The organism is Microbacterium nymphoidis, from assembly GCF_021044885.1.
GTDB classification, from domain to species: Bacteria; Actinomycetota; Actinomycetes; order Actinomycetales; family Microbacteriaceae; genus Microbacterium; species Microbacterium nymphoidis.
In genome coordinates this window covers 57,537-282,132 of record NZ_JAJNOD010000001.1, presented here as the reverse complement: position 1 = coordinate 282,132, position 224,596 = coordinate 57,537, and the positions used below count along the sequence as shown (strand labels likewise).

General features: G+C 68.3%; 218 protein-coding genes, 5 tRNA genes, 1 other RNA gene and 2 riboswitches (1 of these 226 running past the window's edge). Of the genes, 98 read left to right on the top strand and 126 right to left on the bottom strand.

The genetic code is table 11. The features are described from left to right. Positions 1–417: 417 nt before the first annotated feature. The 3 genes from LQ566_RS01365 to LQ566_RS01355 form a co-directional block, all read right to left on the bottom strand. Positions 418–493, bottom strand: a tRNA-Lys gene (locus LQ566_RS01365). Between the two features lie 95 nt (positions 494–588). After that, positions 589–903, bottom strand: coding sequence for a DUF7882 family protein (locus LQ566_RS01360; RefSeq protein ID WP_231089766.1), 315 nt, complete (start codon positions 901–903; stop codon positions 589–591). A gap of 124 nt (positions 904–1,027) precedes the next feature. Beyond that, positions 1,028–1,705, bottom strand: a complete 678-nt coding sequence (locus LQ566_RS01355) for a DUF6766 family protein (RefSeq protein WP_231089765.1) — start codon at positions 1,703–1,705, stop codon at positions 1,028–1,030. Between the two features lie 283 nt (positions 1,706–1,988). Between LQ566_RS01355 and LQ566_RS01350 the strand changes: the two genes are divergently transcribed. The 3 genes from LQ566_RS01350 to LQ566_RS01340 are packed head-to-tail and all read left to right on the top strand — an operon-like array spanning position 1,989 to position 4,221. Next, positions 1,989–3,032, top strand: coding sequence for an iron-containing redox enzyme family protein (locus LQ566_RS01350; RefSeq protein ID WP_231089764.1), 1,044 nt, complete (start codon positions 1,989–1,991; stop codon positions 3,030–3,032). Next, positions 3,029–3,232, top strand: coding sequence for a CDGSH iron-sulfur domain-containing protein (locus LQ566_RS01345; protein WP_231089763.1), 204 nt, complete (start codon positions 3,029–3,031; stop codon positions 3,230–3,232). Before LQ566_RS01350 ends, LQ566_RS01345 begins: the two co-directional genes overlap by 4 nt. Further along, positions 3,229–4,221, top strand: a complete 993-nt coding sequence (locus LQ566_RS01340; protein ID WP_231089762.1) for a glycosyltransferase family 2 protein — start codon at positions 3,229–3,231, stop codon at positions 4,219–4,221. Before LQ566_RS01345 ends, LQ566_RS01340 begins: the two co-directional genes overlap by 4 nt. Here LQ566_RS01340 and LQ566_RS01335 read toward each other — a convergent pair whose 3' ends face one another. Continuing rightward, positions 4,222–5,163: an alpha/beta fold hydrolase gene (locus LQ566_RS01335; protein ID WP_231089760.1), complete on the bottom strand. Its 942-nt coding sequence runs from the start codon at positions 5,161–5,163 to the stop codon at positions 4,222–4,224. Between the two features lie 153 nt (positions 5,164–5,316). On the opposite strand from LQ566_RS01335, the gene LQ566_RS17595 reads away from it, so the two are divergent. Together LQ566_RS17595 and LQ566_RS01325 are read left to right on the top strand one after the other, a co-directional pair. Continuing rightward, the gene (locus tag LQ566_RS17595) at positions 5,317–6,471 is read left to right on the top strand and encodes a sensor histidine kinase (protein WP_231089759.1); all 1,155 of its coding nucleotides are present in this window, start codon (positions 5,317–5,319) and stop codon (positions 6,469–6,471) included. After that, positions 6,468–7,133: a response regulator gene (locus LQ566_RS01325; RefSeq protein WP_231089758.1), complete on the top strand. Its 666-nt coding sequence runs from the start codon at positions 6,468–6,470 to the stop codon at positions 7,131–7,133. Before LQ566_RS17595 ends, LQ566_RS01325 begins: the two co-directional genes overlap by 4 nt. A gap of 3 nt (positions 7,134–7,136) precedes the next feature. Here the strand turns inward: LQ566_RS01325 and LQ566_RS01320 are convergent, their stop codons facing one another. Together LQ566_RS01320 and rimK are read right to left on the bottom strand one after the other, a co-directional pair. Continuing rightward, positions 7,137–8,303, bottom strand: coding sequence for a hypothetical protein (locus tag LQ566_RS01320; protein ID WP_231089756.1), 1,167 nt, complete (start codon positions 8,301–8,303; stop codon positions 7,137–7,139). Between the two features lie 32 nt (positions 8,304–8,335). Then, positions 8,336–9,538 carry a 30S ribosomal protein S6--L-glutamate ligase gene (gene rimK / locus LQ566_RS01315; RefSeq protein WP_231089755.1) on the bottom strand — a complete coding sequence of 401 codons (1,203 nt, stop codon included), beginning with the start codon at positions 9,536–9,538 and terminating at the stop codon, positions 8,336–8,338. Between the two features lie 26 nt (positions 9,539–9,564). Here rimK and LQ566_RS01310 point away from each other — a divergent pair, with 26 nt between their 5' ends. Next, positions 9,565–10,044, top strand: coding sequence for an ATP-dependent zinc protease family protein (locus tag LQ566_RS01310; protein WP_231089753.1), 480 nt, complete (start codon positions 9,565–9,567; stop codon positions 10,042–10,044). Between the two features lie 72 nt (positions 10,045–10,116). Continuing rightward, positions 10,117–10,653, top strand: coding sequence for a GNAT family N-acetyltransferase (locus LQ566_RS01305; protein WP_231089752.1), 537 nt, complete (start codon positions 10,117–10,119; stop codon positions 10,651–10,653). 77 nt (positions 10,654–10,730) lie between these two features. Here LQ566_RS01305 and ssrA read toward each other — a convergent pair. Beyond that, positions 10,731–11,100: a transfer-messenger RNA gene (ssrA, locus tag LQ566_RS01300) on the bottom strand. Between the two features lie 154 nt (positions 11,101–11,254). Between ssrA and LQ566_RS01295 the strand changes: the two genes are divergently transcribed. The 3 genes from LQ566_RS01295 (at position 11,255) to LQ566_RS01285 (ending at position 14,773) form a co-directional block, all read left to right on the top strand. Further along, positions 11,255–11,917 (top strand): SIMPL domain-containing protein, encoded by a 663-nt coding sequence (locus LQ566_RS01295; protein WP_231089751.1) that lies wholly within the window; start codon positions 11,255–11,257, stop codon positions 11,915–11,917. Then, complete coding sequence (locus LQ566_RS01290; RefSeq protein ID WP_231089748.1) at positions 11,914–13,257, top strand: M20/M25/M40 family metallo-hydrolase; 1,344 nt, start codon at positions 11,914–11,916, stop codon at positions 13,255–13,257. Before LQ566_RS01295 ends, LQ566_RS01290 begins: the two co-directional genes overlap by 4 nt. A gap of 70 nt (positions 13,258–13,327) precedes the next feature. Beyond that, positions 13,328–14,773, top strand: a complete 1,446-nt coding sequence (locus LQ566_RS01285) for an MFS transporter (RefSeq protein ID WP_231089747.1) — start codon at positions 13,328–13,330, stop codon at positions 14,771–14,773. Between the two features lie 57 nt (positions 14,774–14,830). Here the strand turns inward: LQ566_RS01285 and smpB are convergent, their stop codons facing one another. From smpB to prfB, 4 genes are all read right to left on the bottom strand, one after another. Next, positions 14,831–15,307, bottom strand: a complete 477-nt coding sequence (smpB, locus tag LQ566_RS01280) for an SsrA-binding protein SmpB (RefSeq protein WP_231089743.1) — start codon at positions 15,305–15,307, stop codon at positions 14,831–14,833. A gap of 78 nt (positions 15,308–15,385) precedes the next feature. Beyond that, positions 15,386–16,300, bottom strand: coding sequence for a permease-like cell division protein FtsX (gene ftsX / locus LQ566_RS01275; RefSeq protein WP_231089741.1), 915 nt, complete (start codon positions 16,298–16,300; stop codon positions 15,386–15,388). Continuing rightward, the gene (gene ftsE, locus LQ566_RS01270) at positions 16,297–17,403 is read right to left on the bottom strand and encodes a cell division ATP-binding protein FtsE (RefSeq protein ID WP_231089733.1); all 1,107 of its coding nucleotides are present in this window, start codon (positions 17,401–17,403) and stop codon (positions 16,297–16,299) included. The genes ftsX and ftsE overlap by 4 nt, the downstream gene beginning before the upstream one ends. A 124-nt stretch (positions 17,404–17,527) precedes the next feature. Then, a complete protein-coding gene (gene prfB, locus LQ566_RS01265) occupies positions 17,528–18,637 on the bottom strand; it encodes a peptide chain release factor 2 (RefSeq protein ID WP_231089731.1) in 1,110 nt (369 codons plus the stop codon). Between the two features lie 146 nt (positions 18,638–18,783). Between prfB and LQ566_RS01260 the strand changes: the two genes are divergently transcribed. Beyond that, entirely contained in the window at positions 18,784–20,043 is a 1,260-nt protein-coding gene (locus LQ566_RS01260; RefSeq protein ID WP_231091350.1) for an MFS transporter, read from the top strand. Between the two features lie 73 nt (positions 20,044–20,116). On the opposite strand, the gene LQ566_RS01255 is transcribed toward LQ566_RS01260, so the two are convergent. From LQ566_RS01255 to LQ566_RS01230, 6 genes are all read right to left on the bottom strand, one after another. Then, complete coding sequence (locus tag LQ566_RS01255) at positions 20,117–20,527, bottom strand: hypothetical protein (protein ID WP_231089730.1); 411 nt, start codon at positions 20,525–20,527, stop codon at positions 20,117–20,119. Further along, on the bottom strand, positions 20,527–20,955 hold the full coding sequence (locus LQ566_RS01250; protein ID WP_231089729.1) for a TadE family protein: 429 nt from the start codon (positions 20,953–20,955) through the stop codon (positions 20,527–20,529). The genes LQ566_RS01255 and LQ566_RS01250 overlap by 1 nt, the downstream gene beginning before the upstream one ends. Next, entirely contained in the window at positions 20,924–21,328 is a 405-nt protein-coding gene (locus tag LQ566_RS01245; RefSeq protein WP_231089727.1) for a TadE/TadG family type IV pilus assembly protein, read from the bottom strand. Before LQ566_RS01245 ends, LQ566_RS01250 begins: the two co-directional genes overlap by 32 nt. Beyond that, positions 21,328–21,507: a hypothetical protein gene (locus LQ566_RS01240; protein ID WP_231089725.1), complete on the bottom strand. Its 180-nt coding sequence runs from the start codon at positions 21,505–21,507 to the stop codon at positions 21,328–21,330. Before LQ566_RS01240 ends, LQ566_RS01245 begins: the two co-directional genes overlap by 1 nt. Before the next feature lie 37 nt (positions 21,508–21,544). After that, on the bottom strand, positions 21,545–21,772 hold the full coding sequence (locus LQ566_RS01235) for a helix-turn-helix domain-containing protein (protein WP_231089724.1): 228 nt from the start codon (positions 21,770–21,772) through the stop codon (positions 21,545–21,547). Positions 21,773–21,864: 92 nt separating this feature from the next. Beyond that, a complete protein-coding gene (locus tag LQ566_RS01230) occupies positions 21,865–22,107 on the bottom strand; it encodes a hypothetical protein (protein WP_231089722.1) in 243 nt (80 codons plus the stop codon). A 793-nt stretch (positions 22,108–22,900) separates the two neighbouring features. Between LQ566_RS01230 and LQ566_RS01225 the strand changes: the two genes are divergently transcribed. After that, on the top strand, positions 22,901–23,131 hold the full coding sequence (locus tag LQ566_RS01225; RefSeq protein ID WP_231089721.1) for a hypothetical protein: 231 nt from the start codon (positions 22,901–22,903) through the stop codon (positions 23,129–23,131). Positions 23,132–23,395: 264 nt separating this feature from the next. Here the strand turns inward: LQ566_RS01225 and LQ566_RS01220 are convergent, their stop codons facing one another. The 3 genes from LQ566_RS01220 to LQ566_RS01210 form a co-directional block, all read right to left on the bottom strand. Next, positions 23,396–23,572: a hypothetical protein gene (locus LQ566_RS01220; protein ID WP_231089720.1), complete on the bottom strand. Its 177-nt coding sequence runs from the start codon at positions 23,570–23,572 to the stop codon at positions 23,396–23,398. Between the two features lie 582 nt (positions 23,573–24,154). Next, a complete protein-coding gene (locus tag LQ566_RS01215; protein ID WP_231089719.1) occupies positions 24,155–24,829 on the bottom strand; it encodes a response regulator in 675 nt (224 codons plus the stop codon). Then, positions 24,826–26,409 (bottom strand): ATP-binding protein, encoded by a 1,584-nt coding sequence (locus LQ566_RS01210; RefSeq protein ID WP_231089718.1) that lies wholly within the window; start codon positions 26,407–26,409, stop codon positions 24,826–24,828. The genes LQ566_RS01215 and LQ566_RS01210 overlap by 4 nt, the downstream gene beginning before the upstream one ends. A gap of 162 nt (positions 26,410–26,571) precedes the next feature. Here LQ566_RS01210 and LQ566_RS01205 point away from each other — a divergent pair, with 162 nt between their 5' ends. Genes LQ566_RS01205 through LQ566_RS01195 form a run of 3 tightly spaced genes read left to right on the top strand, consistent with a single transcriptional unit; the run spans position 26,572 to position 29,866 of the window. Continuing rightward, on the top strand, positions 26,572–27,618 hold the full coding sequence (locus tag LQ566_RS01205) for a Bug family tripartite tricarboxylate transporter substrate binding protein (protein WP_231089717.1): 1,047 nt from the start codon (positions 26,572–26,574) through the stop codon (positions 27,616–27,618). After that, positions 27,615–28,160, top strand: a complete 546-nt coding sequence (locus LQ566_RS01200) for a tripartite tricarboxylate transporter TctB family protein (protein WP_231089716.1) — start codon at positions 27,615–27,617, stop codon at positions 28,158–28,160. Before LQ566_RS01205 ends, LQ566_RS01200 begins: the two co-directional genes overlap by 4 nt. Before the next feature lie 56 nt (positions 28,161–28,216). Then, a complete protein-coding gene (locus tag LQ566_RS01195) occupies positions 28,217–29,866 on the top strand; it encodes a tripartite tricarboxylate transporter permease (protein WP_231089715.1) in 1,650 nt (549 codons plus the stop codon). Positions 29,867–29,916: 50 nt separating this feature from the next. Here LQ566_RS01195 and LQ566_RS01190 read toward each other — a convergent pair whose 3' ends face one another. Further along, on the bottom strand, positions 29,917–30,279 hold the full coding sequence (locus LQ566_RS01190; RefSeq protein WP_231089714.1) for a hypothetical protein: 363 nt from the start codon (positions 30,277–30,279) through the stop codon (positions 29,917–29,919). Positions 30,280–30,293: 14 nt separating this feature from the next. Further along, on the bottom strand, positions 30,294–30,557 hold the full coding sequence (locus tag LQ566_RS01185; protein WP_231089713.1) for a hypothetical protein: 264 nt from the start codon (positions 30,555–30,557) through the stop codon (positions 30,294–30,296). 236 nt (positions 30,558–30,793) lie between these two features. On the opposite strand from LQ566_RS01185, the gene LQ566_RS01180 reads away from it, so the two are divergent. Continuing rightward, complete coding sequence (locus tag LQ566_RS01180; protein ID WP_231089712.1) at positions 30,794–31,237, top strand: hypothetical protein; 444 nt, start codon at positions 30,794–30,796, stop codon at positions 31,235–31,237. Positions 31,238–31,541: 304 nt separating this feature from the next. Here LQ566_RS01180 and LQ566_RS01175 read toward each other — a convergent pair whose 3' ends face one another. The 3 genes from LQ566_RS01175 to LQ566_RS01165 all read right to left on the bottom strand — a co-directional run bounded on the left by LQ566_RS01175 (position 31,542) and on the right by LQ566_RS01165 (position 34,646). After that, positions 31,542–32,486, bottom strand: a complete 945-nt coding sequence (locus tag LQ566_RS01175) for a type II secretion system F family protein (RefSeq protein WP_231089711.1) — start codon at positions 32,484–32,486, stop codon at positions 31,542–31,544. Next, the gene (locus tag LQ566_RS01170) at positions 32,483–33,346 is read right to left on the bottom strand and encodes a type II secretion system F family protein (RefSeq protein WP_231089710.1); all 864 of its coding nucleotides are present in this window, start codon (positions 33,344–33,346) and stop codon (positions 32,483–32,485) included. The genes LQ566_RS01175 and LQ566_RS01170 overlap by 4 nt, the downstream gene beginning before the upstream one ends. 151 nt (positions 33,347–33,497) lie before the next feature. Further along, entirely contained in the window at positions 33,498–34,646 is a 1,149-nt protein-coding gene (locus LQ566_RS01165; protein ID WP_231089709.1) for a TadA family conjugal transfer-associated ATPase, read from the bottom strand. A gap of 151 nt (positions 34,647–34,797) precedes the next feature. Between LQ566_RS01165 and LQ566_RS01160 the strand changes: the two genes are divergently transcribed. Both LQ566_RS01160 and LQ566_RS01155 read left to right on the top strand, forming a co-directional pair. Beyond that, a tRNA-Leu gene (locus LQ566_RS01160) sits at positions 34,798–34,879 on the top strand. 47 nt (positions 34,880–34,926) lie between these two features. Next, on the top strand, positions 34,927–35,607 hold the full coding sequence (locus LQ566_RS01155; RefSeq protein ID WP_231089708.1) for a DedA family protein: 681 nt from the start codon (positions 34,927–34,929) through the stop codon (positions 35,605–35,607). A 48-nt stretch (positions 35,608–35,655) separates the two neighbouring features. On the opposite strand, the gene ku is transcribed toward LQ566_RS01155, so the two are convergent. Beyond that, on the bottom strand, positions 35,656–36,480 hold the full coding sequence (gene ku, locus LQ566_RS01150; RefSeq protein WP_231089707.1) for a non-homologous end joining protein Ku: 825 nt from the start codon (positions 36,478–36,480) through the stop codon (positions 35,656–35,658). Between the two features lie 97 nt (positions 36,481–36,577). On the opposite strand from ku, the gene ligD reads away from it, so the two are divergent. Continuing rightward, on the top strand, positions 36,578–38,941 hold the full coding sequence (gene ligD / locus LQ566_RS01145; RefSeq protein ID WP_231089706.1) for a non-homologous end-joining DNA ligase: 2,364 nt from the start codon (positions 36,578–36,580) through the stop codon (positions 38,939–38,941). A 16-nt stretch (positions 38,942–38,957) separates the two neighbouring features. Here ligD and LQ566_RS01140 read toward each other — a convergent pair whose 3' ends face one another. The 4 genes from LQ566_RS01140 to murI all read right to left on the bottom strand — a co-directional run bounded on the left by LQ566_RS01140 (position 38,958) and on the right by murI (position 42,165). Next, the gene (locus LQ566_RS01140) at positions 38,958–39,878 is read right to left on the bottom strand and encodes a cation diffusion facilitator family transporter (protein ID WP_231089705.1); all 921 of its coding nucleotides are present in this window, start codon (positions 39,876–39,878) and stop codon (positions 38,958–38,960) included. Positions 39,879–39,952: 74 nt separating this feature from the next. Further along, on the bottom strand, positions 39,953–40,558 hold the full coding sequence (gene rdgB / locus LQ566_RS01135; protein ID WP_231089704.1) for an RdgB/HAM1 family non-canonical purine NTP pyrophosphatase: 606 nt from the start codon (positions 40,556–40,558) through the stop codon (positions 39,953–39,955). Beyond that, entirely contained in the window at positions 40,555–41,286 is a 732-nt protein-coding gene (rph, locus tag LQ566_RS01130; protein ID WP_231089703.1) for a ribonuclease PH, read from the bottom strand. The genes rdgB and rph overlap by 4 nt, the downstream gene beginning before the upstream one ends. A gap of 54 nt (positions 41,287–41,340) precedes the next feature. Then, positions 41,341–42,165 (bottom strand): glutamate racemase, encoded by an 825-nt coding sequence (gene murI, locus LQ566_RS01125; RefSeq protein WP_231089702.1) that lies wholly within the window; start codon positions 42,163–42,165, stop codon positions 41,341–41,343. Between the two features lie 116 nt (positions 42,166–42,281). Between murI and LQ566_RS01120 the strand changes: the two genes are divergently transcribed. Next, the gene (locus LQ566_RS01120) at positions 42,282–43,607 is read left to right on the top strand and encodes a nicotinate phosphoribosyltransferase (protein WP_231089701.1); all 1,326 of its coding nucleotides are present in this window, start codon (positions 42,282–42,284) and stop codon (positions 43,605–43,607) included. Between the two features lie 52 nt (positions 43,608–43,659). On the opposite strand, the gene LQ566_RS01115 is transcribed toward LQ566_RS01120, so the two are convergent. Genes LQ566_RS01115 through LQ566_RS17590 form a run of 3 tightly spaced genes read right to left on the bottom strand, consistent with a single transcriptional unit; the run spans position 43,660 to position 47,709 of the window. Continuing rightward, entirely contained in the window at positions 43,660–43,926 is a 267-nt protein-coding gene (locus tag LQ566_RS01115; protein WP_231089700.1) for a DUF3039 domain-containing protein, read from the bottom strand. A 58-nt stretch (positions 43,927–43,984) separates the two neighbouring features. Beyond that, positions 43,985–45,547 carry a hypothetical protein gene (locus LQ566_RS01110; protein ID WP_231089699.1) on the bottom strand — a complete coding sequence of 521 codons (1,563 nt, stop codon included), beginning with the start codon at positions 45,545–45,547 and terminating at the stop codon, positions 43,985–43,987. Next, on the bottom strand, positions 45,523–47,709 hold the full coding sequence (locus tag LQ566_RS17590) for an ATP-binding cassette domain-containing protein (protein ID WP_308070477.1): 2,187 nt from the start codon (positions 47,707–47,709) through the stop codon (positions 45,523–45,525). The genes LQ566_RS01110 and LQ566_RS17590 overlap by 25 nt, the downstream gene beginning before the upstream one ends. Before the next feature lie 244 nt (positions 47,710–47,953). Between LQ566_RS17590 and LQ566_RS01100 the strand changes: the two genes are divergently transcribed. Both LQ566_RS01100 and LQ566_RS01095 read left to right on the top strand, forming a co-directional pair. Continuing rightward, entirely contained in the window at positions 47,954–48,646 is a 693-nt protein-coding gene (locus LQ566_RS01100; protein WP_231089698.1) for a phosphocholine cytidylyltransferase family protein, read from the top strand. A 2-nt stretch (positions 48,647–48,648) separates the two neighbouring features. Continuing rightward, positions 48,649–49,623 (top strand): hypothetical protein, encoded by a 975-nt coding sequence (locus LQ566_RS01095; protein WP_231089697.1) that lies wholly within the window; start codon positions 48,649–48,651, stop codon positions 49,621–49,623. 69 nt (positions 49,624–49,692) lie between these two features. On the opposite strand, the gene LQ566_RS01090 is transcribed toward LQ566_RS01095, so the two are convergent. Next, on the bottom strand, positions 49,693–50,976 hold the full coding sequence (locus tag LQ566_RS01090; protein WP_231089696.1) for a CDP-glycerol glycerophosphotransferase family protein: 1,284 nt from the start codon (positions 50,974–50,976) through the stop codon (positions 49,693–49,695). 62 nt (positions 50,977–51,038) lie between these two features. Here LQ566_RS01090 and LQ566_RS01085 point away from each other — a divergent pair, with 62 nt between their 5' ends. Continuing rightward, complete coding sequence (locus tag LQ566_RS01085; protein WP_231089695.1) at positions 51,039–52,115, top strand: glycosyltransferase family 2 protein; 1,077 nt, start codon at positions 51,039–51,041, stop codon at positions 52,113–52,115. A 5-nt stretch (positions 52,116–52,120) separates the two neighbouring features. On the opposite strand, the gene LQ566_RS01080 is transcribed toward LQ566_RS01085, so the two are convergent. Genes LQ566_RS01080 through LQ566_RS01070 form a run of 3 tightly spaced genes read right to left on the bottom strand, consistent with a single transcriptional unit; the run spans position 52,121 to position 56,515 of the window. Next, the gene (locus tag LQ566_RS01080; RefSeq protein ID WP_231089694.1) at positions 52,121–53,551 is read right to left on the bottom strand and encodes a CDP-glycerol glycerophosphotransferase family protein; all 1,431 of its coding nucleotides are present in this window, start codon (positions 53,549–53,551) and stop codon (positions 52,121–52,123) included. Further along, positions 53,548–54,798, bottom strand: coding sequence for a CDP-glycerol glycerophosphotransferase family protein (locus LQ566_RS01075; protein WP_231089693.1), 1,251 nt, complete (start codon positions 54,796–54,798; stop codon positions 53,548–53,550). The genes LQ566_RS01080 and LQ566_RS01075 overlap by 4 nt, the downstream gene beginning before the upstream one ends. A 58-nt stretch (positions 54,799–54,856) precedes the next feature. Continuing rightward, positions 54,857–56,515: a S1C family serine protease gene (locus tag LQ566_RS01070; protein ID WP_231089692.1), complete on the bottom strand. Its 1,659-nt coding sequence runs from the start codon at positions 56,513–56,515 to the stop codon at positions 54,857–54,859. Positions 56,516–56,613: 98 nt separating this feature from the next. On the opposite strand from LQ566_RS01070, the gene LQ566_RS01065 reads away from it, so the two are divergent. Then, positions 56,614–57,822 carry an aminotransferase class I/II-fold pyridoxal phosphate-dependent enzyme gene (locus tag LQ566_RS01065; RefSeq protein WP_231089691.1) on the top strand — a complete coding sequence of 403 codons (1,209 nt, stop codon included), beginning with the start codon at positions 56,614–56,616 and terminating at the stop codon, positions 57,820–57,822. Here LQ566_RS01065 and LQ566_RS01060 read toward each other — a convergent pair. After that, complete coding sequence (locus LQ566_RS01060; RefSeq protein ID WP_231089690.1) at positions 57,819–58,625, bottom strand: carbon-nitrogen hydrolase family protein; 807 nt, start codon at positions 58,623–58,625, stop codon at positions 57,819–57,821. The genes LQ566_RS01065 and LQ566_RS01060 overlap by 4 nt on opposite strands. Before the next feature lie 135 nt (positions 58,626–58,760). Here LQ566_RS01060 and LQ566_RS01055 point away from each other — a divergent pair. After that, a tRNA-Met gene (locus tag LQ566_RS01055) sits at positions 58,761–58,834 on the top strand. A 121-nt stretch (positions 58,835–58,955) separates the two neighbouring features. Then, positions 58,956–59,029, top strand: a tRNA-Met gene (locus LQ566_RS01050). 42 nt (positions 59,030–59,071) lie between these two features. Here LQ566_RS01050 and LQ566_RS01045 read toward each other — a convergent pair. Further along, a complete protein-coding gene (locus LQ566_RS01045) occupies positions 59,072–59,635 on the bottom strand; it encodes an OsmC family protein (protein WP_231089689.1) in 564 nt (187 codons plus the stop codon). 114 nt (positions 59,636–59,749) lie between these two features. Between LQ566_RS01045 and LQ566_RS01040 the strand changes: the two genes are divergently transcribed. Then, positions 59,750–60,265 (top strand): GNAT family N-acetyltransferase, encoded by a 516-nt coding sequence (locus LQ566_RS01040; protein WP_231089688.1) that lies wholly within the window; start codon positions 59,750–59,752, stop codon positions 60,263–60,265. A gap of 49 nt (positions 60,266–60,314) precedes the next feature. Here LQ566_RS01040 and LQ566_RS01035 read toward each other — a convergent pair whose 3' ends face one another. After that, positions 60,315–63,302, bottom strand: coding sequence for a UPF0182 family membrane protein (locus tag LQ566_RS01035; RefSeq protein WP_231089687.1), 2,988 nt, complete (start codon positions 63,300–63,302; stop codon positions 60,315–60,317). 62 nt (positions 63,303–63,364) lie between these two features. Next, the gene (locus LQ566_RS01030) at positions 63,365–64,468 is read right to left on the bottom strand and encodes a YlbL family protein (protein WP_231089686.1); all 1,104 of its coding nucleotides are present in this window, start codon (positions 64,466–64,468) and stop codon (positions 63,365–63,367) included. Between the two features lie 160 nt (positions 64,469–64,628). Between LQ566_RS01030 and LQ566_RS01025 the strand changes: the two genes are divergently transcribed. Both LQ566_RS01025 and LQ566_RS01020 read left to right on the top strand, forming a co-directional pair. Then, complete coding sequence (locus LQ566_RS01025; protein WP_231089685.1) at positions 64,629–66,020, top strand: zinc-dependent metalloprotease; 1,392 nt, start codon at positions 64,629–64,631, stop codon at positions 66,018–66,020. Between the two features lie 164 nt (positions 66,021–66,184). Next, positions 66,185–67,018 (top strand): hypothetical protein, encoded by an 834-nt coding sequence (locus tag LQ566_RS01020; protein WP_231089684.1) that lies wholly within the window; start codon positions 66,185–66,187, stop codon positions 67,016–67,018. Here the strand turns inward: LQ566_RS01020 and LQ566_RS01015 are convergent. Together LQ566_RS01015 and nudC are read right to left on the bottom strand one after the other, a co-directional pair. Further along, positions 66,918–68,627 (bottom strand): ATP-dependent helicase, encoded by a 1,710-nt coding sequence (locus LQ566_RS01015; RefSeq protein ID WP_231089683.1) that lies wholly within the window; start codon positions 68,625–68,627, stop codon positions 66,918–66,920. The genes LQ566_RS01020 and LQ566_RS01015 overlap by 101 nt on opposite strands. After that, positions 68,624–69,688: an NAD(+) diphosphatase gene (gene nudC / locus LQ566_RS01010; RefSeq protein ID WP_231089682.1), complete on the bottom strand. Its 1,065-nt coding sequence runs from the start codon at positions 69,686–69,688 to the stop codon at positions 68,624–68,626. Before nudC ends, LQ566_RS01015 begins: the two co-directional genes overlap by 4 nt. Before the next feature lie 63 nt (positions 69,689–69,751). Between nudC and LQ566_RS01005 the strand changes: the two genes are divergently transcribed. Then, positions 69,752–71,437 (top strand): phosphotransferase, encoded by a 1,686-nt coding sequence (locus LQ566_RS01005; RefSeq protein ID WP_231089681.1) that lies wholly within the window; start codon positions 69,752–69,754, stop codon positions 71,435–71,437. A 75-nt stretch (positions 71,438–71,512) separates the two neighbouring features. After that, positions 71,513–71,656, top strand: a complete 144-nt coding sequence (locus LQ566_RS01000; protein ID WP_231089680.1) for a hypothetical protein — start codon at positions 71,513–71,515, stop codon at positions 71,654–71,656. 844 nt (positions 71,657–72,500) lie between these two features. Here the strand turns inward: LQ566_RS01000 and LQ566_RS00995 are convergent. Together LQ566_RS00995 and LQ566_RS00990 are read right to left on the bottom strand one after the other, a co-directional pair. Continuing rightward, entirely contained in the window at positions 72,501–76,016 is a 3,516-nt protein-coding gene (locus tag LQ566_RS00995) for an ATP-dependent DNA helicase (protein WP_231089679.1), read from the bottom strand. Continuing rightward, positions 76,013–79,315, bottom strand: a complete 3,303-nt coding sequence (locus tag LQ566_RS00990) for a UrvD/REP family ATP-dependent DNA helicase (RefSeq protein ID WP_231089678.1) — start codon at positions 79,313–79,315, stop codon at positions 76,013–76,015. The genes LQ566_RS00995 and LQ566_RS00990 overlap by 4 nt, the downstream gene beginning before the upstream one ends. Before the next feature lie 146 nt (positions 79,316–79,461). On the opposite strand from LQ566_RS00990, the gene LQ566_RS00985 reads away from it, so the two are divergent. Both LQ566_RS00985 and LQ566_RS00980 read left to right on the top strand, forming a co-directional pair. Beyond that, complete coding sequence (locus tag LQ566_RS00985; RefSeq protein ID WP_231091348.1) at positions 79,462–79,686, top strand: DUF3107 domain-containing protein; 225 nt, start codon at positions 79,462–79,464, stop codon at positions 79,684–79,686. Position 79,687: 1 nt separating this feature from the next. Beyond that, a complete protein-coding gene (locus tag LQ566_RS00980; RefSeq protein ID WP_231089677.1) occupies positions 79,688–79,978 on the top strand; it encodes a hypothetical protein in 291 nt (96 codons plus the stop codon). 60 nt (positions 79,979–80,038) lie between these two features. Here LQ566_RS00980 and LQ566_RS00975 read toward each other — a convergent pair whose 3' ends face one another. Continuing rightward, complete coding sequence (locus tag LQ566_RS00975; protein WP_231089676.1) at positions 80,039–80,752, bottom strand: ferritin-like fold-containing protein; 714 nt, start codon at positions 80,750–80,752, stop codon at positions 80,039–80,041. Between the two features lie 201 nt (positions 80,753–80,953). Between LQ566_RS00975 and LQ566_RS00970 the strand changes: the two genes are divergently transcribed. Beyond that, the gene (locus tag LQ566_RS00970; protein ID WP_231089675.1) at positions 80,954–82,420 is read left to right on the top strand and encodes a DEAD/DEAH box helicase; all 1,467 of its coding nucleotides are present in this window, start codon (positions 80,954–80,956) and stop codon (positions 82,418–82,420) included. Between the two features lie 59 nt (positions 82,421–82,479). Here LQ566_RS00970 and LQ566_RS00965 read toward each other — a convergent pair whose 3' ends face one another. Both LQ566_RS00965 and LQ566_RS00960 read right to left on the bottom strand, forming a co-directional pair. After that, the gene (locus tag LQ566_RS00965; protein ID WP_231089674.1) at positions 82,480–83,343 is read right to left on the bottom strand and encodes a DUF817 domain-containing protein; all 864 of its coding nucleotides are present in this window, start codon (positions 83,341–83,343) and stop codon (positions 82,480–82,482) included. 119 nt (positions 83,344–83,462) lie between these two features. After that, positions 83,463–84,341 carry a PHP domain-containing protein gene (locus LQ566_RS00960; protein WP_231089673.1) on the bottom strand — a complete coding sequence of 293 codons (879 nt, stop codon included), beginning with the start codon at positions 84,339–84,341 and terminating at the stop codon, positions 83,463–83,465. A 73-nt stretch (positions 84,342–84,414) separates the two neighbouring features. Here LQ566_RS00960 and LQ566_RS00955 point away from each other — a divergent pair, with 73 nt between their 5' ends. Both LQ566_RS00955 and LQ566_RS00950 read left to right on the top strand, forming a co-directional pair. Next, entirely contained in the window at positions 84,415–85,434 is a 1,020-nt protein-coding gene (locus LQ566_RS00955; RefSeq protein ID WP_269142842.1) for an endonuclease/exonuclease/phosphatase family protein, read from the top strand. A gap of 39 nt (positions 85,435–85,473) precedes the next feature. Then, positions 85,474–86,880, top strand: a complete 1,407-nt coding sequence (locus LQ566_RS00950; RefSeq protein ID WP_231091347.1) for an aminopeptidase P family protein — start codon at positions 85,474–85,476, stop codon at positions 86,878–86,880. Between the two features lie 63 nt (positions 86,881–86,943). Here LQ566_RS00950 and LQ566_RS00945 read toward each other — a convergent pair whose 3' ends face one another. Continuing rightward, positions 86,944–87,618, bottom strand: coding sequence for an alpha/beta hydrolase family protein (locus tag LQ566_RS00945; protein ID WP_231089671.1), 675 nt, complete (start codon positions 87,616–87,618; stop codon positions 86,944–86,946). Next, positions 87,615–88,610 carry a YflT domain-containing protein gene (locus LQ566_RS00940; protein ID WP_308070742.1) on the bottom strand — a complete coding sequence of 332 codons (996 nt, stop codon included), beginning with the start codon at positions 88,608–88,610 and terminating at the stop codon, positions 87,615–87,617. The genes LQ566_RS00945 and LQ566_RS00940 overlap by 4 nt, the downstream gene beginning before the upstream one ends. Before the next feature lie 150 nt (positions 88,611–88,760). On the opposite strand from LQ566_RS00940, the gene LQ566_RS00935 reads away from it, so the two are divergent. The 3 genes from LQ566_RS00935 to LQ566_RS00925 are packed head-to-tail and all read left to right on the top strand — an operon-like array spanning position 88,761 to position 91,710. Then, entirely contained in the window at positions 88,761–90,047 is a 1,287-nt protein-coding gene (locus LQ566_RS00935) for a magnesium transporter (protein WP_231089669.1), read from the top strand. After that, positions 90,047–90,592 (top strand): DUF1003 domain-containing protein, encoded by a 546-nt coding sequence (locus LQ566_RS00930; protein WP_231089668.1) that lies wholly within the window; start codon positions 90,047–90,049, stop codon positions 90,590–90,592. The genes LQ566_RS00935 and LQ566_RS00930 overlap by 1 nt, the downstream gene beginning before the upstream one ends. Then, entirely contained in the window at positions 90,589–91,710 is a 1,122-nt protein-coding gene (locus tag LQ566_RS00925; RefSeq protein WP_231089667.1) for an Mrp/NBP35 family ATP-binding protein, read from the top strand. Before LQ566_RS00930 ends, LQ566_RS00925 begins: the two co-directional genes overlap by 4 nt. Positions 91,711–91,722: 12 nt before the next feature. Here LQ566_RS00925 and LQ566_RS00920 read toward each other — a convergent pair whose 3' ends face one another. Beyond that, positions 91,723–92,166: a twin-arginine translocase TatA/TatE family subunit gene (locus tag LQ566_RS00920; RefSeq protein WP_231089666.1), complete on the bottom strand. Its 444-nt coding sequence runs from the start codon at positions 92,164–92,166 to the stop codon at positions 91,723–91,725. 70 nt (positions 92,167–92,236) lie between these two features. On the opposite strand from LQ566_RS00920, the gene LQ566_RS00915 reads away from it, so the two are divergent. Further along, entirely contained in the window at positions 92,237–92,872 is a 636-nt protein-coding gene (locus tag LQ566_RS00915) for an O-methyltransferase (RefSeq protein WP_231089665.1), read from the top strand. Between the two features lie 60 nt (positions 92,873–92,932). On the opposite strand, the gene LQ566_RS00910 is transcribed toward LQ566_RS00915, so the two are convergent. The 3 genes from LQ566_RS00910 to dapE form a co-directional block, all read right to left on the bottom strand. Then, positions 92,933–93,106: a DUF3117 domain-containing protein gene (locus LQ566_RS00910; RefSeq protein ID WP_231089664.1), complete on the bottom strand. Its 174-nt coding sequence runs from the start codon at positions 93,104–93,106 to the stop codon at positions 92,933–92,935. 93 nt (positions 93,107–93,199) lie between these two features. Next, positions 93,200–94,432 (bottom strand): glycosyltransferase family protein, encoded by a 1,233-nt coding sequence (locus LQ566_RS00905; RefSeq protein ID WP_308070466.1) that lies wholly within the window; start codon positions 94,430–94,432, stop codon positions 93,200–93,202. Further along, positions 94,420–95,490 (bottom strand): succinyl-diaminopimelate desuccinylase, encoded by a 1,071-nt coding sequence (gene dapE, locus LQ566_RS00900; protein ID WP_231089663.1) that lies wholly within the window; start codon positions 95,488–95,490, stop codon positions 94,420–94,422. Before dapE ends, LQ566_RS00905 begins: the two co-directional genes overlap by 13 nt. A 91-nt stretch (positions 95,491–95,581) precedes the next feature. Between dapE and dapD the strand changes: the two genes are divergently transcribed. Continuing rightward, the gene (dapD, locus tag LQ566_RS00895) at positions 95,582–96,511 is read left to right on the top strand and encodes a 2,3,4,5-tetrahydropyridine-2,6-dicarboxylate N-succinyltransferase (protein WP_231089662.1); all 930 of its coding nucleotides are present in this window, start codon (positions 95,582–95,584) and stop codon (positions 96,509–96,511) included. 63 nt (positions 96,512–96,574) lie between these two features. Here dapD and LQ566_RS00890 read toward each other — a convergent pair whose 3' ends face one another. The 6 genes from LQ566_RS00890 to LQ566_RS00865 form a co-directional block, all read right to left on the bottom strand. Next, positions 96,575–97,870, bottom strand: a complete 1,296-nt coding sequence (locus LQ566_RS00890) for a citrate synthase (RefSeq protein WP_231089661.1) — start codon at positions 97,868–97,870, stop codon at positions 96,575–96,577. 162 nt (positions 97,871–98,032) lie between these two features. After that, positions 98,033–99,142, bottom strand: a complete 1,110-nt coding sequence (gene dapC / locus LQ566_RS00885) for a succinyldiaminopimelate transaminase (RefSeq protein WP_231089660.1) — start codon at positions 99,140–99,142, stop codon at positions 98,033–98,035. Next, positions 99,139–99,462, bottom strand: coding sequence for a ferredoxin (fdxA, locus tag LQ566_RS00880; protein ID WP_231089659.1), 324 nt, complete (start codon positions 99,460–99,462; stop codon positions 99,139–99,141). The genes dapC and fdxA overlap by 4 nt, the downstream gene beginning before the upstream one ends. Positions 99,463–99,528: 66 nt before the next feature. Further along, entirely contained in the window at positions 99,529–99,921 is a 393-nt protein-coding gene (locus tag LQ566_RS00875) for a DUF6113 family protein (RefSeq protein WP_231089658.1), read from the bottom strand. A 38-nt stretch (positions 99,922–99,959) separates the two neighbouring features. Then, positions 99,960–100,277 (bottom strand): AzlD domain-containing protein, encoded by a 318-nt coding sequence (locus LQ566_RS00870; protein ID WP_231089657.1) that lies wholly within the window; start codon positions 100,275–100,277, stop codon positions 99,960–99,962. Continuing rightward, the gene (locus LQ566_RS00865) at positions 100,274–100,972 is read right to left on the bottom strand and encodes an AzlC family ABC transporter permease (RefSeq protein WP_231089656.1); all 699 of its coding nucleotides are present in this window, start codon (positions 100,970–100,972) and stop codon (positions 100,274–100,276) included. Before LQ566_RS00865 ends, LQ566_RS00870 begins: the two co-directional genes overlap by 4 nt. A 102-nt stretch (positions 100,973–101,074) precedes the next feature. Between LQ566_RS00865 and LQ566_RS00860 the strand changes: the two genes are divergently transcribed. After that, positions 101,075–101,623 (top strand): helix-turn-helix domain-containing protein, encoded by a 549-nt coding sequence (locus LQ566_RS00860; RefSeq protein ID WP_231089655.1) that lies wholly within the window; start codon positions 101,075–101,077, stop codon positions 101,621–101,623. A 65-nt stretch (positions 101,624–101,688) separates the two neighbouring features. Here the strand turns inward: LQ566_RS00860 and typA are convergent, their stop codons facing one another. Then, on the bottom strand, positions 101,689–103,599 hold the full coding sequence (gene typA / locus LQ566_RS00855) for a translational GTPase TypA (RefSeq protein WP_231089654.1): 1,911 nt from the start codon (positions 103,597–103,599) through the stop codon (positions 101,689–101,691). 339 nt (positions 103,600–103,938) lie between these two features. Here typA and LQ566_RS00850 point away from each other — a divergent pair, with 339 nt between their 5' ends. From LQ566_RS00850 to LQ566_RS00835, 4 genes are all read left to right on the top strand, one after another. Continuing rightward, positions 103,939–104,922 carry an ABC transporter permease gene (locus LQ566_RS00850; protein WP_231089653.1) on the top strand — a complete coding sequence of 328 codons (984 nt, stop codon included), beginning with the start codon at positions 103,939–103,941 and terminating at the stop codon, positions 104,920–104,922. Next, positions 104,922–105,905, top strand: a complete 984-nt coding sequence (locus tag LQ566_RS00845) for an ABC transporter permease (protein ID WP_231089652.1) — start codon at positions 104,922–104,924, stop codon at positions 105,903–105,905. Before LQ566_RS00850 ends, LQ566_RS00845 begins: the two co-directional genes overlap by 1 nt. After that, the gene (locus LQ566_RS00840; RefSeq protein ID WP_231089651.1) at positions 105,902–107,965 is read left to right on the top strand and encodes an ABC transporter ATP-binding protein; all 2,064 of its coding nucleotides are present in this window, start codon (positions 105,902–105,904) and stop codon (positions 107,963–107,965) included. Before LQ566_RS00845 ends, LQ566_RS00840 begins: the two co-directional genes overlap by 4 nt. 87 nt (positions 107,966–108,052) lie before the next feature. Then, the gene (locus tag LQ566_RS00835; RefSeq protein WP_231089650.1) at positions 108,053–109,759 is read left to right on the top strand and encodes an ABC transporter family substrate-binding protein; all 1,707 of its coding nucleotides are present in this window, start codon (positions 108,053–108,055) and stop codon (positions 109,757–109,759) included. An 86-nt stretch (positions 109,760–109,845) separates the two neighbouring features. Here LQ566_RS00835 and LQ566_RS00830 read toward each other — a convergent pair whose 3' ends face one another. The 5 genes from LQ566_RS00830 to LQ566_RS00810 form a co-directional block, all read right to left on the bottom strand. Next, on the bottom strand, positions 109,846–110,400 hold the full coding sequence (locus tag LQ566_RS00830) for a PH domain-containing protein (protein ID WP_231089649.1): 555 nt from the start codon (positions 110,398–110,400) through the stop codon (positions 109,846–109,848). An 87-nt stretch (positions 110,401–110,487) separates the two neighbouring features. Further along, positions 110,488–112,179, bottom strand: coding sequence for a dipeptide ABC transporter ATP-binding protein (locus LQ566_RS00825; RefSeq protein ID WP_231089648.1), 1,692 nt, complete (start codon positions 112,177–112,179; stop codon positions 110,488–110,490). Next, positions 112,176–113,150, bottom strand: a complete 975-nt coding sequence (locus LQ566_RS00820) for an ABC transporter permease (RefSeq protein WP_231091345.1) — start codon at positions 113,148–113,150, stop codon at positions 112,176–112,178. Before LQ566_RS00820 ends, LQ566_RS00825 begins: the two co-directional genes overlap by 4 nt. 49 nt (positions 113,151–113,199) lie before the next feature. Next, positions 113,200–114,129: an ABC transporter permease gene (locus LQ566_RS00815; RefSeq protein ID WP_231089647.1), complete on the bottom strand. Its 930-nt coding sequence runs from the start codon at positions 114,127–114,129 to the stop codon at positions 113,200–113,202. Between the two features lie 148 nt (positions 114,130–114,277). Beyond that, positions 114,278–115,930: a peptide ABC transporter substrate-binding protein gene (locus tag LQ566_RS00810; RefSeq protein ID WP_231089646.1), complete on the bottom strand. Its 1,653-nt coding sequence runs from the start codon at positions 115,928–115,930 to the stop codon at positions 114,278–114,280. A gap of 462 nt (positions 115,931–116,392) precedes the next feature. On the opposite strand from LQ566_RS00810, the gene LQ566_RS00805 reads away from it, so the two are divergent. Next, positions 116,393–117,184: a CPBP family intramembrane glutamic endopeptidase gene (locus tag LQ566_RS00805; RefSeq protein WP_231089645.1), complete on the top strand. Its 792-nt coding sequence runs from the start codon at positions 116,393–116,395 to the stop codon at positions 117,182–117,184. A 318-nt stretch (positions 117,185–117,502) separates the two neighbouring features. Here LQ566_RS00805 and gcvP read toward each other — a convergent pair whose 3' ends face one another. From gcvP to LQ566_RS00785, 4 genes are all read right to left on the bottom strand, one after another. Continuing rightward, complete coding sequence (gene gcvP, locus LQ566_RS00800) at positions 117,503–120,340, bottom strand: aminomethyl-transferring glycine dehydrogenase (protein ID WP_231091344.1); 2,838 nt, start codon at positions 120,338–120,340, stop codon at positions 117,503–117,505. Positions 120,341–120,390: 50 nt separating this feature from the next. Beyond that, positions 120,391–120,771: a glycine cleavage system protein GcvH gene (gene gcvH, locus LQ566_RS00795; RefSeq protein ID WP_231089644.1), complete on the bottom strand. Its 381-nt coding sequence runs from the start codon at positions 120,769–120,771 to the stop codon at positions 120,391–120,393. Next, positions 120,768–121,922 carry a glycine cleavage system aminomethyltransferase GcvT gene (gene gcvT, locus LQ566_RS00790; RefSeq protein ID WP_231089643.1) on the bottom strand — a complete coding sequence of 385 codons (1,155 nt, stop codon included), beginning with the start codon at positions 121,920–121,922 and terminating at the stop codon, positions 120,768–120,770. The genes gcvH and gcvT overlap by 4 nt, the downstream gene beginning before the upstream one ends. 48 nt (positions 121,923–121,970) lie before the next feature. Next, positions 121,971–122,054: riboswitch (glycine riboswitch) on the bottom strand. Between the two features lies 1 nt (position 122,055). Next, positions 122,056–122,141: riboswitch (glycine riboswitch) on the bottom strand. A 56-nt stretch (positions 122,142–122,197) separates the two neighbouring features. After that, positions 122,198–124,186 (bottom strand): ABC transporter ATP-binding protein, encoded by a 1,989-nt coding sequence (locus LQ566_RS00785; RefSeq protein WP_231089642.1) that lies wholly within the window; start codon positions 124,184–124,186, stop codon positions 122,198–122,200. Positions 124,187–124,220: 34 nt separating this feature from the next. Between LQ566_RS00785 and LQ566_RS00780 the strand changes: the two genes are divergently transcribed. Next, positions 124,221–124,367, top strand: a complete 147-nt coding sequence (locus LQ566_RS00780; protein ID WP_231089641.1) for a hypothetical protein — start codon at positions 124,221–124,223, stop codon at positions 124,365–124,367. Here the strand turns inward: LQ566_RS00780 and LQ566_RS00775 are convergent, their stop codons facing one another. After that, entirely contained in the window at positions 124,368–125,000 is a 633-nt protein-coding gene (locus LQ566_RS00775; RefSeq protein WP_231089640.1) for a DUF1345 domain-containing protein, read from the bottom strand. A 149-nt stretch (positions 125,001–125,149) separates the two neighbouring features. Between LQ566_RS00775 and LQ566_RS00770 the strand changes: the two genes are divergently transcribed. Then, entirely contained in the window at positions 125,150–126,634 is a 1,485-nt protein-coding gene (locus LQ566_RS00770) for a DHA2 family efflux MFS transporter permease subunit (RefSeq protein WP_231089639.1), read from the top strand. A gap of 89 nt (positions 126,635–126,723) precedes the next feature. On the opposite strand, the gene LQ566_RS17400 is transcribed toward LQ566_RS00770, so the two are convergent. Then, a complete protein-coding gene (locus LQ566_RS17400; protein ID WP_269142767.1) occupies positions 126,724–126,846 on the bottom strand; it encodes a hypothetical protein in 123 nt (40 codons plus the stop codon). 102 nt (positions 126,847–126,948) lie between these two features. Here LQ566_RS17400 and LQ566_RS00765 point away from each other — a divergent pair, with 102 nt between their 5' ends. The 4 genes from LQ566_RS00765 to LQ566_RS00750 are packed head-to-tail and all read left to right on the top strand — an operon-like array spanning position 126,949 to position 130,534. After that, complete coding sequence (locus tag LQ566_RS00765; protein ID WP_231089638.1) at positions 126,949–128,103, top strand: AI-2E family transporter; 1,155 nt, start codon at positions 126,949–126,951, stop codon at positions 128,101–128,103. Between the two features lie 10 nt (positions 128,104–128,113). Further along, a complete protein-coding gene (locus LQ566_RS00760; RefSeq protein ID WP_231089637.1) occupies positions 128,114–128,887 on the top strand; it encodes an ABC transporter permease in 774 nt (257 codons plus the stop codon). Between the two features lie 42 nt (positions 128,888–128,929). Next, the gene (locus tag LQ566_RS00755) at positions 128,930–130,123 is read left to right on the top strand and encodes a glycoside hydrolase family 3 N-terminal domain-containing protein (RefSeq protein ID WP_231089636.1); all 1,194 of its coding nucleotides are present in this window, start codon (positions 128,930–128,932) and stop codon (positions 130,121–130,123) included. Between the two features lie 48 nt (positions 130,124–130,171). Further along, on the top strand, positions 130,172–130,534 hold the full coding sequence (locus LQ566_RS00750; protein ID WP_231089635.1) for a nuclear transport factor 2 family protein: 363 nt from the start codon (positions 130,172–130,174) through the stop codon (positions 130,532–130,534). A gap of 21 nt (positions 130,535–130,555) precedes the next feature. On the opposite strand, the gene LQ566_RS00745 is transcribed toward LQ566_RS00750, so the two are convergent. Next, positions 130,556–130,960 carry an MmcQ/YjbR family DNA-binding protein gene (locus LQ566_RS00745; RefSeq protein ID WP_231089634.1) on the bottom strand — a complete coding sequence of 135 codons (405 nt, stop codon included), beginning with the start codon at positions 130,958–130,960 and terminating at the stop codon, positions 130,556–130,558. 78 nt (positions 130,961–131,038) lie between these two features. Between LQ566_RS00745 and LQ566_RS00740 the strand changes: the two genes are divergently transcribed. From LQ566_RS00740 to LQ566_RS00725, 4 genes are all read left to right on the top strand, one after another. Beyond that, positions 131,039–131,632: a 1-acyl-sn-glycerol-3-phosphate acyltransferase gene (locus tag LQ566_RS00740; protein WP_231089633.1), complete on the top strand. Its 594-nt coding sequence runs from the start codon at positions 131,039–131,041 to the stop codon at positions 131,630–131,632. Between the two features lie 14 nt (positions 131,633–131,646). After that, positions 131,647–132,084 carry an alternative ribosome rescue aminoacyl-tRNA hydrolase ArfB gene (gene arfB, locus LQ566_RS00735; RefSeq protein ID WP_231089632.1) on the top strand — a complete coding sequence of 146 codons (438 nt, stop codon included), beginning with the start codon at positions 131,647–131,649 and terminating at the stop codon, positions 132,082–132,084. Between the two features lie 22 nt (positions 132,085–132,106). Next, entirely contained in the window at positions 132,107–132,514 is a 408-nt protein-coding gene (gene arr, locus LQ566_RS00730; RefSeq protein ID WP_231089631.1) for an NAD(+)--rifampin ADP-ribosyltransferase, read from the top strand. A 116-nt stretch (positions 132,515–132,630) separates the two neighbouring features. After that, positions 132,631–133,065, top strand: a complete 435-nt coding sequence (locus tag LQ566_RS00725; protein WP_231089630.1) for a VOC family protein — start codon at positions 132,631–132,633, stop codon at positions 133,063–133,065. Positions 133,066–133,093: 28 nt separating this feature from the next. On the opposite strand, the gene LQ566_RS00720 is transcribed toward LQ566_RS00725, so the two are convergent. From LQ566_RS00720 to LQ566_RS00710, 3 genes are all read right to left on the bottom strand, one after another. After that, positions 133,094–133,597: a CGNR zinc finger domain-containing protein gene (locus LQ566_RS00720; protein ID WP_231089629.1), complete on the bottom strand. Its 504-nt coding sequence runs from the start codon at positions 133,595–133,597 to the stop codon at positions 133,094–133,096. A gap of 334 nt (positions 133,598–133,931) precedes the next feature. Further along, on the bottom strand, positions 133,932–134,798 hold the full coding sequence (locus LQ566_RS00715) for an AraC family transcriptional regulator (RefSeq protein WP_231089628.1): 867 nt from the start codon (positions 134,796–134,798) through the stop codon (positions 133,932–133,934). A 76-nt stretch (positions 134,799–134,874) separates the two neighbouring features. Then, positions 134,875–135,951, bottom strand: a complete 1,077-nt coding sequence (locus LQ566_RS00710; protein WP_231089627.1) for a DUF4241 domain-containing protein — start codon at positions 135,949–135,951, stop codon at positions 134,875–134,877. 40 nt (positions 135,952–135,991) lie between these two features. Between LQ566_RS00710 and LQ566_RS00705 the strand changes: the two genes are divergently transcribed. The 3 genes from LQ566_RS00705 to LQ566_RS00695 are packed head-to-tail and all read left to right on the top strand — an operon-like array spanning position 135,992 to position 137,774. Next, complete coding sequence (locus tag LQ566_RS00705; protein ID WP_231089626.1) at positions 135,992–136,363, top strand: VOC family protein; 372 nt, start codon at positions 135,992–135,994, stop codon at positions 136,361–136,363. A gap of 40 nt (positions 136,364–136,403) precedes the next feature. Further along, positions 136,404–136,745, top strand: coding sequence for a YciI family protein (locus LQ566_RS00700; protein WP_231089625.1), 342 nt, complete (start codon positions 136,404–136,406; stop codon positions 136,743–136,745). A gap of 27 nt (positions 136,746–136,772) precedes the next feature. After that, positions 136,773–137,774 carry a hypothetical protein gene (locus LQ566_RS00695; protein ID WP_231089624.1) on the top strand — a complete coding sequence of 334 codons (1,002 nt, stop codon included), beginning with the start codon at positions 136,773–136,775 and terminating at the stop codon, positions 137,772–137,774. A 12-nt stretch (positions 137,775–137,786) separates the two neighbouring features. On the opposite strand, the gene LQ566_RS00690 is transcribed toward LQ566_RS00695, so the two are convergent. The 4 genes from LQ566_RS00690 to LQ566_RS00675 form a co-directional block, all read right to left on the bottom strand. Then, positions 137,787–138,191 carry a pentapeptide repeat-containing protein gene (locus tag LQ566_RS00690; protein ID WP_231089623.1) on the bottom strand — a complete coding sequence of 135 codons (405 nt, stop codon included), beginning with the start codon at positions 138,189–138,191 and terminating at the stop codon, positions 137,787–137,789. Between the two features lie 255 nt (positions 138,192–138,446). Next, entirely contained in the window at positions 138,447–139,256 is an 810-nt protein-coding gene (locus tag LQ566_RS00685; protein ID WP_231089622.1) for an Fpg/Nei family DNA glycosylase, read from the bottom strand. A gap of 42 nt (positions 139,257–139,298) precedes the next feature. Continuing rightward, entirely contained in the window at positions 139,299–139,592 is a 294-nt protein-coding gene (locus LQ566_RS00680) for a hypothetical protein (protein ID WP_231089621.1), read from the bottom strand. Positions 139,593–139,645: 53 nt separating this feature from the next. Continuing rightward, positions 139,646–140,200, bottom strand: coding sequence for a GNAT family N-acetyltransferase (locus LQ566_RS00675; RefSeq protein WP_231089620.1), 555 nt, complete (start codon positions 140,198–140,200; stop codon positions 139,646–139,648). A gap of 170 nt (positions 140,201–140,370) precedes the next feature. Between LQ566_RS00675 and LQ566_RS00670 the strand changes: the two genes are divergently transcribed. After that, complete coding sequence (locus tag LQ566_RS00670; RefSeq protein ID WP_231089619.1) at positions 140,371–141,051, top strand: class I SAM-dependent methyltransferase; 681 nt, start codon at positions 140,371–140,373, stop codon at positions 141,049–141,051. 420 nt (positions 141,052–141,471) lie between these two features. On the opposite strand, the gene LQ566_RS00665 is transcribed toward LQ566_RS00670, so the two are convergent. Both LQ566_RS00665 and ychF read right to left on the bottom strand, forming a co-directional pair. Then, positions 141,472–142,569, bottom strand: coding sequence for a DUF5677 domain-containing protein (locus tag LQ566_RS00665; RefSeq protein WP_231089618.1), 1,098 nt, complete (start codon positions 142,567–142,569; stop codon positions 141,472–141,474). Between the two features lie 122 nt (positions 142,570–142,691). Further along, positions 142,692–143,765 (bottom strand): redox-regulated ATPase YchF, encoded by a 1,074-nt coding sequence (ychF, locus tag LQ566_RS00660; RefSeq protein WP_231089617.1) that lies wholly within the window; start codon positions 143,763–143,765, stop codon positions 142,692–142,694. A gap of 104 nt (positions 143,766–143,869) precedes the next feature. Between ychF and LQ566_RS00655 the strand changes: the two genes are divergently transcribed. Next, positions 143,870–144,862, top strand: a complete 993-nt coding sequence (locus LQ566_RS00655) for an ATP-binding cassette domain-containing protein (RefSeq protein WP_231089616.1) — start codon at positions 143,870–143,872, stop codon at positions 144,860–144,862. Then, the gene (locus LQ566_RS00650; protein ID WP_231089615.1) at positions 144,859–145,686 is read left to right on the top strand and encodes an ABC transporter permease; all 828 of its coding nucleotides are present in this window, start codon (positions 144,859–144,861) and stop codon (positions 145,684–145,686) included. Before LQ566_RS00655 ends, LQ566_RS00650 begins: the two co-directional genes overlap by 4 nt. 40 nt (positions 145,687–145,726) lie before the next feature. Here LQ566_RS00650 and LQ566_RS00645 read toward each other — a convergent pair whose 3' ends face one another. Continuing rightward, entirely contained in the window at positions 145,727–148,873 is a 3,147-nt protein-coding gene (locus LQ566_RS00645; RefSeq protein WP_231089614.1) for an ATP-binding protein, read from the bottom strand. Positions 148,874–149,232: 359 nt separating this feature from the next. Further along, on the bottom strand, positions 149,233–149,970 hold the full coding sequence (locus tag LQ566_RS00640; protein WP_231089613.1) for a class I SAM-dependent methyltransferase: 738 nt from the start codon (positions 149,968–149,970) through the stop codon (positions 149,233–149,235). Between the two features lie 85 nt (positions 149,971–150,055). Between LQ566_RS00640 and LQ566_RS00635 the strand changes: the two genes are divergently transcribed. Further along, on the top strand, positions 150,056–150,649 hold the full coding sequence (locus tag LQ566_RS00635; protein ID WP_231089612.1) for a 3'-5' exonuclease: 594 nt from the start codon (positions 150,056–150,058) through the stop codon (positions 150,647–150,649). Between the two features lie 42 nt (positions 150,650–150,691). Beyond that, on the top strand, positions 150,692–152,050 hold the full coding sequence (locus LQ566_RS00630; protein WP_231089611.1) for a DNA recombination protein RmuC: 1,359 nt from the start codon (positions 150,692–150,694) through the stop codon (positions 152,048–152,050). Here the strand turns inward: LQ566_RS00630 and LQ566_RS00625 are convergent. Further along, positions 152,031–152,234, bottom strand: coding sequence for a UDP-N-acetylmuramyl pentapeptide phosphotransferase (locus LQ566_RS00625; RefSeq protein ID WP_231089610.1), 204 nt, complete (start codon positions 152,232–152,234; stop codon positions 152,031–152,033). The two genes, LQ566_RS00630 and LQ566_RS00625, sit on opposite strands and share 20 nt — an antisense overlap. A 116-nt stretch (positions 152,235–152,350) precedes the next feature. Continuing rightward, complete coding sequence (gene glpX, locus LQ566_RS00620; RefSeq protein WP_231089609.1) at positions 152,351–153,337, bottom strand: class II fructose-bisphosphatase; 987 nt, start codon at positions 153,335–153,337, stop codon at positions 152,351–152,353. A 187-nt stretch (positions 153,338–153,524) separates the two neighbouring features. Here glpX and fbaA point away from each other — a divergent pair, with 187 nt between their 5' ends. Further along, the gene (gene fbaA / locus LQ566_RS00615) at positions 153,525–154,553 is read left to right on the top strand and encodes a class II fructose-bisphosphate aldolase (protein WP_231089608.1); all 1,029 of its coding nucleotides are present in this window, start codon (positions 153,525–153,527) and stop codon (positions 154,551–154,553) included. Between the two features lie 64 nt (positions 154,554–154,617). Here the strand turns inward: fbaA and LQ566_RS00610 are convergent, their stop codons facing one another. Continuing rightward, entirely contained in the window at positions 154,618–155,187 is a 570-nt protein-coding gene (locus LQ566_RS00610; RefSeq protein ID WP_231089607.1) for a DUF6264 family protein, read from the bottom strand. Then, positions 155,184–156,245: a 4-hydroxy-3-methylbut-2-enyl diphosphate reductase gene (locus tag LQ566_RS00605; RefSeq protein ID WP_231089606.1), complete on the bottom strand. Its 1,062-nt coding sequence runs from the start codon at positions 156,243–156,245 to the stop codon at positions 155,184–155,186. Before LQ566_RS00605 ends, LQ566_RS00610 begins: the two co-directional genes overlap by 4 nt. Before the next feature lie 210 nt (positions 156,246–156,455). On the opposite strand from LQ566_RS00605, the gene xseA reads away from it, so the two are divergent. The 7 genes from xseA (at position 156,456) to LQ566_RS00570 (ending at position 162,901) form a co-directional block, all read left to right on the top strand. Next, complete coding sequence (gene xseA / locus LQ566_RS00600) at positions 156,456–157,712, top strand: exodeoxyribonuclease VII large subunit (RefSeq protein WP_231089605.1); 1,257 nt, start codon at positions 156,456–156,458, stop codon at positions 157,710–157,712. Between the two features lie 29 nt (positions 157,713–157,741). Further along, positions 157,742–157,969 (top strand): exodeoxyribonuclease VII small subunit, encoded by a 228-nt coding sequence (locus tag LQ566_RS00595; protein WP_231089604.1) that lies wholly within the window; start codon positions 157,742–157,744, stop codon positions 157,967–157,969. After that, a complete protein-coding gene (locus tag LQ566_RS00590; RefSeq protein WP_231089603.1) occupies positions 157,969–158,607 on the top strand; it encodes a DUF4245 family protein in 639 nt (212 codons plus the stop codon). The genes LQ566_RS00595 and LQ566_RS00590 overlap by 1 nt, the downstream gene beginning before the upstream one ends. Continuing rightward, positions 158,604–159,251 (top strand): carbonic anhydrase, encoded by a 648-nt coding sequence (locus tag LQ566_RS00585; protein WP_308070447.1) that lies wholly within the window; start codon positions 158,604–158,606, stop codon positions 159,249–159,251. Before LQ566_RS00590 ends, LQ566_RS00585 begins: the two co-directional genes overlap by 4 nt. A gap of 26 nt (positions 159,252–159,277) precedes the next feature. Further along, positions 159,278–160,672 (top strand): class II fumarate hydratase, encoded by a 1,395-nt coding sequence (locus tag LQ566_RS00580; RefSeq protein WP_231089602.1) that lies wholly within the window; start codon positions 159,278–159,280, stop codon positions 160,670–160,672. Between the two features lie 91 nt (positions 160,673–160,763). After that, a complete protein-coding gene (locus LQ566_RS00575) occupies positions 160,764–162,245 on the top strand; it encodes a sensor histidine kinase (protein WP_231089601.1) in 1,482 nt (493 codons plus the stop codon). Beyond that, positions 162,242–162,901: a response regulator transcription factor gene (locus tag LQ566_RS00570; RefSeq protein WP_231089600.1), complete on the top strand. Its 660-nt coding sequence runs from the start codon at positions 162,242–162,244 to the stop codon at positions 162,899–162,901. Before LQ566_RS00575 ends, LQ566_RS00570 begins: the two co-directional genes overlap by 4 nt. A 776-nt stretch (positions 162,902–163,677) precedes the next feature. Here the strand turns inward: LQ566_RS00570 and phoH2 are convergent. Further along, positions 163,678–165,060, bottom strand: coding sequence for an RNA 5'-3' helicase PhoH2 (gene phoH2 / locus LQ566_RS00565; RefSeq protein ID WP_372459767.1), 1,383 nt, complete (start codon positions 165,058–165,060; stop codon positions 163,678–163,680). Between the two features lie 160 nt (positions 165,061–165,220). Further along, complete coding sequence (locus LQ566_RS00560) at positions 165,221–166,006, bottom strand: isoprenyl transferase (RefSeq protein WP_231089599.1); 786 nt, start codon at positions 166,004–166,006, stop codon at positions 165,221–165,223. Positions 166,007–166,147: 141 nt separating this feature from the next. Here LQ566_RS00560 and trhA point away from each other — a divergent pair, with 141 nt between their 5' ends. After that, positions 166,148–166,852 carry a PAQR family membrane homeostasis protein TrhA gene (gene trhA / locus LQ566_RS00555; RefSeq protein ID WP_231091341.1) on the top strand — a complete coding sequence of 235 codons (705 nt, stop codon included), beginning with the start codon at positions 166,148–166,150 and terminating at the stop codon, positions 166,850–166,852. Positions 166,853–166,856: 4 nt separating this feature from the next. Here trhA and LQ566_RS00550 read toward each other — a convergent pair whose 3' ends face one another. Next, positions 166,857–167,150 carry a hypothetical protein gene (locus tag LQ566_RS00550; protein WP_231089598.1) on the bottom strand — a complete coding sequence of 98 codons (294 nt, stop codon included), beginning with the start codon at positions 167,148–167,150 and terminating at the stop codon, positions 166,857–166,859. Between the two features lie 65 nt (positions 167,151–167,215). Between LQ566_RS00550 and LQ566_RS00545 the strand changes: the two genes are divergently transcribed. Next, complete coding sequence (locus tag LQ566_RS00545; RefSeq protein ID WP_231089597.1) at positions 167,216–167,611, top strand: DUF4307 domain-containing protein; 396 nt, start codon at positions 167,216–167,218, stop codon at positions 167,609–167,611. Positions 167,612–167,722: 111 nt separating this feature from the next. Next, positions 167,723–168,214: a transcription elongation factor GreA gene (gene greA / locus LQ566_RS00540; RefSeq protein ID WP_231089596.1), complete on the top strand. Its 492-nt coding sequence runs from the start codon at positions 167,723–167,725 to the stop codon at positions 168,212–168,214. Between the two features lie 60 nt (positions 168,215–168,274). Here the strand turns inward: greA and ilvA are convergent, their stop codons facing one another. Both ilvA and LQ566_RS00530 read right to left on the bottom strand, forming a co-directional pair. Then, positions 168,275–169,504, bottom strand: coding sequence for a threonine ammonia-lyase (gene ilvA, locus LQ566_RS00535; protein ID WP_231089595.1), 1,230 nt, complete (start codon positions 169,502–169,504; stop codon positions 168,275–168,277). Continuing rightward, positions 169,501–170,676 carry an AI-2E family transporter gene (locus tag LQ566_RS00530; RefSeq protein ID WP_231089594.1) on the bottom strand — a complete coding sequence of 392 codons (1,176 nt, stop codon included), beginning with the start codon at positions 170,674–170,676 and terminating at the stop codon, positions 169,501–169,503. Before LQ566_RS00530 ends, ilvA begins: the two co-directional genes overlap by 4 nt. A gap of 45 nt (positions 170,677–170,721) precedes the next feature. On the opposite strand from LQ566_RS00530, the gene LQ566_RS00525 reads away from it, so the two are divergent. Continuing rightward, positions 170,722–171,969: a winged helix-turn-helix domain-containing protein gene (locus tag LQ566_RS00525; RefSeq protein ID WP_231089593.1), complete on the top strand. Its 1,248-nt coding sequence runs from the start codon at positions 170,722–170,724 to the stop codon at positions 171,967–171,969. A gap of 155 nt (positions 171,970–172,124) precedes the next feature. Here LQ566_RS00525 and LQ566_RS00520 read toward each other — a convergent pair whose 3' ends face one another. The 13 genes from LQ566_RS00520 to LQ566_RS00460 all read right to left on the bottom strand — a co-directional run bounded on the left by LQ566_RS00520 (position 172,125) and on the right by LQ566_RS00460 (position 183,949). Further along, positions 172,125–172,691, bottom strand: coding sequence for a LemA family protein (locus LQ566_RS00520; RefSeq protein WP_231091340.1), 567 nt, complete (start codon positions 172,689–172,691; stop codon positions 172,125–172,127). 161 nt (positions 172,692–172,852) lie between these two features. Continuing rightward, the gene (locus tag LQ566_RS00515) at positions 172,853–174,166 is read right to left on the bottom strand and encodes a D-arabinono-1,4-lactone oxidase (RefSeq protein WP_231089592.1); all 1,314 of its coding nucleotides are present in this window, start codon (positions 174,164–174,166) and stop codon (positions 172,853–172,855) included. After that, positions 174,163–175,389, bottom strand: coding sequence for an alanine racemase (locus LQ566_RS00510; RefSeq protein WP_231089591.1), 1,227 nt, complete (start codon positions 175,387–175,389; stop codon positions 174,163–174,165). The genes LQ566_RS00515 and LQ566_RS00510 overlap by 4 nt, the downstream gene beginning before the upstream one ends. Before the next feature lie 125 nt (positions 175,390–175,514). Then, positions 175,515–175,928, bottom strand: a complete 414-nt coding sequence (locus LQ566_RS00505) for a hypothetical protein (protein WP_231089590.1) — start codon at positions 175,926–175,928, stop codon at positions 175,515–175,517. A gap of 86 nt (positions 175,929–176,014) precedes the next feature. Then, positions 176,015–176,087 (bottom strand) — tRNA-Leu (locus LQ566_RS00500). Between the two features lie 47 nt (positions 176,088–176,134). Next, positions 176,135–177,532: an NAD(P)/FAD-dependent oxidoreductase gene (locus LQ566_RS00495; protein ID WP_231089589.1), complete on the bottom strand. Its 1,398-nt coding sequence runs from the start codon at positions 177,530–177,532 to the stop codon at positions 176,135–176,137. A 22-nt stretch (positions 177,533–177,554) separates the two neighbouring features. After that, positions 177,555–178,895, bottom strand: coding sequence for a S8 family serine peptidase (locus LQ566_RS00490; RefSeq protein WP_231089588.1), 1,341 nt, complete (start codon positions 178,893–178,895; stop codon positions 177,555–177,557). Continuing rightward, positions 178,892–179,407, bottom strand: coding sequence for a DUF501 domain-containing protein (locus LQ566_RS00485; protein WP_231089587.1), 516 nt, complete (start codon positions 179,405–179,407; stop codon positions 178,892–178,894). The genes LQ566_RS00490 and LQ566_RS00485 overlap by 4 nt, the downstream gene beginning before the upstream one ends. Before the next feature lie 73 nt (positions 179,408–179,480). Next, positions 179,481–179,996 carry an FtsB family cell division protein gene (locus tag LQ566_RS00480; RefSeq protein WP_231089586.1) on the bottom strand — a complete coding sequence of 172 codons (516 nt, stop codon included), beginning with the start codon at positions 179,994–179,996 and terminating at the stop codon, positions 179,481–179,483. Between the two features lie 136 nt (positions 179,997–180,132). Then, positions 180,133–181,413 (bottom strand): phosphopyruvate hydratase, encoded by a 1,281-nt coding sequence (gene eno, locus LQ566_RS00475; protein ID WP_231089585.1) that lies wholly within the window; start codon positions 181,411–181,413, stop codon positions 180,133–180,135. 61 nt (positions 181,414–181,474) lie between these two features. Beyond that, on the bottom strand, positions 181,475–182,524 hold the full coding sequence (locus tag LQ566_RS00470; protein WP_231089584.1) for a CPBP family intramembrane glutamic endopeptidase: 1,050 nt from the start codon (positions 182,522–182,524) through the stop codon (positions 181,475–181,477). 4 nt (positions 182,525–182,528) lie between these two features. Beyond that, on the bottom strand, positions 182,529–183,602 hold the full coding sequence (locus LQ566_RS00465) for an SdpI family protein (protein ID WP_231089583.1): 1,074 nt from the start codon (positions 183,600–183,602) through the stop codon (positions 182,529–182,531). After that, positions 183,599–183,949 carry a GntR family transcriptional regulator gene (locus LQ566_RS00460; protein ID WP_231089582.1) on the bottom strand — a complete coding sequence of 117 codons (351 nt, stop codon included), beginning with the start codon at positions 183,947–183,949 and terminating at the stop codon, positions 183,599–183,601. Before LQ566_RS00460 ends, LQ566_RS00465 begins: the two co-directional genes overlap by 4 nt. Positions 183,950–184,089: 140 nt before the next feature. On the opposite strand from LQ566_RS00460, the gene LQ566_RS00455 reads away from it, so the two are divergent. Then, positions 184,090–184,527: a DUF4442 domain-containing protein gene (locus tag LQ566_RS00455; protein ID WP_231089581.1), complete on the top strand. Its 438-nt coding sequence runs from the start codon at positions 184,090–184,092 to the stop codon at positions 184,525–184,527. A gap of 12 nt (positions 184,528–184,539) precedes the next feature. On the opposite strand, the gene hisS is transcribed toward LQ566_RS00455, so the two are convergent. Both hisS and LQ566_RS00445 read right to left on the bottom strand, forming a co-directional pair. Then, on the bottom strand, positions 184,540–185,784 hold the full coding sequence (gene hisS / locus LQ566_RS00450) for a histidine--tRNA ligase (protein ID WP_231091339.1): 1,245 nt from the start codon (positions 185,782–185,784) through the stop codon (positions 184,540–184,542). 66 nt (positions 185,785–185,850) lie between these two features. Continuing rightward, positions 185,851–186,603: an SDR family NAD(P)-dependent oxidoreductase gene (locus LQ566_RS00445; protein ID WP_231089580.1), complete on the bottom strand. Its 753-nt coding sequence runs from the start codon at positions 186,601–186,603 to the stop codon at positions 185,851–185,853. A gap of 147 nt (positions 186,604–186,750) precedes the next feature. Between LQ566_RS00445 and LQ566_RS00440 the strand changes: the two genes are divergently transcribed. Then, the gene (locus LQ566_RS00440) at positions 186,751–187,254 is read left to right on the top strand and encodes a glycine cleavage system transcriptional repressor (protein WP_231089579.1); all 504 of its coding nucleotides are present in this window, start codon (positions 186,751–186,753) and stop codon (positions 187,252–187,254) included. Positions 187,255–187,257: 3 nt separating this feature from the next. Here LQ566_RS00440 and LQ566_RS00435 read toward each other — a convergent pair whose 3' ends face one another. Next, the gene (locus LQ566_RS00435; RefSeq protein WP_231089578.1) at positions 187,258–188,697 is read right to left on the bottom strand and encodes an outer membrane protein assembly factor BamB family protein; all 1,440 of its coding nucleotides are present in this window, start codon (positions 188,695–188,697) and stop codon (positions 187,258–187,260) included. Positions 188,698–188,863: 166 nt separating this feature from the next. Here LQ566_RS00435 and LQ566_RS00430 point away from each other — a divergent pair, with 166 nt between their 5' ends. The 4 genes from LQ566_RS00430 to LQ566_RS00415 all read left to right on the top strand — a co-directional run bounded on the left by LQ566_RS00430 (position 188,864) and on the right by LQ566_RS00415 (position 191,308). Further along, positions 188,864–189,313, top strand: coding sequence for a thioredoxin family protein (locus LQ566_RS00430; protein WP_231089577.1), 450 nt, complete (start codon positions 188,864–188,866; stop codon positions 189,311–189,313). Positions 189,314–189,340: 27 nt separating this feature from the next. Further along, positions 189,341–189,910 (top strand): DUF4395 domain-containing protein, encoded by a 570-nt coding sequence (locus tag LQ566_RS00425; protein ID WP_231089576.1) that lies wholly within the window; start codon positions 189,341–189,343, stop codon positions 189,908–189,910. Positions 189,911–189,975: 65 nt separating this feature from the next. Further along, a complete protein-coding gene (locus LQ566_RS00420) occupies positions 189,976–190,401 on the top strand; it encodes an OsmC family peroxiredoxin (RefSeq protein ID WP_231089575.1) in 426 nt (141 codons plus the stop codon). Beyond that, entirely contained in the window at positions 190,394–191,308 is a 915-nt protein-coding gene (locus LQ566_RS00415) for a TIGR01777 family oxidoreductase (RefSeq protein ID WP_231089574.1), read from the top strand. Before LQ566_RS00420 ends, LQ566_RS00415 begins: the two co-directional genes overlap by 8 nt. A 70-nt stretch (positions 191,309–191,378) precedes the next feature. Here the strand turns inward: LQ566_RS00415 and LQ566_RS00410 are convergent, their stop codons facing one another. Both LQ566_RS00410 and LQ566_RS00405 read right to left on the bottom strand, forming a co-directional pair. Continuing rightward, positions 191,379–191,777, bottom strand: a complete 399-nt coding sequence (locus LQ566_RS00410; protein WP_231089573.1) for a hypothetical protein — start codon at positions 191,775–191,777, stop codon at positions 191,379–191,381. A 62-nt stretch (positions 191,778–191,839) separates the two neighbouring features. After that, a complete protein-coding gene (locus tag LQ566_RS00405) occupies positions 191,840–192,568 on the bottom strand; it encodes an MBL fold metallo-hydrolase (RefSeq protein WP_231089572.1) in 729 nt (242 codons plus the stop codon). A gap of 62 nt (positions 192,569–192,630) precedes the next feature. Between LQ566_RS00405 and LQ566_RS00400 the strand changes: the two genes are divergently transcribed. Then, on the top strand, positions 192,631–193,206 hold the full coding sequence (locus LQ566_RS00400) for a TetR/AcrR family transcriptional regulator (RefSeq protein WP_231089571.1): 576 nt from the start codon (positions 192,631–192,633) through the stop codon (positions 193,204–193,206). A gap of 30 nt (positions 193,207–193,236) precedes the next feature. Here LQ566_RS00400 and LQ566_RS00395 read toward each other — a convergent pair whose 3' ends face one another. The 6 genes from LQ566_RS00395 to LQ566_RS00370 form a co-directional block, all read right to left on the bottom strand. Then, on the bottom strand, positions 193,237–193,689 hold the full coding sequence (locus tag LQ566_RS00395; protein WP_231089570.1) for a hypothetical protein: 453 nt from the start codon (positions 193,687–193,689) through the stop codon (positions 193,237–193,239). Next, a complete protein-coding gene (dapB, locus tag LQ566_RS00390; protein WP_231089569.1) occupies positions 193,686–194,444 on the bottom strand; it encodes a 4-hydroxy-tetrahydrodipicolinate reductase in 759 nt (252 codons plus the stop codon). Before dapB ends, LQ566_RS00395 begins: the two co-directional genes overlap by 4 nt. Positions 194,445–194,528: 84 nt before the next feature. Beyond that, the gene (locus LQ566_RS00385; protein ID WP_231089568.1) at positions 194,529–195,131 is read right to left on the bottom strand and encodes a histidine phosphatase family protein; all 603 of its coding nucleotides are present in this window, start codon (positions 195,129–195,131) and stop codon (positions 194,529–194,531) included. Between the two features lie 130 nt (positions 195,132–195,261). Further along, positions 195,262–196,302 carry an aldo/keto reductase gene (locus tag LQ566_RS00380; protein ID WP_231089567.1) on the bottom strand — a complete coding sequence of 347 codons (1,041 nt, stop codon included), beginning with the start codon at positions 196,300–196,302 and terminating at the stop codon, positions 195,262–195,264. 183 nt (positions 196,303–196,485) lie between these two features. Continuing rightward, positions 196,486–198,753: a polyribonucleotide nucleotidyltransferase gene (locus LQ566_RS00375; RefSeq protein ID WP_231089566.1), complete on the bottom strand. Its 2,268-nt coding sequence runs from the start codon at positions 198,751–198,753 to the stop codon at positions 196,486–196,488. 341 nt (positions 198,754–199,094) lie between these two features. After that, positions 199,095–199,469 (bottom strand): glyoxalase superfamily protein, encoded by a 375-nt coding sequence (locus tag LQ566_RS00370; protein WP_231089565.1) that lies wholly within the window; start codon positions 199,467–199,469, stop codon positions 199,095–199,097. Positions 199,470–199,601: 132 nt separating this feature from the next. Between LQ566_RS00370 and LQ566_RS00365 the strand changes: the two genes are divergently transcribed. After that, the gene (locus tag LQ566_RS00365; protein WP_231089564.1) at positions 199,602–199,775 is read left to right on the top strand and encodes a DUF5302 domain-containing protein; all 174 of its coding nucleotides are present in this window, start codon (positions 199,602–199,604) and stop codon (positions 199,773–199,775) included. Positions 199,776–199,860: 85 nt separating this feature from the next. On the opposite strand, the gene LQ566_RS00360 is transcribed toward LQ566_RS00365, so the two are convergent. Next, positions 199,861–201,810 (bottom strand): glycosyltransferase, encoded by a 1,950-nt coding sequence (locus tag LQ566_RS00360; RefSeq protein WP_231089563.1) that lies wholly within the window; start codon positions 201,808–201,810, stop codon positions 199,861–199,863. Positions 201,811–201,997: 187 nt separating this feature from the next. On the opposite strand from LQ566_RS00360, the gene LQ566_RS00355 reads away from it, so the two are divergent. After that, the gene (locus tag LQ566_RS00355) at positions 201,998–202,609 is read left to right on the top strand and encodes a DedA family protein (RefSeq protein WP_231089562.1); all 612 of its coding nucleotides are present in this window, start codon (positions 201,998–202,000) and stop codon (positions 202,607–202,609) included. Between the two features lie 68 nt (positions 202,610–202,677). Here the strand turns inward: LQ566_RS00355 and LQ566_RS00350 are convergent, their stop codons facing one another. From LQ566_RS00350 to efeU, 5 genes are all read right to left on the bottom strand, one after another. Next, complete coding sequence (locus LQ566_RS00350) at positions 202,678–203,322, bottom strand: CE1759 family FMN reductase (protein ID WP_231089561.1); 645 nt, start codon at positions 203,320–203,322, stop codon at positions 202,678–202,680. Between the two features lie 16 nt (positions 203,323–203,338). Beyond that, on the bottom strand, positions 203,339–204,547 hold the full coding sequence (locus tag LQ566_RS00345) for an LLM class flavin-dependent oxidoreductase (protein ID WP_231091338.1): 1,209 nt from the start codon (positions 204,545–204,547) through the stop codon (positions 203,339–203,341). Positions 204,548–204,680: 133 nt separating this feature from the next. Continuing rightward, positions 204,681–206,006, bottom strand: a complete 1,326-nt coding sequence (gene efeB, locus LQ566_RS00340; protein ID WP_231091337.1) for an iron uptake transporter deferrochelatase/peroxidase subunit — start codon at positions 206,004–206,006, stop codon at positions 204,681–204,683. 10 nt (positions 206,007–206,016) lie between these two features. Then, complete coding sequence (efeO, locus tag LQ566_RS00335) at positions 206,017–207,252, bottom strand: iron uptake system protein EfeO (RefSeq protein WP_231089560.1); 1,236 nt, start codon at positions 207,250–207,252, stop codon at positions 206,017–206,019. A gap of 145 nt (positions 207,253–207,397) precedes the next feature. Continuing rightward, positions 207,398–208,333, bottom strand: coding sequence for an iron uptake transporter permease EfeU (gene efeU, locus LQ566_RS00330; RefSeq protein ID WP_231089559.1), 936 nt, complete (start codon positions 208,331–208,333; stop codon positions 207,398–207,400). 241 nt (positions 208,334–208,574) lie between these two features. On the opposite strand from efeU, the gene LQ566_RS00325 reads away from it, so the two are divergent. Next, the gene (locus tag LQ566_RS00325; protein WP_231089558.1) at positions 208,575–209,585 is read left to right on the top strand and encodes an isopenicillin N synthase family dioxygenase; all 1,011 of its coding nucleotides are present in this window, start codon (positions 208,575–208,577) and stop codon (positions 209,583–209,585) included. Between the two features lie 118 nt (positions 209,586–209,703). Then, positions 209,704–210,186, top strand: coding sequence for a hypothetical protein (locus tag LQ566_RS00320; RefSeq protein ID WP_231089557.1), 483 nt, complete (start codon positions 209,704–209,706; stop codon positions 210,184–210,186). Positions 210,187–210,214: 28 nt separating this feature from the next. On the opposite strand, the gene LQ566_RS00315 is transcribed toward LQ566_RS00320, so the two are convergent. Both LQ566_RS00315 and LQ566_RS00310 read right to left on the bottom strand, forming a co-directional pair. Beyond that, positions 210,215–210,877, bottom strand: coding sequence for a GntR family transcriptional regulator (locus LQ566_RS00315; RefSeq protein ID WP_231089556.1), 663 nt, complete (start codon positions 210,875–210,877; stop codon positions 210,215–210,217). Further along, positions 210,864–212,354, bottom strand: a complete 1,491-nt coding sequence (locus tag LQ566_RS00310) for a chlorohydrolase family protein (RefSeq protein ID WP_231089555.1) — start codon at positions 212,352–212,354, stop codon at positions 210,864–210,866. The genes LQ566_RS00315 and LQ566_RS00310 overlap by 14 nt, the downstream gene beginning before the upstream one ends. A gap of 149 nt (positions 212,355–212,503) precedes the next feature. Here LQ566_RS00310 and LQ566_RS00305 point away from each other — a divergent pair, with 149 nt between their 5' ends. From LQ566_RS00305 to LQ566_RS00275, 7 genes are all read left to right on the top strand, one after another. Continuing rightward, the gene (locus LQ566_RS00305; RefSeq protein ID WP_231089554.1) at positions 212,504–213,511 is read left to right on the top strand and encodes an ABC transporter permease; all 1,008 of its coding nucleotides are present in this window, start codon (positions 212,504–212,506) and stop codon (positions 213,509–213,511) included. Positions 213,512–213,559: 48 nt separating this feature from the next. Beyond that, entirely contained in the window at positions 213,560–215,299 is a 1,740-nt protein-coding gene (locus tag LQ566_RS00300) for an ABC transporter substrate-binding protein (protein ID WP_231089553.1), read from the top strand. Positions 215,300–215,362: 63 nt separating this feature from the next. Then, on the top strand, positions 215,363–216,364 hold the full coding sequence (locus LQ566_RS00295; RefSeq protein WP_231089552.1) for an ABC transporter permease: 1,002 nt from the start codon (positions 215,363–215,365) through the stop codon (positions 216,362–216,364). Beyond that, positions 216,364–217,374, top strand: a complete 1,011-nt coding sequence (locus LQ566_RS00290) for an ABC transporter ATP-binding protein (protein ID WP_231089551.1) — start codon at positions 216,364–216,366, stop codon at positions 217,372–217,374. Before LQ566_RS00295 ends, LQ566_RS00290 begins: the two co-directional genes overlap by 1 nt. A gap of 94 nt (positions 217,375–217,468) precedes the next feature. Further along, complete coding sequence (locus tag LQ566_RS00285; protein WP_231089550.1) at positions 217,469–218,464, top strand: ABC transporter ATP-binding protein; 996 nt, start codon at positions 217,469–217,471, stop codon at positions 218,462–218,464. A gap of 99 nt (positions 218,465–218,563) precedes the next feature. After that, positions 218,564–219,775 carry an amidohydrolase family protein gene (locus LQ566_RS00280; RefSeq protein WP_231089549.1) on the top strand — a complete coding sequence of 404 codons (1,212 nt, stop codon included), beginning with the start codon at positions 218,564–218,566 and terminating at the stop codon, positions 219,773–219,775. Further along, entirely contained in the window at positions 219,759–220,985 is a 1,227-nt protein-coding gene (locus tag LQ566_RS00275) for an MFS transporter (protein ID WP_231089548.1), read from the top strand. The genes LQ566_RS00280 and LQ566_RS00275 overlap by 17 nt, the downstream gene beginning before the upstream one ends. Positions 220,986–221,133: 148 nt before the next feature. Here the strand turns inward: LQ566_RS00275 and rpsO are convergent, their stop codons facing one another. Then, a complete protein-coding gene (rpsO, locus tag LQ566_RS00270) occupies positions 221,134–221,403 on the bottom strand; it encodes a 30S ribosomal protein S15 (RefSeq protein ID WP_018187174.1) in 270 nt (89 codons plus the stop codon). Between the two features lie 180 nt (positions 221,404–221,583). On the opposite strand from rpsO, the gene LQ566_RS00265 reads away from it, so the two are divergent. From LQ566_RS00265 to LQ566_RS00255, 3 genes are all read left to right on the top strand, one after another. Beyond that, positions 221,584–222,687, top strand: coding sequence for an LOG family protein (locus LQ566_RS00265; protein ID WP_231089547.1), 1,104 nt, complete (start codon positions 221,584–221,586; stop codon positions 222,685–222,687). A 137-nt stretch (positions 222,688–222,824) separates the two neighbouring features. Beyond that, the gene (locus LQ566_RS00260) at positions 222,825–224,123 is read left to right on the top strand and encodes an MFS transporter (protein WP_231089546.1); all 1,299 of its coding nucleotides are present in this window, start codon (positions 222,825–222,827) and stop codon (positions 224,121–224,123) included. A 79-nt stretch (positions 224,124–224,202) separates the two neighbouring features. Further along, on the top strand, positions 224,203–224,596 hold the 5' portion of the coding sequence (locus LQ566_RS00255) for a serine hydrolase domain-containing protein (RefSeq protein ID WP_231089545.1). Its footprint extends 1,118 nt past the window's final position; 394 of the gene's 1,512 nt are visible here — the first part of the coding sequence; the start codon lies at positions 224,203–224,205; its stop codon lies beyond the right edge, outside the window.

The window sequence follows — 224,596 nt, the reverse complement described above, 5'->3', positions numbered from 1 at the left end:
GCGCCTCAAGCAGTCCGGTCTTCTGCCGGGGTGACGACAATCCCACAGGATCGAATTGCGGTCTTGACCGGAGAGCCAGATACTCCCCCACCGCGTCACCATAACCCACGCTCCCACCCCGACCCCCATCCGCATAACCCCATTGCCCCACCCCACCCCGAGGTCTACCCTTGTTCAGCAACCAGACCCCACTCCGGCGCCCCGAACGTGGACTCTCGATGCAGTCGGACGCCGCGTGCTCGGCCCTGTGAAGACAGGTGAGGCGCAGCGAGCAGAAGCGCTGGCGCCGACAGCCTGACGACGCGCGTTCGTCGCCATGTTGTCTAGGTGTTGCCTGGAGGCTCACCCGGCCACCCAGCGGAAACAAGAAAGGCCCCGGAAGTCACCTGGTTGAGAGGTAGTTTCCGGGGCCTGAGCTGGTGCACCCCCAGGGACTTGAACCCTGAACCCACTGATTAAGAGTCAGTTGCTCTGCCGATTGAGCTAGAGGTGCTTGGTGTTTCTGCGCCTTGCGGCAACAGAGAAAACATTACCAGGCGATGCCTCCAACGTGAAATCGGAGTCGGCTCGGGAGTGTCACGGGTACAGCTAGGGTGTCGGGGTCGATTCCACGGGCTCGGGCACCAGGTGCAGGCCGGACGGCGAGTTGGCGGTATACGCCAGAGCCTCGACCCACGCCGGGTTCAGCTGAGGGCGCCTGCTCCCGTAGAACCGGTACACGAGAGGCACCGCCGGATGCAGCCAGACGCTCGTGCGTCCATCTCCGACGCTGGCATCCTCCCGCCAGGTGAAGGTGAACGCTTCGCTGCGCCGCAGTTTGTTGCTGATGACCACCTGCAGATGGGCGAGAGCTCGGTCCTCGATATCCACCTTCACCGAGTCCGCATAGATGAATTTGCCCACGGCTACCTCCCACATCGTCATGAACGCTGAGGCGGTCAAGCTGAAGGCAGCGGACCGCCGACGACATAACTATGTATGGCACATATCGGCGATGCAAGTCGGTGATGCCGGCTGCGAGGGCGCGCTACTCGGCCTCGACGCTGCTGGTGTGGTGGGGCACCCCCACCGGCTTGGACTCGCTGGATCCGCGCTGGCGCAGGAAGATACTGAACGCCACCATCGCCCCCACCGCCAGGAATTCTGATTGCCAGTTCTGCAGGGTGCGGTTCCAGAACTCGGGAGAGGCCACGTATTCCAGCCAGCTCACCTCCCCGAGCCCATGTTGCGCGTTCTCCTCGCTCGCCACCACGCGTCCGGCCAGTGACTGCGCGAACCATGACAGCAGGAAGATCGAGCCCATGAGCAGCAGCAGCGAGTTCGAGTACAGCCACAGCCGGAATCCACGAACCCGCGCCCACCGCGGCGATGCCGGGCCGGCGTGCTCCCCGATCAGCTGGTCCTCGTCGGAGCCGATGCCCTCGTCCCCCGGCTTCTTCGACTCCGGCGATCCGCGCTGGATGAGCCAGACGGTCGCGAGGATGAAGAGGAAGAACTGCAGGAACTCGGACTGCCAGTTCTCGGCGACGTCCACGAGGAAGTCCGACGACGTCACGTAGTCGAGGTAGCCAATGGCCGGCTGGCGGTGCTGGGCGAGCTGCTCATTCGTGTAGCCCAGCCCCACGATCGACTCCGCCGCGAGGGTGACGAGGAAGATCGCCAGGAACGCGAGGCTCAGACCGTTGTCACGGATCCAGCGCCCCATGTCAGCGTCCCACCAACGGCAACGCGATCATCACGATCAGGCCGCCCACGATCAGAGCCAGCCACGCCCAGAACACGAATCGGGGCCCTCGTCGCTCGACATCCTGCATCGGTTCGCTCCCTCCGTCTGCGAAGCACCAGGCTCGGACGGGTGCGCTGCGCCGGAAAGCCCCTTGACAGCCGCCGGCCGCCGGAGCACCGATACCCGCTGGGCGGGCGGGCGTCAACCGGGTTCCGGCTGCTCCCACGCTCCCCGAGACTTCAGGGACCAGATCGGAGACCTCGTGACCATCACCGCAGACGCGCTCGACACCGCCCACCTCCCCTTCGCCGCTCGCGGCCCGCTGAGTGAGGCCGTGATCGGGCACCTGTCCGGGGCCGGGTCCGCGGACCTCACGGCCCTCGCCCGCGACGCGCTCGGTGCCAGCGCAGACGTCCTGCACGACGACGACATCCAGCTCGCACTCTTCTCGCTGTATGCGTCCGCCTATGGCTCGGTCGGAGCGTTCGATCCCCGTCTCGAATGGGACGTTCACGCCATCGCCGCCCGCTCCGCTATCGAGGAGGAGTTCGAACGTGCGATCCGCGGGGTCGTCGACGTGCCTCCCCTGCCCGAGCGGACACCGGACGCGATCGCCCGGGCTTTGTTCCACCTCACGAGCGCCGACGACGGCCCAAGCCTCTCCCGCTTCGTCGCGCGCAAAGCCACCACAGCGCAACTTCGGGAGTTCCTCATGCAGCGCTCGGTCTACACCCTGCGGGAAGCGGACCCGCACTCGTGGGCGATTCCGCGGCTGCATGGGCGGGCCAAGGCTGCGCTCGTCGAGATCCAGTCCGACGAGTACGGCGGAGGACGGCCCGACCGCGTTCATGCCGCGATCTTCGCGGCGTCGATGCGGGGCGCGGGATTGGACGACACATACGGGGCCTACGTGGACGATGTGCCGGCCATCATCCTCGCCTCGCACAACATGATGTCGATGTTCGGCCTCAATCGCCGGCTGATCGGCGCCATCGTCGGTCATCTCGCCGCATTCGAGATGACGTCGTCGATTCCGAACCGGCTCTACGGCGATGGATTCCGGCGCCTCGGGTACGGCCCCGATGTAACGGACTACTTCGATGAGCATGTGGAGGCCGACGCGGTCCACGAGCAGATCGCCGCGCGCGACCTCGCCGGCTCACTCGGGGAGGACCGGCCCGACCTGCTTCCCGACATCATGTTCGGGGCGGCCGCCTGCCTCGCCCTCGACGGCATGGTGGCGGCTCACATGCTGGAGCGCTGGTCGGCGGACGAGTCCTCGTTGCGACAGCAGGACGAAGCATGAGCGCCCGCCGGGCGACCATCACGCCGTATCCTGACGGCCCGCTCCTCGTGCGCGGTGACGTGGAACTGATGACCGCCGATGGTGAGCCGATCACCCTTCGCCGGCGAACGAGCGCACTGTGCCGATGCGGGCTCTCCGCCATCAAGCCGTTCTGCGACGGAACCCACAAGGCCGCGGGATTCCGGACGGAGGGGCGGTGACCTCCCGGCGAATCGCCGCAGAATACGTGCTCCCGCTGCGGTGGAGCACCGATGACGACCGCGACGACCTCACGGATTATCTCCGCAGCCTCTCGACCTGGATCGACATCACCATCGTCGACGGCTCCCCCGCTGAGCTCTTCGCCGCGCATGCGCGTTCGTGGGACGGCCTCGTGCGCCATCTCGCGGTGGCCTCCGGGCCCGCGGCCGCCGCGAACGGGAAGGTGGACGGGGTGCTGACCGGCATCGCTGCGGCACGTCACGACAGCATCGTGATCGCGGACGACGACGTGCGCTACACCGAGGGTGCGCTTCGCGCGCTCGTCGCAGAACTCGCCCGCGCGGAACTGGTCAAGCCCCAGAACTACTTCGATCCGCTGCCCTGGCATGCGCGCTGGGACACGGCGCGCACCCTGATGAACAGAGCCCTCTCCTCCGATTACCCGGGCACATACGCCGTCCGTCGCTCCCTCCTCGCGCGAAGCGGCGGGTATGACGGCGCATCGCTCTTCGAGAACCTGGAACTTGAGCGCACGGTGCGGGCCGCCGGCGGCCGCGTGTGCGATCTTCCGGGGCTGTTCGTGGCACGACGCCCTTCTTCGTTTCAGCACTTCCGCGCGCAGCGGGTGCGGCAGGCGTACGAGAGCTTCGCGCAGCCGATGCGGCTCGCCGCCGAGGCGGCCATCGTCCCGGCGGTACTCTGCGGACGACGCCGACCCGTCCTCCTGATCGCCGCGGCATCGGCGACGGCGTTGCTCGCGGAGATCGGCCGACGCCGGGCGGGTGGGCGGGCGGTGTTTCCGGCATCCTCTGCGTTCTGGGCTCCGTTCTGGGTCCTCGAACGCGGGCTCTGCTCCTGGATCGCGATCACGAGACGCCTGAGGGGTGGCATCGCCTACGGCGGACACCGTCTGTCACAGGCGGCCAACTCGGAGCGAGTCATTCGCGCCCGCCTGCGGCGCGCGAGCTCCGACGTCCTCCAGCCGTGATCAGCGGGACGAGTGCTGCGCCTCCCATGCCCGGAACTCCTGAGCGATCGCCGGGGACTGGGTGTGGTGCAGATAGTGATCGCCGTCGAGGGGGATGACGGTCCCATCCGTGACGGTGGCGGCCTGTCTTTCGTGCATCGGCAACCAGTCGTCGTTCGCCGGATTGACATGCTGCACGAACAGCAGCAGCGGAAGATCAGCCGGGAAGGTCCTTCCCTCGGCATCTGCGAAGTTGGTGCGGATACGTGCCATCTCGTCGAGGTAGGTCGGCTCCAGGCTGTTGCGCTGGGTCAGCAGACCGATCTGCTGACGCTCGTGGTCGTCGTAGTACGGCGAGGCGTAGCCACCGTCGCCGCCGACGCCGGACAACAGCCGCACCAGTCCGAGACCCTTCAGCGCGCCGAGAAGCCCGGTGGGAAAGGCGACGTCCATGTTCGGCTGACCGGGAACGCTGCTGTCTATGCCCACGAATCCGTGTACCTCGTCGGGATACCGCTCGGCGAACTCGATGCCGTAGAGCCCCGCGATGGAGTGCCCCATCAGTGTGTAGCTGGTCACACCGAGCGCCTGGAGAGCTTCGTGCACTTCGCTCACGATGTTGGCAGTGGTCCGCGCGTCCTCGGTGGCATCACTCAGGCCGTAACCGAACGGCTCCACCACGATGAGCCGGTGATCCGCGGCCAGATCCTCGATCAGGGGCGCGAAGTCAAGCACCGGCGACGAGGTTCCGAAACCCGGGAGCAGCACGAGGTCCTCCCCTTCGCCCGTCACCAGCACATTCATGCTCTTCCCCGCCACCTCGACGCTCTGACCATAAGGTTCGATGGCTTCGGCTTCGGCGGTGGTCGCCACCACGTTGACCACGGTCGTGGTGGCCAGGCCCACGGCGATGGCCGCGGCCACTGCCCCGATGGCGATCAGCGCTTTCCTCGACTTCTTCATGGGATCCTCTCGGTCGATTCGCCCTTCCAGGCTCCCGGCCCGTGCGCGCGGATGCATCGCCCGGACGCAGGCACTCGCGTACCGCGTTTGCGGTACGCGCCCATGGATCGCCGGATGGATCCGCCGAATGCCGTGCCGTGGAAGGCTGGGAGGGTGAGCACGAATCGCGCATCCCGCTCCCCTGCGGTGCTCGGCGACATCTCCGCCGTCGCCGTCATTGTGCTTCTGGGCGTGCTCCCCTTCCCGGACGAGACGTTTCGCGCTCACGGCTGGCAGCTCGTACCCGCCCTGCTGCCGGCGGCCGCGCTGCTGCTGCGCCGGCGAGCGTCGCTCGCTGTGCTCGGCCTCACGCTGATCTGCAACACGGTGCTCGCCGCGGCGGGCGTCCTCGGCGCCAGCACGCTGATGGCCCTCGCGATCGCCGCCTACGCCGTCACGGACCGCCTGTCTCGCACGACAGCGCTGGTCACGGTCGCGGCGACGGTCGTCATCGTCTTCACCACCAACATGCTCGTGCTCGGTGGGGAGCCGTTCGACTCGCGCGCCATGCAGTTCCTCGCGTTCATCGTGGTGGGCGCCGCTCTCGGCGCCGCCGCGCGATCGCGCCGCGAGTACACGACCATGATGTCCGAGCGCGTCGAACGCGCCGAGCGCTCACGGGAGGACGAGGCGCGTCGGCGTGTTGCCGAGGAACGGGTGAGCATCGCGCGAGACCTGCACGACCTCGTCGCCCACCAGATCTCGGTGATCAGCCTGAACGCGGGCGTCGCATCCGCCGCGGTCGAGACGTCACCGGAACGCGCCCGCGAGGCGCTTGCCACCATCCGATCCGCGTCGCGCACGGTGCTCTCGGATATCGGAGCGCTGCTGGCGCTTCTCCGATCCGATGACCCTGGTGAACTGCGAACGCTGCGCCCGCAATCGGGGCTCGCCGAACGGGGAACCCTGTTCGACCGCTTCCGGAACTCCGGCCTGAACCTTCACGTGACGGGTGACGGGAAGCTGCCCGTACTGACTCCGGCGGCCGACCACGCGGCTCACCTCGCGCTCCTGGAGGGGCTCACCAACGCGGTCAAGCACGGCGACGGCTCCCGCGCTACCGTGGAGTTCGTCCCCACGACGGGAAGCCTCACCATCACCATCACCAATCCCGCATCCGGCGAGACGGACGGGGCTCGGAGCGGTCATGGCCTGCGTGGGCTGGGAGAGCGTGTGGCGGCTGCGGGAGGGCACATCGAGAGCGCACACACCTCCGCAGCCTTCCGCCTTCGCGTGGAGTTGCCGACTGTTTCCCCGGATCAGCGATGACGCGCGTCCTCATCGTCGATGATCAGCCACTGATTCGGCGGGCCGTGCGCGAGATCCTCGTCGATGGCGGCCTCGATGTCATCGGCGAGGCCGCTGACGGCGATGAGGCGGTGACTCTTGCTCGACGACTGCGTCCCGATGTGGTGCTCATGGACATTCGGATGCCCGTCCTCGACGGCATCGCTGCGACCGCTCGGATCCGCACGGATGCAACCGGCACGACCGCCCGGATCCTGATCCTCACCACCTTCGAGGAGGACGACTACGTCCTCGCCGCCCTGCGGGCCGGAGCCAGCGGGTTCATCGGCAAGGGAGCGGAGCCGAGCGCGATCGTTCAGGCGGTTCGCACCGTCCACGACGGTGACGCGCTGCTGTCCCCCGCCGCCACCCGGACCCTCATCGAGCGGGTCACCGACCCCCGGCCCCGGGCGGCGGACCCGGCGGATCCGCGGCTGGCAAGCCTCACTCCCCGAGAACTCGAAGTCCTCGAGCTCGTCGGCAGAGGACTATCCAACGCCGAGATCGCGGACGCGCTCACCATCTCCCTGCACACGGCGAAGACGCATGTGAACCGGACGATGACGAAGGTCCACGCCGGCGACCGTGCTCAGCTCGTGATCCTCGCCTACGAGACGGCTCTCGTCCTGCCCGGTGCCCGGTGAGCCTCACTCATCCGCCGCGGTGACCTCGATCTCGACGAGTTCCGGCGCCCGCTCATCCTCGGTCGCCTCCGCCTCGAAGTCGGCGTGCGTGATGGTCACGATCCGATCGACGAACACGTCGACCTTCTTCCGGTACGCCGGTTGCGCGCTCTCGAACAGCGGGTGGATGTCGCTGGCGCCATCCTCGCCCGAGAGGGCGATCTGCTCCAGGTAGGGCGGCAGTTCGATCGATACGCCGTTGGTGAAGACAGCGGAGTCGTCGTCCACGGCGAGGTCGTAGCGCGTCAGCCGTGAGTTCTTCGTACCGAAGGACTGAGCCACGTACAGGTGCGTGTCATCGAACGCCAGACCCTGCACCTCTTTGGGGGCCGTGAACGCCAGATCCGCGAAGATGTGGTGATCGCCGTCGTCGTCGATGTAGGAGCGATCAGTGTCGCCCACGTCCGTGAGCTCCACGAACCCCTCGGCATCGGGCTCCGAGTAGTCGAGGCTGAACACCTGGATCTGGGAGTCGTCAGGATCATTGGTGAAGTAGCTCGCCCAGAGGAGATCACCATGGAAGTCCAAGGTGGAAACGCCTTCGAGGCTGTCGACGATGTACGAGACCGCGTACTCGATCGGCGCAGCGGCATGGATGTCGTAGTCGTCGATGCTGTCCTGGAGGATGCCGGAGATGGCTGCACGTCCGTCGCGGGTGTCCCCGATCCAGAGCACGCGAGCCTCCTGGTCGTACCCGATGCCGCCCACGTGCGCCTTGTTGCGCAGGGAGATGGTCTTCACGAACTCACCCGAGTAGTCGAAGACGAACACCACCGAGTTCATCTTGTGCTGATGGTCGTAGGCGGAGACGAACACCTGATCGTCACTGAGCGCGAGCCCCTGCGGGGTGAAGCCCTTCGACAGGATGAGCTTGTACGCCGTAGCGGTGTCGTTGCGCTTGAGCCCGTACGCGCCGTACAGCCCGGGGATGGGCACCGATGCGTCCATGGATCGCTGCATGATCGGGAAGTCGCTCATCATGTCGCGGAAGTCGTCATCGTGCAGCAGCGGATCGGTGGATGCAGCCCCCACGGGGATCTCCCGTGCCGCGAACTCCGGATCGAGCACGAACTGCGGCTTGCAGGCGGAGAGCGTCAGCAGGCCGGCCGCCAGCAGAGCACACGTAATCACGCGGCGCGCAGGGCGCCGCGTGCGCTGCCCGTTCAGTCCTCTACTCCGGTGTCCTTCGGGATGGGTTCCTTGGGGAGCTTGCGTACCCGTGCGCGACGGCGGCGCTCCGGGATCATCGAGCGCATCTCCTCCAGCTTGCCGAAGCATAGGAGGCGGTCTTCGCCTTCGAGGATCACATGCTTACGCGGGTTGGGGATCACGGTGGTGCCGCGGTGCAGGGTGAGCACGGTGATGTCGCGCTCCCACAGACCCGCCTCCCCCAGGGTCTGCCCGACGACGCCGGCGCCATTGTGCACGAGGAGTTCCGCAACGCCGTAGCCCGTGGACACAGCCAGGCGCTGACGCACATCGATCTCGGGGAACGCGACCTGGTTCGCGATGTGGTCGATGATCGCGCCGGCGACGTCCAGCTTGGTGGCTGCTTCGATGCCCTGAAGTCCGGGAGACGAGTTGACCTCCATCACGAGAGGACCGTCCACACCCTCCAGCATGTCGACGCCGGCGACGCGCAGACCCATGATCTGCGCCGCGCGCACGGCGGTGCGCTGGTACTCCTCATCCAGTTCCACGGCCTCCACGGATCCGCCGCGGTGCACGTTGGAGCGGAACTCGTCGCCCTGGGCGGTGCGCCGCATCGCCGCGACGACGCGGTCGCCCACCACGAGGGCGCGGATGTCGCGTCCTCGTGACTCGGAGATGAACTTCTGAATCAGCACGTTCTGCTTCGTGGAGTGCAGCGTCTCGATGATGGCCTCCGCCACCTTCACCTGCGGGGCGAGGATGACCCCGATGCCCTGAGTGCCCTCCAGCAGCTTGATGACGACCGGCGCACCACCCACGCTCTCGATCGCCGGTCGCACGTCCGCCCGGTTGCGCACGAAGGCGGTGGGCGGCAGGGCGATGCCGTGACGCGACAGGATCTGGGTGGCGCGCAGCTTGTCGCGCGCGTTGGCGATGCCGTTGGAGGTGTTGGGCGTGTAGACGTCCATCTGCTCGAACTGGCGCACGACAGCGGTCCCGAAGTAGGTGATGGAGGATCCGATGCGCGGCAGGATCGCGTCGTAATCGCTCAGCCGGCGGCCCCGATACGCCAGGTCGGGCGCATCTCCGGCGAGATCGATCGCGAAGCGCAGAGTATTGAGAACCTTGACCTCGTGACCCCGTTGAACGGCAGCGGCGCGCAGACGCTGCGTGGAGTACGCCTGCGGCGCACGAGAAAGGATGGCGATCTTCAACTGCGTTTTCCTGTCATGATGATCGGGTGGGCTCAGGTAATTCAATCACCGTCACGGGCTGGCGAGAATGGGTATCGCTGGCCGGCATCGAGCTGCCCTGGATCAAGGCGAAGATCGATACGGGGGCACGCACCTCATCGTTGCACGCCTTCGACATCGTCGAGTTCGATCACGAGGGTCGCGAGTGGGTGCGCTTCGCCGTGCACCCCTGGCAGTTCTCCGATGCCGATGCTCAGGTCGTCGAGCTGCCGATCCACGATCGGCGAGACGTCCGCAGTTCTTCGGGCCACGTGGAGCGGCGCATCGTCGTGATCGCCGATCTGCGTCTGGTGGGCGTCGAGATGCCGGTGGAGCTCACCCTCACCAACCGCGCACAGATGGGCTTTCGCATGCTGATCGGTCGCGAGGCACTGCGCAACGGCTTCCTCGTCGACTCCGCGCGGTCGTTCGTCGGCGGCAAGCCGTCCAAGCGGGTCCGTCTGGCGAACCGCGGCAAGACCTTCTGAGTCACGTCCGCCCACCGCTCAGCACCGGCACGTCAAGGCGGCAGTGTCCGTGCTGCCGGGTATCGTTCAAGCATGCCGACGAACTCAGGCGTGACCCTCCGTCCCCGCACCGACGCTGACCTGGACGCCCTCTACTCGATCGCCGCGGACCTCGACACCTGGGAGGAGCGCAACCCCGGCCGTCCCGCCATCCCCACGCGGGAGCGCTGGGAATCCCGCCTTCTCACACGGGAGGCGGAGCCCGACGGAAACGTGAGCTTCGTCATCGACGTGGAGGGTGAGGCCGTGGGCAACATCGGCGTGTTCGACATCGACGATCTCGCCCGCCATGGCGAGATCGGCATCGCGCTCACTCCCGCCGCGCGGGGCCGGGGCATCGGCACCGAGGCGATGGCGCAGATGCTGGAATTCGCCTTCATCCGCGCGAATCTGCGCCGTGTCCACCTGGAAGTGATCGCATCCAATGCCGGCGCGATCCGGGCGTATGAAAAGGCGGGTTTCGTCATCGAAGGACGCCAGCGCGAGCACGCCTGGGTGCGCGGGCACTACGAGGACATCGTGCGGATGGGCATCCTGCGCTCGGAATGGGAAGCCCGCCGTTCGCGCTAGACGCGTCATGAACCGAAGAAGCCCCTCGACCCCAGTGTTTAGTAGGGATCGAAGGGGCTTCTTCTCGCGACAGCGACTGGTGGAGCTGGGGGGAATCGAACCCCCGTCCAACGCTGAGTCTCCACGCCTTCTCCGGGCGCAGTCTGTGCAGACGTTCTGCTCGGCTCCGACCTTTGTCACAGACACCTAAGTCGACAAGCCCAGCCTGGGAAGAGTCCCACGCGGCGTCCAGACGCCACCGCGCAGCAAGATTCCTAAATGACGCCAGAACCCGTACCGGAATCACATACGGTCTGACGGACTATCGGGCTCGCTTAGGCAGCGAGGGCGAAGTCAGTGCGCTTAGCGTTGGCACTTATGTTTTTGCAGGGAGCGTTGACGAGATAACCCTGCATCCTCGGCCCGCTTCTCGTGGATTCACAGGCGCTGTCGAAACCGATCAGCCCCGTGTTCCTCCCTGGGGAGGGCCGCTGTCGCTCTGTGGAATTACCAGTTCCGGATCGCTCCGGAGCATCCCAGCCTACAGCATCCGCAGCGGCACGGGACGCGCTCGTCCCCACGTTCCGTGACCGATGTCGGTGCCCAGCACTAGAGTCAGAGCATGAGCGATGTCGTCATCTCCGTCCGCGGCGAGCACGAGACGCGGGTGCCCGCGGAACTCGGCGTCGCCACCGTCTCCGTGCGCCTCGATGGCCCCGACCGCGCAGCGGTGTTCGCCCAGGCGAGCACACTCGCCGAGCGTCTGGTCGCCGAGCTGGCCGACGCTCAGCAACGTGGGACCGTCGCCCAGTGGTCGAGTGAGCGCGTATCCGTGTGGTCTGATCGCCCGTGGAGCCAGGACGGCACCCAGCTCCCCCTCGTGCATCATGCCGCGATGAGCACGCGCAGCGAGTTCACCGACTTCGGGGCGCTGTCCGAGTGGATTACCGCGGTCTCCGAGCGGGAGGGCGTGGCCGTCGACGGCATCTCGTGGGAGCTCACGCCCGCCACGGCGCGAACCACGGAGTCGGAGGTGGCGCAGGCCGCCGTCGGCGTGGCCATGCAGCGGGCGACCGCCTACGCGGCGGCACTGGGATTCTCGTCCGTGCGGCCCAGCGAGATCGCCGACGCCGGTCTGCTGAACTCCGCGGAGGCCGCGATGGGCAAGCAGGCAGTGGCGATGCGAGCGTTCGCCGACAGCGCCGGAGGCGGTGGCGGCCTCCAGCTCGAACCCCGGCCGATCCGCGTAGCGGCCACCGTCGAGGCCCGGTTCCTGGCCTCATGAGCGGCGTCGACGTGAGCCCCCGCCCCGGGATCGCGGAGCGGCTCAGTCGGATGATCGCGCTGCCGACCGTATCCGCGGAGCGAGCCGAGCGTGGAGATGAGCCCTTCGAGGCCTTCGCCGATCTGATCGGCGAACTCTATCCCCGCGTGCACGCCGAACTCGATCGAGAGATCATCGGCGAGGGCGGACTGCTGTACCGCTGGCGAGGCGCGCGAGACGCCGATCCCGTCCTGTTGATGGCGCACTACGACGTGGTCCCGGTGGATCTCAGCGACGACTGGACACACGACCCGTTCTCCGGCGAGATCGCCGACGGCTTCGTGCACGGCCGGGGCGCGCTGGACGACAAAGGTCCGCTCGTGGTGATCCTCGACGCTGTGGAGAACCTCCTCGCGTCCGGCTTCACCCCCGCGCGCGACGTCTACGTGTGGCTCGGCCCGGACGAGGAATCCCACGGAGCGGCAGCGCGGGAGGGCGCACGTGTTCTCCACGAACGCGGCATCACCCCGTGGCTGGTGCTGGATGAGGGCGGTGCCGTCGTCGATGCGCCGCTGCCGTTCGTCGACGGTGCAGCCGCGATGGTGGGCGTCGGAGAGAAGGGAGTGCTCTCGGTCCGGCTCACGGCCCGCGGCGACGGCGGACACGCCTCCGCCCCGCCGAAGCTCACCGCGGTCGGCCGCATCGCACGCGCGATCGAGCGTCTCACTCCCGGCACCTTCCCTTCCCGCACGCCGCGGACCATCACGGCGATGCTCACCGCACTGGGCCAGCGCACCAGCGGCGCGCCGCGTCTGCTCCTGCGGCTGCTGGTCGCGGTCCCGCGTCTCAGCGCGTTCGTCTTCACGCGGCTGGGCGGCGAACCCGCCGCCATGGTGCGCACCACCATCGCCCCGACGATGCTCGCGGGAGGAACGGCGGACAACGTCCTGCCGTCCCAGGCGTCGGCGACCATCAATCTGCGCCTCGCGCTCGGTACGACCATCGCCCAGACCGTGCGTCGCCTCGAGAAGCGGATCAACGACCGCGACGTCACGGTCACGGTGATCGACGGCGACGAACCGTCTCCGGAGTCGGCCACCGACAACGAGCCCTTCGCGCTGATCACGCGGGCGGTGGCGACCTCGCACCCGGCCGCGCTCACGGTGCCGTACATCGTTTTCGCCGCGACCGACGCGCGTCATTTCCACCGATTCGCGCCGTCCGTCTACCGCTTTGCACCGCTGTCCATGTCTTCAGAGCTGCGCGCCACGCTCCACGGCGTGAACGAGCGCGTCGCCGTCTCCGAACTCGAGCGCGGCGAGCTCTTCCACCGCACGCTGATCACCCAACTGCCCGGGTAGGGTTGACGCACCCGACTCCCCCGCGCGTCCACCCGAGAAGGACGCGCGCAGCGATGCGAAGGAGCATCACGTGAAAGCACGAATCGCCTGGGCAGGGCTGGCCGGCGTCGTCGGCTACCTCGCCTTCGTCGAGTTCACCAGCGGCGTCCTGCAGGGCTACTACACCCCCATGCTCACCGACATCGCCCGCCACCTCGGCATCCCCGACGCCGACGTCAACTGGCTGGAAGGCGCTCAGCTCATGCTGTCGGCGCTCGTGGTTCCCGCGTTCGCGAAGCTCGGAGACATGTTCGGCCACAAGCGGATGCTGTTGATCTCCACCGCCCTGACCGCGATCGCGTCCTTCGCGCTGCCCTTCTCCGACTCGTTCGGCGTTTTCCTCGCGGCCTGGGCGCTGCAGGGCTTCTACGTCGTCTGGCTTCCCATGGAGATCGCCCTCATCTTCAGCCGCACCCGCGGCATCGAAGGACGCGCACAGATCACGGCCCGTGCCGCAGGCATCCTGGTCGCTTCCCTCGAGGGCGGCGCGATCCTCGGTGCGCTGCTGGGCGGGGCGCTCGTCGATGCCCTGCCGCTGACCGTGGTGCTCCTCGTCCCGGCGATCCTGGTGGCGCTGTGCTTCTTCGTGATCCTTTTCGGTGTCACCGAGTCACCCGAGCACACCGGCGGCCGCCTCGACACCGTCGGGCTCGTTCTCATCTCCGTCGCCCTCATCGCCTTCACCGGCGGGCTCAGCATGCTGCGCCTCAACGGGCCGGGCGACATCGTCTCGATCCTCGTGACGATCGTCGGCGTCGTGCTGGTGATCCCGTTCGTCCTCTGGGAACTGCGACAGGAGGACCCGCTCATCGACGTCCGCATGTTCCGCAACCCCGCGCTCGGCCCCGTCTTCGTCACCGCAGGACTCTTCGGCGTGAGCGTGCTGGGAGGGCAGGCACCTCTGTCCACCTTCGCGCGCACCGACCCGACCGTCACCGGCTACGGGCTGGGGACGCAGGGCTTCGCGACCTCGCTCATCATCGGCATCTATCTCATCGCGATGATCTCCGGCGCCCTGCTGTTCCCCGTGATCGGACGGGTCCTGACACCGCGGCTCGCCCTCATCGCCGCCACACTGCTGGTGTGCATCGGGTTCGCGCTCTTCCTCCCTCTGCACGGCACCTACGCACAGGTGGTCACGAACATGGTGGTGGTCGGCCTCGGCTCGGGAGCCCTGGTGGCGGCGTTGCCCTCCGCAGCGGCGGCCGCGGCGCCACCCGCCCAGACCGGCGTCGCAACGGGGCTCACCAACTCCGTGAAGACCGTGGGCGGTGCGATCGCCTCCTGCGTGTTCGGGATCGCGCTGCTGCACGGTGCGACGGGTGCGGCGGCGAACCCGGAGCAGACCGCCGGCTCGCTCAGCGGGTACATGACCGTGTGGGCGGTGTGCTCGGCGACGGCCCTCGTCGCCGCCATCTTCCTCTGCTTCGTACCCAAGCAGGCGTTCCGCGATCGGGAGCAGCCGGTCGCTGTCTGAACGGAAACCGATGAGGCCGGCCCGGGGACACCCCGGGCCGGCCTCATCGTGTGGGGATCACTCCCCCATGCGATTGCGCATGCGCATGGCGCGATCCGCCTCGCGCTTGTCCTGACGCTCGCGCAGAGTCTGCCGCTTGTCGAACTCGCGCTTTCCCTTCGCGACGCCGATCTCCAGCTTCGCGCGGCCGTCCTTGAAGTACAGCTTGAGCGGAACCAGCGTGTAGCCGCCCGCCGAGACCGCGTGGGAGATCTTGATGATCTCGTCGCGATTCAGCAGCAGCTTGCGCACCCGCTTGGCCGAGTGGTTCGTCCAGTGCCCCTGGGAATACTCGGGGATGTGGACATTGTCGATCCAGGCCTCGTTGCCCTTGATGTAGGCATAGCCGTCCGTCAGGTTGGCTCGTCCCTGCCGCAGCGACTTCACCTCGGTGCCGGTCAGCACCATACCCGCCTCGTACGTCTTCTCGACGTTGTAGTCGTGGCGTGCACGCCGGTTGGTCGCGACGACCTTCTCCCCGCGTTCACGGACCATGTCACACTCTCCTCAATCGCCGCGCGCACGCGCGGCAGCCGATCAGTCTATCAACCGCCGGCGCGTGGCAACGACGCGTCAAGTGCGCAGCCAGCGCCGGATCGCGAAGCCGGCCGACAGCGCAGCGAGCACTACGCCGAGCCCCACGACGATCGGGATCACGACCCACACGTCGTTGAGGCCGATCCAGCTCTGAATGAAGGTGACGCGACCGGTCAGGTAGCCGATGACACCGAACTGCACCGCAGCCCACAGCGCCGCCGAGGCGAGCACCGATCCGATGAAGGCCGCCAGCACGCCCTCCAGCACGAACGGGGTCTGGATGAAGCGGTTCGATGCACCCACCAGTCGCATGATGCCGATCTCCTTGCGACGCGCCACCGCGGAGAGGCGGATCGTGGTCGCGATCAGGAGGATGGCGGCGATCAGCATGAGCGCGGCGATTCCGACCGCGAGGTAGGTTGCCACCTGAAGCGCCTGGAACAACGGCTCCAGGTACTTCATCTGGTTCTTGACCTCCTGGACGCCCTTCGTCGAGTGGAACGCCTCCTCGATCACCGTGACCTGCGACTGATCCTTCAGGTTCACACGGAACGACGCGTTGATGCTGTCAGGCGCGAAGACGCTCGCGTACTCCTCACCACGCTGGTCGATGATGCTCTGGTAGGCGTCCGCCTGCGTGATCTCCTGCACGTTCGCGATGAGCGGGCCGAGAGTCCCGCCCGCGAGCTGAGCGCGGACGTCGTCGATCTGCTCCGGCGTCGCGTTGCCGTCGGTGCAGTTGTCACCGATCGCGGTCGAGGTGCACATGAAGATCTCGACCTGAGCACGGTCCTCCCAGTAGTCGTGGAGCTTGCCCACCTGGGACTGCGTGAGGATGGCGGCGCCCACGAAGGTGAGCGACACGAACGTCACGAGGATCACGGAGATCACCATCGAGACGTTGCGCCGGAAGCCCTGGAAGACCTCCGAGAAGATGAGTCCCAGCCTCATGATGTCGGACCCACCTCGTCATTGTCGTCGTATTCGCTGAGGCCCAGCCGGTCGGCGACCCCGAGTTCGGCGACCTGGACGTCCGGCAGCGCGATGGGGCGGGTCATCGGCCGCGCCTCCGCGTCCGCCGCTGGTTCAGCCACCGCGGGCCGCGTGATCGGCGGCGTCGGAGTCTCTGCTGCCTCCGTGCTCTCCGACTCGCGCTCCCCGGTTCCGAACGGGGCATCGGCCTCGGCGACGACCGCGACCACGTCTGCCGACTCCGCCACCGGGACGGAGACGGCGGCAGCCACGACGACAGCGGGATCTCCCGCGTCCACGGCGGCGGCCACCTCGCGCTGCACCTCCAGCACCGCGGTCAGCGCGGCGGCGGATGCCGCGCCGCGCTCGGTGAACGCCTCCAGGCGCGGAATCGCCGAGGTGTCACCGTAGCCACCGTGCCGGTCGTCGCGAATGATCACGCCGTCACGCAACTCGATCACGCGACGCTGCATCTGGTCGACGAAACCGGCCTCGTGCGTCGCCATCACCACGGTGGTGCCGTTCGCGTTGATGCGTGCGAGGAGCTGCATGATGTCGGTCGACGTCGCGGGGTCCAGGTTTCCGGTCGGCTCGTCCGCCAGAAGCACCTGCGGGCGGTTGACGATGGCACGCGCGATCGCGACGCGCTGCTGCTCACCACCGGAGAGCTCTGTGGGCATGCGCTTCGCCTTGTCCTGCAGGCCGACCAGCTCGAGGGCCTCTGGCACGGACTGCTGGATCAGGGCCCGGCTGGCACCGGTTACCTGAAGGGCGAAGGCGACGTTCTGGGCCACGGTCTTGGTGGACAGCAGGCGGAAGTCCTGGAATACGGAGCCGATATGGCGGCGGAAGTAGGGAACCCGCCGGTTGGACATCTTCCGCGTGTCACTGCCGAGCACGAGAACGCGACCGGCAGTGGGGATGTCCTCACGGAGGATGAGGCGAAGACACGACGACTTCCCGGATCCCGACGCGCCGACGAGGAACACGAACTCACCGCGTTGAATCTCGAAGTCGACGTCGGAGAGCGCGGGACGGGGTGTGCCGCGGTAGCGCTTGGTGACGTTCTCGAACCGAATCATGGCCGAATCAGCCTACGTCGGGCCCGCGGCCGCACAGCAGAGCGACACCCGCCGCCCGATATTCGGTCGGTGAATGCGAGAGCGCCGCGACCCGAAGGCCACGGCGCTCTGCTCCCACGAGGGCTCAGTCCTCAGTCTTGCGCTTGCGCCAGCGGATTCCGGCGGAGATCAGCCCGTCCAGGTCACCGTCGAAGACACTTGCGGGGTTTCCCACTTCGTAACCGGTGCGCAGGTCCTTCACCAGCTGCTGCCCGTAGAGGAAGTAGGAGCGCATCTGGTCGCCCCAGCTCGCGGTGATCACACCGGCGAGCTCCTTCTTCTTCGCGGCTTCCTCTTCCTTCTTCAGCAGCAGGAGTCGGGTCTGGAGCACGCGCATGGCCGCAGCGCGGTTCTGGATCTGCGACTTCTCGTTCTGCATCGACACCACGATGCCGGTGGGAATGTGAGTGAGGCGCACAGCGGAGTCGGTGGTGTTGACGGACTGACCACCGGGGCCGGACGAACGGAACACGTCCACACGCAGGTCACCCTCGGGGATGTCGACCTCGACGGCCTCCTCCATCACGGGGATGACCTCGACGGCGGCGAAGCTGGTCTGGCGCTTGTCGGCGGAGCCGAACGGGCTGATGCGCGCCAGGCGGTGGGTGCCGGCCTCGACCGACAGGGTGCCGTAGGCGTAGGGGGCGTCGACCTCGAAGGTCGCGGACTTGATCCCCGCGCCCTCGGCGTAGGAGATGTCCATGACCTTGACGGCGTACTTGTTCCGCTCGGCCCAGCGCAGGTACATGCGCATGAGCATCTCGGCGAAGTCGGTGGCGTCGTCGCCGCCGGCACCGGAGCGGATCGTCACGACCGCGGAGCGCTCGTCGTACTCGCCGTCCAGCAGGGTCTGCACCTCGAGCTGACTCACCACGCCTTCGAGGGCGGCCAGCTCGTCGCGGGCTTCCTGCTCCGCGTCGGCGTCCTCCATCTCGTTGGCGAGCTCGACGAGGACGTCCAGGTCGTTGAGGCGTCGCTCGACCGCTTCGACTCGGCCGAGGTCGGCCTGCTTGTGGCTGAGGGCGCTGGTGACCTTCTGCGCGGCCTCCGGGTCATCCCACAGATCGGGCGCACCGGCTTCCTCGCTGAGTCGGGCGATATCGGCGCGCAGCGCGTCGACGTCCACGACGGCACGGATGTCATCGAACGTGGATCGGACGGCGGCGATCTGGGAGGTGAATTCGTAATCGAGCATGGCCTTCCTAGCCTAGCGGTCGCAGACCCTCCTCCGCGGCGTGACCGCAGCGGCGTAGGGTGATGGAGTCCCCTGTGAGGGGACGGAGAGAGAGCACAGTGACAGACGCACCCTCCACCGGCGAGATCCTCAAGCGCCTCGCCCCGATGATCTACGGCCCCACGGTCCTGTTCAGCCTGGGCGAAGGCGCTGTCGTCCCGCTGCTGCCGGTACTGGCCACCAAGCTCGGCGCGGACATCGCCATGTCGTCGCTGATCGTCGCGGCGCTGGTGGTGGGTCAGCTGTGCGGCAACCTCCCCGCCGGGTGGGCCGTCGCACGCTTCGGTGAACGGCGCACGATGATCATCTCGGGACTCCTCGCCCTCGTCGGCGTGGGACTCCTCGCCTTCGCGACCGGGGTCGGGATGCTGATGGCCGCGGCCCTGGTCATCGGGTTCTGCGCAGCAGCGTTCGCGCTGGCGCGGCACTCGTTCATGACCACGCGCGTCCCGCTGTCCTTCCGCGCCCGCGCGCTGTCGCTGCTGGGCGGCTCGTTCCGCTTCGGGATGTTCATCGGGCCGTTCGTCGCGGCAGGTCTGCTCTGGGTGTTCGGCGACGAGCGTGCGAGCATCTGGTTCCTCGGACTGTGCCTGATCGCCGCGGTCGCGCTGGTGCTGTTCGGCCCGGACCCGGAGACGGTGGCACCGCTTCCCACTCGGCCCACGCCCCGCCAGGCATCTCCCGCCGACACCGGTGAGCCCATCACCGGCGGCATCGCGATCATCCCCTCTCACGAGGGCGTGTTCCGCACCATGTGGCGCTACCGCGGTGTGCTCGCACGGCTCGGTGTGGCCGCGGCATCGCTGTCGGCGGTGCGGTCCGCGCGTCAGGCGATCCTTCCGCTCTGGGGCGTTTCGATCGGGCTCGATGCGCAGACCATCGCCCTCGTGGTGGGGTTGTCCGGAGCGATCGACTTCGCGCTGTTCTACGCGAGCGGTCAGGTGATGGATCGCTTCGGCCGGCTCTGGGCGGCGCTGCCGGCCATGCTTCTCATGGGCCTCGGCTTCGGCGCGCTGGCACTGACGCACGATCTGCCGAGCTCGGCGATGTGGTTCGCCGCGTTCGCGATGGTGCTCGGTGTGGGAAACGGTCTGTCCAGCGGAATCCTCCTGACGCTCGGCGCCGATGTCGCCCCTCAGCACGACCCCGCGCCGTTCCTCGGATCCTGGCGAACTCTGACCGACGCCGGCGGCGCGCTCGCACCCGTTCTCATCTCCGCCATCACCGCCCTGCTGTCGCTGGCGTGGGCGACCGGCCTGATGAGCATCGTGGCCTTCGCCGGAGCCCTCGGCTTCATCCGCTGGGTGCCGAAGTTCATCCCGGGCGCACAGCGGCGGCCGACGGATCCGGACGCCGACGAGGGCTGATGCGGACTCGCCGACGGCCGGCCGTAGAACGCAGCGTTACGCCGTCCGGAACCGCTCCAGACCCTCACCCGGACTAGCCGACGGCCGTACGGGCGATGGCCGTGGATCGTAGTGTCACGCCGGCGGGAACCACGCTGCTGAACAGCGGTGGGTGCCACCTCGTCTCCACCGTGACGACCGCACTGGCACCATCCGGCGTACTCGACTCGACCAACGCCGCCTCCCCCGGCGTCGCTGCGATGAGCGCCGCGGCGCCACGGGAAACTCCCGACGGGCTCAGCACGGCGAGCGGCACACCATCGGTCACAGAGAGGGTGAAGGTGTCCGCGGCCGCGAGCGCGGCTGCCTCGGCGACGGCGTCGAGGCTGCGCTGCGCCAGGCTCAGACTGGCGAGATCGATGGTCGTGACCATCAGCACGGCGGTGAGCGCGCCGTAGCCGATCACGAGCGGCATCAGACTCCCGCTCTCATCCCGGAGCATCATCAGCGCCCGTCCGGGATACGGTGCACGACGATCGCCTCAACGGGGATCGCGGTCGACTGAGCGATGTCGAGCACGGCCGGCGCCAGCGGAAGCACGGCGGAGGTGCCGACCCGCACCGTGACGAACGTGCCGGGTGCCGGACAGGGATCCGACAGCGGCTGGCAGGAGATCTCGACCCGCATGGCGTCCGGTTCCATCCCGTACTCGGCGGCGACCGCCGCGAGGACGGCGTCGGCAGAGCCGGATCCGCCGCTCAGCACGCGGGCGATCTGCCGCGCGGCGGTCTGCACACCCATGGCCTGATTGTGCACGCCGTTCAGGGCGACGCCGAGATACATGATCGGCACGAGCAGAACCACGCCCGCGACGATGAACTCGAGCGACGCCGAGCCGGCGTCATCCGACCACCAGCGACTCCATCGGCGCACGGCCCACCACCTCCAGTCCATCCGGGACGCCGAGGAAGACGATGAGCGGCAGCACCGCCGTGACGCGCACCTCGATGGTCGGCACGCCCAGTGCATCGCTGCGGGAGGCATGGACCGCACCGACGAGATCGGAACCCGCAGACGAGCTCACCACTTCCCGCACGACGACCTCGATCTCATCCGGCGTCACGTCGGCGAGCGCCGCCTCATAGGCCGCCTGCACGGCCGCGTCGTGCACGATGTTTCGGATGTGGACCGCGATCCCGATCTGGATCACGGCCACCGTCAGCAGCGTGAGGAGCGTGCCGACCAGCGTGAACTCCACCACGGCGGAGCCTCGCTCGTCCCGCCAGAGCCCCGGTGTCCCGTGCATTACGAGAACTGCACACCCTTCAGCGCGTTGTCCACGAGGTCGACCAGCGCCGGGCCCGCGAAAGCCCAGATCACCATCACCAGCGCGGCGGTCATGATCGTGATGAGCACCCACCCGGGAACGTCGCCGGTCTCGTCGTGGATCAGTTCCTGGGCCCGCAGGCGCATCCTCTTCAGCATGCCCCTACGCTGTCAGCCGAGCCCGGATGAGACGGGATTAATCCACAGGCCGATAACGCAGCTCGGGCCGTCCCGCAGCACCGTACTGCGGCTCGACGAGTGCCTGCCCGGCATCCAGCAGTTGCTGCAGATAACGCCGCGCGCTCACCCGGCTGAGACCGGTCAGCGCCGCGATCTCAGCCGCGCTGGCGCCGTCGGGCATGCCGGCGAGAGCGAGTGCCACGCGCCGCTGCGTGACCGCGGAGCCCTCGCTGGCCGCACTCACCGGCCCCCGATCACGCAACAGGTCATCGATGGCCCGTTGATGCGAAACGGATCAGCGGACGCTTCGCCGCGATCCGCGCCGAGACGCTGGAGCTACGCGCCGAACAGGAGCCCACCGAAGGCGACCGCTCCGGAGCGCGCGTGTTCGCCGCCTTGCGCGCCGTCCGCGAGCAGATCCAGACCCATCACGCTCGGGTCTATCGAAACGCTGAACGCAGACGCGGCCGCGCTGGATCGGGTGTGGGAGGAAACGGACGTGGACGACCGCCAGGCGATCATCCGGGGTCGCTTCGCGGTGACGTGCCAGCTGGCCGGGCGCAGACCTTCGCGGGTCATCGTCCACAAACGTTGGGGGCCCGAAGCCTACTTCTTCCTGAAAGTTCACCGTGAAGCATGCCCAGAAAACCGCCCATTTAGTTTGCAAAATCGGACATATCGGACATATCCGCCAATATCGAGCAGAAGTACCAACGCTGGCGTTCTGCCTGTTCTCACCGATGTCGCTCCACCCAAGTAGACTTGGACACACGAGAAAAGGCCCGGAGCCTAACGAACTCAGAATCGGGCCTTTTCACGATATTGGCGAGCAATGGCGCTTGCCTGGCTCCCTCACGGGGGCCGTCCGGACTGGTACTCCGGGCGGCTCCCCAAGGGAACCTATATAGACATTCTAGTGTCAACTCGCGCTTGACGGTACCCACCCGCCATCCCCGCGATCACGCCGCGCTCCCGCGCCCACTCCGGAGCGCGCGCGAAGGCGTCTCCAAAGTCGCCGCCGCATGCGATCACATGATCGTCCCCGTCTCCGAAGAGGATGCGCCAGTCCCACCCCAACCGCACGAGGTGGTACTCGGCGTCCTCCGGGTAGTAAACATCTCCGGGGAACTCCTGCACGCGTCCGGACCCCGCTCCGCACGGAGTGATGCCAGCGCATGCGCAGCTGTCATCACGTCAGCACCGTAGTCGGACTCACTCAGGAAGCGCACCGATGCCGCTTAATACCGCGCATCGTTCGTGAACTCATCGCGTGTTGATAGCACACCCATGTTGGGCCTTTCGTTCATTCTGAGGCACCTTGCTTCGTGACGCCGCGCTAAACTGCTATCGGCGGGCGGGCGGTGAATTGCCGATGAACAAAGTCGCAACCTTCATCAGCTTTGCCACCCTCGCCGCACTCGCGGTTGTCGAGATCGTCGTGCTTCTGATCCTTGCGCCATCCGGAGCCGTGGCATTCGGCACGTTCGTCGTGCAGTTGCTCGGCATCATCGTGGTAGGTGCCAGCACGATCTATGCACTCGGACAGACCATCGCAAAGTTGGACAGAGTTGAGGCGCAAACGAACGGCAACCTCAGCCCGTGACGCCGAGATTGCCGTTCGGCTGACCGCGGAGAACATCGAGCTAGCTCGGCAGATACCGACTTAGACGGGTCCGGTTGACACATCGCACGGGCGCTGAAACAGCGAACACCCCAGGTCACCCCGGGGTGTTCGCTTCGTGTCACATGCGAACAGTACGCCCGCACTTACCGCAACGGACAAGGCCGTGACGGACGATGCGGAGCGGACCGAAGGTCGCACGGCAGTGGGGACAGGTGAGGAAAACTCCGCGAGACATCACGGACCTCACTTCGTCAGCCGCACGGGGCGATAGGTGGTCCCCGCCGCGCGCCCGGGAGGGAACGGCTCCCCCATGACGCTCGTGACCTCGTTGACCTTTCGACCGCCCTGGTACTGAGCGTAGATTCCGCTCGCCGGAACGGTGTTGCCGGGTCGCATGTTGGTGTTGCGTGAAGTAGCCATCAGGCCCTCACTTTCTGTGATTTGCGAATAATGGTGTCGCCTTGCACAGAGTGTTAGAGTGTGGGCACCACGCCCTAGGAAAGTATGGTGCTCACGGCCCTGTTGTTCATCGGTTCCCCGATGGATTCGGGGCCGTTGTGCTTTGGCGAGTCCAATACTACATATGGGCGTCGACATTGGAAGTGACCACAAGAGGTAGTAGTTACATCCGTGTAGTTATCCACCCTCATCCACAGGGTTCACCACATCTTGTCCACAATTTCATGCACATGGACATGCAAGAAATCGCGCGGATTTTCGCGAGTCGGGCGCACCCCTCCACACTTCTCCACAGGCAGTGGAGAAAATCAGCAATCTCCGCCTGTGGATGATAGATTCGGCGTGTCGCGGCGTGTCGTTTTGGGGCGCACCCTCGCGCGCGACTACATTTCCGCCCCCGCCACCACGCCGCGTCATGTAGGTAATTGCATTAGAACCCACCCGGGAACGTCGCCGGTCTCGTCGTGGATCAGTTCCTCGGCCCGCAGGCGCACCCTCTTCAGCATGCCCCTACGCTGTCAGCCGAGCCCAGATGAGACCGGATTAATCCACAGGGCGATAACGCAGCTCGGGCCGCCCTGCAGCACCGTACTGCGGCTCGACGAGTGCTTGTCCGGCATCCAGCAGCTGCTGCAGATAACGCCGCGCGCTCACCCGGCTGAGACCGGTCAGCGCCGCGATCTCAGCCGCGCTGGCGCCGTCGGGCATGCCGGCGAGAGCGAGTGCCACGCGCCGCTGCGTGACCGCAGAGCCTTCGCTGGCCGCACTCACCGTTCCCCGGTCGCGCAACAGCTCATCGATCGCCCGCTGATCGAGGGTGTCTGCCGCGGCGCGCCGCTCCTCCGTCAGCGCTACGTGGACGGCATCCAGCCGTTCGTGCATCGCGCGCATCGTGAACGGCTTCACCAGGTAGTGACGCACCCCCAGCTGGCGCGCCCGCCGGACGGTGTCGAGCTCGGACGCCGCGGTCACGGGCACCACCTCGCCGCCGAACCCGTGGGCGCGCGCGGTACGCAGCACGGCGATGCCGGTCATGTCCGGCAGATAGATGTCCAGCAGGACGAGATCCGGCTTCATCGAGACGATCGCCTCCAGCGCCGCCCGGCCGGTGGCGACCGTGCCGACGACGATGAAGGACGGATGCCGCTCCACGAACCCACGCGTCACGCGCGAGACCTGCGGATCGTCCTCCACGATCAGCGTGCGCAGCCCGCTCATGTGTTCGCCACCACCGCCGTACTGCGGGGCAGTCGCACCTCGAACCGGGCGCCGCCGAGCGATGAGTCAGAGACGACAACGCCGCCGCCCGCACGGCGGGTCACACGGGACACCAGGGTGAGGCCATAGCCGCGCGGCAGTCCTCCGTGCGAGCCCTTCGAGGTGTGCTCGAGGGAGAACACGTCATCGCGCCGATCCGGCGCGATACCCGGGCCGTCGTCGTCCACCGTGATGAGCAGCGCCCCCGAACTGTCCTCCTCCAGGGCGACCTCCACGGTCCCATCGCGCCCGGCCGCCTCGATCGCGTTGTCCACGAGGTTTCCGATCACCGTGATCCGGTCTCGCGAGTGCTCACCCGCTGCGGAGACCGTACCGCGGCAGCGCACCTCGAAACGGACTCCGGCCTCCCGGGCACGCGCGCGCTTCGCGATGAGCAGCGCCGCGACCTCGACATCGTGCAGGTCGGCGGGCAGACCTCCCGAATCCGCGTCGTCGCCGCTGGCCCGCTCGATGAAGCTGCTCGCCGCATCGTGCTCACCCAGCTCCAGCAGCCCTCCGATCGTGTGCAGCGTGTTCGCGAACTCGTGCTGCTGGGCACGCAGCGCCTCGGCGATGCTCTGGGCGCCGGCGAGCTCGCGCAGCGCCGTGTCCAGTTCGGTGCGATCCATCAGGATGATGACCGTGCCGACCCTTCTCCCGTCGACGATGACCGGATCCACGCGTGCCAGCAGGATGCGTTCCCCGGCCAGCGCCAGCTGCTGCGGACCGGAATCCGCGTCGGGCTGATCCAGGTCCACGTCCAGCAGCTCCCGAATCGGCAGCCCCACCAGCGACGACTCCTCGGACCGATTCAGCAGGCGGAGCGCGGCATCGTTGCAGAGAACAACCCGGCGGTGGGGATCCAGCACCACGATGCCGTCGCCGATTCCATGCAGCGTCGCGTCGCGCGTATCGAGCATCCGCTTGATCTCGTCGGGCTCCACCCCGTAGAGGCGGCGGTGGACGAACGACGCGGTGGCACTGGACAGCAGAGCGCCGATCACCGCCGCCACCGCGAGCGCGAGCGCGAGCCAGCCGATGTTCACCAGATACGCCGAGTGCAGATCGGTCTCGAGGATCCCCACGGAGACCTGGCCGATGATGGTGTCATCCGCCGCTCGCACCGGGATCTTCACACGCCAGGAGGTTCCGAGCGTCCCCGTCTGTGTGCCCACGTACATCGAGCCGTCCAGCGCATCCAGGGGTGTCGAAGCCACCTCACCGATGCGATCGGGGTCGGGGTGGGAGAAGCGGATGCCGTCGGCGTCGGTCACCACCACGTAGTCCACGTCACTGGCCGCCCGCACCAGCTCGGCGATCGGCTGGATGATCGCCGACGGATCGGGATCATCGAACGCGTCCAGCACCGCGGGCAGGCTGGCAACGGACTGGGCCACTGCGATCATGCGATCGCGGTACGAGTCGCGCACCTGCTGACCCTGCACCAGCGCGACCGTCACGCCCGTTCCCACGATGACGACGAGCATGATCGCAGACTGCACCGCCAGCAGTTGCGTCCGAAGCCCCGTCGCTCGTCTCACGCACCTGAGGCTAGCCGCTTCGCGGCAGCGGCGACGGATGGTCCGTGACCAAAACGACCACAACGATTCTTGCGACCAGAACCTCCGCACAGCCGGTCGCCTCCCTAATGTCGGTCTCCATCGCCCCGGCAGCGCACCGCGCCGGGAACTCAAGGAGGAGACATGCGATCTTTCACGCAGCACGCCCGGCTTCGCCGTCGCGGCGTTTTCGTGTCCGGCGTTCTCGTCACAGCGGCCCTGGCGCTGTCGGCGTGTTCGGGGACGGCCGGCGCACCCGCCGGCGGCAGCACCGCCGGCGGTGCTGAGACGGCGATCACTTCGCTGAAGGTCATCGCACCCGCCGACCCCGGCGGCGGCTGGGATCAGACCGCCCGCGCGCTCTCGCAGGTGCTCACGGAAGACAAGCTGGTTTCCTCCGCACCGGTGACGAACATCGGCGGCGCCGGTGGAACCGTGGGGCTGGCGAACCTCGCCACCGAGAAGGAGCCCGCCACGCTCATGATCACCGGATCGGTGATGGTGGGAGCGGTGGAGACCAACAAGAGCAAGGACCGCATCGAGGACATGACCCCGATCGCCAAGCTCACCGAGGAGCCCGCCGTGATCGTCGTTCCGGCGTCCAGCCCCTACCAGGATGTGAAGAGCCTCATCGCGGCGATCGTGAAGGACGGCCCGCAGGTCGCCATCACGGGCGGCTCCGCCGGCGGCACCGATCACATCCTCGCCGGCCTGCTGCTCACCGATGCGGGACTGGACGCCGCCACGATTCCGCAGAAGCTGAACTACGTCGCCAACTCCGGTGGTGGGGAGGCTGCGACCATGCTTCTCGGCAACAACGTCGCGGCCGGCATCTCGGGCGTCGGCGAGTTCGCCGAGCTGATCGCGTCCGGCGATCTTCGCGCGCTGGCCGTGTCGGGTGCCGAACGATCCGAGAAGCTCCCTGATGTCCCGACCCTCACCGAGGAGGGTATCGATGTGACCGCCACGAACTGGCGCGGTGTGATCGCCCCCGGCGGCATCAGCGACGGCGACCGTGCGGCCCTCACCGACCTGGTCACGCAGGTCCACGACTCCGACGCCTGGGCGTCGATCGTCGCGGAGAACGGCTGGACGGACGCGTTCCTCACCGGAGCGGACTTCGATTCGTTCCTCACGGGCGACATCGCGCAGACCAAGGACACCCTGTCGGTGATCGGACTGGTGGGATGAGCGAGGCGTCGGCTGCGGCCCCCGAAGCGGGGGTCGCAGCGGCGCCGGGTCGCCCCTACCGCGTGGAGTCGATGGTCTTCGTCGGGCTGCTGATCGCGCTCGCCGTGTCCGTGCTCCTCACCGCGGGTGCCATTCCCGAGCCCGCCTCTGCCGCGGGCCTCGGGCCACGCGTGATCCCCTACGCGGTCGGCGGGCTCATGCTGGCAGCGTCAGTCGCGGTGTTCGTCGGCCAGCTGCGCGGGAGATTCGGCGAGCCCGACGGCGGCGAGGACATCGATCTCGAGAGCTCGACGTCCTGGGTGACCACGGCGATCGTCGTGCTCGCTTTCGTGTCCCTGATCATCACGATCCCCGCCCTCGGGTGGCCCCTGGCGGTCACCATCCTGTTCGCGGGTGCTGCGATCCCCCTGGGCGCGAAGCGCTGGTGGGTGGCCGTTCTCGTCGGGTTCGGACTCGGTGTGGCGACCTGGTTCGCGTTCGGACAGCTCCTCGGCCTCTCCCTCCCCGCGACGGGATACCTCACGAGCTGGATCGGGATCTGACATGACCGCAGATCGCTCCCGCCACCCGCAGTACCGGTCCGATCGGAGAGACGACCATGGATAACCTCACCCTGCTGCTGGACGGCTTCGCGGCCGCCCTGCAGCCGATGTACCTGCTCTATGCCCTTCTGGGCGTGCTCGTCGGGACCGCCGTCGGTGTGCTTCCGGGCATCGGGCCCGCGATGACGGTGGCGCTGCTGCTGCCGCTCACCTACTCCCTCGAGCCCACGGCCGCCTTGATCGTGTTCGCCGGCATCTACTACGGCGGCATGTACGGCGGATCGACCACCTCGATCCTCCTCAACACACCGGGAGAATCGGCCTCAATCGTCACGGCGCTTGAGGGAAACAAGATGGCCCGCGCTGGACGGGCGGCAGCCGCGCTGGCGACCGCTGCGATCGGCTCCTTCGTGGCGGGGACCATCGCCACCGCGCTGCTCACCCTGCTCGCCCCGGTCCTGGCGCGTTTCGCGGTGTCGCTCGGGCCCGCCGACTACTTCGCCCTGATGGTCGTGGCCTTCCTCACGGTCGGCGCCCTCATGGGCACCTCCGTGCCGCGAGGACTCGTGTCCCTCTCCATCGGCCTGTTCATCGGGCTCGTCGGCACCGATGTGATCACCGGGCAGGCGCGCTTCACGCTCGGGGTTCCCGAACTCGGTGACGGCATCGATGTCGTGATCGTGGCGGTGGGACTGTTCGCGCTCGGCGAGGCGCTCTACGTGGCCTCGCGACTGCGCAACGGGGAGATTCCGATCATCCCGATCACCCGGGGCTGGCGCACGTGGCTGCGGCGATCGGACTGGAAGCGGTCGTGGAAGCCGTGGCTGCGCGGAACGGCGATCGGATTCCCGATCGGCACCATCCCCGCTGGTGGTGCCGACGTGGCGACCTTCCTCTCCTACGCTACGGAGCGCTCGCTGGCCAAAGAGCCCTACAAGAGCCAGTTCGGAAAGGGCGCGATCGAGGGCGTGGCCGGCCCGGAGGCCGCGAACAACGCGGCCGCCGCCGGTGTTCTCGTGCCGCTGCTCACGCTCGGCATCCCGACCACCGCGACCGCCGCGATCATCCTGACGGCGTTCAAGACCTACAACATCCAGCCGGGTCCGCAGTTGTTCAGCTCGAACCCCGGACTCGTGTGGGCGCTCATCGCCAGCCTGTACATCGGCAACGTGCTGCTGCTCGTGCTGAACCTCCCGCTGGTGGGCATGTGGGTGAAGCTCCTGCAGATCCCGCGTCCGTATCTGTACGCCGGAATCCTGGTGTTCGCGGGGCTCGGTGCCTACGCGGCGAACTTCACGGTGTTCGACATCGGCGTGATCGCCGTGTTCGGCGTGCTGGGCTTCTTCATGCGAAGGCTCGGCTTCCCCGTGTCTCCGATGGTGGTGGGGGCCATCCTCGGGCCGATGGCGGAAGACGAGCTGCGTACGTCGATGCAGATCGGGTTGGGGAACCCGGCCTACCTGGTGCACACGCCGTTCGCCGTCACCGTGTACGTCGTGATGATCGCGATCATCATGCTCGCGCTGTGGCTGCGGCGGCGCCGCGCCCGCTACGAGCGCACGGTGGAGGCCGGGGATGCCACCAGCACGACGGCCACGATCCGCACGGTGGACCTCGAGATCGAATCGCACGAGCCTCACCCGGAGCCGGATCGCGGTCGCCTGTCCACCTCGACGATCCGCACGCAGCGCAAGCGGCGCCGCTGAGTTCGACGTTGGACGCGTGTGGCCCGGAATCTACGAATCCGGGCCACACGTCATTCGTCGTCCGGGCGCTGTCGCGTTAGTCCGAGTCGTCGGTGCGCTCGCACCCGCAGCACCGCTGCCACACAGCATCCGGCACCGAGTGCCGTCATCAGGAGCGAGCTGAGGATGCCGTCCGGAGCGGCGAGCAGTCCCAGAATGCCGGCTGCGAGGAAGACGACGCCGATCAGGGCGGCCGCACACGCGTCGATCACGTGTGCCCATCGACTGCGCACGGACATCGCGAGCCCGCTCAGAATTCCGGCCGAGGCGAGGATCGGCACCGTGATCGGGAGGCCCGGCGAGACCAGAGCGAAGATCAGCAGAGCACCGAAGCCGACGACGAGCACGACGCCGAGCCCGCGACGGGACGTCACGCCTCCTGCGCCGTTCACGGTTCGGGGAAGATGCGCCGGTGCGGCTCGCACCAGCCGCTCACCCGGTCGATGACGAGTTCCAGCGCAACCCGGGTGGTGTCGTCCTCTTCGTCGCTGACCGCGAGTGCCCGGTTGAACAGGGTGAACATCGTGCGCTGATCCATGCCGGCGCCATCACGCAGGTCCACGGCAAGCGCGGCGAGACGATCACTCAGGTCCGTGTCGGCATGGTCGGCGAGCACGGCCTGCAGACGCGCGTTCGGGTCGTCCAGGGTCATCCGTCCATCGTCGCAGAATCTAGCCGCAGGCGGACTCCACCGACCGATGGGGGTCCATTGCGCGAGCGGGAGCGGACGCATTTGCTTCCCAGTGCCAGAGGGGGGCACGATGGCGTTCAGCAATCCTGAGGAGTCGTTGGCACGGATTCAGGAGGATGTCGCGCGGGCGGAGGCTCGGGCGAAGGCGCTGCCGTTAACGGCATCCCCAACCAGTACATATTGGAGCAATAGTTATCATGTCAGAACAGCTCATCTTAAATGACCTGGTCTCCAAATGGGTGTCGCTGGCGAGAGAGTACGTCGGAGCAGCTCCCGATGTGAGTGCGTACTACTTCTATGGTCTGCATGAGCGCATCGGCACGGGCGGCCGGCTGTTCAGCGTGCCGTTGTTCGAGCAAAAGGGTGCGATCGTCTGGGCCGGGCGCCTCGTAGGCGCAGAGAACAGCATCGAACGTCAGCAGAGCGTGCTGCGTCTCATGGATGAAGACTCTTCTGGGGCGACTGCGGCTTTTGACAGTGAAGGCATTCCGGCACCGACGGAGTATCGCATTTACTACGAGCCGGGTAGCGGAAAACTGGATGCCCAGCTCTCGCGCGAGGTGAGATACTACGGCACCACGGAAACAACTCCACTCGATGGCGTGAAGGCCTGGCTCGGTACCCGGATGCCCGAGCGATAGAACTCACCGATGCCTGGGCAGAGCGGCGGAAAGAGAGCGGCGAGAGGCGCGTTCGGCAGGCAATCCGCCGTCCTCACGGGAAATACACCTTCCTGACGGACGAATCTCATTCGACGTTTGCATCATTTCTAGACTGTGGCTGCACGACTCACTTCCCCCGAACCGCAGAACATAACCGCGGGCGAAGCTCTGCCGCAGCGGCCGGGTGTCAGTTTCACACTGGGCGATCACAGATCACAGAGCGGGCTGAGCGCGGCGTTGCGGACGGCGGGACGCGCGGGGCCGGGCACAGTCCCCGCGCGCATCACCCGAGGCGCAGGAGGTGGATTCCGGGGAACACGGCGAGCAGGACGGAGAGCGGCAGGATGAGGAACACCAGCGGGAACAGCATGGTGACCTCTTTGCGCCCGGCCTGATCGAGCATCCCCTGCTTCCGATCCTCCCGAGCATCGGTAGCCTGATCGCGAAGCACGGCGGCCAGGGGCGCACCCCGCTCCAGCGCGGACAGGAGATGATCGAAAGCCCGGCTCACACCGGGGACCCCGATCCGCTCCCCCGCCGCCGCGAGCGCTGTCGCCAGATTGGATCCGGTCCCGGTCTCCACGGTGACGGCCCGGAGTTCCCCGGCCAGCGCACCGACGCCGACCGAGGCGGTGCGCTTCACCGCGTCGTGCAGGCTCTCGCCCGCGGCCAAGCAGAGCGCGAGGAAGTCGAGGACGGTGGGCAGTTCGTCCTCGATGCGCTGACGGCGCCGGTTCACCGCCTGTGTCAGCCAGACGTCCGTGCCGAAGAAGCCGGCGACACCGAAGACGATCGGAAGCAGCAGCGATGGGATGGTGAAACGTCCGGTGAGCGCCAGCCCGATGGTCACGAGGGCTCCCAGCGCCGCGGCACCGACGGCGAGCGCCAGTTGCCGCTCGCGGAACCGCTCCGCATCCGCCTTCCATCCCGCGCGCCGCAGGCGTGTCGCCAGCACGGTCGTCCCTCCCAGCAGCGGCACCAGCCGACGGCGAAACACCCGCCAACCGACCCGCACCAGGGCCGTCAGTCCGGCGGCGGGGTCGATCAGAGCGGGTGCGGGCAGACTCGTCCCTGCCGGGTCCGTGATGTCGCGGACGTAGGGGGCGATGCGTCGGACCAACTGCGGAGCCGACCAGCGCGGCAGCGCGGCGAGGATCGACCAGAGCCCGCTTCCGAGAACGGTGCCGAGCAGCACGGCGATCGCGCCATCAGTCAGTGCAGCGGTCATCGAAACCACCGCCGCTGCTCCGGCAACCGGCCGATGCGCAGCATCAGCCGGTAGGCGACGAAGGACACGCCCGCTGCCACCGCGATCAGCACCACACCCATCGGGGTGGAGTAGGCCGCTGCTCCCTCGGGACGCGCGACCAGGAGTCCGAGGATGACCCAGGGTGCCACCACGCCGACGACCGCCGCGCCACGGATCCAGGACTGCCGCGCCGTCACCTCGCCGCGCACCGCCGCTTCGGCCCGCACCGCCGTCGAGAGGGAGCGCAGCACGTTGGCGAGCTCCGTACCGCCCACCTGACGCGCCATCCGCAGCGTCTCCACGATGCGATCGGCGGTGGGATCGGCCAGACGCTCCTTGAGAGCAAGGACCGCAGAGTCGAAGTGCCCCGAGGCTGCGAGATCTGAGCGGAACCGCGCGAACTCGGCTCGCACGGGCTGCGGTGCCAGGTCCGCGAGCGCGGCCACGCCGTCCGGCAGGCTCTGCCCGGCGCGCACCGAGGCGACCAGCAGATCGCAGACGTCGGGCCACACCGACCGCCGATCCTGATGCCGCCGCGCTCGCCGGGCGCGCAGCACGGAGAACGGGACGACCGCGCCGGCGAGGAGCGCGAGTGCCGCGAGCACGGGCAACCGTGTCAGGACCCATACCGCCGACGCGGCGACGAGCGCGCACATCGCGGCACCGATCAGAAGCGCGCCGGGCGAGAGCGACGATGCCCCGGCCTCTGCCAGCAGCGTGCGCATCGCTGAGGCCGGGCGGCTCTCGACGGCATCATGCGGGGCCCGGCGCGGCCAGAGCCACACAGAGGCGATGCAGAGGACTCCGGCGGCGAAGCAGATCGCCCACAGCGCAGTCATGCGGCGCGCTCCGCACGGTAGAGCACGCGGGCCCCGGGCTCCCCCGCGGCGAAGCAGATCACGCAGGGCACAGTCATGCGGCGCGCCCCGTTCCGATAGCGGACTCGTACCCCGCACGCACCCACGGCGAAGCACCTCTCCCGGAGCGCAGTCATGCAGCATGCTCCGCACGGTACAGGACCCGCACCCCGGGCTCACCCACGGCGTCTATCTCCGGGGCGAGCACCTCGGCGACGCGTCGGGATCCGTCCGCCCGACGCTCGCAGTGAACGACCAGATCGACGCTGCGCGAGATCGCCGGCGAGACGAATCCCCGATCCACGTTCCGCCCCGCCAGCAGGGTGAGCGACATCAGCTTGTCCAGTGCCTCGGCGGCGTTGTTGGCGTGAATGGTCGCGGCGCAGGGCACGCCTGTGTTCAGCGCGAGGACCAGGTCCAGCGCCTCGGCATCCCGCACCTCCCCCACGACAAGCCGATCCGGTCGCATGCGGAGAGCTTCCTTCACCAGGCGGCGGAGCGGGATCTCGCCGGTGCCCTCCAGCGAAGGCTGCCTGCCCTGCATCGCCACGACGTCCACGGCGTCGACCGCGAGTTCGAATGTCTCCTCCACGGTGATCACCCGGTGTGCGGGTGGTTCCGCGGCGATCAACGCACTCAGCATCGTGGTCTTGCCGGCGTGAGTGGCACCGGACACCAGGACGCTGGCCCCCTGCGTCATCGCTTGCGTCAGGTTGTAGGCGAGTGAGCGCGGCAGCGCTCCCGCCTCGACCAGCCCATCGAGATCACGGAATCGGGAGAGGAACTTCCTGATGTTCACGGTCCAGTGCGCGCGGACCACGTCGGGAATGACGACGTGAACCCGCGAGCCGTCCGGGAGCGAGGCATCGACGAACGGTTGACTCAGATCCACGCGACGGCCGGTGGCGTTCAGCATGCGCTCCACGATCGAGCGCACCTCGTCCTCGGTGAGCACCAGCGGCAGCCGGAGCGGAAGCCCGTCCCGAGCGGCGAAGATCCGATCCGGAGCGTTGATCCAGATCTCTTCTATCGAGTCATCGGCCAGATACGGCTCCAGCGCGCCGAACCCGGCGACGGATGCGAGCACCTGCGCGAGGCAGTGCGCCTCGTCGTCGATCACGCCGTCTCCTCGCGCGAGGGCGCGATCGTTGTGACGACGGATCTCCGTCCGCGCCACCTGCCGAGCCCGCTCGCGGTCTTGTGCGGGATCGATGCGCTCCTCCCGCAGGCGGTCGCGCACGCGTTCGGTGACCTCGGAGAAGACGAAGGGGGCGGACGGCATGCGGACATCCTGACCGCAGCCGCCCAGCGACCGCCGCGCTTGTCCACAGTCCCCCGGGCGGTGCAGTCACCCATTCATGGCAGGATCACAGCTTCTCCCCCGGCACTTCCCCAGAGTGAGAACGGGGCGGAAAGCATAGAATCGAATTCGCGCGGGTGTGGTGGAACTGGCAGACACGCAGGATTTAGGTTCCTGTGCCTCAGGGCGTGTGGGTTCAAGTCCCACCACCCGCACGGCCAGACGGCCTTTCTTGCCGCCAGACCAGAACAGGAATCCGCCAGTGCATCAGCTCGGACTCATCCCGTGGCTCGACCCACAGGTCATCATCGAGGCCGCCGGACCGTGGGCATTGCTCGTGGTGTGCGCGATCATCTTCGCGGAGACGGGTCTGCTCATCGGATTCCTCCTTCCCGGTGACACGCTCCTGATCATCTCCGGACTGCTCACCCACACCAACAACGTCTTCGGTCTGAACATCTGGTGGGTCAGCCTGCTGATCGGTGTCGCCGCGTTCATCGGTGGTGAGGTCGGGTACTACATCGGCCACAAGGGCGGCCCCGCAATCTTCGAGAAGAAGGACTCGGGCCTGTTCAGCACACAGAACGTCGCCCGCACCAATGCCTTCTTCGAGCGCTTCGGCCCGATCACGGTGATCCTGGCGCGCTTCGTGCCGATCGTCCGCACGTTCGCACCGGTGGCCGCCGGTGTCGGTCACATGCCGTGGAAGCGGTACAGCCTCTACAACCTGATCGGCGCCATCCTGTGGGGCTTCGGCCTCACCTTCGTCGGCTACCTCATCGCCTACATCCCGTGGGTCGCGGACTTCGTCACCCAGTACATCGACGTCATCTTGATCGCCGCGGTCGCGGGATCGGCCCTGGTGACCCTGGTGCACTACCTCAACGAGCGCCGGAAGGTCTCTCGCGAGAAGGCCGCTGCCTCCGAGGAGCCCACGCTCTGACGCGTGAAATGAATGATGCCCTGCCGGATCCGGCAGGGCATCATTCATTCACCCCGCGGCGGCCTCGTCACCCGCCTTGTCCGTGCGCGCGGCGCGGGAGCGCTCCACGCTGGCCCGCAGCGCGTCCATGAGATCGATGACCTCCGCTCCCCCGGTCTCGCCGCGCGGACCGAAGGTCTCCTCGGTGTCGACGGCGTCGCCGCGCTCGAGCTTCGCATCGATCAGCGTGCGCAGCTGCGTCTGGTACTCGTCGGTGAACGCCGCCGGATCGAAATCGGACGCGTACGTCTCCACCAGGGCCGCTGACAGCTCCAGCTCCTTCTCCGACACCGGCTCGGCGTCGGTGAGCGAGGCGAACGACGGCTCACGCACCTCGTCAGCCCACAGCAGCGTCTGGAGCACGAGCACATCGCCACGGACGCGCAGCGCGGCCAGGCGGGTCTTCTGCCGGAGGGTGAAGCGCACGATCGCGGTGCGATCACTGCGCTCCAGCGTCTCGCGCAACAGCAGATAGGCCTTCGGCGACTTGCTGTCCGGCTCCAGGTAGTACGGCTTGTCGAGCAGGATCGGATCGATCTGGGTGTTCGGGACGAACTCCACCACCTCGATCTCGCGGCTGCGCTCCGCCGGCAGCGCATCCAGGTCGCTCTTGGTCAGGATCACCGTCTGCTCACCGTTGTCGTAAGCACGATCGATGTCGGAGAAGGGCACGACCTCGCCATCCAGCTCGCAGATGCGCTGGTAGCGGATCCGCCCGCCGTCCGCGTTGTGCACCTGGTGCAGGGAGACATCGTGGTCCTCCGTGGCGGAGTAGACCTTGACCGGGACGTTGACGAGGCCGAAGGTGACGGCACCCTTCCAGATGGAGCGCATGGCCTCAGTACACACCACCGCGATGCCCCTCTGCCACCCCGGGGCCGAATGCGCGCCGGACCCGCGGACCGAACGATCGATGACCTAACCTGACCAGGTGGCAGAGGCATCGGTGAACGTACAGGTGGAGGGGCGCTCCCTGCGCCTCAGCCACCTCGACAAGGTGCTGTACCCGGAGACCGGAACCACCAAGGCCGAGCTGATCGACTACTACGCGCGCATCGCACCGGCGCTGCTCCCACACGTCCTCGGCCGCCCGGTGACGCGCAAGCGCTGGCCGGACGGTGTCGGCACCGCGGCATCGCCCGAGGAGCCGTTCTTCGCCAAGCAGCTGGAACCCGGCGCGCCGTCGTGGATCCCTCGCAGCGGCATCGACCACAGCACCGGGACCAAGGACTACCCGCTGGTCACCGATGCCGCGACGCTGGTGTACTTCGCCCAGTCCGCCAGCCTCGAGCTGCACGTACCGCAGTGGCGCTTCGGCCCCCAGGGCGAGCCGGCGTTCCCCGATCGTCTCGTGCTCGATCTCGACCCGGGCGACGGAGCCGGACTCGCCCAGTGCGCCGAAGTGGCCTTCCTCGCCCGCGACCTGCTGCGGGGCATGGGGCTAGAACCCTTCGCACTCACCAGCGGCGGCTCCGGCATCCACCTCTATGCGCACCTCGACGGCACAGCATCGTCCGAGCAGACCAGCGCCGTGGCGAAAGCCCTCGCGCGCGCTCTGGAGCAGGATAGGCCCGATCTGGTGGTGAGCGGCATGGCGAAAGCGGCGCGAGTGGGTCGCGTGCTGATCGACTGGAGCCAGAACAACGGCAAGAAGACCACGATCGCCCCGTACTCCCTCCGGGGTCGCCTGCGCCCCACGGTCGCGGCACCGCGCACCTGGGAGGAGCTCGGGGCGACGGGGCTGCGCCAGCTCGAGTTCACCGAGGTCCTGGATCGGGTGGCGGATCAGGGCGATCTACTGGCGGCGCTCGATCCGGCACCTGGCCTCCTCGCGTCCTACCTCGCCAAGCGCACCCGTCCGACGCCGGAGCCCCTGCCCACGTCGCCCGATGCCCTTCCCACGGCGAGCCGGCGCTTCGTCATCCAGGAGCACCACGCCTCACACCTGCATTACGATCTGCGCCTAGAACACGACGGGGTGCTGGTGAGCTGGGCCGTCCCGAAGGGGCTGCCCCAGACCAGCGAGCAGAACGTGCTGGCGGTGCAGACCGAGAACCACCCGATCGCGTACCTGGGCTTCGCCGGGACGATCCCCGCGGGCGCCTACGGCGCCGGAACGATGTCCATCTGGGACAGCGGGACGTACGATCTGGAGAAGTGGCGCGCCGACGAGATCATCGTGACCCTCCGCGGCAGTGGCCCGGCGAGCGATGTGCGCATCGCGCTGCTTCGCACCGACGGCAGCGGCGAGAAGTCGACGTGGCTGCTGCACCGCACTCGCTCCGCGGTACAGACCACGAGATACGCGCCGGCGCCTGCCCCCACGGGCTTCACGGCGCCGATGCTCGCGGTAGGCAGCACGTCTCCCCTTGCGACCGCCGCTGCACGCCGCTGGGGATCGTGGGTGGAGTTCAAATGGGACGGGGTGCGTGTCATCGGCGTGTGGTCTCAGTCGCGGTTGCGCCTGTTCTCGCGCACGGGAGCGGACATCACCGCCCGCTACCCCGAGGTCGCCGCCGAGGGATCCGCACGGTTCGGCGCTGCCAGCGCGATCGTCGACGGCGAGATCGTCGCCCTGGACGCGAGTGGACGACCGGATTTCCCGCGCCTGCAGAATCGGATGCACCTCAGCAAGGCGTTCGAGATCGAGCGCGAAGCCGCACGCACCCCGGTGTCGTACTTCCTCTTCGACGCGCTGCACGCCGACGAAGACCTCACCTCCCGTCCGCTTCGCGACCGCCGCAGGGCGCTGGAGCGCATCGCGGCGGATGCGGGGGCGGCCATCGTCGTCCCGCCCGTGTTCGACGATGTCGCGGCCACCCTCGAGGCCGCGTCCGAGCGCAGCCTGGAAGGCATCATGGTGAAGGATCCTGCCTCGCCCTATCGACCGGGCGTGCGTAGCGAGTCCTGGCTGAAGGTGAAGATCACCGCAACGCAGGACGTGGTCATCGGCGGAGTCCGCCCCGGCAAGGGCAACCGCACCGGCGCGATCGGCTCCCTGCTGATGGGCGTGTGGCAGAGCGACGGCACGCTGCACTACGCGGGGCGTGTCGGCACCGGATTCAGCGAGGAGGCTGCAGCCGCGCTCCTGCGCCGCCTCGTGCCTCTGGGAATCGCGGAGCCACCCTTCAGCGACGTCCCGGCTGCGGACGCGTCCGACGCCATCTGGGTCAGTCCCGAGCTGGTGGGCGAGGTCGAGTTCGCCGACTGGAGTCCGAACGGGCACCTCCGCCACGCGCGCTGGCGCGGCCTGCGCCCCGACGTCGACCCCGCCTCGGTGGTCCGGGAGACCTGAGGACTCCCGGACCGTCTCAGCGGTGGACGACGTCGTCGTGCTCGGCGTGACCGTCGGGTTCAAGCTGGAAGGTGGAGTGCTCCACATCGAAGTGCTGCGACAGACAGCCCTGCAGATCGGCGAGCATCCGTGCACTTCCCCCATCGCTCAGCACATCGGCGTCCACGACGACGTGTGCAGTGAACACCGGCGCACCCCGCGTCAGCTGCCACACGTGCACGTCGTGCACGGCGCGCACGCCCGGGTAGCCCAGGATGTGCGTGCGGATGTCGGGGATATCGGTGCCCTTCGGTGCTGATTCCGCCAGCACGGAGATCACTTCGCGCAGCAGCGTGAACACGCGCGGCAGGATCATCGCAGCGATGAACAGTGAGGCGATGGCATCGGCGCGCACCCAGCCGGTGGTGAGGATCACGATGGCGGCGATGATGACTCCGACCGACCCGATCAGATCACCCATCACCTCCAGGTATGCCCCGCGGACGTTGATCGACTTCTTCTGCGCCGCGGACAGCAGCCACATCGAGACGGCATTGGCCAGGGCACCGGCCACCGCGATCACGAGCATCAGCCCGCCCTGCACCTCCGCCTCGCCCGGGTTGATCAAGCGCTGGACGCCTTCGACGCCCACGGTGATGGCCAGCACTCCCAGGATGACGGCGTTGATCAGCGCACCCAGCACCTCGGCGCGCTGATAGCCGAACGTGCGTCGATCGTCCGCCGGACGGGCGGCGACCGCGCTGGCGATCAGCGCGATCACCAGTGCCGACGCGTCCGTGAACATGTGGGCGGCGTCCGCGAGCAGCGCCAGCGAGCCCGAGAGGATGGCTCCGATGACCTGTACGACCATGACGGTCGAGGTGATGGTCAGCGAGATCGCCAGCAGGCGGCGATTGGCCGCTCCCCGGATTCCGGTGGACGGTGCGTGATCGTGCATGCCTCCAGGCTAGGCGGGCCGCACGGGTGCGCGGGGCCGTTTCGCCTAGTCGGGAATGAGGACGATTATCAGCGTCAGAGCGCGGCGAGAAGCGGCTGCAGCGCCACGAAGGCTCGCGCCCGATGCGACTGCGCGTTCTTCTCCTCGGGGCTCAGCTCCGCCGCGGAACGGGTGCCCGGCGTGCCGTCCGCATTCTCGGGGAGGAACACCGGGTCATAACCGAAGCCGTTCTCACCGCTCTCCACCGTCGCCAGGCGCCCGGGCCAGATGCCCTCGACCGTGTGCTCGTCGCCGCCGGGCGTGACGAGGGCGATCACCGAGGTGAAGAACGCCGTGCGGTGCTCGGGGGCGAGATCGCTGAGCTGATCGAGCAGCAGGCGCCGGTTCGCGATGTCGTCCTTCTGGTGCCCGGCCCAGTACGCGGAAAAGACGCCGGGAGCGGCGCCCAGGACCGACACGGTCAGGCCGGAATCGTCGGCGAGGGCGGGCAGGCCCGTGTGCGCGGCGGCGGCCCGTGCCTTGATCAGTGCGTTCTGGGCGAAGGTCGTGCCGTCTTCCACGGGCTCGGGTCCGTCGTACGCCACGACGGTGAGGTCGGGGCGGACCGCCGCGACGATGGCCTGGAACTCAGCCACCTTGTGCGCGTTGTGGGTGGCGAGGACGACGCGATCGACGCTCACGCCAGGACCGCCGTCTGGATGTCGCGCAGGTTCGCGCAGCCCGCGACGCCCAAGTCGAGCAGCGCGTCGAGCTCCTGCTTGTCGAAGGGAGCACCCTCTGCGGTGCCCTGCACCTCGACGAACAGTCCGCGACCGGTCACCACGACGTTCATGTCCGTCTCCGCGCGGACGTCCTCGACATAGGCCAGGTCGAGCATCGGCGTGCCATCGATGATGCCGACAGACACCGCGGAGACCGAGTCGATCAGCGGCTGCGCCTTCTGCCCGATGAACTTCTTCTCGCGCCCCCACTCGATGGCGTCCGCGAGCGCAACGTAGGCGCCCGTGATGGCGGCCGTCCGGGTGCCGCCGTCGGCCTGGAGCACGTCGCAGTCGATGACGAGGGTGTTCTCCCCGAGCGCCTTGGTGTCGACCACCGCACGCAGTGCGCGCCCGATGAGACGGGAGATCTCGTGCGTGCGTCCGCCGACACGGCCCTTCACGCTCTCACGGTCGTTACGGCTGTTCGTGGCGCGCGGCAGCATCGCGTACTCGGCCGTGACCCACCCCTTGCCCTTGCCGGTCAGCCAGCGAGGAACGCCGTTGGTGAACGACGCCGTGCACAGCACACGCGTGCCGCCGAAGCTCACCAGCGCCGACCCCTCGGCGTGGGCGCTCCAGCCGCGCTCGATGGTGACGGGGCGGAGCTGGTCGGTGGCGCGGCCGTCGGCGCGAACGATCTCGGTCATAGGTCTGCGTCCTCTCGAAGGGGTGGGATGCCGCTCAGCCGCCGGGCGGGCGAGTCAGCTGTTCTGGGGAAGGCGGATGGCGGCGGTGTTCACGAGCTGGACCCGATTGACCTCGGCTCCCATCAGACGCCGCGCCAGCGCGACGAACTCGGCTTCGCTGGTGCCCGTCGCCTCGTACGTGCGCGTCGGCTGGGACTGCGGGGAAGCGAGCTCGCCGCGCGTGACCAGCGTGCGATAGACGTCGTTCGCGGTCTCCACATCGCTGGAGACGAGGGAGACTTCGGGGCCCATCACGTAGCTGATGGCGCCTTTGAGGAACGGATAGTGCGTGCACCCGAGCACCAGGGTGTCGATGCCGGCGTCACGCAGCGGAGCCAGATACTCCTCCGCCACGCGAAGCAGCTCAGGCGAACTCGTGATCCCGGCCTCCACGAACTCGACGAAACGCGGGCACGCCTGAGCGAACACCGTCAGGCGGGAGTCCACGCCCAGCATGTCCTGATAGACGCCGGATGACACCGTTCCGGCGGTGCCGATGACGCCCACCCGCCCGTTGCGCGTGGTGGCGATCGCCGTGCGCACAGCGGGGTTGATGACCTCGATCACCGGAATGTCGTAACGCTCGCGTGCGTCACGCAGCACGGCCGCCGACGCGGTGTTGCAGGCGATCACGAGCATCTTGACGCCCTGATCGACCAGTGTGTCCAGCACCTCGAGGGAGAACTGACGCACCTCGGCGATGGGGCGCGGACCGTAGGGAGTGCGGGCGGTGTCGCCGATGTACACGAACGATTCGTTCGGCAGCTGGTCCCCGATCGCACGAGCGACCGTGAGCCCGCCCACGCCGGAGTCGAAGATCCCGATCGGTGCGTCAGACATGATGGGTCCAGCCTACGCCGCCGCATGCATCACCCGCGTCGGGCGGCACGGCTCGTCGCTGCGCCCTCGGAGGGTGCGGCACGGTGGGCGCTGCGCGCGCGAGTAGGATTCCGAGCATGACCGGCTCCTCCGCGCTGCTGACAGACCGATATGAACTCACCATGCTGGATGCGGCACTGCGTGATGGCACCGCCCACCGCAACTGCGTGTTCGAGTTGTTCTCTCGCAGATTGAGTGGCGGGCGGCGGTTCGGCGTGGTGGCCGGCACGGGACGTCTGCTCTCCCTGCTGCGTGATTTCCGCTTCGGCGATGACGAGCTGCGCTACCTCACCGACAACCAGGTCGTCAGCCCCGAGACCCTGCGCTACCTGGCCGGCTACCGCTTCAGCGGGTCGATCACCGGCTATCGGGAGGGAGAGCTCTACTTCCCCGGCTCGCCGATCCTCACCGTCGAAGGCACCTTCGCTGAGGCCGTGATCCTGGAGACCCTGGCCCTCAGCGTCCTCAACCACGACTCTGCCGTTGCCACGGCCGCGGCGCGCATGTCGGTCGCGGCTGGAGATCGCCCCCTCGCGGAGATGGGCGCGCGCCGCGCGGCGGAGGAGTCCGCGGTGGCGGCCTCGCGCGCCGCCTACATCGCAGGGTTCGGAGCCACCAGCAATCTGGAGGCCGGACGCCGCTGGGGCATTCCGACGATGGGCACCGCCGCCCATGCCTGGACCCTGCTGCACGACACCGAGGAGCAGGCCTTCCGCTCCCAGATCGAGGCGTCCGGCGTCGGGACCACCCTTCTGGTGGACACCTACGACATCACCGCAGGCGTGGATCTCGCGATCCGCGTGGCCGGTACCGGACTCGGCGGCGTGCGCATCGACTCCGGTGACCTCCCGATCGTCGCCGCGGAAGTCCGTGCCCAGCTGGACGCTCTCGGTGCCGTCGACACGCGGATCACCGTGACGAGCGATCTCGACGAGTACGCGATCGCCGCTCTGGCCGTATCACCCGTTGACGCCTACGGCGTGGGCACCTCGGTGGTCACCGGCTCCGGCTATCCCACCGCCAGCATGGTCTACAAGCTGGTGGCACGTCAGGGTGATGACGGCGGATGGGTGGCGGTGGCCAAGAAGAGCGCGGACAAGGCCTCCACCGGTGGTCGCAAGGCCGCGTTCCGCCGCCTGGAGCGCGGGAAGGCCACCACCGAGCTCGTGGTGGTCTCCGACGGGTTCGAACCGGTCGAGACGGCGAGCGCGCATCCGGATGCCCGAGCCCTGCAGGTGCGTCTGGTCGATCACGGCGTCATCGACGCGTCGTTCGAAGGACCGGCGGGAACTGCGGCTGCCCGGGAACACCACGCGATGGTGCGCGAGGAGCTGCCGGTACGCGGGCTTGCGCTCAGCAAGTCCGATCCGATCATCCCGACAGTCTTTGAGGACGCGCAGTAGCCCTCCAGCTATGACGAACGGCCCGCCGGATCCGGCGGGCCGTTCGCGCGAGTCAGCTCATGAGCGACTCGTACACCTTCTTGCAGTCGGGGCATACCGGGAACTTCTCCGGGTCCCGGCTCGGCACCCACTTCTTTCCGCACAGCGCGCGAATGGGCTTGCCGGTCAGAGCCGACTCGAGGATCTTCTCCTTCTTCGCGTAGTGCGAGAAGCGCTCATGATCTCCCGGCTCGATGTGCTCCTCACGCAGGAGCTCTTCGAGTTCGCGGTCGAGGGTGGCGATGCCGCCCTGGTCGGGGTGATCCAGCGGAGTGCTCATGGGCCCATCGTACCGCCCGCATCACGGAGCGGGACGATCGTCTGGTGATTCCGCGGACTCAGATCGCCTCAGCGAACTCCATGATGCGCGAGCCGTGACGCTCGAACAGGAACGCCCCGAGAGCGACGCCCACGGCGAGCACGCCGATGCCCATGCCGAGCCCGATCCACAGCGCGTCGAGAGCTGCGGGCAGGTCCGCATCGACCGCGCGCAGAGCGGCGACGAGCGCGGGAATGCTGAGCAGGATCGCGCCGATCAGCACCAGGGCCTGAGCGCCGATTCCCGAGCCCGCTCGCTGCGGCTGCTGGAACGGGCTGTCCCCCGGCCGAGTGACCGGGTAGGGCGATACGACCGAGGAGATGGAGGAGAGGCCGAGGCCGGTGAGGAACAGGCACAGGGCCACGCCCACCAGCGCTGGAAGCATCGACCACCGGCCGTAGAGCGCGATCGACACCGTGATCGCCACAGCGAGAAGCGGCACGGCGATGAGGACGATGGGCACGAGGCGCCCGATCCGATCGGCGAGACCCCGGACGCCGCTGACGATGTGCAGCCAGATCGCGGTCGAGTCGTACGCGATGTCGTTGTGGGGCATCCATCCGAGGAACAGCGCCATGATCGGCACCGGCACCAGGGCCACGACCTGCGGCGGCACCCCCGCGACCAGCAGCGGCAGGGCCGCGATCACGGAGGCGATGGGTACGACCGCCACATTCACGATGTAGCGGCGATCCCGCGTCCAGTAGACGAGTGACCGCGCGGCGACGGCGCCGATCGCGTTGCCTGGAAGCACGCTGAACCAGCCGAGGCCCCGCTCGCGACCGGTCTGCGGGCGCTCCGTGGTGGTGAGGGCGTGCCGGACCACGAGGAACCAGGCACCCACCAGCACCACGAGGGTGCCGCCAGTGATCAGAATGCTCGCCGTTAGAGCGCTGTCACCACGCAGGACATGGCCGGCGATCCCCCAGGGTGCACCGAACGGGGTATTGGAGAGGATTTCCGTGAGGGTCACGAGCTGGCTCGGGACGACACCCCGCCACTGCAGCGAGGCGAGGAACACGGCAACCGGAACGATCACGATGACCAGCGCCAGCACGAGCAGGCCCGTCATCTCGCGGCTGCGCCGGTCGCGTCCGAACCGTGCCGCCACCGCCATGCTCAGCCGCGACACCACCAGGCAGGCGAGGAAGGCGAGGAGAAGTGAGACGATCGCGATGCCGGCGGGCACACCCTGGCTCGTCCACATGATCATGAGCGAGACGGCGACCGCGAGAAGTGCGAGCGAGGGCAGCGAGACCAGCATGCCCAGCAGGAGCGCCCCCGCGAGCGGGAGCGGCGACATGCCGAACACGGCGAAGCGCCGCGGAGCCAGCTGGTCCTCGACTCCCGCCACCGCGGGGCCGACCGCCGCACCGAAGGCGAGGGCGGACCCGGCCAGGACGGACACCACATGCGCGACGGCACCGCTGTCGGCACGAAGAGACAGGATCGCCGTGCAGACCGCCGCCGTTGCGGCGATCAGCAGAAGGGCGCCGATGACGTTGCGGGTGCTCTGCGCCCGGTCCCCGCGGACCGCGCCGAACAGCAGCGCGAGCCTCAGTCGGAGAACGTGTGCAACCACTCCAGCCCCTCCACCTCGGTGAGCCCGCCGGAGAGCTCCACGAACCGCTGCTCAAGGGTCAGATCGCCCCGGACTTCCTCGACGGTGCCCTCCGCCAGCACCTGGCCGGACACGACAACGGCCACGCGCGAGCAGACCCGCTCCACGAGCTCCATGGTGTGGCTGGACAGGATGACGGTGCCGCCGCCCGCGACGTACTGCGACAGGATCTCCAGGATCACCGCCGCGGAAACGGGGTCGACGGCTTCGAACGGCTCATCGAGCACGAGGAGGCGCGGGCTGTGGATCATCGCGCCCGCGAGCATGACCTTCTTGGTCATGCCGGCCGAGTAGTCCGACACCGCACGCCCGAGCGCATCCGTCAGGTCGAAGGCACGGGCGAGATCGGCGGTCCGCTTGTCGACCACTCCCGGCTTCAGGCCCCGGAGCAGTCCGTAGTAGTGCAGCAGCTGACGACCGGTGAGGCGATCGAACGTGCGGAAGCGATCGGGCAGCACGCCGATGAGCTTCTTCGCCGCCCGCGCACGCTGGCGTGCGTCGATGCCGGCCACGGTGATGCTCCCACGATCGGGACGCAGCAGACCGGAGATCATGGACAGGGTCGTGGTCTTTCCCGCGCCGTTCGGTCCGACGATGCCGTAGAAGCTGCCCGTCGGCACGGTCAGGTCGATCTCGTCGACGGCGTGGGTACCGCCGAAGTCCTTCACCAGCCCGCGTGCCACCAGGACCGCGCTGGCGGGGTCCACGGGCTCGGCGGACTCGGTAACCGCGGCGGGGCGACTCCGCGGCGACGCACCGACGAGCGGCGCGAGCAGATGCGCCTCGGGATGGGCCGATGCCGGGGACGCATCGTGCGCTGCCTCATCGGCGGTGCTTCCCGGCGCCGTGGCGTCGCTCGCGACATCGCCGTCCTTCTCGGAACCGGCGTCGGTGTCGGTGTCGGTGTCGAGACCGAGTAGTTCGTTCAGGTCCGCGTCGCCGTCCGTGGGAGCGGGATCCTCCTCGGAAACGGCATCCACCTCCGGAGCGGTCTTCGCGCCGTCCCGAGCAGGAGCGACGTGCTCCGCGCCCTCGTCCTGCGCATCTTCGCCCTGCGCATCTTCGCCGTGCGCATCGCCGGGGAGATCCGCGGTGAATACGTCAGGATCAGGCCCATCGTCGGCCTCAGCAGCGTCCGTCAGGGCATCGGCAAGAGATCGTGTGCCGCCGCTGGCCACCGCATCGGCATCCGCCGGGGCGTCGATCACGCTCGTCACAGCGTCACCGCCGGGTGAGGGTTCACCGGAGGGCGCGTCGACCGTCTCCGTCGCGGCAGCGCCGTCCGCGGTCTCGGCCGCCTCATTCGTCACGTCAGTGGTCCCCCTGTCCGAACCGACGCCCGTGATGACGGCGTCTTCGGACGATGCTACGGAATCCACAGCTTCCGGGCCACCGCCACCGGCTGCCGCGTCTGGTGCGGAGCGCGCGGCAGATGATCGGGGCGCAGTCTTCTTCGCCGGCTGGCGCGTCGTCCGCGACGAGGAAGACGCGCTGCTGGACTTCGCGGTGCCGGCTGCCGTCTTGCGGGCGGCGGGACGCCGCGGAGCTGTGATCGTGTTGTCGTCATCCACCTCGGCCTCCGCCGCACGGGAGCGTGGCGTCGCCTTCGACGCGGCTCGTGCGGACGCGGACCCGGGTCGCTTCGCCGGCTCAGGCTTCACCGCGGTCTTTCCCGTGGCGGTCTTCGCCGTGGCGGTCTCTCCCGCGGCTGGCTTTCCCGCGGCTGGCTTTCCCGTGGCCGTCTTCGCCGTGGCCGTCTTCGCCGTGGCGGTCTTTGCCGTAGCGCTCTTTGCCGTAGGGCTCTTTCCTGCGGCCGTCTTTCCCGAAGCCGTCTTTCCCGAAGCCGTCTTTCCCGTGGCCGACGTCGTGCGCGCCGACGGCTTCGCCTCCGGACCCTCTTCGTCGACGGGCTGCGCGGTCGCCGCCTTCCCGGCTCGTGCAGATGCGGAGCCCGTAGACGTGGTCGCGGTGCGCGAACGGGGGCTCGCCTTCTTTGCCCCCGGTCGTTTCGCCCCGGCCCCCGCCGTACGCGCCGCGGGCGTTCCTGCCGAAGCCGCCGTGGGCTTCACCGGGGCGCCCTGGGGGTCATCGACATCGTCAGGGGAATTGGGCGCCGTGCTCATCGTCTCAACGTATCAACCGGATCCTGACCGTTCCCGAGCTCGGCGGCGTTGTGTGGAATTGGGGTCGAAGTCGTGAGGAATTGGGGTCAGGGAGCCGCCGCGAGCGCCGTTCGCGGTCCCCGGGAGACGAGACAGGGCGGCTTCACAGCCACAACGCGCGGAATCTTAGTACCATGGTCCAGACACGAGGGTGTGTCCTGCCGGTGAACCGGCGGTGAACACCGTATCGAGGAGCGATAAGAGCGTGAAGATTCAGACTGTCATTCTGGCTGCCGGCATGGGTTCGCGTCTCGGTCGTTCGCTGCCGAAGCCGCTGACCGAGCTGTCCGACGGCCGCAGCATCATGCAGCAGCAGCACGACAACATCCGTGCCGCCTTCGGTTCCGCCGCTCGCATCACGACCGTGGTCGGCTACCGTGCCGAGACCATCGTCGAGGCGTTCCCGCAGGCCGACTACGTGCACAACGATCGTTACGACCAGACCAACACCTCCAAGAGCCTGCTGCGCGCCCTGCAGGCCACCGGCAAGTCCGGCGTGCTCTGGATGAACGGTGACGTTGTCTTCGATCCGCGCGTGCTGGGCCGCGCGATCTCGCTCATCGAGCGAGAGCAGTCGTTCGTCACCGTCAATACCTCCAAGGTCAGCGACGAAGAGGTCAAGTACACCCTCTCCCCCGACGGCGCCATCGCTGAACTCTCCAAGACCGTTCGCGGTGGCGTGGGCGAGGCCGTCGGCATCAACTACATCTCGGCAGCGGACAAGAAGGCGTTCATCCGCCAGCTCACGCGCGTCGACGACCAGGACTACTTCGAGCGCGGCCTGGAACTGGCCATCGCCGAGGACGGTATCCGCGTCGAGGCCATGGACATCTCCGACCTCTACGCGGTGGAGGTCGACTTCGCCGAGGATCTCGAGCGGGCGAACCTCTTCGTCTGACAATGGCGCGGAAGGTCCACACGATCCACTCCCTTCCGGCGGACTCCCCCTGGCAGGGTGGTGAGCCCCCGCGAGGTGATTCCGGCACGCATGCCGACGCGTCGACCCTGATCCGGACGATCGACATGGCCCTGCGTGTGCAGCGGCCGGCGGTCATCGCGCATCTCCGCGGGATCCGGCTGCGCCATCCTGACGCCACGCCGGATCAGCTCATCCGCATCCTGGAGCGCCGCTATCTCGCGGCCGTCACCACCACGGGTGCTGCGGCGGGCGCGACGGCCGTGGTGCCCGGGGTCGGAACCGGCATCGCTCTGGCCATCTCGGGCGCCGAGACCATCGGATTCCTGGAGGCCACGGCGCTGTTCGCGCAGTCGGTGACCGAAGTCCACGGTATTCGCCTCACCGACCCGGATCGTGCGCGGGCGCTCGTGCTCACGCTGATGCTCGGCAGCGAGGGCACCACTCTCATCCGCCAGTTCGCCGGAGAGGCCAGCGGACGGGCGACAGCGCGCGGAACGTTCTGGGGCGATCTCATTACCAAGACGATCCCGCGCGCCGCGATGGGGCCGGTGCTCGACCGCCTGAAGCACCTCGCCGTCACTCAGCTGACCAAGATCGGCGGGGCCTCGGTGGTCGGAAAGGTGATGCCATTCGGCATCGGCGCGGTCGTCGGCGGCGGTGGCAACCATCTGCTCGGCCGACGTGTGGTGTCATCCTCTCGGACGGCCTTCGGCCCGGCGCCGATGACCATGCCCGTAGAGATCGAACCGAGGCCCGGTTCCCAGCCGCTGGAGTCCCACATCGGCCATGCCGCTCGCGGCGCGGCACGCACGCTCGGCATGGTCGCCGCATCGGGCGGCCGGGCAGCTGGCCGAGCCGGTGCGGCCGCGGCCGGAGCGCTCCGGCGTTCTCGTCCCCGCACCGGTGATCGCACCGCCCCCGCGGAGATCACCGACGCGGACAACGACTCGCCCTGACGGGCGGATCGGCCGCGGCACCCTCCGGCCGCCCGGCGGCACGCACCGCGGCCGGAACGGGGCGCGCCCTCAGTCCGGTTCGACCTCGTCGGGATCGTGCTCGTCGACCGCCTCGGCGCGGCGCGCCGACAGCTCCGCGTCGTTGTACTCCTGCCAGCGCTCCAGGAGAAGCTCGATCGCAGCGTGGAAGCGCTGCGTCGACGCACCGGGCCGCGTGTCACCGAAGTAGTGGCGAGACCAGAGGGCGAGGCGGGCTGTGGCCGTCTCATCGTGCTGGACCCGCTCGATCTGCGCGACGATGTCATCCGCCTGGTCCACCGTGAGCCACTCGCAGTCACTCAGGTATCCGGCAGTGTCCACGTCCGCGCGCGGATCCGCCGGGCGCGTGACGAACAGGGGCCGCCCGGTGGCGAGGCGGTCGTAGACCATCGCGGAGATGTCGACGACGGCGACATCCGCGGCGGCGAGCTGCCACCCGAGTTCCGGGCCGTCGTCGTAGACATGCTGCGCCGAGGGATCGGCCGCGTTGGCGGCGGCGAGAGCGGCGATGATGCGCTTGTTCGCAGCGCCGAACGCCTCGTTCTCCACGCCCGAGCGGGGGTGGGGGCGATAGATCACCCGGTGACGCCCTGTGGCGAGCAACGCCGAGACCAGCTTCTCGCCGTGGGTGACGACGGAGCCGTAGAAGGCGGTCGGGCGATCGCCCTCCCACGTGGGTGCGTAGAGCACCACCGTCCGGTCATCGGCGGTGTACGGCAACGTGCCACCGAAGTGATCCGCCTGGGGCCGGCCGATCTCCAGCGTCCGGCGGTCCAGGTCGTAGTCCCAGAGCACACGGCCGAGACGCTCACGGGCAGCCTCGCCCGCGATGAACGCATAGTCGTAGGCCTTGTACTGGTTGGTGGTCATGTACATCTTGTCGGACTCGCCGTGATTGATGAACACGTGCCAGCGGCGGCCGTAGCGGAACATCTGGAAGTTCCGTGTGTTCTGATTCACGTAGAGCACGATCCGGATGTCCTGCTGTGAGATCACGCTCTCCAGGTCGCCCACCTTCGGAACGAACGCGACCGGGAGTCCGCTCTCCTCCAGCAGGGCGGCCGCACCCGGCGCGTTGCGAGCGAGGATCATCACGGGCCATCGCTCCGCCAGGCGCTGCAACGGCTTGTACCACTGCCGCATCTGGTAGATGTTCACATCGCTGTCGGCGAAGTAGACGGCGATCTGGAAGTGGTGTGGCGCAAGAGCTCCCTCGGCGCGCAGTCGCTGGCGCACCTCGATGACCGCACTGCGCGAGGCGACCGCACGGCGGATCAGGGCGACGGCCTTGCGGGCGTCGGAAAGCAGGGGCATCACGTCAGAATACCGGAGCGGCTTGGACCACCGCGTGGCCGAGCGCATGCGATGATCGAACAATGCGCGACAGAGAGCCGGCGGTGAACCCCGCCGACGGAGTCTCGTTCGTGATGCCGGTGCTCAACGAACTCGATTACCTGGAGCGCGCGGTGCTCACGGTGCTGGAGCAGCGCATCGACGGCCCGATCGAGCTGGTGCTGGCCCTGGGACCATCAACCGACGGCACCACGGCCCTGGCGCACCGCCTCGCGGACAGCGACGAGCGCATCGTGCTGGTCGACAACCCCCAGGCCGACATCCCGGTCGGCCTGAACCTGGCGATCCGCCGCGCACGCTTCCCCGTGATCATCCGCGTGGACGCTCATTCGGAGCTGTCGCCCGGCTACGCCCGCCGTGCGCTGGAGACGCTGGCACGGACCGGGGCAGCCAACGTGGGCGGCGTCATGCACGCCGACGGCCGCACCCCCTTCCAGGGGGCGGTGGCGCGGGCATACAACTCCCCCGTCGGGCTCGGCGGCGGTAGCTATCACGGCGGCGGCGACGAGGGCGAGGCGGAGTCCGCCTATCTCGGCGTCATGCGCCGCGCCGCCATCGAGCAGGTCGGACTGTTCGATGAGAGCATCCGCCGCGGCGAGGACTGGGAACTCAACCTGCGGCTACGGCAGGCGGGTCACCGCGTGTGGTTCGATCCGAAGCTCTCCGTCACGTACTGGCCCCGGGAGAGCTGGTCCCGACTGGTCCGGCAGTTCTTCGCGACGGGAACGTGGCGTGGCGAGCTCGTCCGGCGATTCGGGCGCCGCAACTCCCTGCGCTTCTTCGCGCCGCCGCTGCTGGTACTGGATGTGGCGCTCTCCGTCATCGTGGCTGTGCTCCAGGTCACGGGTGTCGTCTCCGGCGCGACCAGCGTGATCCTCTCGGTGGTGCATGTTCCGGTGGTGGCGTACGTTCTCGTGATCCTCGCTGCCGTCACCACACAACTGGGCGGAAACACCATCCGAGACAGGCTGTGGACACTGGCAGTGCTGCCCACCATGCATCTGTCGTGGGGCGTCGGGTTCTTCGCGGGCTTCCTGCGCGGCGCCCACGCCAGTGTCGACACCTCGCGCCTGGGCGGGCGCAACACGCCCCTTCCCTGAACCGATCAGTCCGGGTCGATCCACCCGCGGTCGATGACGCGGGCGACCACGCGTTCGGCCGCGCGGCCATCGTCCCGGCTGTTGAAGCGCTGCTGCCAGCGCCGGTACTTGTCCGCATAGGCGTCCACCGCCGCACCTGCGCTGAGCGCGGCGACCAGCTCGTCCTGCGTGCGGACCACCGGGCCCGGGGCCTCGCGCTCCAGATCGAAGTAGAACCCGCGCAGCTCCCCCCGGTAGTGCTCGATGTCCGGCACGAAGAACGCCATCGGCTTCCCGGTGGCGGAGAAATCGAACATCACCGACGAGTAGTCGGTGATCAGCGCGTCGGCTGCCAGCAGCAGCTGGGACGTGTCCGGAAAGCCCGTCACATCGATGACCCGCGGCCCCGTGGTGTCCGCACCGGGCAGGAGGGTTCGGGAGTGCCCGCGCACCAGCACGACAGCGCCGAGCTGCTCGGCGAGCGCGACGGGATCGAGGAAGTCGACGATGTGCTCCCGGTCATCCCGCCACGTCGGCGCATAAAGGACCACCCGCTCGTCTTCCGCGATCCCCAGCCGGTCGCGCACCGGGGCCCCCGACCCCGAGACAAGGACGTCGTTGCGCGGATAGCCATCCACCCAGAGGCCACCCCGGAACGCATATGCCGCCCGCAGAATACGCGCGGCGTAGGGGTTCTGGGCGAGAAGGGCATCCCAGCGTCGCGCTTCTCGCCACACCGCGACGGCGCGGCGCGGATCGAATCCGGGCCGGTGCAGTGCGAGACGCTTGAGCGGCGTGCCGTGCCACGTCTGCAGCACTCGCTGCCCGCGACGACGCGCGTATCGTCGTCGAAGCCAGTCGTTCACGACCAGCAGGCGAACCGTCGCACGCGCCCGCCACCACTCGGGCGTTCCCTCCACGACCGCGACGGCCCCCTCGGGCACCTCGACGGAGCGATCCACGACGCTCCAGTAGCGCGTGACGTGCGGCGCCCGCGCCGCGAGCTCCCGGTCGATGGCCAGTGGGTTGCAGCTGGCGTTGCGTCCGTAGAAGCTCTCGAAGAACACCGCGTTCTCCAGCTCGCCGCCCGCCTGTGAGACGTACCGGCGCTCCAGCGCGGACTGGCCGTCGCCGGAGTCGTAGGCGGGGTCGATCGGCGGAGCGATCAGAACCTCGTCGCCGAGAACGCGAACGCGCAGGATCGGCAGCAGTGTGATCGGGAGGTGCAGATCGGACGCCACAGCTGCCGGCTCGATCCGGTAGCGTCCCGACGGCAGCGGAAGCTCGGGTCCGCCCAGCCGGGACGCGAGGAGAGGAATCACGGCGTGCCAGTCGTCGCCCTCGGTGGTGATGACGCCGGCCACCCGGGCGCGCGCCCCGACGAGCTCGATCCGCTCCGGAGCATCACCGGTGCCGGAGAGGAGGAGGGCGTCCTCCCCCAGCTCAACCTGGGTCATCGTCGTCCCTTCCGCCGGGCTGCAGCGCGCCGGCGTTCGATCGCGCGATGCACGCGCTGGGTATTGCAGCCGTCACGGAAGGCGTGCACCTTCGCAGACAGCCGTTCGGAGCGCTCGATCCGCATCGCGTGGACCGTCTCGTCGGAGAGCGTCTCGTCGATCTGCTGCACGATCCCGGCCCAGTTGCGCTGGTAGTCGTCGTCGGCGACGTCGCGGAAGCGCGCGTAGAAGCCCCGACGCTCGGCATAGGACTCCAGGTCCGGCACCAGGAAATGAACGGGCATCGGCACGAGTCCCGCATCATAGGCGAGCGAGGAGTAGTCGGTGATGAGCCCGGTGACGGCCGGCAGCGCGGGGGTGACATCACGCATCACATCGCTGCCCAGCATGCGGATCCGCTCCGTCGGCTCCGGAGAGGAGTATGCACCGGCCCCCAGAGGATGGGACCGGATCAGCAGGACGGCATCCTGGCGTTCGAGCATCGCGGTGAGCGCACCCCAGTCCGCGGCACTCGGCACCGCGGGATCCTCGTCCCCGTCACGCCACGTCGGCGCGTACAGCAGCACCCGCGACGGCAGCACTCCGACCGCGACCTCCAGCAGTTCGCGGGCCTTCTCCGTGCGCTCCTGCGCGGTGCCGCGTGAGAGCACATCGACGCGGGGTTCACCGCTCACGACGATCCGGTCGTCCGGCAGTCCGAATGCGGACTCCAGCCGGCCACGAATGAGGTGGGAGGCCGCGGGCAGGAGCGAGATCCGCGCCTGCGCATAGCGGTACATCCGTGCGAGAAGGCGAGGAACGAGAGCTGATCGCGGCAGGAAGCGGCTGCGGACGGTCTCCGGGGAGTCCAGCCCGATGCGCTTGAGCGGGATCCCGTGCCACAACTGCACGATGAAGGCACCGCTGACCGCGTACGGGTTGACGTCACCGAAGCCGTGACTGACGACGATGACACCGGCGCGAGCGGTGGCGAGAAACCCGGCGATGGAGTGCTTGCGCAGCGTCGGGATCCCGAGCGCGGCGGCATCCTGCGCATCACGGTCGCCGTCCACCAGCCACACTGCGGACACGCCGTGCCTCTGCTCCTCACGCCACAGTTCCAGGGGTCCGTCGCCGATTCCGGCGCCACAGCCGAACACCCAGTCGTCAGTGCGAGGGATCAGCAGTGTGGCCAGGCGTCCGAGCGCGTACAGCGGGATGCGCGCGAGCTTGGCCGCGTTTCCCGCGCCGAATGAGAAGGACCCCACCCGGCGAGCCTATCGCGCGGTGGGGTCCTTCTCGCTGTCTGCGGGGTGTCCGGCCGGTTTACTTGAGCGTTCCGAGGGTGACGGTCGTCTCTTCGGTCTTGCCGTCGCGGACATAGGTGACCGGCACGGAGGCGCCGGCGGCCGCGGCACGCACCTGGGCGGTGAGGTCCACACCGCTCGTGATGGGCACACCGTTGAACTTCGTGATGATGTCCCCCTCCTTCAGGCCGGCCGCCTCAGCCGCACCACCGGCGACGATTCCCGCGCTGGTGGAGCTTCCCGACGAGATCACGGCGCCCTCGATGGTGGCTCCCTGCACCGCCGACGCATCGCCGACCATGGCGCCGAGCAGACCGTGCGAGGCGGAACCGTTGCTGATGATCTCCTCCGCCACGCGCTGGGCGACCGATGCCGGGATCGCGAAGCCCACGCCGATGTTGCCGGACTCGCCGGACCCGGACGAGGATCCCGCCGAAGCGATCGCCACGTTGATGCCGATGAGCTTGCCCTCACCGTCCACGAGCGCGCCGCCCGAGTTTCCGGGGTTGATGGCCGCGTCGGTCTGGATCACCGTGATGGAGATCGACCCCTGAGCCTGGGTCTGCGTCTGCTGTCCCGGCAGATCGAACTGGAACGGGCTCTGACCGTTCTGCTGCTGATCCGGCTGCGACTGGTCGGGGGTGGAGTCCGGCACGGCCGACGACTGGATCTGAATCGACCGGTTCAGAGCCGACACGATGCCCTGGGTGACGGTGTTGTCCAGGCCTAGCGGCGCTCCGAGGGCCACCGCGGTCTCACCGACGTTGAGCTTGGTGGAGTCGCCCCACGTCACGGGTGTGAGCCCGGACGCATCCGTGAGCTTGATGACAGCGAGGTCGTAGAGCGGGTCCAGGCCCACCACGGTGGCGGTGTAGATGCGACCGTCGGAAGTCGTGACGTGGATGGTGCCGTCCGCGGTCTGGCCGCCGAGCGTCACCACGTGCGTGTTCGTGAGGACGTAGCCGTCGCTGCTGAGCACCACGCCGGAGCCCGTGCCACCGCTCTGCCCCGCGTCCACGGAGATGGTCACCACGCTGGGCAGCACCTTCGTGGCGACGGCTGCCACCTGGTTCACACTGTCCGGGTTGTTGATGGTCACCGTCTGCGGGCCCGATGCCGACTGCGACGCACTGGTGGCGAACAGCGACTGGCCTGCCCATGCGCCGCCGAGGCCGGCTGCGCCGCACACGAGCGCGCCGACGACGAGCGCACCGACGAACATGCCGGTTCGGGACTTCCGCTTCGGCTCGCTCGCCACACCGAGCGGCGACGGCGCAGCATACGAGGCGGCCGAGGCCGTGGGCGAACCGAACGCGGCACCGTACTGCGGGTGGTGCGTGTGCCCCCCGGGGGCGCCCGGAGCCGGGCTCGTCACCCCGTACATCGGTGCCGCGGCAGGAGCACCGCCCTGCGGTGCGGCCGGATACCCGCCCGGTGCCGCGTACCCCCCGCCGAGTGGCGTGGTGGGCGCGGTCTGGGAGTGCGGGAGTGCCGAGGACACCGGCGCGGTGGGCGCGGTCTCGGAGAGCGCAGTCGCGGGCGCCACGGGGGCGGCGGGCACAGCATCCGAGTTCAGCGACTGCTGCTGCTCGGGAGCGCCGACGGCCGGCGACACGGGCTGGTTCGTGTGGTACGGGTTCGACACATTGTCGTGACGGTCATCGCGGTTGTCGCTCATGATTGCTCCTTCTCCGAAAGCTCTTTCAGAGTGCACCCGGTTTCTGTGCGTTTCTTATGCTGCGGGTGGATTCCACCTATGCGACTAACCTGGGCCGCATGCGAACGATTCCCGGTGCCTGGCGTCGAGCAGCTCGGGGTGCCGGGCTGCTGTCCGCAGACGGCGCGCCCTCCCCCACCATCTTCGCCGAGATGTCTGCCCTGGCGGTGAAGACGAACGCGGTGAACCTCGGTCAGGGCTTCCCCGACACCGACGGCCCGGGCGAAGTCCTGGACGCGGCACGGGAGGCGATCGCCCGCGGAGTGAACCAGTACCCGCCGGGCCGCGGTGATGCCGATCTGCGACTCGCCATCGCCGAGCACCAGCAGCGCTTCTACGGGCTCGCGCCGGACCCGGGGAGCGAGATCATCATCACCGCCGGTGCCACCGAGGCGTTGGCGAGCGTACTGCTCGCGCTACTGGACGGTCCGGACGACGAGGTGGTCGTTTTCGAGCCGCACTACGACTCGTACGCCGCCTGCGTGGCGCTGGCCGGCGCGCGCCTGCGCACGGTACCGCTGCGCTGGCCGGACTTTCGTCCGGACCTCGAGCAGCTGGCTGCCGCCGTCACCGATCGCACTCGGGTGATCCTGGTGAACGACCCGCACAACCCCACGGGCGTCGCCTTCGACGACCAGACCCGGGACGAGATCGTCCGACTGGCTGAGCGCCACGACGCCATCATCGTCACCGACGAGGTGTACGAGCATCTGCTCTTCGACGGACGCGCCCATCACCCGATCGCGGCGCGCCCCGGGGCTGCCGGGCGCACGCTCAGCATCTCCTCCGGCGGAAAGACGTTCCGCACCACGGGGTGGAAGGTGGGCTGGGTGTCGGGGCCTGCCGATCTGATCGAGGCGGTCCTGGCGGTCAAACAGTTCCTCACCTTCTCCGGATCCGCGCCGTTCCAGCCGGCGATCGCGGTGGGGCTGCGTCTTCCCGATGCCTATTTCGACGCGCTCGCCGGTGATATGCAGCACACGGCGCGAATCCTGAATGACGGCTTGCGCAGCGCCGGCCTGCAGACGCATGCACCCGACGGAACGTACTTCACGGTCGCCGACGTCTCCGCGCTGGGTGTTGGAGACGCGGCCGCCTTCTGCCGCGCACTCGCCGTCGACGGCGGCGTCGTGGGGATCCCGCTCACGGCGTTCGTGACGTCGGGCGATGCACAGTGGAACTCGCTCGTGCGTTTCGCCGCCTGCAAGCGTCCCAGCGTGGTTGAGGACGGGATGCGCCGCCTCTCGGCGTACACGACGACGCTCTAGCCAGCGTGCTCGCTTCGCGGCGCCACCCGGAAGCGACGCAATTCCAGTGCCGGATTGACATGACGAACCCTCTCGAGTTCGGCGCGATCCAGCGTTGCGAGCGCGACGGCTTCCTGCGTGCCCAGTGCAGCCAGCACGATTCCGGACGGGTCGACGATCATCGATCGCCCGACCCCGATCGGCGGGGTCTGGTCCGCCGCCACGACGAACGCCGTGTTCTCGATCGCCCGTGCGCGCACCAGCGTGCTCCAGTGGTCTTCCTTGAGCGGACCGCGCACCCACTCGGCAGGCACCACGATCACATCCGCGCCTGCGTCGAGGAGAACCCTCGCACTCTCGGGAAAGCGCAGGTCGTAGCACGTCATCAGGCCGAAGGTGAGATCGTCCAGCCGGAAGAGCTGCGGCCTGTCGAGAGCTCCGGGAGCGATCCGGTCGGACTCGCGATCGCCGAAAGCGTCGTACAGATGCTGCTTTCGGTAGGCCGCCTGAACCCCGCGCGCATCCACGGCGACCACCGTATTGTGCACGCGCGTGCCCTCGGCACGCTCGATGAGACCGGCCACGATCCACACGCCGAATCGCTCCGCCAGGCGGGACAGCTCCCGGGTGAACGGGCCGTCCAGCGACTCGGCATGAGACATCAGCGCATCCGAGAAGGGCGCCTCGAACCACGCCGAGTATTCGGGAAGCACGATGAGCCGGGCACCCCGCCCCGCCGCCTCCGCCACCAGCCGGGTGATCGCAGGAACGTTGTCCTCCGTGCCCGGAGCGAACTGCGCCACGGCAACCGTCGTTCCTGTCATCGCATCACTCCCGGTGTTCGGTGCTCGTCCACGTCGCGGCCAGCCTAGCGACGCCCGGGACGTGGCAGGACGAATCGCCCGGGAAGCGCCTCGATGCGCCCCGCCCCGGGGATGCGTGTTAGGCTAGTGATGTGCCGCGGGGTGGAGCAGCTCGGTAGCTCGCTGGGCTCATAACCCAGAGGTCGCAGGTTCAAATCCTGTCCCCGCAACAATGAGAAGGCCCCTGATCACTCGATCAGGGGCCTTCGGCTTTCGCTGCTCCGGCAACACGCCCGCTCACAGCGCGCTTTAGGGTTCGGCGAAGCCCAGCCGGTAAGCTGGATCCCGTGCCGCGGGGTGGAGCAGCTCGGTAGCTCGCTGGGCTCATAACCCAGAGGTCGCAGGTTCAAATCCTGTCCCCGCAACAAGAAGAAGGCCCTCATCGGAAGATGAGGGCCTTCTGCCTTTCAGACCTTGCGGACGGTCACATCGATCGGTGTGGGGTTGGCGAAGAGGTCGAACACCGGGCAGTGCTCGTCCACGACGCGGCGCAGCTCCTCGTAACGCTCCTCGGGCTCAGGACCTTCCAGGGACACGGTCAGGCGGACCGCGGTGAAGCCGGGGCGGACCGACTCGTCGATGCCGAACAGGCGCCGCGCATCGAGATCGCCTTCGGCGTCGACACGGATGTCGTCGACGCCGATTCCCAGCGCGTGGGCGTACAGCCGGTACACGACCACCTGGCAGGAAATCAGCGCACCCAGGGCGTACTCGACAGGGCTCGGGCCGGCGTCATCTCCGGCGAGCGCGGCGGGCTCGTCGACGATGAACGCGTGCGCGCCCGCACGGACGGCGGTGGCGACGGCACCCTCCCCCGCGCCCCGGACACGATAGGTGAGCTGAGCAGCCGACACATCGGTGTCGATGCGCTGCGCCCAGGCCGAGCCGGCAGAGGTCAGGCGCTCCGCGCGCTCGTCGGCGGTGACGTCGAGGATGGAATCGATGGTCGTGGGCGAGGGGGAAGCTGTCATGGGGGCGAGCCTAGGCACTCGGCGCGCCGTGCCCCGTGCGTCGCGGTAACGAGAAGCAACGCGGCGACACGCGGCGACCTCCGACGCCGCTGACGGGGCTGGAAGGATGAGCGTATGCTCCGCTCACTCCTTCTACCGCTGACCCTCCCGACCCGGGACGGCGAGATCACCCTCCGCCACGCCACGACCGATGACCTCGACGACCTGATGCGGCTCATGTCCGACGACCCCGTCAGCGCGGCCCGCGGTGACAGGAACGACGCATCCGACCGGCCGCACTACGCGCGAGCGCTGCGCACCGTGATCGAGGACCCGGCGAACGACATCGTTGTGGGTGCCGATGCGGAGGGACGTGTCATCGCCACCCTCCAGCTCACTCTGATTCCGGGGCTCGCGCGACGCGGAGCGACACGTCTTCTCGTGGAGGCGGTGCGCGTGGCGAGCCATCTGCGCTCGCGTGGCACCGGCGAGGCGATGATGCGCTGGGTCATGGATGTCGCGGCCCCGCAGACCGGAGCGGACCTGGTGCAGTTGACGTCCGACAGTGCCCGCGCAGACGCACATCGCTTCTACCTGCGCCTGGGCTTCACCGACTCGCATATCGGCTTCAAGTACCAGGTCGGAGCGTAGGCGGACACGCGAAGGGACGCCTGCCGCAGCAGGCGCCCCTTCGCGTGTCTCACTTCCCGTCGAGGGCGATCAGCTTGTCGAGGGCCTCGGTCAGGCGCTTGTCCGCCTCGCCGTACTTGGTCCAGTCGCCCGCCGACATCGCGGCCTGACGATCGCTCAGGGCGGTCTTGGCCTCCTGCAGCAGTGCGTCGCGCTGACCCTCCACGGTGGAGGTGTCGATCGACGGTGCCGTCGTCGGCTCGGTCGTGGCGCCGGGGCTCTGCGTGGGCCCCGGCGTAGGCGTGGGCTCCGGCGTCACCGGGGCGTCCGGATCCGTCTCCACCGGCGTCACGTCGGTGTCACCCGTCTGCGCGCCCGAGTCGCCTCCGAACAGGCTGTCCAGTGCCTGGCTCAGGGTGTCCTCGAAGGCCACGTTGTCGCCGAAGGACACCAGCACCTTCTGCAGGCGAGCCAGCTTCGTGGCGCCCGTGGACTGGATGTACACCGGCTGGACGTAGAGCAGACCGCCACCCACGGGGAGGGTGAGCAGGTTTCCATACAGGATCTGGGTCCCGCCACCGACCTTTCGGATGTTGACCCACTGGGTCACCGCGTCGTCGGTGTCGAACGAGTTCTTCACCTGGCCAGGGCCGGGCACCGTCGTGTCGCTGTCGATGACGAGCATGCGCAGCGTGCCGTAATCGGGGCTCTTCTTGCCCGCCTCCGCCCCGGCATCCGCATCCACGGCGAGGTAGCCGGTGAGCACGTTGCGGGCGTTGGCCGCATCGATCGGGCGCGGGATGAAGCTGGAGAACATCGAGAAGGTCGGCTCGTCCTGTCCCGGCATCTTCATGGTGAGGTAGTACGGCAGCTGCAGCTTCTGGTCGGTCTCCGCCGCGTTGGGATCGGTCGGCGTGGACCAGAGGTTGTCGCCCTGGAAGAGGGACGGCGCCTTGTCGACGTGGTACGTCCCCAGCACGCTGCGCTGCACCTTGAACAGGTCGGTCGGGTAGCGCACGTGGCTCATCAGCTCGCCGCTCATCTCGGTCAGCGGCTTGAGGGTGTTGGGGTAGACCTTCTGCCACGTCTGCAGCACCGGGTCCTCCTCATCCCACGCGTACAGCGTTACATGGCCGTCGTACGCGTCCACCGTGGCCTTCACGGAGTTACGGATGTAGTTGATCTTGTCCGGGATGATCAGCCCGGTCGCCTTGGTGTCACTGGTCGCATCGGTCAGGCTGACACCCGAGGAGTACGGGTAGGTGGCGCTGGTGGTGTAACCGTCCACGATCCAGACGATCCGGCCGTCGACCACCGAGGGGTACGGGTCCTTGTCGAGGGTCAGGTACGGCGCCACCTTCGAGACTCGCGTGGCCGGGTCACGGTCGTACAGGATCTGCGACTGATCGTTGACGTTGTTCGAGAACAGGATGTCGCCGGCCTGGAACTTCATCGCGTAGATGAGCTTGGTGAAGATGTTGTCGAGCTTCGGCCCGCCGTCGCCGTCGAAGGTCGTCTTGGTGACGGAGTCCCCATCGCTGGCACGCGGGTAGTCGATCTCCACCGGCGCGGAGTCCTTCGGCGCGCCGACGATCGAGTACAGCGGCGAGTACTCACCGAAGTAGATGCGGGGCTGGAAGTCCGGGTTCTGCTCGGTGAGGAAGCCGGTGGCGGGAATGCCCTGCTCGAGGAACTTCGGGCTGCCGTCATCGGTGCGCTGGTTGCCCGCCGCCGCGACCATGCCGTAGCCGTGCGTGTAGATCAGCGCCTGGTTCTGCCAGTTGGACGGAGCCTGGGACATGTCGAGTTCACGAACCGAGACGACGACATCCTGCGTCTTCCCGTCGATCTGATAGCGGTCGACGTCCAGAGTGTCACGGAAGCGGTAGTACGGCTTGACCTGCTCGAGCTGGCGAACGGTCGGGTTGATGATTGCCGGATCCATGATGCGGATGGAGCCGGTGGTCTCGGCGTCGGCACGCAGCTGGCCGGCCTCGGCGGTGGTCTCGGCCTGGAAGTCGGTCTTCTGGACCGTGTCGATCCCGAAGGCCTTCTTCGTCATGTCGAGGTTGTGCTGGTAGTACTGGCTCTCCGACTCGATCTGGTTCGGCTTCACCTGGAAGGTGGTCACCGCCCAGGGCATCGCGACGTTGACGACGAGAGCGGCCACGATGAGCACCGCGGTCCCGGCCAGCGGGAAGCGCCAGCGGCCGATGACCGCGGTCACGAAGAAGAGGATCGCCACGATGATGGCCACGATCGACAGGATCGTGAGACCCGGAATGGTGACGTTGGCGACGGTGTAGGTCGGGCCCGTGATGTTCAGGGCGTTGCCGGTGACGGACGCATTGGAGTCGGCCAGTGTGGCGTAGCGGTCGAGCCAGAGGCTCACGCCCTGCACGAGCAGGTACAGACCAGCGACGACCGCGAGCTGGATGCGAGCGGCCTTGGAGATGCGCAGCTCGCCACCGCCGATGCGGACGGCGCCGTAGAGGTAGGAGACGAAGGCGGTGACGAGCAGCGAGAGCAGGAGCACGGCGGACGTGAAAGCGAGCACGGCCTGATAGAACGGCATCGCGAACATGTAGAAGCCGGTGTCGAGACCGAACTGCGGATCGACGTCGGTGGTCTTCACACCCGCGAACCAGAGCGCAGCGGTCTGCCATTGGTTCGCCGCCGACAGTCCCGCGAACACGCCGAAGAAGATCGGCACGCCCCACATCGCCAGCCGGCGCAGCGGCTCGATGACCTCCTGATAGCGATCCAGCTGAGAGCTGAGCCGGGCATAGACCGGACGCATCCGGTACGCCAGCTGTATCACCGTCCACAGCGGAACGGCCATTCCCAGGAATCCGATCGCGAACATCGCGATCCGTGCGACCCACTGAGTGGTCAGCACGCCCGTGAAGCCGAGCTGGCCGTACCAGAGGAAGTCGGCGAAGACGCTGGAGAACAGGAAGAAGGCTGCGAGCAGGACCGCGACGATCACGAGTGAGATGACGACGACGCGTCGCCCGGTGCTGGGGGTGGCCTGATTCGGCGCTGAGGCTGTGGTCACCCCTTCATCCTAGGCGCGGCCGCCTGAGCATGATCCCTGAGGATGTCGTCCGACGATGCCGGCTACGCGGAGCAACCCGGCAACGTGTCGATACCCGTGCCCGAGGCGATCACGTCGAGAGCATCGACGGACTCGCGCAGTGTGGAGGTGCTGATCACCGTCAGCCCGTCGGGGATGTGTCCGACAACGTCCTTGCAGTTCGAGGCGGGAGCCAGGAAGTACTCGGCCCCGGCATCGCGGGCTCCGTACATCTTCTGGGCGATACCGCCGATCGCACCGACATTGCCGGCCGCGTCGATGGTGCCGGTCCCGGCGACGTTCTTGCCTCCGTTGAGCTCTCCGGGTGTGAGCTTGTCGATTATCCCGAGCGCGAACATCATGCCGGCGCTCGGGCCGCCGATGTCGTTGAGCTTGATGTCGACCTCGATGGGCGACTGATACGACTCCGACAGAGAGGCCCCCACCAGCCAGCGCGTCTCCCCGTTGACGGTGGCCTGCTGCGGAGTGATCGTGACGTCGGTCTCGACGCCGCCGCGCAGCACCGTGAAGGTGACGGGCTTGCCCTCGCTCCCCGTGACGGCGGCGATGACGTCCTGCGACCCGGAGGGGGCGACGCCGTTGACCCGGGCGATCACGTCGCCGGCCTTCAGATGGCCCGCCGCCGGGGCATCCTCCGCCGGATCCAGGGGGATCGTGACGGTGGTCTGCACAGGATGACCGAGTTCGGTCATCGCCGCAGCCGTTGCCGCAGACTGCGAATCGGTCATCATCTGAGCATCCTGCTGCTGCTTCTGCTCGGTGGTGACGCCCTGCGGGAACACCGCGTCCAGCGGGAGCACGGCCTTGGAGGAATCGAACCACGCTGCGGCAAGCTCGAACCAGCTGGGGGTGGACTGACGGTTGCCGCGCACCGAGACGGTGGTCAGCGACAGGGTTCCGGCCGTCTCGTACGTGGTCTCGTTCGGGATGGTGATGAGAGGGACCTCTTCCCCGTCCGATTCCTGGGAACCGAGGGTGTTGACGACGGGCCCCGGCATCTCGATGACATAGCCCGACGGCAGGATGCTCAATCCGAACATGCACACCAGTGCCACGGCCAGCGCCCCATAGCCGAACAGGGTCCGTCGCGAGGGGCGCCAGCGCTGTCCGGATGCGTTCGTCGGCATGCTCTGCTCCTGCATGTTCGGGTCGAAGAACGTCACGATTTCCTTTCCGGGAAGGACGTTCGCGAGCGGCGTACAGCCGAATGCACGAACCCGCTCGTCGGGCTCCGTCCGGCGACTAGCGTAGAACGCAACCCCAGCAAAGCGCTGAAAGGCGGCTGACGTGACAGACGAGGACCGTTCCCCGGAAGACGACTTCCAGGAACTGCTGCGCCAGCTCTTCGGAGCGGGTGGCCAGATCGATCCCGAGCAGATCCAGAAGCTCACCGGTATGAACATCGACCCCGCCATGCTGGCCGGGCTCATGCAGCAGATGCAGGGTGCCTTCGCCGGAGCCGACGGGGGGATCCCCTGGGACTCGGCGCGCACCGCGGCGCTGCACATCGCCAACCAGGACGGCTTGAGCGTCACGAGCGGTCAGCGCACCGATCTGGATCAGGCGTTCGGGCTCGCCGATCTGTGGCTGAGCGCGGTGACCAGCATCAGCGCGCTCGCGCAACCCGCCCGCTCCCTCACCCGAGGCGACTGGGTGGAGCAGACGATGCCCGTGTGGCAGGAGGCCGCGGAGCCGGTGGCCACAAGTATCACGGATGCGCTGCTGGATGCCCTGGGCCAGCAGGCTCCTGAGGAGATGCGCGGCGTCGTGGAAGGCGCCGGGCGCATCATGCGCTCGGTGGGCGGCTCGCTGTTCGCCGCGCAGCTGGGACAGGTGATCGGCCGCCTCAGCAAGGAGGTGGTCTCCGGCGGCGACGTCGGCATTCCGCTGCTCCCGGTGGGCGAAGCCGCTATTCTCCCGCAGAATTTCGCCGACTTCGGCCAGGGGCTGGAGATCCCCGAGGATCAGCTGGCCCTGTACCTTGCCACTCGCGAACTCGCCCACGCCCGGCTGTTCCGTCACGCGAGGTGGCTGCACCTGCACGTGCTGTCCCAGCTCACCGACTACGCCCGCGGTCTCGAAGTCGACACCAGCGCCCTCGAGTCGATGGCCGACCGGTTCGACCCCGAGAACCCCGAAGAGCTGCGTGCGGCGCTGGAGTCCGGCGCCCTCATGCCGCCGCGCTCGGAGGCCCAGCAGGCCGCGCTCACGCGCCTGGAGAACGTGCTCGCGGTGATCGAGGGATGGGTCGAGGTCGTCACGGAGGAAGCCACCCAACGCCTTCCCGATGCCGGCCGCATCGCGGAAGCCGTGCGGCGCCGCCGCGCGGTGGGCGGACCCGCCGAGCGTGCGCTCGGCGCCCTGGTGGGGCTGGAGCTTCGCCCCCGCCGGCTCCGCGAGGCGGGAGCCATGTGGCGTGCGATCACCGAGGCCGTCGGGTCGGAGGCCCGTGACGGACTCTGGGACTACCCGGACCTGCTGCCGACGCCCGAGGACATCGACGACCCCACCGCCATCATCGAGCGCCTCCAGGCGGCCGCGCGCGGTGAAGCCGCACCCCGCGACGAGATGGACGACGCTCTGGAGCGGCTGCTCTCCGGCGAGGACTTCACCGACCCGGACGCCACGGATGACTCCGCGGGCAGCGAAGAGGGGCCCGAAGGGCCGCGCCCCGTCTGAGGCACGTCTGAGTTCAGGCCATCGGCCGTCGCCGCGAATGCGGCGGCGGCCGATGGTCGTTCACGCCCACGTCCGCTCCTCCCCAGACCGTCCCGGGGCGCGACTCGCCACGTCAGCTTGTGCAGAACCCGCCCGGCTGTTGCCCGGAGCTCCAGGATGTCGTGATGACGACCGTGATGCTCCGCCTTGACGATGATCGCCCCGCCCTCTGGCGGGACCCGCAAACACTGCAGCTCGGGCTCTATGCCGAGCCCTCACTGCCGGACCCGCCCCGGTGGCAGGAACGGGTCCTGCGAGCGCTGGAGCACGGGATTGCGGAGGAGGACTTCCCTCGGGCGGCGCAGGGGCTCGGGGCGCCGCTGGACGAGCTGGATGCGTTTCTGGCCCGGATCGGCTCGGCGCTCACGCGCGTGGAGGCTGATCTGATGATGCCTCGCCTGCAGGTGGCACCCGCGCTGCGCGGACGGGACGTCGTCGACATGGTCGTGGCGGGATTGTCGGCCCTGCCGGGGCTCTCGCGTGATGATTTCCGCGATCGTCCACCGGTGGTTCTGCTGAGCGCACACGCCGTGCTGCCCCTGTCCGCAGCGCCGTGGATGGCCGAAGACGTCGTGCACGTTCCCCTGGTCCTCGAACTCGATGCCGTGCGCGTCGGACCCGCGGTGCTCCCCGGCATCACGGCTTGTGTGTCCTGTGTGGCATTGGCCGAACGCGACGCGGACCCGGCATGGCCGCACCTCATCGCGCAACTGGCCGAACGCGAGCCCCCTGCGCCCGACCCGGTGGTTCTCGGAGAAGCCATCGGCCTCGCCCGGGAGCTGCTCCCGCTGGCCGGTGCCGCGGCAGCCGGGCGCGGCGGAGCATCACGCCACCTGGGTGGCGGTACCAGCCGCTCGGTCAGCGTGCGGAGCGGGAACCGGCGACTCTGGCGGACACACCGGCCGCACGAAGACTGCGGCTGCCGATCTCCTGCAGGAAGCGCGACGGCTTCCGCATGACCCGGCCGCTCCCCCGCGCCCACGACAGCGCCAGTGTGCGGGCGGCCCGTGTCACCCCCACGTATGCGAGTCGTCGTTCCTCATCGACGGCGTCGAACGAGGTCGCGTACGCGATCGGGAGGAGACCGTCAGCCCAGCCGATGATGTGCACGTGATCCCATTCCAGGCCCTTGGCGGCATGCAGGGTGGAGAGCGTCACAGTGTTCAGCACCGGCTCGTGCTGGTCTTTGGTGCGTGCCAGAAGCTGTTCGGCGAACTGTCGCATGGTGGTGCCGTCGGGTGCTGCCTCAGCCAGCCGCAGCAGCGAGGCGCGAGCCTCCCAGGCGTCGCGGAGAGCGCCGCCGGCGGGGGGCGGCTCATCCGTGAGACCGATCTCCCGCAGCACGGTGCGGACATCAGGGAGGAAACCGCGATCTCCTGGAGCAACAGCGGCTGCGCGCAGAGCGAGCACCGCCTGTCGCACTTCTGGCTGCTCGAAGAAGCGCTTCCCGCCCAGCACCGTGGTCGGGATGCCGCGGGCTGCGAGCGCGTCGGCGATGGCAGCCGACTGCACCTGCGCCCGGTACAGCACCGCGATCTGCTGCGGAGCAGCGCCCTTCGCGATCTGCTTCTCGATGGCCCGGGCGACGCCGGCGGCTTCGTCACGCTCGTCCTCATAGGCGGTGACCACGGGTGTCGGCGATTCCGGCGGGCGCTGCGGGGCGAGTGTCAGTGCCCCGGGACGGCCGCGCATCAGGTCGTTCGCGACGGAGATGACCGACGGATCGGATCGGTAGCTGCGCTCCAGCTTCACGGTCACGGCATCGGGGTGGGTGCGAGGGAACTCCAGGAGGTACTTCGCATCGGCGCCCGCGAACGAGAAGATCGTCTGGCTGGCGTCGCCCACCACGCAGATGTCCTTGCGGTCGCCCAGCCACAATTCGAGCAGGTGGTTCTGGAGCGGCGACACGTCCTGGAACTCGTCGACGGTGAAGTGCCGATACTGCTCGCGGACCGCTGCGGTCACGCGGGGCTCGGCCTCCAGCATCCCCGCGCAGGCGAGAAGCACGTCTTCGAAGTCCAGCTGCCGGCGTTCGTCCTTCAGCTTCTCGTACGCGTTCTGGAGGTCGACCACCTCAGCACTCGAGAGGCGCCCGACGGTTCGGCCGGTGAGCGCGTACTGTTCGATGCTGCGCATCGCGACCTTCCGCCACTCGATCTCCGAGGCCACATCGCGCAGGGTCGGGGTGTCCAGGGACAGCCGCAGGCCGTCGGCCGCGTGCGCGAGCATCCTCACCTTGTTGTCGATGATGCCCGGGGCGGGCTCGCCCGTGACCTGCGGCCAGAAGAAGTTGAGCTGTGCGAGGGCTGTGGCGTGGAAGGTGCGAGCCGCGACGCCGCTGACGCCCAGGTCTCGAAGCCGCCCCCGCATCTCCCCGGCGGCCTTCGCCGTGAATGTGACCGCCATCACGCGATTCGGCGAGTACGCACCCGTGTCGACGCCGTGGGCGATGCGGTGCGTGATCACGCGGGTCTTGCCGGTCCCGGCTCCGGCCAGCACGCACACCGGCCCGCGCAGCACCGACGCCGCCTCGCGCTGCTGCTCGTCGAGTCCGTCCAGCGCGCTCACGCGCGCTCACCCGCCGCCGGTCCAGGTCCGCTGCTGTCCGTCTCCGCGGCCCAGCCGGAGATGAGCTCGTGGGCGATGGAGGGCTTGCCCGGGAGCAGGAGGTCGAGGTCTCCGGCGTACGCGGCACGGATCTCCCCCCGGGTGAACCAGCGCACGTCGAGGATCTCCTCGCCGTCGGGATGCGCCGTTCGCGCGTCCCGGGCCTGGGCGCGGAACCCGAGCATCAGCGAGCGCGGGAAGGGCCAGGCCTGGGACCCGGCGTAGGCGACGTGCTCCACGTCGATGCCGGATTCCTCCTTCACTTCACGGCGCACGGCCTCCTCGAGGGATTCGCCCGCCTCCACGAATCCCGCGAAGCAGGAGTACCGGCGCTGCTCCCACATCGCGTTGGAGCCGAGGAGCAGTCGGTCCCCGTCCGTGACGGCGACGATGACGGCCGGGTCGGTGCGGGGGAAGTGCTCGCGCCCGCACGCGGTACACGTGCGGGCCCAGCCGCCGGTGGTGATTCTCGTCACGGCGCCGCAGAACGCGCAGTGCCCGGCATCGACGATCCAGCGTGCCAGGCTCACGGCTTCGAGCAGCAGAGCTCCGTCCGGCGCCGCCAGGACGGGGTGCAGTACTCGCAGCGACGCCCATGCCGTGGGACGCGGGTGCGCGGCGTTCGCGATCGGCGAGCCGTCCGCGTTCGCCACGGAACCGACGGCTGTCGGGTGCGGGCCCGGACCGCCATCCGTCGTCGCACCCTGTGCAAGCTCTGCGGCACCGGGCACAGCGGCCAAGAGCACGGCGACACCGTCACGACGGCCGAGGAATGCGAACCGCTCGCTCATCGCCGGCAGCGCGGCATCCGCCACCGCGATCGCAGCGGCGACGTCGAGCGCGACCGCCACCGGTACCAGCACGAGGGCGCCTGCGGCGTCGACGGGTGCGCGGTCCGCGTCGATGAGCAGGACGCGCGTGTCTGCGTCAGCGACGAGGCGGGTGATCAGATCCGGGTCGGTGCGTTCGTCGGCGCTGCGGTCGAAAGCGGCGACCATCCCGGGAGCTGACGCGTCTTCCATCTACTCCCCTTCTCGCGGGCGTGGCGTGTGCTGGGGCCGCGATGGCCGACCTACGCTGAGCACATGGCACGCTCTCCTCTCACTCTAGCCGCGGCGGCCACGGCCGCAGTCCCCGGAGTCGAGATCGTCGGCACCACGTCGTTGTCGGCGCACGGGGAGGGTCGTAACGACTCCGCCGTCGTCACCCTCGCGGATGGAACCCGAGCGGTGGTCCGTCTCCCCCGCGATGAAGCCGTCGACGTGGAACTGGCTTCGGAGGCGCTCGCCCTGCGCGCCCTCACCGACGGCGTGCGCGCCCTGCTCGGTTTCGAGGTGCCGCGTTTCCTCGGGGTCGGGCCCCTAGACGGTCGTCGGGTGTTCGTCACATCGTTCGTTCCGGGCTATCAGGTGGACGCGGATGAGATTCCCCCGGGTCGCGGCGTTGCCGCATCCGTGGGTGAGACCCTCGCGGCCGTGCACGCTCTTCCTGCATCGTTCGTACGCAACGCCGGCCTTCCCCACCGGAGCGCTGAGCAGGTGCGACAGGATGCGCGGCGGGTGCTTGATGAGTCGTCCGCCACCGGGCGTGTGCCCGTGCGGCTCATGGTGCGGTGGCGCGACGTGCTGGATGACGACACCATGTGGCAGTTCGAGCCCGCGGTCACCCTGGGCGGCGCCGCGGCATCGGCCTTCGTCTACGAAGACCGCGACGGCGTGCCGACCGTCTCGGGCGTGGTCGACTGGCACGCGCTCCAGGTCACCGATCCGGCGGTGGATCTGCAGTTCCTGATGTTCGCGCCGGATGCCATCGACTCGGTGCACCAGTCTTATGTCGCCGCCTCCCACCGGGCACCGGACGAGATGATCCTGGCGCGCGCTCGTCTGCACTCCGAACTCGATGTCGCGCGGTGGCTGCTGCATGGCCAGGATACCCGGGAGGCGAACGTCGTCGATGACGCTGCCGCCATGCTGGACACCCTCGCGGAGGACGTCCGCGACGACGACCTCCGCCCCCGCACCGCGAAAGCCGACATCGACGACGCTCTCGCCGCCCTCCGCACCGTGCCGCAGCCGACATCACACGGCGTAGACACCTCCATGCACACCGACACGTACGACCCCGCCGACCTGGACTTCCTCGGTGCGAAGGCCACCGAGACGTCGGCGCTCGCCGGCGGGTTCTTCGCTGACGACCCCAACGCCACCCAGGCGCTGGATCCGTCGTACTACGACGACGGGCGTCGACGTGTCGAGGCCGTCGAGATCACGGACGAGGATGCGGATCCCAACGCCACCCAGGCGCTGGATCCCTCGTACTACGACGATGAACGCGTCCGCGTGGACCGGGTCGACCTCGGCGACGGGGCGGAAGTCGCCGGGGAGTGGTCCGATTCGGCGAGCGCCGATGTCCGGCACGTCACTGATCCCGCCGCCCCGAACGCCGCACAGGTCTTGCCGCCCTCGTTCTCCGATCCCGGTGGTTCGTCGCCATCGCTTCGGGATTCCGGCCCTCAGCCGACTCCGTCGACCGCCGACGACATGCCGTCAGCCTCCGCACTGGCTCCCGTCTCAGACCACTCCCCCGTCACGGGCAGCGTCGCGATGGTCTCCGACGATGAGGTCCTGACAGACGCACGCGAGGAGAACAAGCTCACCGACTCCGGTCCGCTGATCTTCCCGGCCGACGCCGCCGACCGCGTGTCGCGCGATCTGGAGGAGGCGGAACGCGCCGCCCAGGCGGCCTTCCGCCGCTGGGCGCAAGAGGACTGACCTCGGCGAGAGCGCGGGCGTCCTGTCGTCCCGGCGCCGCCAGCCGCGTGTCGCGCGATCTGGAGGAGACGGAACGTGCCGCCTTCCGCCGCTGGGCACAAGAAGACTGACCTCGGCGAGAGCGCGGACGTCCTGCCGGCCGACACCGCCAGCCGCGTGTCGCGCGATCTGGAGGAGACGGAACGTGCCGCCTTCCGCCGCTGGGCACAAGAAGACTGACCTCGGCGAGAGCGCGGACGTCCTGTCGTCCCAGCGCCGCACGGCCTCACCGTGATCTCGGCGTACGCCTGCCGACGAGTCGCGCGCCGTCGCGACGCGCCCCGGGACGTCGCGTTCCCGAGTCCGCCTGATCGGTGCCCGGCGGTCACTTCCGCGTTCTCCAGGACCGGCGCGGCCCTGCCGATGCGCGCGGCGGGGACGTCGCCCGGGAAGATGCTGTCGTCAGCAGTCGCGGTCCCGTCAGCAGAGGCTGCGGCGCCATCGGTGAAGGTTGCCGTGCCGTCAGCGAGGGCCGGCGTGCCATCGGACATTGCGATGCCGCCAGAGACGCCGAGGCTGTCAGAGATGTCGGCGCTGTCAGAGATGTCGGCGCTGGCAGAGATGTCGGCGCTGTCAGAGACTGCGATGCCAGCGGATGGGACGGTGCTGTCAGACACGCCAGTGCCGTCGAGACACAGCGATGCCGGCGGACCCCCCGTGGCATCAGCCACACCCGTGCCATCAGACACGACGATCCCGGTGGAGATGTCGGTGTCATCAGTCGCGCCGGTGCCGTCAAGACACGGCCATGCAAGCGCACGCGCTGGTGAAATCCGACGCGCACGTGCCATCAGACGCACTCGTGCCGTCAGATGCGCCCGTCCCAACAGGCACGACGATCCCGGCGGAGACGTCGGTGTCATCAGTCGCGCCGGTGCCGCCAAGACGCGGCGATTCCGGAGAGGGAACCGTGCCATCAGAAGCACCGGTGCCAACAGACGCGCCGGTGCCAACAGACGCGCAGGTGCCATCAGAAGCACCGGTGCCATCAGTCCCGCCGGTGCCGTCAGTCGCGCCGGTGCCGTCAGGACACGGCGATACCGTCTGACACCCCCGTGCCGGCGGACGCGGCGCTGCCGTCGGCGGACGCGGCGGCGGCCTCGTCCCACAGCACCGCGAGTTCCTCCTCGGTGTAGACCTGTTCGGGGCGCAGCACCAGATCGTGACCGACGTAGAACAGCGCGACATCGATGTCTTCGAGCGGAATGCCCCGCGCGTGGTGGTAGGCCACCCGGTAGTGTGCCAGCTGCAGCAGGCGCTCCTGGCGCTCACGCGGCGTAGCCGGGGGTCGCCCGGTCTTCCAGTCCACGATCTCGATGCGCCCGCCACGGTCCTCACGCCGGAACACCGCGTCGAGCTTGCAGATCATGATGTGCTCTCCGCCGGCCGGGGTGCGCATCACATAGTTCACCTCGCTCTCGACTTCCAGCGGTCGCAGCCCCGCCCATTCCGAGCGGAGGAAGTTGCGCTGGTGGCGGGCGAGTTCCGAATCGTGCTCCGCCTCGGCGTCGGGTGCCTCCACAACGGCCTCGGGCGGATCAGCGTCGAAGCCGACGTGATCGGGCGCCGCGACCAGCACGCTGTCGCCCGCGTACTCGTCGTCGCTCTCCCACAGTGTGTCGTCCAGCGAGGTGCCAGACCCCACCATCTCGTAGAGGTGCTCGATCCAGGCGTGGAAGTCCGTGCCGATCCGGGTCTGCGGATAGGGGCGCTCGGGCAGCGGCCGCACGAGAGCGTCCGTCGTGCGCCGGAAGCCCGTGACGTAGTCCTTGAACATCGACGCCGGAATGCGTGTCGGAGCCGGGGCCACCGGGATCAGAGCACGCAGTTCGCGCTCACGAAGGAGCCGGGCGAGCTCGGGAGAGGGCTGCGCCGGAGGGGTGGCTGCCACGAGAGCCGCTGCCTCCTCGACGACGGCCCGCCTGCCCCCGAGAGCGTCCAGCGGCCACGACATCGTGCGGCCACCGTGCTGCACGGGGTTCTCGCCTTCAGCACGTTGCGTCGGCAGTTCGTCGGCGCCGATGGCCTGCAGCATCGTCTGCAGATAGCGGCTCGGCACGCGAGCGCGCGTCTGACCGCCCCACGCGGCACCCGTGAGCAGCAGGCGTGAGCGGGCACGGGTGACGGCGACGTAGGCCAGGCGGCGCTCTTCCTCCTCCTGATATGCCTTGTTCGCCTTCTTGAAGTCATCGATCGCCCTGTTGATCTGTGTGCGCGTCGTGCCCTCGCCGGTCGGGATCACGAGTTCAGGAAGGGCGTCCCTGTCACCGCGGAAATCGAAGGGCAGCGTCCCCAGAGAGAGCCACCCCATGGTGGTGCGGGGACTCTTCGGCAGCTCGTCCTCCACGAGGCGCACGACGGCTGCGGCATCCCACTCCAGCCCCTTCGCGCCGTGAATGGTGAGGAGCTGGACCACGCCCGGCTGCGGCGGCTCCGGTCGCGGCATGAGCTCGTCGGTGTCCTCCGCGTGGGCAAGCCAGGCGAGGAGGCTGCCGATCGTGCCGCGCTCGTCGGCGTCGAGGAACGCGCGCACCTCGTCGCCGAACGCGCGGAGCTGCGTGGACGCGATGCGCGCCGGGCCGCGGGACTCGTTCGCTGCCAGTTCGACGTCCAGTCGGAGCTCCGACTCGATCAGGCGGATGAGTTCCGGGGCGGACTGCCCGCTGGAGCGCCGGAGCCGATCGAACATCTCCCCCGCTTCCCGCAGACGTTCTCGTCCCGACGCGGTGAACTCGGAGAGCAGCGGATGGTCGGCACGCAGGGAGCGGATGACATCCAGAGCGTCGATGATCGACAGCTGCTCATCGGCGCCCGCAGATCCCCGCAGTCGCGCCAGCATCTCCTCCGAGAACCGGGTGCCATCTGCACCGCGCCGCGACAAAGTCGTGGCGAGGGCGTGCAGCGCGGCCATGTCGGCCACGCCGATCGCGAAGCGTGGCCCGACGAGGAGGCGGATGAGGGATGAGCCCGCTGCGGGATCGTGCACTACGCGCAGCGCCGCCACCACGTCGGTGACCTCCGGTGTGGAGAGCAACCCGCCGAGGCCGAGGATGCGGTGCGGGATTCCTCGCCTGTCGAGCGCGTCGGCGAACAGCTGCATGTGCTTCTTGGCGCGAAACAGGATCGCGCCGGTGTGCTCGCGCTCGCCCGCTGCGGCACCGTGCTCCGCGCGCACCCGCGCGAACCATTCCGCCACCGCGTCGGCCTCGTCGTCGATCGTCTCGGCCCAGACGTGGTCGACGATCCCGTCATCGGCTCCGGGGCGCGGTTGCAGTTCGCCGACCTCGAGACGGCCGGGCCCACGCAGGGGGCCGAGCAGGGCGTTGGCCGACGCCAGGATCGAGACGTCGTTGCGCCAGCTGATCATCAGTTCGTAGGTGTGGTGCGCGACCTCGCGCGAGAAGGCCGATGCGAACGCGTCCAGATTGTCGGCGCTCGCACCGCGCCAGCCGTAGATCGACTGATGCGGATCGCCGACGGCCATCACCGCGTGATCCCGGAAGATCGAGGACAGCAGCTGGGTCTGCAGGACGGAGGTGTCCTGGTACTCATCCAGCAGCACGACCCGGTACTGATCTCGCAGTTCGGCCGCGATCTGCGGACTCGTCTCGATGATCTCCAGCGCACCCGACACCTGATCGGCGAAATCCAGCACTCCCTGGGCCTGCTTCGCGAGAGCGTAGTCCTGCGCGAGGCCGGCGATAATCGGCAGTCCGCGACCGGCGGCCCAGGCGTTCTCCGTGTTGGCGGGCGTGACGTCCGTCTTGATGTACGGCTCCAGTCGATCCGCGAACGCGGTGCCGTATGCCGCGACTTCGTCCAGGTCGGCTCGGTTGTCCAGCGCGTCGCCGGCGAGCTTCTGCACCGCATCGATCATGGTGGACAGTGCGTTGTCGCGATCCGCGAGCCGCGGATCGGCACTGCGGATGACGACGGAGCGAGCCAGCAGCCAGGAACCGGATTGGCTGAGCAACGACGCCTCCGCGTCGCGTCCGATTCGCGCCGCGTGTTCGCGGACGATCGCATCCGCGAAGGCGTTGTACGTGGCCACTCGCGGCCGCAGCAGCTCATCACCGGTGATCGAATTGCCCGCACTGCTTCCCTCAGCGCCATACCGCCGCGCCAATCGGTCCAGGAGGGCGGGCAGCTCGTCCGCAGGCGTCTGGGCGAGCACTCCCGTTGCGATGATCTCCTCGAGATGCGGCAGCAGACCGCGGCGGCCGAACGCGTCGATACGGTGAAGGCGCGTCATGATGCGCTCCGCCAGCTCACCTGCGGCCTTGCGCGTGAAGGTGAGGCCCAGGACCTCGTCTCGGCTCACGTGGCCGTTGGCGACGAGCCACACCACGCGGCCGGCCATGGTCTCGGTCTTTCCCGATCCGGCGCCGGCCACCACGAGCGCCGGAGCGGGAGGCGCCTCGATCACCTCCTGCTGCGCCGGTGTCGGTGTGGGAAGGCCCAGGGCCGCGGCGATCGTGGCCGCGGATAGCCCCCGGCCCCCCGGCCAGCCGGTACCGGCTGGAGCGTCCCGGTGCGTCATGAGGCGCTCACCGCCTTGACCGTGTGGATGCCGCAGATCGCGAAACGATCGACTCGGCAGTGCTGATCGATGTTGGCAGTGAACGCTGACGAGGCCATGCCGCGGGCATCGGTGATCACGCGTTGCACGAAGGCATCCGCGGTCTCGGGACCGAGCGGGGCCTGGTGCGCGACGCGCCAATGTGTGCCCTTGAGCGTCTGGCTGAGCACGAGCAGTCGGGCCCCCGCCGCCTCATCGGGGTGGGCTCCCGGAATGGCACCGGCGCCCACCGCGAGCTGATAGGCGGCCAGCTGCGCATCGTCCTCGACCAGCTCGTTGCGCACCCGGCTCTCGCTGCGGCCCGTCTTGAGGTCCACCACGATGGCGCGCGCGGCGTCCGGACGATCCGGATCCTGCGGGATGTCCTCGCCCGCACCCGGCGGGTACACCTCCACGCGGTCGATGCTGCCCCGCAGCAGCGCATACGGGATGCCCTCCGGCAGCGCCGGCCGTTCTGCATCGAGGGGCCGCACGATCACATGCTCCGTGCCTGCCTCCTCGTCGAGCGGGATCGCCAGCTCGAACGGCGCCTCAGCCCCGACGCGCTGCGCTCCGAGAGCGCGGAAGCGCTGCAGATACAGGTGCAGTCGTTCGACCAGCGTGCGGGCCCATCGCCGCTCCTTGACGGAGAGCCACTCCGCCTCGAACTCAAGCTCGCCCCACCTCTCATCCACCACGCGCTGCAACTCGGCGAGATCGCCGTCGGCCACCTCCTCCATGGCGGCGTGCAGGATGGTGCCGAGGCCTTTCGAGGAGGTTCGCGTGTCGCCGCCGAGCGACCGGATGGCCCAGTCCACGCCACACGTCTCGAAGTTCTCCATGCGCGACGGCGATACCGGGATGGGTGCCTGATCCGGATCGCGCAGCGGCGCCGAGCTCGACGCGGGGAGGAGTCCGTACCATTGCGCGGGCGACGCGCCGGGCACGCCCGCTGCCGCGAGGGCGCCCAGCTGCCCCGCGGCGGCGATGCGCTGCGCCGCGGGGGTGGTCACGGACGTGAGGTCACGTCGATAGCGCGCGACCAGGCCCCGGAGCGTGAGTGGATGGCCTCCCGCTCGATCGTCGTCGGTGCGGCCCGGCTCCGGCAGGAATCCGAACAGGGCGCTGGGGCCGGTGTCGTCGTCATCCACGGCCGTGACGAGCAGGTGCGTCCGCGCCCGTGAGACGGCGCGGACGAACAACCGCAGTTCGTCATGCAGCGCCCAGCGCCGTCGTTCCGAGACGGGAGGCGCGGCCGTCGAGGAGTCGCCGGCGCGGCTGGCGACGACCGCGTCCGCCAGCAGCCAGCTGTCCAGCAGGCCGCCGCGCAGACGAACGTTCGGCCAGACACCCTCCTGCACCCCCGCGATGACGACCGCGTCGAACTCCGTGCCAAGTGCGGTGGCCGGGGTCATGACGGCCACCGTCTGCGCGCTCTCCGGTGACGCCAGGGTGTCTTCGGGCACATCGCTGCCAAGCAGGTTGCGGATGAAGGCGGCCGGGTCGGCGTCCGTGCCGCGCTCCACCGCACGCTTCGCGGCCTCGAACAACGCCACCAGTGCATCGAGCGCGCGCCCGGTCTCGGCGGCGAAGGGTCCCGGGGTGGTGGCGATGCGCCGCCAGGCATCCGCCAGACGCTCACCGGCTCGACGCGAACGGTCCCAGATCAGCCACAGCAGCTCGTGCACCGTCTCGCCGCGCTGATGTGCCTCGGCCACGCGCGCGAGCGTAGTCGCGAGCCGCTCCGCCGCGGATGCCTCAGCTCCCTCCAGCAGCCCGAACTCGAGCGGATGCTCGAAGGCCGACCGCAGCAGCTCCCCCGCTGCCGTGGTTCCCCCCGCCGCGAGTTCCCGATGCCGCAGCGCTGCGCGCAGACGACGCAGCCCCACCGCGTCGAGACCGCCGAAGGGTGACAGCAACGCGCCCGCGAGCGCCTCCGGATCACGTTCTTGCGGGGCCTGGATGCCGAGTTCCAGCACTTCGAGAAGCTGGCGGACGACCACCTCGCGTCCGAGTGGGCGTTGCACGCCCGCCGCGCGGGTCGGCACCTCGCGCGCGGCCAGCTCCGTCTCCAGCGACGCGACCTGGCGGGTGTCGTGAGCGATCACCGCCATGCGGGCCCACTCCACCCCGCGGACCAGATGCCAGTCACGGAGCGTGCGGGCGATCGCATCGGCTTCTTCGTAGGGGCTGGCCGCGATGAGCGCGCCGACTCGATCATCTGCGAGCTCGTCGCCCGGGGCCCGACGGTGCTCGACTCGTCCGCCCACGCCAATCGCCTGGGTGATCGTGCGGATCAGCCGGGAGATGGCCGGTGTCGCGCGGTGAGGCTCGTCGAGGACGTGGACGTCGCCGAGCAGAGCGGCCAGCTGCGCGAACAGCTCGGGTGTGACACCGCGAAACGCACCCGATCCGATGTCGGGATCGCCGAACGCGACCACGGAGACCCCTCGAGAGCGGAGTGCCTCGATCAGGCCGATGGCGCCCCGGGTGAGTTCCTGGGCATCGTCGATCAGCACCGTCTTCAGCCGGGCGACGGGACCGAGCGCCGCCAGCGCGGCGGATCCCGCAGGCGCGGCGCGCACGATCGCTGCGGCCTCGGCCAGCAGGTCGGCCGCATCACGATGGGCAGCGCGCATGCGGGCCGTCACATCGCGATAGTCCGCGATGAACCCCGCGGCAGCCGTCCACACCGGCCTCCCCCATCGTTCGCCCAGCACCGACAGTTCGTCCGGTGCGAGGCCGAGCTCCGTGCACTCGTCGATCAGCGTGCGCAGCTCCGAACGGAACGCCTTCGCGTTGCGGGCTGCGGCAGGAAGTTCCCCGGGCCAGCGCTGGGGACGCACGCCCTCCTGCGCATCCTGCTCGTCTCCATGCAGCAGATCGGCCACGATGCGGTCCTGGTCGGCGCCGGTGAGCAGCTGCGGCGCGGGGCGGCCGTCTCTGACCATGGCGGCGCGGACGATCTGGAAGGCGAGCGACCCGAGGGATCGGGCCAGGGCACCCGGCGTCGCGCGACCGACGGACAACCCGAGCTCATCGCGCAGACGGGTGGCGGTGAGGCGCGACGGCGTGAGCACCAGGACTTCGTCCGTGCCTCGCTCCCCCGTGGCGAGCAGCCGACGGGCACGTTCGAGGAGAGTCGCCGTCTTGCCGGTACCGGGAGCACCGATCACCACGGCATCGGCATCGGCCGGCAGCGCCACCACTGCACTCTGGCGAGGATCCAGCTCGAGAGCCGCCGCCGGGCGCGCCGGCGTCGTGGAGGTGTCCGTGCTCATGTCACCACGCTAGCGGGAGGCTCGGACACCACCGCCCGGGTGCCGTGCTCGGACGCGTTCGCCCTGAGCGTGCACGCGACGCGACATCCGACCGGTGCCATAGGCTGTGGATGTTCGCCCCTTCCGGGGCAGAGGAAGGACACAACGTGGAGATCCGCATCGGCATCGCCAACATCGGTCGCGAGCTCAGCTTCGAAACCTCCCAGTCTGCGGACGACGTGCGAAGCGCCGTCTCCGAGGCGTTGGAGTCGAAGGCCGCGTCCGTGAACTTCACCGACGACAAGGGCAACGCCTACATCGTTCCCACGGCGTCGCTCGCGTACATCGAGATCGGCACCGAGGAGTCGCGCCGCGTCGGATTCGTGGCCTGACATGTACGTCCTCCTGGCCGTCATCGGCGGCATCCTGCTCGGTGCCGTAGCCCACGCACTCGTCCCCTCCCGCGGGTCGCGCGGTGTGCTGGTGGGCGGAGCATTCGGCGGCGCGGCTGCGGCGATCGTCTACACCGCGCTGACCTGGTCGGGGGTGGCGGAGTCCAGTGTGTGGATGTGGGTGGCCAGCCTCGGCGCCGCGCTGGTGGTCGCCGTCGCGGGCACCCTCGTCCTCACGCGCCTTCGTCTCTCACATGACGCCGCGGAGGACGCGCGCCTCGGCATCGCCTGATCGCCTCATGACGAAGGCCCGCACCTCGGGGTGCGGGCCTTCGTCATGAACGCGTGGGCATCAGGAGGCGAGCCCGAGCGCGTCCATGCGCTTCGCATGGCTCGCCATCAGAGCCGTGAACACCGGCTCCACCTGCTTCTCCTCGTCCGAGTCCAGGCGTGCAGGACGCAGGGCCGCCCGCGCGACCAGGAGGGTGTCGCCCACCAGGCGCCTCCCCCACAGAGACAGCAGCCAGCGCCACTCGTCGTCGGCGGAGATGGTGTGACGGAGGATCTCCGCGATCGCCTCGCGGTCCGGATCCGCGCCGAGGATGCGGACCACCCGTCGCCCCGTCTCGCCGTAGCTCGAAGCCAGTGCGATGTAGAAGTCGTCCAGCATCCCCGCGGTGATGTGCACGGACAGCATCGTCTCGCGCGGGCGCTTGCCGATCGTCTTCCAGCGGAATGCGTCGAGTTCCTCGCGGAACGGGAGCATCACCTCGGTGGGCACCTCGCCGCGCGAGGTGATCACATCGCACAGCCCCTGATGCTTGGTGAGCGCCGCTCCCGCAGCCTTCGACAGCGCTTCCTTCTCCTCCAGATCGGGGGTGTTGCGGATGAGCCGGCTGAGCGTCTCGAAGTATCCCAGCTGCAGGTACGCGGCCTGCCCCAGGAAGGTGTCGATGTCGGGGGCAAGCTCGGAGAAATCGACGCGCTGCGCATTGCCCAACTCGTCACGCCCGCGCAGCAGCAGGGTGCGCCCGGCGGGTCGCCGCTTCCAGAACCAGTTCACCACGCGCCCAGCCTACTGGGAGTGCCGCCGGGCACACGGAACGCGGCATCGCCGGGCACGAAAGCGCGTCTTCCGGGGCTCTGCCAGCACCCTCCGGTAGGCTGGACGCGCTCCGGCGTCGGATCGGAGCGCCGCGCCTGTGGCTGAGAGAAGGGCGTGGAACCTTCATCCCGGCAGACTCACTGCCAGACAGGCTCGAAAAAAGTGACAACTTTCGCCGATCTCGGCGTCGACCAGGACATCGTCGATGCCCTGAGCGCCAAGGGCATCATCGATGCGTTCCCGATCCAGGAACAGACCATCCCGCTGTCCCTGCCCGGGCAGGACGTGATCGGTCAGGCCAAGACCGGAACAGGCAAGACCTTCGGCTTCGGCATCCCGGTCGTCCAGCGCCTCGGTCAGGACCCGGCGCCCGGTGTGAAGGCTCTCATCGTCGTTCCTACACGCGAGCTCGCGGTGCAGGTCTACGAGGACATGGAGCTGCTGACCTCCAACCGTTCCACCAGCGTCGTCGCCATCTACGGCGGCAAGGCGTACGAGGGGCAGATCGAACAGCTGAAGGCCGGTGCACAGATCGTGGTGGGCACCCCGGGCCGGCTGATCGACCTGGCCGGTCAGCGCCTGCTCGATCTGTCGCAGGCGACCGAAGTGGTCCTCGACGAGGCGGACAAGATGCTCGATCTGGGCTTCCTCCCCGACATCGAGAAGATCTTCCAGCGCGTCCCCGCGATCCGTCACACGCAGCTGTTCTCCGCGACCATGCCGGGTCAGATCGTTGCGCTGGCCCGCCGGTTCATGAGCAACCCGATCCACATCCGCGCCACCGATCCCGACGAGGGCCTGACGCAGGCGAACATCAAGCACGTCATCTACCGCGCCCACTCGCTGGATAAGGACGAGATCATCTCCCGCATCCTGCAGGCCACCGGCCGGGAGAAGGTCGTCATCTTCACCCGGACGAAGCGCGCCGCCCAGAAGCTGGTCGATGAGCTCGGCGACCGGGGCTTCAACGCCGCCGCCGTGCACGGCGACATGAGCCAGGAGTCGCGGGAGCGTTCCATGGCCGCGTTCAAGGCCGGCAAGCGCGACGTGCTCATCGCGACCGATGTGGCCGCCCGCGGTATCGACGTGGACGATGTCACCCACGTCATCAACCACACCATCCCCGACGATGAGAAGACCTACCTGCACCGTGCAGGTCGTACGGGTCGTGCAGGTCGCACGGGCACCGCGGTGACCTTCGTCGACTGGGAGGACCTGCACAAGTGGGCCCTGATCAACCGCGCGTTGGAGTTCGGTCAGCCCGAACCGACCGAGACCTACTCGTCGAGCCCGCACCTGTACACGGATCTGGACATCCCGGAGGGCACCAAGGGCCGCATCGTGAAGGCACCGGCGACCGCCACCGTGCGCACGCCGCGTCGATCCGACTCCGCCGCGGGTGAGGGACGCTCCGGTGAGGGACGCACGCGTCGCCGTCGCCGCAGCGGCGGCTCGTCCGCGGAAGGGGCCACCACGACGGAGACTCCCCGTGCCGAGGGCACCGGAACCCACGACGGTGGCGGATCCGAGCATCACGACGGGAACGCACCGGCGCGCCGTCGCCGCCGCCGGCGGCGTCCCGGTGGCGGCGGTGCCACGGGCGGCGCCCCCGCTGCTCCCGCGTCCTGAGCGCTCTCAAATTCTGACGCTCTCGGATCCCGCCGTGCTCGCACGGCGGGATCCGTCGTTCATGGTGCCGGGCGCGTCACGGGCGGTCTCGGCGGGTACACGAAGGTGACGAGCACCACCGAGATGATCATCAGCAGTCCCCAGCTGGAGAGCTTCGACAGCGACACCAACTGCCATCCGTCGGCCTGATCGGGGTACTGCCAGGCGCCGAAGCGCGTCCCGATGTTCTCCGCGATCCAGATGAACAGCGCCACACCCAGGAACACGGGAATGAGAGGAAGGCGGATCGTGCGGCGCCAGACCCGCGCATGCATCACGGTCGCGCCCCACAGCAGCACGACGATCGCCGTGAGCACCCAGCGCAGATCCCAGATCCAGTGGTGGGTGAAGAAGTTCGCGTAGATGGCCGCGGCGACGACGGCCGTGGCCCACACCGGCGGGTACCGGACGAATCCGAGATCGAAGAGCCGATACACGCGCACGAGATACGAGCCGACCGCGGCGTACATGAACCCGGAGAACAACGGGACCCCCGCGATCCGCAGCACCCCGCCCGCGTCGTACTCCCATGAGCCGACGTCCGTCTTGAAGAGCTCCATCACCGTTCCCGTGATGTGAAAGAGCACGATCACCCACACTTCGCGTCCCGCCTCCAGCCTGGTGGCGAGCATGACGATCTGGATGGCGATGGCGATCAGGGTGAGCAGATCGTTACGCGTGAGCGGCAGGTCATCGGGGTACAGGACACGCACCAGCATGATGGCCAGCAGAAGTGCGGCACCGAACACGCACGCCCACGCCTGCTTCGCCACGAAAACCGCGAACTCCACCGCCACGCCCCGCCAGCCGGTCCGGGGCGCGCGCGCCAGCAGCCGGCGTGCACGGGAGTCGATCCGGGCTTCCAGCCGCGTCGGGTTCAGCACCCCGCGACCCTAGCGCACCGGTCCGGGAGACGGCCTGGGGGGACCTACAGCCGGCGGAAGGTGCGACAGCCGATGGCGTCCGAGGGTTCGGGCCGCTGGGTTACGGCGCCGGGCGGGCGCTACAGCTCGGGCGGGTACACCGGTGTGGTGCCTGAGCCCTCGCTGATGATGGCCGCCACGTTCTGGTCGGTGGTCGTGTTCTCCCCTGGGCGGTTCGGCTTGCCCGTCCCGTGGTAGTCGCTGGACCCGGTCACGATCAGCCCGTGTCGCTGCACCAGTGCGCGCAGCGCGCGCTTGCCGTCGGCGGTGTTCTCCCGATGATCGATCTCGAACCCCGCGAGACCGGCGGCGATGAGTTCCTCCAGCACGGGGATCGGGAGCATTCCGGCGCGGCCGTGCGGCGCCGGATGAGCCATGATCGGCACGCCCCCGGCATCGCGGATGAGCCTCACCGCGTCGCGCGGATCCGGCGAGTAGAGCGGGACGGTGTACCCGGTGCGCGGGTGCAGGATACCGGCGAACGCCTCCTCCCGGTCGCGCACGATCCCGCGAGCGATCAACGCATCGGCGATGTGCGGCCGTCCGATCGTCGCATCCTCCAGGCGCTGTGCGAGCACGTCGTCCCAGGTGAGCGCGTAGTCGGCGGCGATGTTGCCGACGATGCGCTCGGCGCGTCCGAGCCGGTCCGCGCGGATGCGCTCGGTCTCGGCGAGAAGATCGGCGTCATCCGGGTCGAACAGGTAGGCGAGCATGTGGATGCTCTGCCACTGGAATCGTGTCGACAGCTCCATCCCCGGGATCAGCGTCATGCCGAGCTCGCGGGTCCGCGTCGCCGCTTCACTCCATCCGGTCGTGGTGTCGTGGTCGGTGAGCGAGACGGTGCGAAGTCCGTGCGCGTGCGCCGCGGTGATGACATCGGCCGGGTGCTCCGTGCCGTCCGAGCGCGACGAGTGCAGATGCAGGTCGGCGGGACCGCGGAAGCGCGCGTCGGTGGTCATCCTCTGAGCGTATCGCGGGCCTGCGCGGACCGTTCTCTCAGCAGCGCACCCTAGGCTCGAAAGCGTGTTGCGAATGCTCGGTCTGCTGATCACGGTGTGCGCCGCGATCGCGACGGCGATCGTGACGTGGCCGCAGTTCTTCCACCTCGAACGCACCTTCCCCTTTGCGCAGGCCGTCGCATCCCGTGGCCTGCTGGCGGTCGTGTTCGTCTGCGTCGCAATCGTCGCACTGCTGCTGTCGTTCGCGAAGTCGATCCGTGGCTTCGCCGCCTCTCTCGCGATCATCGGCATCATCGGTGCCGGCGCGAACGGCGCGATCCTGGCCGTGCGGGGTTTCGGCACGCAGGCGCTGCCGGAGAAGACCGCCACCAGCCTGCGGGTCATGGCGTGGAACACCGCCGGTGAGGCGACGCCGGCCGACACCATCGCGGAGACGGCGGTGGCCATGGATGCCGACATCGTCTCCCTGCCCGAGACCGCAGAATCCGTGGGCGAGCGCGTGGCGGTCGCGATGCGCGATCTCGGACGCCCGATGTGGGTTTTGCACGTCTCGTTCAACCAGACCGACTACGAGGGACCGCAGGCGTGGGAGACCACGATCCTCATCTCCCCGCAGCTCGGCGACTACTCGGTGATCCAGTCGTCGGAGGACGGCACGAGCAACACCGGTTCGCTGCCGAGCGCAGTCGCCATGCCCGTCGACGGTGATGGACCCACGATCGTCGCTGTACATGCAGTGGCACCCCGTCCGGCGCAGATGGCCGGCTGGGAGAAGGATCTGCAGTGGATCGCCGATCAGTGCGCTGACGGGAACGTGATCCTCGCCGGCGACTTCAACGCCACGATGGATCACATGGCCTCCCTGGGCACGGGAGATGGTCTCATGGGCCAGTGCACCGACGCCGCCGCGGCCACGGGCAATGGCGCGGTGGGCACATGGCCCACCGGCATCCCGGCCCTGGCCGGTGTGCCCATCGACCATGTGATGACTTCGAAGTCCTGGAAGCCGACAGGCTCCGTGGTGCTGCGCTCGCTGGATGATTCCGGCAGCGATCACCGTCCGCTCATCGTCCAGCTGGAGCCGGCAGGCTGATCCGTGCGCACCCCCTCGTGAGAGGATGGATGCATGAGCATGACAGGTGACGAGGCCTCCGTGGCCGAGAGCGAGACTCCCGCAGTCAGCAACCGCAAGCAGCCGTTCCCGCAGGGGTTCCTCGACACCATCTCCACGGGGTGGGCCGAGCGCGAGGAAGCTCCCGCGCCCGCTCGCGAGCAGGCGGCGTACGCCGCCCGGCGCCGCGCAGCCGTGTCCGCGGCGTTTCCCGGTAAGCGGCTGGTGATCCCGGCCGGTGGCGTCAAACAGCGCAGCAACGACACCGACTACCCGTTCCGCGCGCACTCCGCCTTCAGCCACCTGACCGGATGGGGCAGCGACTCAGAGCCGGACTCGGTCCTGGTCCTCGACTCCGCCGAGGACGGTCACACGGCCACGCTGTACTTCCGCGAGCGCGCCGATCGCACCACGGCGGAGTTCTACTCGGACGCATCGATCGGAGAGTTCTGGATCGGCCCGCGACCCTCGCTGGGCGCCGTGGCGGTGGACCTCGGGCTGGAGACGGCGCATGTCGACGCCTTCGAGCCCCGCGACGGCGATCTGGTCGTCGAGGAGGATGACAGCCTCACCTCCTTCGTGTCGGAACTGCGATTCGTGAAGGACGAGTACGAGATCGCGCAGATGCGTGAGGCCGTCCGCGTCACCGCCGACGGTTTCGACGACATCATCCGTGAGCTGCCGCGCGCGATCGCGCACGCAAAGGGCGAGCGGGTCGTGGAAGGCGTCTTCCACCAGCGCGCACGCACCGACGGGAACTGGGAGGGCTACGACACCATCGCAGCGTCCGGCGCCCACGCCACATACCTGCACTGGACGCGCAACGACGGCGCTGTCCGCCCGGGCGATCTCATCCTGGTGGACGCCGGCGCGGAGCTGGACAGCCTCTACACCGCCGACATCACTCGCACGCTGCCGGTGTCCGGCACGTTCACCGACATCCAGCGCAAGATCTACGAGGCGGTTCGCGAGGCTGCGGACGCGGCGTTCGCCATCGTGAAGCCGGGGATCCGCTTCCGTCAGGTGCACGAGACCGCCATGGCCGTGATCGCCGCGCGCGTGGCGGAATGGGGCCTGTTGCCGGTCACCGCCGAAGAGGCGCTGGATGCCGATCGTGGCGGCCAGCACCGGCGTTACATGGTGCACGGCACCAGCCACCACCTCGGCATCGACGTTCACGACTGTGCGGCGGCCCGGCGCGAGATGTACTACGACGGCACGATCGAGGAAGGCATGGTGTTCACCATCGAACCCGGCCTGTACTTCCAGGCGGACGACCAGACCGTGCCGGCGGAGTACCGCGGCATCGGCGTGCGCATCGAGGACGACATCCTCGTGACCGCCGACGGGGCGGAGAACCTCTCCGCTGCCATCCCGCGCACGGCCGACGAGGTCGAAGCCTGGATCGCTCGCGTGCAGCGAGGCTGATCCGCTCTCACGACGACGCCCGCGCGAGATCTCCTCGCGCGGGCGTCGTCGTATCGCGACGTGTCAGCCGAGAACGAAGTCCCGGACGATCGATGCGAGCTCGGCGCCGATCACATCTGCCGGGCGCTTGTTCCCCTTCACCTCGAAGCCGTGCGTGCCCCCTTCCACCCAGTGCAGACGGGCATCCGAGCAGGCGGACACCGCCTCCTCCAGCTGGGCGTGCGGATCGACGAACGGATCGCGGGTGCCGGAGATGAACAACTGCGGCTGCGCGATCTTCGAAAGGTGCTCCGCTCGCGGAGATTCAGGCTTGCCCGGTGCGTGGAGCGGGTAGCCGAGATAGACCAGTCCGCTGGTGGCAAGGCCGTCGGCGACCGCCATAGATGCCATCCGCCCACCGTAGGAGCGCCCGGCGAACCAGACGGGGCCTGTGAGGTCGGAACGCGACCGGACGTGAGCTGCCACGGCGCCCCACGTGGCCAGGGCGTGCGCGGCCGGGCCCGGCATGCGCCGGCCCGCCTCGACGTAGGGGAAGTTGAACCGTACGGTGGCGATGCCGCCGGCCCGCAGCGCCGTGGCCAAGCCGACGAGGAAGCCATGGTCCATCGTGGATCCCGCGCCGTGAGCGAGGATCATCGTGGCGCGGGCGTCGGGCGCCGGCTCGACGGCGATGTGGACCTCCACCTCCGCCCCGGTGGGCAGGAGCACCGGGACGGTGTCCGCGACGCCCGACGTCACGATGTGCGCTCGCCGGAGCCGTTCGCCGTCCCCTCGTCGCCCGATGTCCGAGCGTCGGCGTCGTCCCGCGAGGCGTCGCCGTACGCAGTCGTCGCATCGTCCCCTTCCGAGACGGCGTCCGCTGCGGGACCGGAGTCCGCGACGGGAGAGATGTCCACGGCAGAGCTATCGTCCGCTACCGGAGCCGCGTCCGCCGCAGCGACGGTGTCCGCAGCGGGCGTGGCGTTCTCGGACCCCCCTGAGGCGGGATCCACGCGCACGCCGAAGCGCGGCGGCTCCTCCGGACGCGGCGCGACGGGCGCCGGTGCGGGTGCTGCCGGCGGCTGGGCGACGGCGGGCCGCGCCGACGGGTCGATGCGCACGCCGTAGCGAGGCGGTTCGTCCGCCGGCGAGGGGCGGGACTGCGGTGCCGCAGGGGGCTGGGCGGCGGGGCGCGGGGCGCCCACAGGGGCGGAAGGATCGATGCGCTCACCATAGCGGGGCGGCTCGTTCGTCGTCGGGGTGGCAGGGCGCGTCGGCGGCCGATGACCGCCGGGGGCCGTACCGAGCACCTGGCGGGCCTTGTGAATGCTGGTGGGCATCACCGTCACCTCGTAGTGATCAGCGACCACCTGCATGACGCTGGCGTAGTCCCGACGGCGCCGGATGAGCGTGTACGCAATGATGCTCATGAGCATGCCGAGCGCCACGCCCACCACCATGCACCCGAGGAACAGTTGCATGAGGTTCTGCTCGGCGCCGAAGGTGAACACCAGCGAGAAGATCAGACCGAGGAAGATGCCGTTGACGGCACCCTGCCGGGCCGCCGTCGCGTAGCCGAGTCTCCCCGTGACGCGCTCGATCGATCGCAGGCCGCGGCCGACGATCGCGATCTCCCGTGCGGGGATCTCGGCCTGAATGAGCGCAGACACCGCCTTCTGCGCTCCGGTGTACTCGGGGAAGGATCCGACGACCTCGCCGACCTCCGTACTGCCGCCCAGGGGGCCCATCATGCTCACTGGTCTGCCTCTCCTCCGTCAGCGTTCCGTGATCGGCCGGCGCCGCCTCGCGGCCGTCGCGCCATCACCGAACTCGCTCCCCATTCTCCCACGCGCACCTATCGATCCCCCGGGTGCCCAGCTTTCGGCGACTACGCTGAGAGCGTGAGTACTCAGCGGGTTTTCGTCGCGCGCCTGCACGGCTGCACGGTCTTCGACCCCTCCGGCGATCGTCTCGGCAAGGTCCGCGACGTCGTCGTCGTGTACCGAAAATCCGACCCGCCCCGCGTCATCGGCCTGGTCTGCGAGATTCCGGGGCGCCGTCAGGTGTTCCTCTCCATCGGTCGTGTCACCTCCATCTCGCAGGGACAGGTGATCACCACCGGCCTCATGAACGTGCGCCGCTTCGAGCAGCGCGGTGGCGAGGTTCGCGTGCTCGCGGAGCTGGTGGGACGACGCGTAGACATGGCTGATGCATCCGGCAGCGCGGTCATCGAGGACGTGGCGATCGAGCGCAACCGCATCGGCGAGTGGGGCGTCACCCAGCTCTTCCTGCGACGTCCCAAGACCAGCGCGTCGCCGTTCGCGAAGGGCGCCACCACGTTCGCCACGTGGGGGCAGGTGCGCGAGCAGCACCGGCCCGGCGAGGCGCAGTCGGCCGAGCAGCTGGTGGCCTCGTACTCGGAGCTGAAGCCCGCCGATCTGGCCAACACGCTGCTTGATCTGCCCGAGACCCGCATGATCGAGGTCGCCGAGGAGCTCCCGGACGACCGCCTCGCCGATGTGCTGGAGGAGATGCCCGAGGACGAGCAGATGCACATCCTCGAGCAACTGGGCGATGAGCGCGCCGCCGACATCCTCGACCAGATGGAGCCGGACGACGCCGCGGATCTGCTCGCGCAACTGCCCGAGGGACGTCTGCAGCATCTGCTGGAGCTCATGGAGCCCGAAGAGGCGGAGGACGTGCGAACCCTCCTCCAGTACGGTCCGGACACCGCGGGCGGTCTGATGACCCCCGAGCCGATCATCATGTCGGCGGAGGCGACGGTGGCAGAGGCACTTGCCCTCATCCGCCGCCACGAGCTGCATCCGGCGCTCGCCGCGGCCGTGTTCGTCACGCTGCCGCCCTACGAGACCCCCACCGGGCGGCTGCTCGGTGTGGTGCATTTCCAGCGGATGCTGCGCTATCCCCCGCACGAGCGACTCGGAGCCATCCTGGATGATCTGGAGCCCGTGCAAGCGACGGCGTCGGCGACGGAGGTCGCGCGCATGCTCGCGTCCTACGACCTCGTCTCCCTGCCCGTGGTGGATGCCGCGCACCGTCTCGTCGGAGTGGTGAGCGTCGACGACGTGCTGGACTACCTCCTGCCCGATGACTGGCGCTCTTACGACGAAGAGGAAGCCACCGGGTCGATTCCCGTGGTCCGCCCTGCTCCGGGACAGAGCGCATGATGGCCCGCGACAACGCCCTCGACTCCCCCGCGCGCCGCGGGCGGGCACAGCCCAAGCAGTCTCGCGACCGGTTCGGCCGCTTCACCGAGTGGATCGCCCGGGCCATGGGAACCCCCACGTTCCTCGCCCTGCTGACGCTGTTCTGTGTCGCATGGATCGCGTGGAACTCGCTCATGCCCGCAGGCGTGCGCTTCGACGAGGTCTCCAACGGCTTCACCGCGCTGACACTGGTCCTGAGCCTCCAGGCGTCCTACGCGGCACCTCTCATCCTTCTCGCGCAGAACAGGCAGGACGATCGCGACCGCGTGCAGATCGAACAGGACCGGCAGCGCGCAGAGCGCAACCTCGCCGACACGGAGTACCTGGCCCGCGAGGTGGTGGCACTACGGATGGCGATGACGGATCTGGTGGAGCAATCCCTCTCACGGGATGTCCTGCGGCAGGAGCTGCGCACGCTGCTGGCTGAGCTCGACGACCGGGCCGCGCTGGAGACGGGAGAGCGCCCCGCGACTGACGGCGGCGCAGCGAAGAAGGAGTCACGGTGAGCCTCGCCGAACAGGTGCGCATCGCCGTCGGCGGTGTGGTGGACCCCGAACTGCGGCGGACGCTGGCCGAGCTCGACATGCTGCGCGAGATCACTGTCACCGACACGACCGCCCATGTCGGCATCGCCCTCACCATCGTCGGCTGCCCGGCCGCGACGCGGATCGAGCGCGACGTGCGCGACGCCGCCGCTCGCGTGCCCGGCATCGGCGCCGTCGACGTCGCGGTCGGTGTGATGACGCCCGATGAACGGCGCGCCCTGACGGAGCGGCTGCGCGACGGCCGGCCGGCACGCACGATGCCGTTCGGTCCGGACTCGCTCACGCGGGTGATCGCCGTCACCAGCGGCAAGGGCGGTGTGGGCAAGTCCACCGTGACCGCCAATCTCGCCGTGGCCCTTGCGCAGCGCGGGCTTCGTGTCGGACTGGTCGATGCCGATGTGCACGGCTTCTCGATCCCCGGTCTTCTGGGTGTACCCGCCGGCACGACTCCCACCCGCATCGACGAGATGATCCTGCCGCCGGTCGCCCACGACGTGAAGGTGATCTCCATCGGCATGTTCCTTCGCGAGGGCGAAGGCGCGGTGGCCTGGCGAGGTCCGATGCTGCACCGCACGGTTCAGCAGTTCCTCACCGACGTGCACTTTGGCGACCTCGACGTCCTTCTGCTGGACATGCCCCCGGGCACCGGTGACATCGCCATCTCGGTGGGCCAGCTGCTCCCGGGTGCCGACGTCCTCGTGATCACCACGCCCCAGCCCGCCGCCGCAGAGGTGGCGGTGCGCTCGGGCACGGTGGCACGCCAGACCGGTCAGCGCGTGATCGGCGTCGTCGAGACGATGGCGCCGATGAGGCTGCCCGACGGCCAGGAGTTCGCGATGTTCGGCTCCGGGGGCGGACAGAGCGTGGCCGCGGCGCTGAGCCTGCCGGATCAGCCCGTGGAACTGCTCGCCTCCGTGCCGCTGAGCGTCGCGTTGCGCCAGGGGGGAGACGCGGGCGAGCCCGTGGTCGTCTCCGACCCCGCCGACCCGGCCGCGGCCGCGATCATCGCGCTCGCCGAACGGGTGGCGACACTCGGACGCGACCTCGCGCACCGCTCCCTGCCGTTCCGAACGGCCTGACCGCCTCTGCGCTCAGGTGGCTTCGGCGTCGTAGGGCGGGATCTCCCCCGCCGCAAGCCGGTTCGAGGTGCGCGGTGTGGAGCGGGTGAACAGTGCGCTCGCTCCGCTGGAGTGCGGGCTGGGCGGCGTTGCCGAGGCGCTCGTTGCTGCGGCGGCCGCTCCGGCGGTTGCGACGGCGGCCGTGGGCGCCGGTGCCATGACGTCATCCAGCAGCGCCTCACGGATGATGCGCCGCGGATCGTACTGACGAGGATCGAGCTTGCGCCAGTCCGTCTCGGTGAATTCCGGGCCCATCTCCTCCGCCGCGCGATCCTTCACGCCGCGGATCACCTCGCCCGCCTTCTTGATGAGCCGGGCCAGTCCCTCCGCATAGCGCGGGAGCCGCTCCGGACCGACGAGGACCACGGCGATCAGCGCGATCACCAGCAGCTTGTCGGGCCCCGGGATGAAGTTCATGGATTCAGATTACCGGTCGCGCCTCACACACAGTCGCGCACACCGCCCGTAGCCTGAATACGGAGGAGTCATGAGCGAGCTGGATGCGATCGCCCGTTTCGCGCGGGAGTCCATCATCGAACCCGACCACATCGCGCGCGCACGCGCCCACGCGCTGGAGGTGGGGGCCGCACCGATCTCTCCCGGCGTCGGATCTCAGGCCGCGGTGATCGCCGCGACCACTGCAGCCACCAGCATCATGGAGATCGGCACCGGCGCCGGGGTATCCGGGCTGTGGCTGCTTCATGGCGCGCCGAACGCCGTGCTCACCACGATCGACAAGGAACCGGAGCACCTCGGCGTCGCTCGCCAGTTCTTCCACGAGGCGCGCATCCCCGCCGCGCGCGCACGCTTCATCACCGGCCGCGCTCTCGAGGTCCTGCCGCGCATGAACGAGGGCTCCTATGACATCGTGCTCGTCGACGCCGACCCGGAGAACGTGATCGCCTACGTGGAGCATGGCCTCCGGCTCGTGCGCGCCGGAGGCACCGTGCTCATCCCCCGGGTCCTCGGAGGCGGACGCGTTGCCGATCCGGTCCAGCGAGACGAAGTCACCCGCGCGTATCGCTCCCTGATCCAGGAGGTGCAGGCCTCTCCTGCCGTGGTGGGTGCGCTGTCCACCGTGAACGAGGGCCTGCTGCAGCTCACTGTGCTCCCCGAGCGCTGACTCGGAGAACGGTGAAGGCGGCCGGGCTGCTGCCCGGCCGCCTTCACTGTCTGCGGTGCGTCACGCGGCGTCGACGACGCCTCCGAGCACGGAGTGCAGTTCCTTGGCCTCTTCGTCATTCACGGAGACGACGAGACGGCCTCCCCCTTCGAGCGGAACTCGAACGATGATGAGGCGACCTTCCTTGACCGCTTCCATCGGTCCGTCGCCGGTCCTGGGCTTCATGGCTGCCATGTCGGCTCCCTTTCATCCTGGTCTGGCCACCAGTTTATCGGTTCTGAGGCGTTGTCCAGAAATGCACAGCGATCCGTGACCCCGGAATACAGCTCAGGGGATCTGATAGACCGTGGCTGCGAGCGCATAGACGCTGTAGATCCAGAACCACTGGTACAGCACGCCGCCGATGAGGATTCCGCCGCGCCACCAGGGCGAGCGCGGGATGGCGAGCGCACCCACCATCGGGGTCAGTGGCAGGAGGAGTCGCAGCGTCGAGGACTGCGGGAAGAACACCGCCAGCAGGTACAAGATGTAACTCGCCGACCACAGCCGCAGTTCGACGCCCATCGCGAGCACGTGCCGTTCACGCAGCAGCGCCCACGCGATCAGTGCGAGCAGCACGGCGAAGGTGATCCAGCCCAGGATCACGGGAACCTGCCACAGGCCGAACCACATGTTCAGCGCCGCACCCCATGCCTCGAACGGGATGAACGCGGTAGCCGGTTCCGCCAGCCAGTTCCGCCGCCACGCAAGCTCGGTGCTGAGGTACGCCCCGGGGTCGCCCGTCACGATTCCTGCGATGATCTGCCAGGAGAAGCCCACGAGGACGGCGAGCGCACCCGTCGCCAGGATGTGGATGATCTGCGCACGCGGCAGCGGATCGCGATCGCGCCGGAACCAGCGCCAGATGCCGTAGAGGCCGAGCATCAGAGCGAAGGGCAGAATACCCGGCCGCGTGAAGCCCATCAGCGGAATGAGGACGTAGAGCTCGGCGAATCGACGGCGAAGCACCGCGTTGAGGGCCAGCAGCAGGAACAGCGTGAACATCGCCTCGGCGTAGCCGACGTGGAACAGCGCGGCGAGCGGACCGTTGGCGAAGAAGACGACGGCCCACATCGACGCATTGCGCGAGAGGCGGTTGCGCATCAGGCGGTAGAGGGCGAAGCACGACAGCAGTCCGCAGACGAGCGAGGTGATTCCGGCCCCCGTCGCCCAGGAGCCGAAGGGCATTCCCACCGCATTGGCGACCCACGGATAGATGGGCATGAAAGCCCAGGCGTTCTCCGCCACCGCCCCGGTGTCGGTGAGCGGCAGCGGGGACGGGTACCCCTGGAACGCGATCTGCCAGTACCACTGACCGTCCCAGCCCGTGATGAACCTCTCGATGCCCAGGCCCGGACCGAACCGGGAACCCGGCGCGGCGAGCGCCGACGCGATGTAGAGGAAAACGAGCGTAAGGATGCGACCCGCCACGTAGATCCCGGTGATCCGCAGGGCCGTCACCACGCGGGTCGGGGGCGCGGATCGGGCGGCCGCCTCCTCCGTGCGGGTCAGCTCAGCCACGCGCGCAATCCTGCCTCGACCGTCTCGATCTGTGCCACGGGTACGCGTTCCTGGTCGTGATGTGCCAGGCTCGGGTCGCCGGGACCGTAGTTGACGGCAGGAACGCCCAGTGCCGAGAAGCGGGCCACGTCGGTCCAGCCGTATTTGGGCTTGGGGCGCGCCCCGGTCGCCGCGAGGAAGTCCTGGGCGAGCTCGGCGTCGAGGCCGGGCCGGGCACCGGCCGACAGGTCCACGATCTCGATCTCGAAGCCCGCGAACACGTTCCGGATGTGAGCGACCGCCTGCTCGGGCGACTTGTCCGGCGCATAGCGGTAGTTGACCTCCACCTCGCAGAGGTCGGGGATCACGTTTCCGGCGACGCCTCCTCCGATGCGCACAGCGTTCAGGCCCTCGCGATAGGCCAGGCCCTCCACGCTCACCTCCTTGGGACGGTACTCCGCCAGGCGGGCGAGGACCGGAGCTGCGGTGTGGATGGCGTTCTCCCCCACCCAGGCGCGTGCGCTGTGTGCCCGGACCCCGTGCGTGCGGACCACAGCACGCAGCGTCCCGTTGCAACCGCCTTCGATCTCGCCCGCCGTCGGCTCCCCGAGGATGGCGAAGTCGCCGGTCATGAGGTCGGGCCGGTTGCCGGCGAGACGGCCCAGGCCGTTGAGCGAGCTGTCGACTTCTTCGTGGTCGTACCAGATCCAGGTGATGTCGACCGCCGGGGCGACGAGATCGGCCGCCAGCTTCAGTTGCACCGCAACCCCGGCCTTCATGTCGACGGTGCCGCGTCCCCAGATCACGGCTTCGCCGTCGACCTCACGAAGCTCGGTCGGCAGGTTGTCGTTGATCGGAACCGTGTCGAGATGGCCCGCGATGATCACTCGGCGGTCTCGCCCGAGCGACGTGCGGGCGACGATCGTGTCCCCGTCGCGGATGATCTCCAGGTGGTCGTACTCTGACAGCGCCGCGACGACGGCGTCCGCCAGCGCGGCCTCATCCCCGGAGACGCTGGGAATATCGCAGATCGCTCGCGTGATGTCGGCAGCGGAGGCGGTGAGATCGAGCAGCGGCATGCCCTCATCGTATCCGGCCGCGCTGAGCGCCCCGGCGTCGCGGAGCGACATGGGGCACCGGCCGCTCCGCCGGGCCCGCTAGCGTGGAGACATGACTGATGCACGATGGGTGAACGCTGACGGGCTCGCGACGATCCGCGAGGACGGCACCGTGCTGGACACCTGGTTCCCCGAGATCCGCACCGGCCGCCTGCCGGAGAGCACCGACACCACCACGCTGGAGGTGCATGCCGAGGAGGACGAGCTTCGCGGGGTGCGCATCGAGGTGGTGCGCGTGGAGGCCGATCTGGACGCGCCGGTCGTCTCCACCTCGGATGCCTATCTGCGCCTGCACGCTCTCAGCCACCTCATCGTGCGTCCCAACGAGCTGAATCTCGATGGCATCTTCGCCCACCTTCCCAACGTCGCATGGACCTCAGCCGGGCCGATGCACCCGGACGACGTCTCGCGCCTGCGGCCCTCCTTGCAGCGCGCCGGCATCCAGGTGCAGGGCCTCGACAAGTTCCCGCGCCTGACCGACTACGTCCTGCCCGCCGGTGTGCGCATCGCAGATGCTTCCCGCGTGCGGCTGGGCGCGCACCTCTCCCCCGGCACCACGGTGATGCACGAGGGATTCGTCAACTTCAACGCCGGCACGCTGGGCGCATCCATGGTCGAGGGACGCATCTCCCAGGGCGTCGTGGTGGGAGACGGCTCGGACATCGGCGGCGGTGCGTCCATCATGGGCACGCTGTCCGGGGGCGGATCCCACCGTGTGTCGATCGGCTCGCGCACGCTGCTGGGCGCCAACGCGGGTATCGGCATCTCGCTCGGCGACGACTGCATCGTGGAGGCGGGACTCTACGTCACGGCGGGTTCGAAGATCGTCCTCACCGAGGGCGGCACCTCCACCACGGTCAAGGGATCCGATCTCTCCGGCCGCGACGGCCTGCTCTACCGCCGCAACTCCCTGACCGGTGCGATCGAGGCCGTGACCCGCGCGGGCGTCGGCGTGACGCTCAACGAGGCCCTGCACGCCTGATCGTGCGACGACAGAGGGGCTGGACCATCTCGGTCCAGCCCCTCTGTCGTCAGGCTCCGTGGTTCAGGCTCCCGGGTAGCGACGTTCGGGAGCACCCGTGTACAGCTGCTGCGGGCGGCCGATCTTCGTCTGCGGGTCCAGGTTCATCTCGCGCCAGTGCGCGAGCCATCCCGGCAGGCGGCCGATCGCGAAGAGCACCGTGAACATCCGCGTGGGAAAGCCCATGGCCTTGTAGATCACACCGGTGTAGAAGTCGACGTTGGGGTACAGGCGACGTGCCTGGAAGTACTCGTCGTTGAGCGCGATCTCCTCGAGCTCCTTGGCGAGATCCAGCAGCGGGTCACTCACGCCCAGCTCGGACAGCACCTCGTCCGCGGACTGCTTGACCAGCTTGGCGCGCGGGTCGTAGTTCTTGTAGACGCGGTGTCCGAAGCCCATCAGCTTGACACCGTCCTCCTTGTTCTTCACGCGCTCCACGAACCGCTTGACCGTCTCACCGGAGTCGCGGATCTCGCCGAGCATCTTGAGCACCGCCTCGTTGGCGCCGCCGTGCAGCGGACCCGAGAGGGCGTGGATGCCCGCGGAGACCGATGCGTACTGGTTGGCGCCCGTGGAGCCGACCAGGCGCACCGTGGAGGTGGACGCGTTCTGCTCGTGGTCTTCGTGCAGGATGAGCAGACGCTCCAGCGCGCGGCTCATCACGGGGTTCACCTCGTACGGCTCGCTCATCACGCCGAAGTTGAGGCGGAGGAAGTTATCGACGAAGCTCAGGGAGTTGTCGGGGTAGAGGAACGCCTGGCCGATGCTCTTCTTGTGCGAGTAAGCGGCCAGCACGGGCAGCTTGGCCAGCATGCGAATGGTGTTCAGCTCGACGTGCTCGGGGTTGTGCGGGTCGTACTGGCCCTCGTAGTAGGTCGACAGCGCGGTGATCGCCGACGACAGCGAGGCCATCGGGTGCGCGGTGTGCGGGAGGGCGTTGAAGAAGTGCTTGAGGTCCTCATGGATGAGGGTGTGGCGACGGATCTTCTCGTCGAAGGCGCCCAGTTCGTCGGCGGTGGGAAGCTCGCCGTACAGCAGCAGCCACGCGACCTCCAGGAACGAGCTGTGCTCGGCGAGGTCCTCGATCGGGTATCCGCGATAGCGCAGGATTCCCTGGTCGCCATCGATGTAGGTGATCGCGGACTTGGTGGCCGCAGTGTTGACGAAGCCGTAGTCGAGGGCGGTGTAGCCCGTCTGCTTCGTGAGGGTGGCGAAGTCGATGCTCGATGCTCCGTCGACCGCTGCCACCGTGGGCAGTTCAGCCGTGGTGTCACCGATCGTCAGCGTCGCCTTCTCAGGCTGTGCTCCCGCGTTGTTCACGGCGCCTCCTTGCGATTTCTGGTCGTCGGGGGTCTGACACGGAACTGTCGTGAGAGATCCGTGTCGGCGGCGCGCGTGAGCACGCCCGGTCCTTACAGCCTAGTCGCCCGCGGGACCTACTGATGCACCCGCCAAAGGATGCGGCACCTCGCTAGAGGTTCCCTACGAAGACGCGCGGAGGCGCTCGGCAGCGGCGGCGATCCGCTCGTCGGAAGCCGTCAGGGACAGGCGGACGTGCTGCGGGAAGAACGGTCCGTAGAAGACCCCGGGACCTGCCAGGACACCGAGATCCGCCAGCCGGTCCATGCTCTGCCAGGCGTCGCGCCCCTCGGTCGCCCAGAGGTACAGTCCGGCCTCGCTGCGGTCCACGCGGAAGCCGGCGGACTCGAGCGCAGGCTTGAGCAGCTCACGGCGCGACCGGTATCGCTCCTTCTGCTGCGCGACGTGTACGTCATCGGCGAGCGCGACGGTCATCGCCTGCTGAACGGGCGCCGGGAGCATGAGCCCGAGGTGCTTGCGCGCCGTCGTGAGGCGCGCGATCAGCTCGCGATCCCCGGCGAGGAACGCCGCGCGGTAACCCGCCAGATTGGACTGCTTGCTCAGCGAGTACACCGCGAGAACGTCGGTGTCATCTCCGTCGGTGACACGAGGGTCCAGGATGGACGGGATCGGCTCACTGTCCCAGGGCGCGTCCCAGCCGAGCTCGGCATAGCACTCGTCTCCGGCGATCACCGCACCGAGCTCGCGCGCCCGGCGCACGGCGGCACGGAGATCGGCGACTCCGAGGACACGGCCGTCGGGATTTCCCGGGGAGTTCAGCCAGATGAGCTTCGTTCCCGCCGGCCACGCCGCCGGGTCGTCCTCCGCCACCGCGGTGGCACCGGCGACGACGGCACCGACCTCATACGTCGGATACGCGGCCCGCGGATGGACCACGATGTCGCCAGCTCCGAGACCGAGCAAGGTCGGGAGGAGCGCGACGAGCTCCTTGGAGCCCACCGTGGGCAGCACCTGGTCGGCCGTCAGGGATGCCACACCACGACGCCGCGCGAACCACGCGGCGATCGCGTCGCGAAGGGCGGGGGTTCCGACGGTCTGCGGGTAGGAGTGGGCCTCGGTCGCCGCTGCGAGCGCTTCCCGGATGATCCGCGGTGTCTCATCGACCGGAGAGCCGATCGAGAGGTCGACGAGCCCGCCGGGATGCTGCGCCGCGCGCTCGCGAATAGGAGCGACCGCATCCCACGGGTAATCCGCGAGGTCGCGAACGCTCACGCCTCGGCCTGCGGCGGCAGCGCGGAGATGATCGGGTGGTCCTTCGGAATCACGCCCACCTTGGCGGCGCCTCCGGGCGATCCGATTCCGTCGAAGAACTCCACATTGGCCTTGTAGTACTCGGACCATTCGTCCGGAAGATCGTCCTCGTAGTAGATCGCCTCCACCGGGCACACCGGCTCGCAGGCGCCGCAGTCCACGCACTCGTCGGGGTGGATGTAGAGCGAACGTTCGCCCTCGTAGATGCAGTCGACAGGGCATTCGTCGATGCAGGCGCGATCCTTGACATCGACGCAGGGAAGAGCGATCACATACGTCACCTCTTCAGTCTACGTCTCTCCTCCCCGGGCGGTCGTGCACGCACGGCCGTGGCGGGAGCGGAGACGTCAACGAGAGGGCGTCTGCGCTTTCGACGGTGCGGACGCAGGACGGATCCGACGCAGGTCCGGCCACGCCGCCACGATCAGGATGATGACCCCCACACCGATCAGCCACACCTGTGACAGCCCCGTGTCGGGAACCACCACGGAGCCCCCGGGGCCACGCATGGAGAACATGAAGACCGCCAGGTACATCCCGGCCCCTCCCGCGATGGCGGCCCATCGATCCTCCGCCAGAATGCGCAACGAGACGAGAATGGCCAGGCACCCGGCGAACGCGAGGATCAGGCCGAGGTGGAACAGGTCGGCACCGGCGGAGAACCCGATCGTTCCGGCCGTGCCGAAGACGGCTCCGATGATGAAGCTCATCACGAAGGTGGCGATGCGTGAGAGGGACACGGGCCGATGGTACCGTCCGGGCCTGAACGGCTGCCGTATCAGCTCGCCCAGCCCCACAACCGCAGCAGCGCAGCCGTCACGGCCCCGGCGATGACGACGAGCACGAACGGCGCGCGCAGGGCCAGCAGGACGGCGGCGACGCCGACGGCGGCCAGCCGCGCATCGATGTGCAGGGACTGCCCGGGCCCGTGCAGGGCGAGATAGGCCACGAGCGCGGCGAGCAGCGCCACGGTTGTGAGGTCCATGGTGCGCGCCGGGGTGGGCTTCTCGAGCCAGTGCGGTGGAATCGCGTACCCGAGGATCTTGGCGAGCACGCACAGGATCGACGCCACGAGGATCGCCTGCCACAGGGTCATCGAGCCACCGCCTTCGTGTCTCCGCCGCCGAACAGATTGAACACGCCGACGACGACCGCGACCACCGCCGCGAGCAGCACCTGCATCCCGGGCATCACGTACGGCGTCGCCACGGTCGCAACGACGGCGGCCCCCACTCCAACCGCGATGGCCTGCCGGGAGCGCAATCGCGGCCAGAGCAGCGCCAGGAACGCGCAGGCTGCGGCAGCGTCGAGCCCGTAGACGCGGACGTCGCCGATCAGGTTGCCCACGAGCGCACCGGCGAGGGTCGCCGCGTTCCACCCGACGAAGATCGCGATGCCCGTGGCCCAGAAGCCCACGCGCTGCGCGCGGGGCTCCTCCTGGGTGACAGCCACCGCGATGCTCTCATCGATGGTGAGCTGGGCGGCGCCGAGGCGGCGCAGCACGCCCCTGCCGACGATCGAGGAGAGCCGCATGGCGTAGACGGTGTTGCGCAGGCCGAGCAGAAGCGCGGCGACAACTCCCGCGGGGGCGGCAGCGACCCCGCCGGAGGCGATGATGCCGACGAATGCGAACTGCGAGCCGCCGGTGAACATCACCAGACTCAGCACGCATGCCTGCCAGACGTCCAGGCCCGCCGCCACGGCCAGCGCACCGAAGGTGATCCCGTCCAGGCTCACCGCGAGCGCCACGGCCATCCCCTGGCGCACCGCCGACCGTTCCGCCTGATCCATACGCGCCTCACTCTCGTCGTTCAGCAAACCGAACGGTCGATTGCAATTCTGAACGACCCGCGTCGTTCAGTCAAACGAAAGGACGTTTGTCATACTGAACGCATGGATGAGCTCCGGGCCCGAATCGCACAGGCGCTGCGCCGCGAACGCGAACGATGCGGCTTCTCCGCGGCCGAGCTGGCGCGGCGGGCCGGTGTCTCCAAGGCCACCGTCTCGCAGTTGGAGAACGCGGCGACCACGCCGAACGTTGAGACGCTGTGGGCACTCGGTGACGCCCTCGGCGTGCCGTTCGCCGAGCTGGTGGCCGAGCCCGCCGCCGGGCCGACGCTGCTGCGGGTCGCCGATCTGAGCGGTGTTCCGGCAGCCGCGGCCACCTATAGCGCGACGCTGCTGTCGACCGCTCCCCCGAACTCGCGCCGCGACATCTATCTCTTGCAGGCAGAGCCGGGCGGCACCCGCGACTCCCGCCCTCACCTCAGCGGCACCACCGAGCACGTCGTGCTGATCTCGGGACGGGCCGATGTCGGCCCTCGCGACGCGCCCGTGACGATGAACCCCGGGGACTACCTCACCTACGCCGGCGACGCGCCCCACGTCTTCACGGCACGAGAGCCCGGCACCATGGCCGTGCTCATCAGCGAGCTGCGCTGACCGACTGCGCCGGACACCACGAAGCCCCGCGGTGGCGCGCACCGCGGGGCTTCGTGTGATCAGGCTCAGGCGTTCGCGTCCTGCTTCTTGAGACGCGCCGCAGCACGAGCGCGCTCAGTCGCGTCCAGGTTCACCTTGCGGATACGCACCTTCTCGGGCGTGACCTCGACGCACTCATCCTCGCGGGCGAACTCCAGGCTCTCCTCGAGCGACAGCACGCGCGGCGGGGTCATGGACTCGAACGTGTCGGCCGTGGAGGAGCGCATGTTGGTGAGCTTCTTCTCCTTGGTGATGTTCACGTCCATGTCGTCGCTGCGCGAGTTCTCGCCGATGACCATGCCCTCGTACACCTCGTCCTGCGGCTGCACGAAGAAGCTCATGCGCTCCTGCAGGGCGATGATGGCGAACGGGGTGACCACGCCGGAGCGGTCGGCCACGATGGAGCCGTTCTGACGGGTGACGATCTGGCCGGCCCAAGGCTCGTAGCCGTGCGAGATGGCGTTGGCGATGCCGGTGCCGCGCGTGGTGGTCATGAACTCCGTGCGGAAGCCGATCAGACCGCGCGACGGAACAACGAACTCCATGCGCACCCAGCCGGTGCCGTGGTTCGTCATGCCCTCCATGCGGCCCTTGCGGGCAGCGAGGAGCTGGGTGATGGCGCCGAGGTACTCCTCGGGGGCGTCCACGGTGAGGTGCTCGAAGGGCTCGTGCACCTTGCCGTCGATCTTCTTGGTGACCACCTGCGGCTTGCCCACCGTGAGCTCGAAGCCCTCGCGGCGCATGTTCTCGACGAGGATGGCCAGCGCCAGCTCACCGCGGCCCTGCACCTCCCAGGCATCCGGGCGGCCGATGTCCTCGACGCGAAGTGAGACGTTACCGATCAGCTCGCGGTCGAGGCGGTCCTTCACCATGCGGGCGGTGAGCTTGTGGCCCTTCACCTTGCCCACGAGCGGCGAGGTGTTGGTGCCGATGGTCATGGAGATGGCCGGGTCGTCGACATGGATCATCGGCAGCGGGCGGACGTCCTCGGGGTCGGCGATGGTCTCGCCGATGGTGATGTCCTCGAAGCCGGCGATGGCGACGATGTCACCGGGGCCGGCCTCCTCGGCGGGGTAGCGCTCGAGCGCGCGGGTCTTGAGCAGTTCCGTGATGCGAGCGTTGCTCGTGGTTCCGTCGGCACGAACCCACGCCACGGTCTGACCCTTCTTCAGGGTTCCGTTGAACACGCGCAGCAGAGCGAGGCGGCCGAGGAACGGGCTGGAGTCGAGGTTGGTGACCCAGGCCTGCAGCGGCGCCTCGTCGTCGTACGCGGGGGCCGGGATGTGCTGGAGGATCGCCTCGAACAGCGGCTCGAGGTCGTCGTTGTCAGGCAGTTCGCCATCGGCCGGACGGTTGCGCGACGCCGCACCGGCACGGCCGGACGCGTACACCACCGGAACGTCGAGCAGCGCATCCACGTCCAGGTCGGGCACGTCGTCGACCAGGTCGGACGCGAGCCCCAGCAGCAGATCCTGCGCCTCGGCCTCGACGGCCTCGATGCGAGCGTCGGGGCGGTCGGTCTTGTTGACCGCGAGGATCACGGGCAGCTTCGCCTCGAGCGCCTTGCGCAGCACGAAGCGCGTCTGCGGCAGCGGGCCCTCGGAGGAGTCGACGAGCAGCACGACGCCGTCCACCATGGACAGACCGCGCTCGACCTCGCCGCCGAAGTCGGCGTGACCCGGGGTGTCGATCACGTTGATCGTCACCGGGGCGTCGGTGTGCTTGCCGTTGTACGTGATCGCGGTGTTCTTCGCGAGGATGGTGATGCCCTTCTCGCGCTCGAGGTCGTTCGAGTCCATCGCGCGCTCCTCGACGTGAGCGTGCTCGCCGAAGGAGCCGGTCTGGCGCAGCATGGCGTCGACGAGGGTCGTCTTGCCGTGATCGACGTGAGCGACGATCGCGACATTACGGAGGTCAGAGCGGAGGGCGTGCGCCATGAAGGGAAATCCTTGTAGATCTGGGAACACCGAAGAGAATCGGCCCCGGAATTCTACAGCACGTCAGGTGAACGAAAGCTGTGCACCCCCTGCCGCACGACGGAGGTCTGTGATCGAATGAGGTGCGGTCGGAGCGCACCCGAGGGGTCCTGTGCACCGACCGCCGCACGTTACCGCCGTGATGTACTGAGCACAGGAATAGGCGAACACCCCGTGCCGATATTTCGACACATCGGTAACCGAGGGGTATCGTGCAGAAGTTCACATGAACCTCATGTGGAACTGTCAAATGTGGAGGACGGGTTCGATGTACCGATGCAAATCTGGAGGTAGGCCTTCGTGCTGAGGTATCTCGTCCGCCGGACGCTGGGATGGCTCGCGATGATCTTCGTCGCCACCAACCTCACCTATTTCCTGGCGTCACTGTTCCTGAACCCGCGGTCCAACTACACGGGGCGAAACCCTCCCGTACCGGAGGCCATCGCGGATGCCGCTCTCTCGCAGTATGGACTGAACGACAAGGTCCCGCTGCTGGAGCGCTGGTGGGGCTGGCTCTCCTCCGTCGTGACCCGCTGGGACTGGGGGAAGAGCCCGGTCGGCGAGAGCGTCAACGAGCAGGTGGCCTTCCGTATCTGGAACTCCGCGGAGCTGCTGCTCGGTGCCACCATCCTCATGACCGTCATCGGCATCGCCCTGGCGGTCTGGACGGCGTCGAAGCAGTACAGCGCCACTGACCGCGTGGTGCAGTTCATCTCCACCATCACGATGAACCTGCCGGTCATCGTCGCCGGCCTCGGCATCGTGATCATGGCCATCGCGTTCAACAACGCGGTCGGCACCCGTGTCTTCTACGTCACCGGCGCCCGCAGCGACGGCGTCCAGGGGTTCTGGCCCGTCATCGTCGACACGCTCCAGCACCTCACCCTGCCGACCATCGTGCTGGTCGTCACCGGTTACGCCGGAACCTACTTCCTCCAGCGCTCCCTGCTGCTGGACAACATCGGCGCCGACTACGTGCGCACCGCCCGCGCGAAGGGCCTCACCCGCTCGCAGGCCGTGCGCAAGCACGCATTGCGCACCTCTCTGATCCCGGTGGTCACCTCCATCGCGTTCTCGATCCCCGGAATGTTCACCGGCGCGATCCTCACCGAGAGCGTGTTCCAGTGGGAGGGCATGGGGCGGTACTTCATCACCACCATCGCCAAGAACGATATCCACGGCGTCGTCGCCATCGCGGCCTTCAGCGCTGTCATGACCGCCATTGGAGCGCTGCTCGCCGACATCGCCGTCGTAGCGCTCGACCCGAGAGTGAGGGTGAGCTGATGAGCATTCCCGACCAGCCCACGGAAGCCCGCGTGAACGCCGAGGTCACCTACGACGAGGCCGTGCGCGACGTCAGCGGCGCCGATGCGATGACGGCGGCGGTCGTCACCGCCCCGCGCGGGAAATCGCGTGGCACGCTCCGTCTGTATGTGCGCCGGTTCTGGCGCAACAAGACCGCCGTCGCAGGGCTCATCATCTTCGCTCTGCTCGTGCTTTTCGCGACCCTGGGTGAGCTGATCGCGCCGTTCAACTTCCTCGACACCGACTTCCTCAGTCTCTCCACTCCCCCCGGCGAGAACGGTCACTGGTGGGGAACCAACAGCGCGGGCAACGACATGTTCGCCGCGACCGCGCATGGTCTCAAGCAGTCGATGATGATCGCCCTCATCGTCTCCATCGGTAGCACCGTCATCGCGGCGGTGCTGGGTGCGTCTGCCGCGTACTTCCGCGGCGCATACGAGCGCCTCGTGCTGTTCGTCATCCACTTCCTGATGATCGTGCCGACCTTCCTCATCCTCGCGATGATCTCCAACAAGGCCGGCGGCAACTGGCTGGTCATCGCGATCGTCATGACGGCGATCAGCTGGTTCTTCACTGCGCGCACCGTGTGGGCGATCGCCCTGTCGGTCCGCGAGCAGGACTACGTCACCGCGGCACGGTACATGGGAGTGTCGGGCTTCAAGATCGTGCTCCGCCACATCGTGCCCAACATCGGCTCGCTGCTGATCATCCAGTTCACGCTCGGACTCGTCGGCGCCGTCATGGCGGAGACGGGCCTCTCCTTCATCGGCTTCGGCGTGAAGTCCCCGGACGTTTCGCTCGGATCGCTGATCGGCTCCGGCTCGAACCAGGTCACCAGCGCGCCGTGGCTGTTCTATTTCCCCGCCGCCATCCTGACGCTGCTGACCGTGTCGATGGCCTTCATCTCCGACGGTCTGCGTGACGCGCTGGATCCCAACTCGAACTCTGGAGGAACCGCGTGAGCGCTCCGCTGCTCTCCGTCCGCGACCTGGCCGTCAGCTTCCCCTCCGAAGCGGGCGTCGTCAACGCCGTTCGCGGCGTCTCCTTCGACCTGCACCCGGGCAAGACCCTCGCGATCGTCGGCGAGTCGGGCTCGGGCAAGTCCGTCACCTCGCTGGCGGTGATGGGCCTGCACGGCAAGTCGGCCAACATCACCGGCTCCATCCAGTACGAGGGTCGTGAGCTGCTCGGTCTCAGCGATGCCCAGATGTCGCGCGTGCGCGGCAAGGACATCTCGATGATCTTCCAGGATCCGCTCTCGTCGCTGACCCCGGTGTTCACCATCGGCGACCAGCTGATCGAGGCGCTGCAGGCGCATGACAAGAAGATCTCCGCCAAGGCGGCGTTCGACCGGGCGGTGGAGCTGCTTCGCATCGTCGGCATCCCGCGCCCGCAGGAGCGGATGCGCGCATTCCCCCATGAGTTCTCCGGCGGCATGCGTCAGCGTGTGGTCATTGCCATCGCCATGGCCAACAACCCGCGTGTGATCATCGCCGATGAGCCCACCACGGCCCTGGACGTCACCATTCAGGCACAGATCCTCGACGTCCTCGATCGTGCCCAGGAGGAGACCGGGGCCGGTGTTCTGCTGATCACCCACGACATGGGTGTTGTCGCTCACAGCGCGGACGACGTGCTGGTGATGTACGCCGGCAAGCCGGTGGAGCAGGCACCCGTCGACGAGCTGTTCCAGAACACCCGCATGCCGTACTCGATCGGCCTGCTGGCGGCCATCCCGCGCGTGGACCAGCGAGCCAAGGCGCCGCTCGTCCCGATCCCGGGCAACCCGCCGATCCTCATCAACCTCCCCGACGCGTGCCCGTTCGCCGCCCGGTGCCCCATCGCCACCGAGGCGTGCCGCACGACGGAGCCCCCGCTCGTCGCCGTGGACGGTGACCCCGATCACCGCGCGGCCTGCATCCGCCTCGACCGCACCGCCCAGGGCGACGTGTACCCGGTCCCTGAGATCCCGGAAGCGCCGCTGCAGCGTGTCCCCCGGGAGGAGCGCGAGGTCGTGCTCGAGGTGACCGACCTCAGCCGCGAGTTCCCGATGACGAAGGGTGCCCTCGTCAAGCGCCGCGTCGGAACCGTCCACGCCGTCGACGGCGTCAGCTTCGACATCCGCGAGGGTGAGACCCTGGCGATCGTCGGCGAGTCCGGATCCGGCAAGTCCACCACGCTGCTGGAGATCATGGACATGAAGCCGCAGTCGGGCACCGTCGTGCTCGCCGGCACGGATGTCTCCACCGTGCGTGGCGGCCACGCCGAGCGTCAGCTGCGCCGCAACGCCCAGATCGTCTTCCAGGACCCGATGGGCGCGCTGGACCCGCGCATGACGGTGGGCGACATCCTCGCCGAGCCGCTGCGCTCCATGGGCTATGAGGGCGACGTCCAGGAGCGCGTCACCGAGCTGATGGACCTGGTCGGGCTGAACCAGGCCCACATCGAGCGGTTCGCGTCCGCCTTCTCGGGCGGTCAGCGCCAGCGCATCGGCATTGCGCGTGCGCTGGCCACGAATCCGCGCCTCGTCGTCCTGGACGAGCCGGTCTCCGCGCTCGACGTCTCCATTCAGGCGGGTGTAATCAACCTGCTGGAGGAGCTCAAGGCCAAGCTGAACCTGTCGTACCTGTTCGTGGCTCACGACCTCTCTGTCGTCCGTCACATCGCCGACCGCGTGGGTGTGATGTACCTCGGACGCTTCGTCGAGTTCGGCGACGTGGACGCGCTGTTCGAGAACCCGCGCCACCCCTACACGCAGGCGCTGCTGTCCGCCATCCCCGTTCCCGACCCCGTTGTCGAGCGCAGTCGCGATCGCATCGTGCTCACCGGCGACCTGCCGAGCCCGGCCGATCGCCCCGCCGGCTGCCCGTTCGTCACCCGGTGCCCGCTCTACCAAAGCCTGACAAGCGAATCCGATAGAAACCGTTGTGAAACCGTGCCCCCCGCGCTCTTGCTGCACGGACCCGATCACAGCGATGCTTGTCACTTCAGCTCCTCATCCACCACAGCGGAGGTCGCCTGACCCCCGTTTCCGGGTGAAGAGAACGAGGTATCTCTCGTGAAAAACACACAGTCCCGGCCGCGAACCCGTGGCCAAGGAGGTTCACACATGTCCATTGCAACCAAGCGGCGCTACGTCGTCGCAGCCGCTGCAATCGTTGCCGGAGCACTGATGCTGTCCGGTTGCGGCAGCTCCAACGATGGTGGCGGCAACGCATCTGAGAAGCCCAGCGACGGAAGCACCAGCTCCGCGCTCGAGGGTCTCAACCTGCAGCCGCGCGACAACATCAAGGAGGGCGGCTCCCTGACCACGGGAACCGTCGAGATCTCGGCGCAGTTCAACACCTTCCACGGCGATGGAACGAAGTACACGCTCGACTTCTGGCGCTGGTACAACCCGCAGCTGGCCCTGTACGACGCCGACGGCACCTACCACTTCAACACCGACTTCCTCACGGACGTCAAGTCCGAGGTGAAGGACGGAAACACGGTCGTTACGTACACGATCAACCCGAAGGCCCAGTACAACGACGGCACGCCGATCGACTGGAAGTCCTTCGAGGCCACCTGGAAGGCCAACAACGGCTCCGACGAGAACTTCGTCTCCAGCAACACCGACGGCTACAGCAAGATCACCTCGGTCACGATGGGCGCCGACGAGCGTCAGGCCGTCGTCACCTACAACGGCATCTACGCCTGGGTGAACGCTCTCTTCGAGAACATCATCAACCCCGAGGCCGCCAAGGACGCCGAGACGTTCAACACGGCGTACATCGAGAACCCGCACCCCGAGTGGGGCGCCGGTCCGTACACGGTCGACAAGTACGACAAGAACAACGGCACCATCTCCTTCAAGCGCAACGACGCCTGGTGGGGCGACAAGGGTCTGCTCGACTCGCGCACCTACCGCGCACTTGAGGACAGCGCCGAGATCAACGCCTTCAAGAACGGCGAGCTGGACGCTGCCGGTGTGGGCAACAAGGACCGCCTCGCGCAGGTCAAGGACATGGACGGCATCGAGATCCGCGAGGCGGGCACCCCGTCCAACTCGCTGATGATGCTGAACTCCGCTGACCCGGTGCTCGGTGACCTCGAGGTCCGTACGGCGATCATGAAGGGCATCGACCGTTCGGTCATCGCCAAGATCCGCTTCCAGGGCATGGACTACACCGAGCCGCTCCCCGGCTCGTTCGCGCAGTACTCCTTCCAGCCGGGCTACAGCGACAACTTCGCTGAGTCGGGTCTGGACTACGACAAGGAAGCCGCGGCCAAGATCCTGGACGACGCCGGCTGGAAGGCCGGTTCGGACGGCATCCGCGAGAAGGACGGCAAGAAGCTGTCGTTCGTCTTCACCACCCTCGGCGACAACGAGATCTCCGCATCGCAGGCCAAGGCCATCAACTCGATGCTCAAGGAGATCGGCGTGGACGCGGCGATCAACAACCGCCCCTCCTCGGACTTCTCGGACGTCTACACCAACCGTGAGTTCGGCATGTTCCTCATGGGCTTCAGCTCCTCCAACCCGTACGGCTTCGGCGACTTCTGCCAGGTCTACTGCTCGGACAGCCAGCTGAACCTGTCGGGCACCGGCACCCCGGAGATCGACGAGAAGGTCAAGGAGGTCGGCGCGATCGCAGACCCCGACGAGCAGATCAAGGCCGGTAACAAGCTCGAGGCCGAGATCTTCAAGGAGACCGCCGGCATCATGCCGCTGTACAACGGTCCCACCATGGTCGCCATGAAGAAGGGCCTCGCCAACTACGGCGCCGGCCAGTTCTACGTCGGCAAGGTGCAGGACATCGGATGGCAGAAGTAATCACCCCACGGTGATCACACTGCGCTGATACAGCACGGGCCCGGGAGCATCTGCTCCCGGGCCCGTGTGATTGTGTTGCGGAACGCTCAGCCAGCCATGAGCGCGACGAGTGCCCACACGACGAGGACCACGAAGCTTCCGACCAGGAACCAGTCCCACGTGTGCGTCACGGCGCCCTGCGCCTCGGCGCGGTGGCGCGATGCGCTCCAGCGGCCGCGGAGACCCTGCAGCGTGGCCTCGGCAGCGTCCGCGCGGCTCTGACCGAGCTTCGTCACCTGCTGGCCGCGACGCGCGAGGGCGGGGCCGCCCATGCAGGTCACCGGCTTGTCGTCACGCAGCTGAAGCACGAGCTGGTAACGCAGATCGATGTCGGTGACACTCCCCCACGGAATGTGGTGACGGCGCAGCAGGTTCTGCACGTCGACCGCGTCGTCGTCCGTGGCGATGGTGGATGCGGCCATTCCGACGTACACCGCCCAGACCACCAGCAACACCCACGGTGCCCAGAGCATCGTCTGCGCCCATCCGGCACGCAGCACGGCGTCGCCGAGCAGGAAGAGACCGAGGGCGGCGGCGATCGCGGTGGCGATGTAGCCGGACATCGAGCGCATGACATGACGATTCGGGCGTGCTGTGTTCACCTCAGCAGATTACCGGTCGCGGGTGCGAGACCTCCGAGACGACGAAGGGCGCCCCGCTCGCGCGGGACGCCCTTCGGTGCGTACGAGTCAGCTGATGCCGAGCTCGATGTCGGCGCCGGGGATCGCGGCCAGGAGACGCTGCGTGTACTCCTGCTGCGGGTTGGCGAAGATCTCGTCCACCGTCCCCTGCTCCACGGCCACGCCCTTCTCCATCACGCAGACGAGGTCGGCGGCGACGCGCACCACGGCCAGGTCGTGTGTGATGAAGAGATAGGTCAGACCCAGCTCGTCCTGTAGCTGAGCGAGCAGCTGCAGGATCTGGTCCTGCACCAGCACGTCGAGCGCGGAGACCGCCTCGTCCAGCACGACGATGTCGGGCTTCAGAGCGAGCGCGCGAGCGATGGCCACGCGCTGACGCTGACCGCCGGACAGCTCGTTCGGATAGCGCTCGGCCAGCCGCTGCGGCAGCGCGACCTGGTCGAGAAGCTCACGCACGCGTGCGTCACGCTCCGCCGACGTACCCACGTGGTGGATGCGCATCGGCTCCTCGATCAGCGATCCGATGCTGCGAAGCGGATCCAGCGAGCTGTACGGGTCCTGGAACACGGGCTGCATGCGTCGCCGCAGCGCCAGTGTGCCGGCACGATCCAGCTTGGAGACGTCCTTGCCGTCGACCTCGATGACGCCGGCGGTGGGATCCTCCAGCTTCAGCACCATCTTCGCGACGGTCGACTTGCCCGAACCGGACTCGCCCACCAGCGCCAGCGTCTTTCCTCGCGGAATGCCGAAGGAGACGTTGTCGACGGCACGGAACGGCACGCTGCCGAACGCGCCCTGACGAATGCGGTAGTCCTTCGTCAGGCCCTCCACGCGCACCGTGGGGGTGTCGAACATGCCCGTGACGGGGCGGGGCTCCTCACCCGACTCGCGCACCGCGATCTCGATCCGCTTGGACGCCAGCGAAGGCGCGGCCGCGACGAGACGCTGGGTGTACGGGTGACGCGGGTGCTGGAGGATCTCGCGGCTCGGCCCCGACTCCACGATGCTGCCCTGGTTCATCACGATGATCTTCTCGGCACGCTCCGCGGCCAGACCCAGATCGTGCGTGATCAGAAGCACGGAGGTGCCCTTCTCACGCGTGAGGGACGCCATGTGATCGAGGATCACACGCTGCACCGTCACATCGAGCGCGGACGTCGGCTCGTCGGCGATGAGCAGGCGCGGGTCAGCAGCGAGGCCGATTCCGATCAGCGCACGCTGGCGCATACCGCCGGAGAACTGATGCGGGAACTGCCCCAGGCGACGCTCCGCGTCGGCGAGGCCGGCCTGCTTCAGCACCTCGATCGTGCGTGCCTTCACCTGCGCGCGGCTCAACCGGCCGTCGCTGTTGGCCCGGACGGCCTCGGCCACCTGGAAGCCGATGCTCCACACCGGGTTGAGATTGGACATCGGGTCCTGCGGGACGTATCCGATCTCCCGTCCGCGCAGCGACTCCATCTGCGGGCGGGTGAGCGTGGTGAGCTCCCGTCCGTCCAGCGAGATGGACCCGCCGGTGACCCGGCCGGTGCCGGGCAGCAGATTGATGATCGCCGAGGCGGTCGTCGACTTGCCCGAGCCCGACTCTCCCACGATGGCGACGGTTTCGCCGGGGAAGATGTCGAAGCTGACGCCGTGAACGACCTCGCGGGTGGCCTTCTTCGTTCCGAACGTGATCTTCAGATCACGCACCGACAGCAGCGGGGTGTTGCTCACCGAGCCGATTCCTTCCGTCGCGGTCATCGCTGGGCCCTCGCCCTCGGGTCGAGGGCATCGCGGATCAGCTCACCGAGCATGATGAATGCGAGCACCGTCACCGTCAGCGCGATGGACGGGTAGATCAGCGCCATCGGCGCCACCTTGATACTCGCCTGAGCCTGGCTGATGTCCAGGCCCCAGCTCATGGTCTCCGATCCGAGCCCGAGGCCCAGGAACGACAGCGTGGCCTCGGCCACGATGGCGCTGGCCAGGCTGATCGTGGTCACCACGATCAGCGGAGCGATCGCGTTCGGGATCACGTGCGAGAGCATCGTGCGGAACCGGGACATGCCGAGCGCCGTCGAGGCCATCACGTAGTCCAGCTGACGAACGCGGATGACCTCCGCTCGCACCACACGCGCCGTGCTCGCCCAGGCGAACCCACCGATGGCCAGCGCCATGATGAACGGGTTGCGGTACTGCGAGAGCACGCTCATCACGACGATCGCCGCGAGGATGTACGGGATGGCGAAGAAGATGTCGCCCACGCGCGAGAGGATGGAGTCCAGCCACCCGCCGTAGAAGCCCGCGAAGGCACCGAAGATCAGACCGATCACCGATCCGATGAGGGTGGCCAGCAGACCGACGGACAGCGAGGTCTGCGCACCGAAGACGATGCGCGCCCAGATGTCGCAGCCCTGACGCGTGAAGCCGAGCCAGTGCTCGCCCGTCGGCCCCTTATTGCTGTTGCTGAGCTCGCACCCGTTGTTGGGCGCGATGCTGGTGAACATGCTGGGGAACAGCGCCATGAGCAGGATGACCAGCACCACGAGCAGAGAGAGCCAGAACAGCGGGCGACGACGCAGGTCCCGCCAGGCGTCCAGCCAGAGGTTGGAGCGCTTCTCGCCGACACGGACCTCGTCCACCGAGATGGTGTCCGTCAGGACCTCGGCGACGTAGTGATCTGCGCCGCGTGTGACCGGCGCGACTTCGGTGGGCACCTGCGACGGGTCCATCGAGGTCATGTCCCGGAGGTTCATCGACGCCTCCGGAGGCGTCATCTCATCACTTGGCATAACGGATCCTTGGGTCGAGCACGACGTACAGCAGGTCCACGACCAGGTTCACGAGCACATACAGGATCACGAACACGGTCACGAAGGAGACGATCGTCGTCCCCTCCTGCAGCTGCACTGCCTTGAAGAGCTGGTTTCCCACACCGGGGACGTTGAAGATTCCCTCGGTCACGGTCGCGCCCACCAGGAGCACACCGAAGTTGGTGGCCGAGTTGGTCACCACGGGAATCAGCGAGTTGCGGAGCACGTGCACGGGGAGCACGCGCGAGCGCGAGAGTCCCTTGCTGTATGCCGTACGCACCCAGTCCTGGTTGAGGGTGTCGATCACCGAGCCGCGCATCAGGCGCATGCTGGTGGCGTACATGCTGACGCCCAGCACGATGGCTGGCAACCAGAGATCACCCCAGCCCGCCTCTTGCGGAACGGTGGGTTTGAACCAGCCCCACTGGATCGCCAGGAAGTACTGCGCCAGGAACGCGATCACGAAGATCGGCATGGCCAGGAACAGCAGGCTGATCACCAGAGAGGAGATGTCGAGGAACTTGCCCTTGGTGAGTGCCGAGATCGTACCGATGATGACGGCGAGAAGGAACTCCAGTCCGATCGCCAGGACCGCGAGGCGGGCGGTGACCGGAAGGGTCCGGCCCAGCACGACGGCGACGTCCTGACCGGAGTAGGTCTTTCCCAGGTTCCCGGTGAACACACCGGTGACGTAGTACCAGTACTGCACGATGAACGGGTCGTCCAGGTGGTACCGCGCCCGGATCTCCGCCAGCTGGGCCGGGTTGGGCACGCGCTGGCCGAAGAGGGCCGCGATCGGGTCGCCCGGCATGGCGAAGACCATGAAGTAGATGAGCAGGGTTGCCCCGAAGAACACGGGGATCACCTGCAGGAAGCGTTTGATGATGTAACCGACCATCCGCTCTCCCTCCAAAATGACAGCTCGCATCGCGCGATCCGCGTGCTACGAGCATGGTGTCGCGTTTCTCGTGAAAACGCGAGGGTTGATGAACAGGCCGCGAGGCGGTGACGTTCGTCACCGCCTCGCGGGAGGAGATCAGTCGGTGTTACTTGGTGATCTCGTAGAAGAGCGGAACCGAGTTCCAGCCGAACTGGACGTTCTGGACGCCCTCGGCGTAGCCACCGGTCACGTTGGAGTACCACAGCGGGATGGCCGGCAGGTCGGCGAGGAGGATCTCCTCGGCCTTCTTGAAGCCGTCCTTGGCCGCAGCGGCGTCGGTCGCCGAGATCGCAGCGGTGAGCGCGGCGTCGAACTCGGGCGACTTGTAGTCGCCGTCGTTGGAGCCCTTGCCGTCAGCTGCAGCGGAGGAGTAGAGCGGGCCCAGGAAGTTGTAGACACCCGGGTAGTCGGCCTGCCAGCCGGTGCGGAACGCCGTCTGGATGGCGCGGTCCGTGACCTGCTTGCGGAAGTCGGAGAACGTCGGAACGGCGTTGCCCGAGGCCTCGATACCGAGGTTGTTCTTCAGCTGGTTGCTGACAGCGTCGACCCACTCGCCGTGGCTGGAGTCACCGTTGTAGCCGATCTGGAACGAACCGCTCCACGGCGAGATGGCGTCGGCCTGCGCCCACAGCTCCTTCGCCTTGGTCGGGTTGAACTCCAGCACGTCGGCACCGGCGAGGTCCGTCGGGCGGTCCGCGATGACCGGCGACGTGAAGTCGTCCGCCGGGGTGCGGGTACCGTTGAAGATCGTCTTGGTGATCTCGGCCCGGTCGATGGCCATCGAGATGGCGGCACGACGCAGCTTGCCCTCTTCACCCGAGAAGTGCTCGAGGCGCCCCGGGATGGTGAAGGACTGGAAGATCGCGGCGGGCTGGTTGACAGCACGGTCGCCGAGCTCGCTCTCGAAGGTCGCGAACGAGCTGCCCGGGATCTGGTCGATCACGTCGACGTTGCCACCGAGCAGGTCGGAGTACGCGGCGTCAGCGGTCTGGTAGAAGACGATGTCGAGACCGTCGTTCTTCGCGGCGCGGCCACCCTCGTAGGTCTCGTTCTTGACGAGCGAGATGGAGACGTCGTGCTGCCAGGCGTCGTCGCCCGCCAGCTTGTAGGGGCCGTTGCCGATGGGGGCCTCGGCGAACTTCGCCATGTCCTCGAAGGCGGAGTCCGGGAGCGGGTAGAACGCCGAGTAGCCGAGACGCAGAGCGAAGTCGGAAGCCGGCTTGTTCAGCTTGATGGTGAAGGTGTAGTCATCCACCTTGACCAGGCCGGTGAGCTCGGAGTCCGCAGCGCCGTCGTAACCCTCGATGTCCTCGAAGAAGTAGGACGAGGTGTAGCCGTTGGAGAACTTCGCGCCGTCGTTCCAGGCCTTGATGAAGTTGTCGGCCTTGACCTCGGTGCCGTCGGAGAACTTCTGGCCCTTCTTCAGGGTGACGGTCAGGTTCTGAGCGTCCTCCTGCTTGATCTCCTGCGCCATGTCGAGAACGGGCTTGCCGTCTGCGTCGTAGTAGACCAGACCAGCGAAGAGCGAGTCGAGGATCTTTCCACCGCCGACCTCGTTCGTGTTGGCGGGGATGAGCGAGTTCTGGGGCTCGGAACCGTTGGTCTTGATGATCATGTCGCCGGTGCTGGTGCCACCATCAGCGCTCGATCCGGAGCTCGGGTTGTCCGTGCCGCCGCCGTTCGACGAGCATCCAGCCAGCGCGAGTGCCGCAACACTCAGCAGCGCGATGCCGGATACGGCAATCTTCGTGCGCTTCACTTGTCCTCCTGTGCATTGGGTGAAGTAACCACGCGACGTCAACGGTGACGCGCAATGGGTTAGGGCAACTTTAGGTTCCGCTGGGGATCTGAGCAAAGTCCGCTGCCCAACCGTTACAGATCTTTTACCGCAGCCCCCATGCATTGCGCGATGTGATAAGTGCCATACGAGACAGGCCGATGTCAACCCTGGGCAGGATTGGCAATGTGCACAAAGAACCGGCCATCGGGCTGCGCATATATGTGCTTGCATACACATTTTGACCACCACATCGCTCACTGTTCAGGCTTCGCTCAGGAGGCCGTCCGAGCTTGCCGACGGCGCCTGTTTCGCTCCCCGGAGCGGACGGTCGCCGGACGTGCTCACCCCGGCGCGCGACGGCTGCGAACAATGAGCAGCCGGAGGGCTTTCCAGCGCTCAGAGGAGCACGGTCCTCTCGCTCACCGGTCGTAGCATCGTGACGTGACCGATGCCGCCGTGACCCCCGCCTACACCCGAGCGCGTCTGAGGTGGGAGGTGGTGCTGGTGCTGAGTGCCACCTTCGGCGCCTCCGCGGTGTACTCGCTGCTGCGTCTGGTGCGGCGGCGCCTGTCGGAGACCCCGCTGTCGCAGCAGAGCACCCAGCTCAATCCGACGCTGGACACCGTCCCCGTGTGGGACATCGTCTACAACTGCCTCGACGTGTTCTTCGACCTGATGCTCGTGGGCCTCGTCGTGTATCTGCTCTGGGAACCGGGTCGCAACGCGCTCCGAGCCATGGGCATGGACTTCACCCGCATCGGTCAGGACCTGGCACGCGGCGCGCTGTTCGTCGTCGTGATCGGCGTGCCGGGGATCGGCCTCTATCTGCTCGGGCGGCTGATCGGCGTCACCGTGGCGGTGCAGGCCTCGGAGTCCACCCTCGCATGGTGGAGCATCGGCACCCTCGTGCTGTCCGCGCTGCGTTCGGGGGTGATGGAGGAGGTCATCATGATCGGCTGGCTGTTCGACCGGTTCCGTCGGCTCGGCGTGGGGCCGGTCGCGACCATCGTCACGTCCGCGCTGATCCGTGGCGCGTATCACTCCTACCAGGGTGAGGGCCCGATGATCGGCAACATCCTCATGGGGCTGGTCTTCGGATGGCTTTACCTGCGATGGAAGCGCGTCATGCCGCTGGTGATCGCCCACACCCTGATCGACGTGATCGCCTTCATCGGCTACCCCCTCGCACTCGCCTCCCCGTTCCTCGCTCCCCTCTTCGCCCCCGCCTCCTAACGCCCCGGCTTCTGCTGGCCCCGGGCGCGGAGCGGGACGCAATGATCGCCGAGAGGGCTGCGGATTCGATCCGTCGCCACATGGCAGGCCTCCCGCGCTGGTCGTTCGCGGATCGCACCGATCCTCGCCGTCCGCGACGTCCTTGATCTCGCCGGCCTCCGCGAAGCGGCCAGCCAGATGCTCCACGTCTGTCGACGTTGCCCCGGCTGTTCCACCATCACCGCTCGCTCTAACCGCGAAACCCCAGCACGGCCGAGAAACCCGGCGTTGCGGGGGTTTCTCGGACGTGCTGGGGTGTTTCGCGGGAAGTGGTGCCGGTTAGGCGAAGGCCTCGATCGGGGGGCAGGCGCAGACGAGGTTGCGGTCGCCGTACGCCTGGTCGATCCGGCGCACCGGGGGCCAGTATTTGGTGCGCACCAGGGTGTGCACCGGGTAGACGGCCAGCTCACGCGGGTAGGCGTGCGCCCACTCCCCCGCGATCACAGACTCCGCGGTGTGCGGGGCGTTGACCAGCGGGTTGTCGTCCGCGGGCCAGACCCCGGCGGCGACCTGATCGGCTTCCGCCTTAATCTGGATCATCGCCTCAATGAAGCGGTCGACCTCCCCCAGATCCTCCGACTCAGTGGGCTCCACCATGAGCGTGCCCGCGACCGGGAACGACATCGTCGGAGCGTGGAATCCATAGTCGATGAGGCGCTTGGCCACGTCGTCGACGGTGACCCCGGTCTCCTCCTTGAGGGGACGCAGATCGAGGATGCACTCGTGGGCGACGAAACCGCCCTCACCCGTGTAGAGCACGGGGTAATGGCCCTCGAGGCGCTTGGCGATGTAGTTCGCCGACAGCACCGCTGCCGCCGTCGCATCGCGAAGACCCGAGGCGCCCATCATGCGCACGTACGCCCACGAGATCGGCAGCACGCCGGCGGAGCCGTAGGGGGCGCCCGACACCGGGCCACCGGCGAAGACGTGCCCGCCGGCATGCTCGGCACGCTGTGCCTGCGGGTGTCCCGGGAGGAACTCCGCCAGGTGGGCCTTCGCAGCAACCGGACCGACGCCGGGGCCACCGCCGCCGTGCGGGATGGCGAACGTCTTGTGCAGGTTGAGGTGCGAGACGTCGCCGCCGAGGTCGCCGAAACGGCTGATCCCCACGAGGGCGTTGAAGTTCGCGCCGTCGATGTACACCTGACCTCCCGCGGCGTGAACCGCCGAGGTGACCTCCATCACGTCGCTCTCGTACACGCCAAACGTCGAGGGGTACGTGATCATCAGCGCGCCGAGTTCATCCGCGTACTGGGCGATCTTCGCCTTGAGATCGGCGAGGTCCACGTTGCCCAGGTCGTCGGTGGCCACCACGACCACCTTCATGCCGGCCAGCACCGCGGACGCGGCGTTCGTGCCGTGCGCTGAGGACGGGATGAGGCAGATCGTGCGGTGATCGTCGCCACGCGACAGGTGATACCCGCGGATCGCGAGCAGCCCGGCCAGCTCGCCCTGCGAACCGGCGTTCGGCTGCAGCGAGACCGCGTCGTACCCCGTGACGTCGGCAAGCCACGTTTCGAGCTGGTCGACCAGTTCGAGGATGCCCGCCACGTCCTCCGCCGGGGCGAACGGGTGCAGACCCGCGAACTCCGGCCACGTGATCGCCGCCATCTCGGTCGCGGCGTTGAGCTTCATGGTGCACGAGCCGAGCGGGATCATGCCCCGATCCAGCGCGTAGTCCCGATCGGCCAGCTGCTTGAGGTAGCGCATCATCGCCGTCTCGCTGTGGTGCAGGCTGAACACCGGGTGCGTCAGATACTCCTCGCGGCGGCGCAGGTCGCCCCAGGTCTTCTCCAGCTCCAAGAACGCGGCGGAGAAGGGCGTCGCTCCGAACACGATCCCACCGGGGTGCTCGACGCCGAAGGCGGCAAGCACGGCAAGCAGGTCGCCCAGCGTCGTCGACTCGTCCACGGCGATGCCGACGACGTCGCCCGAGACCTCGCGCAGGAGGTATCCCGCTGCGTGCGCCGATGCGACGATCGCCGATGCGCGACCGGGGACCCGGACCTGGACGGTGTCGAAGAACACGTCTTCCGTGATGTCGAGCCCGCCCTGGCGCAGCCAGGACGCCAGCGTCGCCGCCTTGCCCGCGACGTCCATCGCGATGCGGCGCAGCCCGTCGGGACCGTGGTACACGGCGTACATCGAGGCCATCACGGCCAGCAGCACTTGAGCGGTGCAGATGTTGCTCGTGGCCTTCTCGCGGCGGATGTGCTGCTCGCGCGTCTGCAGCGACAGGCGGTACGCGGGCTTGCCCTCCGCATCGACGGAGACGCCGACGAGGCGGCCGGGCAGCTGACGCTCAAGACCGGAGTGCACGGCCATGTAGCCCGCGTGCGGTCCGCCGAACGCCAGCGGCACGCCGAAGCGCTGTGTGGTGCCGACCGCGACGTCCGCGCCCATCGACCCCGGTGACCGCAGGAGGGTCAGCGCCAGCAGATCGGCGGCCACGACAGACAGGCCTCCGGCTGTGTGCGTCGCATCGATGACGCCGGAGACGTCCCAGACGCGACCAGAGGCGCCCGGATACTGCACGAACGAGCCGAACAGCTCGGCGGGCATCTCCTCACCGGCGGCGAAGTCAACCTCGACCAGGGTGATCCCCACGGCGTCGGCCCGGGTGGCCAGCACGGCCTTCGTCTGCGGCAGCGCGTCGGCGTCGACGACGAACACGTCGGTCTTCGCACGCGACGCGCGGCGTGCAAGGAGCATGCCCTCGGCGACTGCCGTCGACTCGTCCAGCATCGACGCGTTGGCCGTGTCGAGACCGGTGAGGTCGCACACCATCGTCTGGAAGTTGATCAGCGCTTCCAGGCGCCCCTGCGAGATCTCCGGCTGATACGGCGTGTAGGCCGTGTACCAGGAGGGGTTCTCCAGGACGTTGCGCTGAATCACGGACGGCGTAAGGGTGCCGTAGTAGCCGAGGCCGATCATCGGCCGGGTGACGCGGTTGCGCGACGCCAGCGCGCGCAGCTCCGCAATGGCCTCCGCCTCCGATGCCGCCTCGGGTAGCACGGACGCCGGACGCTCGCCGCGGATGACCGCCGGGAGCGCGCGCTCGACGAGCGCACCGAGGCGGTCGCCGTCCTCGCTGGTGACGCCGAGCGCGTCCAGCATGACATCCTGCGCCGCGGCGTCCGTTCCGATGTGGCGGTCCTGGAAGCGGGTCACGCCTCCCCCACCAGCGCCTGGTAGGCGGCGTGGTCGAGGAGGTCGCCGGGCAGCTCGCCCGAGACGCGCACCTTGATCAGCCAGCCGCCGTCGAACGGCTCGGAGTTGACGAGGGACGGCTCCGCGGCCGCCTCGTCATTGGTCTCCACGATCTCACCGTTCAGCGGAGCGTAGAGCTCGCCGACCGACTTGGTCGACTCGATCTCGCCCACCACGGACGAGATCGCGATCTGCGTGCCGACGGCAGGCAGATCCAGGTAGACGATGTCGCCGAGCTGGGCGGCGGCGTACGAGGTGATGCCGATCGTCGCGATGTCGCCGTCGAGGGCGATCCACTCGTGCTCGGACGTGTACTTCAGGGAGTTGAGATCGGTCACTGGTTCCTCCGGTAGAAAGGCAGGGTGGTCACGGTGGCCGGAATGCGGGTGCCCCGCACATCCAGCTGGAGTTCGGTGCCCTCGGCGGCCGCCGAGGGGTGGACGAGGGCCATCGCGATGGGGTGGCCCAGCGTCGGGCTGAGGGCGCCGGAGGTGATCTCCCCGACCTTGTCCTCGCCCCGGTAGACGTCGTATCCGGCACGGCCGGCGCGCTTGCCCTCGGCGATCAGGCCGACCAGCACGGGAGCGTCGGTGAGCTCGCGCGCGGCCAGCCCGTCCTTGCCCACGAAGTCCTCCTTGTCGACGGCGACGACCCGGCCGAGGCCGGCCTGGGTCGGTGCGGTCTCGAGCGACAGCTCGTGTCCGTACAGGGGCATGCCTGCCTCGAGGCGCAGCGTGTCGCGCGCTGCCAGACCGGCGGGGACCAGCTCGTCGGCGCCGGAGGCCAGCAATGCGTCCCACAGCTCGCCCGCGGCGGAGTTCGGGACCAGCAGCTCGAACCCGTCCTCGCCGGTGTAGCCGGTGCGAGCGATGAAGACCGGGGCGTCGCCGAAGTCGCCTTCGCTCCACGCGTAGTAGGCGAGCTCGGCGAGCGGCACGCCGCTCACGGTGAAGCCGGGCAGAGCCTCCAGGATCCCGCGGGCCCTCGGGCCCTGAACGGCGATCAGGGCCATCTCGTCGGAGACATCGTCCGCCAGCGCTTCCGTGCGCTTGGGCGCAGCACCCGTGAGTCGCTCGGCGACACCGGCGTCCCAGTCCCGGGCACGATCCGTGAGCGCAAGGGCGACGGCGTCCCGGTTGCCCGCGTTGGAGATGATCAGGAAGCGGTCATCGGCCATCCGGTACACGATGAGGTCGTCGATGATGCCGCCGCGCTCGTCGAGCAGCAGCGAGTACTTGGCCTTGCCCACCTTCATCGTGGAGATACGGCCGGCGACCGCGTAGTCGAGGAACGCAGCCGCATCCGCGCCGGCGAGCAGGAACTCCGCCATGTGGGAGATGTCGAACAGGCCGGCGCTCTCGCGGACAGCCTTGTGCTCGGCGAGATCCGAGGTGTAGCGCACCGGCATCATCCATCCGCCGAAGTCGGTGAAGGCGGCGCCGAGCGCCTCGTGTCGGTCTCGGAGGGGGGTGTAGCGGGGTTCCGTCATGATTCTCCCGGCGAAAGGGCGAGCCGGACGCCGGACGGCGCCTGGAACTCCCCCTCTGTCATGGGCCTGAGAGTTTCACACCAGGGGTGCTTTCACCGTCGGCGGATCCGTGTGGATCGCTTTTCAGAGTGACCGGGTCTCCGCGGTGTGTTGACCTGAGAGATTGGCGGGGAGGCTTGCTCCTTCGGTGTCCGTGACGGACTCTCCCGCGGCGACCATGAGTCGTGTTCGATTGTCAGGCCAGCATAGCGGTCACGGACCGCTGCGGCCACGCGTCACCGCAGCGGCGGGGTGCGGATCGTGCCGGTGTCCAGCTGCGGGTCTTCGTCTTCGTCAAGGACATCCGTGGCCTCGAGGACCGCTGGCGCCTCGGCGATGTCTTCCCGGAGCACGCGGGTGGCGTCGATCTGCTGCTGCGCCAGCTGCGCGTACAGTCCGCCCTCGGCGAGGAGCTCGGCATGCGTTCCGGACTCGACGATGCGTCCTGCCTCCACCACGTGGATCACGTCCGCGCCGATCACCGTGGACAGCCGGTGCGCGATGGACAGCGTCGTCCGCCCCCGGGACGCCTCGTCGAGAGCCTCCTGAACCACACGCTCGGAGACGGTGTCCAGCGCGCTCGTGGCCTCGTCGAGCAGGATCACGGGCGGGTCCTTGAGCAGGACGCGCGCGATCGCGATGCGCTGCTTCTCCCCGCCGGACAGCCGGTAGCCGCGCTCTCCGACGACCGTGTCGTATCCCTTGTCGAAGCCGGCGATGACGTGATGGATGTTCGCCGCGCGGCAGGCCGCCTCGAGCTCCTCATCGGTCGCATCCGGCTTGGCGTAGCGGAGGTTCTCCCGGATGGTCGCGTGGAACAGGTAGGTCTCCTGCGAGACGATGCCCACGTTGTCGATGATGGACGCCTGGGTGAGGTCGCGCACGTCCGTTCCGGAGAAGAGCACCGCACCGCCGCTGACCTCGTAGAAGCGCGGCGCGAGGTACAGGATGGTGGTCTTGCCAGCTCCCGACGGACCGACGAACGCGACGTTCTGCCCCGGTTCGATGGCGAAGCTGATGCCGTCGAGGGTGGCTCGTGCGTCGGGGCCGGCGTCGGGATAGCGGAAGACCACATCGCGGAACTCGATGCGACCGCGCGGACCGGGCGCATCGGCGACCGTGATGGCGTCGGGAGAGTCCTGGATGGCGGGCCTGAGATCGAGGTACTCGAAGATACGGCTGAACACGGCCACCGAGGTCTGCAGGTCCAGGGCCACGCGCATCAACCCCATCAGCGGCTGCAGCAGGCGAGCCTGCACCGTGGTGAATGCGACGATGGTCCCCGCGGTGATGGTGTCGGCACCGCCGGTGATGAGATAGCCCGCCACGAGGTACACCACGGCCGGGACGGACGCCATGAGCACTTGGACCACGGCGAAGAAGCCCTGGCCGCTCATCGCGCGCTTCACCTGAAGGCCCACCTGGTTCGTGTTCTCCGCGGCGTAGCGTGCGGACTCGGTTCGCTGCCGGTTGAAGGACTTGGACAGCAGGATCCCCGACACACTGAGGGTCTCCTGCGTGATGGAGCTGAGCTCGGAGAGCGACTCCTGCGTCTGTCCCGCAATGCGCGCGCGCACCTGCCCCACCCGGCGCTGGATGACCGCGAGGATGGGCATGAGGATCACGGCGAGGATGGTCAGCCGCCAGTCGATCAGGACCATGGCGACGATCGATGCGACCACCGTGACGGTGTTACCGATGATGCTGGTCACGGTGGAGGTGAGGACGTTGGAGACGGCGCCGACGTCGTTCTGGAGGCGGGACTGGATCACGCCCGTCTTCGTGCGGGTGAAGAAGCCCAGCTCCATCGCCTGCAGGTGCTCGAACAGCTTGACGCGCAGATCACCTGTCACCGCGTTGCCCACCGTCGAGGTGAACCACGTCTGGGCGACGCCCAGCAGGGCGGAGAGCAGGAACAGCCCGATCATGCCGGCCACCAGCGCGATCAGCAGGGACAGCTGTGGCCGCGCATCCACCGGGAACAGGGCGTCATCGAACACCCGCTGCACCAGCAGCGGCGGGACCACGGCGACCGCGGCTCCCGCGATGACCAGCAGCACGGTGATGAGGATGCGGCCTCGATAGGGGCGAAACAGTGCGACCACCCGCCGGCCCAGGTCGGGGATCCGCGGGGCCGCGGCATTGGCCTTGCGCTGCGACTCGGCATCGACTCCGCGGAAGGGGCCGCCGCCTCCCATGCCGCCGCCGAATCCGCCGAAACTCATCCCCTCACCCTATGCCCGGGTCTATGGTTGCGGCATGAGCACTCCGAATGAACCGCGCCGTCCCACCGACGCCGAGCTCGATGACCGGGACGCACCGGAGGAAGTTCTGCTGAAGAACTACATGCCGCGTGCGGTGCCGACCGATCTCGTCCACGGTGAGGGCAACGGCAACCTCCGCTGATCAGGCGAGACCGGTCACCAGGTTGATGACGGTGCCGAGGATCACGGCGCCGAACAGATACGCCAGCATCGTCTGCGCAGTGACGACCTTGCGCAGCTGCTTGGTGCGCACGTTCGTGTCCGCCACCTGATAGGTCATGCCGAGACCGACCGAGAAGTACGCGAAGTCGCTGTACTGCGGCGAGTCGTCCTCGTTGAAGTCGATGCCGCCCTCCGGCTCGGAGTAGTAGATGCGCGCGTACCGGAGCATGTAGTCGGTCTGGATGAGGATCCAGGTGGCGACCACACTGCCCACCGCGATCGCGGCGAGCACGCCGGCGCGTGCGTGATCGGAGGAGTTGCTCTGCAGCACGACGACCACGACCGCGCCGAGCGACACGATGCTGCCCAGCAACGAAAGCACGCGCGCGAGATCGCGTCCCGGATCCTCGCGGACCGCGTGCGCGCGGGTGCGCTGCGGATCCATCGGCCACACGGTCAGCAGGATCCACGCGGACACCAGCAGGGCAGCAGCTCCCCACCCGGCGAGCGACCCGGCTGCCGCACCGAGCGCGGAGCCCACCGACAACCCGACGAGCACCCCGATGATCGCGCTGGCGACGATACGGACCAGCGGCATGTGCACGAAACGCATGGCGCCATCGTCGCACGCCGTCCGGCTGGAGTTGTGGAACTCGGGAATGCAATGTCCGACCCCCTCGTTACGCTAATCCAGCAGTCCTCGGGACGCGCCCGTCCCGTCGCACCGCTCGTTAGTCGAGCACTTGAATCAGGAAGCACCTCATGACCGACACCGCCGCCGTACCCATTCGCTCCGGCGCGATGCCCGCGAACGCCAACAGACTCCTCTCCCTCCTGCTTGCGGCGGCTTTCGTCGCCATCCTCAACGAAACGACGATGGGTGTGGCGATCCCGCACCTCATCGACGACCTGCACATCACTGCCGGCGCCGCTCAGTGGCTCACCACGGCGTTCATGCTCACCATGGCCGTGATCATCCCGACCACGGGCTTCCTCCTGCAGCGCTTCACCACCCGCCAGGTGTTCCTCACGGCGATCACGCTGTTCAGCCTCGGCACCCTCATCGCGTTCCTCGCACCGGGCTTCGAGGTGCTCCTCGTCGCCCGTGTCGTGCAGGCTTCCGGAACCGCCGTGATGATGCCGCTCATGATGACGACCGTCATGGAGCTGGTGCCCCCGGCCTCCCGCGGCCGGTTCATGGGTCGCATGAGCATCGTGATGTCACTCGCACCCGCCATCGGCCCCACGATGGCCGGCCTCATCCTCGACTCCATCGGCTGGCGATGGATCTTCGGCATCGTGCTGCCCATCGCTATCGTCGCCATGCTCGCCGGAGCGAAGTGGATGGTGAACGTCGGAGAGCCAACCACGGCTCCGCTCGACGTGCTCTCCATCGTGCTGTCGGCCCTCGGCTTCGGCGGCATCGTCTTCGGACTCAGCCAGATCGGCGGCGCGGAGAAGGCCGCAGCCAGCGCCGACGGCGCGGGGCCGCTGGCCGGCGTCACTCTCGCGGCATCGCTCGGTGTCGGCGTGATCGGTCTGGCGCTGTTCATCTGGCGTCAGCTGGTGCTCCAGCGCAAGGACGACGCGTTGCTGGATCTGCGCGTCTTCCTGTCGCGTAACTTCACGCTGTCCATCCTGATGATGCTGTTCCTGTCGCTGTCGTTCTTCGGCGCCATCACGGTCCTGCCACTCTATCTGCAGAGTGTGCTCGGCATCTCGGCGCTGGAGTCCGGTCTGCTTCTGCTGCCCGGCTCCCTCGCGATGGGTCTGCTCGGTCCGCTCATCGGACGCATCTACGACGCCCGCGGTCCACGCGTCCTGCTGATCCCGGGCTCGTTCATCGCGGCCGCGGTGCTGTGGTTCTACACCACCCTCACCGCGCAGACCAACGTGTGGGTGATCGGCGTGGCCCAGACCCTGCTCTCGATCGGTCTCGCGATGGCGTTCACCCCGCTGTTCACGGCCTCGCTCGGATCCGTGCAGCCGAAGCTCTACTCGCACGGCAGTGCGGTTCTCGGCACCGTGCAGCAGGTGGCGGGTGCCGCGGGCATCGCCCTCATGATCACCATTCTGGAGGCGGCGAAGGCGTCCGCCGCCGCCAACGGCGCCGTCGAGGGCGCGGCCGGTGCCGCGGGAACGGGTGCTGCGTTCACCATCGCCGCAACGCTGTCGATCGTCACGTTCGCGATGTCGTTCTTCATCCGCAAGCCGGCCGACGCGCCCGAAGGCGCACCGGCGCACTGACGGCACTGACCGCACCAACGACGGAGGCGGCCCGGGCATTCGCCCGGGCCCTTCCGCCCGGGCCGCCTCCGTCGTTCAGGACCGGTGGTTCAGCCCTCGGATCCGCATGCGGATCCGCCGCAGCAGGAGGCACCTGCGGCGTCGTCGCCCAGCAGGTTGAGCCCGTTGAGGACGGGGGTGAGCGGCTGAACGGTGGTCTCAGGAGTGGTCATGCGGCCATGCTACTCGCGTTGCGGCGCGTCGAGGCCGCCGCGCCGACACTGTCTGCATGGCCCACTACTCTGGTCAAGACACATGCGCAGAGGGGAGCGGCCATGAAGAAGCGACCGTTGGAGTTCTCGGTTTCCGCCAGGCGATCCGCCGTCGCCAGCCCGTTCCGGGTACAGCCGTTCATCTGGGGCCTCCTGGGTGGACTGGGCGTGCTCGTGGCCATCGGCATCGGCGTGGTCGTCGGTCAGATGGCGACCGTGCTCGTCTACGTGGGCGTGGCGCTGTTCCTCGCGCTCGGTCTCGACCCGATCGTGTCGTTCCTCGAGCGGCACATGCCGCGCGGCGCCGCTGTCGCCATCGTGGTCGCGGTCGTGCTGATCGTGTTCGCGGGCATTCTCTGGGCCATCGTGCCGGTGATCATCGAGCAGGTTGCGAACCTCACGCAGACCCTGCCCAAGTTCGTCACGGACGTGCAGGCATCCGAGTGGTATCAGGACATCACCACGCGCTACGGCTCCAACATCCAGGAGGCGCTGAACGGCGCTCTGTCATTCATCCAGGACCCGAACAACATCTTCTCGGTCGGCGGCGGCATCGTCCAGGTCGGCTCCGGCATCGCCAGCGGCGTCACCGGGGTGATCATCGTCCTCATCCTCACCCTCTACTTCATGGCCTCGCTGCGTGGCATGAAGCGCGTGGCCGTACGGTTCGTTCCCGCGTATCAGCGCGCGGGCTTCAGCGATGTGATGGAAGACGTCTCGGCGGCCGTCGGCCGCTATGTCATCGGCCAGGCGAGCCTCGCCTCGATCAACGGTGTCCTGACTCTGACCCTGATGCTCATCGTCCAGGCGCCGCTGCCGGCACTGCTGGCTCTCATCGCCTTCATCGGCTCGTGCATCCCTCTCGTCGGAACGCTCTCCGCGTCGGTGATCAACACCGCGATCGTCCTCATCGGAGCTCTCGCGAGCGGCGACAGCTACGTCCCGGCGATCGTCGTGGGCATCTGGTACCTCGTGTACATGCAGATCGAGGCCTATGTGATCAGCCCGCGCATCATGGCCAAGGCCGTCTCTGTCCCGGGCGCCGTCGTGGTCATCGGCGCCGTCGCTGGCGGCGCGATCGGCGGCATCCTCGGCGCCCTCGTCGCGATCCCGGTGGCGGCGAGCGTCATCATCATCCTGCAGCAGGTCGTGTTCCCGCGTCAGGATCGGAAGGTCGCCGACCCCGATCCCGTCGAGGCCGAGGGCGTCGCCCGCTGATCTGCCCGGCATGTCCATGGACGCGGTGAGTCTGACGGCGTTGCTGCCGACGCTCATCGCCGTGGTGCTTCTCACCGCCATCACCACCGGTGCGCTCGCTGCCGCAGGCATCGCCCACCCTGGTTCTGCGGTCAGCGCCATCGGTCGCGGCGTGCTCCAGCTCGCGGCGATCAGCGTGATCCTGAGCGGGGTGATCTCCTCCCCCGTCTTGATCGCGCTCATCCTGGTGGTCATGTTCGCCGTCGCGGTGACAGTCGCCTCCCGGCGTGCATTCGCCCGGGGCCATCGCGGGCACGGGGTGATCGTGTGCGGCAGCGCGATGTTCGCGGGTATCGTCACCGCGACGACCGTCGTCTTCGCGACGGGCGCCCTGGACCTCGCACCCCGGTACGCGCTGGCGATCGGCGCGATCGTCATCGGCAACACGATGAGCATTGCGACCCTCACCGGGCGCGGTTTCGTGCACGCGGTCAATGAACGCTGGGATCAGGTGGAGGGGTGGCTTGCGCTCGGTGCCACACCGCGGCGCGCGACTGCGGACATCGGCCGATTCGCCGTGCGTGAGGCTCTCATCCCGTCTCTGGATCAGACACGAACCACCGGGCTCGTCGTGCTCCCTGGCGCCTTCGTCGGCGCAATCTTCGGTGGGATCTCCCCCGTGGACGCCGGCCGATTTCAGATCGTCGTGCTGGCGAGCATTCTGTGTGCTGGGACGATCACGTCCCTCCTGATCTGGCTGTGGGAGGGCGACGTGAAGCAGCGGCCGTCTCTCGTAGCCACCTGATCGCCCTGCCGGATGTCGGCGCCGGGACGTACGGTGAGAGGGATGTCCTCGCTTCGGTCCCGTACTCCCGTCATCCGCCCTGTGCTCGGCGCGATGGCCGTCGCTCTCGTCCTCGCACTAACGGCCTGCGCCCCCGAACCGGCCGCCGCGCCGAGCAGCACTCCGGCCGCCGCGCCGTCGTCACCGGGGACCCCGTCACCCGCCGTCACAGTGTCGCCGTCGCAGACGCCGGACATCGCTGCCGATCAGGTGGCTTCGATGAGCATCCGGGATCGCCTCGCCTCACTCCTGATCCTTCACACCGCGGGCACCGACCCTGCGGCGATGAGCACCTTTGTGGACACGTACCACCCCGGCGGTCTGATCCTGATGGGGGACAACGTCGGCACAGGCATCGCTGATGTGTCGGCCATCACCCGTGCCCTGACCGGCCCCATTCCATTGATCCTCGCCATCGACGAAGAAGGCGGTGACGTCGCGCGCTTGCCGGAGGACGTCCTTCCTGCGGGACAGGAGCTCGCCCAGTCCCCGGTGCAAGACACCGCCGACGCCTTCTCTCAGCGCGCAGCACTCCTGCATGAGGCGGGCCTCAACACCAACTTCGGCATCGTTGCGGACGTGACCGCTGAGCCCTCCTCGTTCATCTTCTCCCGGGTGCTCGGGACCGATCCGGCCTCTGCCTCCGAGCGGGTCACCGCCGCGGTCCGGGCCGAGTCGTCGGAAGGCGTGCTCTCCACCCTCAAGCACTTTCCGGGACATGGAGCGGCACCGGGCGACTCGCATTCCTCACTCCCACGCACGGATCTCGACTTCTCGCAGTGGCAGCGCGCCGAATCCCTCCCCTTCCGCGCGGGCATCGATGCGGGCGCTGAGGTCGTGATGCTGGGCCACCTGGTGTACTCCACAGTCGACGCGCTCCCCGCCTCCCTCTCGCCGCGCTGGCACGACATCCTTCGAGACGAACTCGGCTTCGCGGGCCTGATCGTGTCGGACGATATGGGGATGCTGGAGAGTTCCGGCGACCCGGCCTACGGTGACCGCGTGACCAACGCCGTGGCGGCGCTCGCGTCCGGAACCACCATGCTGGTCATCGTCGCCGACGGACCTCACCCGATCTCCCCCGCCGTTCTTCTGGACGGCCTGGAAGCCGCTGTCGCCGACGGTCGGCTTCCTCTGGAGACGGTGAATGCGGCCGCACGTCTCGCCCTCACTCACCGACTGTCTCTGGCCAGCTGACGACATCGGGACTGGCACGGTGCCGGAGGTGCGCGCAACACTGGCCCCATGACAAAAGCCACCGACTTCGTCGCTCGCTACCTCACGGCTTGGACCACGAACGACCCGGCAGACATCGCCGCGGTCTTCGCTCCGGACGCCGTCTATCACCCCCGGCCGAACGCGCCTCACGTCCCCTCCGGTATCGACGAGATCACCGCGTTCTGGCTGGAGGAAAAGGATGAGCCCGGCACGTGGGAGTTCGACTGGACCGTCGTCGTGGAAGATGAGAACGCCGCGGCCATCCGCGGTGCCACCCGGTACCCCACGGGCGCCAAGACCGGTGTCTACGACAATCTCTGGCTGGTGCGATTCGACGCGGACGGCCGTGCGGCGGAATTCACCGACTGGTGGATCTCCCGCAAGAAATAGACGGGTGCTCGTCCATCCGTCTCAGGAGTCGCTGGCAAAGCCCAGGCGATCGTCCACCTCTCGCCGGAGGTAGCGGGGAGCCTGAACCCGCCAGGACTCGATGATGAGCTCTTCGAGGTGATCCGCATCGATTCCGGCCATCCGGAAGGCGACCTTCGGCTCACCCCAGCGCGTGGTCTGTTCCAGGAAAACGTCGGGTTGCATCTCCCGCAGAGCCCGGGCGTCGATGGGCTGCGCGAGCTTCACCCCGACGACCAGCTCCCGCTCGATGATCTCTCGTAAGTCTGTCGGGATGCTCGGCCAGGCGCGGCATTCCCAGACGAAGGCCTTGTTGCGCACGAACCATGCGGGTCCAGCCGTGGTGTCGCGTTCCTCGCTTCCAGGGAGCTCGGCCGCGATACGGCGCACGTCATCGATGGAGGGCATGGTCGAAGCGTACGCGCAAGCACCGACACCGAGGACGACGTACGCCGACCGGCATATACGCTCACCTACGGTGGGATGATGCTCTCTCGGCTGATCGCGCGCCTGTACTGGTCATTGTCCCGGTGGCGGCTCGTCAGCGAGCCCGCCCCCACTCGCCCCAGCGTGCTCATCGGTGCACCACACACCTCAAACTGGGACTTCGTGCTGATGCTCGCCATCGCGTGGACGCTGCGCATCGATGTGCGCTGGCTGGGCAAGAAGAGCCTCTTCCGCGGCTGGCGCGGAGGCCTCATGCGCCGTCTGGGCGGCATCCCGGTCGATCGTTCGGACCCGAGCCGGGTGGTGGCGGAAGTCGTCAACCGCATCCGCTCCGGTGAGGTGTTCAGCCTCGTCGTCACACCCGATGGCACCCGCAGCGGCCACACCCACTGGAAGAGCGGCTTCTACCGGATCGCACGCGAGACCGGAATGCCGGTGACCCTGGGGCATGTCGACCGCACCACGATGACGACGGGCCTCGGCCCCACGCTCGAACTCACCGGCGATGTCACCGCGGACATGGACCGCATCCGCGATTTCTACGCGGACAAAGCCGGCCTGCGCCCGGAGCATCGCGTGGAGCCGCGCCTCCGTGAAGAGCAGGCCCCGCGGACCTCTCCAGTGACGCCGTAGGGCACACTGGAGGCATGGATGAGCTTCGCGTGATGCCCGGCCCGGGCATCCCCCACGGACTCGTCATCCCGGCCACCGCGCTCACCGAGCAGTTCTCCCACGCCTCCGGCCCTGGCGGGCAGGGCGTCAACACCGCGGACTCACGGGTCCAGCTGTCCGTCGATCTCGCTGCCCTCCCCGTCTCCGACGCTCAGCGCGAGCGCGTGCTGGCCAACCTGAGCTCGAAGGTGACCGACACCACGATGACCGTGGTCGCCGCCGAGCACCGGTCGCAGTTGCGCAACCGTATCGCGGCGCGCGAACGCGTTGCCCTGCTCATTCGCGACGCTCTCGCCCCCGAGACGCCGAGGCGGGCGACGCGGCCGACGCGTTCCTCACTGCGTCGCCGGCTGGAGGCGAAGCGGAGTCGCAGTGAGACGAAGCAGAACCGTCGGCGACCGGCCTCCGAGTGATCAGGCGGCATACGCTGTCGGGATGAACGCTGCACTCGATGACGGCCCCTTCTACCACGGCACCAAGGCCGACCTCTCCGTCGGCGAGCTCCTCACCGCCGGATTCCGCTCCAACTACCGGCCCGAGATCGTCATGAACCACATCTACTTCACGGCGTTGAAGGACGGGGCGGGGCTGGCCGCCGAGCTGGCCGCGGGCGACTCTCCCCCGCGGGTGTACCTGGTCGAGCCGACCGGTGAGTTCGAGAACGATCCGAACGTCACCGACAAGAAGTTCCCGGGCAATCCGACCCGCTCGTACCGGAGCGCATCGCCGTTGCGCGTCCTGGCAGAGGTCGACGATTGGACGCGGCTGGCGCCCGAGGTTCTCCAGGATTGGCGCGACCGGATCGCTGCGATCACGGCCGAGCGTGGCGAGATCATCAACTGAGACCGGGTGACAACGAGTGGCCAGTTCGCACGTGATCCCGGGATGGGAGGGAGCGAGCGCCCGGGAGGCACGCTGTCCCCCTGTGGCACACCGAGATCACGGCGTAGCGTGGCTCCATGACTGTGCGGATGGACAACATCGGGATCGTCGTGGAGGACCTCGACGCCACGATTGCCTTCTTCGAGGCCCTGGGACTCGTCCTCGACGGTCGCGCGGCGATCGACGACCCCTGGGCCGGCCGCGTCACCGGTCTCGCGGATCAACGGGTGGACATCGCGATGATGAAGACGCCGGGCGGCGAGGTCAGCCTGGAGCTCTCGCGCTTCCGGACACCCGATGTGATCGAGGATCACCGCAATGCTCCGGTGAATGCGCTCGGATACCTCCGTGTGATGTTCGAGGTGGACGACCTGGACGGCGTGCTCGCCGCCCTTCGTGAGCATGGCGCGCAGCTCGTGGGGGACGTCGTCCCCTATGCGAACGTCTATCGGCTCTGCTACGTCCGCGGTCCCGAGTCGATCCTTCTGGGCCTCGCCGAACGGATCCGCTAACGGCGGCTGGTCACGCAGCCCCGCCCGCTCACAGGCTCCGCGCACCGCGGTGCCGGCGCACCGCGTCATAGTTTCCGCACGTCGTACTGCAATACGCGCGACGACCGTTGCGACTCGTGTCGACGAAGACCGCGGGACATCCTGCCCGACGACAAGCGCCGAGCCGGCTACCTTCGGCTTCGACAGCGAAGATGGCCAGGCCGCCAGCAGTGACAGCCTGCACGCGGGCAACGAGATCATCGTGCTCCGCAGCGAAGTGCAGATGGGGGCGGAGTTCATCGTGCATCGTCAGGTACGCGTTCGAGGTGCCGGCCTTCAGAAGCTGGTTGATCACGTCGATTCGGCCCGCCGTTGACCTCGCCGTGAACACATCGCGAAGCTCCATCGCCCATGACAGCAACCGCTCACAGGACACGTCCGACAGTTCTCTGCGACGAATTGCATGCATGGTGAGCAGGTTCTCAACCCCCGCACGCGTCCAGTTCCGCCCCGCCAGCGTCGCTAGATCGGCAGCGAGCACCGGACCGGTCATGTTGTCATGGTTGAACTGCACTGACTCATTGCATCACAGTCGGAAACACGACGCCATCGTGGCGCCGTGTTTCCGAACAGGAGGAGCCGATGTACAGCGAGGCCCACGAACACCGATGGCAGAACCGGTCCGCGCACATCACCAGCGAGGGCTGGATCCGGTATGCGGGGTGCTACTGCGGAGCTCATCGGGTGGTCGTCGACGATGCCGTGATCGCGGCGGCGCCGGAGAACCGCGGCGACATTCCCCGCGTTGGGTAGGTGATCCCTGGCGCTTGCGCACGCCACCTCAGGTATGATCTCTGCGGCAGAGCCGGCCCGGGCGGCTGGTTCCGTCATGCCCGCTCGATCGGGAGCCAGAGCTCACAGGTCGCGGTGCTGAAGTCCTCAGACCGGTCCACGACGGCGACGATCGAGGGCCCCGTGCGCAGGCGCCACGGATTCGACGGGAACCACTCGGTGGCCGTGGCAGCCCAGACAGATTGCAGCGTCGCCGGATACGGACCTTGGGAGCGAAAAACGCCCCACGAGCCGGCCGGAACATCGATGATGTCGAGATCACCGGGAACTGATGTCTCACGCGTGACGGCGACACCGTGCAGATAGGTGAGTTCCGCCCCCTCGGTGTAGTCGGGATCAACGTCGTCGCTCACCTGCAACAGGCCGCTCGGCTCCGCGTCGCTCAGAGACTTCAGCCGCGCATGTTCCTCCACCGGGAGCTGCGCAATGTGAGCCTGGATGTGAGGATTCGCTCCTTCGTGGATGAGCGGGACTCTCGCCGCGTGGCCGACGAGGCGGAACGCGGGACGGGTGATGATTCTGGCATCCATGGGGACACTCCCTTCGACGGTCAGGCGGAACCTGAGCTGTGGCTGACTACGAAGGGGACCACCCTCACGACGGACGTGACCGTGACTGACACCGTGGACGGCGCGGAAGGCGCGCCCAAATGCCTCGGTAGAACCGTACCCGTACCGCACGGCGATGGCGAGCAGATCGTCATCGCCCACGAGGTCAGCCGCGGCCACTGTCATCCGACGCCGACGAACGTATTCCGACACCGGCATACCCGCCAGCGACGAGAACATCCGTCGAGCGTGATAGCCGGTCGTTCCCGCGCGCATGGCGATCGTATCGATGTCGATGTCGTCACCGAGGTGCAACTCGATCTCGTCGACGATCCGGTTCAGAATGTGGATCACGGTGGCTCCCTTCGATGTCCACTCTCGCGTGAGCCGCGACCCTGCCGCCCGATAGCCGAGGACCGATCCGATCGGATCAGAGCGTGGTCAGCACGTCGTCTTCGCCCTGGCGGACGAGCACCAGAAAATCGACGACGAGCTGCGCCACCTCGCCCTGGCCGTCCACTCCCCAGTACGCCGGGTAGCTGCCGTCGCCGTACCCGGAATCCGCGACGACGCCGACGTTGCCGGACGCGAGAGGAAACACCATCGCGGCCGGGCGATGCTCGGCCATGTAGGCATTGTCGGCCGCAGCTTTGTGACGCCGCGACATCGACGCGTATCCGGCATAGTCCACGATGCACACGCATCCGGCGTCCACGCCGATGACATGACCACTGTCAGGAAGAGACGCGGGGTGCCAGTCCACGGGTTCGGCATCACTGAATCGAACGCGGACGGCGGCGTTGCGGCCGAACGCGACGACACGCTCCACCGGGTACGAACCTGGGCGAACCGTCCGCGCCAGGGGGCGCGCATCGTCATTGTCGTATCCGAAGTCGATGACCGCGAGCGCCCCGCTGCGTGTCACGAGAGTGCCGACGGATAAGACCTCCGTGCGTGCCGTCTCCGCGTCGTTCGGCCGCGCCACGTCACGCTCGGTGAAGTTCCGCGCCTCATCGAGCGAGCGCTGCTCCACGGGCAGGTCCGAGAACGGGATCGCAGGTCCGCTGCCGGCGAGGTTGGCGTCGATCGTGGACCGATCGACATAGGGCTCGGTCGGATCACCGTAGTGGTCCGCGATCGAGGCGATCCGCCAGTCCTGGCCCTCACGATGCAGGACGTACTCATGAAGGCTCTCCACCACCGACGTCGTCCGGGTGATCACATACGCGATGTCGCCATCGCCGTCGGTGCGTACGACCGCCTCAGCGTCGGGGCCGTACTCCGCGGGCCGCCCGAAGGACCCGGCCAGATCGACACGGGAGTCCGCGGTGAAGTGATTGCGCGTCGTCTCCGCCATGAGCTCGCGCCAGATGGCGAACGGCCGACGCGGGTCGGCGGGCTCACGGGATTCGAACTCCGGTGCCGCGATGCGCCACTGTGCCTCGTATTCCGTCATGAACCTCTGCACGCGCTCTTCAGGAGTCAAGCAGATGTCTTCGTCCGTCATGGCTCCACGGTACTGGTCGGGCCCTGGCAGGATGGCTGCCATGCCCCACGCTCCGTCTCCGATCATTCGCGAAATCGGTCAGGTGTTCATTCCCGTGCGGGACATCCATGCAGCCGCGCGGTGGTACGGGCGGCTTCTGGGTACCTCGGTGTCCGAACCGTCCCACGATCAGACGATCGTTGACGTTCCGATGCGATCCGGCCCGGGCCTCGCGCTCGATGCGAACGCACCCTTCACGGCGGACGGTCCGCCGCGCTTCTTCTGGTGGGCGGACGACCTCACTGCGGTGGAGCGCCACCTGGCGGACATGGGGGTTGTGCCTGCAACGGAGATCGTCGACATCGGGAGCGTTTCCTTCGTCCAGTTTCGCGACCCGGACGGTAACCTCCTGATGGCATGCGCACGGGCATGATGGCCGACACCGGCGCCACCGCGCACCTGAAGGAGGCACCATGAGCCAGTTCATCATCTACTTCAACCAGCAGTGGGTGGGCGAGCACAGCGAGGAATGGTTCGCCGCCCGCGGCCCACTCGCGAACGCCGTCGTGTCCGAGATGCGTGACGCCGGAGTGCTGGTGTTCGCCGCCGGAGTCGAGGAAGACACCGACGCAGCGCTGGTCGCGGATGCCACCAGTGGAACGACCACCATCACGCCCGGCCTGTACGCCCCCGCGGAGCAGTACATCGGCGGATTCACGGTGATCGATGTCGCCGATGACGCAGATGCTCACGTGTGGGGAGCGAAGCTCGCCGAGGCATGCGGCTGGCCACAGCAGATCCGTCGCGTCTACTGATCGCGCAGATCGCCCTAGGCTGATCCCATGGGACAGCGGCGACGTCGGAGGCGAAGGGTCGGCCTCGCCGCGATCGTGGCAGCGGCACTCGCTCTCACCGGCTGCACGGGCGCGCGTTCGGACTTCGCGCAGCAATTCCGCGGGGATCCGGCGATCGCGGAGCTTGAGCTGACCACGGGTGACAATATGCCGTTCACCGACGGCGTGCGCGCCACTGTCACGCTGTCCAACGATCTCGATCATCCTGAGACCGCAGACCTCCTGACACGCCTGGGCGCCTTCATCCGCGACCACGACGATGAGCCGGTGAGAGTCACCGTCCACTCCGGAAAGATCGCCATGCCCGTGTTCGGCGACGATGCGGTCACCGCGGGCACGCTCAGTGCCGCATCGGACATCGCCGCGGATCCCGTGTCCACCCAGGTGTCGCTGTACGGTGATTCCCAGGACACGCGGGTCACCAGTGTCTCCCTGGTCGTCCAACCGGATTTCGCGGGTGCGTTCGCTCTCGCGCGTTCGGCCCCCGAACGTCTTGCAGAGCTCGCCGGCCCAGGTGGCGCGTATGTCTCGGTGAGGGACGCCGGTTCAGCGATCCGGCTCGAAGGCCCACCCGGTCAGTGGCTCGATGACACGGAGTCCGCGTGGGCTCTGGTGAGCGCGTCCTTCCCGGTGAGCGGGGTACGCGGCGACGAGGACGAGGTCTCGCTCATCCTCGCGAACGAGTCCGATGTCCCCGGCGCCCAGGCCGTCGTGCACGCTGCCACTCCCCCGTCGACGATGCCCATCAGATTCGGGAGCCCGCTGGTTCAGCTGGGGCTCAACGGAACAGGTGACGAGGTCCGCGCCATGCTCGCGCAGCTCGATGCGCCGACCCGCGCGTTGATCCGTCTGGTCTGGACCACCGACACGCGTGCGGTGTTCCGCGTGGCGAAAGAAGCGGATGTCGCCACTCTCGAGAACGCGCTGGCGCTGCTGCCGGATGACACGCGTGGCGGGTTGTCTGTGGAGGTCGAGGTCGAGAAGAGCTGAGCAGCGCCCGAATCAGCCCTCGTCGTACCTCACGTGGTCGACGATGCAGCCGCTGAGGTCCGGTGGGACCGAACCGATGAACACACTGCCGGCGACGGAACCTGTGAGGGTGGCGACACCCTCGAAGTCACAGTGGACGAAGACACAGCGTGTGGTCCACATCACACCGCGCAGGTTCGCACCGGTGAACGTACAGCGCTCGAACACCGCGCCTGACGCGACCGTACGGGAGAGGTTCGCGTTCGAGAAGTCGCAGTCGACGAAATCCCCGCCCAGTCGTGCCCTCGAGAGCTTGGCACCAACGAAGCTGCAGTCGACGAAGCGGCGTCGCACGAACGCGCCACGCATGTCGATGCGGTCCAGGCGGCAGCCCTCCAGCTCGGACTCCGTCACTGATGCGCCGTCAGCGAAGGTCACGTCAGACAGGTCGGCGCCCGCGAGCCGCTGGAAGCGGATCGGCGTCGTCAGTCGGGCGCCGCGGAGGTCGATGAGCGCCGCCTCCGTCCTACCGCAAGGTGACGATGGAAGCCCGTTGCCGGTCGCTGCGCCGCCGTGATGAGCTCACGCTCATAGGCGCTCGTAACCTCCGGTGACCAGCGTTCGCGCAACTCGCGGGTCGTCGACCGGGTCATACGACGCTCACCGAAGCAAGCCGCCGAACCGGCTCGCTGTTCATGTTTGACAAGCGGGACAGAATTGCGCGGAGGCGCCCGCAAAGATCTCATCGACGATCGTCGTGCCGCACACCGGGCAGGGTTCACCGCCGCGTCCATGAACGACCATCGCCGACGCCTTCGTCTGCTTGAGACGATCGGGTGACACCCCTCGGCGCTCCTCGGCCGCGGTCCTCATGACAGCAACGACCGCCTGGAAGAGGCGCTCTCGCGCGTCGTCATCCAGAGCTGCCGCGTGCACATCGTGCGGCAGTCGGGCCCGGTGCAGGATCTCATCCGAGTACGCGTTCCCGATCCCCGCGAGAGAGGTCTGCTCCTGGAGGAGCGCCTTGATCATCTTCCGGCGTTTCCCGAGGGCACGCTCCAAGTCTTCGGGTGAGAACTCCGGCGCGAGCGGGTCGGGACCGAGCGCTGCGATTCCCGCGACGTCCGACGGCGCCTCAACGACCGCGACCGTCACAGCGAGGAAGTCCCCCGTCTCCACGATGTGCATCTCCGCCCCGTCGTCAAGCCCGATCCTCATGACCTCAGGGGTCGGAGGAGCATCCGCTCGATCGGCTGTGCTGTGCCACCGCACCCACCCGTTGCGGCCGAACCCGATCATCAGCCAACCCGCGCCCGTATCGAATCCGATGTGCTTGCCGAAGCGACGCACCCCGGCGATCCGCGCGCCGATGAGTTCTCCGGGAGGCCGATCGCGCGATTTCACCGCCCGGAACTCGATGACGTCCAGTGCGCTGATGGCGCGCCCTGCCACGCGCTCGTCCAGGAACTCGACAAGGGCCTGCACCTCGGGAGATTCTGGCATGCGCCTATCCTCGCACCGTTGAGACGGGCAGGAGGCGACCTGTCATGGCCTGATCACTCCGGCGAACGCGAGCACAGCGAACACGATGCCCATGATCATGAAGAGCATCCCCGCGAAGCGATAGAAGGTCCGAGTCCAGGGCCGCGGCGCTTGCCATTTTGCCACCCGTTCGGGGAGTCGGAAGCTATCCACGTGTCGTTTGTATTGCTCGACCATACGGTCTGGCATGAAGGCGAACACTGCTCCCATGATCACTGCACCGATGCACCAGACATAGAAGAGTGGCCCCATCCCCATCAACGCCCTCCCCTTGATCTGGCTGCGCTGCTTCAGCATCCTCGCATAGCCTGTCAGCGCGTGCGTGACCGGCGCCTCAACGCGCGGAGCTCCTACCACGCACGCCCGCGCAGATCGATCTCACCTTCCGGCCAGGACTCTGTCGGCTCACAGAGCGGAAAGATGAGGATCGGCTGCCCTGGAGGATCTGCCACGAGTTCACCCGCACGCCCGATCGACCGCTCGGCGGCGTGAACGCGGGTCCAGCCGCATGCTGCATAGAACGGGACAACATCTTCTCGACACCCCAGATAGCCGAAGTCGATGCCGCCGTGGGCGCGCATGGTTCGTTCCGCTTCCCGCATGAGATCGAAACCCAGATGCCTGCCCCGCGCGCCTTCGGCGATGAGGACCCCACCGACCCCCGCGATCACCACGGTCTGCGTGCCGACGACGATCTCGCGACGCGCCCATCCCACATGGCCGACAGCGCGGCCGTCTACCTGCGCGATGATGTGCACGTCGTGCGGGGCGTAGCCGTATGGGAGCTGCGGACGCCACTCCCCGAATTCGTCCCGGTACTCGCTGTCGAAAAGCTGCTGCAGTTCACCGAGTTCGTCACTGGTGAGCTTCTCATGCGCGATGACGACGATTGAGTGGTCCTTCATCCGTCCATCCTCCACGGTCTAGCTCGCGACGAAGATCCGCGCGGAGGCGACACGAGCTCCAGCGCGCCCGTATGAGCTCCACGATCTCCACATCCGTCCGAGCACGGGTGGCGGTATTCGACCTGGCGCCAAACAGGTTCCCCGGGGCACGTCATGCGACACTGGCGAGCATGCAGGTGAGGAATGCTCTGCGAACCGGACTGGGCGTCCGAGCCGCCGCCGCGATGCGGGCTCTGAACGACCGGCACCCCTGGAGCCACAATGACGCGTTCCACTCATGGATCGCGTCCCGGCTTCCCGCGGGGCGCGACGACGCACTGGACGTCGGTTGCGGCCGGGGTGAGCTGGTCGCGCTGCTCGGAGCGCACTTCGCTGCCGCTCACGGCATCGACGTCGACCATGACATGCGGCAGGCGAGCGCTGCTCGGTGCGCGGGTCTTCCGAACGTGACGGTGGACTCCACACCGCTGGAGCGGGTGTCCAGCGGCAAAGACCTGGTCACCATGGTCGCCGTGCTGCACCACCTCGATCTCGTTCCCGCGCTCAGGGAGGTCGACAGGATCCTGAAGCCCGGTGGGCGTTTCCTCTGCGTCGGTCTGGCCCGACCGGCCTCCGCGGCCGACCAGCTCTGGGATCTGGCCTCGATGCTCACAAACCCCGTCATCGGGTTCGTGAAGCACCCGTGGGTGGCGCAACCGACCAGCGCGGATCCGCCATTCCCCGTCAAGGATCCGGGGTACACCCTCGATCAGATCCGCAGGGCGGTGCACCAGACCATGCCGGGAGCGGTGATCCGGCGCCGCCTCGGGTTCCGTCACACGATCGAGTGGACGAAGCCGGCTTCGGCCTGACCCCGCAACGTCAATCCTCCGCAGGTCGACCCATCACGTCAGAATCGCAGCCCGAAACGCCGAGACGATGGCGGATCAGTCTCGGCGATCGTCCTCGACGGATCGGACGGGACGCTAGGAACTGGGCGAGCCGCTCAGGGCTGCGACGATGATGCGAGCGTCGACATCGATGTTGTCCGCGGCGATCATGCGCCGGCGACGCTTGCCATTGTCCTGCCGGGTGAACTCCACCCGTGTGGAGTTCAGTCCGGATGCGGGAATGATCGTCGCGCTCGTTCAGGAACACGCACGGTGGCCGAAGCGATCGTGACCGCCACCCGGGGGACGCGCACCCGTCGCTGCCGCACCGCAATCACCCCCGCGCAACCGGAATGACGAGCAGCGCGATATTGAGCAGGATAGCGCAGGCAGGGCCATCGCCTAACTCGCGGACTTCGAGTCCGCAGCAACACCCGTTGCCCTCACCTCATCCCAAAGTTTGTTCATGGTTTTGATATATCGCTCGCGCGCGTGGTGATCTTGCTCGAGTACTCGCCACATGAGCTGCTGTTCGAGGTTAAAGAGGTGAGCCTCGACTATGCCCTGGATAACTTGAGGCTTTCGCGCTGTTGAGTACTTCGCGCAGATTTCGAACAGCGCCGACACGGTCTGGCGGAAGAGCCGAGTTGAATCCGCCGCGACTGGAATGACCTGGTGTGGCGAAGCCCCCGCATGGAACTGCCCCGATGTCAGATCGACCGACCCCAGCAGACCGAAGGAGTCGGCCCCGTGCACCGCATGGTGTGCCTGAAGGACGCGGGACGCATGCTCACCGACGTTCGCGAGCTTCTGGAGGTCTCGCCAGGTCGGACGGGATGTCCCCAGACGCCGAGCAGTTACCCTCGCGGCCCAGCCGTAAAGCCCTCCATAGTCTGCGCCAAAGCGCCGCACTAGACGTTTCTTCATGATCTCGGGTGTGGGCAGGTGACCGTCCCATTCGAAGTCACGGGATTTGGCACGGTCCCCTGCGAGGACGATCCAACGATGATGTTGGTATCTCGAGGCCGTGTGCCGGTCTCCAAGTCGGATGACTCTTGCGACCACGAGGATCTCGGACAGCGTTCGCCAACGCGAAGTCGCAGCCGACGAGTATCCATGCTCAAGTAGAACGGCGATCTCTCGCATCGTCGCGATCGCGCGGGTTACAAGACCCGAGAACACGTACTGCGAACTCTCCGAGACGCCCTGCCCCCAGGTATCCGCCACAAGGTGGACCGAAGCGTGTACAAATGCACTGGCCTCGTACAGTGGAAAGGGACCAACATCCTCTCGGATTAGGGCCGGTACTGAGAGAAACTCCTTCCGCGATCGCTCGCCCAGGTCATGTAGATCTCCCTCTATCTCGTAGAGTGCGTTGTCAACGAGGTCCAGCAGGCCATCGGGATCCCGCCAGCCGCGGCCGATACGGGTCGAGAATCTTGATAGTAGCTGCAGCGCGTCATCAATGACTTCGCGAGGCTCGGCGACGTTCTGTGTCATACGGCAACTGTTGCGCAACCAGATGACAGGCGAAAGGACTATGCTCTGCGCAAATCCGTTACGGCGAGCTGAGAGTGCTTCTGCACGATCTGCGAATCTACGCGGCTCCCACAACTGGATCCTCAGACGTTGAAGCGGAACTCCACCACGTCGCCGTCCTGCATGACGTAGTCCTTGCCTTCCAGCCGCGCCTTGCCCTTCGCGCGGGCCTCCACCACGGAACCGGTGGCGACGAGGTCCTCGAAGGAGATGACCTCGGCCTTGATGAAGCCCTTTTCGAAGTCGGTGTGAATCACACCGGCAGCCTGCGGAGCCTTGGCGCCCTGCGGGATGGTCCAGGCGCGCGACTCCTTCGGACCGGCGGTCAGGTAGGTCTGCAGGCCCAGGGTCGCGAAGCCGATGCGGGCCAGCTGGTCCAGGCCCGACTCGGTCTGTCCGGTCGCCTCCAGGAGCTCCTGGGCGTCGGCGGGGTCGAGGTCGATCAGCTCGGACTCGATCTTCGCGTCCAGGAACACTGCCTGGGCGGGGGCGACGAGCGCGGACAGCTCCGCCTTCTTCTCGTCGCTGGTGAGGATCGCCTCGTCCACGTTGAACACGTAGATGTACGGCTTCGCCGTCAGCAGACCCAGCTCGCGGATCGGCGAGAGGTCGAGCCCGGAGGTCGACAGCAGCTGACCACGCTCCAGCGCGTCCTTCGCGGCGTTCGCCGCCTCGAGCACCGCGCCGTCAATCTTCTTCTGCTTGACCTCCTTCTCGTACCGAGGAAGTGCCTTCTCGATGGTCTGGAGGTCTGCGAGCATGAGCTCGGCGTTGATGGTCTCCATGTCGTTGCGGGGATTCACCTCGCCATCGACGTGGACGACGTCACCGTCCTCGAAGCCGCGCACGACCTGGGCGATGGCGTCGGCCTCGCGGATGTTCGCGAGGAACTGGTTGCCGAGTCCCTCACCCTCGCTCGCGCCGCGCACGATGCCCGCGATGTCGACGAACGACACGGTCGCCGGCAGGATGCGCTCCGAACCGAAGATCTCGGCGAGCTTGTCCAGACGGGGATCCGGCAGGTTCACCACGCCGACGTTGGGCTCGATGGTCGCGAACGGGTAGTTCGCCGCGAGCACGTTGTTGCGGGTCAGCGCGTTGAAGAGAGTGGACTTGCCGACATTGGGCAGTCCCACGATTCCGATAGTCAGGGCCACGAGACACCAGTCTACGGGGCGCACGTTCCACCCGCGTCCGCACGTGAAAGCGGCTGAAAGCGCGACGACAGTGCGGTGAAAGCGGGTCGCAGCACGATCGAGGCATGACGAATCCCACCACTGACTGGGCCCTGGAGGCCGATGGTCTCGTGAAGGTGTTCGGCACGAACCGGGCGGTCGACGGCGTCGACCTGCAGGTCCGCGCCGGCACCGTCTACGGCGTGCTCGGCCCCAACGGCGCCGGCAAGACCACCACCATCAACATGCTCGCCACCCTGTTGCGTCCCGACAGCGGCACAGGTCGCATCTTCGGACACGACGTCGTCCGCGAGCCCCACATCGTCCGCCAGCTGATCGGCGTCACGGGGCAGTTCGCCTCGGTCGACGAAACACTCTCGGCGAACGAGAACCTCATGATCTTCTCCCGGCTGCTCGGGCTGAGCCGCACCGAAGCCCGCACCAAAGCCGCGGATCTGCTCGACCGTTTCGGGCTGACGGAGGCAGCGCGCCGACCACTCAAGGACTTCTCCGGCGGCATGCGGCGACGACTCGACCTCGCCGCCTCCCTCATCGCCCAGCCGCCGCTGATCTTCCTGGACGAACCCACCACCGGCCTGGACCCCCGCACGCGCGGCCAGATGTGGGACACCATCCGCGAACTCGTGCGGACGGGCTCCACCGTGCTGCTGACCACGCAGTACCTGGACGAAGCCGATCAGCTGGCTGACCGCATCGCGGTGATCGACCGTGGCCGCGTGGTCGCGGAGGGCACCGCCGACGAGCTGAAGGCGTCGGTCGGCACGTCTTCGTTGCAGCTTCGTGTCCGCGACAGCGCTGACACCGAGGACGCCCTCCGGATCATCGAGCGTGCCCTGGGCGTTCGCGGTGCCCTCTCCCCCGAGGCTTCGCGCATCACCGCCCCGATGGCGGATGCCGACCGCATCGCGGACCTGCTGATCACGCTGCGGGAGGCGGGAATTCACCTCGCCGAGATGAGCGTGCAGAAGCCGACGCTCGACGAGGTCTTCCTCACCATCACCGGTCATCCCGCGGAGGACACCGAGTCCGCCGCCACACGTGAAGAGGTTCCCGCATGAGCACTCTCATCGCCTCCACCCCGATCGTCCCTGCCTCCCAGCGCACCCTGAAAAGCAGGGCGGGCCTCGGCCTGGCGCTGCGCAACACGCTGACGATGGCGGGGCGTGGCCTCATCAAAATCCGCCGCACGCCCGAACAACTCATGGACGTCACGCTGCAGCCGATCCTGTTCACGCTGATGTTCACGTACATCTTCGGCGGCGCGATCTCCGGCGACGTGGCGTCGTACCTGCCGGTCATCATTCCGGGCATCCTGGTGCAGACCGTCATCACGACATCCGTCGTGACGGGCGTCCAGCTGCGCGAGGACATGGACAAGGGCGTGTTCGACCGATTCCGCTCACTGCCGATCGCCCGCATCGCCCCGCTGTCGGGGGCGCTGCTGGCCGACACGGTCCGGTACGCGATCGCCACCACGCTCACGTTCACGATGGGCTACATCATGGGCTTTCGCCCGGCAGGCGGTCTGCTCGCGGTGGTCGCCGCCGGCGTGCTGGTGATCGTGTGCTCGTGGGCGATGAGCTGGATCTTCGCATTCTTCGGCGTGATCGCCCGTACTGCCTCGAGCGTCCAGGGCATCTCGATGATCATCCTGTTCCCGCTCACGTTCCTCTCGAACGCCTTCGTCCCCGTCGGCACGATGCCGACCTGGCTGCAGTGGTTCGTGAACATCAACCCTGTCTCGCACCTGGTGACGGCTGTTCGAGACCTCACCAACACGGGCACCTTCGGCGGCGATGCCTGGATCTCACTGCTGGGCGCTGCTGTGATCGTCGCGATTTTCGCACCGCTCACCGTGCGCGCGTACATGCGCAAGGCCTGATCGTGTGAGAGGGCACCGACGCATGGTGCCCTCTCACACGTCAGCGTGCGTATCCGAGAACTGCCAGACCGTGTTCGACTCTCTCCTGTGGACTCAGCAGCCGCGAGCGCTCCCGCGCCGCCGCCACGACCTCCGCACCGGCATACGCCCTCGCATCCGCCAGATGTGCGGCGAGGTTCAACGTGGGCATGTTCTGCCGACCGCCGAGGACCTCCGCCAGCGCGATCGCTTCCACTCCCCGGGCGCGCAGTGACGCGTCCCGGAGCGCCCATGCCGACCAGCCGAGAAGTGCGGTGCCGAGCACGGGGCGATCAACGCCCTCGCGTCGCTGCCGGCAGACGGCGATCGTGCGGGTGCGAAGTCGCCGCTCCCAGATCGCGACGTCCTCCCGGGGCAGATCCAGCGAGCGCAAGGCAGCACTGAGATAGCCGGACAGGGCCATCAGGAACCACGGCGAGCGGCGCGTCTCCGGCAGTGCGAAGGACGCCAGGGCGCGATCGAACGAGGCCGTCGCGGAGACGAGATCTCCGTCCAGCAGATCGGCTTCCGCGAGCCCGTACGCGCCGATCGAGGTGAGCTCGAGGCCGTCCTGGCTGAGCCCTCCCTCATCGATCAGGTGCTGGAACAGCTGACGCGCGTCGTCGGCCTGACCGAGGCAGAGCAGCGCTCCGCCGCGTACCCATTCCTGATGGTTCAGCTGGTCCTGAGCGTCGAATTCACGGAACACTTCGGCCGCACGGCCGAGCCAGACCATGGCTTCCGTCGCCTCTGCTGACTGCGCGGCGAGCTGTGCGGCGAGATCCGCCGCCATACCCTCGGCCCACCGCTCCCCCAGAGCCCGGGCGCGCTCCCAGCCGCTGCGGGCAGCGATCATCGCTTCCTCGGGCTGGCCGTCGTTCTCCGCGGCATGGGAGCGCAGCAGGTCGGCCACGAGCTGGACGGCCGGCGGCTCGCCGGATCCCACGAGCTCGGGCAGGCCGGGACCGCCACCACGACCGGAGGCGAGCAAGGCGCGCACGACAAGCCGCCACGCCGGCGAGAGCCCGTCCCCGATGCTGCGCTCTCGAGCACGCACGACGGCCAGAGCGCGCACAGCGCCGGAGTCTCCCGCGATCATGCACCCGAGCGCGGCCATCGCGAGTGCGATCACGGACAGGTCCTGAGCGGCGTCCGCCCGCTCCGCTGCTGCAGCCATCGCGGGCGCATATCCCAGGAACTCCGTGAACGATCCGCGGATGAACCAGGATTGCGCGAGCACGGCGAACAGCGCGACGGCCTCGTCGTCGCGCGATGCGTCGATGAGATGGCGGAGAACATGCACGAGGTTGTCGTGTTCCTCCGTGACGGCACGGTGGCCGTCTGCCGTCAGCCCCGAGGGGAAGATCTGGGCAGGAGCACCGTGCTGGGCCGCGAAGGCCAGCGCCCAGGCGATGACCGCTTCCCAGGCCTCGTCCACACAGGAGGCCTCCTCCAGCCGGTCGTGACCGAACTCGCGAACCGTCTCGAGCATGCGGAAGCGGAACATGCCGGAATCCGCGTCCTCCACGACGGTGAGCAGCGATTGAGACGCGAGCGCATCGAGCAGATCGTCCGCGAACGCAAGCCCGAGGACCGCAGCCGCGGCCTCGGCGGAGAACCCTCCGGGAAGCACCGAGAGTCTCGCCAGGGCCTCCCGCGCGTCGACCGGAAGCAGCTCCCAGCTCCACTCGATCACGGCCTGCAGGGTGCGGTGCCGCTCCGGCGCCGAACGGTCGCCGGTCGTCAGAAGCGCGAAGCGGTCCTCGAGTCGCTCCTCGATCTGCGCCAGCGACATGGTGCGCACCCGCGCCGCCGCAAGCTCGATCGCCAACGGCAGACCATCCAGCCGCGCGCACAGCCGTGCGACGGCGTCCAGCGCGAGGGCCGCACCGGGGCGCGCGGATCGTGCGCGTTGCACGAACAGCCGCACCGCCGGCGCGTCTTCCACGGCGTTGACCTGCAGCGGCTCCAGTGCGAGCACGCTCTCGGCGGCGATGGCCAGCGGCGACCGGCTCGTGGCCAGGATCCGCAGTGCGGGAGCGGCAGCAAGAAGTTCGGCGGCCCATCGTGCAGCCCCGTCGACGACCTGCTCGCAGTTGTCGAGGACGAGGAGGGTCGTCCGGTCGCCGAGGGCACCGATGATGCGCTGAGCGAGGTCGGGGCGCGGCAGCGGCTCGGCGAGTCGACGATGCGCCGCCGTTTCGCTGATGCCGAGAGCGGCCGCAATGGCAAGGGGAACGCCCTCATCGGCGCGAACGCCCGCGAGTGGCACGACGATGACCACGGGCGCGTCCGATTCCGCGGCGAGCGCCTGTGCGAAGCGGGTCTTGCCGAGTCCGCCCGCACCGAGCACCGTCACCAGCCGCGATGTGCGAAGCAGCGCCCGCGCACGGACGAGCTCGTTGCCACGCCCGATCAGTTCGTTCGGTGCCGCGCGAAGCCCCACCCGCACGCGCGGTCCGCGATCCTCCGTTCGCAGCAGGCGAGCGTTGAGCTCCGTAATCGCGGCACCAGCGGTCGTGCCGAGCGCTTCCCGGAGTTCTGCACGGAACCGGGCGAACACGTCCAGTGACTCGGCGGTGCGCCCGTCGTCCGCGAGAGCCTGCATGAGGGCGATGTGGGCCGGCTCGTCGAACGGGCGCCGTTCGACCAGCTCACGGAGGGTGTCGGCGGCGGCACCGGACTGCCCGGCCGTCGCCTGCGCGGCGGCGAGCGCTCGGAGTACGTCGTCGCGCAGGTCCGCGGCAACGGCGGTGAACGTGTCTGCGAGCGAGCTGTCACCGAGATCCGCCGCGAGACCTTCCCGCCATAACGCTGCCGCGGCGCGGAGCGCGGCAGCGGCGCCCGCAGGATCGGCCGGGGGCTGAGCCAGAATCCGACGAACGTCATCGAGGTCGCAGCTCACGGCCCCCAGCGCGTATCCGCCCGGCGCCCGCGTCACGATGTCGGCGCCTCCGAGGGCGCGAAGCCGGGAGATCAGAGTCTGCAACGCAGCGCGCGGATTCAGCGGTTGCACATCCCCCCACACATCTTCGGCGAGGGACGAGACGCTTCGCGTCACCCCGGGCCCCGCGAGCGCCAGCGACACCAGCAGGCAACGCATGGGATGGCCGGTGATGTCGGCGCACTCCAGGCGCACGGGGCCGAGGACCTCCAGACGCGCCGTCATACGCGAGGGTGTGAACGCGCGACGCGGCGGCGCGATGAGAGTCCCCTGCGCTGCCCACTGGTCATGCCGATCAGTCTAGGCGCGGCCGCCGAGACCGCGCAGCGCGCTCATGCTCGGCCCGACTCGGTGAGCCGCCGCCTTCGGCTCGATCGCTCAGCCACGAGGCGAATCGGTGAACTCCTGATCGTCGATGCGTCGATCCAGCACGAACGCGAGCCCGAGACCGGCAAGACCGGCGATGACGATTCCCACCACGATGACGACCATGTCCGTTTCCCCCTCACCGACCCGGATATCGGGTCTTGTCAGGAGATGTCCGCACAGGGCCTGATCGTCTCAGCCGCGGCGCGGCACGGATGTCATACGGCGCGGAAGGCCGTGGTCACATACGGCAGTTCGACGGCGTCGTTCCCCACGGCTCCCACCTCGTCAAACAGTTCCTCTAGCCCGGCCTCGATGCGTGCGCGTTCCTCCGGTCCGGCCGTGATCACGTAACTGCGCGAGCGCGCCATGGCCAGCAGGTCGTTGCGGGTCATCGCCCGCGACCACTCCCACGATCTCGATTCGACGTCGGTGAACGGCGCCGCCACGTGCGGACCGCCGGAGGCGATCATCTCCTCGGCGTTCGAGTTGTGCATGATCTCACTCATCCGGGCGACCCATTCACTGCGGGCATCGCGGATGTTCCAGATCAGCCCCAGCACTCCGCCGGGGCGCAGCACGCGACCGATCTCACGAGATCCCGCGACCGGATCGACCCAATGCCAGGCCTGACCGAGCACGACGGCATCGGCGCTGTCATCCCGCAGTGGCAGGCTCTCCGCCGTGCCTTCGAGCACGGGAACATCGGGGAGCACGCCGTGCAGCGCCGCGAGCATCAGCGGATCGGGGTCGACCGCCGTCACGGATGCCGGCCTGGTGGCCAGCACGGCGCGCGTCAGCTTGCCGGTGCCGGCTCCCACATCGACCACGCGCGGATTCGGCCCGGCGGGCTCGAGCATCCATGCGACCGCCTCGACCGGATACTCGGGCCGGCCGGCCTGGTACAGCTCGGCCGCAACGCCGAAAGATCGAGACATGTCGTCGTGGCTCACCATGCTTCGACCCTACGACGCGCAGTCGGGCCACGGTGTGCCCGGCGCGCCTGACCACGCCACCCACGATCGGCGAGAGGGTGGAGGGGTGCCTGTGGACTTCACCGCGATCGACTTCGAGACCGCGAACTCGTCGACGGCATCCGCGTGTGCAGTGGGCCTCGCCCGCGTTCGTGATGGCGTCGTGGTCGCGACAGACGGCTGGCTGATGCGGCCGCCACCGGGGCACGAGGAGTTCCATCCGCGCAACGTCGAGATCCACGGCATCACCCCGGCAGATGTCGCGTCGGCCCCGGGATGGTCCGACCAGCTCGGCCGGCTACGCGACTTCCTGGGCGACGACGTCCTCGTCGCGCACAACGCCGGCTTCGACATGAGTGTCATGCGGCGCGCGTGCGCTGCGACCGGCGACGAACTCGCTCCCTACCGCTACATGTGCAGTGTGCAGCTCTCGCGCAGCACCTATGTGCTGCCTTCGCACAGCCTGCAGTACGCCGCCGCGGCTGCGGGATTCCTCGAATTCCAGCATCACGATGCATCGGCAGACGCGCTCGCCTGTGCGCACATCGTCATCGACGCGGCCCGCCGTGCGCGGGCCACGGACCTCGATGCTCTCAGCATGGCCACCGGTGTGCGGATATCGCGCATCCCGGACGAGGCCGCCGTCAGCGTACTGGTCTGACGCTCCCGGATGAATGTCCGACCCCCGGGGCACACTGGGGGCATGGACGCAATCTGGATCGCACTGGCCTGCATGATCAGCCTGCTGGCCGGCCTCGCCGTCGGCTGGCGCGTGCGCGGTGGCGGCGATACAGGCGACGCGGCACTGCGGGCTCGGCTGGCCGCGAGCGAATCGACGGTCGCCGCGCTCCGCGATCAGCTCATTCGTGAGGAGCGGATGGCCGCTGAGGCGCAGCAACGTCTGCGAGAAGAGGTGAGCGCGCAGCGCGAGCGAGAGCGACAGGACGCCGCGGTGCTCACGGCGCTCTCCCCCGTCCAGGAGACCCTTCAGCTCATGCATCGCAGTGTCACCGCTCTGGAACGCGACAGGCATGCCCAGTTCGGCGCTCTCGCGGAGCAGCTGCGCCGCGCTCAGGAGACAGACGAGTCCCTCCGACACGCCACCGAGTCCCTCACCGGAGCGCTGCGCTCCACGACGACACGGGGCACCTGGGGCGAGACTCAGCTGCGGCGCATCGTGGAAGCAGCGGGGCTCACGCGCCACGTCGACTTCGACCTCCAGGTGAGCATCACCACCGATGACGGCCGCACCGGTCGTCCGGACATGCTCGTGCGGCTGCCCGGCGACAAGGCTCTGGCCGTCGACGCCAAGGCGCCCCTGGACGCGTTCCTGCGCGCCACAGCGCTCGACGACTCGGACCAGGCAGCGGCCATGATCCAGCACGCGAAGGCAGTGCGCTCACACGTGGATGCTCTGGCGAAGCGTGCCTACTGGGAGGGGCTGGCCGCCAGTCCCGAACTGGTGATCTGCTTCCTCCCCAGCGAAGCGATGCTGTCAGCGGCGCTCGATGCCGACCCTGCTCTGCTCGATCACGCGTTCGCACAGCGCGTGGCTCTCGCCTCCCCCGTCAGCCTGTGGTCGGTGCTCAAGACCGTCGCCTACACCTGGACCCAGCAGGACGTCTCCGAACAAGCGCACGAGCTCGTGGCGCTGGGTAACCAGCTCTACGACCGGCTCGGCACCCTCGCGCAGCACACCGATGATCTGCGCGGCGCACTGGAGCGAGCCGTCGGGGCGTACAACCGGTTCGCCGGCTCGCTCGAGAGCCGCGTCCTCGTCACGGCTCGCCGATTCCCGGGCATCGATCCGGGGAAGGTCTCGGGTCTCGGGGCGCCGGCCGAAATCCAGTCGGCGCCTCGGCGCATCCTGGCGGCCGAGTTCGTCGCCGACGATGCCGCCCGGCCGGCATCGAGCGGCGCGGTCTGGTCCGGGAACACCGACGGCGATGCGGCGGGGGCGATCTCCAGTCAGACGTCAGCAGCGCCCGCGACCGATCAGGTCACGAGCGCTGACATCGGTGCGCTGCGCGCACGTCTGGAGGTCACGCACCCCCGGGAATGAAACGCATGAGGCCCACGACGACGAGGCTGACGACGACGAAGGCGCCGACGGGAATCCACGAGCTCATCGCCTGACCGGGCGCGCGGCGGACGCGGAAGAACACGTCTGCGCGGCGCGCTGGGTCGGATGCGTTGGCGATGACGGCGTGTGCGCCCGTCCGGGGATTCGTCGTGTCGGTGGTCATATCGTCCGCCTCGATCTCGTGTCGGTGAGGACAGACGCCCCCACACCGCGTCCCATTCTCGCACCGACCCGAGCGAGATACAGGGCGGACGCGGTCACGAAATGGTCACCGTGCCGTCACAGCCACTTCGACGCGAGGTGCTCGGAGGTGATGCGGCGGAGCGTCCCGGAGGCGCTGCGCAGCACGACGGACTCGGTGTAGATGTACCCACCCTCGCGGCGGACACCCGACACCAGCTGGCCATCCGTGACTCCCGTGGCCACGAAGATCGTGTTGTTGCTCGTCACCAGCTCGTCCGCCTCATAGACGTAGTCGAACTTCAGTCCGGCATCCAGCCCACGCTGCTTCTCGTCATCCGTCTGCGGCCAGAGACGTCCCTGAATGTGGCCGCCGAGCGCCTTGATGGCGCACGCCGTGACGATGCCTTCGGGGCTCCCACCGATGCCCACGCACATGTCGGTGCGAGCATTGTGGCGCGCGGCATTGATGCCACCCGCCACATCGCCGTCGCTCATCAGACGGGTGCCTGCACCCGCGGCCCGGATCTCCTCGATGAGCTGCTCGTGACGCGGGCGGTGCAGCACCGACACCACGATCTCGTCGACGGGCTTGCCCAGTGCCTTCGCCAGCAGGCGGATGTTCTCGCCGATGGGAAGCCGGATGTCCACCACTCCGACGCCGGCGGGGCCGGTGACGAGCTTGTCCATGTAAAAGACGCTCGATGCATCCAGCATCGTCCCGCGATCCGCCACGGCGATCACAGACAGCGCGTTGTTGCGGCCCGCCGCCGTCAGTGACGTGCCATCGATGGGGTCCACCGCCACATCGCACTGCGGGCCGCGACCGGCACCCACGGCCTCCCCGTTGAAGAGCATCGGGGCGTGATCCTTCTCGCCTTCGCCGATGACGATCCGCCCGTCGAAGTTCACGGTGCGAAGGAAAGCACGCATCGCGTCCACGGCCGCGCCGTCGGCAAGCTCCTTCTGCCCACGGCCGATGAACGGGACCGCGCGAATCGACGCAGCCTCCGTGGCTCGCACCAGTTCCAGCGCCAGGTTGCGGTCGGGGTGCAGAGGGCTCATGTCGTCAGTCAGGCTCACCATGGGGCCAGCATGGCACTCGCCGAGTCAGGATTTATGGAATTCCGCGCCTTTGCCAGCGAAGGATTTCACCTATTTACGATTTCCATCAGGAACGTCACGCTTTCGCCCGTGACGGGGGCGAAAGCGGGCTTCCCTCGCGTTTCGGTAGAGTGGCATCGACCTCGTGATCTTCATCAAAGGAGCACCCATGCCCGTCGTCACCCCGGATCAGTACGTCGACATGCTCGCCCGCGCGAAGGCCGGTGCCTTCGCCTACCCGGCGTTCAACGTGTCGAGCTCGCAGACCATCAACTCGGTGCTCCAGGGCCTGACGGAGGCCGGCTCGGACGGCATCCTGCAGGTCACCACGGGAGGCGCGGACTACTTCGCCGGACACACCGTGAAGGCGCGCGCCACGGGCGCGCTCGCCATGGCCCGCTACGTGACCGAGGTCGCGAAGAACTACCCGATCAACGTCGCCGTCCACACCGACCACTGCCCGAAGGACGCGCTCCCCTCCTTCCTGCTGCCGCTTCTCGAGGCCAGCGAAGAGCAGGTCAAGGCCGGCGGGCAGCCCATCTTCCAGTCGCACATGTGGGACGGCTCGGCCGTGCCGCTGGCGGAGAACATCGAGATCGCCCGCGAGCTGCTGCCGCGCATGAAGGCGATCAACGCCATCCTCGAGGTCGAGATCGGCGTGGTCGGCGGCGAGGAGGACGGCGTCCAGCACGAGGGCTCCAACGACGCTCTGTACACCACCGTCGGCGACGTCAGCCAGGCCGTCGAGGCCCTGGGTCTCGGCGAGCAGGGTCGCTGGATCGCCGCGCTCACCTTCGGCAACGTGCACGGCGTCTACAAGCCCGGCAACGTGAAGCTGCGCCCCGAGCTGCTGGGCGAGATTCAGGCCGGCATCGCTGAGAAGTTCGGAACCGGCGCCAAGCCGCTCGACCTCGTCTTCCACGGAGGCTCCGGCTCCACCGACGAGGAGATCGCCACCGCCGTCAAGAACGGCGTGGTGAAGATGAACATCGACACGGACACGCAGTACGCGTTCACCCGCGCCATCGCGGACTACATGTTCAAGAACTACGACGGCGTCCTGAAGGTCGACGGCGAGGTGGGCAACAAGAAGCTGTACGACCCGCGCGCCTGGGGCAAGGTCGCCGAGACGGCTATGGCCGCTCGCGTCATCGAGGCCACCAAGCAGCTCGGCTCGTTCGGCAAGTCGCAGGGCTGACCGACGAGATGACGATGGCGCGTCCCCTCGGGGGCGCGCCATCGTCGTCTTCTCAGATCCGACGTCAGGGCGTCGGTGTCTCGAGCCCCTTCATCGCGAGGTCCAGATAGATCTGGAACGCGGGGTCGCCCATGAGGGTCGTGGTCTGCACGATCACCACGACCAGCCAGGCGGCGGCCCATCCCACGAGCGGAATCCACCAGCTGCGCTTCTGCGCCCGCAGGCGGCGAAGGGACAGCCACACGGTCGCGATGTAGCCCACGATGAGTACGGCCGCCATGATGTACCCGGGCGCATCGCTGCGGGCGACGTCGGCCTGCTCACGCGTGAGGCCGAGCATCATCAGCGCCTCGGTCATGGTCGCCGAGTAAGACATCAGCGCCACCGAGCTCATCAGCACGTGCATGGCACCGAGCGCAAGCATGACGATCGTGACCAGGCGGTCGGTGGGAGCCACGTTCGGTCCCGGCACGGTGGCCGCGGGCGCATCTCCGGGACGCTCCTGCGGCCAGGAGAATTCGGCCGGGTCGGGGTGCGCGGTCTGCGGCAGGGGCTGACGGATGTGCGCGCGCTGCTCTTCCGGCGACGCATACTCGCCGTACTGCGGGCGCGGGCGCGAATCGGGCTCGCTCATGCTCGGGTACGCCCTCCGCGGGCTCGCTCGTCGGTGCGCCCGGAGGCGTCCTGGCGCAGCTCCTTCGGAAGCGAGAACATCAGGTCCTCCTCTGCGGTGCGGACTTCCTCCACGTCGCCGTACCCGGCTCCGGCGAGCTCGGCCAGCACCTCCTGCACCAGTACCTCCGGCACCGACGCGCCGCTGGTGACGCCGACCGTGCGAACGCCCTCCAGCCACTCCTGCTTGACCTCGTCCACGTAATCCACGCGGTACGCCGCCTTGGCGCCGTACTCCAGGGCGACCTCCACGAGGCGAACGCTGTTGGAGGAGTTGGCCGACCCCACGACGATCACGAGGTCGGCATCCTTGGCCACCTTCTTGATGGCCACCTGGCGGTTCTGGGTGGCGTAGCAGATGTCGTCCGACGGCGGATTGTGCATCTCGGGGAAGCGCTCGCGCAGCTTCTCGACGGTCAGCATCGTCTCGTCCACCGACAGCGTCGTCTGCGAGAGCCACACCACCCGCGACGGATCCTTGACCTGGACGGTCTCCGCCTCGGCGGGGCTGTTGACGATGGTCACATGATCGGGTGCCTCGCCTGCCGTTCCCTCGACTTCCTCGTGACCGGTGTGCCCGATCAGCAGGATCTCGAAGTCGTCGCGCGCGAACCGCACCGCCTCACGGTGGACCTTGGTCACCAGTGGGCAGGTCGCATCGATCGCCTGGAGCCCACGGTCCGCGGCTGCCTGCACCACCGCAGGCGAGACGCCGTGCGCGCTGAAGACCACGTGGGCACCTTCGGGGACCTCGTCGACCTCCTCGACGAAGATCGCTCCCTGCTTCTCGAGTTCCGTCACCACGTGGATGTTGTGCACGATCTGCTTACGCACGTACACGGGGGCGCCGTAGCGCTCCAGGGCCTTCTCCACAGCCACGACCGCGCGATCGACTCCTGCACAGTAACCGCGCGGCGCCGCGAGCAGCACCCGCTTGTGTCCGTCGACGGGGATATTCTGAAGGCGTCCGCGACGGCCGGGAATCCGGGGAACGGGAAGGTGGACGGCAGGGGAACTCACCCTTCGAGTCTAGGGTGATCGGCCTGTGACGGCGCCGAACGATCGAGTCACGATACGGGCACCGTCACGCACCACCGAGAAGCAGACCGAAACACCGCGAACGAAGACCAGACGGGCACGAGAGGACGACATGATCGACGCGAACACAGCACGAGCGTTCGCCCGGCCGGCACATACGGTCACCGCCCCCGCAGAGGGGATCACTCCCGCATGAGCGACACCAGCACCAAGCCGGCGTTCTCCGGGCCCGTGCGGCCCCGTGACTCGACGCCGGACTCCCCCACCCAGGTGGGCGACCTCGCCCGCGATATGCGGGACTACATCGCACGTCTCGGGTCCCCGTGGATCGAGGGAGAGCTGACCGAGTGGAACGTCCGCGCCGTGGGGACGTTCGCCACGTTGCGGGACCTCTCGGGAGACGCCGCCATCCGCCTGGTCGTGTGGTCCAGCATCCGCGCGCGCATCCCGCAGGATCTCAAGACCGGGGATCGCGTCGTCGTGTGTGCGAAGCCGGAGTACCGCGTCCAGCGCGGTGAGCTGTCGTTCGTCGTCTCCTCGATTCGCCATGTCGGCCTCGGTGATCTCCTCGAGCGGCTGGAGGTGCTGCGCCGCCAGCTGCGCTCCGAGGGCCTGCTCGACCCCTCGCGCAAGCGACCACTGCCGTTCCTGCCCCAGCGAATCGGCCTCATCACCGGCAAGGGCACGGACGCGGAGAAGGACGTGCTGAGAAACGCCCAGCTGCGCTGGCCGCAGGTGGATTTCCGCGTCGAGCATGCGGCGGTCCAAGGTGAGCAGGCCGTACCTCAGGTCCTCGCGGCCCTGCAGCGCCTCGACGCGGATCCGGCCGTGGACGTCATCATCATCGCGCGAGGCGGGGGCGACTTCCAGGATCTGCTCACCTTCTCCGACGAGAAGCTCGTCCGCGCCGTCGCAGCCGCCCGCACACCCGTGGTGAGCGCCATCGGTCACGAGAACGATCGCCCGCTGATCGATGAGGTCGCCGACCTCCGCGCCTCCACACCCACCGACGCCGCCAAACGGGTGGTCCCCGACGTGCTCGAGCAGCTGGCTCAGGTCCGGGAAGCACGCGCGCGCATCATCGGCCGCGTCTCAACCCGCATCCAGCACGACCTCACCGCTCTGGAGCAGTTGCGCTCCCGGCCGGTGCTGCGCGACCCGCACCGCATGCTCCAGGAGCGCCAGCTCCACGTCGAGCAGATGCGCTCGCGCGCGACCGCCACCACATCGCTGCGCATCGAGCGGGAGCACACGGCCATGGCGCGGCTGCACGCCACGCTGCGCGCTCTGAGCCCGCAGCACACCCTGGAGAGGGGCTATGCGATCGTGCAGCGCGCCGGCGATGGCATCGTCCGCGCCCCGGAGGAGGCGCCCGCGGGCACGGACCTCGTCGTCCTTCTCGCCGAGGGAACCATCGGTGCCCGCTCCAGCGGTGCACTACCGGAATGACGCCTCGCCGCCCGAACTAGGATGGAATCATGACCGACGCCACTGCAGAGCCCGTCGACGTCTCCGAGCTCTCGTTCGAGCAGGCTCGTGATGAACTGACCCAGGTCGTCGCGCAGCTGGAGCAGGGTGCGCCCACGCTGGAACGCTCGCTCGCGCTCTGGGAACGGGGCGAGCGCCTCGCACAGCGCTGCGAGGAATGGCTGCTCGGCGCGAAGGCTCGTCTTGATGCCGCCCGTCCCTCGGGAGAGGCCCTCTGATGGCCCGCGTCGTCGCCGAGCTCGGTCGCCCCGAGACTCCGCAGGAGACCGCCGATCGCAAGGCGGCCTCGTCCGCCGCCTACCGGGGCTCGCAGACCTTCCGCAACCTGATCGCCGCCCTCATCGTCACGATGCTGATCGTGCTCGTGATCGTCTGGGTGGTGCCGCGTGGCAACGCTCCCGAGATCAAGCCTGCCGACCCGGTGAAGGTCGCGGCGGCGCAGACGAGCGCAAGCGGCAAGACTACCTACGCGATCGACGCGCCGGAGAACTGGTGGTCCAACGTCGCCATCCTGGACTCGTACTCGGGATACGCGCTCTTCACTGCGTCGTACGTGCCCACGGAGGAGAGCAAGCTCACCGGATTCGTCCGTCTCAATGACGTGTACGACGCCGATGAGAAGTACGCTCTGCTGCGGATCCCGGGCGCCCTGCCCGGCGAGACGGAGACCCTCGGCGGACGCGAGTGGACGGTGTTCACCATCAACGACGTCGAGAAGGCGGGCAACGTCACACAGGCCCTAGGTACGCAGGTCGGCGATGACTACGTACTGCTCTACGGCAAGACCACCGACGAGCTCATCCGCGAATTCGCGACGCAGCTCGCCACGACGATCGAGAAGGAAACCGCACAGTGACCCAGCAGCTCACCCCCACGCAGGCCTGGTCTCAGATGCTGGAGGGCAACCACCGGTTCGTCACCGGTACGCCCGGCCACCCGCACCAGGACAGCGAGCGTCGCCACGAGACGGTCGGCTCGCAGTTCCCGCACGCCGCTCTGTTCGGATGTGCCGACTCCCGCCTCGCCGCGGAGATCATCTTCGACCAGGGCCTGGGGGATCTCTTCGTCATCCGCAATGCCGGGCAGGTCACCTCGCCGTCGGTGATCGGATCGCTGGAGTACGCCGTCGCGATCCTCAATGTCCCGCTCATCGTCGTGCTGGGTCACGACTCCTGCGGTGCGGTTCGCGCCGCGATCGATTCCACGGCCATCGACGCCCCGGTGCTGCCGCCGGCGGTGTGGCGATTGATCGCCCCAATCGTCCCGTCGGCGCGCAAGATCGAGGCCGAGACGGGAACCACGGCGGAGGATGTCTCGGCGGAGCTGGTCGGAAAGCTGCACCTGCAGTCCACAGTCGCCGAGCTGCTTCACTCGTCCGAGGTCATCTCCGACGCCGTGGCCGCCGGCCGTCTGGCCATCGTGGCCGCCAACTACCGCCTCGCCGACGGCACCGTCGACGCGCACTTCACCGTGGGCACCGCAACAGCCGCGGCTGCCTGACCACACGAACCCACAAGGAGACAGACGTGGCTGAGACCGAATACCGCATCGAGCACGACACGATGGGCGAAGTCCGCGTGCCCAAGGACGCGCTCTACAGTGCACAGACCCAGCGCGCGGTGGAGAACTTCCCCATCTCCGGCTCGGGCCTGGAATCGCGCCAGATCGCCGCTCTCGCGCGGATCAAGAAGGCGGCGGCACTGGCCAACAAGGGCCTCGGCACGCTGGACGGCGACGTCGCCGATGCCATCGCCTGGGCTGCGGACCAGGTCGTCACCGGCAAGTACGACGCGCAGTTCCCGGTCGACACGTACCAGACCGGCTCTGGGACCTCGTCGAACATGAACATGAACGAGGTGCTGGCGACTCTGGCCTCGGGCAAGCTCGGCTCGCCCGTGCACCCCAACGACCATGTCAACGCCTCTCAGTCGTCGAACGACGTCTTCCCGACGTCGGTCCACGTGGCCGTCACGCAGGCGCTGATCGAGGACCTCATCCCCGCTCTCGAGTACCTGGCCACCGCGCTGGAGAAGAAGGCCGTGCTGTGGAAGGACGCGGTGAAGTCCGGCCGCACCCACCTCATGGATGCGACCCCGGTCACCCTCGGCCAGGAGTTCGGCGGCTACGCCCGCCAGATCCGCCTCGGAGTGGAGCGTGTGCAGGCCGCCCTCGTGCGCGTCGCCGAGGTTCCTCTCGGAGGAACCGCCGTGGGTACCGGCATCAACACGCCGCTCGGTTTCCCGCAGCAGGTCATCGCTCTCCTCGCGGAAGAGACCGGTCTGCCGATCGTCGAGGCGAAGGACCACTTCGAGGCCCAGGCGAACCGCGACGGTCTCGTGGAGACCTCCGGCGCACTGCGCACCATCGCCGTCTCCCTGACCAAGATCAACAACGACCTGCGCTGGATGGGCTCCGGCCCCAACACGGGTCTCGGCGAGCTCCACATCCCCGACCTCCAGCCGGGCTCGTCGATCATGCCCGGCAAGGTGAACCCCGTCGTTCCCGAGGCCACGCTCATGGTGTGCGCCCGTGTCATCGGCAACGACGCCACGGTCGCCTGGGCCGGAGCATCGGGCTCTTTCGAGCTGAACGTCGCCATCCCGGTCATGGGCACCGCGCTGCTCGAGTCGATCCGCCTGCTCTCCAACGCAATGCGCGTTCTGGCCGACAAGACGATCGACGGCCTGGAGGCCAACCTCGAGCGTGCTGCCGCCTTCGCCGGCATGTCCCCGTCGATCGTGACGCCCCTCAACAAGCTGATCGGCTACGAGGCGGCCGCGAAGATCGCCAAGCACGCCGTGGCGCAGGGCATCACCGTCCGCGAGGCCGTGATCGACCTCGGCTACGTCGCGCGGGGCGAGCTCACCGAGGCGCAGCTCGACGAGAAGCTCGATCTGCTGTCGATGACGCACGCGGGCTGACAGCAGCGTGACCGCGGGTGTGAGACGCAGCGTGGGCGCGGGGGGACTCCCCTCGCGCCCACGGCGCACCATTCTCTCCACCCGCGCCCGCATGCTCGCCGTGATCCTGGTGGTCACGGCGATCTCGCTGATCGCGTCCGGCGGCGTCGCGTTCACGATGCAGTACAACCAAGCCCTTTCCGGCGTGGATGAGCATCTCCTCTCTCACGCCGATGCGCTTCTCGGTGGCCCCACCGACGAGCCCGACATGGACCAGCACGGGGCCACCGAAGTCGTCCCGGGATCCCTCGACCCGCATGCCTACACCAGCGTCGACGCCCTCTTGCGGGCTGAGCTGAGCCGGATCGTGGGTCATGGCGAAGCCGCGATCGGCATCATCGACGGTGAGGTGGCGCTGCGCTCGGCCGGAACGCTGAGCGCAGCGATGGCGGCCGACACGGACTTCATCGCGGCGGCCGCCGCGAGCTCCACCCGCACGAACTCGCCCGCCCTCGGCACCGCGGAGCTCGGGGACACGACGGTTCGCTGGGTGTCGGTCCCCGTCACCGTGGAGGGCGACGCCACCACCGGCGTGTCGATTCGCGCGATCAACCTCGACGACACTCTTGATCCACTGCATCTGGCGGCGCTCGTGTTCTGTGCCGTGGCCATCGTGATCCTCATCGTCGTCGGTCTGGTCACCTGGGCGGTGCTCGGCCGGTGGCTGCTTTCGCCGATGCAGCACCTGCAGCGCACGACGGGCGAGATCTCGCTCTCCCACCTCGCTGCGCGTGTTCCGGAGGGCGGGACCGATGACCTCGCCAATGTCGGCCGCTCCGTCAACGCGATGCTCGACCGCCTCGAGGGCTCCGTCGACGTTCAGCGCCGTCTGCTCGACGACGTGCGCCACGAGCTGAAGACCCCCATCACCATCGTGCGCGGTCACCTGGAGATGATGAACCCCGCTGATCCGGCCGACGTCGCCTCCGCTCGCGAGATCGGGATCTCGGAACTGGATCGCATGACCCGCCTCGTGGAGGACATCGACCTGCTGGCCACCGTCGAAGACGACGAGTACACGATGGGCATGGTTGATGTCAGTCGTCTGACGGAACGCATCGGCGAGATGATCGTGGCCATCCCCGGGCATCCCTGGCGCGTCCTGGATCGCGCCGACACGATCGTGCGCGGCAACCCGGATCGTCTTCTGCAGGCCTGGCTCGCCCTCATCGACAACGCCGCCAAGTACACGCCGCAGGGCAGCCCGATCGAACTGGGCAGCACCCTCACCCCCGACGAGGTGCACCTGTGGGTGCGCGACCACGGCGTGGGCATCCCGCCCGCGATGCGACACCGCATCTTCCGCCGGTTCGACCGCGGCAGCGGCCGGCGCGATGTCGGAGGAACCGGACTCGGGCTGGCCATCGTGGACGCGATCGCACGCGCGCACGGCGGCTCCTGTACCGTTACGGACACCCCCGGTGGTGGTGCGACCTTCGTGATCCGCGTGCCCGCTCACCTCGGGCGACCGGGGTCGAACCTGCCCCAACCGATTCGCGCCGGAACAGTGGCGCTACGAGAGGACACCGCATGACCCGCATCCTGATCGCCGAAGACGAGCCGCGCATCTCGTCCTTCGTCAGCAAGGGGCTGGAAGCGGCCGGATACCTCACCGCCGTCGTCGAGGACGGCGGTGAGGCCCTCCAGACCGCGCTGAGCGGCGAGTTCTCCCTCATGCTTCTCGACGTCGGTCTTCCCACCATGGATGGATTCGACGTGCTCGCGCACCTCCGCGGAAGCGGCTCGACCATGCCGGTGATCCTCCTCACGGCCCGCACCTCCACTCGGGACATGGTTGAAGGCCTCGACAGCGGAGCGAACGACTACATCCCCAAGCCGTTCAAGTTCGACGAGCTGCTGGCGCGCGTGCGCGTGCGGCTGCGAGAAGGGGGAACGAGCGCCAACTCGATGGTGATCAGCCATCGCGAGGTGTCACTCGATATGCTCGCGCGCCGCGCGACCGTGGGCGGACGTGAGGTGGAGTTGTCGGCACGCGAGTTCGCCCTCGCGGAGCAGTTCCTGCGCAACCCCGGGCTCGTGCTCAGCCGCGAGCAGCTGCTCAGCCGGGTGTGGGGGCTCGACTTCGATCCCGGTTCGAACGTGGTGGATGTCTACGTGCGTTACCTGCGCACGAAGTTCGGCACCGAGCACATCGAGACCGTCCGGGGCGCCGGCTACCGCTGGCTCTGACACCTACACCGACCCGTTCCGCTTCTCTGCCGTGCCGCGATCGCGCCGCCCCAGAGTAACGGCATCTGAGCGGGCACCCGTGCGCTGATCTGGCCTCAGGCGCGCTCAGAGAGATCGTGCACATCCTCGAGCGCAACACCGCCCCAGCAGCGCGCCTTCTCCGATGAGACGATCTCCGTCACCACGAACTCCCCGGACGCCGGGCGCTCTCCCGAAGCGCGGCGCTCACCCGACGTGAGACGCGGCCCATCGTGAGACGCTGCCCGACGCACGGCGCTCGCCCCACACACGGCGAGCCACCGACGCGAGGCGCTCGCCCCACGCACGGCACTCGCCCCACGCAAGGCGCTCGCCCAACGCAAGCCGCTCCCCCGACGCACGGCACTGCCCGACGTGAGACGCGGCCCATCGTGAGACGCTGCCCGACGCACAGCGCTCGCCCCACACACGGCGAGCCACCGACGCATGGCGCTCCCCCGACACAACGAGCTCGGCAACACCGGAGATCCCGCGAGCAGCCGGAGGCCCAGCCAGGATCGCGCAACCTGCCGCCACAAACAGAAACCCCCGGCACATGGTGCCGGGGGGCCGAGGTGAGCGGACCCGAACCGCTCGTTTATGCTCACCGCACCCGAAGCAGTGAGAGTTCCTCGTGTTCTGTTACTCCCGGGGAGATGGGATACATGTCAGCGCTGAGGCCGACATGTCTATTCTTCCCGCTCTTCCCCGCGAACGGGGTGACAACACCGTGAGACTGTTCTCATCTTCGATGAGCCTCAGGCCAGTTCGCCGTCCTCCAGCAGTTCCGTCACGAGAGCCGCGATGGCGCTGCGCTCGGAACGCGTCAAGGTCACATGAGCGAACAGGCTGTGCCCCGTGAGCGTCTCGATCACCGACGCGACGCCATCATGACGCCCGACTCGGAGGTTGTCGCGCTGTGCGACGTCGTGAGTGAGGACGATGCGCGAGTTCTGCCCGATGCGGCTGAGCACCGTCAACAGGACGTTGCGCTCCAGCGACTGCGCCTCATCGACGATCACGAACGCGTCATGCAGCGAACGACCCCGAATGTGCGTCAGGGGCAGAACCTCGAGGAGTCCTCGTTCGAGCACCTCCTCCATCACGTTGCCACTGACGACGGAGCCGAGGGTGTCGAACACCGCCTGCCCCCAGGGCGACATCTTCTCGCCCTGGTCCCCGGGCAGGTAGCCCAGCTCCTGACCACCGACCGCGAACAGGGGACGGAAGACGATGATCTTCTTCTGCTGCTGACGCTCCAGAACGGCTTCGAGGCCTGCGCACAGAGCAAGGGCGGACTTGCCCGTTCCGGCGCGACCGCCGAGGGAGACGATGCCGACTTCGGGGTCCAGCAACAGATCCAGCGCGATCCGCTGCTCGGCCGAGCGCCCGTGCAGTCCGAAGGCCTCCCGGTCGCCCCGCACGAGGCGGAACTCCCCCTCACCGGTCACCCGCGCGAGCGCCGAGCCGCGATCGGAATGCAGCACCAGCCCGGTGTTCACGGGAAGCCCCGCGGCATCGGGATGCGAGCCCACCTCGGAATCGTAGAGATCGGCGATCTCATCAGAGCCGACGTGGATGGTGGCCATGCCACTCCACCCCGAGTGCGCTGCCTGCTCGGCGAGGTACTCCTCGGCTTCGAGGCCAAGCGAGGCAGCCTTCACACGCATGGGGAGATCCTTGGACACGATGGTGACGTCTTCCCCCGCCGCCTGCAGATGCATAGCCACAGCAAGGATCCGGGTGTCATTGTCACTCAGCCGGATGCCGGCGGGCAGCACGCTGGTGTCGGTGTTCGCGAGTTCCACGCGCAGCGTGCCGCCGGAGCCCACCTCCACCGGGAAGTCGAGACGGCCGTGTTCAACACGCAGATCATCGAGGTGACGCAGCGCCTGCCGGGCGAAGTAGCCCAGCTCCGGGTCGTTGCGCTTGGCTTCGAGTTCACTGATCACCGTCACGGGCAGAACCACCGAATGCTCCGCGAAACGGAACAGCGCACGTGGATCGCTCAACAGCACGGACGTGTCGATGACGTAGGTGCGCAGCCGCACCTCGCTCGCATCCGTGCTGACGCGCCGCGTCCGCTGCTGGTGCCGCTGTCCTGTTGCACTGGTCACAACCGACCCCCAACCCGGATCCATCCGGATCAATCGCGTCGGCCGAGAGCCACGAGTCCTGTTTCACAGCCGACCCGATCGAGCACCTTGCCCGATGCTCAGACGCTAGCGCCCTCACGTGCCGGGGGCCAGCGCCTTCCCTGGCGTGTCGGAGGACAGCGGGTGAACGGACAGTGACCGGCGCTCAGCTGCCGAAGCGGCGATCGCGGTCCCCGTAGTCGCGGATCGCGCGCAGGAAGTCGACCTCCCGGAGGTCCGGGCCTAGCGCCTCGACGAAGTAGAACTCGCTGTGGGCGCTCTGCCACAGCAGGAAGTCGCTCAGGCGCTGCTCGCCCGAGGTCCGGATCACGAGGTCGGGGTCCGGCTGGCCGCCGGTGTACAGGTGCTCCCCCAGCATCTCGGGTGTGAGGTTGGCCGCCAGCTCTTCCATCGACGCGCCGCGCGCGTCGTGCTTCTCGATGATCTTGCGCACGGCGTCGACGATCTCATTGCGTCCGCCATAGCCCACAGCCAGGTTGACGTGCATGCCGGAGTTCCCCGCCGTCCGTTCGGCGACCTCCGTCAGCGCGGCACGCAGACCCTCCGGCAGCAGTTCCAGGCGACCGACGATCTGCACCCGCCATCCCGCCTCCCGGGAGAGCGCGTCAGCCAGCTCCGCGATGATCTGAATGAGGTCTTCGAGCTCTTGTGAATCGCGCTTTCTGAGGTTGTCCGCCGAGAGCAGGTAGAGCGACACGACGGAGATCCCGAGGTCGTCGCACCACCGCAGGAACTCCTGCATCTTCGCCGCGCCCGCCCGGTGTCCGTGTGCGGGGCTCGGGAAACCCAGCTGACGCGCCCACCGCCGGTTACCGTCGATCATCATCGCGACATGACGCGGCACCTTTGCGTGATCGATCTGACGCCGCAGCCGTGAGCTGTACAACCGGTACAGGAAACCGGCGCCCTCGGATCGACCCGTTGTGCTCACTCCCCTACGCTACCGCCCCGGATCGATCAGACGTGAGCGTCGTGTGGAGAGACGCCCACGTAGCGCCGTGGATATGTACAGCCGGCGGAATGTTCCGGGCCTTACGCTCAGAACGTGACACGCGAGAACACCCCGCCCTCGGTGCCGAAGCTCCCGTTGCTGGAAGCCGCGGCCGACGACGCGACCATCGAGATCAAGCCCACCTGGCGCGGCTGGATCCATGCCGGGACCTTCCCGGTCACCATCGCTGCGGGAATCGTGCTGATCTGCCTGGCTCAGGGCGCACCTGCGAAGTGGGCAAGCGCCGTGTTCATGGCCACCTCGATGCTGCTGTTCGGCAACTCAGCGCTCTATCACCGTTTCAACTGGCGTCCCCGGACGAAGGTGGTGCTGAAGCGGATCGACCATGCCAACATCCTGCTGCTGATCGCGGGCACCTACACCCCCCTCGCCGTACTCGCACTGCCGCCGGAGAAGGGACTCCTGCTGCTGATCCTGGTCTGGTCCGGGACGCTGCTCGGGATCCTCTTCCGGGTCTTCTGGATCAACGCCCCGCGCTGGCTGTACGTCGCCATCTACCTGCTGCTGGGCTGGGCCGCGATCATGTACATCGTCGATCTCCTCAACGCCAACGTCGCGATGATGGTGCTCGTGGTTGTGGGCGGGTTGCTGTACTCGGGCGGCGCGGTCGTCTACGCGCTCAAGAAGCCCAACCCGTGGCCCGGACATTTCGGCTTCCACGAGATCTTCCACGTATGCACCGTGCTGGCATTCCTCTGCCACTGGACGGCCTGCCTGCTCATCGCGTTGGAGCCGCTGCGTCCCTCACTCGGCGTCCCGGCCTGACGCGCTACTTCGGCTCGGTGCCGGGCTTCGACTCGGTGTCGGGCTTCGACTCGGTGTCGGGCGCGCTCGCACCGGCTTGCGCGGCCTCGCGATCCAGCTGCTCGTTGACCTCGTCGCGGTAGCGCGCACGGCGGATGCGGCGCTGCATGTCCCAGACCAGCAGGAACACACCGACGACGAGCAGAGCGATCACGAGGAACCCGGCCACGCCCGGCGTCACGGACTCGGCCGGAACCGTCATCGTGGGCGTCGGGACGGGGGTGGAGGTCGCTCGAACGATTGCCTCGAATGCGTGCATCGGGTCTGCTTTCCCTTTCGCGGGAGGTTAGCCTGGAACTCCAGCCTAATCTTCGATCGGACGCCATGACGACCACCGCAATGCTCGATGACCGGTACGGCCGCACCCGCTCGCCCGCCCGCCGGCGCGCGTGGTGGATCGCTGTGGCCGCCGTGGGAGCGATCATCGTGGGCGCGCTCGGCTGGATGACGGTGCGCGGATCGCTGTACTCGGTCACCGTGGACAACCTCGGCTATCAGGTGACGGATTCCCACGCGGTCTCCGTGGACTTCCAGTTCTCCACCACGCCGGGCACCGATGTCACCTGCGCCCTGCAGGCGCTGGATCCCGAGCAGGGCATCGTGGGCTTCCGCGTGATCCGCTACGAGTCGGGCGAATCCCACCAGCAGCGCCACACCGAAGTCATCCGAACCGTCGCGGAAGCGACGACGGGCCTCGTCGAGGGCTGCTGGACGTCATAGTCACCACCCACCCAGTTTGGCCGTCGGCGGCGGAGTTCGTAGACTGGCCGGACCGACGCCCTGCCACGCTGGGCGTCTTTTTCCATATACCTCCCCCTGGGAAGGATCGCCATGTCTGATGACGCACAGGTCACGTTCCTCACGCAGGACGCCTACGATCGGCTCGTGTCCGAGCTGGAACACCTCTCCACGGTGGGACGCGACGAGATCGCCAAGCGCATCGAGATCGCCCGCGAGGAGGGCGATCTCAAGGAGAACGGCGGCTACCACGCCGCCAAGGACGAGCAGGGCAAGCAAGAGGCCCGTATTCGGACCCTGCAGTCGCTGCTGAAGAACGCGCGCGTCGGCGAGGCTCCGGCCAGCCGCGGGATCGTGGAGCCCGGAACGGTCATCACCGCGCTGATCATGGGCGACGAGGAGGTGTTCCTGCTGGGCAACCGCGAGATCGCGGCGGGCAGTGAGCTGGACGTCTACAGCGAGGTCAGCCCCCTCGGTGCCGCGATCCTCGGCCTCAAGGAAGGCGAGAAGGGCAGCTACACCGCCCCCAACGGCCGCGAGATCCCCGTGGAGATCCTCAAGGTCGAGACCTACAACGGGCAATGACCCGAGAGGAAGGGCCCCGCACACCGCATCACCGCGGGTGTGCGGGGCCCTTCAGCGTTGTCACTCGTTGATCACCACCGGCGCGAACCCGCCGTCACGCAGCGCGCGCAGGGTCAGCTCCTTGTGCTCCTCGCCGCGCGTCTCAACGCTGATCTGCAGGCTGACCTGACTGATCTGCAGCCCCTGGCCGTGGCGGGTGTGCTGCACCTCCACCACGTTGGCGCCCGCCTGCGAGACGATCTCCGACACGCGGGAGAGCTGCCCGGGCCGATCCGGCAGCGGGATGCGGATGGTCATGTACCGGCCCGAAGCGGCAAGACCGTGGGAGACGACGCGCTGCAGCAGCATCGGGTCGATGTTGCCTCCCGAGAGGACCACGACCGCGGTGCCGGATGACTGGATCTTCCCGGCCATGATGGCGGCGACCCCCACCGCACCGGCCGGCTCCACGACGACTTTCGCCCGCTCAAGCAGCGCGACGATGGCTCGCGCGATGTCGTCATCAGACACGGTGACGACCTCGTCGACGAGCTCGCGGATGATCTCGAACGGAATGTCGCCGGGGCGAGCCACGTAGATGCCGTCCGCGATGGTCGGCCGGGTGATCACCTCGACCGGTGTGCCGGCTTCCAGCGACAGCGGGAACGGTGCCGCGTTCTCCGCCTGCACACCGATGATGCGGACGGTGCGGCCCTCTGCGGCCGCCTTCTCCTTGATCGCCGCAGCGACCCCGGCGATGAGCCCCCCACCGCCGATGCCCATGATGACCGTCTCCACCTCGGGAGCGTCCGCCATGATCTCCAGGCCCAGCGTCCCCTGACCGACGATGACGTCGCGGTGGTCGTACGGCGGGATGAAGATGGCGCCGGTGCGCTCGGCGAACTCCTTGGCCAGTCGCAGCGGTGTCTCCACGGTCTCGCCCTCGAGGATCACCTCGGCGCCGTAGCCGCGCGTCGAGAGCAGCTTCGGCACCGGGACCCCGAGCGGCATGAAGATCGTGGCCGGGATGCCCAGCTCACGCGCGGCGAGCGCAACGCCCTGGGCGTGGTTCCCCGCGGATGCGGCCACCACGCCGTGCGAGCGTTCCTCCTCGGACAGGCGGGAGAGGCGATAGGTGGCACCGCGCACCTTGAACGAACCGGTCCGCTGGAGGTTCTCCATCTTGAGCATCACGCGCGAACCGAGCAGGTCGGATAGGTGCTGACTGTACTCGAGCGGAGTGTGGCCGATATGAGGCTTCAGACTCTCGGCCGCGGACTCGATGTCGGACAACAGGGGTCCGTATGTCATCGGGCCCGCCTTTCTGTGGGAACCTGCCGCCAGATCAGCTGATCCTGGCTGAGAGTGCCGCTGCGCCACGCTCCGCTAGAGAGCGACACTGCGACCACGTTGACGAACGCCGCCAGGGGCACGGCGAACAGGGCGCCGGGGATGCCGGCGACCATGGTGCCGCCGGCGACAACGAGCACCACGGCGAGAGGGTGCACCTTGACGGCGGAACCCATGAGGAACGGCTGCAGCACGTGTCCCTCAAGCTGCTGCACCGCCAGCACAGCGGCGAGCATGATCACCGCGATCACCCAGCCGTTGTACACCAGAGCGATGAGCACCGCGATGAATCCGGTGACGACGGCACCGACGATCGGGACGAAGGAGCCCAGGAAGACAAGGATGCCGATCGGAACCGCGAGCGGGACACCGAGGAAGAAGGCGGACAGACCGATGCCGACCGCGTCGATCACGGCGACCAGCAGCTGCGTGCGCGCGTAGTTGACGACGGTGCGCCAGCCCAGTCGGCCCGAGCCGTCCGCAGCGGCGCGTGCCGTGCGGGGGAAGAGACGCACGACCCACTTCCAGATGCCGCCGCCGTCCGCGAGCAGGCAGAGCAGGACGAAGAGGGCGAGCACCGCGCCGGTGCCGATGTGTGCGGCGGTCGAGCCGACCGCCAGAGCGCCGTTGAGAAGCAGTTCCTGCTGCTCGGCGAGCGTCTCCTGCGCCTGCTTCATGAAGGCGTCGATCTGCTCCGGGCTGAGTGTGAACGGGCCGGTGATGAGCCACTCCCGCAGCATCTCCCAGCCTTCGATGGCCCGGTCCTTGACGGCGGACGCCTGCTGCGAGATTTGCCAGATGGCGAGGGTGAGCAGGCCGCCCACGATCACGAGCGTGCCGAGCACGGAGATGACGATGGCCAGCCACCGCGGCAAGCCGCGCTTGATCAGCCAGGTGAATGCCGGCCACAGGAGGGCGGTGATCAGCAGCGCAACGAGAATCGGGATCACCAGCAGCTTCAGCTGCATGACCAGCCAGATCACGAGCGCCACCGCGCCGGCGATCACGAGAATCCGCCAGGCGTAGGCCGTAGTCACACGCAGCGCGCTGGGAACGAGGGCGCCGTCGGAGGGCGTCTCCACGCGAGTGCGCAGCGATTCGAAGAAGCCGGGACGAGGATTCGGATCGCTCATGGATAGATTCTACGGGTGTCGGAGGCTGGCGTTACGCTGAGCGCCGTGCCTGAAACACTGTCGCTCGCCGCCGCCCGGCGCACCGCTCTCGCCGCACAGGGGTTCGGTGCGGCGCACCCGGCGCGGGTGTCGCCGGCCTCACTCCACGCCGTGATGAGGCGCGTGGGCGTGCTGCAGATCGACTCGGTCAACGTCTTCTCACGCAGTCACTACATGCCGTTCTTCTCGCGCCTCGGCGCCTACGACACCGGCATACTGGACCGCCTCGCCTTCGGTTCCCATGCCGCGTACACCGAGTACTGGGCGCACGTCGCCACCGTCATCCCCACGTCCGACTGGGGGCTGTGGCGCTTCCGCATGGACGAGTACGCCACCCGGCTCTCCCCCACGGATCCGTGGGCGCAGGACAACCAGCAGACCCTGGACTGGGTGCGTTCCGAGCTGGCTCAGCGCGGCCCCTCCCGCCCCGCGGAGATCGAGCAGGACGCCGCGACGGGTCCCCGCGGACCGTGGTGGGACTGGAGCGCAACCAAACGAGCCCTCGAACGGCTGTTCCTCGCCGGTGAGGTCGCAATCGCGGGGCGTCGCGGCTTCGAACGACGCTATGCGCTCGCCGCCGATGTGATCCCCGCGGCGGTCCTCTCGGCGCCCGTTCCCCGGGAGGACGCCATTCGTGAGCTCGCGGCCCGCGGGCTGGCCTTCCACGGTGTCGCCACTGCCGCCGACATCGCCGACTACCACCGGCTCGGGCGCACCGACGTGATCGCGGCGCTGCGGGATCTGGAAGACGCCGGAGTGGCGCTGCCCGTCCGTGTTCAGGGCTGGGAGCGGGGCGGCCGCCCGATTCCCGCCTGGATCCATCGCGATGCCCGCGTGCCGCGGCGGATGTCCGCCGCTGCTCTGCTGACGCCGTTCGATCCTGTGGTGTGGTTCCGGGACCGCACGGAGCGGCTGTTCGGCGTCGAGTACCGCATCGAGATCTACACCCCCGAGCCGCAGCGCCGGTACGGCTACTACTCGTTGCCCGTCCTGATCGACGACCAGCTCGTGGCGCGCGTCGATCTGAAGGCGGATCGCGCGCGCTCGGAGCTCCTGGTGCAGTCGGCGTGGTGGGACGGGGAGCCGCGTCCGGCGGACGTCGAGCGCATCGCCGAGGAACTCCGGCGCGCGGCGACGTGGAAGGGACTGGAGCGCATCAGCGTCGGCCGCTGGGGGGACGCAGCCGATGCGGTGGCCGCGGCACTGTCCCTGCACCCGGCGCACCGCGGACGCCACGACCGCGCGAGCCGGTGACCGGACGCCCCCTGACCAGGTCCCACCACGACGACAGTGCCACGAACGGGACGACGCTCCCCGCATGAGAAGACACTCCCCGAACGGGAAAAGGCGCACCCGACACTCCCGCGAATGAGAAAACGCCCGCCGGTTGGCGGGCGTTTTCTCGCGGTTCAGAACTGGATACGTGGCGGCTCGGCGATGCCGGCACCGTCGATGACCTCGAAGAACTCCCGCTCGGAGAATCCGAGGTTTCGGGCGAACAGGTTGTTCGGGAACACCTTGATCTTGGTGTTCAGCTCCCGGACGCCGCCGTTGTAGAAACGGCGCGAGGCCTGGATCTTGTCCTCGGTGTCGACGATGGCGCGCTGCAGCTGCAGGAAGTTCTGACTGGCCTGGAGCTGCGGGTACGCCTCGGCGACCGCGAACAGGCTCTTCAGCGCGTTCTGCAGGTGTCCCTCGGCAACACCGGCCGCGCCCGGCGACTGTGCGGACAGGGTCTCAGCGCGCGCCTGGGTCACGTTCTCGAACACCGCGCGTTCATGCGCGGCATAACCCTTGACGGTCTCGATGAGTGCGGGGATCATGTCGGCGCGACGCTTCAACTGAACGGTGATGTCACTCCACGCTTCGTCGACGCGCACGTTGAGCTGCACGAGCGAGTTGTACGTCGCCCACAGATAGACGCCGACGATGACGGCGATCAGGACGATCACCAGCACCGGAACGAGCCAAGCCAGCATTTCCATGTTTGCTGAACCCCCTTAGGTCACAGTCATTCTATCGACGCCGCGGGCACCTGCCGCGCGTGAGCGATTTCTCGGAGACGTCTCGAAGGCAGTACACCCCGCCCGAGGCTCCCGGCTGAGCCGCGGCAGTCAGCGCGCGAGCCACGGGGTCCTCACACGCCGAGAACGCGATCCAGGTACCGGTTGCGGAACAGCCGGTCGGGGTCCAAGCGGTCACGAAGGGCGACGAAGTCGTCGAAGCGCGGATATGCGTCCCGAAGGTCCTCCGCCGTGCGCGTGTGCATCTTGCCCCAGTGCGGTCGCCCGCCGTGAGCGCGCATGATCTCCTCCACCGCGGTGAAATAGGCACTGGGGTCCTCCCGCCAGTAGCGGTGCACCGCGATGTACGCCGTTGCCTGATCGTGGGCGGTGGAGAGCCATCGGTCATCCGCTGCGGCGAAGCGCACCTCCACCGGGAAGGAGATCCGCCAGCCGCGGCGTTCGATGAGCTCGGTCAGCTCGCGAAAGGCCGGGACCACGTCGTCCGCGGGGATGGCGTACTCCATCTCGCGGAAGCGGACGGTGCGCCTCTGAGTCAGCACGCGATGGGAGAGGTCGGTGTACTCGCGATTGCCCGTGAGTCTCGTGGCGAGCCGGCTGAACGGCGGGGTGATGGCCGGGATCACGGTGCCGGCGGCGCACGCCACGCGATACACACCGTTGGAGAGCACGCTCTCGTCCAGCCACTTGCCCACGGGCGGCAGCGGGTGGCGCACCGCCGACTCCGGAAGCCGGGTGTCGGTCTTGGTGAGAGCAGTGTCTGTGTGCGGGAACCAGTAGAACTCGAAGTGATCGGCCTCCTCGACGCGCTCGTGCAGCGTGTCGAGGACCTCCTGCAGCGGCTCCGGGCGCTCCACCGCGTGCAGGACGAACGCCGGCACGCACTGCAGGGTGACCTCCACGAGGATCCCGAGCGCGCCGAGTCCGAGCGCGAAGGCGCCCAGAAGCTCGGGCTGGTGGTCCTCGTCGATACGGAGGAACTCTCCAGCCGCGGTGATCACGGTGACACCGACGACCTGCGTCGCCAGCCCGCCGAAACCGGCGCCCGTGCCATGGGTGCCGGTGGAGATCGCGCCGGAGATGGACTGACGGTCGATGTCGCCGAGATTCTCCATCGCCAGCCCGTACCGCGCCAGCAGCCGCGGAATCTGGTGGAGGCGGGTACCGGCCAGCAGCGTGACCCGAGCGCGTGCGGAGTCTGCACTGACCACGCCGGTCAGGTCGCTCATGTCGAGGAGGACGCCGGGTGCCACCGCGATCCCGGTGAACGAGTGACCCGCGCCGACGGCCTTGATCTCCAACCCGCGCTGAGCGGCGGCGATGACCGCCCGCTGGACCGCCTCCGGCGTGCGGGGACGCTCCACCCGCTGCGGCGTGATGCTCGCGCTGCGACCCCAGTTCTGCCAGCTCCCGCCGAGTCGTGTCACAGGAACGCCTTTCCTTCGCCGCGGTACGTGGGAAGCTCGTCGATGACCTTCCCGTTGTGAACCAGATGGTATCGGAGCACGCGCTCGGACCCTTCGCCGCTCTTCGCGTGGCGGAACCAGACCCGATCGCCGACGCGGAGGTCCCGGGCGTTGCCGCCCTGGAGCGGTGTCTGGACCTCGCCGGCTCCTTCGCGCGGCTGCATGCGCAACCCGCTGGGCCAGACGGGCAGGGGCTGACGCGACGCGAGCGGCGGCCCCGACGCGATCCAGCCGCCGCCCAGAACGGTGGCGATGTCTGGACGCGGCCGGCGGACCACGTCGAACGCGAACGCGGCAGCGGGAGCCGGCGTGAAGGCACGATAGCCGTCGAACAGGTGCCCCCCGAAGAGTCCCGATCCCGCGGTGACCTCGGTGACGGCCTGGTCGTCCGACGTGTATTCGAGTGAGCCGGTGCCCCCGCCGTTGACGAACTCGAGCGGGGTGATGGCGTTTACAGCATCCACGATCGCGCCGCGCCTGGCTCGCAGTTCCTGGCCGGAGCGGCGCTGCATCCAGCGGATCACACCGTCACCGGATCCGGTGTTGTCCCCCTGCCCGGCGATCTGGGCCTCGTACATCATCAGCCCCACCAGCCGGAAGCCGTTGCGCGCCACGATCCGGCGCGCGAAGGACGCGGCGTCGCTCGCGGTGAACAGCGGCGAACGGAACACGCCGAGGTGACCGAGCCCGGGGGCCTCCCAGGACGCGTCGACGTCGATCGCCACACGAATGACCGGCCGCTGTGCGGGGGCGACGACGGAGTCCACGAGATCCAGCTGCGCTTCGTCGTCCACCATCAGCGTGATCCGCGAGGCGAGACGCTCATCGGCGGCGAGCCGCGCGATGGCCTCACGATCGGCCGTGGGATAGCCCAGCACCACGTCGTCGTGGTCCTCGGCGAGCCAGAGCGCTTCGGCGAGGGTGAAGGCGAGAATGCCGTGATATCCCGGCATGGCCAGCACTGCGTCGAGGACCGACCGAACGCGGATGGACTTGCTCGCGACACGGATGGGGACGCCGCCGGAGCGGACCAACAGGTCGGTTGTGTTGTAGGCGAGTGCCTCGTGCGATACGACGGCGACCGGGGCGGGGATGCCGGCGGTGGCCTGCGACAGTGCGGGCCACCAGGCGTCGGGTGACTGCCAGGCGAGGGGGTCGGGGGATGTGGTGGTGAGCGGGAGCACGGGATCAGCCTAGGACCTCTCCCCCGCACAGGGGGATGACTGCGCGGACCGCGCCCCGCACAGAACGCGAAAAGCCCCCGCCGATGAGGACGGGGGCTCTCACAGCGTGCCGAAGCACGCACCGATCACTTCAGGCCGGGGCAGAGCGACTGCAGCTTGCTGGCGGAGTCCGACAGCTCGGTGAGCAGCGACGGGTCCGGCGTGGATCCCGAGATGCCCTCGACGACGGTGCCGAAGGCCTGGGACATGCCGGAGACGGCGTCCTTGACCTCGGTGTTGCCCACCTTGCCGGCGATGTCGTCCAGCTTGGTGGTGACGGCGCTGAACGCCTTCTTGGCGGCGTCGGTGTCACCCGAGGTGAGCTCGCCCGACAGGCTCGCCATCTCGGTCTGGAACGACGTCATCTCCGTCTGGACGACCTTGCAGGCGTCCTCGACCGACTGGTTGGCGTTCGCGGCACCGCCGGAACAGCCCACGAGACCCGTCGCCGCGAGTGCGACGGTGGCAGCGAGCATGGACAGCGTGATGGAACGACGCATGTTTCCCCCTCAGATGAAGCCGCGCCTGCGTGCGCGACAGGCAAAAGCCTACCGAACTCATTGACAACGCACAGACCACGTTGCGGTGCCCCCACGGGGATTCGAACCCCGACTGAAGCGAGTTTAAGTCGCCTGCCTCTGCCGTTGGGCTATGGGGGCTATGCGAAACGGCGGCGGGATTCACCCGCCGCCGTTTCGTCATCGGCTCACTTGCCGGCGTCGACCTTCTCGGCCTTCGCCGGTGCGGCCTCAGCCGCCGGTGCCGGCGCCTCTGCCGGAGCCGGCTTCGGGCGCGAGGCGAACTCCTCGAAGAACGCGCGCGGCTCGCTCAGGTTGTAGAGCGGAGCGATATCGCGACCCAGCCAGAGGTTGTTCCACCAGCCCCACAGCACACGCCACTTGCGCTCCCACGTCGGCATGGCCAGGCCGTGGTAGCCGCGGTGGGCCACCCACGCGAGGAAGCCCTTGATCGCGATCTTGCCCGACTGGAACACACCGTCGTACAGGCCGAGACCGGCGACTGCGCCGAGGTTCTTGTGGATGTAGTCCACCGGGGCGTCGCCGCGGAGTACGGCGACGAGGTTCTTCGCGAGGCGCTTGGCCTGGCGAACGGCGTGCTGCGCGTTCGGAACGCAGAAGCCGCCGACGCCGCCACCGGTGAGGTCGGGAACCGCGGCGACGTCACCGGCGGTCCAGGCACCCTCGACGACGTTCTTGTCGGCGTCGATCACGCGCAGGTCGGCCTGCGCCGTGATGCGGCCGCGCTCGTCCGCGGGCAGCCCCGACGAACGCACGACCTGCGGGTTGGCCATCACACCGGCGGTCCAGATGATGAGGTCGGACGGGATGACCTCGCCCGTGGACAGCAGCACGTTGCCGTCGGTGGCGTCCTTGACCTGCGTGTCCAGGTGCACGAAGGCGCCACGCTTGGCAAGGTCCTTCAGCACCCACTCGCTGGTGGGCAGGGCGACCTCGGGCATGATGCGCCCCATCGCCTCGATGAGGTGGAAGTGGGTCTCGTCGAAGGACAGCTGCGGGTAGTCCTTCAGCAGGGCCGAACCGAACGAGCGCAGCTCGGCGAGCGTCTCGATTCCGGCGAAGCCGCCACCGACCACCACGACCGTGAGCAGGCGCTCACGCTCGGGACCGGCGGGGAGGGCCGCCGCACGGCCGAAGTTCTGGATGAGGCGGTCGCGCACGGCCACGGCCTCCTCGATCGACTTCATGCCGATCGCGTTGTCGGCGATGCCGCCGATGGGGAAGGTGCGGGAGACCGATCCGGCGGTGACGACGATCTGGTCGTACGTCATCTCGTACGGCTCGCCGTCTGCCGGCGTGATGGTCGCCGTCTTGTTCGCGTGGTCGACGTTGGTGACCTTGGCGTTGATGACGTTGGTCTTCTTCAGGTGACGACGGTGCGCGACCACGGCATGACGCGGCTCGATCGACCCGGCGGCCACCTCGGGGAGGAACGGCAGGTACGTCATGTAGGGAAGCGGGTCGACCAGCGTGACCTCGGCTTCGCCCTTGCGAAGGTGCTTTTCCAGCTTCCACGCGGTGTAGAAGCCCGCGTATCCACCGCCGACAATCAGGATTTTGGGCACGAGAAGAAAACTCCTTGGATGATCACTGTCTCGGCGTGCGTTGAGAACGCGCCGATCGGATGCGTCGGGCAGCTGCGTTGACGCCGAGCACTATCAGAATAGCAGGGACGGTCGCGGCGACGAGCGGCAGGGTACCGTACAGAATCGTGGATCTGGTGGGAAGAAACGGTGCACTCGCCTTGACCGGCACATCGGCCGCCGGCAACGGCTCGATCTCCACCGGCGCCGCAAGCGACGAGGACACCTCGGGATCGGCGTCCGCACCCCGCCGGTAAAGGCGCACCCACTCCTTGAGCGTCAGTCCCAGCGGACTGTGATCGATGGCCGGCACATCCGCGTTCACGGCGGCTTCGGCGTTGACCAGGCCATACCCGTACAGCGGGTCGGGATCCTGGCCGACGTCCGACGGATGCTGAGCGGTCGCCAGGATGCGATTGATCACGTTGTCGGCGTTGAGGTCGGGATGCGCCGAGCGCACGAGGGCGACGATGCCCGCGACGATCGGGGCGGCACCGCTGGTGCCCGCCCACTCCACCACCTTGCCGTCCGAGGAGACGCCCAGCAGTTTCTCGCTGGGGGCCGCGACAGCGATGGTGATGCCGCTCGTGGATGCTCGATCGCTCGCCCGCCCGGTCGGATCAACGCCCGCGACGGTCAGCACACCGGGAATCGTGGCGGGGGCTCCGACCGACTCCGTGCCGTTGCCGCGGTTACCGGCCGCGACCACCACCACCACGTCATGATCGAAGGCGTACTGGAACGCCTCATCCCAGGACTCATCCCAGGTGAGGGTGTTGGTAGTGAGCGAAAGGTTGATGACATCGGCGCCGTGGTCCACGGCCCACCGCACCGCTGAGGCGATCTGCTCCACGGCAGAGACGGTCGCCGTCGCGCCGAAGCCGACCGAGATCGAGAGCAGATCGGCTTCCGGTGCGACGCCGATCATCCCGGTCTCCGCTCCGGTTCCCCGTCCGGCTGCCAGAGACGCCACCCAGGTGCCGTGGTTGTTGTCGACGACGCCCACCGGGGTGCGGCCGTCGTCGCTGCCCATTCCCGATTCATCGGTGCCGTCGATCACCGCGCCATCGAGCTCGGGGACGCGGGCGATGCCGGTGTCGATGACCGCGATCGTGACTCCGGCGCCCCGGGTGGTCTTCCAGGCCTCCTCGATGCCGTAGTCGCGCAGCCAGTACTCCGCGGCGCGCACCGGATCGACGGTGGGCGTTGGCGACGGAGTCGGTGAGGGGGTGGCGGTGGTAACCGCCGGTGCCAGAGCGACCGCGTCCACGGCAGACGCGGGCAGGACGGTAAGACCGGCCGCGACGAGAGCCGCGAGCGCGAATCCGACCGCCGGGCGGGTCATGCCGAACCGGGCTCGACGCACTGGCAGCGATCCGGTGAGTAGGTGCTGCGCTCCAGGGCGAGGTCTCCGATGGGGTTCACACCCGGCCCGGCCGCCAGCGCATGGCCCGCGAGCGCGTGCAGGCACTTGATGCGCGTCGGCATCCCGCCGGAGGAGATGCCCGCGATCTCCTCGACCTCACCGAACTGGGCGCGGTCGGCGAGGAACGCCTCGTGAGCGCTGCGGTACTTCGCCTGCAGCTCCTCGTCCTCGGCCAGCAGCTGAGTGAACTCGGCCATGACACCCTCGGCCTCCAGCTGAGACATGGCGATGGTCGCTGCGGGGTGGGTGAGGTAGTAGAACGTCGGGAAGGGCGAGCCGTCTTCGAGACGGGGGGCGGTGGCCACCACGGTGGGATTGCCGCACACGCACCGCGCGGCGACGCCGACGACGTTGCGCACCGGACGTCCGAGCTGGGAGCTCATCACGTCGAGGTCGGTGGGACGAAGGGGTTCGAAGGGGGGCGTGGTCACCTGTCCAGCCTAACGGGCCACGGCATCTCCAGGCCGGGCCACTCAGCGAGCGGGCCCCTCAGCGGGCGGGGCCTCAGCCGGTGGGCGTGGTGCCGTCGGTCGATGTACCGGGAGTTTCTGCAGGCTGGTCCGCGACGCTCTGCGTGAGCCCCGCCTCGGTGACCGACCTCAGCATGGCCCCCATCCAGTCGTTCGGCGCCTGCTCGACGGTCTCGCTCACCGGCTTCTGCTCACCGGGAAGCGCGGCGGGATCGAGGTCGTCCACGACGAGGTAGACGATCTCGCCGGGACGGTAGTAGAACAGTCGCTCGCGCGCCTGGGTGATGACGTAGTTCGGATCGTTCCACCGGTCACGCTCGGCCTCCAGCGCGTCGACCTTGTCTTGCGCGACCTGCACCGAGTGCTCGAGTGCGTCGATGCGCTGCAGCTGGCCGATGTAGGTGCCGACCGTGGGCACCAGCATGAACACCGCGAAGATCACGAGGCCGAACATGATCATCATGAAGACCGACAGCCGGACCCCGCCGAGCCAGTCCCGGACGTCCACGCGTTGCGCGACACCGGAGCCCCGGGGCGATCGGGGCGACACGTTCGCCCCCTTCTTCGGTGGTTCGGAGCGCGGTGTCGGCGTCGTTCGGGCGGCGCGGGAACGCGGAGAGGGGAGATCCGGTCGTTTGGCCATGATCTCCCCTCTCGTGCTTATGCGTGCGTCAGCGTGTCAGGACTCAGCCCTGGTAACGCGGGAAGGCGGAACGTCCAGCGAAGACGGCGGCCTCGCCCAGCTCCTCCTCGATGCGCAGAAGCTGATTGTACTTCGCGACGCGGTCCGAACGAGCCGGCGCGCCCGACTTGATCTGACCGCTGTTGGTAGCCACGGCCAGGTCGGCGATGGTGGTGTCCTCGGTCTCACCCGAACGGTGCGAGAGCATCGCGGTGTATCCGGAGCGCTGTGCCAGCGAGACGGCGTCGAGCGTCTCCGTGAGCGTGCCGATCTGGTTGACCTTGACCAGGAGCGAGTTGCCCACGCCCTTGGCGATGCCGTCTGCGAGACGCGTCGGGTTGGTGACGAACAGGTCGTCGCCGACCAGCTGCACCTTGTTGCCCAGGGCATCCGTGAGTGCCTTCCAGCCGTCCCAGTCGTCCTCGGCGAGGCCGTCCTCGATCGAGACCAGCGGGAAGTTCGCGACCAGGTCGGCGTAGTAGGCGATGAGCTCGTCGCTGGAGAGCTGCTTGCCCTCGAAGGCGTACTTGCCGTCGGCGAAGAACTCCGTCGATGCGACGTCCAGTCCCACCGCGATGTCGACGCCCGGTTTGAACCCGGCCTTCTCGATGGCGGCCATCAGGAACTCGAGGGCGCCCTTGTTGCTGGGAAGGTCGGGGGCGAAGCCGCCCTCGTCTCCGAGGCCGGTGGCGTAGCCACCCGACTTCAGCTCGCTCTTGAGCACGTGGTAGGTCTCAGCACCCCAGCGAAGCGCCTCGGCGAAGGAGTCGGCGCCGTGGGGAACCAGGAAGAACTCCTGCATGTCCACACCGGTGTCCGCGTGAGCACCGCCGTTGATGACGTTCAGCAGCGGAACGGGCAGCACGTGCGCGTTCGGTCCGCCGAGGTAGCGGAACAGCGGCAGATCAGCCGAATCCGCGGCGGCCTTCGCGACCGCGAGGCTCACACCGAGGATGGCGTTCGCGCCGGTGCGCTGCTTGTTGTCGGTGCCGTCCGTGCGGATGAGCACCTCGTCGATGACGCGCTGCTCGCTGGCGTCGATGCCCTCGATGGCCGGGCCGAGCTCGTCCAGCACGGCGTCGACGGCCTTCAGCACGCCCTTGCCGCCGTAGCGCGACTTGTCGCCGTCACGCAGCTCGTACGCTTCGAAAGCACCGGTGGATGCGCCGGAGGGGACGGCAGCGCGCTGGACGATGCCGTCGTCGAGGAGCACCTCCACCTCGACGGTCGGGTTGCCGCGCGAATCCAGGATCTCGCGGGCGCCTACAGCCTCGATCAATGCCACGTTGGATGCTCCTTGCTCGTGGAAAAAGGTTGGGGTGGAGCGACGTCGGTCCGCCGTCAGTCTATCCAGCGCGACCGACCGTGTCCGATCCGTTGCCTCCGGTGTCTGCAACATCAGCTCGGTACGTGTGATCCGCCGGCGGCGCCGGGAGAGGAGCGGCGGCCGCCGGGGGCACCGGCGCGGGCTGACGGCGGAACTGCCCGGCGACCAGCAGGATCACGATCACGACGGCGAGGACGATCCACGCCGCAACTCCGAGCGGACCGGCGAGGGCGAGATCGAGGTGTTGTGCATCGAACAGGGCAAGGAACACCGCGGCGGAGGCGTTGAGCGAGCCGTGGGCGAGCACCGCGGGCCACACCGAGGCGCTGCGCAGGCGCATCCAGCCGAGGAGGATCCCCCAGGCCACACATCCTGCCACCATCAGCAGGACCCCCGAGAGGTCGGGGCGCGCGAAGTTGTAGCCGAGCAGGATGATCGGCGAATGCCACAGCCCCCAGATCACCCCGGTGATGAGCAGGGTGGCCCACGTGCCGAGCGGGCGCAGTGCCGGCGTCAGCCAGCCGCGCCAGCCCAGCTCCTCCCCGACTGCCAGCAACGACGAGAGAATCGCGTTGAACGGAGTCGCGACGATCTGGACGATGATCACGGTCATGATGAGTTCACGATCGACATCACCCGGCAGCGTGGCCGCGAGCTGCTGGGCGACGACCGATCGCTCGGGATCCAGAATCCCCCAGCCGCACAGAGCCGCGAGACCGGCGATCAGCAGCGACAGTACCCAGGGGCCGAACAGGCCGATCGCGAGGAACAAGATCGTCCGGCCCGCCGGGCGCAGCGGCCACATGCCGAGGAAGCGCAGACGGTGCTGCGCAGGTGTGCGCAGCACCAGTACGACGACGAGCATCGCGACAGTCGGCGTGAACATCATCACGGGCAGGAGCAGCCCGGACAGAGGATTGGCCAATCCCCCATCGAGCCACAGCGGCAGCGCCACCGCCCACGCGAGTCCGCATGCGACGAGGACGAAGACGAGCACCGCACGCCAGGGCACACGGCGGGGAAGGATCTCGGGCTGGCCCGGCGCGGGCGCATGGGTCGTGTCGGTCATGCTCTCATTCCTCTTCCCGGTGGTCGTTGTCATCTCGCGCCCGATCGGCGAGCGCGGCGAGAACCCCTGCTCCCCGCTCGGCGTCGGGCACCGTCACGACGAACTCGCGCCCGTCACGGCGGGTGACGGCGATGGCCCCACCCCGGCGCACCACCACTCCGAACCGGCCGCCGGGGACGTAACGCAGACCCCACCCGCCGAAATCCGAGAGCGGGTTGACCTGCGCCACATCGACGGCGGCGATCTGCGTCAGCGGAATGTGCACCCGAGGCCACCCGGCGAGCGCGCGCACCGTGAGGCCGGTGCCGTCCACGCGGACGCGGAAGTCGGTGGCCACGGCCACGAAGTAGGTGGCGAGCACCATGACGCCGAGCACCGCCCAGGCCACGGCGGAACCGGCGGCGGCAATGAGCACCGCCAGTGCGAGCGTCACCCCGAGCAGCACGAACAACGCCACCGCGGTGCCGCGTGAGACCCGCGCCCGCTGCGTCCAGAGCGTCCGGCTGTTCTCCGGAAGGGGCGTAGCGACCGCGGGCGCGTCGGCTTCGGAGCGGATGACCAGCGCCGGCTGGAGGAACCACCCCACCACCCCGGCGAGCAGCCCCGCCCCGAAGGCAGCGGGGACATCCCACGGCGTGAGGACGGCCTCGCGCCAGTCCGAGACGTCCAGCTGGACCGCGGTGGAGCGCAACGCCACGACCGCGAGGAGTACGGAGAGCCCCAGGGCCATGGCCGCCGATCCGCGGGAGTTGTAGTTCCAGGCACCCGCGCGCGCCGAGTTCGCCACGAACATCCACAGCAGCAGGGCGAATCCGATCGGGAACACCAGCGCGAAGACCGGCAAGGGCCACCCGGGGCCCGAGCCGTCGGGAACCCCGGAGAAACCCCAGTGCGTGGCCGCGGGTACCGGAAGCCGGCCGAGCCACTGCAGCATGAGGATCCCGCTGACCAACGCGATCGCAGTGGGCAGCACCACCCCGACCATGACATAGCGGCGCATCGCCGCCTCGACGGCGAGCGCGACATCGCCGCTGCCCGCTGCCGGCGTTCCGTCTTCTCCGGGCTGTCGGTCGGTCATCGAAAGGCCTCCTTCACGAGCGAGCCGAGGGTATCGGCGGAGATGCCGAGGGCACGAGCGCGCTCGACCAGGTCGTCGATCTCGCGGCTCAGCGATTGCCAGTGCGCCGCGGCGTCGGTCACCACGGCACCGCGCCCACGCCGCATGTCAATCAGTCCCTCTTCGCGGAGGTCCTGGTAGGCGCGCAACACCGTGTGCAGGTTCATGCCCAACGACGCCGCGAGTTCCCGCGCGGTCGGCAGGCGTTCTCCCGGACGAAGCTGCCCGGTGGCGGCTTCTCGTCGGATGCCCGCGGCGAGCTGCTCGAACAGCGGCTCTTCACTCCCGGGGTCGATGGTCACCAACATGCTCTTATTATAGTTCTAGTAGAACTACCGTGTCCGGTGTCACGTTCGGATTGTCGGCTTTCTACAACCGATTCGCCCGAGGGCGGAGCCTCCTCGACACTCACAGGGTGCGCATCACTCCCCGTCGCCTCGCTTGGGGCATGAGTCTCTGGCTTCCGAACCTCTGCAGCGGCATCCGTGTCCGTAGCTTCAGCGCGGACTGGACGGTCGCCGTCGTGGAACTCCACGTCAATCTGCTCACCCGCAACTACGTGAAGACCGCGTTCGGCGGGTCCATGTCGGCGATGACCGATCCCTACTTCTTCATGCTGGTCATGCATCAGCTGGGCCGGGACTACGTCGTGTGGGACACCCGTGGCGAGATCGAGTTCGTCAAGCCCGGCCGCGGGGTCCTCACGGCACGATTCGAGGTACCCAGCGAGCGCGCTGACGACATCAGGCGCCGGGCTGCGGGAGGGGCGAAGGTGCTCGAATGGTTCGACACCGTGATCACGGACCGCTCGGGAGACGTGGTGGCCCGCGTCCGGCGCGAGGTGTACATCCGGGAGAAACGACGCGTCACCGACGCTCGAGGCTGAGACAGCCGGCGCTCAGCCGAGCGGCTTGAGCTCCAGGTCCTCGCGGCGTGCGCCCGCGGACACGGTGGCGAAGGACGTATATCCATCGGCGGCAGCGCGCTCCAGCAGGGACTTCAGGTTCTTCGTGCGCTGTTCCAGCCGCACCCGTACCCCCTCGCTCACCAGAGCGGTCTTCAGTGCGACGAGAGTGGCAACCGCGACGTCCTTGTCGTGCACCAGCACGACGGCCGGTGCGGCGTCCGAATCGTCCTGCTCCAGGAGGTCCACGATGCGCTCGAAGCCGATCGAGAAGCCCACGGCAGGAACGTCCTGGCCCAGGAAGCGACCGATCATTCCGTCATATCGGCCGCCGCCGCCGAGCGAGTAGCCCACGCTCGGGTGTGCGAGCTCGAAGATCGTGCCCGTGTAGTAGCCCATGCCGCGCACGAGGAACGGATCGAACTCGAACGGTGCGCTGTCGCGTCCGGCACCGACCGCCTCCGCGATGGCGAGCAGGTTCTCCACGCCCTCGGCGCCGACGCCTTCCGGAAGCACGGCACGGATCGCGTCGCCCGCGAAGGTGGCCGCCGGGGCAAGAGCCGAGAGGTAGGCTTCGAAGCCGTCCACCGCGGCCGGGGTCACACCGCGGTCACGCAGCTCGGCGGCGACGCCGGCCGGGCCGATCTTGTCGAGCTTGTCGATAGTGATGAGCACACCCGGCCGCTCCTCAACGGCGAACCCGAAGTGATCCAGCAGACTGTCCAGGATCCGGCGGTCGTTGATCCGCACGGTCACCCCGGGAAGACCCAGGGCGTCGATCGCATCCAGAGTCGCCGTGATGAGCTCGGCTTCGGCGCGGAAGCTCGCGTCGCCGATCACGTCGATGTCGCTCTGCACGAACTGGCGGTAGCGGCCCTTCTGCGGACGCTCGGCCCGCCACACCGGTGCCATCTGCAGTGAACGGAACACCGTGGGCAGCTGCGCGCGGTGCGTCGCATAGAAACGTGCGAGCGGGACGGTGAGGTCGTAGCGCAGACCAAGGTCGCTCAGAGCGCCCTGGTCTTCCGCGGCGTCGCGAACGGCGTCGGCGTCCAGACCGCGCTTGAGGATGTTGAAGGCGAGCTTCTCGTTGTCCCCGCCAATCCCGGCGTGCAATCGCGCGTGATCCTCCATCACGGGAGTCTCGATCTCGTCGAAGCCGTGCGCGCGGTAGCGGTCGCGGATCACGGCGAGCACGCGCTCGCGACGAGTCTTCTCAGAGGGGAGGAAATCGCGCATTCCGCGCGGAGGGTTCACAGCTGCCACTCCCCTATCCTTCCAGATCGCGGAGCGCGGCCGTGTCGCTCAGCGCCCCCGCGAGCCGATGCGGGCGAGGACCGAATCCGGGACCACCTTCGTCAGCGCCGTGAGTGCCCGATAGCGCCATGACGGCACCGAGACGGATCGTCCTCGCGCCAGATCTCGAAGGGATTCCCGCACCACCCGCTGCGGGGTGAGCCACATCCACCCCGCGACACCCTCCTGCCCGGGCGGCAGGCCCAGTCGCTCATGGAAGTTCGTGTGCGTGTAGCCGGGGCACACCGCTGTGACGGTGACCCCCGGGTAGTAGCCGTTCGCCCAGCGGCTGAAGCTGAGCAGCCAGGCCTTCGCTGCCCCGTACGTGGAGCGTGGAATGAAGGCCGCCACCGATGCCACGTTGAGGATGCGCCCGCCGCGCTCGCGCATCACGGGCAGGGCCGCATGCATCAGTCGCATGGAGACCTCGACGTGCAGACGCAGGTGGTCCACCTCCCGCTCGATCTCGACGTCCGCGAACGACAGTGGCAGGCCGAAGCCCGCATTGTTGATCAGGATGTCGACGGGACGGGATCGGTCGCGCAGCCTATCCTCCACCCGAGCGCGCTGGCGGGGCTTCAGGAGGTCCGCCACGATGGTCTCCACCTCGCTTCCGCGAGCGCGCAGCTCGTCTGCCAGCTCGCCGAGGGCATCCTTGTCGCGCGCGACGAGCACCAGATCACCCCCGGCGGCGGAGAGCTGTCGCGCATACTCGGCACCGAGTCCGGAACTGGCTCCGGTAATCACTGCGGTCTTGCTCATGGGTCTCTCCTCCGTGCGCGAGTGCGTGTCGGCGACCATCGCCGCGACGACGCTCACCACGTCGATCATGCACCCGTCGCGGTCCCGATAGGATCCTCACGCGCTCGCCCCCTCGCGCCCGGCGGTTCTGGCCGTATGATCACCGACATGACGACTCTCGTGCTCACAGTCATCGGCGACGACCGCTCCGGTCTGGTCAGTTCCCTCTCGGAGGTGATCGCGGCCCACGACGGCAACTGGACCACGTCGCGCATGAGCGAGCTGGCCGGGAAGTTCGCGGGGATCGTACTCGTGGAGGTGGATGCCGCGCGAGTCGACGACCTCACCCGGGCGCTGCAGCCGCTGTCCGGCCTGCTGGAGATCACGGTACAGCCCGGCCGTGAGGATGCAGCCGCCCGCGGCGAACGGTTGCAGGTCGATCTGGTCGGCGACGATCACCCCGGCATCGTGCACCAGGTGACCGACGCGATCCAGCGCGGCGGCGGGAGCATCGAGACACTCACCACGGGCGTCACCGAGGCGCCCATGGCCGGCGGTCTCCTCTTCACGGCGAACGCAGTGGTGCGCGTCGAGGGTGACGGGAGCGCCGTGCGCGGCGCCCTGGAGGACCTTGCGCAGGACCTCATGGTGGAGTTCAGCTTCGGGAGCTGATGCTCACCCCTCCGCCGGTGGCGCCACGGCGGGGTGGAACCAGTACGTGTCATCTGCGGCGCTCACGGTCCCCGCCGTGTTCACCACGACGGCACCGTACTCGTTCACGGCCAGCCATTCCCAGGCGAGTTCATCGGCAATCCGTTCACCGGATTCCGGGTCGAGAATGATGCCCTGATCGGCCGAGTCCACCCCGTACACAAGTCCCTGAGCGAGCACGACGCCGCGCACCGATCCGTACCCCGCACTGCGGCGCGTCCATTCGGTGCTCAACGTGGCCGGATCCAGGGAGCGGAAGCCGGACTGCGCGTCATACAGGCGCCCACCCTGCAGGAGCGGGCGCTCCACCGTGCTTGCGGCGCCGCCCAGATCCTGACCGGTGCGCGGGTCGATCATCCGGGTGACGGTACGAGTGGTGGCGTACGACACCGTGGTCAGGGCGGTCTCGGCCCCGACGGGGAAGGCCCAGGCATCGGTGGCGGCCTCGTCTTCGCCGGCACGGTTCCACAGGATCTTGCCGGTGGCGCGATCCAGGCCTCCGACCTGCGGGTACGGCTCGCCCGCAAGACCGGACAGCCGCATGATCACCACGTCGCCCGCCTCTCCGGCGAACTTCCCGTCCTGTGCCCATCGCGTTGCGCCGTCGGCGTCGACGGACCACGTCCACGACACGCCGCCGCCGCGCGGGCTCAGACCCACCAGCAACGATCCGTCGGAGAGCTGATCCAGGCTCACGCGCTGATCCAGCACCGAGGCCGCCGAGGCAGACGGGACAGCGGTGGCGAGGGTGCGTCTGTCGCCCGTCACGGCGTTGTAGCCGATGAGCACCACTCCGGGATCGTCGGCGGCCGCCGACGGTTCGGGATCTGCGGTGGGCTCGGTCAGATCCGGTGTGGCCTCGGCTCCGGGAACGACCACAGCGGGGGCGTGCGCCGGGTCTCCCTCGGTTTGCTCGGCCGCCGACACGGAGGCCACGGCCATCGCGACCCACACGGTGGTGCCGTCCGCGGTGACCACGGGCTTCGTCGGAGTCGCCGCCGACTCACCCCTCAGGTCGGACAGATCGTCCTGCCAGAGCGCTCGCCCGGATTCCACGTCGATCCGGGCGACGGCGGTGCCGGTGACGAAGAGACTGGTGCCCGCCAGCGCGACGGGTGCATCAGCGACGGTGCCCCGGGTGTTCGGCGTGAAATCGCTCGGCAACAGCAGGAGGGAACCCGACTCGGCGAACGCGATGGGCGGAGTGAACGCGGCGAGCGTGGGGACAGGCAGGCTGGTCGGCTGCGGCTGCGGCTGCGGAGACGGGGTGGGCGTGTCCGATGCCGTGCGCGTCGGCGTCGCCTCGGTGGCGGTGTCGGTCGCGGTGCACGCCGTCGCCGACAGCAGGAACGCCCCCGCGGCCGCGACGGCGAGCACTCGGAGAGATCGGTGCGGGTTCGCCATCATCCCATCGTGCCACCGCGGTGCGAAAACCGCCGGAACGTCTCAACAGGTGTGTGCCGATCCGGATCAGGCCGCAACGGCGCGGCCGCGGGGTGGAGCGGCGCGAATTGTGACAGCGGATTGCGACGACGCGCCCACGGCGTACGCACGCGCCTACCGTGTACTCATGTCCCCGCTCGTCGCGATCCTCATCCTGGCCGGACTGGTGGCCGTCGTCACGGTGGCCGGCCTGCTCGGCCGGGCGCGGTCCGCCGCGCCGCGGGCAGCGCGGGCCGCGGCCATCCCCCAAGACATCGTTCCCGCAGGGGCGCGCGGCGACGAGGCGACGTTCGTCCAGTTCAGCACCCGCTTCTGCGGGTCCTGCCCTGCGGTGGCGCGGGCACTCCGTTCGCTCGCCGATGACCGGCCCGGTGTGGTCCACGTCGAGGTCGACATCACCGAACGTGCGGAGGTGGCGGCGAGCCTGCACATCCTGCAGACACCGACCGTGCTGCTGCTCGATCGTCACGGTGTTCCGGTGTCCCGCTTCACCGGGGCTGCTCCTCGGTCGTCGTACCTCCGAGAGCTCACGCGGGTGCTGGAGCCCGGTGCCCCGGCGTCCCCCCTCCCGTCCTGATCCCGTCTCGCGAAGAAACGAGAATCCATGTCCGCCTCCACCTCCGTTCCGCGCCCCATCGACCCGCGGGGTCCCCGCTTCGCGGCCGGGATCACGGCGGTGCTCCTCGCCGTTTCCGTCGTCCTCGCGCTTCTGGGCGTCGCGACGCAGCGCGGCAGCGCGGGATGGTACGCACTCAGCCCGGCGACCGGTGGCACGTTCTCGCCCGAGGTCTGGACCATCCAGCAGGTTCCGGTTCTCACACGATTGCTGGATCCCGCATGCCTCCTCCTCATCGTCATCGCCGCGCTCTTCCTCTGGGGCGTGGTGTCCCCTGCCACCGCGCCATGGGGCCGGCTGTTCCGAGCGGTCGTGGCGCCTCGTCTGGCGCCACCGGTCGATCTCGAAGACCCGCGTCCCCCGCGGTTCGCACAGGGCGTCGGGCTGTTCGTGGTGACGGTCGGAATCGTGCTGCACCTCGCGGGCGTGCCGTGGGCGCTTCCGATCGCGGCGGCAGCGGCGTTCGCGGCCGCCTTCCTGAACGCCGTCTTCGGCGTGTGCCTCGGCTGCATGCTGTACCTGGCGCTGGCGCGACTGCGCCAGCCGCGGACCGCCTGACCCGTCGCATCGCGGCGGCTCGGACACTAGGCTGGCGTTCGAAACACCCACCGGGAGGAGACACCATGTCCGTCACGAGCGAAGCGACCACTGTCTGGAGCGGATCCCTCACGGAAGGGTCCGGAACCGTCACGTTCGACAGCTCGCGCATCGGCAGCTTCGATGTGAACTGGAAGGCTCGCAGCGAGGGATCCGACAGCACGACCACCCCGGAGGAGCTCATCGCGGCCGCCCACGCGTCTTGCTTCGCCATGGCCCTATCCCACGCGCTCTCCGGCAACGGCACGCCGCCCGAGAAGCTCAACGTGACCGCATCCGTCACCTTCCAGCCCGGCACCGGCATCACCGGCAGCCACCTGAACCTCAACGCATCCGTGCCCGGCCTCTCCGACGCTGATTTCCAGCGACTGGCCGCCGAGGCGAAGGCGGGCTGCCCGGTGTCCCAGGCGCTGTCGGGCATCGACATCACGCTGGAAGCCACGCTTGGCTGATCAGCCGCTGGGCCCGGGCGACCGGGTTGTCGTCGCGGGCGCGTCCGGTCTCATCGGGCGCGCCCTCGTCGCATCGCTGCGAGAATCCGGCGTCGCGGTGACGCAGTTGGTGCGTCGCGAGCCCGGCTCCGCGTCGGAGATCCGCTGGGACCCCGCAGGACCCTTGGACCCGGCAGTGCTCGACGGCGCCCGAGCGGTGGTGGGACTGAACGGCGCATCCATCGGCCGGCTGCCCTGGACCCGCCGGTACCGTTCGGAGCTGCTGTGGTCGCGCGTGAGCCCGACCCGCACGCTGGCGGACGCGTTGCGCAGACTCACGAATCCCCCGCTCTTCGTCTCCGCCTCGGCCTCCGGCTTCTACGGCAGCCGGCCGGGTCGGCGCATCGACGAAGGCCAGGAGCGGGGTGACGGCTTCCTCGCCGACGTGTGTGTGGAGTGGGAGGCAGCAGCGGACCTGGCGGGTGAGCGCGTCGCGCACGTCCGCTTCTCGCCCGTCATCCACGCCGACGGAGTACTGAAGCCGCTCGTGTTCCTGACGCGTCTGGGTGTCGCCGGCCCGCTCGGCTCCGGACGGCAGAGCTGGCCGTGGGCATCGCTGGATGACACGGTCGGAGCGCTCCGGCACGTCATCGAACATGATCTCACCGGGCCGGTGAACGTGGCAGGCCCGGAGCGGGCGTCCGAGAACGACGTCGGGTTCGCCATCGCGCGCGAGCTGAATCGCCCGTACCTGATCCCCGCTCCGGCGTTCGCCCTGCGACTCGCCCTGGGAGCGGCGGCGGACGACCTGCTCCTGGTGGACTGTGATGTCGCGCCCGCAGTGCTGGCGGACACCGGCTTCGAATGGCGCCACCGCACCGCGGAATCCGCGGTGCGAGACGCGCTGGCTTCCGGCGGGCGCTCGTAGGGCTCTCAGCGGATTGCGCACAGAGAGGGGCGATCACCGGATTCGCGAGCCCGGTTGCGGCGGACCCCGATCAGCAGGTGACGTCGGCCGGACGGACGTACACGCACTCGTGCTTCGCGGGGTCGTAATACTCGACTCCCTCGGGCAGCACCGGTCCGGGATCACCGAATACGGAACGGAAGTTGTTCGGGCAGCCTTCCGTACCCCAGCATTCGAACCCGTCCGGATAGATGAACCACGGCACGTTTTCCGCGGCCGAGTCGGGCAGCTCGGTGATGTACGTCGGATCTGGGGTCGGAGCCGGCATCGCCGTCGGGGCGGATACCGGACTCTCCGTCGCTCCGCCGCCGATCACCGATGAAGTCTCACCACCCGGCTCCGGAGCGGAGGCCACGGGTGCACACCCGACGAGCGCCACGGCGGCGAACACGGTGAGAAGCAGCGGCGACAACGCGGCGGGGATCGGCATGCCGACATGGTCGCAGATCCCCGCCCGGATCGCGACCGGCCGTACGGCGGACGAATCAGCTCTCACGAGGAGATGTCGTCACCGCGTCCCGCCCGGATCTCTGCCAGGAGCTGCGGCACCCCGGCCGACCACACCGGGCCATGACCGGGAAGCACGTAGCGGACGTCGAGAGCACGCAGGCGTTCGACGGAGGTCCGGGCGCCGGCTTCATCCTCCGAGAACGGCGCATCCTGCGCACCGACGCGGCCGGTGAGCACATGACGTGTGGTCAGAGCATCCCCGACGAACACAGCGCCGAGGCTCTGGCTCACCCAGCACAGGCTGCCCGGTGTGTGCCCGGGAACGGCGAGAGCGCGCGGACGGCCGGGCACGGCGAGCGTCTCCCCGTCTGCCACTGTCGTCACCGCGGTGATCGGCCGCGCGCGGCCGGCATGGGTGAGCCCGGCCCACACGAAGCGCAGCGTGGGCGCGAGCTTCATGCGTGGCGTCGCCGTCTTCGGTGCCCGCTCCCGCCCCGTGGCGCGTTCCGCGTCCGGGGCGGACGCGTAGACCGTGGCTCCGGTGGCGGCGCGGACGGCCTCGGCGAAGCCGACATGGTCGGGGTCCGCATGGGTGAGCAGAATGGCCCTGATGTCGTCCTCTGTCTTTCCGATGCCGGCGAGTTCACGGCGAAGCTCCCGACGGTAGCCGGGCAGCGCGGCATCGACGACGGTCACTCCGGAGTCGTCGACCATGAGGTATGCGGCGATGACGTCATCGCCGACGCGATGCAGTCCGGGTGCGATCTTCATGATCGCTACGTTACGTAGCCATCATGGCTACTGTCAATAGCTATACTGATCGCGGAGGAGAAATGCCCGCACCGACCAAGGTCCGCACCGAGGAACTGATCGCCGCCGCCAGCGCCCAACTGGAAGAAGGCGGCCTGTCCTCTCTGACCATGGCTGCCGTCGCCGGCCGGCTCGGCGTCCGCGCCCCCTCCCTGTACAAGCACGTGCGTGACCGCGACGGCCTCATCGGTCTCGTCCGCTCCCGGGCCTTCAGCGAGCTCAGTGACGCGCTCCTCGCGATCACGGAACCGGATCCCCGGCGCCGCATTGCGGGATTCGCCGACGCGACGCGGGCGTTCGCGGATGACCACCCCCACGCTTACGACCTGATCTTCCGCCCGCTGGTGGATCCTGCATCCGCCGGTGCCGCCCCGCACCCGGCGACGGCTTCCACCGCCGCCCCGTTGCTGAGCGCCTGTGCGGAGCTGGCCGGCGAGGACGACGCGCTGCACGCTGCCCGGACGCTCACCTCCTGGCTGTTCGGATTCATCAGTCGCGCGCGCGCCGACGGGTTCGCGCTCGGCGGTGACCTCGAAGCCGCCTACCGCTACGGTCGCGAGCGCATCATCGACGCGATCACCCGGCCGGACCTGCGCTGACCCGCCCGCAGCCGGACGGCCCGAACGCTCTCAGGCAGTGCGGCGCTCCCGCCGTTCGAGAGCGATCGCCTGCCGCACGGCGTGCCGGGCGCGGCGCCGATCGCCCGCCGCGTCGTAGACCAGCCCCATCCGGTACCAGGCACGCCAGTCCTCCGGGGCAGCCTCCACCGCTGCACGGTACTTCGGGAAGAGCGCATCACCCTCATCGCGGCGCACGCGGCCCGAGACGTAGGTGGCGACCTCTTCCTCCGGGAGCGCCCCCTCGGCCTCCAGCTGTCGTCCGAGGCGCTGGGCACCGATCCCGAAAAGCAGTTCCCGGCCGATCCCCCAGGCAGCCAGCACCGGGAAGAACAGCATCGCAACGCCCATGGCTATGGCGATCGGTTCACCCGAGACGAGCCACAGCCAGGCGCGCTGGCCCGCCAGGATGAAGTACAGCACCAGGGCGATCGTCATGACGATCACGCCGATGCGTGCACTCATTCGGAGCCCTCCACGGCCGACGGAGCAGTGATTCCGAGATCGATGAACGCATCCAGTCCGACGATGATGCCGCGCGCCGACACGGCAGCCCGGGCAGCGATACGAATGCCCGGCGCATACGCCGCCGCCGAGTCGACCGTGTCGTGGGTGATGGTCAGGCTCTCCCCCGGCCCGGACAGCACCACATCCTGGCGGGCGATGACGCCGGGGCGACGCAGCGAGTGGATGGGGATACCCGCCACCTGCTCTCCGCGAGCCTGCTGATCGACGTGCGGAGCGTCGACGGGCAGCGTCCGCACCGCCTGGATCAGTTCGGCCGTACGCACGGCCGTGCCACTCGGCGAGTCGATCTTGGTGTCTCGATGGGATTCGATGATCTCGATCGAGTCGAAGAAGCGTCCGGCGACCGTGGCGATGGCGGTGCCGAGCACCGAGCCGAGCGAGAAGTTGGGGATCACCACGACGCCGATCCCCGACGCCTCGATGCGCGGCCGGATCTCCGCCAGGCGCGCCTGCGACCATCCCGACGTCGCCACGAGGACGTTGACCCCGGCGTCGGCCGCTCGACGAACGACCTCGGCGCTCACGGTGGGAGTGGTTGCATCTACAACGAGGTCAGCGTCGGCGATGGCACTCAGATCGTCCGCGGAGCCCAGGGCGTGGACGATGTCGAAGTCAGGCAGCTCGGCGAGCACTCCGCCGATGACGGTGCCGAGCTTTCCGGATGCCCCCACCAGGGCGACGCGCGTGGCCATGATTCAATCCTAGGCGGCCGATCCACGAAGACCGCCCGCGCCGTCATCCTCCGATATCGGCCGTGGGCGGGCGCCGCCGGCCCCTCAGACCAGAGCGTTCTCCGGCAGACCCGTCCGCAGCTCGAAGGGCAGGTGCGACAGATCGTTGTGCGAGACCAGCGTCCAGGGCCGCCCGGGCTTCTGAGCGAGCACCGTGAGACCGCAGTTCGCCTGGTTCAGGGTCATCCATCGCCACTCCGGCGCCCCGAGCACCTCGCGGACGAACCAGGCGATGACGAAGTTGTGGGTGATCAGCAGCTCGTGCACGTCGCCCGGCTTTCGTACCAGGAACTCCCCCACCGCGTCGGCCATCTGCGCGTGCCCGGCCTCGGTCTCCGCGTCGGTGATGGAGCCGAAGAAGGACTCGTACGACGCCGGCGTGTCCTCCGTCATACCGGTGGGGACGCAGTCGAAGAGCAGCGCATTCGGCTGCGGATCGATCGCGGGCATCCGGTCGGCGATGACGCGGGCCGTCTCGGCAGCCCGCACCAGCGGCGAGTGCGAGACCGCGTCGAACGGAACTCCCGAGAGCCGCTCGGCGATGAGCTCGGCCTGTCGACGACCGCGCGCCGACAGGGGGCCGTCGTCGAGGCCGTACTCCGCGTCTTGCTGTTCGCCGTGCCTCACCATGTAGATCCAGTGGGTCACAGTCAGAGCTCGCTTCGTTGTCAGGCAGGTTCTCGTCCAGCCTAACCGATGCCTTCGCTGCGGGAAGGGCCCTTGCGCACAACCGTGTACATGTGCACGTCCCTCCCAGGCGTGCAGCGCGCCGGTGGGGTCAGGCGACCGCTCGAGCGATCTCGGCGAGGTGCCCGCGCCCCAGGGAGACGCCGGCGCTCTGGACGAGCTCGTCGACCTGCGCGGGCGCGTAGGCGTTGACGATGGGCGCCACGATGCCGCGCTGTGCGCGCAGCCAGGCCAGGGCCACGGCTGCGTCGGCAACGCCCAGTTCCGCCCCGATCGCGTCGAACACGCGCAGGAGCTTCGTGCCCCGCCGGTTGAGGTTGTTGAGCAGTTGCATGCCCCGTGTGCCCTGCAGGCGCGAGCGGGATCGGTGGACACCGGACAGGAAGCCGTGCTCGAGAGCGTGCGACGGGGTCACTGCGAGTCCCTGAGCACCGACGATCAGCCGGATATCACCCTCGTAGTCCGCCCGGCGCAACGCGTTGTACGCCACATCGAGCACATGGATGCGCGGGTAGCCGGCAGAGACCAGGATCCGAGCCTCCACCAGCCGCTCGGCGGAGAACGCATACGCGCCGATCGAGCGCACCTTCCCGCTTTCCACGAGCCACTCGGAGGTGGCGAGCACGTCCTCCAGGTTGGCACGGGAATCCGTGCCGTCGAGATACATGACGTCGAGGTGATCGACTCCGAGGCGTGTGAGGGACGCCTCCACCGCCCGCACCAGGTTGACCGAGCCCAGGCCGGGGTTGTCGGGGTGCGAACCGATGCGCACGGTGACGGCCATCTCATCGCGGCACGCTCTCGCGGCCAGCCATTGGCCGATGATGTACTCGCTACGACCGCTGGCGAAGCCGTCCGCGGTGTGCAGAGCGTTGCCGCCGAGCTCGCGGTACCGATCGAGCACCTCGAAGGCGTGATCGCGGTCGATGGTCCAGCCGAACTCGGCGCCGCCGAGCAGCAGCGGGAAAACGCGGAGACCGGATTCTCCGAGGGGCACCCGCACGGCCGCGCCCACACTCGGCGCCTGGACATCGATGAGGTGCGACGGGTGAGCGGATCCCGCAACGGAGGCCGGCGGCACTGCGCCTACCGCTGACGCGTCCATCGTTCCCCCGTTCTCGAGGATCCGCATGCGTTCCCCGTCCCCCTCGCAGAGAGGCGACCCGCAAGCACGACGGGCCGTGTTGTTGATAGAGTACGGGCTCCCGCGTCTCGCGCCGCGGCATTCCGCCCGTTCCCGATGACATTTCCGTAACGGTCCCGGAAACGCCGACGGCCCGTCCCGCGTCGCGGGACGGGCCGTCGGTCGAATCGGTCAGGCCTCGGCGGGAGCCTCAGCCGGCTCGGCGGCCTCTTCGAGGACCGGCTCCAGCGACAGCTTGCCGCGGTCGTCGATCTTCGTGATGCGCACCAGGATCTTCTGGCCCACCGACAGCACCGAGCCGAGCTCCTCGACACGCTTGTTGCCGTTGAGCTTGCGGACCTCGCTGATGTGGAGCAGGCCGTCCTTGCCGGGCAGCAGGGAGACAAAGGCGCCCAGGCCGTCGCGCAGGTTCACGACCGTGCCCAGGAACTGCTCGCCGACCTCCGGGTTGGTGGGGTTGGCGATCGCGTTGACCTGTGCACGCGCGGCCTCCGCGGAGGGGCCGTCGACGGCACCGATGTAGACGGTGCCGTCCTCCTCGATGGAGATCTGCGCGCCGGTCTCATCCTGAATGGCGTTGATCGTCTTGCCCTTCGGGCCGATGAGCTCACCGATCTTGTCGACCGGGATCTGCACCGAGATCACGCGCGGCGCGGTGGGAGCCATCTCGTCCGGACCGTCGATCGCGGCGTTCAGCACACCGAGGATCGTGGTGCGGGCGTCGTGCGCCTGCTGCAGCGCAGCCGACAGGACCGACGACGGGATACCGTCGAGCTTCGTGTCGAGCTGGATGGCCGTGATGAACTCGCTGGTACCGGCGACCTTGAAGTCCATGTCGCCCAGCGCGTCCTCGGCGCCGAGGATGTCGGTGAGGGCGGCGTAGCGGGTCTCACCGTCAACCGTGTCCGACACCAGGCCCATGGCGATACCGGCGACGGGTGCGCGCAGCGGCACACCAGCGTTCAGCAGCGACAGGGTGGATGCGCAGACGGAACCCATCGACGTCGAGCCGTTGGAGCCGAGCGCCTCGGACACCTGGCGGATGGCGTACGGGAACTCCTCGCGGCTGGGCAGCACCGGAACGAGGGCGCGCTCGGCCAGGAAGCCGTGGCCGATCTCGCGACGCTTCGGGCTGCCGACCCGGCCGGTCTCACCGGTCGAGTAGGGCGGGAAGTTGTAGTGGTGCATGTAGCGCTTGCTGGTCGTGGGCGACAGCGAGTCGATCTGCTGTTCCATCTTCAGCATGTTCAGCGTGGTGACGCCCAGGATCTGGGTCTCGCCACGCTGGAAGATGGCGGAGCCGTGCACGCGCGGGATCACCTGGACCTCGGCGTCGAGCGGGCGGATGTCCGCCAGGCCGCGACCGTCCATGCGCACGCCCTCGGTGAGGATGCGGCCACGGACGATGGCCTTGGTGACCGACTTGTAGGCGGCGGAGACCTCGCCGAGAGCGGAGGCGGGCAGCGTGCCGGCCTCGACCGCGGCGGCGACCTCGGCCTTGACGCGGTCCTTGACCTCGTCGTCGGCGCTCTGGCGCTCCTGCTTGTCGGCGATGACGTAGACCTTCTCCAGGTCCGCGTACGCGCTGTTCGACACGAAGTCGTAAGTCTCCTGCGCGTAAGGCAGGAAGACCGGGTAGACACCCGGCTCCTTCGACGAGTGCTGAGCCATGTCGGCCTGAGCCTCGACGAGCTGCTTGATGAACGGCTTCGCCGCCTCCAGGCCGCCCGCGACGATCTCTTCGCTGGGCTTCACGGCACCGCCGCGGATGTGGTCCCAGCTGCCCTCGGTCGCCTCGGCCTCCACCATCATGATGGCGACGTCCTCGGTGCCGTCGGCGTTCTTCACGACGCGACCCGCGACCATCAGGTCGAAGACGGCCTCGGAGACCTGCTCGACGTTGGGGAACGCGACCCACTGGTCCTCGTGCTGGCCGTAGCCGGGGATGAGCGCGAGGCGCACACCGGCGATCGGGCCGGAGAAGGGCAGACCGGAGATCTGCGTGGATGCCGACGCGGCGTTGATCGCCAGCGCGTCGTAGTACTCGCCGGGGGCGATCGACAGCACGGTGACGACGATCTGGACCTCGTTGCGGAGGCCGTCCACGAACGACGGACGCAGCGGGCGGTCGATCAGACGGCACACCAGGATCGCCTCGGTGGAGGGGCGGCCCTCACGGCGGAAGAACGAACCGGGGATCTTGCCGGCAGCGTACGAGCGCTCCTCGACGTCCACGGTCAGCGGGAAGAAGTCGAACCCGTCGCGCGGCTGCTTGCTCGCGCTGGTGGCCGACAGAAGCATGGTCTCGTCGTCGAGGTACGCGGCAACGGCACCCTGTGCCTGCTGCGCCAGACGACCCGTCTCGAAGCGGATCGTGCGCTTGCCGAAGCGTCCGTTGTCGAGAACGGCCTCGGCTGCGGTGATTTCAGGACCTTCCAAGAGGTCTCTCCTTCTTTGTTTTGACTCGTCCATCCGTGTGACGGGCGAGTTTCCTCGAAGGAGCAGAGCAGGCAGATATGGGCGTGCGCGTATGTCCGCTCGCCTGCGCTGGCCACCAGGAGAAGATCACCCGTGCAACCGCGGGGAATCCACTTCAGGGGACCAGCTTCCTGCCGAGCCTGCTCCAGTCTGTGTTCAGTTGTGCGGTGACGCATGGGTGTCACCGCGCTGATCCTATCAGGCGCACACCAACGCGACACCCTCACCGAACCGGCCACAGAGCCGATCGGTGCCGGGAGCGGGACGTTCCCCCTCCCGGCACCGCAGACATTGGAACCGGCTCAGGACCAGGAAGGCAGCTGCTGGAAGGTCCAGGTGTTGCCGTCCGGGTCTTTCACGGTGACGAAGCGGCCCCAGGCCTGTTCGTCGACACCCTCCGCTTCGACGCCCTTCTCACGCATCTCGGCAAGGAACGCGTCGGCATCCGGGATGACCGCCATGATCGCGTCCAGACGACCCGGCTCAATGGTGTGGCCCAGCCCTTCTCCGATGGCGATGGAGCAGGCGGAGCCGGGAGGGGTCAGCTGCACGAAACGCAGGCCCTCGTTGACGCGCTGGTCGTGGTCGGGGTTGAATCCCAGCTTGTCGACGTAGAACTCCTTCGCACGATCCACGTCTGTGACCGGAACGAAAATGACCTCGATCTTGATGTCCATCTCTTCCTCCTTGCCGGCATCGTCACCAGCGCAGCACCATCATGCTCCTGGCCTCCGACATTCGTCAGGGCGTCGCACACCGTCGACACTCCGTTCCCACACATCGCACGCTCCGCGCCCTAGACTGGCGGCATGTCCGAGCAGAATGCACCCGAGGATGACCTGAAGCGGAAGTTCCGCGAAGCCCTCGAGAAGAAGAACGCGCACAGCCGCACGGGCGAATCGCACCTGGACGGCAAGGGTGCCGTGGGCCAGGCCCACGGTGCCGCAGGCCACAAGCGCGAGTTCCGCCGCAAGTCCGGCTGAGTCCACTCATCCGCCTCACCGAGAACGCCGTCCGGACCAGGTCCGGGCGGCGTTCTCCTTCCCCCCGTGCGCGAGCGCGTCACCCTCACACACCCTGGCGACGACGGGAACCGGAGCCGCGCGCACCGACGAGAACGTACTCATCGTGCTTCGGCCCGAGTCCGTCCCCCGCCGATCGTCCGCGCAGCCGCCGCCACATCCAGGGCAGCGCGTGGCGTCGCCACCACTCCCGGCGAGGTAGCTGATGGGGGGTGGCGTGGAATGTCTCGTCAAGTCCCGCGAGCTCGTCGGCGTGGGCGACCCCGAGGAGGGAAGCCGCCCGGTACGCCAGCAGACGATGCCCGGCCGGAGCGAGATGCACCAGGTCGTCCGCCCAGTATTCGCGCCGGCCGAGCTCGGGGACCAGGTCGGTGTCCAGCAGCAGCGCGCCGGTGCGAGCCGCCACCCCGGCGAGCGCCGTAGCGAAGGCCGCGAACGAGCGCGCGAACGGGCGCGATTCGGGGCGGTACGGGAGGAACGGCGTCACCAGCAGGACCTCGGCTCCGTCCGCGCGCAGTCGCAGGACGCTCTGTTCCACCCGGGCCGCGAGCGCCGGAATGTCGGGGCGCGGCTTCACCAGATCATTCGATCCGATGAGGATGGTGACCAGCTCCGGTCGCAGCCGGCGCGCGTGGGCGAGCTGGGGGCCGGCGACGTCGCGGACGCGCCGGGACCGGACCGCGAGGTTCGCGTACGACAGGGTGCCTGAGCCCGCGAGCAGCAGCGCCAGGCGGTCGGCCCAGCCACGCAGCGCACCGTCGGGGCCGGGGTCACAGAGCCCTTCCGTGAGCGAATCGCCGAGCGCCACGACCCGACCCCACCGTGCGGGTGCACTCGCCGGGGCCGGTTCGGCACGGACTGCGCGCCGAACACGGGTGGCGCGGTCCACGGCGGCCAGTTCTATCGCCTCCCTGAAGTGCGCGAGCAGCTGATCGCACAGCGCCTCCCAGGTACGCCCGCGAACCGCGTCGACACCGGCCGCGCCGAATGCGCGTCGCTTGCGCGCGTCGCCCACGAGGTCCGCGACCCGGGCCCGCAGATCGTCGAGATCTCCCGGGCGGTAGAGCCATCCGTCCACGCTGGAGCGCACCAGGTCCCGCGGGCCGCCGCGCCCGACCGCGACCACGGGCACGCCGCTGGCGTGCGCCTCCTGGAGCGTCTGCCCAAAGGTCTCGCTCTCCCCGGGATGCACGAAGACGTCGAACGAAGCCACGGCCTCGGTGAGTTCCGCGCCGTCCAAGTGCCCGAGGAACGCCGCGTCCGGCAGCCGCCTCTCCAGTGCTGCGCGTTCCGGGCCGTCGCCGACGATCACGACGCGGGCATCGGGCAGATCGCTGAGCACCGCCAGGTCATGGACCTGCTTCTCCGCGGCGAGGCGGCCGACGTAGCCGACGACGACGCGGCCGGGAGCGACACGTTCCCGCCAGGCGTCGGAGCGCTGTGCGGGCGAGAAACGCGCGGTGTCCACGCCGCGGCCCCAGCGGCGCAGCCGGTCGATGCCGAGGGCGGTCAGCTGATCCTCCGAGGACTGCGACGGGACGAGCGTGAGCGTGGACCGCCGGTGCAGGCGCGCCACGTGCCGTTCGGCGGCCGCGGTGGTCACGCCGACGCCGTAGCGGGCCGCATAGGCGATCACGTCGGTCTGGTAGGCCGCCACGACGGGGATGCCTCGGCGGCGCGCCGCCGCCACGGCGCGGGACCCCAGTGCGAACGGGGACGCGAGGTGGATCACGTCGGGTGCGAACCGGTCGAGGATGCGGCCGATCGCGGCGGCCCCGGCCGCGGCGACGCGGACGTCCGCGTACCCGGGCAGCGGGACGCTGGCAACACCCACCACCGGAGCACCGTGCAGAACATCGGGCATGCCCATCGCGGCCGGGGCGATGATCAGGGCCTCGTGGCCGTTGCGCTGCAGGTGCGCGGCGATCTCCATGACGGAGCGGGTCACACCGTTCATGTGCGGGAGGAAGGACTCGGCGACAATCGCGACTCTCACGCGACCAGGGTGGCGCATGAGAACGACGGGCCGGACCGGATCCGCGTCCCCTCACACGGTGTTCATCCAATCTCCGCCTGGCCGTCACCTGCGCTCCCCCGGCATGTACCCCGTGTGTTCACCAGATCTCTGCCGACCGGCCACCCCGCGTCTCTGTGTCGATGACGGCGGGGTGGGACCGTGAGGTGTGCCGCAGATCCTCGATCTCCTCGCCGGCCCCTGGGGGCTGTCACTGATGGTGCTGCTCGTGTTCGCCGATGCGTTCCTCGTGGTGGTTCCCGGCGAGATCGCGGTCACCGCTCTCGGCGCGGTGTCGGCGGTGAGCGGAACGCCCCCGCTGTGGTCGGTCATCGTGTGCGCGGCGATCGCCGCCTTCGCCGGTGACGCCTGTTGCTTCTGGCTGGGCCGCACCGTCGGCAGCGCCGAGCGGCGATGGATGAGGCATCGCCGGATTCGGGCGGCCCTCGAGTGGGCTCGTGTCCGTCTGCAGGCGGGGACGGCCACGGTGGTCTTCACGGCCCGCTTCATCCCCTTCGCGCGCCTCGCGGTGAACGTCGCCGCCGGAGCCACCGGGGTGCGTGCGCTGCGCTTCCTTCCCGTGGTGGCCATCGCCGCCGTGGCGTGGGGCTCTTATCAGGCGGTGGTGGGAGCGGTGGTCGCACGACTCATCCCCGGCGAGCCGATCATCGGGGTCGTCGTGTCCATCGCCGTCGCCCTCGCCCTGGGTGCGATCGCCGACGTCGCCGTCACCGCGGTGAGCCGGCGACGCGAGCGCTCCGCCCCCGTCTCCGGCCCCTGAACGCGAACACGGACGCCGCCGGCACAGGCCGGCGGCGTCCGTGTTCGCGGCGCAGACCGCGCGCGGGATCACTCCCCCGCGAGTCCTCCGAGCAGGTGACCGAAGCTCTTGCCCTCACCCAGGTAGCTGGCCGGGTCGAACGGGTCGAGGTCGGTGACGGGCTCACGGGCGGCGATCGCCTCCGCGAGCTCGCGAGCCCCCTTCTCCACACGCTTGGACAGGGGCGCGACCTCGTCGGCGTTGGCGCCCCAGTCGCTGGAGGCGGCGAAGACGCCCGAGGAGATCGCGTCCGCGTGCAGGTACGCGAACAGCGGGCGCACCGCGTAGTCGATGGCCAGCGAGTGGCGCGCAGTCCCCGCGTTGGCGCCGATCCACACCGGCTTTCCCGAGAGAGAGTCGGGATCGAGCACGTCGATCCACGACTTGAAGAGGCCCGAGTAGCTCGTGGAGAAGACGGGCGTCACCACGATGAGCGCGTCGGCGGCCACGACCTTCGCGATCATCGCCTCCAGCTCCTGGGGCGCGAAGCCGGTCAGCATGTTGTCGACGATCTGGTGCGCGTAGTCGCGGAGCTCGAAGATCTCGACGGTGGCGGTGATGTCCCGCTCCCGGAGCTGCGCGACGGCGGCGGCGGCCATGCGGTCGGCCAGCATCCGGGTCGAGGAGGGGTTGGAGAGCCCCGCCGCGACGACGACGATCCGACGGTCGGTCATGTCCGATCTCCTTCGTTCACTTCACGGCCGCGGCACCGAAGGCGGCACCGGGCTTGGCGTTGTTCAGGGCGTCGGTGTCCTGGTACGGAGACCCGACGGTGAGGTTGTCGCCGCGGTTGGGGTTGGGAACGGCCTCGCGGGGCTTGTCGTCGCCGTACTTGGCGAAGCGACGAGCGGCGTGCGTGGGCGCATCGGGGGTTGCGGCGGGACGGTTCACCTGGAGCTCCTTGCGCAGCACCGGCACCACCTCTTCCGCCAGCAGGTCGATCTGCTCGAGCACGATCTTCAGTGGCAGTCCTGCGTGGTCGACGAGGAACAGCTGACGCTGGTAGTCGCCGAACAGATCGCGCATGCCCGCGTAGCGATCGATGACCTCCTGGGGCGATCCCACCGTGAGCGGGGTCATGCGCGTGAAGTCCTCCATCGACGGACCATGGCCGTAGACGGGCGCGTTGTCGAAGTACGGACGGAACTCGTTCTTCGCATCCTGCGAGTTCTTGCGGATGAACGCCTGCCCGCCGAGGCCCACGATGGCGGTCTCCGGCGCGCCGTGGCCGTAGTGCTCCCAGCGCTGGCGGTAGAGGTTGATCAGGCGCTGGTAGTGCTCGGCAGGCCAGAAGATGTTGTTGGCGAAGAACCCGTCGCCGTAGTACGCCGCCTGCTCGGCGATCTCGGGCGTGCGGATCGATCCGTGCCACACGAACGGCGGAACGAAATCGAGCGGGCGCGGCGTGGAGGTGAAGCCCTGCAGCGGGGTGCGGAACTTGCCCTCCCAGTCGACGACGTCCTTGGTCCACAGCTCGTGCAGCAGAGCGTAGTTCTCGATCGCCAGGGGCAGGCCCTGGCGGATGTCCTGGCCGAACCACGGGTAGACGGGGCCGGTGTTGCCACGCCCCATCATCAGGTCCATCCGTCCGCCCGACAGGTGCTGCAGCATCGCGTACTCTTCGGCGATGCGCACCGGGTCGTTGGTGGTGATCAGTGTGGTGGAGGTGGAGACGATCAGACGCTCGGTCTGCGCGGCGATCGCGGCCAGCAGGGTCGTCGGCGACGACGAGAAGAACGGCGGGTTGTGGTGCTCGCCGATGGCGAAGACGTCGAGCCCCGCCTCGTCGGCGTGCTTGGCGATGGTCACCGCGGCCTGGATGCGCTCACCCTCGGACGGCGTGCGCCCGGTGATCGGGTCCTGGGTGATGTCGGACACCGACATCAGGCCGAACTGCATACCGGGCCAGGATCCCGCGGTCCGGGCTGCCTGAGTCGTGCTCTCGTTCACGATCGCTCCTCGATTTTCCATGCGTGTGAATACATCGACTGTAACGCATGTCCTCCAGAAGTATTCCCGAGGATTCGGAGATCTACGAGAACAGCGCGGATCCGACGAACGACCCCTCCGCCACACCCGCAGGAATCGCCCACAGCCCCGACCCCACGTGGCGGATGTACTCCGACATCGCGTCCTTCGCGAGCGCACGCTGCAAGGTGATGAAGTGCTCCGGCGTGCGCTGGTAGGAGAGGAAGAACAGCCCCGCACTGAGCTTTCCCAGCGCGTCGTTGCCATCGACGTAGTTGTACCCGCGGCGCAGGATGCGGATGCCCCCGTTGAACGTCGGGTGCGCCAGGCGAACGTGACTCACCGGATCGATGAGCGGCTTACCCGCGACATCGGCGGCGTCGAAATCCGGCTCCGCGCTCTCCGCGCCGCCCGGCGCGGAGAGCGGTGCACCCATCGCCTTGTCCCGCCCGATGATGCGGTCCTGCTCGGCGAGGCGGACCCGGTCCCAGGTCTCGATCGTCATGGCGATCTTGCGCGCGACGAGGTAGGAGCCCCCGGCCATCCACGCGACATCGTCGTCGCCGGCCCAGACGTGCTGGTCCAGCGCTGCCGCATCGGTGGCGAGGATGTTGGCGGTGCCGTCTTTGAAGCCGAACAGGTTACGCGGCGTGCTCTGATCGGAGGTCGTCTTGGACGTGCGCCCGAACCCCAACTGCGACCATCGGATCGTCGCCCGCCCGAACGCGATGCGGCTGAGGTTGCGGATGGCGTGCACGGCCACCTGCGGGTCATCGGCGCAGGCCTGGATGCACAGGTCGCCATCGCTGAGCTGCGGCACCAGCTCGTCGTTCAGGAACGCCGGCAGGCGCTGCAGCGACGCCGGCCGGCGATCGGCGATCCCGTAGCGGTCCACGCCATCGCGCTCGAACAGCCCCGGGCCGAAGCCGAACGTGATGGTCAGGTTGCTGGCCGCAAGCCCGAGCGCCTCCCCCGTGTCGTCCGGCGGCGCTTCCGGGGATCCACCGACGGCGCCCGTGGCGGACACGTCGAGGCCCTGCGTCATGCGCGACGCCGCGTACGTCCAGTCGGTCAGCAGTTCGATCAGGTCGTCGCGAGAGGTGCGGGCCATCATGTCGAACGCGGCGAAGTGCATGTGGTCCTGCACGGGGGTGGCAATGCCCGCCTGATGCGCGCCGAAGAACGGGTGCACGTCGCCCGCCGCGCCGGCTCTCTGCGCCGCGGCCGTGGCCGTGGCGATGGCGGCACCGCCACCGCCGCCGACCACGAGCCCGGCGGCACCCGCGGCAAGCCCGAGCAGCGCACGACGGGAGAGTCCCCGAGAGGGGGATTCGGTGGGCGCCGGATCACCCGGCGACGCCGAGGCGTCGGGCGATCCGGCAGACGGGATGGTGGTCACATCACTCCAGAATGGTCGAGGTGAGCTGCGACAGCGGCTCGGCGAGCGCGTTGACCTCGTCGGTCAGCGTCTTGCGATCAGCATCGGTGAGCTCCAGGTAGGACACGAAGCCCGTGTCCAGCGAACCGTAGGTTGCGAGAGCGGCTTCCAGGTTCGCATAGCCGTCGGTGATCTCGCCCACCAGCTTCTTCGCGTCATCGCCCTTTGTGGCAGCGAAGTCCTGCACCAGGGAGAAGGCCATCTTGGACCCCTCGACGTTGGCGGCGAAGTCGGAGAGGTCGGTGTGGCTCCACCAGTCCTCTTCACCGGTGATCTTGCCCTTCGCGACCTCGTCCAGCAGCGCGATCGCACCGTTGGAGAGCGACGCCACGCCCTGCGCCTCCAGGGTGGTGGAGAACTCGTCCGAGTGCACGTAGTCGTACAGCTCCTGCACATCCGTCACCAGCTGGTCGCCGAAGGACTTGCGCTCCTCGGGGGTCGACGGGTTCCAGTCCTGCCACGCGGGCGTCGCGTCGTCGGAGTTCAGAGCATCCTTCGCGGGCACCCAGAGGTCCTTCTCGATGCGGTGGAAGCCCGTCCAGTCCAGCCCCTCGGCCACGGCGTCCACCTCGCGGTAGTCGATGCGCGGGTCCAGGTCACCGAGCGCCTCGGCGATGGGTTCGATGCGCTCGTACGAGACACGCGTCGAGGCGAACAGCGAGCGAGCGGTCTCGTCATCGCCGGATTCGTACGCGTCGACGAGCGCCTGCACCTGCGGCACGAGCTGGGAGACCTGCTCCTTCACGAACGCCGCGTACAGGTCGACGGCCTTCGTCATCTGCTCGGCGTCATCACCGGTCGCGGCGACCGCATCACCGGTGACGGTGAACGCCGTCTTGCCGACGCCGTCGCCGATCATGCCGGGCTTGCACACGGTGAAGTAGTCACCGGGCTGCGCGACGACCGTCAGCGTGCGCGAGGCACCGGGTGCGATGTTCTCGACCTCGCCGACGATGCGAAGACCATCGGAGGCGAGCAGGTAGAACTCGTTCACCTGGGAGGAGGAGTTCTCCACCGCGAAGGTCACGGTGCCGCTGACGGCGGAATCCGCCGATACAGCGCACGACGAGTCGTCCGCCGTCACGGAGAGGCTGCCGCTGGCGGCGGTGTCCGCCTTGGCGACGCAGCCGGTGAGGGCGAGAGCGGACAGTGCGATACCGGCGGTGGCGGCGAGGGCACGGGGGCGCAGCGAGGACATCGGTTCCTTCCGATCCGGCGGTGCCGGGATGTTGTCGAGGACGGGTCAGACGAGCGGTGAAAGAGGACGGGAGGCGGGCTGGACAGGTCGCCGTGAGGGCGGAGTCAGGGCCGGTTCGCGGACAGGGGGCGGGCCCGCGATGAGCTCATGCCGGAACCGGCGCAGGCGCAGGAATGCCGGCGGCCTGCGGCCGCGGCGAACGGCGGCTCACGCGACGGGCGAACAGCATCCCGACGATGGCGATGTAGAGGGCCCAGGCGATCACCTGCAGCCAGGTCATCGTGGGCATGAATCCCACCGTGGCCTGACCGAGCACGGCCAGCCACTCCCCCGGGTGCACGACGGCGGACACGTCGAACGCGTAGCCGAACGGGAAGCCCGCGGGGCCGACCGCCACGCCCCCGACCGCAGCGGCACCCGCGGCGGCAAGAGGTGCCAGCGCACCCCAGGGACCGGGAAGCACTCCGGACTCCTGCAGGTCGTGCAGGGCATAGGCGAGCACGCCTGCGGCGACCACAACGAGGATCCCACCGGTCCAGGTGAAGAATGTCCCGAGGTTCAGGCGCAGCATGCCCCGCGACAGGAGAGCACCCGCAGTGATGGAGATCGCGAAGCCGATCAAAGCACCGAGGAGGCTGGCCGGCGCGTTACCCGCCGACTGCACCACCGACCAGAGCATGAGTGTCGTCTCCACACCCTCGCGGATGACCGAGACGAAGCCGAGCACGACGATGCCCCAGAGGCCACCGCTGGCGAGGGCGCGGTCCACGCCGCCTTCCAGGGACTTCTTCATAGAGCGTGCGGTCTTCTGCATCCAGAAGATCATCCACGTGACGAATCCGACGGCCACCAGCGACAGCGTTCCGCCGATGACCTCCTGCGCCTGGAAGGTGAGCTCGTAGGCACCGAACGTGAGGACCGCACCGATGCCGAGCGAGATGGCCAGGGCCAGGCCGACGCCCGCCCACAGGCGAGGCAGCACGTCGCGCCGCCCGAGGCGGCTGAGGTAGGCGACGAGGATGCCGACGATGAGGGCAGCTTCCAGGCCTTCGCGAAGGCCGATGAGCAGAGAGCCGAGCACAGCAGAAACTTCCGTCGATCAGGCAGACGGCACGGGCACGCCTGCACCCGAATCGGGCTTGACTAAGGTACGCCTTACTTTCATCTGATGACAAGCTGAGGTACGGATCAATGCACCCGATCGGCAGTGTCTGACGCCCTCCGAGGTGCCGATTCCCGGTGAGATAACGCCGCATGACGCCAGATGAACCCATCTGTCATTCCCGCGTGAACGCCTCGACCCGGCGGCTTATGGTCATGCCATGACCGATCTCTCGCTCCCCGTCCTTGACCTCTCGCTGCTGGACGGCGGCCCGGAATCCGCCGCCGCATTCCGCGATCAGCTTCGTGCCGCGACGCACGATGTCGGCTTCTTCTACCTCACGGGAACGGCCATCCCGGCCGAGCTGGAAGCACGCCTGCACCGCACGGCGCGCGAGTTCTTCGAGCTGCCCGACGAGGACAAGCTCGCGATCGAGAACGTCAACAGCCCCCAGTTCCGCGGGTACACGCGCGTGGGCGGCGAGCGCACGCAGGGCCGGGTGGACTGGCGCGAGCAGATCGACATCGGCCCCGAGCGCGACGTCGTCACCGACGAAGCAGCCCCCGGCTACGCACGCCTCATCGGACCGAACCTGTGGCCGGCGGCGCAGCCCGAGCTGCGCGAGGTCGTCACCCTCTGGCAGGACCACCTCACCGGTGTCGCGCGCAAGCTCCTGCGAGCCTGGGCGCTGGCCCTCGGAGCCGAGGAGGACTACTTCGACAAGCACTTCGGTGAGCCATCGACACTGCTGAAGATCGTCCGCTATCCGGGTACCGATGCCCCGGAGCCCCAGCAGGGCGTGGGTGCTCACAAGGACTCGGGCGTTCTCACGCTGCTGTGGGTGGAACCGGGCAAGGGCGGGCTGCAGGTGCACCGCGACGGCGAGTGGGTGGATGCGCCGTCGGTGCCGGGCGCGTTCGTCGTGAACATCGGCGAGCTCCTCGAGTACGCCACGCAGGGCTACCTCATCGCAACCAATCACCGCGTGGTCTCGCCACGTCTGCCCGATGACCGGATCTCGATCCCGTTCTTCTTCAACCCCGCACTTGACGCACGTCTGCCGATCATCGATCTGCCCGCCGAGCTCGCGGCCGAAGCGCGCGGCGTCACCGAGGACCCGGCAAACCCGATCCACGCCCTGTACGGCGAGAACGCGCTGAAGTCGCGCCTGCGCGCCCACCCGGACGTCGCGGCGCGCCACCACGCCGATCTGGTCGCGGCACGCGCCTGACCCGGTTCGGAGGCGACGGCTATCCGCCGCCGAGAGCCGTCCTTCGTCTCGTCCGCTCGACATCTGAGCCGACAGGACGACGGGCGGCTCTCGGCATCCGCACCGCTACAGTCGGCGCATGGGCTTCTCGTTGCATTTCATGCCGGTCGAGCGCGACCGGCTCGTCGAGCCGGATCGTGCCGGGCTCGCCGCCTACCTGGACGCCGCAGGCCTGGCCGTCCGCGAGGACGGTTCCGGCCTGTATCGCCGAAGCGACGGCGAGGCGCTGGCGTTCGATGGCTCGTGGAGCGATCTCACGCTGGATCCCCTCGATCAGGACGGACCCGTGACCGGTTCCCTGGGGCACGCCACGCTGACTGCTGCGGAGTGCGCGTTCGTCTTCGGCCTGTGCCGGGCAGGGCGCCTCATGATCATCAACGCCCAGGGCTCGCCGATGTACATCGGCATCGACGGCATCCACGACCCGGGAGTGTTCCCGGACGCCGAGGACGCCGTGCTCATCGACAGCCCGGAGGAGCTCTCCGCCGCGCTGCGTGACGGCTTCACCGGCTTCCTGGAGTACCGCGCCCGGGTGCTGCGCAGCTACGGCGACCGCGCCTGACCCGCGTCGCTCCGGCTCGACTGCGGCCTCAGTCGTCGAGGAGAGGGGCGAGAGCCGCGATCATCGGCCCGCGAGCCAGATCGATGTGAGCGTAGGACAGCGCGGATGCGGCGGCCGCGCGCCCGGCCATGACCGCTTCGAAGATCTGCTGGTGCTCGATCGCGTGCTCCGCGGCCCGCGCGTCCTGGGTGAGGCGGAACTGCCATTCCATCCGGCCGCGCAGCGGCGCCAGGCTCCGCACCAGGCGCGCGTTGCCACTGAGCCGCACGACCTCCTCATGGAAGTCGAGGCTCGGGATGTCGGCCTCATCACCGTGCATCGCGGACAGCTCCCCCATCACCTGGACGAGCGGCGCGGGGTCGACCTCTCCGTTCGCGATCCGTTCAGCCGCGCGCCCGGCAGCGAACGGCTCGATGCACAGCCGCAGTTCGAACACGTGCTCGAGATCTGCGCGCGTCACCGGCGCCACCGTGACCCCGCGGTTGGGCACCGACTGGACGAAGCCCTCCGACTCCAAGCGCTGCAGCGCCTCTCTCACCGGGATACGCGACACTTCGTACCGGTCCGAGATCTCGCGCTCCTTCAAGCGAGCACGGGACGGATAGGTACCGTCGACGATGCCTCGGAGCAGGGAACGGTAGACGTTGTCGGCCAGCGCGCTCCCGTCCGCAGCGGCGTCAGTTCGCGTCACGGGCCCCTCCTTCACCCGCCGAGGGGAACACCGGCGGGAACAGCTCTGCGGTGGGCCCGCCGCGGTGGTCGCGACTCGCATAGGCGTCACGCATCCGCGTGAACAGCACCTGCGCGTCGCGGCGGATCTCCTCCAGGTCGATTCCGGGGATCTGGCCATCGCGCATGACGACGCGCCCGGCCACCATGGTCAGTCGCGCGTCGCGCGCGGAGCCCGCGAGCACGAGGTTGCGAAGGGGGTCCTCGATCGGCCCGAACCGCACGTCGTCGAGGCCGAATGCGGTCAGGTCGGCGGTGGCTCCCACCTCGATGCGGCCGAGATCGGGCCGCTTCAGCGCTCTCGCACCACCAAGGGTCGCGGCGTCGAAGTACCCGGCGATGTCGCCGGCCGACAGGTCACGATTCTGCACCTTCGCCACGGAGACTCCGGCGTCGATGCCGCGGATGAGATCGGGCGGGAAGGAGTCGGTACCCAGGGAGATGTTGAGCCCCGCCGCCCGATAGCGGGCGAAAGTCTCCAGCTCCGAGCCGTACCGCGCATTCGTCAGCGGGCAGTGCACGATCGACACCCCCGCGTCCACCAGGGTGGCCAGGTCCCCGCGGTCCTCGCCGTGCACGCGCGGATTGACGTCGAGGAAGACTCCGTGGGGGATGATCAGGCGGTCACCGAGCAGCCCGGAGCGCTCGATCAGCTCGAGCGGCGTGCAGCCATGCTCGGCCACGATGTAGTCGCGCTCGAAGTCCCCCTGCAGAGCGTGCAGGCGCACCAGCGCACCCCGCTCGTCCGCAGCCTCCGCGGTAGCACGCAACAGTTCCGGGGTGAGAGTCTCCACCCGGCACGGCAGGAACACGGGCGTGACGAGTTCGTCCCGCCAGCCGCTGACCTCGTCGAAGAACCGGATCGCGTCGAGCAGTCCGGCCTCACCCTCGGCGGGAGCGAATCGAACGGCACGATGTCCGTCGGCGTCGACCACGTTGACGCCGGATCGGTAGGACGGGCCGAGGAAAGCGCGCAGTCCGATCGTGCGGGAGAACTCCGCCATCGCGAAGAAGTCGTCGGCCTCCTCCGCCCAGGCCGAGTGGACTTCGCTGGCGATGGGCATGTACGAGGTGATGCCGTGAAGAGCCAGCTGGACGAGGCCGATCTCGCGCACTCGGCGTCGCTCCTCGACGGAGAACACGTGCTCGCGCCGCGCGAAGTACTCCTCGGACCACTGCAGGCGGCGGGCTCGTTCCGGCGTCGTGAACGAGTCCAGGATCAGGTGATCGATGTCAGTGAGCGCGTCGAGATCGATCAGGCCCGGCATCAGCAGGCTCTCACCGAGGGGGATTTCCTCATCGAAGGGACCGGCCACCTCGGCGGGATGTCCCACGAACGTGATCCGGCCATCCTCCACGACCACGGCGCCGTCGCGCAGTTCGCGGTGCCCGCCGCCGGCATGGACGAGAACGTGGTCGGCAGTGAGCAGTGTGCGCATGAGGCTCCTTCGGCATGGCGTGGTATCCCAAACTTGGCATCGAGCGGCCCAGAGTGCAACTTTTCGGCACATTCTGAACTTTTGGTATACATCCATGACCAGATTGGTATACCGTTTCGTCCATCCGCTCCCCGACACAGAGGACGATCGTGACCGAGACAACGACGACGGCTCCACGCACCGAGGTGATCGACACACCGAAGGTGGCCACCGGACGCTCGCTGCTGGCAACCGCCTGGCTGCGCATCAAGCGCAGCAAGATCGCCATGGGCTCCCTGGCCGTGGTCATCCTCATCGTGCTGTTCGCCCTGCTGGCGCCCGTGCTGACGGCCATCGAGGGGCAGAACCCCGACACGACGAACACGGGTCCCGACGTCCTGGACAACTTCATGACTCCCGGGCTTCCGCTGCCCGAGTACATGTACCCGTCCGCGCAGCACTGGCTGGGCGTCGAGCCGGGCCTCGGACGCGACATCTTCGCGCGGCTGGCCTATGGCGCGCAGGTCTCGCTGCTCATCGCACTGCTGTCCACCCTCGTCTCGGTCGTGCTCGGCACCGTGCTGGGCGCCGCAGCCGGATACTTCGGCGGGAAGGTGGACACGGTCATCAGCCGGCTGATCGACCTGTTCCTCGCCTTTCCCCACCTCCTCCTGGTGCTCTCCCTCACCCCGATCCTCCAGTCGCGGCTGCGTGACACCCCGCTCGGGCAGGGCAGCTTCGTGCCCATCGCCTCGCTGGTGATCATCCTGGGATTCTTCGGCTGGGCATACCTCGCCCGTGTGGTGCGCGGTCAGGTGCTGAGCATCCGGGAGCAGGAGTTCATCGAGGCCGCGCGCTCCTACGGCGCGTCACGCTGGTCGATCATCTTCACGCAGGTCATCCCGAACGTCTCCGGCGTCGTGCTGGTCTACGCCACGATGATGATCCCCACCAACATCTCCGCCGAAGCCGCGCTCTCCTTCCTCGGCGTCGGCGTGAAGGATCCCACCCCCTCCTGGGGTCAGATGCTCAACGCCGCTCAGGCCGGCAACTGGTATCTGTCCGACCCGTGGTTCCTCATCGTGCCCGGCACCGCCCTGGTGATCACCGTGCTGGCGTTCAACCTGCTGGGCGACGCCGTGCGCGACGCGCTGGATCCCAAGGCGTCGCGCGGCTGACCGCCTCCATCCCCGCCCCTCCCTCACCACCACAGGAAAGAGAAGTCCATGAAGCACCGCAGTACCCTGCTCGCGGCGTCCGCCCTCACGATGGCTCTTGCCATCACGGGCTGTACCGCAGGCGGCAGCACCGGCACAGCCACCGGCAACGGCGCCGGCTCCACGGCCTCGTCGACGAACGACCCCTATGCGGCGAAGATCGTCGAGCCCGGATTCACCACTCCCGGCGGCAACGTGAACGTCCTGATGTCCGCGGACTTCATGACTCTCGACCCCGGCAACAACAACTACGTGCAGACCGCGAACGTCGCTCAGCTGTACTACCGCACTCTCACCATGGCCAAGGAGACCGCGGGCCAGCCGCCGCAGATCGTCCCCGACCTCGCCACCGACCTCGGACAGGTCTCCGAGGACGGCCTCACCTGGACCTACACGCTGAAGGACGGCCTCACCTACGAGGACGGCACTCCGATCACGTCCGCCGACGTGAAGTACGGCATCGAGCGCACGTTCGCCCGCGACGTCTTCACGCAGGCGCCGCAGGAACTGAACGCGGTGCTCGACGCCGACACCTACACCGGCCCGTACACCGGCGGCGACCTCGCGGCCGTGGAGACCCCGGACGAGAAGACGATCATCTTCCACCTCAAGCAGCCGTACCCCGACTTCCCCGCGCTCGCGTCGCGCTCCAACAGCGCTCCGGTCCCGCGGGCGAAGGACACGCAGCTCGACTACACCAACCACCCCATCGCATCGGGCCCGTACATGATCGAGTCCTACGATCGCGGCCGCGAGCTGAAACTGGTGCGCAACCCCCACTGGGACCCGAAGACGGACCCGAACCGCACCGCGCTGCCCGACACGTTCACCTTCTCGCTCTCCACGGCACAGGCCACGATCAGCCAGCAGCTGCTGAGCGATGCCGACCCCACCGCGATCACCCTGGACTCCAACGGCGCGCTGCAGGCCTCGGACACCGGCCGCCTCACCGACCCCACCATCGCATCGCGCACCGCGGCGGGTCTTCTCGGCTGCACCGACATCCTGAACTTCAACACCACGACCATCACCGATCCGGACGTGCGCCACGCGCTCGCCCTCGCGATCGATCGGTCGGCCATCCAGGTGCAGTACGGCGGGCCGCGCTTCGGCAAGATCACCAACTCGTACCTGAACGATGCCCAGGTGGGCTGGATCGAGCCGACGATCGATCTCGACCCCTCCGGTGCCGCGAAGCTCGAGGAGGCGCAGAAGCTGCTCGAGGGCAAGGACGTGCCGAAGACGCTGACCTACGGGTACGCGAACGCCACCGAGCGCTACAAGAACCTCGGCACCGTGCTGCAGCAGAACCTCAAGTCGCTGGGCATCGACCTCCAGCTGGTCGCCATCCCGTCGGCGAACTACTACACCACCCTCGCCGGTGACCAGATGCCCGACATCGCCCGCTCCGGCTGGTGCGGCGGCGCGGCGTCAGGCTCCACCCGCACGACCGTCGACCCCCAGCTCGGCCCGAGCCTGGACGGCACCACCTACGGCTTCAGCAACATTTCCCGCTACTACGACGCGAAGCTGTCAGGCGAGATGTACGCGCTGCGCAACACGAACGGGAGCTCCGAGGAGCTGAACACCCAGTGGAGCGAGCTGTACAACACCGCGATGGAGTCGTACCCGATCGTCCCGCTGATGCGCTCGTTCACGAACAGCGTCGTCGGTTCGAAGATCCGAAACGCCCAGGTCGGCTACTTCTTCGGAAGCATCGATCTGTCCACCGTCGGCGTCGAGAACTGACGCCCCCGCTCATCTGAAAGGACGGGGCCGGCCGGCCGCCCGGCCGGCCCCGTACGGGACACCATGCTCTCCTTCCTCGTCCGTCGCGTGACCGGACTGATCCTGCTGCTGCTGGTGGTCAGCTTCGTCACGTTCACCCTGTTCCAGATCGGCCCCGCCGATCCCGCGGCCGCCGCCTGCGGTCAGGAGTGCACGCCCGACCGCATCGAGCAGGCGCGCATCGCACTCGGCATGGACAAGCCGTTCCTCGAGCAGTACCTGATCTATCTCTCCGGGTTCTTCGGCTCGCGCATGGTGGGTGCCCCGGGCGCCGAACAACTGTGCACCTGGCCGTGCCTGGGCAAGTCCTTCCAGACCAACGAGAACGTCACGGACATCCTCGCGCGCGCCCTCCCCTACACCCTCTCCATCGCGGTCGGCGCCGTCGTCCTCTGGACCGTCGTGGGCGTGGGCCTCGGCCTCCTCGCCGCGCTTCGCAAGGGCAGGGCCACCGACAAGATCATCGTCGGCGCAGCGTCGATCGGCGTCTCCCTCCCGGTGCCGGTGACCGGTCTGCTGCTCCTGCTCATCTTCGTCAGCACCCTGCACGTCCTGCCGTTCACCAGCAACCAGATCACCTCGCCGTTCGGCTCCGCGGGGCCTGCGGCCTGGATGCTCAACTATCTGCTGCCCTGGGTCGCCCTGGCCATCCTGTTCAGCGCACAGTACATCCGCATCACCCGTAACAACATGATCGAGACCTTCGGCGAGGACTTCATGCGCACGGCGCGCGCGAAGGGTCTCGCACCGCAGCGGATCGTGTTCCATCACGGTGTCCGGGCAGGCATCACCCCGATCGTCACGATGCTGGGCCTGGACCTCGGCGGTCTGCTCGGCGGCGCCGTGCTCACCGAGCAGATCTTCTCCGTCCCCGGCCTCGGATTCACCGCCGTGCACGCCGCGATCGCCGGCGACCTTCCGGTCACGATGGCCATCACCATGCTGGCCGCCTTCTTCATCATCACGGCGAACGTGGTCGTCGACCTCGCCTACGCCGGCATCGACCCGAGAGTGAGGGTCAACTGATGACCGCTCCGTTCCTCGACATCCGTGACCTGCGGGTCACCTTCCCCACCGACGACGGACTCGTCCACGCGGTCAACGGCATGGACCTCACGCTGGGCCGGGGTGAGACCGTCGGCATCGTCGGCGAGTCCGGCTCCGGCAAGACCGTCACCAGCCAGGCGCTGATGGGCCTGCTCAAGGGCACCCGGGCACAGGTCGGCGGCCGGATTCTCTTCGACGGGACCGATCTGGTCCCGCTCAGCGAGAACGAGATGCGCCCGTATCGCGGCAAGCGCATCGGCATGATCTTCCAGGATCCGCTCTCCGCGATGCACCCCTTCTACACCGTCGGCAAGCAGATCGCCGAGGCTTACCGTGTGCACAACGCCGTGAGCGCGAAGGCGGCGCGGGCTCAGAGCATCGACATGCTCGCCCGCGTCGGCATCCCGGACCCCGTCGCCCGCTTCGACGCCTACCCGCACGAGTTCTCCGGCGGCATGCGCCAGCGCGCGATGATCGCGATGGCCCTCATCTGCGAGCCGGAGCTGCTGATCGCCGATGAGCCCACCACCGCGCTCGACGTCACGGTGCAGGCCCAGATCCTCGACCTGATCGCCTCGTTGCAGGCGGAGACAGGTTCCTCCGTGATCTACGTCACCCACGACCTGGGCGTGGTGGCCGAGGTCTGCGAGCGCGTCGTCGTGATGTACGGCGGGCAGTGCGTGGAGGAAGCGGCGGTGCGCGACGCCTTCCGATCACCCGCCCATCCATACACCCGTGGGCTGCTGGCCTCGATGCCCTCCATGGCGGACACGGCAGGCCGGCTGACGCCCATTCCCGGCTTCCCGCCGTCGCTGCTGGATCTGCCCCAGGGCTGCCTGTTCGCCGACCGCTGCCCCGTATCGCACCTGGTCCCCGACGACCGCTGCCGCACGGAGCGTCCCCGCCTCACATCCGCCGGCGACGAGACGCACCGTGCGCGATGCTTCGTTCCGGCATCCGTCCTCGCAGCGTCCGGGCCGCGCGCATGAGCCGGTCTCGCCGCGCCATCCGTGCGTTGCCCCGCACCACGCTGGTCCACATGGGCGCCCCCAGCGCCGCCGTCATCACGTCAGGAGAGACCGCATGAACGCTCCGCTGCTGCAGGTCGACGACCTCACGAAGCACTTCGCCGTCCGGCGCGGCTTCCTGAAGGGATCAGCGACCGTGAAAGCGGTCGACGGCGTCTCCTTCACGCTGGAGCGCGGCAAGACGCTCGGGCTGGTGGGCGAATCCGGCTGCGGGAAGTCGACCACAGGGCGCCTGCTCATGCGACTGCTCGATCCCACCGCCGGACGCATCCTGCTCGATGGCACCGACGTCTCGGAGTTGCGCGGCACCGATCTGCACGCCTTCCGTCGTCGGGTGCAGATGGTGTTCCAGAACCCCTCCTCGTCCCTCAACCCGCGTCAGAGCGTCGGGTCTGCCATCGCTGCACCCCTGCGGGCGCAGCGGATCGAACCGAAGGAGGGGATGAAGATGCGCGTGATGACCCTCATGGACCGGGTGGGTCTTCGTCCCGAGCACGTGAACCGGTTCCCCCACGAGTTCTCGGGCGGCCAGAGGCAGCGCGTCGGCATCGCCCGGGCGCTCGCGCTGGAGCCCGACGTGGTGATCTGCGACGAGCCGGTGTCGGCGCTCGACGTCTCGGTGCAGGCGCAGGTGATCAACCTGCTGGAGGACATCCAGGCCGATCTCGGGATCTCCTATGTGTTCATCGCGCATGATCTCTCGGTCGTGAAGCACATCGCCGACGACGTCGCGGTCATGTATCTCGGGCGGATCCTGGAGCACGGCACGCGTGATGAGGTGTTCGAGTCGCCGCAGCACCCGTACACCCGAGCGCTGCTGTCGTCCGTTCCGAGCCCGGACCCCGACGCGGATCGCAGCGGCCGCATCCGTCTGACCGGCGATCTCCCCCATCCGTCCAGCCCGCCGAGCGGGTGCGTTTTCCGCACGCGATGCCCGGTGTTCACCGGGCTCTCCCCGGCACAGCAGCAGGTGTGCATCGACGAGCGCCCGCGTGGCGACATCGCCTGCCACCATCTCCCCACCGCCGCAGCCCAATTCGCCGCAGCCTGACATCGTCCGCGCCCGTCAGGTGCATCGGCGATGCACCAGACGCGCACACACCTCACCGCCGTCGCGGCGCTGTTCGCCGCTGCGGCCGAAAGGAGACCCATGATCATCCGTGACGCGCGCCCGTGGGGCGCAGATCCCGCCGACGTCGTGATCGAAGACGGGCGCATCACCGCCGTCCGCCCGCACGACCCCGCTTCGCCGCTCGCGGCCGGCGACGTCGAGGGCCGGGGCCGGCTGCTGCTGCCCTCGTTCAGCGACGTGCACGTGCACCTCGACTCCACACGGATCGGTCTGCCGTTCCGCCCGCACACGGGTGCTCCCGGCGTATGGGGAATGATGATGAACGACCGTCGCAACTGGCGCGATGCCGAGATCGACCTGCCCACCCGCGTCGCCGGAACCCTGGAGAAGATGATCGCGCACGGCACCACGCGCGTGCGCTCCTACGCTCAGGTGGACGTGGACTGCAAGCTGGAGAAGTTCGATGCGGTGATGGCCGCGAAGGAGCGCTTCGCCGCCCACGCCGACGTCCAGGTGATGACCTTCCCGCAGGCCGGGATCCTCCGAGAGGAGGGCACGGTCGAATGGCTCGAGGAGTCCCTTCGACAGGGCGCGGACGTGATCGGCGGCATCGATCCCTCGCAGCTGGACCGCGATCCCGCCCGGCACCTGGACATCGTGTTCGGCCTGGCGGAGAAGTACCAGGTGGAAGTCGACATCCACCTGCATGAACCGGGTGAGCTGGGGGTGTTCAGCACCGAGCTGGTGATCGAGCGGACCCGTGCGCTCGGCATGCAGGGCAAGGTGACGATGTCCCACGCCTATGAACTCGGCGGAGTCAGCGAGGCCACGAGCCGTCGTCTGATCGACACCTTCGCGGAGCTCGACATCTCGATGGCGACCGTGGCACCGTCCACCACGAAGCACCTCTCACTCGCCGCGCTCACCGAGGCCGGCGTTCGCGTGGGGCTCGGTGAGGACGGTCAGCGCGACTACTGGAGCCCCTACGGCAACGGCGACATGCTCGATCGCACCTGGCAGCTGGCGTTCGTGAACGGCTTCCGCCGCGACGATCTGGTGGAGCTCGCTCTCGGGGTCGCCACCACCGGAGGCGCGGCGATCATGTCCCCCGACGCCCCACGGCTGACCCGTGTGGGCGAGCACCCCGGCACGGGCGTCGGCGATCGGGCCGATCTCCTGCTGGTCGATGGTGAGACCCCGACCAGCGCGGTGATGGACCGCGGCAGCGACCGCACGGTCATCCACGACGGCCGTGTGGTGGCCGAGGGACTTCGTGTCACGGGTCTCTGAGCGTCCTCAGACCGCTGCGTACCGGAGGGCGGGGGCATCCCCCGCCCTCCTCCTCGCGGTCGCGCTGCTCGTGGGCATCAACCTGCGTCCGGCGATCACCTCGGTCGCGGCCTTGCTGCACGAGACGACGATGCAGTTCGGACTGTCATCCGGATGGTCATCCGCCCTCGCAACGCTTCCGGTGATCGCGTTCGGCCTCACGGCACCCCTCGGTCCCCTGCTCGCACGGCGCATCGGCACGACCGGTGCGCTCGCCGCATCGATGGGAGTGCTGGCGCTGGCGCTCGTGCTCCGAGTTCTCGCGCCAGCCGCTCTGCTCCCTGGGACCTTCCTCGCCGGAGCGGCGATCATGGCGGCGGGCACGCTGCTGCCGCAGTACCTGAAGGCGATCGCCGCCTCCGGGCTGTGGGTCGGTCTCAGCGGCATGTCCTTCGGCGTGGGTGCCGCCATCGGGGCGAGTCTCGTCGTCCCGCTGTACCGTGCCTCCGGTGAGAGTGTCCCCATCGCGCTGGGGGCGTGGGCCGTGCCCGCCGTGATCGCGTGCTTCGGCATGCTCCTGGCGCAGCGCGGCGGCGGCACCCCCCTCGCCAGCGCTCCCCCTCGCGCCCCGCGCACGCGGGCGTCCACGACCACGGTGCTGCTGGTCACCGTGATGTTCGGCTTGCAGGCGCTGCTGTACTTCGCCGTGACCGCGTACCTGCCGAAGATCCTCGCGGAGCGCGGGATCGATGCCGCCGCAGCGGGCTGGCTGCTCGCGTGGTTCAGCATCGCGGGGCTGCTGCCCACGCTCGCGATGCCGATGATCGCCCGGCGGCGTTCCCTGCTGCTGTGGTGTGCCCCGGCGATCGGCGTGCTCACGGCAGCGGGCATGGTGTGGCTGACGGTGTCCGACGGTCCGTATGCGGCGATCACGGGAGTGCTGGGTGCCGTGCAGAGCGGGGCGTTCGGCCTCGCTCTCGCGCTCATCGTTCAGCTCGCTGCGGACGAGGAATCCGCGGGGGCGCTCTCGGCGATCGCGCAGGGAGCAGGCTACGCCCTTGCCGGGACCGGTTCCTTCCTCATCGGGGTGCTCCACGATCTCACCGGGTCCTGGCCGCTGGCGCTCTCGGTGCTGGCCGTGCTCGCGCTGGCGCTCGCCGCGGTGACCGCGGCGACGGTGCGTCGCTCCCCCGTGGCACTGTTCCTTCCGGGCGCCGCGTCGGCCGGCTGATCCCGTGTCAGATCCCGGCCCCCGCTCGCTCCTGTGAACCTCGAGCGGGGGCCGGTTCCCGTGTTCCCCACGAACACGACGAGGGCCGCCCCACACCGTGGGGCGGCCCTCCAAGAATGTTTTGCGCGATTGTACGCGGCTGCGCTGCTTAGCGGCGAAGACCGAGACGCTCGATGAGCGAGCGGTAACGGTTGATGTCCACATCCTGCAGGTAACCCAGCAGGCGACGGCGCTGACCGACGAGCAGGAACAGACCACGACGCGAGTGGTGGTCGTGCTTGTGCTCCTTGAGGTGCTCGGTGAGGTCCTTGATGCGCTGCGTCAGCATCGCGACCTGCACCTCGGGGGATCCGGTGTCACCGGGGTGCGTCGCGTACTCTTCGATGATCGCCTTCTTGACGTCTGCTTCCAGTGCCATAGAACGATCCCCTCTCTCTCGTTGCGCGGTGCCCATCGGTGAATCCGTGAGCTCTCTTATCCGCGGCCGATCAAACGGCAACCACAACAGCTTACCCCACCGCGAGCGCGGCGAAGGACACCGTCCGCGTTTCGGGCGTCTCCCGACGGACCGCGCTCGCCCACCGGCTAGGGTGCTGGCATGACCCGGCACGTGCGACGCATCGATTCCCTGCCGGCCTTCGACGCCGAGTTCACCGACGTGGCGGGCCGGCCCTCGTTGCGCGGCAGCGTGATCGAATCCCTCGACCTGCGCGAGCGCAGCGAGGAACTGCTGTCCGCGGCCGTCTCGGGCGCGGTGTTCCTGGGCTGCCTTCTCACCGACGAAGTGGATGAACGGCTACGCGGCGCGGGCGCTCTGGTGTTCCCCCGGATCCCGCACGTGCCGTTCGATCCCTACCGCGGTGAGCTGTACACGGCGGATGAGCTGTACGGCACGGACGGTTACGCGGCGAGCCTCGACGGCATGGTCTACGCCTGGTCGCGCACCCACACCCCGCACTCCACGGTGTCCGCATCCCTCGCGGTGGCGCTCCACGACCATTCGGTCTCCGCGGCACTGGATGAAGAACTCGCCGGCAACGCGCGGGGCAGCGTCGTGGGCGTGATGGGCGGCCACGGCGTGCACCGCGGCGACCACCAGTATCGTGCTGCAGCCGGCCTCGGCCGGGACCTGACGCGGCGCGGGTGCACGGTGCTCACCGGCGGCGGTCCGGGCGCGATGGAGGCCGCCAATCTCGGCGCCTACCTCGCCGGCGAAGACGATGACGCCCTCGACACCGCCATCGCGGTGCTGGCAGAGGCGCCCGATTTCTCGGCCGACATCGACGGCTGGGTGCGCACGGCGCGGGAGGTACGCCGTCGCTGGCCAGGCGGTACGCGATCAATCGGCATCCCCACCTGGTTCTACGGGCATGAGCCGCCCGGTCAGTTCGCCACGGCGATCGCGAAGTACTTCGCCAACCCCATCCGGGAGGCGACACTGCTCGCCCGCTGCGATGGTGGCATCGTGTTCCTGCCGGGAGCCGCAGGCACCGTGTCGGAGATCTTCGCGGACGCGTGCGAGAACTACTACGCGGATGAGCGAGATGTCGCCCCGATGGTGCTGGTCGGACACCAGCAGTGGACGAGGGACGTGCCCGCGTGGCAGCTCCTGCGCTCGCTCGGTGCCGGACGAACGCTGGGTGAACGCATTCACCTCGTGGACTCGGCGCTGGATGCTCCCGCAGCGCTCGGTCTCACCTGACCCGCGCGCGAGCGCCGCGCCGGCGTCGCTGGCGCACGCCGCCGGCTCACGACGGCCGATCCGGTGTCCGTGTGCGCGGATACGCTGGTTCTCATGCCGCCCGCCAGTCGCGATCCGTATCCCTCGTCCCCCCGCGCATGAGCCGCAGCGCCTTCATCGACCTGTCGCCGTTCCGCGCTTCACCGGCGTTCGCGCGCATGTGGATCGGGTCCACGCTCAGTGGGCTCGGCGGGCAGCTCACCATTGCCGCGGTCATGCTGCACATGTTCGCGCTGACCGGCTCCACCTTCGCGGTGTCGATGATCGCGGTCGCCGGGCTCGCGCCCATGGTGATAGCCGGCCTGTACGGCGGGATGCTGGCCGACGCCTTCGACCGGCGGACGGTGGCCCTCCTGGCCGCCTCCGTCACCTTCTGCTCCACCCTGCTCCTGGCCGTCCTCGCCTGGAGCGGACAGGAAACGCAGTGGTGGCTGTACGGGCTGTCCATCGTGAACGCCTCCGCCAACTCGATCGTGATGGCCACGCGCAGCGCCATCACCCCACGGCTGCTGCCGCGCGAACTGCTGCCGGCCGCCTCCGCGCTCGGCGGCATCACCATCGGCATCATGGTGATGGTCGGGCCGGCCCTCGCCGGTGTGCTGGTGGCCACGACGGGCTATGCGTGGACGTACTCGATCGACGTCGTGCTCATGCTGGGTCTGTTCCTCGGGCTGTGGACGCTGCCCTCCCTGAAGCCGGAGGGTGAGATCGTGCGCCCCGGCCTGGAATCGCTGCGGGATGGCGTCCGCTTCCTGCGGCGGGCCGGCAACATCCGCCTGCAGTATCTGATGGACATCATCGCGATGACCTTCGGGCAGCCCATGGCCCTGCTCCCCGCCATCGGCGCGACCATCCTCGGCGGTGGCCCCATCACCACCGGTATCCTCACCGCGGCGGTGGCCGTGGGGGCCTTCCTGTCCAGCCTGTTCTCCGGACCGGTGAGCAGGTATCGATGGCATGGGCGCGGCATCGAGCGCTCGATCATCGTCTACGGCGCCATGATCACGCTGTTCGGGGCGATCGTGCTGACCGGCTGGCTGGGCGTCCTCGGACCGGCACCGGCCGATGCCACGCACGCCAACGTGATCCTGATCGTGCTCGCCTGCATGGCGCTCGCCGTGTCCGGCGCCGCGGACAACATCAGCTCGATCTTCCGCAGCACCATGATGCAGGCAGCGGTGCCCGACACGATGCGCGGACGGCTGCAGGGCATCTTCACCGTCGTGGTCACGGGCGGACCGCGCCTCGGCGCGCTGTGGTGCGGCCTGCTCGCGACCCTGCTGGCCGAGTGGTTCCCGCCGTTGCTCGGCGGAATGATCATCGTGGTGCTCATCGCGGTGCTGGCACGACTCAACCCCCGCTTCCGGGCCTACGACGCCGAGCATCCCGAGCCCTGATCTCGCAGACCCGCCGCCCGCCGGGGACGCACTCGCATCGGTGGAGCCGGCGCCGTCAGGCGCTCGTAGACTGTGGCGCATGCCTGCCACCGCGCACCTCGAATCCGCACTCGATGACTTCCTCGCCGGTGTCGGCGCCGATCACCTGGAACTGCACGGTCTGCTCATCGTGCGCGGCGACACCGTCCTTGCGGAGGCTGCGGCCGCCCCGCGGGCGCTGACCGATCGACGCTTGCTGTACTCCGTGAGTAAGACCGTGACGATGCTGGCGCTCGCGACGGCGATCGACGACGGACTCCTCGGCCTCGACGACGTCGCAGCCGACGTGCTCGGCATCGCGCACGCCGATCCCGCTGCTGCACGCCTCACCGTACGCCACCTTGCACGAATGTCCTCGGGCCACAGTTCGGAGTCGCTGGGTCCGATGGAGGAGCTGGCGGTGCGCGAGGGCGTCCCGCTCGTCGACGCCTGGT

Bases quoted from the DNA above. Each gene is read 5' to 3' on its own strand.
- LQ566_RS00550 (WP_231089598.1), bottom strand. From the start codon at position 167,150: ATGCACGCATTCGAGGCAATCGTTCGAGCGACCTCCACCCCCGTCCCG.
- LQ566_RS00865 (WP_231089656.1), bottom strand. From the start codon at position 100,972: ATGGATCAGGCGGAACGGTCGGCGGTGCGCCAGGGGATGGCCGTGGCG.
- ftsX (WP_231089741.1), bottom strand. From the start codon at position 16,300: ATGAGGCTGGGACTCATCTTCTCGGAGGTCTTCCAGGGCTTCCGGCGC.
- gcvT (WP_231089643.1), bottom strand. From the start codon at position 121,922: ATGACGGAACCCCGCTACACCCCCCTCCGAGACCGACACGAGGCGCTC.
- LQ566_RS00590 (WP_231089603.1), top strand. From the start codon at position 157,969: ATGGCCCGCGTCGTCGCCGAGCTCGGTCGCCCCGAGACTCCGCAGGAG.
- LQ566_RS00420 (WP_231089575.1), top strand. From the start codon at position 189,976: ATGTCCGTCACGAGCGAAGCGACCACTGTCTGGAGCGGATCCCTCACG.
- phoH2 (WP_372459767.1), bottom strand. From the start codon at position 165,060: ATGGATCCGGGTTGGGGGTCGGTTGTGACCAGTGCAACAGGACAGCGG.
- LQ566_RS01095 (WP_231089697.1), top strand. From the start codon at position 48,649: ATGGCGCGGAAGGTCCACACGATCCACTCCCTTCCGGCGGACTCCCCC.
- LQ566_RS00595 (WP_231089604.1), top strand. From the start codon at position 157,742: ATGACCGACGCCACTGCAGAGCCCGTCGACGTCTCCGAGCTCTCGTTC.
- LQ566_RS00950 (WP_231091347.1), top strand. From the start codon at position 85,474: ATGACAGGTGACGAGGCCTCCGTGGCCGAGAGCGAGACTCCCGCAGTC.
- LQ566_RS00405 (WP_231089572.1), bottom strand. From the start codon at position 192,568: ATGAAGATCGCACCCGGACTGCATCGCGTCGGCGATGACGTCATCGCC.
- LQ566_RS00370 (WP_231089565.1), bottom strand. From the start codon at position 199,469: ATGGACATCAAGATCGAGGTCATTTTCGTTCCGGTCACAGACGTGGAT.
- LQ566_RS01070 (WP_231089692.1), bottom strand. From the start codon at position 56,515: ATGAGCGACAACCGCGATGACCGTCACGACAATGTGTCGAACCCGTAC.
- LQ566_RS00820 (WP_231091345.1), bottom strand. From the start codon at position 113,150: ATGGACCCGTCGCAGGTGCCCACCGAAGTCGCGCCGGTCACACGCGGC.
- arfB (WP_231089632.1), top strand. From the start codon at position 131,647: ATGGATGAGCTTCGCGTGATGCCCGGCCCGGGCATCCCCCACGGACTC.
- LQ566_RS00915 (WP_231089665.1), top strand. From the start codon at position 92,237: ATGAGCGAGCTGGATGCGATCGCCCGTTTCGCGCGGGAGTCCATCATC.
- LQ566_RS00815 (WP_231089647.1), bottom strand. From the start codon at position 114,129: ATGGTCGGTTACATCATCAAACGCTTCCTGCAGGTGATCCCCGTGTTC.
- LQ566_RS00980 (WP_231089677.1), top strand. From the start codon at position 79,688: ATGTACGTCCTCCTGGCCGTCATCGGCGGCATCCTGCTCGGTGCCGTA.
- LQ566_RS00680 (WP_231089621.1), bottom strand. From the start codon at position 139,592: ATGCTGAAGCAGCGCAGCCAGATCAAGGGGAGGGCGTTGATGGGGATG.
- LQ566_RS00710 (WP_231089627.1), bottom strand. From the start codon at position 135,951: ATGACGGACGAAGACATCTGCTTGACTCCTGAAGAGCGCGTGCAGAGG.
- LQ566_RS00700 (WP_231089625.1), top strand. From the start codon at position 136,404: ATGAGCCAGTTCATCATCTACTTCAACCAGCAGTGGGTGGGCGAGCAC.
- LQ566_RS00310 (WP_231089555.1), bottom strand. From the start codon at position 212,354: ATGCGCACACTGCTCACTGCCGACCACGTTCTCGTCCATGCCGGCGGC.
- LQ566_RS01220 (WP_231089720.1), bottom strand. From the start codon at position 23,572: ATGGCTACTTCACGCAACACCAACATGCGACCCGGCAACACCGTTCCG.
- LQ566_RS00570 (WP_231089600.1), top strand. From the start codon at position 162,242: ATGACCCGCATCCTGATCGCCGAAGACGAGCCGCGCATCTCGTCCTTC.
- LQ566_RS00755 (WP_231089636.1), top strand. From the start codon at position 128,930: ATGTCCTCGCTTCGGTCCCGTACTCCCGTCATCCGCCCTGTGCTCGGC.
- LQ566_RS00410 (WP_231089573.1), bottom strand. From the start codon at position 191,777: ATGCCGATCCCCGCCGCGTTGTCGCCGCTGCTTCTCACCGTGTTCGCC.
- LQ566_RS00785 (WP_231089642.1), bottom strand. From the start codon at position 124,186: ATGAGTTTCGGCGGATTCGGCGGCGGCATGGGAGGCGGCGGCCCCTTC.
- LQ566_RS00545 (WP_231089597.1), top strand. From the start codon at position 167,216: ATGACGACCACCGCAATGCTCGATGACCGGTACGGCCGCACCCGCTCG.
- efeO (WP_231089560.1), bottom strand. From the start codon at position 207,252: ATGTCCTCGCTGCGCCCCCGTGCCCTCGCCGCCACCGCCGGTATCGCA.
- LQ566_RS00365 (WP_231089564.1), top strand. From the start codon at position 199,602: ATGTCCGAGCAGAATGCACCCGAGGATGACCTGAAGCGGAAGTTCCGC.
- smpB (WP_231089743.1), bottom strand. From the start codon at position 15,307: ATGGTCCGTGAACGCGGGGAGAAGGTCGTCGCGACCAACCGGCGTGCA.
- LQ566_RS00745 (WP_231089634.1), bottom strand. From the start codon at position 130,960: ATGCCCTCCATCGATGACGTGCGCCGTATCGCGGCCGAGCTCCCTGGA.
- LQ566_RS00705 (WP_231089626.1), top strand. From the start codon at position 135,992: ATGCCCCACGCTCCGTCTCCGATCATTCGCGAAATCGGTCAGGTGTTC.
- LQ566_RS00870 (WP_231089657.1), bottom strand. From the start codon at position 100,277: ATGACCCTGTGGCAGGCGATCCTCGTGGCGTCGATCCTGTGCGTGCTC.
- LQ566_RS00490 (WP_231089588.1), bottom strand. From the start codon at position 178,895: ATGACCCGCCCGGCGGTCGGATTCGCGCTCGCGGCTCTCGTCGCGGCC.
- LQ566_RS00280 (WP_231089549.1), top strand. From the start codon at position 218,564: ATGATCATCCGTGACGCGCGCCCGTGGGGCGCAGATCCCGCCGACGTC.
- typA (WP_231089654.1), bottom strand. From the start codon at position 103,599: ATGGCGCACGCCCTCCGCTCTGACCTCCGTAATGTCGCGATCGTCGCT.
- hisS (WP_231091339.1), bottom strand. From the start codon at position 185,784: ATGCGCGATTTCCTCCCCTCTGAGAAGACTCGTCGCGAGCGCGTGCTC.
- LQ566_RS00290 (WP_231089551.1), top strand. From the start codon at position 216,364: ATGACCGCTCCGTTCCTCGACATCCGTGACCTGCGGGTCACCTTCCCC.
- LQ566_RS01045 (WP_231089689.1), bottom strand. From the start codon at position 59,635: ATGACAGCTTCCCCCTCGCCCACGACCATCGATTCCATCCTCGACGTC.
- ftsE (WP_231089733.1), bottom strand. From the start codon at position 17,403: ATGATTCGGTTCGAGAACGTCACCAAGCGCTACCGCGGCACACCCCGT.
- prfB (WP_231089731.1), bottom strand. From the start codon at position 18,637: ATGCTCGATTACGAATTCACCTCCCAGATCGCCGCCGTCCGATCCACG.
- LQ566_RS01080 (WP_231089694.1), bottom strand. From the start codon at position 53,551: ATGACCCAGGTTGAGCTGGGGGAGGACGCCCTCCTCCTCTCCGGCACC.
- LQ566_RS00960 (WP_231089673.1), bottom strand. From the start codon at position 84,341: ATGACCACCGACGCGCGCTTCCGCGGTCCCGCCGACCTGCATCTGCAC.
- LQ566_RS00440 (WP_231089579.1), top strand. From the start codon at position 186,751: ATGACGACTCTCGTGCTCACAGTCATCGGCGACGACCGCTCCGGTCTG.
- LQ566_RS00720 (WP_231089629.1), bottom strand. From the start codon at position 133,597: ATGACCGGTCCGGTGCTCGCTGCCGATCTAGCGACGCTGGCGGGGCGG.
- dapD (WP_231089662.1), top strand. From the start codon at position 95,582: ATGACTGATGCACGATGGGTGAACGCTGACGGGCTCGCGACGATCCGC.
- LQ566_RS00670 (WP_231089619.1), top strand. From the start codon at position 140,371: ATGCAGGTGAGGAATGCTCTGCGAACCGGACTGGGCGTCCGAGCCGCC.
- rpsO (WP_018187174.1), bottom strand. From the start codon at position 221,403: ATGGCACTGGAAGCAGACGTCAAGAAGGCGATCATCGAAGAGTACGCG.
- LQ566_RS00345 (WP_231091338.1), bottom strand. From the start codon at position 204,547: ATGCAGTTCGGCCTGATGTCGGTGTCCGACATCACCCAGGACCCGATC.
- greA (WP_231089596.1), top strand. From the start codon at position 167,723: ATGTCTGATGACGCACAGGTCACGTTCCTCACGCAGGACGCCTACGAT.
- LQ566_RS00750 (WP_231089635.1), top strand. From the start codon at position 130,172: ATGACAAAAGCCACCGACTTCGTCGCTCGCTACCTCACGGCTTGGACC.
- dapB (WP_231089569.1), bottom strand. From the start codon at position 194,444: ATGGCCACGCGCGTCGCCCTGGTGGGGGCATCCGGAAAGCTCGGCACC.
- LQ566_RS00860 (WP_231089655.1), top strand. From the start codon at position 101,075: ATGGATGAGCTCCGGGCCCGAATCGCACAGGCGCTGCGCCGCGAACGC.
- LQ566_RS01065 (WP_231089691.1), top strand. From the start codon at position 56,614: ATGCGAACGATTCCCGGTGCCTGGCGTCGAGCAGCTCGGGGTGCCGGG.
- LQ566_RS01260 (WP_231091350.1), top strand. From the start codon at position 18,784: ATGATCTACGGCCCCACGGTCCTGTTCAGCCTGGGCGAAGGCGCTGTC.
- LQ566_RS00685 (WP_231089622.1), bottom strand. From the start codon at position 139,256: ATGCCAGAATCTCCCGAGGTGCAGGCCCTTGTCGAGTTCCTGGACGAG.
- LQ566_RS01005 (WP_231089681.1), top strand. From the start codon at position 69,752: ATGGCACGCTCTCCTCTCACTCTAGCCGCGGCGGCCACGGCCGCAGTC.
- LQ566_RS01290 (WP_231089748.1), top strand. From the start codon at position 11,914: ATGAGCGGCGTCGACGTGAGCCCCCGCCCCGGGATCGCGGAGCGGCTC.
- LQ566_RS00780 (WP_231089641.1), top strand. From the start codon at position 124,221: ATGAGCACTCCGAATGAACCGCGCCGTCCCACCGACGCCGAGCTCGAT.
- LQ566_RS01170 (WP_231089710.1), bottom strand. From the start codon at position 33,346: ATGACTGCGCTGTGGGCGATCTGCTTCGCCGCCGGAGTCCTCTGCATC.
- LQ566_RS00775 (WP_231089640.1), bottom strand. From the start codon at position 125,000: ATGCGTTTCGTGCACATGCCGCTGGTCCGTATCGTCGCCAGCGCGATC.
- LQ566_RS01295 (WP_231089751.1), top strand. From the start codon at position 11,255: ATGAGCGATGTCGTCATCTCCGTCCGCGGCGAGCACGAGACGCGGGTG.
- LQ566_RS00435 (WP_231089578.1), bottom strand. From the start codon at position 188,697: ATGGCGAACCCGCACCGATCTCTCCGAGTGCTCGCCGTCGCGGCCGCG.
- LQ566_RS00665 (WP_231089618.1), bottom strand. From the start codon at position 142,569: ATGACACAGAACGTCGCCGAGCCTCGCGAAGTCATTGATGACGCGCTG.
- arr (WP_231089631.1), top strand. From the start codon at position 132,107: ATGAACGCTGCACTCGATGACGGCCCCTTCTACCACGGCACCAAGGCC.
- LQ566_RS00630 (WP_231089611.1), top strand. From the start codon at position 150,692: ATGGACGCAATCTGGATCGCACTGGCCTGCATGATCAGCCTGCTGGCC.
- LQ566_RS01040 (WP_231089688.1), top strand. From the start codon at position 59,750: ATGCTCCGCTCACTCCTTCTACCGCTGACCCTCCCGACCCGGGACGGC.
- LQ566_RS01335 (WP_231089760.1), bottom strand. From the start codon at position 5,163: ATGAAGAAGTCGAGGAAAGCGCTGATCGCCATCGGGGCAGTGGCCGCG.
- LQ566_RS01090 (WP_231089696.1), bottom strand. From the start codon at position 50,976: ATGCCCCTGCTTTCCGACGCCCGCAAGGCCGTCGCCCTGATCCGCCGT.
- LQ566_RS00920 (WP_231089666.1), bottom strand. From the start codon at position 92,166: ATGAACTTCATCCCGGGGCCCGACAAGCTGCTGGTGATCGCGCTGATC.
- LQ566_RS01225 (WP_231089721.1), top strand. From the start codon at position 22,901: ATGAACAAAGTCGCAACCTTCATCAGCTTTGCCACCCTCGCCGCACTC.
- LQ566_RS00910 (WP_231089664.1), bottom strand. From the start codon at position 93,106: ATGGCAGCCATGAAGCCCAGGACCGGCGACGGACCGATGGAAGCGGTC.
- LQ566_RS00835 (WP_231089650.1), top strand. From the start codon at position 108,053: ATGTCCATTGCAACCAAGCGGCGCTACGTCGTCGCAGCCGCTGCAATC.
- glpX (WP_231089609.1), bottom strand. From the start codon at position 153,337: ATGGTGAGCCTGACTGACGACATGAGCCCTCTGCACCCCGACCGCAAC.
- LQ566_RS00425 (WP_231089576.1), top strand. From the start codon at position 189,341: ATGTCCGCCTCCACCTCCGTTCCGCGCCCCATCGACCCGCGGGGTCCC.
- LQ566_RS01060 (WP_231089690.1), bottom strand. From the start codon at position 58,625: ATGACAGGAACGACGGTTGCCGTGGCGCAGTTCGCTCCGGGCACGGAG.
- LQ566_RS00575 (WP_231089601.1), top strand. From the start codon at position 160,764: ATGCTCGCCGTGATCCTGGTGGTCACGGCGATCTCGCTGATCGCGTCC.
- fbaA (WP_231089608.1), top strand. From the start codon at position 153,525: ATGCCCGTCGTCACCCCGGATCAGTACGTCGACATGCTCGCCCGCGCG.
- LQ566_RS00300 (WP_231089553.1), top strand. From the start codon at position 213,560: ATGAAGCACCGCAGTACCCTGCTCGCGGCGTCCGCCCTCACGATGGCT.
- LQ566_RS01085 (WP_231089695.1), top strand. From the start codon at position 51,039: ATGCGCGACAGAGAGCCGGCGGTGAACCCCGCCGACGGAGTCTCGTTC.
- LQ566_RS00285 (WP_231089550.1), top strand. From the start codon at position 217,469: ATGAACGCTCCGCTGCTGCAGGTCGACGACCTCACGAAGCACTTCGCC.
- LQ566_RS00320 (WP_231089557.1), top strand. From the start codon at position 209,704: ATGGGCTTCTCGTTGCATTTCATGCCGGTCGAGCGCGACCGGCTCGTC.
- LQ566_RS00380 (WP_231089567.1), bottom strand. From the start codon at position 196,302: ATGCGGATCCTCGAGAACGGGGGAACGATGGACGCGTCAGCGGTAGGC.
- LQ566_RS00455 (WP_231089581.1), top strand. From the start codon at position 184,090: ATGAGTCTCTGGCTTCCGAACCTCTGCAGCGGCATCCGTGTCCGTAGC.
- LQ566_RS01305 (WP_231089752.1), top strand. From the start codon at position 10,117: ATGCCGACGAACTCAGGCGTGACCCTCCGTCCCCGCACCGACGCTGAC.
- LQ566_RS00445 (WP_231089580.1), bottom strand. From the start codon at position 186,603: ATGAGCAAGACCGCAGTGATTACCGGAGCCAGTTCCGGACTCGGTGCC.
- LQ566_RS00400 (WP_231089571.1), top strand. From the start codon at position 192,631: ATGCCCGCACCGACCAAGGTCCGCACCGAGGAACTGATCGCCGCCGCC.
- ilvA (WP_231089595.1), bottom strand. From the start codon at position 169,504: ATGACATACGGACCCCTGTTGTCCGACATCGAGTCCGCGGCCGAGAGT.
- LQ566_RS00645 (WP_231089614.1), bottom strand. From the start codon at position 148,873: ATGACGGCGCGTCTGGAGGTCCTCGGCCCCGTGCGCCTGGAGTGCGCC.
- LQ566_RS00695 (WP_231089624.1), top strand. From the start codon at position 136,773: ATGGGACAGCGGCGACGTCGGAGGCGAAGGGTCGGCCTCGCCGCGATC.
- LQ566_RS00675 (WP_231089620.1), bottom strand. From the start codon at position 140,200: ATGAAGGACCACTCAATCGTCGTCATCGCGCATGAGAAGCTCACCAGT.
- LQ566_RS00430 (WP_231089577.1), top strand. From the start codon at position 188,864: ATGTCCCCGCTCGTCGCGATCCTCATCCTGGCCGGACTGGTGGCCGTC.
- LQ566_RS00760 (WP_231089637.1), top strand. From the start codon at position 128,114: ATGTCCATGGACGCGGTGAGTCTGACGGCGTTGCTGCCGACGCTCATC.
- LQ566_RS01325 (WP_231089758.1), top strand. From the start codon at position 6,468: ATGACGCGCGTCCTCATCGTCGATGATCAGCCACTGATTCGGCGGGCC.
- LQ566_RS00325 (WP_231089558.1), top strand. From the start codon at position 208,575: ATGACCGATCTCTCGCTCCCCGTCCTTGACCTCTCGCTGCTGGACGGC.
- LQ566_RS01180 (WP_231089712.1), top strand. From the start codon at position 30,794: ATGTCAGAACAGCTCATCTTAAATGACCTGGTCTCCAAATGGGTGTCG.
- nudC (WP_231089682.1), bottom strand. From the start codon at position 69,688: ATGGAAGACGCGTCAGCTCCCGGGATGGTCGCCGCTTTCGACCGCAGC.
- gcvP (WP_231091344.1), bottom strand. From the start codon at position 120,340: ATGCTGGACGCGCTCGGCGTCACCAGCGAGGACGGCGACCGCCTCGGT.
- LQ566_RS00955 (WP_269142842.1), top strand. From the start codon at position 84,415: ATGCTCGGTCTGCTGATCACGGTGTGCGCCGCGATCGCGACGGCGATC.
- LQ566_RS01255 (WP_231089730.1), bottom strand. From the start codon at position 20,527: ATGATGCTCCGGGATGAGAGCGGGAGTCTGATGCCGCTCGTGATCGGC.
- LQ566_RS00395 (WP_231089570.1), bottom strand. From the start codon at position 193,689: ATGAGTGCACGCATCGGCGTGATCGTCATGACGATCGCCCTGGTGCTG.
- rph (WP_231089703.1), bottom strand. From the start codon at position 41,286: ATGACCGAGATCGTTCGCGCCGACGGCCGCGCCACCGACCAGCTCCGC.
- LQ566_RS01140 (WP_231089705.1), bottom strand. From the start codon at position 39,878: ATGCACGATCACGCACCGTCCACCGGAATCCGGGGAGCGGCCAATCGC.
- LQ566_RS01120 (WP_231089701.1), top strand. From the start codon at position 42,282: ATGACCGGCTCCTCCGCGCTGCTGACAGACCGATATGAACTCACCATG.
- LQ566_RS01230 (WP_231089722.1), bottom strand. From the start codon at position 22,107: ATGACCCGCGAAGGTCTGCGCCCGGCCAGCTGGCACGTCACCGCGAAG.
- LQ566_RS00350 (WP_231089561.1), bottom strand. From the start codon at position 203,322: ATGACCGACCGTCGGATCGTCGTCGTCGCGGCGGGGCTCTCCAACCCC.
- LQ566_RS00650 (WP_231089615.1), top strand. From the start codon at position 144,859: ATGAGCACTCTCATCGCCTCCACCCCGATCGTCCCTGCCTCCCAGCGC.
- LQ566_RS01020 (WP_231089684.1), top strand. From the start codon at position 66,185: ATGACGACCGTGATGCTCCGCCTTGACGATGATCGCCCCGCCCTCTGG.
- LQ566_RS01200 (WP_231089716.1), top strand. From the start codon at position 27,615: ATGAGCGAGGCGTCGGCTGCGGCCCCCGAAGCGGGGGTCGCAGCGGCG.
- LQ566_RS00505 (WP_231089590.1), bottom strand. From the start codon at position 175,928: ATGCGTCGTTCCATCACGCTGTCCATGCTCGCTGCCACCGTCGCACTC.
- LQ566_RS00470 (WP_231089584.1), bottom strand. From the start codon at position 182,524: ATGACCGACACGACCCATGCGCCCGCGCCGGGCCAGCCCGAGATCCTT.
- LQ566_RS00765 (WP_231089638.1), top strand. From the start codon at position 126,949: ATGAAGAAGCGACCGTTGGAGTTCTCGGTTTCCGCCAGGCGATCCGCC.
- LQ566_RS01215 (WP_231089719.1), bottom strand. From the start codon at position 24,829: ATGAGCGGGCTGCGCACGCTGATCGTGGAGGACGATCCGCAGGTCTCG.
- LQ566_RS00655 (WP_231089616.1), top strand. From the start codon at position 143,870: ATGACGAATCCCACCACTGACTGGGCCCTGGAGGCCGATGGTCTCGTG.
- LQ566_RS17590 (WP_308070477.1), bottom strand. From the start codon at position 47,709: ATGAGCACGGCGCCCAATTCCCCTGACGATGTCGATGACCCCCAGGGC.
- LQ566_RS01115 (WP_231089700.1), bottom strand. From the start codon at position 43,926: ATGAGCACTCCGCTGGATCACCCCGACCAGGGCGGCATCGCCACCCTC.
- LQ566_RS00845 (WP_231089652.1), top strand. From the start codon at position 104,922: ATGAGCATTCCCGACCAGCCCACGGAAGCCCGCGTGAACGCCGAGGTC.
- LQ566_RS00825 (WP_231089648.1), bottom strand. From the start codon at position 112,179: ATGACCGCGACGGAAGGAATCGGCTCGGTGAGCAACACCCCGCTGCTG.
- LQ566_RS01355 (WP_231089765.1), bottom strand. From the start codon at position 1,705: ATGGGGCGCTGGATCCGTGACAACGGTCTGAGCCTCGCGTTCCTGGCG.
- LQ566_RS00640 (WP_231089613.1), bottom strand. From the start codon at position 149,970: ATGGTGAGCCACGACGACATGTCTCGATCTTTCGGCGTTGCGGCCGAG.
- LQ566_RS00530 (WP_231089594.1), bottom strand. From the start codon at position 170,676: ATGAGCGATCCGAATCCTCGTCCCGGCTTCTTCGAATCGCTGCGCACT.
- LQ566_RS01165 (WP_231089709.1), bottom strand. From the start codon at position 34,646: ATGCCGTCCGCCCCCTTCGTCTTCTCCGAGGTCACCGAACGCGTGCGC.
- dapE (WP_231089663.1), bottom strand. From the start codon at position 95,490: ATGCCGCTGCTCGATCTCACCGCCTCCGCTGCCGACATCACGCGAGCG.
- LQ566_RS01185 (WP_231089713.1), bottom strand. From the start codon at position 30,557: ATGACCCTGGACGACCCGAACGCGCGTCTGCAGGCCGTGCTCGCCGAC.
- LQ566_RS00465 (WP_231089583.1), bottom strand. From the start codon at position 183,602: ATGACCGACCGACAGCCCGGAGAAGACGGAACGCCGGCAGCGGGCAGC.
- LQ566_RS00265 (WP_231089547.1), top strand. From the start codon at position 221,584: ATGACCCGGCACGTGCGACGCATCGATTCCCTGCCGGCCTTCGACGCC.
- LQ566_RS00460 (WP_231089582.1), bottom strand. From the start codon at position 183,949: ATGTTGGTGACCATCGACCCCGGGAGTGAAGAGCCGCTGTTCGAGCAG.
- LQ566_RS01240 (WP_231089725.1), bottom strand. From the start codon at position 21,507: ATGCTGAAGAGGATGCGCCTGCGGGCCCAGGAACTGATCCACGACGAG.
- LQ566_RS00995 (WP_231089679.1), bottom strand. From the start codon at position 76,016: ATGACGCACCGGGACGCTCCAGCCGGTACCGGCTGGCCGGGGGGCCGG.
- LQ566_RS00740 (WP_231089633.1), top strand. From the start codon at position 131,039: ATGCTCTCTCGGCTGATCGCGCGCCTGTACTGGTCATTGTCCCGGTGG.
- LQ566_RS00770 (WP_231089639.1), top strand. From the start codon at position 125,150: ATGACCGACACCGCCGCCGTACCCATTCGCTCCGGCGCGATGCCCGCG.
- LQ566_RS01175 (WP_231089711.1), bottom strand. From the start codon at position 32,486: ATGACCGCTGCACTGACTGATGGCGCGATCGCCGTGCTGCTCGGCACC.
- LQ566_RS00725 (WP_231089630.1), top strand. From the start codon at position 132,631: ATGACTGTGCGGATGGACAACATCGGGATCGTCGTGGAGGACCTCGAC.
- LQ566_RS00610 (WP_231089607.1), bottom strand. From the start codon at position 155,187: ATGAGCGAGCCCGATTCGCGCCCGCGCCCGCAGTACGGCGAGTATGCG.
- LQ566_RS00940 (WP_308070742.1), bottom strand. From the start codon at position 88,610: ATGATGGGCCCCCTGGGCGGCAGTACGGAGGTCGGCGAGGTCGTCGGA.
- LQ566_RS01030 (WP_231089686.1), bottom strand. From the start codon at position 64,468: ATGCCGACGAACGCATCCGGACAGCGCTGGCGCCCCTCGCGACGGACC.
- LQ566_RS17400 (WP_269142767.1), bottom strand. From the start codon at position 126,846: ATGACCACTCCTGAGACCACCGTTCAGCCGCTCACCCCCGTCCTCAAC.
- LQ566_RS00260 (WP_231089546.1), top strand. From the start codon at position 222,825: ATGAGCCGCAGCGCCTTCATCGACCTGTCGCCGTTCCGCGCTTCACCG.
- xseA (WP_231089605.1), top strand. From the start codon at position 156,456: ATGAGCGACACCAGCACCAAGCCGGCGTTCTCCGGGCCCGTGCGGCCC.
- LQ566_RS01195 (WP_231089715.1), top strand. From the start codon at position 28,217: ATGGATAACCTCACCCTGCTGCTGGACGGCTTCGCGGCCGCCCTGCAG.
- murI (WP_231089702.1), bottom strand. From the start codon at position 42,165: ATGTCTGACGCACCGATCGGGATCTTCGACTCCGGCGTGGGCGGGCTC.
- LQ566_RS01245 (WP_231089727.1), bottom strand. From the start codon at position 21,328: ATGCACGGGACACCGGGGCTCTGGCGGGACGAGCGAGGCTCCGCCGTG.
- LQ566_RS00930 (WP_231089668.1), top strand. From the start codon at position 90,047: ATGGCCCGCGACAACGCCCTCGACTCCCCCGCGCGCCGCGGGCGGGCA.
- ku (WP_231089707.1), bottom strand. From the start codon at position 36,480: ATGCGCTCCATCTGGAAGGGTGCCGTCACCTTCGGCCTCGTCAACGTC.
- LQ566_RS01205 (WP_231089717.1), top strand. From the start codon at position 26,572: ATGCGATCTTTCACGCAGCACGCCCGGCTTCGCCGTCGCGGCGTTTTC.
- LQ566_RS00295 (WP_231089552.1), top strand. From the start codon at position 215,363: ATGCTCTCCTTCCTCGTCCGTCGCGTGACCGGACTGATCCTGCTGCTG.
- LQ566_RS00625 (WP_231089610.1), bottom strand. From the start codon at position 152,234: ATGACCACCGACACGACGAATCCCCGGACGGGCGCACACGCCGTCATC.
- LQ566_RS00990 (WP_231089678.1), bottom strand. From the start codon at position 79,315: ATGAGCACGGACACCTCCACGACGCCGGCGCGCCCGGCGGCGGCTCTC.
- LQ566_RS01345 (WP_231089763.1), top strand. From the start codon at position 3,029: ATGAGCGCCCGCCGGGCGACCATCACGCCGTATCCTGACGGCCCGCTC.